Genomic DNA, 230686 nt, shown 5'->3' with positions numbered 1-230686 from the left:
GTTGTTGTGGCGTGGCGGTTGCATTATCCGCGCACAGTTCTTGGATCGCATCAAGGAAGCGTTTGACGAACAACCCAATCTCGAGAACTTGTTGCTTTATCCGTTCTTTCAACAAGCGATTGAGAACGCTCAATCCGCTTGGCGGTCGGTTGTGATGGCAGCGACCCATCTCGGCATTCCCGCTCCTGCGTTTTCGACGGCACTAGCTTACTACGATAGCTATCGCCTTGAGCGACTGCCCGCGAACTTACTGCAGGCTCAGCGCGATTATTTTGGTGCGCACACCTATCAACGACTTGATATGCCCGGCACATTCCATAGCGAATGGCTGGACTTGAGAAAGAAGCCTGAATAGTTCAATATTGTAAAGGCGGCATCTGTCGTACTCGGTGTGAGTGTTTTCAATAGAAATAATGGATTGACGATTTATGTCGCATACAATGGTGATTTTTGGAGCTAGCGGTGATCTGACAAGCCGCAAGCTCATTCCCGCACTATTCCGGCTGTTTCAGCGCAAGCGATTGCCAACGCCGACTCGCATCGTAGGAGTCGCACGCAGTAAATTCTCAAGCGAAACCTGGCGTGAAGAGCTTCGCGAAACCACGGCCAAGTTCGCTAAGAAAGAATTCAACGAGGAATGTTGGACTGAATTTGCAAAGAACATCTACTATCACCCGGGTGATATTTCCGTCAAAGAAGATTTTGATGAGTTGGGCCGATTTTTAAATGAAGTTGAAGGTGGTCATAAAACTGACCGCGTCTACTATTTGTCTACTATGCCCCAGTTGTATGAGCCTGCGATTGCGCAGTTGGGAGCGAGCGGGCTTGCAGATGAATCTCATGGCAAACGCCGCGCAGTAATCGAAAAACCTTTCGGTACCGATCTTGCCACGGCGCACCATTTAAACGATGCAGTACATCGCGTGTTTCGCGAAGATCAAATCTATCGCATCGATCACTACCTGGGCAAAGAGACAGTTCAGAACTTATTGGTGCTACGTTTTGGCAACACAATTTTTGAGCCGTTATGGAATCGCAACTATATCGAGCACGTACAGATCACCTGTGCGGAAGAAGTGGCCGTCGGACGTCGCGGTGACTACTACGATAAGGCTGGAATCCTACGTGACATGTTTCAGAATCACTTGTTGCAGTTGATGATGATCACTGCGATGGAGCCACCGGTGCGTTTTGATGCTGACATGGTTCGTGACGAAAAGGTGAAAGTTCTGCAGGCGGTCCGTCGGTTTAAAGGAAGTGATTTTGCCGAGTGTGGCATTCGCGGCCAATACATTGGTTATACCGCCGAAGAAGGCGTGCCTGATAACAGCCAGACGGAAACGTTTGTTGCGCTGAAGCTTCAAATCGACAACTGGCGTTGGAAAGGTGTACCGTTTTATCTACGAAGCGGAAAGGCGATGAGCTGCCGAACTACGCAGATTGTGATTCAGTTTCGCGAAGCGCCGCATGTTATGTTTGGCGAACGCAAGTCGTACACGCCAGAAGCGAATCGTCTGGTTATCCAGATCCAGCCCGCCGAAGGCCTGCAGTTGCATTTCCAGAGCAAAGTACCCGACGAGGAAATGAGGATGCGAATGAGCGAACTCGACTTCCGCTTTGACGCGCGGGGGGAAGAGATGCCAGACGCTTATCAGCGATTGCTGCAAGATGCTTTGTTGGGTGATGCCAGTCTTTTTGCTCGAAGTGACGAAGTTGAGCAAGCGTGGCAAATCATCGACCCCATTATTGGAGCTTGGCGAAGTCCCGCGGCACCGACGTTGCACCTCTACGAACCCAACTTTTGGGGGCCCGATCGCTGTACCGAGTGGATGTATGAACATGGTCGGCAGTGGTTCGATGTTTGCCCGCTGATCCAGTAATCTGGCAGAAATTGCGAACTATTCGAGCCCGAGCTCGGTTGTGTGTTGGACGAATAGGGCTCCTGTAGTAAGATCTAGGGAGCTGAATTTTCTGCGTTAGCGGCTCGCATCTAATTCGCTTGCAGCGGTAGACGGATAACTGAGATTATCGTTCGCGTTGCTACGAAATTTATACAGAAGTTTTGATGCCGCTTTGCATTCACATCGTGTGGGGCCCTGCCCTTTTGGGCCCCGCCATTACCTCCCGCCTTTTGAGAGAACCCCATGCGAAGTCTATCCTCTCTGACGCTCCTTGTTGCTGGCTGTGGCCTAATCGCTGCTGCCGTTGTCCTGCAACCCCAGCAACTGCAGCACGCCCAAGATAAATCGCCGTCTACACAAGTCAGTATTGATCAAGCGGCGCAACGCTTTCTCGCTACCCTTTCCGGTGATGCTTTATCAAAAGCAGTGCTGAGCTATGACGCTCCGCAGCGAACCGAGTGGAAGTTCATACCACTGCCAACTCGAAAAGGCCTGCCGCTGCGAGAGATGAACGACGCGCAGCGCGAAGCTGCTCATGGTTTGTTTCAGTCGATTGTTAGCTCGCTGGGGTATGAAAAAGCCACCACGATCATGTCGATGGAAGGACTGTTGCGAATCCTGGAAGGCCCGGATAGCCACGAACGCCGCGATCCGAGCAAGTATTACTTTACGGTCTACGGTCAGCCTTCCAACGAAAAGTGGGGTGTTAGCATCGAAGGTCACCATCTGTCCCTGAATTTTGTTATCGAGTCCGGCAAGGTAGTCGAATCTACGCCGCAATTTTTCGCGACCAACCCTGCAACTTTAAAAGCAGACTACTCCGACAAATTCCAGAAAGGCATGCGAGTTCTTCACAAAGAAGAGCAACTTGCATTCGACCTATTGGAGAGCTTTGATGCAGACCAAGCGGCTAAAGCTGTAGTCGCCGATGAGCCGCCAGCGGAAATCCTATCAATCGATCGTCCGCACGCGGAAATAGGAGAAGCGAAAGGAATCTCAACTTCACAGCTGACGGAAAAGCAAAATGCGTTGTTACGCAATCTGGTCACGACTTACACCGAAAGCATGTTAGACGACGTCGCTGCACACCGATGGGAAAAGATTGAATCGGATGGATGGGATAAGGTGCACTTCGCTTGGTTGGGAGCCAAACAGCCGGGAATCGGGCATTACTATGTTATCCAAGGTCCTTCCTTTCTTGTCGAGTTTGTTAACACGCAAGCGGACGCGGCTGGGAATCCCGCCAATCACATCCATTGTGTGTGGCGTGACGCTGACGGCGATTTTTATCTGCCGCGCGAATCGAAAAGCAAATAGTTTTTTCACCGCGTTCTGTTGCAATACGGAATGCAATTTTCTTTGTACATCACCGCACGGCTTGGTTCCCACGCCGTGCGATTTTATTTTGCGCCCTTAGAAGTCAAACCGCATGGTAAATACGCTCTTCCTGCCCGAGCTCCGTGAAATGCTGGCCGAAGCGAACTCGTTCGAACTGAACGAGTTTTGTACTGCGCTGCATCCAGCGCGGACTGCGGAGTTCATGGAAGGGCTGGAAGATCGCGAGCTTTGGCAAGTTTTGCAGCACGCGGAACCTAGCTTACGAGCGGAGATCTTCAGTTACTTCGAATGGGACCGGCAAGTCAGGCTGGTCAATGAGCAGAGCGAAGAGGAAGTTGCACAATTGTTTGCCTGTTTGGCGGCTGACGACGTCGTAGACTTGGTGCAGGAGATACCGGTCGATCGAGTTGATGCCATCCTGGCGTTGATGCCTTCCGCTGATCGACGCGATATCCGGAGGCTTCAGACTTACGAAGAGGGGACAGCCGGAGCACTGATGACCACAGAGGCCGCGCAGTTGCCAGAGCATCTGACAGTGCGGCAGGCGCTGGAGCAGTTGAGTCGCGAATCGGAAAGCTTCGAAACAGTTTACTACCTTTTCGTTGTCGACGAGTCGAATCATTTGCGCGGGATCGTAAGTGCGCGGGCGCTACTATCAGCGATTGGCCGACAAGATACGAAGCTGTCTGATCTAATGGAAACGGATTTGGTGTGCGTCAACGCGCAAGACGATCAGTCGGAGGTTGCGCAAAAAGTAGCGCACTACAATCTGTTGGCGATCCCGGTTGTGGATGATCATCGGCATTTGTTGGGTATTATCACGCATGACGATATTATCGACGTGATCCATGAGGAGGCGGCCGGAGACTTGCAACGCGCGGCAGCTGTCGAGCCCCTACCCGATTCGTACATGCGAACCGACGTGTTAACCTTGTCTTGGAAACGAGGAATGTGGTTGACGCTACTCTTCTTTTTTGCGTTGCTGACGGCGTTTGCATTGGATCACTACGACGAAAAACTGGCAACCTTTACGTGGCTGATCGCGTTTATTCCGTTGATCATCAGCAGTGGTGGAAACAGTGGTAGTCAATCCTCGACGCTAGTGATAACGGCCCTGGCAACAAAAGATGTAGCGCTGGACGACTGGTGGGTAATACTCAAGCGTGAAGTCGTCATGGGGTTATTGTTGGGCGGTTTTATGGCCGCGATTGGCTACATTACCGCGATTTTCATGGCTCCGTCGGCCTATGCCGCACTGGTGATTCCCATAACGATTCTTAGCGTCGTTATTGCCGGAACCAGTATCGGATCGATTCTGCCGTTGATCTTTAAACGGCTTGGACTGGATCCTGCGTTGATGAGCAATCCTTTTGTGGCGGGGATTATTGATATTCTCGGAATTCTCATTTACTTGAATGTCGCCATGCTGATTCTGGAGTAGGGAGTGCTATTTGGCCGTCTCGCAACCCCTTTTTATGTCCTGAAATAATTTTTCGGCATCGGTTTTGAAAAGATCCGCCGGGTTGAGATATACTGGTTTGGCGTGATAAGTTTGAGGTATTCAAATCGACTGGCGGTAGATTCGCTGTTCTTGCCAATACCGGCGTTATAATTGATCACGGTTCGGATGCAATTGACGGCTCAAAATCTCCTCTTCAGATAGGTACTAGCAATGACCAAGGCGATGCAAGATTACACTGGCCTGCTAATCGCACGTGGAATCATCTCGAAAGAGCAACTGCAGGAAGCGGAGAAAATGGCCAACCGCGAAGATCGCCCGGTTGGCGATTTTCTGGTCGAGCTTGGCTATGCATCGGACGAAGAAGTCACCAAAACGCTCGCGGAATTCCATCACTTTGAGTACGTCGATCTGACAGATACCAAAATCAACGATGCCGTTATTCAGTTGGTTCCTGAGTCTGTCGCCCGCGAAAACAAGATTATTCCCTTCGATGAAGAGGATGATACCATCCGCGTCCTGGTGTCCGATCCGTTCGACATCGAGACGATTGAGCGCCTGCGGTTTATTCTGAACCGTAAAGTCGACACGGCTCTGGCGTCCAAGGAGCAGATTCAAGAAGCGATCAACCGGTATTATGGTCAGACCGAAGGTGAATCGGCTGACTCGATGTTGCAAGAATTTACCGATACGCAAATCGATTTTACCGAAACGGAAGAAGACAAGCTTTCGCAGGACGAGCATTTTGACCAGGACAGTGCCCCAGTGGTACGTCTTGTACACTATATGATTCAAGAAGCTGTGCAGCTTCGGGCGTCTGATATTCACGTCGAGCCGTTTGAAGAGCGTGTCCGTATCCGTTATCGAATTGACGGCTCCTTGGTAGAGCGCGACAGTCCGCCACGCCGCTTGTTGGGGGCCATTATGTCCCGCATCAAGATCCTGGCGAAAATGGATATTGCGGAACGCCGCAGGGCTCAAGACGGTCGTATCAAGATTACTGTCGGCGAAAAAGAGCTCGATTTGCGAGTCAGCATCATCCCGACAAACCACGGCCAGTCGGCAGTTATGCGTGTATTGGATAAGGACAACATCAAAGTTGGGGTCAAGCAGCTTGGCTTAGGCGAGCGGGATTTCAAGATCTTCACTAGTTTGATCCGACGTCCAAACGGCATTCTGCTGGTGACTGGACCAACGGGTTCCGGGAAAACGACGACTCTTTATGCCGCTCTAAATGCTCTCAATCGGCCTGACCGTAAGATCATCACGGCCGAAGATCCCGTTGAGTACTACCTGCCTGGAATTAACCAAGTCGAAGTGCGTCACAACATCGGGCTCGATTTTGCTCGCATTATTCGCGCAATGCTCCGTCAAGCTCCGAACGTGATCTTGGTGGGTGAAATGCGTGATACAGAGACGGCTCAGATGGGTATCCAGGCAAGTCTTACTGGACACTTGGTTTTCAGTACTCTGCATACGAACGATGCGCCCAGTGCCGTAACTCGCATGACGGACATGGGGGTGCCCGCGTACATGGTCGCAAGTAGCGTTATTGCCGTTTTGGCGCAGCGGTTGGTTCGTAAGATTTGCACTCGTTGCAAGGTGGAATACAAGCCGACTGCCGTCCAGCTAGAAGAAGCAGGCATTCCTGAGTCGTTAGCCAAGGATGGGAAGTTTGCCCGTGGAAAGGGCTGTTCTTACTGCCAGAAGCGTGGGTATCGTGGGCGGCTTGGTATTTACGAACTGATGGTGGTGAACAACCGAATTCGCGACATGATGTTCCGCGGCGTGTCGAGTGCCGAACTGCGATCGGAAGCCATAAAGGGCGGCATGACAACGCTTTACTGCGATGGTATCCGCAAAGTCTTGGCGGGAATTACGACGATGGATGAGGTTTACAAGACTGCGAAAAGGACGGAGCAAGAAGATATTGCGATTCAAGCCTTGGTGCGGGAGTACGCGGAAGCAGCGAAAGCTTAGCTTTAGATCGTTTCTCGTAAGGGTGTGATTTCTGGCTTTCGTTCTATGGTAGTTTTGCCAGGAAGTCCGGTCGCGATAATGCCGCCATATTCGGACGCTGAGGTTGCTGGTCGCGATTTCGCTACTGATTGCGCGGAGCATCTGCAACTAAATCGATGCCGCCTCGGTTTACCAAATTTGCCTGCAAGGACGTAATCTTTGCCAATATTTGGCTATCTATAAAAAGTCAACTAGAATAGCAGCAGCACAAAGTGGTTGGAGTTAGTACTCCTGCCGCTTACCTACTCATCCTTAAACGTCTAATTGTTGCGGCTAACCAGCCGCGAGTGCTGCAGTTGGCATAAAGTTACGGAATCCTATGGCAACGGTTCTGATTGATAAGCTGTTATCTGCGGCTATCAAACAAGGTGCAAGTGATATCCACATCGTGGTTGGTCAGCCTCCCGTATTTCGGCTGCACGGCCGAATGCGCAAGCTGGATACCAAGACGCTTGAGCCGGATGATTCGGTTCAGTTGATGAAAAGTATCGCACCGGAACGCTGCCAGCGAGAGTTGCAGGAGTCAGGAAGCTCTGACTTTGGGTTTGCGTTCGGAGATTTGGCTCGTTTTCGAGTCTCGATTTTCAAGCAGCGCGGCAATATCTCGATGGTGTTGCGACAGATTCCAAATGACAAGCTGACTCCAGAGCAGTTAGGCCTGCCCGATGCTGTAGTCAAAATGGTACAGCGACCGCGTGGTTTGGTTCTGGTGACCGGACCGACTGGTTCCGGCAAAAGTACGACGCTGGCGAGCCTCGTGAACTTTTTGAACGAAACGCATGATCACCATATTATCACGATCGAAGACCCGATCGAGTTTTATCACGACCACAAGAAGTCGACGATTAATCAGCGTGAGGTTGGCGTAGACGTGCCGAGTTTCGCGGAGGCGATTCGCCGTGCGTTGCGGCAGGATCCTGATTGCATCCTGGTCGGCGAGATGCGTGACTTGGAGACGATTCAGGCGGCGATCAGTGCGGCTGAGACCGGTCACATCGTGTTCGGTACTTTGCATACCAATAGCGCTCAGGGTACGGTCAATCGAATCATCGACGCCTTCCCTGGGAACTTACAGGATCAGATTCGAACTCAGCTTAGCTCGTCGTTGTTAGGGGTCGTTGCTCAGACGCTGCTGCCGCGAATTGGCGGTGGGCGATGTGCCGCTTATGAAGTGTTGGTGGTTACGGCCGGGGTGGCCAACCTGATTCGCGAAAACAAGACGTTTCGTATTAGTTCGGCAATTCAAACCGGTGCCAAATTTGGCATGCAGTTGATGGACGATGCGTTGTTCAAGCTGTGGAAGGATGGGTCGGTCACTGTCGAGGATGTGCTTTCGAAATCGCATCGTCCTGATGATTTAGCCAAACGCATCGTCAATGCGCGACGTGGCGTTGAGGATGACGGCGAAGAGGTTGAAGACGACGAGGAGTGATTGTTGGCTGGTGCGTTCGGGACCGATTTAGGTTTGAGCGAAAAGGTCAATTGAGTAACAAGTAATTGGGGCGGAACATAACGCCAGATCACGGAGCGGTCTAAAGAGATGAATTCGATCCGGATCTGAGGAAATTTTAGGCAAAAGGTAACGTATGGCTTCGCGACGCATTGGTCAGATCTTTGTCGACCTTGGTTTTATCACTGACGAGCAGTTGGAGTTGTTGCTAGAAGAGCAGCAGCAACAGCCTGGCATCTTGCTGGGCAAGCTTGCCGAGGACATGGGGGTCATCAATGAAGACCAGCTTGCGCAGGCGTTAGCCGAGCAGATGAATATGCAAGTTGTTGCGCTGGAGAGCATGACTTTCCCGCCCGACTTAGTGGAGAAGATCAGCGAGTCGATGGCACAGTTGTATCGTGTCGTGCCTGTAAAGTTTGATGGAAATCGACTTACCGTTGCGACTTGCGATCCTCAGAACTTGAACATCCAAGACGAATTGCGAACGTTCTTGGGATTCGATATTGAAATGGCGGTGTCGACTGAGCGAGCTATTAACGCGGCCATTGAGCGTTACTATTCTTCGGAGTCGGAGAGCGTCGAGAAGCTGGTCAAATCATTAGCCGATGACGTCGAGCTCGAAGAAGCAGCGCGGGCGCTGACCGGCGATGGGCCATTTGACTTGGACGGTGCCGAGGCGTTGGCCGATAGTGTGCCGGTTCGCAAGTTGCTGAACCTCGTGTTGTTGTTGGCGATTAAGGACCATGCTAGCGATATTCACTTTGAGCCGTTTGAAGATGAATTCCGCATCCGTATCAAGGCCGAAGGTGTGCTTTACGAAATGGTGCCGCCGCCTCGTCACCTTGCGTTCGCGATTACGACGCGCATCAAAGTCATGGCGAACTTGGATATTGCCGAGCGTCGCTTGCCGCAAGACGGTCGCATCGAATTGATGGTGGGTGGTCACCCGGTTGACTTGCGCGTCAGTGTTTTGCCGACAATGTTTGGCGAAAGTGTGGTTATGCGAGTTCTTGATCGTAGCGTGGTTTCGCTGTCGCTTGATAAGGTTGGTATGGATGATGTTACGATGCAGGGGTTCCGCAAGATTATGGAGCGCCCTAACGGTATCGTGTTAGTAACGGGTCCCACCGGCAGCGGAAAAACGACGACGCTTTACTCAGCGCTGTCTGAGCTGAATGAGATTACTGAAAAGCTGATCACCACCGAAGACCCAGTCGAATACGACATCGACGGTATTGTTCAGATTCCAATCGACCACGATGTTGGGATTACGTTTGCGGCCTGCTTGCGCGCAATCTTGCGGCAAGATCCGGACATTATTCTAGTCGGTGAAATTCGTGACTTAGAGACCGCGGAGATTGCTATTCAAGCTTCGCTCACCGGTCACCTTGTGTTTAGTACGCTGCACACCAACGATGCTGCGAGCACGATTACCCGCTTGAAGGACATGGGGATTCCGACCTTCTTGATAACAGCGACTGTGGAAGCCGTTTTGGCTCAACGTCTGGTTCGCCGGATATGTTCCAATTGCCGGGAGGAGACGGAAGTTTCGCAAGAGATGCTGCTTGAATTGGGGATCAAACCGGGTGAAGAGGGTGATCACAAGTTTTATCGCGGCGTCGGTTGCAATAACTGCAACAACACAGGCTATAAAGGCCGCGTGGGGTTGTTCGAACTCATGGTGATGAATGATGAAATGCGTGAGTTGATCATGGCAAATGCACCTACCGATGACTTGCGAGCGATTGCTACCCAGTACGGAATGATTCCACTACGTGATTACGGATTGAAGTTTGTTTTTGAGGGCGTAACGACCGCCGATGAAGTTGTCCGCGAAACGGTGCACGACGCGTAGCGTTTGCACTCTAGTTTATTATTTTGTTTAGTTTTTAGCACTGATTTTTAACAAGACCATCGTCCTGCAAGTATATCCGCAGTATTAGGACACCCAGCCATGCCAATTTATCAATTCGAGGCAATGGACCGCACCGGTCAAGAGATCAAAGACGTTATTGAGTCAGGCAGCGAAGAAGAAGCGCAGACCACAATACGTCAGATGGGATACTTCGTCACGAAGATCTCTCTGAAGAAGTCGGCCGCGTCGAAAGCCAGAGGTCCGCAGCGCAAGAAACGCAGCTTTGCTATCGGCGGTGCCAAGACCAAGCACATTTCGACTTTCACACGTCAGCTGTCGATTCTTCAGGATGCTGGTTTGCCAATTCTGCGGTCGCTCAAGATTCTTGAGAACAACCAGAAGCCGGGCAAGCTGAAGAATTCGTTGATGGATGTGTGCGATGAAATCGAAACGGGCTCGACGCTTTCGGAAGCTCTTAGCAAGAGCCCCAAGGTTTTCTCGCGTCTTTATGTGAACATGATCAAGGCCGGTGAGGCGGGCGGTGCACTTGAAACGATTCTGAAGCGCTTAAGCGAATTCCTTGAGTCGTCCGAATCGCTCAAGCGTAAAGTCAAAGGCGCGATGATCTACCCGATCGTCGTCATGCTGGTCGCCGTTATTATTTTGGCGCTGATCATGGCGTTCATCGTGCCGCAGTTTAAGAAGATGTTCGAAGACTTCGAAGTCGACTTGCCTGCCGTCACACAGTTGTTGATCGCAATCAGCGACTATGTGGTGACCTATTGGTTCATGATGATTTTGATTCCAGTCACTTACTGGTTGATTATCAAGTTGGGACGAAAGTTTACGCACGGACGAATGGGCTTTGACCAGTTTATCATCAAAGTGCCAGTCTTCGGCTCTCTGGTAGAACGGAACATTTTGGCTCGTACCACGCGTACGCTCGGTACATTGGTGACCAGTGGTGTGCCGATTCTGGAAGGATTGAACATCACTCGTGAGACCAGCAACAATGCGGTCTTTGAGCGAATCTATAACAAGGTGATTGAAGCGATTCGTGAAGGTGAAGTCATCGCGAAACCGATGAAGGAACATTCCACGTTGGGAATGCACCCAGTCGCAGCTCTGTACTGGGTGTTGATGGGGTCTTTCCCCGGTGTGATGGTCATGTCGGTTGCGTTGACGGCCGGTCGCGGTGTTAAGGGTGAAGGTAAAAAGACCGGCGCAGCTGCGACCGCTCACTCGGCAACCAACACAGCGATGATCAATATGGCGCTGCAAATCATGGCGGTCGGTGCCGCAATCGCGCTGGCCCTCTGGTTCTTCAAAACACGCTCGCGAGTTATCGACGACTTGGTTGTGAACATGGTCGACGTCGGTGAAGAGACCGGTGAATTGGATACGATGCTTTATAAAGTCGCCGACAACTATGACGAAGAAGTCAAGGTTATGACAGAAGGTTTGACCAAGCTGGTTGAGCCGCTGTTGATCGTCTTTTTGGGAACGGCTGTTGGATTCATCGTGATTGCTTTGTTCATGCCGATGATTGAACTGATTCAAACGTTGAGCGGTTAGTGTTGATGCGTTTGCCAAGCAATCTGCAAGGTTGCTTGGCTGCTTTTTCGCCTGTTGCAAGACGGACGAGACAGCGATGGTTGTTCAGTCAGGATTGTCAGTTTCACATGTTGCGGATTGTTTGGGCGGCGTAAAACCCGTCGTCATCATAAAATAGGGCGTAGAAAGATGAAACGCGTTTTCCCCTCGTCTAACAGGTTCGGCTTTACGGTAGTGGAGCTGATGGTGGTGATTGCCATCATCGGCATCTTGGCGGGCTTGCTATTGCCGGCTTTGCTAGGTGCGATAACAAATGCTAGGAAAACTGCCATTAAGCTCGAGATCGATTCGATCGCCGAAGCGGTTGAAAAGTATCGAGACAAGTACGGTGATTACCCGCCTGACGGGACGTCCTGGGAAGTTTTCAAGCGACACGTCCAGAAAGCGTTCCCACAGATTCTGGCAAGTGAGCTTGCATTGTTGGATCCAACGATTGGTAATACTGCGGCAGGTACTGTCCAAGAAAATTTTCAGTCTGTCCCTGGGCCATGCATCCGTAACAGTTCCGACACACTTTTGTCAGGCGGTTCAATACCTGTCAGTGATTATAAAGTAATGGATGCGCCCGAGGCTTTAGTGTTTTTCCTGGGCGGGTTCAGTTCTGATCCGAAGAAGCCATTTACTGGTCGCGGCGGGCCTTTTGTGGAAATCTTGGACGGAGCGGTTTCCTACGACCCCAAGCGATATGGCTATAACGTATCACGGGAGAACCCATTGTTTGAGTTTGACACGGGACGTCTGACCCTTGCAAGCGGTGCCGCCGGGATCACTTTCAGTAATGATGAAGAGCGCTACTTTACGGCTTCTGTTCCAGCAGATACCACAACTGATTTGCTCCCGGTCTATATTCAGCGTTATGGTGATCGCGATTCATCGTGCCCTTATGTCTACTTCGATAGCCGGACATATACTGCCAACAAATCTGGACAACCTTACGTAAACTTTTATCAGCGAACTGCGATTAATACAGTTCCAACAGGTACCGGGGAAGCTGACGTTGATCAGTTCGGAGCGATCTATCCTTTCTATTCTGATCAATTGAACACGAGTCGCAAAGGTTTACCTGGGATTCCATTTGCCTCGACGGCTACCGGAAGTGATCTATTCAATTTCTTGCGCTACGAATTTGTTAATCCTACCAAGTTTCAACTGCTCGGGCCTGGTATTGATGGCAAGTACGGTGGTCGGCTTGTCGGCGAAGTTCGGCGTACGAATGCCGTAGTGAACTTGCAACAGACGATGTTCCGATTCCCTTCTGGAGAATCGATCAACAGCACGGCGCAGTTATACACAAGCTTCCGCCCTGCTCCGATTTACAACCAAACGCCTCAAGCGGTTGCGCCGGCCATTATGAGCCGAATGGTTGACAACGTCGCTAACTTTAGTGCTCAAACGCTTGAGAGCGGTGCGCGTTAAGTCTAGGCGGTATAGCGTTTGCGTTATTTTCATAATTGCGAATTGTCGTCTTTATCAGCGTCAATGTGAAACGATTGTCGCAAAATGCAAAGAGGCGGAATTGCAGTGTTAAGAGGTAGTGAAGTTATGCGTTACGAAGTTAAGAGAATCGAACCAATGGTTGCAAGCGATCCTAATCGCGTGCGTGCCGGTTCGTCGTTGCGCAGCCGTGGCTTTACTCTGATTGAATTAATGGTCGTGATGATCATCGTTTCAATCTTGACCAGCCTCAGCTTTGTGGCCCTGCGAGGCGCTCAGCAAGACAGCAACTATGCCAAGACGCGAGCCACGATTCGCAAGATTGAATCGATCATTACCGATCGCTTCGAAGAGTACCGTAACATCGGGTTGGATTATAGTATTCAGGCCGGCACTTACACGTCCACCTCGTTGCCTCGTGCTGGTACGGGAAATCAGTTCAACAATGGCGGCGTTTCTGACGGCCTTCTTCACGCTCGAATTAGGCTTGGTGTCTTACGAGACTTGATGCGACTAGAGATGCCAGACACTGCGGGAGACATTGTGCGATATAACGGGACAAACTTTGTGTTCCGTTCGCCGAACAGCTTTCCTTCGGGGTACACCTATATCCCGAACGGAAGTTCCGTAACTGTCGCGTTAAATAATGCTCCGCGATACTCGCAGCTGCAGTCCGTTTTGTTTAACCGCCACGGTTTTTTGAGCAGTGGAGTTCGTTGTCTAAATCCAGGTATTTTCGAGCGTAATTTTAACGCTGAATTATTGTTTCTGATCGTCGAATCGTCTTATGTCGCTGGAACGTTCGGAATCGAATCCTTTTCGGATTCTGAGATTCGCGACACAGACAATGACGGCTTACGTGAGTTTGTGGATGCATGGGGGAATCCGATTCAGTGGCTGCGATGGCCTGCTGGGTATTTCGACGATGCAGAACGCTCTCAAACTGGAGGGAGTCTGAAGGGTAGTGCTTCAGCATTTGTGCTGAACAGGTACGATCCAGATCCGCTTGCAAGCCAAGTCGGAGGACAAGCGGTTTTTGCGAAAGACGATTTCGATCCTACGAGTGCAGATATTGGTTATCTGTCAAATGATATTGGGAATCATCCTACGGCCCCGTTGCGACCATTGATCGTCTCGCCCGGCCCGGATGGACGAACAGGTCTGCGATTCTTCTGGACTGGGAGCAACGCTCAGGCTGGTTTGTCCAGTCTCTTCACTGTTGCAGATGCGCAGTGGAGTGGAGCGGCTTGGCCCGATCCATTTTATCCGAGACCTGGTACATGGACTGGTTATGATGAAGACTACAATCAGAGTCTGGGCGGGGTTTTGAATGTAGAACTCGATGGTACTGACGTGCCAGTGGGATTTGAGGCGACGGGGGCGTTTATTCCAGAACCTAGTCCTGACGTGCTCACCAATCCGCTGGTCCGTAGGCTGGTTTCCGACAACGTTACGAACTTTGACGAGCTGGGAGGTGCATTATGAGCTTAACTGCACGCTCAACACATGTAATGTCTAAGTCGCGTAGCGGATTGTCGCTGATCGAGCTTTTGATTGTTATGGGGATCATGACGCTGTTGGCAGCGGTAACGCTCCCGACTTTCCGAACGGTTATGAACCAGCGGAAGACGAGTCAAGCTGCAATTGTCGTTCGTAATATGCTTGAGGCTGCCAGAGCGCGTGCTGTGGCTCAAGGGCGTCCGGTGGCTGTGGTATTGGAGCGGCTTTCGTCGCGTGCTGGGCGTGATACGACGGGTTCGTTGGTTTCATTAACGGCTTCGTCTACTGACCTTGCCTCAAACTTTTCGGTTTATAACACGAGTATTCGGTTGAGCTTGGCCGAGGTTCCGCCTCCTGCCATGTTCGACAATATTGTGTTTAGTCTGGTTGGTCCAGTGTTGACGATTTCACCAGTGCCGGCGGACGAACGGCTACGTCGTTTACTGACAATCGGTGCCGAGCTTGAGTTTGTCGAAGCGCCTGGCATGGGGCGTCGACTGCGTGTGGAAGAAGTGGCATTCAACGGCGGGTCTGTCGATATGGTGGTCAATAATTTTGGCGAGCCAAATTTACCGTTTGCCTCGACCACGGATCCCGCTGCTTATTCCCTAACATCTCGGATGGGAAAGCGGAACGTGTTTTTGCCTCGACTGCCAGACTTTGCAACCACGCCTGCCGGAACGCGGATGTTGGTTTACTCCTTGCCGCAGCCAATTTCGTCGTTAGTCGTCGATATGCCTCGCGGGACATGTGTAGACCTGTCGCTGAGCGGTTTAGCGAACGACAGTGATGTTGTTTTAAGAGATCAGACGGTTCAGAATCTTCGTGATTTGCGACGTTTGTTTGCTTCGGACTGGTCTTACTCGTTGACTCCGCCAACTCCGGCGCAATTGCGTCCAGTCTATTTAATTTTTGGTCCTAATGGCCTATTGAGCTCGGTTATGTCAAACGATTTCAACGGCCTCAATGGCGACTTCCAAATTCGTGAGTATACGACCTTGGAAGATGTCTATTTGTTTGTCGGGCGAACTGATCAGGTGCTGGGTAGTCCGACTGGGATTGCGGATGAATTTAATCCGGATGTTCTGGAAACAAATCGCGAGAAGGCAAACTTGATTGATGCAAGCTGCAATTGGATTCGCATCTCGCCATCTTCGGGGGCAATCTCGTTGGCAAACGTTGCACCCTTTGATTCGCCTCCCTTCGACCAGTTGACTCTTTTCGGCAATAACACACCGATTGGGCAGTTGTTGTATCAATCCCGACAATCTTCGTTCACGGATGAGGCAACCGCACAATGATCGCTAAAAATATGTTGAATGGAAAAATACAGAGAGCTAGTCGCCGCTGGGGTGTTACGATTGTCGAAGTCCTATTCGCAATGGTGATTGCACTGATCGGTTTGACCGGAGTGCTTGCGATATTGCCATTGGCCAGTCGCCAAGCTGCGGATTCGTATACTTTGAATCAAGCGACGTCGACTGCCTTAGGGGCTGCCGCCGAGATAACCGCGCGGGATAGTGTCGCACCGACGACGCAGCAGCCGTGGTGTTACGATGAAGATGATGACGATCCAACTCATAGTCCAAATGTTAACTCAAATTTGCCATTGCGCGGGGCATTCGCCTACAAGCCAGTAACCTCCATCGGCGACATGTACGAAGGCTTGATTTTGAAAGCTAGTACTAGGCTTGGCCAACAACCGACGCAAAAATTTATTCGTAGACAAGTGTATGGCCAAGGCTTTTGTTTTGATCCGCTATATTACGGAAGCTTGAACTCCGAAATGAATGGTGGGACGCGGTTACCAGCCTATCTCAAATCCGATCATATAATTCGGCGAACGACGTTTCCTTTTGTAAATGAGAATTGCGACGTTCAATTTGATACCACTGCAAACCAATTCCGTTTTTATCTCAATGGGACTTCGACATTATTAAACCCTAATATCAATCCGGTCGCGTTGCCTTCGCCAGGTGCGAGGTTGATTCGCGTATCAGCATGGTCGCCATCATTCTTAGGACCGGTACGGAAATCGATTGCGAATGCCTTGGTCGGCGGTCTTGGAGATTTGATTCGAGCGACTAATCAGCAAGACGAGAGCTTCGGTGCGATTCGTGAGTTTCAAGGTGTCGACAACTTTTCGCTGATTTCGTCTGCGGCTTCCAATAACCTAACATGGTTTGGAACGCTAGTTCCAAACGAGTCGCCTAGCGATGCTGTCCCATCGAACTTCATGTTGTCGGTTGTGATTTGCAATCGTCGTGACACCGGTTTTGAATTGCCGGCTCCAACGTTGCCAGGTACGGACGAGTTGCCAAATTTCGAAAAGGTAGTCTTGTGTACCGCTCCGACAACAACGCAAACTGCTGGAGTGTTACCAACCAATCATCCTCCGACAGCTTTTGCCCATTTGCCCATGAGCAACGGTGGCGTATTGAACGTCGAAATGTTTAGTGACGATCGAACTTCCGCGAATCTGCGTGTTGGGGCTTATGTGATGTTGTCGAGGACGATGCGATACAGTCCTCCCGACGTTGCGGTAAATGGTCCGCGATTTGTTTATCGGCACAAGTGGTATCGGATTGTTGGGGTCGATGATCGCGATGCGTGGCCGCGACTTGTAACATTGCAAGGGCCTGCCTGGAATTACCCAGAGTTACCGGCTGCTCCAACACCAGCGCAGTTGTCGGAGGCTAGAACCATTGCGACGATCGTGCCGGATGCCGTTGCGGTATATGAATATCCAATAACTGTCGGCAATTAAGACAAGCCAAACTCATCTAATGCAATCTTGCTAAGGCGATCCGATGAAGACTAATGTTAGGGGAAACGCCATGAATATTCGACGTGGTAGATCAAATCCGCATCTCGTACTGCGCAATCATAAGAACCGTCAAGGTTTGGTGTTGTTAGTTGTGCTAGGCATGCTTGGGCTATTTAGTCTGCTTGCGGTAACGTACGTCGTATTCTCTGGTCAATCTCGTTCTGCCAGCGTCACGATCAATCGTGCCAAGATGCAGAGCAATATGAAGATCATCTACGATCCAGATATCATCCCGCTAATCCTGCGCGGTACAAACGATAGCCAGTCGGCTTTGGCAGGACACTCGTTGCTTGGTGACGTCTATGGTCGACATGCGGTTGAAGGTTTCGTGAGAGATTACCTTGCGGGGTTCGCAGGCTATTCGTCAACAGCACGCAACGATTGGTACAACGCTCCCCATGGTGCAGTGTTAGTTGGCGCACAGGAGCGACCTGCGATTGGCAACACGACATCCAGCGAAGCCATGTTCCTGAAGGTATCACTCAACCACACGGGGGTAAGCATCTCGGGTACCGGTTCGACGACGCTGGCAATCTACGACGACGCGTATAATGCGCGAATCTTCACCATGCTTGAAGGACCACTCCAGGGCTATTCGTTTCGCATTCTTAAATATGTTGGGGACGAGAACAACACGATTGTCAACACTCCGGTTGATCCACTTGCCTACTCAGTCTTGATCGATCTGAACGAGTTGCCTGCGGACGCTATCTTTAGCGGCGCGATCAACACCGGAACAGTGCAAACCATTGCCGTCGGATTGCATGAATGGTTGGCACGATCTCCGACAGCGTTGTTTTACAATGCGAATGGTCAAGGCTATAGGTATTTGATCAATGACGCTGTATACAACGGCATTGGCTATGGCTTGAATCCCGAAGACGGGAATTTGACTCAGCGTATCATTGATCCCGATACGTTGCAGCAATTGCCGCTGGCTCCAGATGGTACCATTATACCAGTCGGTTTGCTGCCAAACATGGAATACATGCAATTGCGGGATGTACTTGGTTCTACGAACGAAGGCTACGACGTTGCGGACTACAGAGATTATTGGTTGTCGCACCTCAACCCAAATGGTGACGGAGTATACGAGCCGGCTGATATTATCCCGTCGTACCATCGTCCCGCTCTGGTGAATTACATTGTATCGCGCTACGGAGGGCTTGGAAATGTTGGTGCTTTGACGTACGCGCAGCTTCGTGAAATGTTCGTTTTCTTGGACTATGCGTGTGCTCGACCAATTCCAATTGTCTTTGGTAGCGAAGCTGCTGTACCAGGTCGACCAACGCATGCATCATTTGCAGCGGGAACAATAGAACCGGTCGTAATTTCGAATAGCAGTTGGCCATCAGCCGCAGAGGAAGCAAATGTTACCACTCTGCTAGAACGGCTTATGGGTATTAATCCGAACGGTTCGGCTTGGGACGTTGACAACGATGGAGAAGGTGTGCCGGAAAGCATTTGGCAGGACCCACAGCTACCAACTATTACCGCACCTGACGGACGAACTCTAAAAATTATGACGGCGATTCATATCGAAGACCTCGATAGTCGTATCAACGTCAATCTTGCAGGGGATACGTTGCAGGCTTTCGAAGAATATCAAACGCCTTTGTCACCTGCGAACACGCCTTATCCGAGCGTTTTCGCAAGAACGAATACGACAGCCATCGGAACCGGTTTCAATTACTACTTGCCTCAAGGAAGCGGACTTGGGCCGGCGGAGATTGGGTTCGGGCATTTGTTACAAAACTTTGCGCCACCCTACACGGCGATTCAACCTGCACAGCTTGATTTCGTACGTGCTTTGATGCGAGCAAGGCATGGCGATGACTCGGCGAGTACAACGCCTTACCAATTGACGGGCGTGCCAGGCAAACTGTTCGATCCAATGTCGAATTCCGGCAATGACTGGGTGAGCAGCATCTTTGAGCGTGGCATGACAGAGCGGAGCTACTTCTGGTTTGGTAATGGTATCGCGCCTCGCGGTGGTTATCCATTGATGACACGCGGCCGCGCCGCTTGGGGGATCGATCGCAACGGCAACATGGCCATGTACCGGCCGATGATCGATGATCCTTCTAGTACGGTCTTTCAACCCGACGAATTGTCTAATGATCCGTACGAATTGTCACAAAACGCAACACCCCAAGATCAGCCATTCACATTGGCTGAACTTGAACGTCTGCTCCGCCGCTTTGATAGTGACACCAGTGCCTTGTCGGACCGACTGCTGACGATTCTGCAGCGCGATGCAAACTGGAGCAATATGGCGGAAATCAATCGCGTTATTACAACGCGAAGCCATGAGTTGCGACAAGCACCGATTGGATTTGCAGGGCGTGATCAAGACAACATTTTGCCTGATGCAGATCCAAGAGTCAGGCCGCAAGTCGTAGGGAGCATGCTTGAGTGGATTGCTTTGTTATACGAGCACCAATACCGCGTTATCAACGACGCTGGTCAGATGGAGAGCGGCGACAATGACCCATCCATGCGGAAGAATCATGTGGATGCGACTCAACTGCCACCGTTCAATCCCGACATCATTCGAGCTCTGTTCCCTGTCGAATTCCGACACGGATTGAGAATGAATTTGAATCGTCCGTTTGGCAATGGTTTCGATAACGATTCCACGGTTGATTTCGATGGTGCAAACGGCAACGATGCGGTATCTGTCGATGATCCCACTGAACTTGCCATTAGCGGTGGATTTAACGAGAAAGAGCCGTACTTAGCTTACTCCCCATCGCCTACGGGCAACTATGACATTGTCGCGTGGGACGAACGGGTTCCTGCACTACAGCGTTATCCATATAGCGGATATACCGCTGCGCAACCTAACGCGACGGTGCCTCCAACGCCGCCACGTACCAATCTTCAATCACGTCAATTGTTTGCTCGACAATTGTACTGCCTTGCGCAACTGATTGTTCCGCAAGAGTATATGTTCCCATCTATGAATGGTCTGACTCAATATAGTCGTGATTGGTACAAACGCCGAGCCAGAACACTTGCGCAATGGGCTGTAAACGTCGTCGATTTCCGTGATTCGGATGCAGTGATGACGCGATTCGATTACGACTGGTTGCCATTTGGTATCCGAGCGAATGCAGCAGGTACTACAACGCAAGGCGCGTGGAACTACGGTAAGGATCCAGGTTGGTCGCCCGACGCCGGAGACGTCGTTTGGGGTATGGAATATCCCGAAATGCTTTTGACCGAAACCCTGGCGTTCCATGATACGCGAGTCCGCGAAACGACTCGAAATACTACCAACATGCCTGCGCCGTCGCAATTTCGTATTCCGCAAGGCTCTTTGATGATCGAGTTGGTGAATACGCGAACCAATGCACCGCTGGATAACCAAGAGATTCCGGCTGTACCTAAAGAACTATATATCAACAATGCTGGAATTGTGTCGTTGAATTTAGCTCAACTCGCTCCTGCACCGACTGCTCCAACCGCTCCCACGTTCGGAGTTCAACCAGTATGGCGAATTGGGGTAACTCCGGTGCAAGGGCAGCCTGGTGCGCCACTCACACCTTATGACCAACTGCTCAACACAGGGGGCGGCGGTGGGAATGCGCGAACTCCATCTTCGATCTCTCAGCTCGCTCAAGAGAGTACGAATCAAGTCAGCGAAATCGGGAATATGCAATTTAACGGGCTCTATAGCGATTTAGCTAATCCTACAACACCACTAGAATTCGAACGCGTTATTTGGTTTACGAATCAGAAACCATCTCAAATCAACGACCCATTCGTCAATGCTGCCGAGATTCCAAACCTGATCGGTAATTCCACAGGGGTAGCGGCGGATCACAAAGTTTTCGTCAATAAGAGTCCGATCACGGCGGGTAATACAGCATTGCCAACCGGTTCCTATTTTGTGATCGGCCCTCGCGAACGAACGTTCATCGGTTCGAGAGCCGCTGTGGATCAAAATACTGACCAGCCGGAATACGAACCAAGCGCGCAAGAAATTCGAATTAGCGCCAATGACGTACGAGCTTTCCGAATTGATGGAACTTTGGTGAATGATCCGTTGTTTACCGCAAACCGCATCAAGCCCACAATTACGCAAATCGCTCAGGCAGATCCACCTGATCCTAGCTGGCAAGATGTCTCAATTGTTAATGCGCCGTTAGACTTGAATGAAGGAATTGGTTTAAGCGTCTCTGAGCCACTTCCTGTTCCCGGAGTGACTCCTGGCTTTCGATACTATCCAATGCCAGACAGTCAGCTAAGCACGGCGCCTGGATCTGGTTATGAGACACGTCGTCCTGACGCATTCGAAGATCTTTCGTCTGGTCAAAGCTTGAGTACGGCCCTACTCGATGAAGATCCCACCATCAATCCAAACTTACAATCCGTGTTTAATCTTCACCAAACACACGCGGATTTCAGAACCATTTACCTGCAACGGCTGGCGGATCCAATGCAGCCGTACGATCCCGACTGGAATCCTTACATTACGATTGACACGATGAGTGTCGATTTGACCTTGTTTACCGGCGAAAATGACTCGCAAGCTTACGGGACTGTGTCGCAAGGAACTTTCGCCTTTGAATCTCGATTCAAGGATGGACAAAGCATGGATGGTCGACGAGTGGAGAGCAATAACGTTGCGCCAACTCCACCGACGGTCTTCAAGCCAGCGCAAGGCAATGTTGGATCTTACTTCTCGGCATCCACTGCTCAGCTTTCACCGACTTTAGCGAACGGTGCACACAGCGGTGCTGTCTATTTCAATTACGAACTTGGTTATCAAGACCCAGCGTCCCAGAATACTCCGATAGACTACTCGAGTACGACTTTGGGTTATCTTAACATCGGCCATACGCAGTTTGGTGGTGGTGCTTACGATGGGTTTGGCGAACCTCAAGCGTTCACAGGAGCGCTTTATGGTTTCACTGGAACGCCCGATCCTAATTTTTGTATGCCAACGAATTTGTTCTGGCCTAACAGACAATTCACCAATGCATCGGAGTTGATGCTGGTCCCCTACACCGCTCCTGGACAACTTGGTGCCGTATTTACTAGCGCGCTCGGATTGACGAATCCACCTGCGACGAATGTTTACGGCGATTCCGAGGGCTTGATTGGAACGTTCGGGCATCTATTCAACTTCTTCGATAGCAATGTCCGCTCGACGACGCTGCCGAATCCGCCAGTCCAAGTGAACGATCTCAATGCAGCGCCGCGGCGTGAACCGTATTGGATGCGGAAAACTGTCGGCGAAACTTATGCTGTTCCACCTCGAGCATCGACTATGCGAGCCGACCTCGGTCTATTGCTCGAGCTAGTTGAGACTACGCCTCGCTATCGCGAGACAGCGGAGATCATGAATCCGATCGCGATTGATCGAAATGCTCAAGGGGTAAATGCGAACAATCATCCTAGTTCAACTGTGATTGACACGATTCGAGATCGAATGTTGGTTGATTTTCATTCGCCGTATAACTTGCGTCAGTCCTATACAAATCCTGGCAAAGTCAACATCAATACAATCACAGACGAACGCGTTTGGAATGGTATTGATTTCAATGCACTTGAGTCAACTGTGCCAATTGGCGGTCCATACTCGCCGCGTCAGACGGCTACTGGGTTACCGCAATGGCCTGAAATAGTTCGGCATCGTCGCGGTTACACGCCTAGCGGACCTAACAATTTCGATGATGACATGCCAACGCAATTCGCCGGTGCATGGAGATCTCCTTTCTCGTCAAACATTACGCCACCGATTCCAGATGCCGAACTGCGGCGTTTTCGACCGGACACCGATAATACGGTTACCAATCGTCGACCGTTGGACGTTGCCAATCCGTTGTTTCCAACTGGCAGTGAGGCACTCTTAAAGTCCAACTCGCCGTTGGTCGAACAGGTTGCGCAGCCGCTGTTGACTTATCAACGCTTCGGGCGGCTTACGAATTTGGTTACCAACCAGTCGAATGTGTTTGCTGTTTGGATTACGGTAGGACTATTCGAATGGGATCCCGTTGCAGGGCTTGGTGCCGAGTACGTGGGTACGGGCGGAAGACCTGAACGACAACGTAGCTTTTACATTATCGATCGAACTGTGCCTGTCGCGTTCCGAGAGGGCGATTCGTTCAATACCGAAAAAGCAATTCTGCTACGTCGGTCAATTCAACGATAATGCTGCAATACTCGCGTGGTTGTTCGCGTAGGGTGGGCCAAACGGCACGCAGTCTTACGCTGTTCCGCTACGATTGCTTTGCCAGACGCATTTGCGCTGGCAAAAGCTCGACCAAATTGGTCGCAATCAATTGCTCGACGTCGTCGGTTAGCAATCCATAGTAAATAGGCAGCTCAGGCGCAAACTCAGACAAAAACTGTCGGCAGGCTCCGCAAGGGGAAACGCCGGTCGGTGAGACAATCACGATTCCTCGCCAATCGGCTTGTTGGGCAGCAATCGCCGTCGATGCTGCAACGCGTTCAGCGCACAGAGTAACACTGAACGAGGCATTTTCAACGTTGCAACCGCTGATGATCTTGCCATCGGCCAGCAGAATCGCAGCCCCCACGGTGAACTTGGAGTATGGCGCATAAGCTCGATTGGCGGCCAACTTCGCCGCTTTCAATAGCTCCGCTAGCTCTGCTGGATTGGGGCTCATCACTGAATTTGGAAGGCTTCGTTCAGCCATTTTCGTGCTACCTCGGACTTGGAATCGGAATCGCTGTAAATTTTGCAAAGCGGTTTCAGGGCGTCGACATGCTGGCCTGGTTCGACCAGCATCTTGAGTCCGACGCGGTGATCAATCTTTTGGCCAACTTCGCTGCGACCACCGCCAAGCGATATTACAGCCATGCCGACATTGTAACAATTGACACTGATCAACTGGCCAGCCTGGGACGCGTGGAAGTCGGTCTCGGCGGCTAGCTTTGGTAATGCTTTGAGGTTTCCTCCCTGAGCCGACACCATTTCTTCAAAGCGTTGCATGGCGGCGCCGCTGTCGATAAGCTTCCTGAGTTGCGACAGTGCTGCCTCCCGATCCATCTCTGGTGAGCAACTTTGTAGGATGTCGGCACACAGGTCTAAAGTGAGTTCTGTAATGCCAGCGGGTCCCCTACCCTGTAAGATGTCGATCGATTCAAGGACTTCATTTAGGTTGCCAACCATTTCGCCCGTTGGGAAATTCATGTCGTTGAGGCGTGCGGTTGTCTTAACACCGAACTGCTCACCAACACTTGTGAGTGCCGCCGATAGTTGTTCAGCAAGTTCCCGCGTTTTCATGAACGCGCCACTGCCGTACTTAACATCCAAGGAAAGTGCGTCGAGCGATTCAGCCATTTTCTTGGACATGATGCTGCTGGTGATCAGCGGTATCGCCGGAACTGTTCCCGTAACATCGCGGAGCGCATAGAGCATTCGATCGGCCGGTACGATGTCTTGAGTCGTGCCAGTGATGACGCACCCGATCGATTGGAGTTGTTGATTTATTTCGGACTCGGACAAGTTCGTACGATAGCCTGGAATAGCTTCCAATTTGTCGAGCGTGCCGCCTGTAATTCCCAGACCACGACCGCTGAGCATAGGAACATCGAGGTCGCAGCATGCTAGCAGTGGTGCCAAGATCAAAGAGACTTTATCGCCCAGGCCGCCGGTAGAATGTTTGTCGACGCGAGGGCGGTCGGTAACACGCTCCAGCCGCTTTCCGCTCGCAAGCATGGCACGTGTTAGGAGCGATATCTCTTCGCTATCCATACCGCGGCAACAGACGGCCATTGTAAAAGCGGACATCTGGTAGTCTTTGACCGAGCCGTCTGTAAAGCCCGAGATGATCGCCGAGATTTCGTCGGAGCTGAGTGCGTATCCATCCCGTTTACGCTCAATGACACTGATAGGATTAAACATGATGTTGGAGCTCGGTGGTGAAATGGACGGCTGTGGTGTGATCGCGAGTTGCAGGCAGAGAGCACGCATTATCCACAAAAACTGCCGTTTTCCCAGGTCTTAGCAGTGGTCCCCGGACAAGTTCATCGTTTCTTTTGAACTGGTAGAGATGACTCTGGGGGCAGTGGGACGAACGCAGCCCGTTGGGCATGCGGTTAAACGAGTTGAACGGAAGCAGCCGATTTCGATTACGACGCTAGTGACTCATGGTCCACTACACGAGGCGTTTTGGATTGTGGCCATAACGCTAGAATGTTTGCGAGCAGCACGAGCGAGCCTCCGGCGGCGATGGTGGTATTAAACTGCTCGTTGGCATATGCGACGCCGCTCATGACGCTCAACGCGGCCGGGAGGACCATTGCCCAGCATGACGCGAACAGTGGTTCCAAGGTGTAGATTACGGCCGCTTGCGTTGCTGTGACCATCGGCTGATATTTGTTCATCCAGTAAAAAGCGATCAGCGAGGGGATCAACGCCAGGATGGCAATCAAGATCATGACTTCCGGCTTACTTGCAATCGAAAGCCAGCCAGTGGAGTTTTCGGTGATGCCAGGACTTGCAATACCAAACACAGCAGCGGACAGGAGAATGCTCGCCGCGAACATACCAGGCGTGAATGCCGCAGAATTCTGGTTCTTGCCAAGCCGATCAACGAGCAAAATTTGGACGCTAAAAAACGCTGCTCCAAGAATTGTGATGGCATCGCCCCAGGCCCAGCGGGGAGAATCGTCCAGGGCACTCGCCCCCACGCCCGAATTGAGATCTAACAAACCCGTCAAGATCGCAACGCCAAGCAAAGCAATAAATGCCCCAGCAATCGCGCTTAGTCTGGGAAGTCGTTTTTGGATCAGAGTTCCGATCAGCGGAGTGATCACGACAGTCAGACTCGTCAAGAATCCGCTGCGAGATGCCGGAATCGTGGCCAGCCCGATAACTTGGCAAAGCAAACCGAGGAAGAAAAAAGTTCCGATCGCAGCTCCAGCGGCCAAGTGGTAGCCCCTGACTTGCAGCGATGTTTTGCGAAAGACGAGCAGAAAAAGCACTAGGGCGATCGAAAAACGGACGGCGATCATCCAGGCTGCCGAGCTGATGCGGAAGAGATTCGAACCGTCATCACTGCTGGTATTGAAGTGCGAATCAAAAAGCTGATTGATGCATTTCATGATCGGAAATGAAGCTCCCCACATCGCGTTGACCGCGATAAGGGCAGCGATGGCTTGGCGGCGATCTGTCTGAAGCGTTGATGTTTGCAACATGGGAGGAAAATGATCTGGCTGCGAAGTGGGAATCGCAACGATGCTCGGTGGGAAAGAACTTGTTTGAGAGGTAAACTGAGGAGTCTCCCGCTACGACTCCAGAAGGAAAGCAACCATGACACCCACTTCCCGCCACATGTTCACTTGCTTCATTGCATGCTTTGCCCTGCTGGGATTGGCAATTTTGAATAGCGGCCAAACTTATGGCCAGGACGATATTCTGCTTAGCCAAACCGATTTGAATGCCAGTGTGGGGGAAGTGAAAGCGACGGCGCGCGACTTGTCGGCTGCGTTTCGCGATGCTGCTCAACGGATTATGCCATCGGTGGTAGTTGTCTTGGCAAAGCGAGCGGATGTCAATGAGACGCTGGACCAGCTGCAACTGCTGGACGATTCAACTTCCAATTTCAGTGCGGGTTCGGGGGTGATTATTAGCGAGGATGGCTGGATCGTGACTAACAATCACGTTGTAAAAGATTCCTCGCTAGTCCGAGTCCGGCTTTCCGATGGTCGGGAGTTCACGGGTACCGATTTAAAATTTGATCCGGCGAGCGATTTGGCGACTTTTAAGATTACAACGCCAGACCCTTTGACGGCGGCGGTGATGGGAGATTCCTCCGAGATGGCCGTGGGGGACTGGGTTATTGCGGTTGGAAGTCCTTTTCTGTTGGAGCAGACTGTCAGCGCCGGAATCATCAGCGGAAAAGCTCGGCCGCTCAAGGGGATGGTCAGCGGACAATTATTGCAAACGGACGCGTCGATTAATCCGGGGAATTCCGGCGGCGCACTCGCAAATTTGGATGGCGAGCTGATTGCGATTAACACGGCGATCGCTTCAGATAGCGGAACGTTCCAAGGCGTTGGTTTTGCGATTCCGACTTCGCGCGTAAAGTGGATCGTCAGCGAATTGCAGTCGCGCGGGATGGTTCGTCGGGCGACCTTGGGAGTTACGACGGTGGAGATACCTCAGCAAGTCGCAATGCAGTTGAATCTTCCCATAAGGGGTGGTGGGGCTTATGTGGTCCGCGTTCGATACGATTCGCCTGCTGCAAAAGCTGGGCTGCAAAGTGGTGATGTAATCCTGCAGATCGCCAGTCAGGCCGTCCGCAGTCCCAACGGGTTGGCGTCCATCGTCGAACAGTCGCCGATTGATGAGCCACAGATCATCGAGCTGATTCGGAATCAAAAGCGTATGGAGGTGAGCGTCACGTTGGAAGCCAAGGATTAGGCGTTTACGCCTTGCGTTGTGGCCAATAGAGACGATAATCGCCGCCAAAGTTTATCGATGCGGAACCTGGCACTCGGGTCGCCAACGATATTTGATTCATCCTTAATTTTGAGCGGGAGTTGACTGCATGGCTTTGGTTCCACTACGCAAGGTTCTTGACCACGCGGCAGAAAATAACTACGGCGTTGCTGCTTTCAATGTGAATAACATGGAGCAGATTCAAGCGATCATGGAAGCGGCCAAGGAAACGGATTCCCCTGTTATTATTCAAGCGTCACGTGGCGCGCGATCGTACACCAATGACAATTTTCTGCGTCATTTGATGATCGCTGCGACCGAACTGTACCCGAATATTCCAACCGTAATGCATCAGGATCATGGTAATTCGCCAGAGACCTGTTTGTCTGCAATCGAAAACGGCTTTACGTCCGTCATGATGGACGGCTCGTTGAAAGAAGACGGCAAAACGCCAGCCGACTACGATTACAACGTCGCGGTTACCAAGAAGGTTGTTGAACTGGCCCACGCACGTGGTGTCAGTGTAGAAGGTGAACTTGGTTGTTTAGGTTCGCTGGAAACCGGTGGTGGTGAAGCTGAAGATGGCCACGGTGCCGAGGGCGTGCTGAGCCACGATCAACTGCTGACCGACCCTGAAGAAGCAGAACGTTTTGTAAAAGAAACCAACGTTGACGCGCTCGCCGTCGCGATCGGTACCAGCCATGGTGCTTACAAGTTCACTGCGAAGCCGACGGGTGAAGTTTTGGCGATGAGTCGCATTGAAGAAATTCACAAGCGTCTGCCTAACACACACTTGGTCATGCACGGAAGCAGTAGCGTTCCACAAGAGCTGCAAGATGTGATCAACAAGTTTGGTGGCAAAATGAAGCAGACTTACGGCGTGCCTGTTGAAGAAATTCAACGTGGTATCAAGAGCGGTGTTCGTAAGATCAACGTCGACACCGATTGCCGCATGGCTATCACCGGTGCTATTCGCAAGGTGTTGATGGAATCGCCAGAGAAGTTTGATCCACGTGATTACCTGAAGCCAGCACGCGAAGCGATGAAGCAAGTGTGCATCGCTCGCATGACGGCGTTTGGTCAAGCTGGTAATGCAGGCAAGATCAAGTAAGTTTGCTTTAGCTTTTCAACAGACGCCAAACCGGAGGGCTTGCGCCCTACCGCTACAAATCTCGCATTTTAGCGGAACGGCGCAAGCCGTCCGGTGTCACGAATATAGCGGAACGGCGCAAGCCGTCCGGTGTTACGAAACCGAAGGGCTCGCGTCCTACCGCTCCAACTGATTTGCGGAAACTGTTTCAGGACAATTCGTTAATAGCTTCCCGGATCGCATGCAGTCTGGTTTCGCGGCCATGCGACACGGTTCAGTGGCTTTTCCCCTTCTCAATGGTTTCATGTTGCAAAGCGCTTGCTGCTTGCTGTGTTTACGCCACTTGTAAGACCACTTCCCGCTGAATGGACGCCGCAGTTCGTCTTAACCAAAATTGGCAGTTTGCCCTATCCCTGCCTTCTTCACAGCTCTCAAGTGCATCCGACGCTAGGACGCTTCAGCTACTTGGGAGTCGATCCTTATGATGTGTTTAGGCTTGAGCAGCCGGTCGTTGATCCGCTTGCCGGGCTAGCCCAACGCTTAACTTCTATTCCTGCCCAAACGAGTGTCGCCGATTTGCCTCCGTTTCAAGGCGGTGCTATGGGGATGCTTTCGTATGATCTATGTCGATGTTTTGAACGGGTAAATGCCGCTGCTCATGACGAGTTTGGATATCCGCTCATACTGATTGGGTTTTATGACGTCGTTTTCGTCTGGGATCATGTGCTTGAGAAGGGTTGGCTGGTTTCCCAGGGGTTGCCTGCTGTAAACCCTGACGACCGTTCGGCGAGAGCCGCGAAAAGAGCGGACGATCTGATGGCGGCTGTTTCGTCTGGCGCGAAGACCGTTCATGTGGCATCTGATGGGAAGTTCGCTCCAACGCCTCACGGCACAGCCCATGGATTGACGGCTCCGCAATTTGATACGCGCCTATCTCGAGAATGGATCGGAAGCTTTGATTCGACCGGATTGCAAACCGCAGTATCTGCTGTTCGTGAATATATTGCGGCGGGGGATGTGTTTCAGGTCAATATTGCGCAGCGACTTATTCGGCTGGCCGCTTGTAGTTCCGTCGAGCTTTACCTTGCGTTAAGCCAACAGTCGCCGGCGCCGTTTGCAGGATATTTTGACGGCGGAGATTTTCAGATTGTGAGTTCGTCCCCGGAGCGCTTTTTGAAAGTAGATCGAGAGCGATGGGTTGAGACGCGACCGATCAAAGGGACGCGTCCTCGGGGGAAAACGGATGCCCAGGACGAACTGTTGTATCGCGAATTGTACGGTAGCGAAAAAGATCGCGCCGAGAACACGATGATCGTTGACTTGTTGCGTAATGATCTCTCACGAGTGTGCGAAAGCAATAGCATTGAAGTTCCGCAGTTGTGTGAGGTTGAAAAATATCCGCAAGTGCATCACTTGGTAAGTGTCATACGCGGTCGATTGAGAGCTGGCGTCGACGTGACTGATTTGCTGGCGGCAACCTTTCCAGGTGGTAGCATAACTGGAGCGCCTAAAGTTCGAGCGATGGAGATAATTGCGGAATTGGAACCGACAAGTCGTGGCCCTTACTGTGGTTCGCTCGGATATATTTCGTTGGACGGAAGCAGTGATTGGAATATCCTTATTCGTACGATCATGGCCAAAGATGGCTGGTGGCAGTTCAACGTCGGCGGCGGAATTGTTTACGACAGTGTTCCGCAGCAAGAAGAGGAAGAGACGTGGACTAAAGCCAAAGGAATGGTAGCTGCCATCGATCAAATAACCAGCAATTAGGCTTTCAGAGTGGAGCGGACTGGCGCGTCCAGCAGAAAACTATGTCGCATGATCATCCAATTCAAGTTATGTTGTTTGCTGGTGCAGAAGCTGCCGTTGGGAAATCGCGAATTGTATTGGGTTTATCGGCGCCGGCGGCGATAGAGCAAATTTCCGCGCAAATGTTGCAAGAATATCCAGCTTTGTCAGGCCTGTTGCCAAGGTCTCGATTTGCCGTGAACAATCAGTTTGTAAACAATGACCATGTCGTCATGGGCGATGACGACATTGCGCTGATTCCTCCGGTTAGTGGCGGTTGACAGTAGTTGTGCCAGTAGGCTTGAAAAACCGGCTTGAAAGAATTGAAGCTTAGGGACGATTTGGTGATAGACATTGTTGATCAGAAAATTGACTGTGAGCGATTACTGCAAGCGGTAGCGGACGATGCTTGTGGAGCAGTTGTGCTCTTCATTGGCCAGACACGGCGTTGGACCGGAGAGGTTTTCACAGCCAAGCTCAACTATACTGCGCATGAGGCGATGGCGAAAACATTGTTGGAAGAGCTACGGACGGTAGCGATTGAACGCTGGAAAGTAAGCCATGTTGCGATCGTTCATCGAATCGGGGAAGTGCCTGTGGGCGAAGCGAGCGTCGCCGTTGCCGTGGCTAGCCCGCATCGCGACGCAGCGTTTGAAGCTGCGAAATGGTTAATCGATACGCTGAAAAAAGATGTGCCGATTTGGAAGCAAGAGTTTGATGCAGACGGAAAAGCTGTTTGGGTGCATCCCGATGAAAAGGCGAGCATATGAAAGATCATTTGTTAGCGCATTCGGGCCAGCTTGTTGACACTTTCGGACGATCGCACCATTCTCTGCGCATCAGTGTGACAGATCGATGTAACATTCGCTGTCAATATTGCATGAGCGACGGTCCTCTCCGTTTTCTTCCGCGAGATCGCCTTCTCACTTTTGAACAGATCACGACATTTGTTTCTATTGTCGCGCCGCTTGGCGTACGCAAGATTCGTTTAACCGGTGGTGAACCGCTTGTTCGCAACGAGCTTTATCGGTTGGTAGGTGCTTTAAAGCAAGTCGATGGTGTAGAGCAAATTGCGCTAACGACGAATGGCATGTTATTGGCAGAGCAGATCGAGGCCTTGGCTGAGAGCGGTCTTGATAGAATCAACATATCGCTCGATACCCTGAGCGAAGAGACCTTCAAGACGTTAAGTAGGCGTGAGGGGCTTGATCGTGTCGTACAAGGGATAGAAGCTGCGCTCAGTTATGGCTATGCACCACGGCTCAATGCTCTAGTGCTACGCGATGTTAATTTCGACGAAGTGTGCGAGCTTGCGAAGTTTGCCGTTGATCGTGGTTTAACATTGCGGTTTATCGAATTCATGCCGCTAGATGCCGATCGCCAGTGGGGCCGCGACAGGATGGTAAGCGGACAGGAGTTGCGTGAGGTGCTTCAACAGCGGTTTGGAAAATTGCGTCCGATTGCAGCGATCAGCCCATCACAGCCATCCACAGATTACTACCTCGGAAACGCTGACGGTGTGGTTGGCTTCATCGATTCTGTGAGTCAGCCATTTTGCGGTAACTGCGATCGGATCAGGCTGACAGCTGAGGGGAAGATACGTAACTGTTTGTTTGGGCGAGAGGAATGGGATGTCAAAGCTATTTTGGATCAGGCCGTCGACTTCCAGGATATGAGTGCTCAAGTGCAGAGGTTGGTCCAAGCTGCAGTTGCGGCAAAATATGCGTCGCATGGCATCGCCGACGAAGGTTTTGTACCGCCAGAGCGCGCTATGTATCAGATAGGCGGTTGATTGAAGATGCGACGCCGAATCTATTTCGATCATGCTGCCACGAGCTGGCCGCGACTGGCTGGTGTGGCCGATGCTCTAGCGGCTTTCGAGCAAGAAAGTTCTGCAGCGGCCGGTCGAGGTTCGCATGCGAGCGCGATTCAAAGCGGTCGCATTGTGGAGCAGGTTCGCGCCAAGTTAACGCGGTTGGTGCATGCTGCTTCCAGCGACGAGATTGCATTCTTTTCCAATGGGACTGCGGCGAATAATTATGCGTTGGCTGGCGTTTTGGTCAGTGGTGATCATGTTGTCACGACTGCAGCTGAACATAACAGCATTCTGCGTCCGCTGGAACTTTTGAAGAAACAACGTGGCATCAGTTGGAATGCGGTCCGTGTTGATGAATGTGGAAGGGTTGCGCCCGAGGAGATACGCAACGCAATCACATCAAAGACGAGATTACTCGTGATTTCGAGCGCATCGAATGTCACCGGCGCGATCCAGAAAATGTCAGAAATAGCGCGGATAGCAAAGGAACATAATGTACTGCTGATGGTCGACGGAGCTCAATCGCTTGGATATGAGCCAATCGATGTGCAGTCGCTTGGAATCGACCTGCTTGCTTCACCCGGCTATAAAGGCCTGGGGGGGCCTTTAGGTACGGGGATGTTGTACGCTGCGCGACATTTACACAACGCATGGCTACCACTGTGGAGTGGAGGTACGGGGGAATTGAGCGATGAAGTTGATGGGGATTTCGCGTGGAATGCGGTGGCTGAAGCGGGCAATCGCAACGTGACAGCGCTGGCTGGCTGGAATGTTGGGCTCGAGCAGTTAGCAGGCACCGATCAATCCCTCAAGGTGAAACTGAGCCGATTGATATCGATCTTGCAACGCGCACGTTTCTGGCAAGTCATTGGGCACGAGTCGATTTCGGGGTATGTGCCTGTGGTAAGTGTACGTTGCCAAAGTGGGGCAGCCAGCATTCAGTCGCCACGAGATTGGGCGGCGGTGCTGGATGCATCGTTTGGTATTGAAGTGCGAGCGGGGCTTCATTGTGCGGCGCTCATTCATTCTTATTTGAATACTGAATCGGAAGGTGGGACGTTGCGATTTTCTATTGGGCACACCACTACCGATCAGGATTTGGATGAACTTGAATCGGCCGTCGTTCAGATAGAAGCGATGTTGGTAAAATGAGCGACGTGACGGAAGAAGCAAAAGAAGATCTTTGGTACCAAAATGGCCTTCGGTTTGAATGCACGCAGTGTGGTAATTGCTGTAGCGGACCCAGTAGTGGTTACGTGTGGGTAACGGACGCGGAGGTCGTGGCGATGGCTGCAGCGATGCGGATGAGTGATCGGCTTGACGAGTTTGAACGAAAGTTTGTGCGAACAGTCGGTGGTCGGCGTTCCTTGGTTGAGTACTCAGACGGCGACTGTATTTTCCTCGAGCCGGAAACTCGCGGTTGTATGCTGTATGAAGCTCGGCCGCTGCAATGTCGCAGTTGGCCTTTCTGGGATAGAAATTTGTCTTCGCCCCAAGCCTGGGCTCAAGCAGCGCGGGGGTGTCCGGGTTGCAATCAAGGACCGCTTTATTCGCTGGTCCAGATCGAGGAGAAGAAGACGGGCCCCTAAATTTTCCAATCTACTGGAATTAACAAAATGAATTCTATTTACTTCAGGTGCCCAATCTATCTAACATAGTTCAGTTACTAGGCTTGCCCTGTGTTATAAATTGCGGTAAATCCCTGGTAGACAACACATTTTGATTGCTAGCTTTCAGGCTTAAGTGGTTGAAAGTTCGAGATTTTGACGTGCACTACGAAATCATGCGCCATTTCCTAGATCCTTGTTCGGCGGTTGGATGCGACCGGCTTGGTGATCTCGGGAGGATAAGTTGATGAATATATTCGGTATCCTTTTTCTCATTGCCACAAGTGCTCAGCTTGCACCGTTGTCATCGCCTGGACCAGCTAAGGTGCTGAGCGACAACGAATGGAAGTTCGGTTGGACAACCGATAGTACCGACAATTCTTTGAGTTACATCATCCAGTTGTCCCCTGAGACGGCTCAAGCGATCGCCGAAGGCAATGAGACGGGTGTAACGATACCAGCCTACATTCGCCCTTATATTTCCAGAATCATCGTGCGGATTGGCACTGGTGACGTTGAACGTGTTCCTTCCGCAGCCGAAATGGAGGCTCTGGACAAGTCGGATAGGGCGAAGCAGAGCGCATCGGGTGGGCTGACGCTCCAAACGACGGAAAACAAAGGCCGAGGCTTATTCGCGGATGTCGATCGCGACCGGAATGCCGCCGATCCGTTACGCGAAGTTAACCAGAACAACCAATCAAACGTTTATACCGTGCCGCCACTAACTCAGCCTGGTACTCTCGGTCAGACGCGTACGGACGACAATTTTAAAGCCGCTCAACAATTCGAGCGTATCGCTTCCAACCCGGGCACAAGCACGAACCCTGCGCTAATGGGACGAAGTCCACCGACACAGGATTTGAGCACACCGCAGCTGTTTAATCCTCCGCGAGAGAATAGCTTCGCAAATAATTCGAACACGAGCTTCAACGTGTCTCCCCCGCCAAGTTCAAATAACTTAGGTAACAACCAAGGCTATTCGGCTGGAACGAATCAGAACGGCTTTGCTGGACGGCAGGACCAGCGATCACCTACAAATTATCCTTCGACGAGTAATCAATATGGCGACGCACCTCCATCGCTTGCTAGTGCGCCAACTAACTATGGCAATTTCGGCGGCAACTCGCAGTCGTCATCTCCGTTTCGTGAACGAGAGTACGTGTCGACGCAGAATGGTTTTGGCAACACTACATATCCAGACCAGCAATATAACTCGCGGGACTATGCGAACGCTTCTGGAAGTAATGGATACTCACCAACTGGCCAGTACAACAATCAACCGAATTTGGGTGCTCAGCCGCAATACAATCAAGCCGAAATGGCGAGGCTTGCGAATAACCCTTTAACCGGCATTCCACCAACGAACGCGGTCGAAACTGCACAAGCGAACTTGCTCAAACAGCAAGCGTTGGATGCCGCTATCGAAGCACGCCTGGTTGAGAAGGTTAAGGCCGAGACGTTGGAAGTCGAGCAGAGATATGAGCAGAGATATAAAGAGCAACTCGAGGTTTTGAAAGAGAAAGATGCTGCGAGCAGGAACGTACTAGCCTTCTTCTTGTTAGGCTTCGTAATGTTAAGCTTTTATCTGGGAATTCAGATCAAAAAGCTGTTTGAAAAGTATCGGAATTTGCTGGCTAGCACGCGCAGCAATATTTTGACGCACTAATTTGCAGACCCCTGAAAAGCTTAATTGCCTGACGACTACTGCGTCTGGGCTGCGATCAGTGTGTTTCGCAATAACATGGCGATGGTCAAGGGACCGACGCCGCGCGGCACTGGCGTGATGGCGCTGGCGATAGATAGTGCTGATTCAAAATCGACGTCGCCACACAGGCCTTCTTTAGTTTGATTGATGCCCACGTCGATGACGACTGCGCCGGGTTTTATCATGGAACCGTCGACTGCTTTGGGACGTCCGATGGCTACGATCAGAATGTCGGCTTGACGGGTAATCGACGCAAGGTCGGCGGTCTTCGAATGACAAACGGTGACCGTTCCGTTGGCGTTCGACGTTCCAAACGGGCCGGACGATTGAGCGAGCATCATTGCGATTGGCTTTCCGACGATATCGCTGCGGCCGACGACAACAACGTGTTTGCCTTGCACGGGAAGGTCGCAACGTCCTAGCAGCTGTTGGACGCCATGGGGAGTGCACGGCAAAAACCGCGGGCGTCCTTGGCTTAGGAGGCCTACATTTACAGGCGAGAAGCAGTCGACATCTTTTTCGGGCGAGACGGCGTCTAGGACAACGCGAGGATCGATCGACTTGGGCAATGGAAGCTGGACGAGAATGCCGTGGCATGTTTTGTCTGCGTTCAATTCGGCGATCTTGTCGAGAAGTTGTTGTTGCGAAGTGTTCTCGGGCAAGCGGATGACGTCACCGGCAATTCCGGCCTTTTTGCAGGCTAGCTCTTTGTTGCGAACATAAACTTGACTCGCCGCGTCATCTCCTACCAGAATGGCATTTAGCTTTGGTTGAACGCCTGTTTTTGCGAGAAAATCTGCGACATCACGGGCAACTTCTTCGCGTATCTGATCGGCTATCTTCCGTCCGTCTAAAATTACTGCGGTCATTGGCATTTCTGTCTTGGGGGAACGTTTGTCAGAGGGTTCGTGAAGGTTAAGCGTTTTTTTGCCAGTGAGCTAGGGTGGAGCCGCATAGCGAATCTAATTGCGTTGAAAGAGTCAGCGAAAAACGGTTTAGAAGGTAGTCTCCTTCGAGAAAAGTGACGCGTTTTTGAGCGGTGGACGCTCTTGCTGGCAAGTCGCGCAATCGGATAAACGTATCGATTGCGTTGACAATGACGTCATAAACTGATAGCGATATACAGGAACGAGGTAGTTTTCACCTCGACGCCCTGAGAAAATAGAAAATTCGAGAATGTCCGAAGAAAAGCTGAGTCCTGTTGAAGGCATCAAAGTAGTGAGCAATTACCTGCGCGGCTCCATCGGGGCTGAACTGCAGAAAGATTCCCCTAAATTCGAAAAGGGGGACGTCCAGCTCCTTAAGTTTCACGGTACGTACCAGCAGGACGACCGCGAGCAACGCGTGGCTACCGACGGCGGAAAAAGCCAGAAAGCCCACAGTTTCATGGTGCGTAGCCGCATTCCTGGCGGCATTATGACATCTGAGCAGTTGTTAGCTCACATGGATTTGGCTGACGAAATTGGCAACACGACAGTCAAGATAACTACTCGGCAAGCAATTCAATTGCACGGGATCATCAAATCGGATCTGAAGAAATGTATTGCACGGATCAATGAAGTGAACCTGAGTACGCTGGCGGCATGTGGCGACGTCAATCGAAACGTAATGGCCTGCCCTGCTCCGTACAAAGACTCGATTCGTCCGGTCATTCAGAAACTGGCCTTTGACCTTGCGATGCATTTAGCGCCGCGTACCAAGGCTTATCACGAGTTGTGGTTGACTGACGATGAGATGGGAGAATCGCAACTGGTTAGCGGTAGCGATGAAGAAGTGGAACCGATTTACGGCAAGGTTTACTTGCCACGTAAATTTAAGACGGCTGTTTCGATCCCAAATGACAACTGCGTGGATGTTTATACCAATTGCCTTGGGTTCATTGCTGTTGTCCGGGATGGGCAAGTCATTGGCTATAACGTCACGGTCGGCGGTGGCTTGGGAACGACACCTGCCAATAAGAAGACGGCGCCGATGTTAGCGCGTCGCATGGCTTTTGTTTCACCCGAGCAAGCGATTGGAGTCGCGGAAGCCGTCGTCAAAGTGCAACGCGATTTTGGCAACCGCGCTGACCGTAAAGTCGGTCGACTGAAATATTTGATTGCAGACAAGGGCGTAGAATGGTTTCGCACCAAGGTTGAAGAGTACTTTGGTGAAAAGCTGCAGGATTGTACTTCGGATGATGTCACCGAGCACAACGACCATATCGGTTGGGATAAACAGGGCGATGGCCTGTGGTTTTATGGCTTTAACGTGGAAAATGGCCGGTTGTACGATGATGCCAATCGCCAGTGGAAGCGGGCCTTACGTCAGATTTGTACCGAGCTAAAACCTGAGATAAGGCTAACAGCGCATCAAAGCGTTTTATTTTGCAACATCAGGCCCGAAGATAAAGATCGCCTGGAAGCAATCATCAAAGGCAATAAGTTGCCCTTGAGCGAAGAGATCAGCAATGTGCGCCGTTGGAGTATCGCTTGTGTGGCATTGCCAACCTGTTCCCTTGCCATTACCGAAGGCGAACGGGTGCTGCCGAGCGTGATTGATGATCTTGAAAAAGAGCTCGATAGTTTGGGACTTGAAAAGGAGCGGTTCACTGTTCGCATGACGGGCTGCCCTAACGGATGTGCACGACCTTACAACGCCGATATTGCCATGGTCGGTAAAGCGAAAGGCAAGTACACGTTGTTTGTCGGCGGTACCAGAATAGGAACTCGGCTTGCCTTTATCCACAAAGACTTAGTTCCGCTTGAAGAACTGGTACCGACCTTGAAGCCGCTGTTTGTGGCCTTCAAAGACCAGCGTCAGCCGGATGAGAGTTTTGGCGATTTTTGTACCCGTTTGGGCAATGAGCGTCTGCTAAGTCTCTCAAGTGCGGTTTCTGGTTGTGCTTGATGTTTAGTCGCGTCACGCAATCGCCGCTTCGATCACCATCTCCACGCGATAGTTACCCTGCAGTCCGGCTTGCACGCATGCGCGGACTGGGGCGTGGCCTTTGGGTACCCAAGGGTCCCAAAGCAGATTGAGCTCTGCGACGTCACTCAAATCGGCCAGGTAGATCGTAACCTGCAAAATTCGGCTGCAATCGCTCCCGACTCTGGCGGCAGTCGCTGCAATCTGGTTTAGTACTTGGCGGATTTGGTCCGAAGTGTCCCCAGTCGAATCGTCAGGAACTTCGACCCAACGCGCGATTCCGTTGTAAATCACCGCATCGGACCAGCGGCCCGACTCGCCGACTCGTAGAATTTTGTTCATCAGTTATCCATTTGCGGAAAAAAGGGTTTGCGTTACGCGGGACCGTCGACGAATTTTTGGCACCAGCTAGGATTGCGTTGTTGTCAGGGTGAATTCTGCAAAAAAATACCCAGCATTGATCAACTAAACAACTCGGTGGAATATGCTGTGCTACGTATTGGTAGCGACTCGCTTTGATGCGCGCTGAACTCAGACTCCATGATGAACGCAGAATGACCGAACAAGAATTCTTGAATCACCATCAACTGACGCGAAACCCTTTTTCCGACGAAGACGCGCAGACTGATGCTGTCTTCAAAACGCACTGCATTACGGAAGCATTCCATCCTGCGTGGAGCAAAGTTTACGGCGATCCCACAGAACCCGCGACTGCGATTGTCTTGGGAGCAAAAGGCTCTGGCAAAACGGCCATGCGGCTGCAATTGATTCGCCATTTGAAGCAGCATAACGACACGGATACCGACAAGAAGGTCTTCTTTGTTGAGTACGACGATTTCAACCGTTACCTCGGGCCTTTTCAAGAAGCCCAGCCGCGTCGGATCGGGAGCAATCCCGAGAAAGTCCTGCAGGCGATTCGTCTGTGGGATCATATGGACGCAATCCTCTGTGAAGCCGTAACTGCAGTTGTTGATTCGGCGCTCGAGCAGAACGGTTCGGATACCAGCAACAATCATATTGAACCCAAAGCGATTGCCGAGTTGGACCGAGCGCAACGTCGGGATTTGCTTCTTTTAGCGGCGTGCTACGACCAATCCCGTCAGGGGACTTTTTTAAATCGCTGGAATGGGTTGCGAAGGAAGCTGCGCTACTCAAACTTGAGCGCATGGCGCAGTTGGGTAATCGGAATGATCGTTACAATCGTTGCTATCCCTGTTTGCACGGCTTTGGGGCGATCGGATATTCTCTCCCCCAGGAATGCGATTATCTTAGGTGTAATCTTAGTTTTTGCTGGTTGGATCTATTACCTCGCGCGCCTTGCGCGGCATTACATGCTAGCCCGCAAGGTGACTTCTGTTGTCCGAGTTGGACGTCGGGAAACTCGCTCCCTGCAGCGGGCATTGATGCAAATCCCCTCGGAAGAGCTCGCTGCGCAGCCTTTGCCAACTGCGATGCGGACGGATGATCGCTATGCGATGCTCGAGAAACTTCAATCGCTGCTCCGATCGCTCAAGTTCAACGGCTTAATTGTGCTGATCGACCGTGTGGACGAACCAGAATTCGTGAATGGTCGCCCCGAGCGCATGAAAGATTTGATGTGGCCCTTGATGGACAACAAGCTGCTAAAGCACACCGGCCTTGGGTTGAAAATGCTTTTACCGAGCGATCTGCAGTATTACATGGATCGAGAATCTCGGGAATTCAACGAGCGAGCGCGGCTTGATAAGCAAAATGTGGTACGAAACTTTGATTGGACCGGGGAAGCATTGTACGAGCTAGTTTCGGCGAGGATGGCTGCTTGTGCTGTGGACAGCGCAAAGCCAACATTGCGACAAATGATTGATCCTGCGATATCCGATCCGCGATTGATTTCCGCCATGCAGTCGTTGCGAACGCCGCGATCACTGTTTCGATTTCTCTTCCGTTTGGTCGTCGAAAATTGCAAACGTTCGCGCGCCGGTGAACCGCAGTTTGTGATTCCAAGTGATCTTTTCGAATCAACTTTGGCGGTTTATCAAAGCGAAAGTAGTCGCTCCGACCTAGATTGAACGTACTGTTGATGTTGCCTAAGGCGGGACGTATCGCAGACTTGCTGCCGATTACCGCTAATTAGTGCGATAATCCGACTCGTTGAGGCGGTTGTTTGGCGATTTTGGCAGCACGTATTCGATTCTTGCTAGGTTTCCAACTACAATTTGTGAGAGTGGCTGCATTTTCCAAATTGCATGTCTATGTTTTTTTCCGTGAACTGAACTAACAGGTTTGACGATGATTCGCATCGTGTCGGTTTTAACGATTGCACTTGCTACGACTTCGTTTGGATTTGCGCAGGATCAGCTGCCAACCGAGACGGAAGCGGAAATGCTGGGCCTAAAGATCCACTGGATTGCTACAGCAGAACGGTTTGATTCCTACATTGGCGACCCGTCGGCGCGATTGTGGCCAGACTCGACAGCCGAAGACGCATATATCACGCTGCGTACAAAGAGCCGAGTTGTCGCGAGAATCGATGCCAATCAGAAAAACGTAGAATTTGCGCGATATGGATTCTACGACGCCAACAAGGGCGACAAAATTGCACCGCTGGGCATCGAAGGGGCACGGAAAGTCGCTGACACCATCATTTCCCAGTACAAGACTCTTGGTCGGGAACTGATTGCCGAAGAGACCGTTAATCCAAAAACCAATCTCTGTGCCGTATCGCATTCTGGAGGAGTTCAGCTATTCGACGCGGAAAACGGAGTGCAGATTTGGAGCACATCGGTTGGCGATATTCGATATCCGACTGTCGGGCCTGCGATTGATGATCAATTAGTTGCAGTCGTAAACGGCGTCAACTTATACATTTTAGACAAAGCCAACGGAAATGTTTTGAACAAGAGGGAGCTGAAAAGCAGTGCGTCTTCACTACCTCAGGCAATAGGTGATAAGGTCTACGTACCGATGTCGGATGGCAACATCGTTGCCTATCCCGCGACAGATTCGTATCTGGGTGATGCCGCCTTGCGATTTACTGGCGCACTGACAGTAAATCCAGTTGTTTCTGCTAGTCGCGAATTCTTGGCTTTTCCAGTCGGCAACTACCTCTACACCGTCCGCATGGGCGCCAACCCGGATTTGTGGAGTCGCTTGCAGATGCTGAGCGATATCCAGTCGCCGCCAGTCGTGTTACAAGATGGCATGCTGGTGACTTCCACGGACGGTACCGTTTTAAAACTAAATTATGGGCGCGAGCAAAATCTCGAGTGGCGATTTAATTGCGGTACCGACGTTTTCCGCCGACCAGTCTGCAACGGCCAGACAGCGGTCATTGTCTCTTCGACCGGGAAGGTCATTGCACTGGACGTAAAAACAGGCACGTTCCTGTGGGATACGCTTGTGCCTGGCGTTGCAGTAGGAATTGCCATTACGGACAAGAACGTCTACATGCAAGATTTTGCTGGCGGCATTGTATCGTTGTCATTAGCTGATGGCTCGCAGAATGCGCGTCTGGGCCGAACTCTTGCTCGGGCGATTCCAAATGAATATAGCGATCGAATCTATCTGCGATCCAACAATGGGAAGATCATGTGTCTGAGAGAGCCTGATCATGCATTGCCAATCTTTACGCCTAGCGTGGCGGTGATGCGTGGAGCTGCTCCGGAGACGGACGCTCCGCCTGTTGAGGGCGATTCGCAGGAACAAGATGTCCTCGGTGAAGAGATCGAAACCGATGGTAGCGATGCTTTGCCTGGAGTTGACCCATTTGGCGGCGATAATCCGTTCGGCGGCTCAGATCCGACAGCGAGCCCTTTTGGAGCCGATGCGGACAACCCGTTTGGCGGTTAGTGAGTAGAAGGCTCTTGAGGGACGTTGCTTCAATCAAGATCGCAGGAGCCTTGCGTTGCACATTTGGCTCCTGTCCCCTGAGCCTGAACGTTTAACACCGCGTGATACGACGCTGGGAGACGAAAAGCCTGGGCGGTGCGACGAAGGAATGCTTCTGCAGGTTTCATCTAGTCGCTGGATTGCGAGTCAAAACCAGCCTTTATCGCTGGTTGGTTCCGTTAACGTCTAACGATCTTTCCAAACGCGATCTGTCGTCCAGTCTGGCGGTTTGCTAATGGCCGACGTTCAATCCAGTTTCTGGGACATCTTCAAAATAAACTTCGTCATCCACTAGGGGTTCTTGAAGGTGCTGGTAGTCTTCGCTGAAAGACTCTGCATATTCGACTTCATCGTGATAGCCCTCGACCATAGGAGTTGCGTAAGCAGGATCGCTAAATGGCGAACCAGAGCGGCCGTGCTTCATATTCAGACGTGGGTCTCTAGTGCCATATGTCACGTAGTCTCCGTCGAAAGGTGAACAGCACAAGGCGCATCCAGACAAGTTGCCGATGCCAAGCATTCCGATCAATATCAGGTATCGCATAATGTCGTGCTGTCCAGTTGAGGACGAAAGTAGGAAGCGAGAACGGCTGGAGCGACGGCACACCAAGAAGGCTAAATATGCCATATCGCTTTTATCGGCGGAGGATCATGCGGAGGTTTAGGCTGACTTTGATGATTGCGGGAGATTTTCAGGTTGATGGCCAGTTCTCGAGCGCGGGCTTCAACGAAAAAAGCCCCGCTGGTGAGCGGGGCTTGATGTTGTGTCTACCGTAGAGATTTAGGATCTAAATCAATCCCACCACCATTGGTTTGCAGCAAGATCAGCCGGTGCCGACGCATTCTCTTGCGTCGTCGCGAGCTCGCTCGATTCCTCAAGCATGTCATCCGTTAGCACATCGCGTGTAGAGATTTGTACTCCACCGCCGATTGGCGTCATCAGGCGATTGCCCTTCCAAATGGCGTTAACTGCGGTTTCGACTTGTTTCGGGACCGAAGCAACTTCTACAGGCAAAGCGTCTTCACGACCGAAAATTCCTAGGTCCCACCCAGCAGCAGTGTACATGTCTTGGCTGCGAACATAGGCGGCGGCGACGGTCAAGTCGAACAAGTTTCGCATTTCATAGAAAACAGGCGTCGAAGCTGCGATTTCGTCGAACTTCGCGGTAAAATCCTGCGTGTACCCTTGGCTAGCTGGATCCCCTGCTTTGCCGGATGCCTTTCGATTTCCCTCTCGGTCAACTCGCTCGCTTTCGCCAATAAGCTTGACGCCTTGACCGGATAGCTGAAGCACCATCCCGTCAGGGCTCACCTTAACGGATTCATAATCAGCGACGAAAAACCAACGCTGTAAAGAACTGTTTGCCTTTGAAGTCGGTGATGCACGCTCAACCCAGCTTCGCATGCGAACTGGCGGTTGCTCAAGGCCGATACCGATGAGTTTCATACGGTAATCGGCTTCGACGAGCGTTTGAGCGAATCGTGTGGAGGCTGGGATGCCGTCGATTGAGACATTTTGCATTCCGAGGGCTTGTTTCATACCAAGCGCATAGGCATCGCCGTTCAGGTTTGCTGGAAGATTTCCACCGAATTGATTCAAATAGGCCTGCATTCCGGCAAGGCCTTCTTGAGTTGGATCAATCGAGCAGTTGATAAAAGCTGGCCCGTTGCTGCCTGGGCGGAACGCTCGCAAAGCGACAACTAGATCGTCCAAACGTAATGCCGGACTACCTGACTTCATGCCAACAGGCCGTCCGTCAGAGTCGATGATGATTTCCTCAGCTGGACCAGCAAATACGATGTCCTTGGAGCCTGGAAGGTAAATGACGTATTCGATTCGCGTCAATCCAGCCACGGAGGCGATCATTTGGTCGAAACCACTTCCGGTTTCAACCGCATTTGCGACTGCTTTTTCGTAGCGATTCAGCGACACTTTCCGCATCGGGCTGGTTTGTACCTGCCCACGATTGGCTTTCAACGCAGCTTGAAGCTGCATTTTACGAAGCCGTACGTCGGTTTCGCGAACTCGCAGCACGTTGTCTGCATCGATGTCGACGCCAGCCACCCCAGTGTTCGCTAGGTTGCCTGACTGCGCGAACGCAGCTCCTGCTGGCACTGCAAACACGAGGGACGCAAACCAAATTGTTCGAAATAATGAATTGGCTACCCTGGCCATACAATCCTCGCCCGGATTCTCTCTAGGATTTTGATCGGTGTTCAAGTCAGATTTTACAACATGTCTAGGCATCAACAGACCATTTGCCCACACAGCCACAGTCATACAATAGTTGCCGTTTGACAGCCATGCAACAAAATCGATCCCAACACACGCGGTTGGAGCATCTTTACCCAGATACTTTTAGATTATATCCGAATTTGCGGGATAATCACGGAAATTGTTAAAGTCGGCTTGACCGCACCAACACGACGCCGATATCAGCTGAACAGTCACAGCTGTTTGTTCTGCATTGATAGCAATTTCGAGCGTTCGTTGAATCTTCCGCAGATCTTATCTACTCAGGTATCCTCGCCGCCATCGAATATGTTGATGATCAGTCGCAATTCGAACGTCAAAATGCAAGTGCGGCAGGAACTCTCTGTCGCCAGGAGAAGGCCTGTTGGAGCAAAACAACATTGGTCAATGTTGATCAACTTGATCGTAGTGTTAGCAACGGTAAGTGTTTTTGCGGCAGGCGGCGTGGCTCAACAAGTCCAGTTTCCGTCCACCTCATCATCTGGAAATCCATGGCCGACGACTCCGCAGCCGGCCAACCAATTGTTCCCGCCGGCTCCACCAGCCAGCGCAGGGTGGAATGCAACCGGCGTCTTAACACCAACGACTGCTCCAGGTGTGCAATATGGCAATCAAGTTTTGCCCAATGCAACTGGCTGGCCAAGCACGGGTGTGGGCGGCGTCAACCCGACGCTTCCTAACGTACCAACGACGATTTACGGGCCCGCGACAGTAACGCCCTTGGGGCAGCCTGGTTTGAACTCGCCATTCGGAACTAATCCAGCGCTCAACGAGCCTTGGAATTATGGTTTGAATGCGCAGAACCCTGCGGCTATTTATCCCAATAGTGCTCCCCCTGCCCTTTTTCCTGGCAATTCAGGCATACAAAACCCGTTTGGGGCAAATCCTGCGTTAGGTTCTTCCAACAGCATATTTCCCGATTCATGGCTAAACGGAAACAATTGGCGACTTGGCAGCGGTTGGTTTAATAACCCCAACGGCACTCTTTTCCAGAATCCGTCACAACAAGTGATTCGCTTCTTTCAGGGGCCGCGTTTGCGACACACCTGGATTGCCGGAGGGGACCCGTCGGACGCGCCACAGGCCCAGACCTTGGAAATCAACGATACCGAAGCGTCACTTGCATTCGCGATCCCAAGCTTTCTGGGTTCGACGCAGCCGCTCTACTTGGTGCCCTCTTTTTCGAGCCACCTTTGGGAAGGCCCTTCCTCTCCGACCGCGGACTTGCCGGGGGCGGCTTATAGCGCATTCCTAGATGTCGGTTGGGATTCGGATCCCATACGCACATTTGGCCTGGAAACGGGGATTCGCATCGGGGTTTTCACCGACTACGAGACCTTCAACAGCGAGAGTTTACGTATTCTCGGAAAATTGATTGGCCGAGTTCGATTAACTCCCACCGCGACTGGGAAACTGGGCGTTTATTGGGTCGACCGCAATCGGATCAAATTGGTCCCTGCCGGTGGCGTCATTTGGACTCCTAATCCCGACACGCGATTTGATCTGTTTTTCCCCGAACCGAAACTAGCTCACTATCTCGCGACCGTTGGCCGCACAGACACTTGGTGGTATGCAACCGGCTACTTCGGCGGCGGGACGTGGACGATCACTCGCGCAGATGGGGCGGAAGACGAAGTCGATATCAACGACTTGCGGATCATGCTGGGCCTAGAATTCGGCAAGAACGACGCGATGCGTGCTGGTCAGCGAACCGCATTCATTGAGGCCGGATATTCTTTCAATCGAGAGCTCATTTACCGCATCAGGCCAGAAGACAGCACCGACATCGAAGACAGCTTTGTAATCAGAGCTGGCTTTGGGTACTGAGCCAAGAGTTTAGTCGACGGTTAAAGCTTTTGCTTAACCCTTCAACTGCCAAGCTTCGATTACTTGGGTTGCGCCCGGGGTAATCTTTCGAAGTTTAGCGGCGATGACTTCTTTTTCGCTCTTCGTCGCTTTGACCGCCTTCACCTTGAGTGTGGCCAATTTTTTGCTTCGACTGCGACGGCGTCGCAATTCTCTTTTTCGTTCTGAACCTGCCATCAAATAATTCCGAGATTAATTAAGCTAGTAACTGACGGAGCGTCACCACCGGCGGGAGCGCTGTCAGCGACCGATCGTCGCTAAACGAAAATTTGCCCTTTTAGCGAGGGCTGAAAGCTTAGCGTCCGTCGCGAAAACCGTCAACGTCGCGAATTTTCGCTTCGTGGCCGAATCGATAGTTTGATTTCGATACTTGGCGAACAGGGATGATCATGCCAAACTGTCGACTTCTTAGCCCGTTCCACTTCAATCTGTATTCGATTTAATGTCCAACCCTATCGCAATTGTTTTGGCTGCCGGCAAAGGAACAAGGATGAAGAGCGATCTTCCGAAAGTCCTGTTCCCAGTGCTGGGCCGAGCCATGATCCACTGGGTTATCGATGCACTGGAAGAGGTGGGAGTTAGGCGTTCAATTGTCGTGGTCGGCTATCGGGGCGAGAGCGTACGAGAAGAACTGGCGGAGCGCAACAATATTTCCTTTGTCGTTCAAGACCAGCAGCTTGGGACGGGGCACGCCGTCGCTTGTTGCAGCGACGACCTGCAAGGAGAAAGCGGGCCGGTGTTTATCTTGGCTGGAGATTCGCCGTTGGTTCAACCGGGTTCTCTGCAAAAGCTCTTAGAGTTGTTTGCGCAAAATAAACCGAGTTGTCTGTTGGGAACGTTGGAAAAAGACGATCCAGAAGGCCTTGGCCGCATAATTCGAAACGAAACAGGCGATTTCGAAGCGATCGTAGAACAAAAGGATGCGACGGAGCTGCAGCGGCAAGTCAGAGAAGTCAATATGAGCACCTACTTGTTCGACGCCGATCGACTAAAATGGGCTCTAAGCCAGCTGACGAACGACAATGCACAAAAGGAGTATTACTTGACCGACTGTCCAAGAATCCTCAAATCTGCTGGCGATTTAGTGCAAGCCGAAAGTGTTTTGCAACCTTGCGAATCACTAAGTATCAACACCGTAGCAGAGCTTGCTTTGGTTGAAGACCGAATGCAAGAGATGGGCTATAAATGCAAGAACTAAAAATCTTTTCTGGTCGAGCAAATCCTGCACTTGCTCGTGACATCTGTGACTTTTTGCACCTTCAACTGGGCTCCATTGCCCTCGGGAAATTTCCTGACGGGGAGAACTTTTGCAAAATCGAAGACGACGTTCGTGGACGCGACGTCTACCTCGTGCAGCCTACGTGCCCACCCGTGAATGATAATTTGCTCGAATTGTTGATTATGATCGATTCGTGCAAACGCGCCAGCGCCGCACGCGTTACGGCCGTGATTCCATACTATGGTTATGCCCGGCAAGATCGAAAAGACGAGGGGCGAGTACCGATTACGGCGAAATTAGTTGCGAACATTATTACTCGTGCTGGCGCCGATCGCGTGCTAACGATGGACCTGCATGCACCGCAAATTCAAGGGTTCTTTGACGTTCCCGTGGACCATTTGACAGCCGCCCCTGTATTGAACGCCTACTTCAAGAGTCTCGACATTCCTACATCGGAACTGGTCGTTGTTAGCCCTGACGAAGGTAGCATCAAACGCGCAAGCGGGCACTCGAAACGATTGGGCGGGACGTTGGCGATTGTCGACAAACGTCGCCAGAATGCCTTTGAAACGCAACAGAAAAACATTATCGGTGGACCCGTCGAAGGCAAAATTTGTCTAATGTTCGATGATATGATCAGCACGGCCGGATCGATCTGTGGAGCCGCAAAGTTAGTTCGCAAAGCGGGCACTAAAGAAATCCACTTGGCCGCAACCCACGGTGTTTTATGTGGTCAAGCAATTCAAACGATCAGTCAAACAGAAGTCGATAGTGTGGTTATTACAAATACCATTCCCCTGCCGCCCGATAAAACGATTGATACGATTCATGTCTTGTCGGTTGCACCCTTGCTGGCCGAGGCGATTCGCCGAATCCACTCCAACAAATCCATTTCCCAAATGTTTGGCAATTAGTAAACCGTCGCCCAAACAGCTCGACATCGTTTCATGAACCAGCCGAAACAACCGGCCTTCGCAGCCGCCCCTGCTAGTCAACAGCTATCGCTAGACCAGTTGCAAAGTAACGTCGACAACTGGATCAAATCGGTCGGCGTTCGATACTTTTCTGAGCTGAGCAATCTGGCGCAGCTAACCGAAGAAGTCGGGGAACTAGCTCGTGTAATCTCTCGGACTTATGGCGAGCAGAGTTGGAAACAGGATGCTGAACGAACTGAAATTGCGGACGAACTGGCTGATGTCCTTTTTGTCGTTGTCTGTCTAGCCAATCAAACCGGCGTGAATCTAACCGAAGCCATTGACAAGAATCTACAAAAGAAGACCAGCCGTGACAGCCAAAGACACCAGAATAACTCCAAATTGAAATAGAGAAGATATGAATCTAACGATCATGCGTCGGATCAAGTTTTGTGCTGGGCACCGTTTGTTGGGCCACGGTGGGAAGTGCGAGCATTTTCACGGCCATAACTATGTAGCAGAATTTATAGTGGCTGGTGATGCGCAAGATGCCGTCGGTCGAGTTATTGATTTTGCAGAACTGAAAGCGAAGTGCAAAGGCTGGCTCGATTCAAACTGGGACCATAGTTTTGTCGTCTGGGATAAAGACGCCAATGCAATTGATGTGCTGAAACAAGTCACTCCCTCGCGTTACTACTTGTTGCCGTACAACCCGACCGCTGAAAATCTGGCCAAGTACTTGTTAGAACAAGTTTGCCCTGAAATCCTAGCCGGCACTGGTGGAAACGCTGTCGCCGTAAGAATCTGGGAAACGGACGAGTCTTACGCAGAAGCTTCGCTTCTCAAATAGACGTGTATCTGAAAGAGTAGCTTTAGCGACGTCCGTCTAGTTTTCTCGGTAATTCGCCAGGCGGAAGATCACTGCTCCAGACGGCAACTACATCGTCCAGCCAGGCTTCCCCATCTCCTTCGATGGAAAATTCAAATCGCATACCGCGAATGCGATCTTCAAAGTTTATCTCCTTGTGTATTGGGATCCATTCGCCGTTAGTCTCGGCATTCACTGTCTCCAGTTGGTCCACTTCACCGATCAACTCGTCTACATGAACATTCGTGTTCCGATAACCTGTCTTTGCTCGCAGTTGAGCCTTCGCTTGCCCTTTGACACGGATGACTGCGGAAATTGAAATCGATCGTTGCGAGTTGAAGACGCTGTACTGCGTTACAGATGCATGCTCTTTGGACTCTATGCTTTTCAGCCACAACGATGCGGGTGGCGAGTAGAACTCTTGCAAGTCGCGTTTTGTTTTAACCAGCATCCGGTCAGGAAGGATCGATTTCCATTCGTCGGGCATTGTAAACCCATCCGTCATAGAACCGTTGTATATCGGAATATAATTTCCAGTATCCACTAGGAAATCTTCTTTTGCGATAGGTTTAGAAAGCTCGGGCACAGTTCTGCGTTCTCCGCTTCCTCCAATACTCTCCGGCGTATTATCAGTAACGACATGCAGATTCCCAAAGATGGACAGGAGTTCTTCTTGCAAAAGCGGTGCATGAAAACTATCAACCGATTCGTCGTCAGGAAGATCTGAAAGTCCAGCAACAGCTTGTTCCGCTTCCCGGGTCATGCAAATTCCGATGGCGTCGGTTGTAGATTCGTCCACAATATAAATGCCATATTCGTAGATCGCGGTAGCTAGTGATCTAGCAAACGTCGTTTTGAGATCCCCAATCTTCTCCTTAAAGTCTTTTGGCAATGTGAGTAAAGCGCCCATTTTGAGCGATTCATCTTGTCCTTTGTATTTTGTGGCGGCAAGAACGCCGGTTCGAATCGCTGGCCACTGAAACCCATCGGCGTTCTTGTAAAGCCACTTCGTATTTACCGTCATTTTTACCGCATGCGGAATCCTCTTCAGGTCGTTTTCGCCATCCACTCGGATCGCGCCTCCCAAAATCGACATACCCGACGCAACGCGCCCATCATCCAAACCGTCTCCCTCAAAAAGATTCCATTCCGACATTGACGAGCAATAGACTGCGCTAGCGTTGCTGAAACGCGAGAACGCAGTCAAATTTTGGACGGACTGCCGATCATTTAGTAGCAACGCTGCGCAAGCGTTGGGATGATATGGATCCGAAGGCTTTGACCCCATGAGAAAATCGGAGATCGGGATTTCACCAATTTGATTGGTCGTTGCAGTACGTTGACGCCAGCTTCGAAACTGGTAGACCGCTCGCCGAAACACTGGCCCAGTGACTTCATAGATAAACTCGTGCTCAGGATCAATAGCTTGTAAACCAGGAAATGACACTGGCTTAAGAACGGCATCTTGCCCGATCGAGGTATTCCAAATGCTTTTTTCCGAGAATGGCCGAAGCCAAGGATTTCGTGCCTCTTGACTCTCTTGAGCTTTTAATTGCAAGCCAAAAACAGAAAGCAGGGTTAACCCACAAAGGCATCTTCGAAGTGGTAAGGAAACACGAATGAAATTCTTGATCGCTACCATTATTGAATCTTTCAGAGATTCGACTCGAACATGACAATCGTCCGTGAACTTAACGCTTCAATCGCTCGCACACTAGCTTTTGACTTGTGCCGTATGGAAGTAATCTGGTTCCATACCGGGCTTCCATTTGATATTGCAACCAATGCTCGGTTTCTGGCTGGCATCGATCGGATCTCCCGTTGCAAGACTATCAAGGGCTGATCGAAGATCATTTCCAGTCAGAGGCTTATCCGTCTTGGGACGACTGTCGTCCAACTGGCCGCGATAGACCAACGCCAGGTTCTTGTCGAATACAAAGAAATCAGGAGTACAAGCCGCTCGATACGCTTGCGCAACAGCTTGCGATTCGTCATAAAGATACGGGAATTCATAGCCCTGCAGTTCGGCTTCTTCTCGCATTTTATCTGGTGCATCTTCTGGATATGCCGATGCATCATTGCTGCTGATACCGATGAACGAGATGCCTTTGGACGCGTAGTCTTTAGAAACCTTGGAAAGTTCAGGCGCTACATGTTTTACATACGGACAATGGTTACACATGAAAACAATCACTGTTCCGTTTTCACCCGAACATTGCTGTAGTGACTTAATCGAGCCATCTAAGTCAGGCAGCGAAAAAGCTGGGGCTTTTGTACCTAGAGGCATCATCGTAGACGCAGTTTTTACCATAGTTTTTCTCCTTAAACGTTGGTCGCTTCAAGTTGTGAATCTGTTATTCTTGGAAACAGTCTTCGTGCATTTTCGGTAGTCCACAGGGCGATCTGTCCTAGATCAACCTTTTGACAATCCGCAAGAACCGCAGCGGTATGTATCATCAAACTTGATTCATTCGGTCGCTGGCTTCGTTTGGGTTCTGGCGAAAGGTAAGGACTGTCGGTTTCGACGAGAATTCGATTGTAGGGTATTTGGCTCGCCGTTTCTCGCAGTTCCATCGACTTTTTATAAGTGAGCATGCCCGCAAAACTGATATGCAGCCCAAACGACAGTAATGTTTCGGCTTGCTCTGTGCTACCGGTAAACGAATGCATAACTCCGCGGAGTTCTTGTTGCGAAGCCGCTGCTCGCAGGATTGCAATAATGTCATCCCAACAATCACGCGCGTGAATGATCAGCGGTAGCCGCGTCTCAGCTGAGAAGTTGATATGCCGCCAAAAGTTTTCTACTTGCACAGGCCACGGACAATCGTCCCAATATTTGTCCAAACCGGTTTCACCGAGCGCAACAACCTGAGCATTGTTTGCAAGATCACAAACCTTCGCCCAATCAGCATCCGCTGCTTCGTGCGCATAATTCGGGTGGATTCCCACAGACGCAAAAACTCCCGGCGTACTCTCCGCAATTTCAACAGCCTCGCGACTACTTTGAGCCGTCGTCGCGACGTTGATGATTTGCCGGACGCCTGCCTGTCGAGCACGAATTAGAACGGAAGGCAACGTTTCGCGAAACGCGGAATCACACAGGTGCGCGTGTGTGTCTATAAAGTGCATGCCGAAGTGACGAGTATTTAGTGAGAAAAGAAAAATCGCGTGAGATGATAAAAAATCGGGGCAGCAAAACAAAGTGAATCAATCCGATCCAACACTCCCGCATGCCCTATCACCAAGGTCCCGTAGTCGTTTACGCCTCGATTTCGCTTGATCGCCGACATAGTCATCCCGCCCATGAAACCTACGAACGCCACAATGATACTCAGCAGCGCGGCTTCCCAAATCGTGAAAGGTGTGACCCAGTATAAAAGACCGCCACAAACACCAGCAGAAAGCGATCCAGCAATACATCCTTCCCAAGTTCGTGAGCTGCTGATCTCAGGAGCTACCACATGTTTTCCAGCCAATCGGCTCCAGGTCCACTGCAGTACTTCGGAGAGTTGAGAAATCAGAACGAAAAAGAAGAGTAAGCCCGCGTTGCTTCCGTTCCAAGCAATACCGTCGCTTGTGATCAGATTCAAATCGAGAATCGCCGGAGCATGCGACAACGAATAAACACAAATCAAGAGTCCAAGCGTGATCTGCGCCGAACGTTCAAGGAACTTCTTTGAGTCCCCCGCTACTGCGATTCTGGCTGGGATAAAAAGCGTTGCATAGACGGGAATCATGATACTGTACAAGTTGTAGCAGTCCAAAAAATCACCACTCGCAAGCCGCCATTGGGTCTTTCCAATTGCGATAAGGACATACTGCAAAGGTGTAAGGACAACCAGGCTCCAAAAGAGCGCGCGGTGATCGCCGCGGCGCGTCGGAGTCATAGTAATAAACTCGCGGAATGCCCAGAACGAGAGAAGTCCAAACAACACAATTGTCCCGGCGCGATGTAGTAGCAAGCCGAAAATCAAGATAACGCACATCAACCACCACACACGCAGTCGCAGCACGAACCGTTCGACGAGAGCAGGATTCATCGACGGACTGCTCTGCCGGCTCATATAGCGACCGATAAGCGTCGCGATCGCGAGCGTAATTACTACGCAGGCAAACAGGAGCAATGTCGGATAGTTCAGCCAACTGGTTTGAATTGCCCTGGGGACTACGTTGGTGGCTTGCAAGGCGGGGTCCGAAATCGCCCCTTGGCTCAGTAGAGGAATAAATACTATTGGCTTCACACAAGAACCGCAGATTTCATGGGGCTAACTCACTTGGGTTGACACACGTGCATTTTGCTTGAGAGTGACCCGATCGAAAACCCCTCGACTTTTGGATCTATCGAGGCACGATACAGATCTGGAGGCTATCAACTGGGGCTGAGAACACTAAAAACTAAGGTCTAGCGGTCTTTGAGATTTTTAACAGCCTGTCTCGCTCGATTCAAAAAGTCAGACTTCGGTTCACCGGCTTCCAAGAAAATCGGATGACCGATTGTGATCGACGACAACAAAGGTACTGGGAAAATTTCGCCACGCGGCAAAATTCGGCTTAAGTTATCCATATAAACTGGAACCAGTTCGAGGTCAGGCCGCTTCTTTGCCAAATAATAAAGGCCGCTTTTGAACTCACCCATCTCGAGGTCAGCCGATCGACCACCTTCCGGAAATACGATCAACGAATAAATGTCACCAATATTCTCGATCATCATCTCGACAGGACTGTGGTGCACTTTGATCTTCTTGCGATCGATCAACATTGCATTGAAGGACTGAGCCAAAAAGCGTTTCCACTTTGAGGCACCCCAGTAGTCAGCAGCAGCTACCGGTCGAGTCAGCAGTCGTATGCTTGGCGGCAACGCTGACCAAAGCACAACCGCATCCAAATGACTCGAATGATTTGCAAAATAGACACGCTGAGCTGTATCGGGCTGGCAGTCAATCCACCTAACCGAGTAGCCGCTTACAAGCCTAGCTAAAAGAGCGATCGACGCGCCGGTGATACGACAGGCCGTAGACCGCTGCTGCGTTGGTACGCTCGGTCGCTGTATACGACGTTCTCGAAGACTGGGGATAGTTGCGCTCAACGGAGCTTTACCAAAATGGGGGGGACAAACCTACGGCACAAGATATCAGATTCTGCGAAGGCAATTGTATTACGCTTAACTTCAAAGCGAAGTGCGATTCCAACTTATTGTTGACTACAAGCGAAAAACTATGTGCGGGCAGGCAAGATTTTTAGAAGCTCGGCTGAACCGACTGGACGGATTACTCCCCGCTCTGTGACTATTCCAGAAATCAGCTCTGCGGGCGTAACGTCAAATGCCGGATTATAGACTTCGCTTCCTGACGGTGCGGTCTGTTTGCCGAAACCACAAGTAATCTCATCCGACAGTCGTTCCTCAATCGGAATCTCTTTACCAGTCGCCAGAGTCAGATCGAAAGTACTTGAGGGGGCGGCAACATAAAATGGAATTTGGTGGTACCTGGCAAGGATCGCAACGCCGTAGGTCCCAATTTTGTTGGCTGCGTCCCCGTTAGCTGCAATACGATCTGCACCAACAATCACAGCTTGAATCTTGCCTTCACGCATTACCTGTGCGGCCATGTTGTCGCAAATTAATGTCGCGGGAACTCCGTACTGCATCAATTCCCACATGGTGAGACGCGCACCTTGCAGCAGTGGACGTGTCTCGTCCGCGTAAACGCGAATATTTTTTCCTTGCTGATGGGCTGTAATGATTGCCGACAACGCTGTCCCCAGCTCAGAAGTTGCCAAGCCACCCGTGTTGCAATGTGTTAGGACGCCCCAGCCATCTTCGAACAGATCGGCACCGAATCGCCCAATCGCTTCACACATCGCGACATCTTCCCGGTGAATAGAATCTGCCTCCTTCCACATATTTTCAAAAAGCTCGTCGCGTCCAAAGGTTTTGCAACGATCAAGCACCTGCTGCATCCTTTCCAACGCCCAAAAAAGATTTACGGCAGTCGGACGCGAACTCGCCAGATACTTCACATCGGCAGCAATCTGATCCGAATCGATCGCACTTCCTGAAAACCCCTTCGAAAGAAGGACGCCATAGGCTGCAGCGATTCCGATCGCCGGCGCACCCCTTACCTTCAACTGTTTGATCGCATCCCAAACGTTCTGTACGCAGGTGCAGTGCTCGTAGATGACTTCTAGTGGAAGCTTGGTTTGATCAAGGAGCCGAAGCGTGCACGGACCAGCAGAACGCTGAAAAGAGACAGAGCGGTAATCGGGCATTCTTGGTCCTGAAGAAAGAAATAGACGAACTCGAGGTCACTGCAATGTATCTGACATCAGCAGCCTGCACGCGACGATACTACACCAACGATTGATGGAAAGACGACAATGGTGGTGGTTGAGAGAATTTATTTTACGCAGCAGCGCGTTATTTGCGAGGCTGCGACGCACCCATATGCTGAAAGACTCGTTTTGAATCAGGGTGATCAGGGTGTAATCCGGCATCGATCATCGCCATTCGCTCCACATGCCTGGTATAAAGTTGAAAGCCGGCTAATAGTAAGCCGCCCACGACTGCGGTGAGAGGGATAAAGATCCAGATGCAAGCTGGCGAAAATAGCATGCCCCAATTTAGCTGATCCATATCTGTTTCCCCACTGCAGTAAAGTTATACGATCCGGGTATCAAGCGGCATTCGTCGAGATGTACTGGATCTTGGCGAACAAGCGTGAGAAAGCAGGATAGTAGGTCGCTGCCATGGAAGAAAGAGGCAGACGGATACCGAGAGGTATGGTTTCTTGGAAAAGGCAATAAAAAAACCCGGCAGTAAATTGCTTTACTGCCGGGCTCTAATAAACCTGATTGATGACCTCTAACTGATTATATGCAAGTCTTGTCTCACGATTGAATAGACTGTGTCACCACAGACTAAACAAAATCCTTAGAAAGGAGGTGATCCAGCCGCAGGTTCCCCTACGGCTACCTTGTTACGACTTAGTCCCAATCATCGAGCTGGCCTTCGGCGCCTGCCTCCTTACGGTTAGCTTAGCGACTTCGGGCCCTCCCAACTTTCGTGGCTTGACGGGCGGTGTGTACAAGGCTCAGGAACACATTCACCGCGGTATGCTGACCCGCGATTACTAGCGATTCCAGCTTCATGCAGGCGAGTTGCAGCCTGCAATCCGAACTGAGCAACACTTTCTGAGATTTGCTTGACCTCGCGGTTTTGCTTCCCTTTGTATGTTGCATTGTAGGACGTGTGCAGCCCTAATCATAAAGGCCATGAGGACTTGACGTCATCCCCACCTTCCTCCGGTTTAACACCGGCGGTCTCTCTAGAGTCCCCGACTTTACTCGCTGGCAACTAGAGATAGGGGTTTCGCTCGTTAAGGGACTTAACCCGACATCTCACGACACGAGCTGACGACAGCCATGCAGCACCTGTGCAAGGGTTCCTTGCGGCACTCCACCCTTTCAGGCAGATTCCCAAGCATGTCAAGACTAGGATAAGGTTCTTCGCGTAGCCTCGAATTAAGCCACATCCTCCACCGCTTGTGTGAGCCCCCGTCAATTCCTTTGAGTTTCAGCCTTGCGACCATACTCCCCAGGCGGAGCACTTAACACTTTCGCTACGTCCGAGAGGATGTGAGGGTCCCCACAGACTAGTGCTCATAGTTTACGGCTAGGACTACCGGGGTATCTAATCCCGTTCGCTCCCCTAGCTTTCGTTCCTCAGCGTCAGAAAAGACCCAGTAAGCCGCCTTCGCCACCGGTGTTCCAGATGATATCAACGCATTTCACCGCTCCACCATCTGTTCCGCTTACCCCTGTCTCCCTCTAGCCCTGCGGTTTGAAGCGCAATTCCACGGTTAGGCCGTGGGCTTTCACACCTCACCTGCAGAGCCGCCTACGAACTCTTTAAGCCCAGTGATACCGAATAACGTTTGGAGAGCTCGTCTTACCGCGGCTGCTGGCACGAGCTTAGCCTCTCCTTCCTCCTAGAATCACTCAAATATAGGGGAGTACCCCAATACCTTTGTTCCTCTACGACAGCGGTTTACAACCCAAGGGCCTTCATCCCGCACGCGGCGTCGCTCGGTCAGACTTTCGTCCATTGCCGAAGATTCTCGACTGCAGCCACCCGTAGGTGTCTGGCCAGTGTCTCAGTGCCAATGAGGCTGGTCATGCTCTCACACCAGCTACCCATCATTGCCTTGGTGGGCCATTACCCCGCCAACTAGCTAATAGGACGTGAGCTCATCCTCGGACGGAATCACACCTTTGGTCCGCAGACATTATCGGGTATTACCGGCAGTTTCCCGCCGCTATCCCCGGTCCGAGGGCAGATTCTCACGTTATCCTCTCCCTTTCGCCGCTGTCCCTGTATTGCTACAGTTCTCGCACGACTCGCATGCCTAATCCACGCCGCCAACGTTCATTCTGAGCCAGGATCAAACCCTTCACTTTTGTTTTCATTCCTATTACTTGCGTAACAGGTTTGCTTTTTAACCAAAGGAAGGCAATGAGCCTTTGCGTCGGTCATGGTCATTACCCGACGACTTATAAAATACTAACAAAACTTACTCAGCAGGAACTTGCGTTCCTGTAAGAAACTAACGTTTCACATAAGAGGTCATCTACCAGATTGTCAAAGATCAAATTGAGTGTCTTGCGACACTTTTTCTCGCTTTGAAACAGTTTTCCGTTTCTTGGCGGGTCGAACATCTTACCGCCAGGTATCGGCTACTGTCAACACCAAGTTCAACTTTTTATTCGAGTCGTTCTTGGCGTCCGGTCGGCAGTTGACTGCTTCCCGTCAGCGAGAGGCAAGAAGATACGAATGGTGCCCGCAATTCGCAAGGGGCAGTTCGTGCTTTTGACAAAAAAACTTTTTGAGATCTTAAAGCACCCAGCTGATGCTCTATCTTTCGACGCCCCCACTTCGTTCCCCTCTGCGATTACAAACTCGCTTCCCAAGCCATGAACCCTATCCAACCGAAGTCGAATCGTGTGAGAATCGCCTGCAGCAATAGTTAACGCTCGAATCGTTTACAAACCCACTCACGATACGTACGCGAATCACCCGCATGATTGACTTGGCCTGCAAACTCAACCCAAGCAGCGTAAAACCTATCTCCGGCAATTGACCGGAAATCTCCGCCAGTCCTTCCGATAAGAAATGTTGCGTGCTTGTGGCCATTTTTTGGTTAGGTCTCACGCGACAAACGAATGGACCAAGAAAAGGGTTGCAATCACAGTAATGCCCGGGGAAACAACCGTCATTCCTGCCGACTTCGACGATGAACTCGATTTTGCAACTGATAGAACAATGATTCCAGTGTTTGATTAGCCACAAAATTAGGTATTGTTCAACCGATGTTTCGCAGTCAAGGTTCCGCTTCTACTGACGCCGCTATCGAAGCGGCTCTCGAGCGAATCCGTAAGATTTCGAGCTCGGGTGAGCAAGCGTCTGATGTTGCCACGGATCGGCTTGCGCAGTCGGCGCAGGTCGATCGTATGTCGGCAAACGCTGTTGAACTTGCTGCGTTTGACGCATCCCAGGAGGCTTCTCAGGGCAGAACCGGCCAAGTCAAACCTTCGCAAAAACCGGCTGCTGTCCCCGCTGATCGATTTGCGCCCTTTCGACTCACCGGCGACCGAACTGAGCCCCTGCTGCCGATCGAACCGCCTAACTTGGATGCCGCGGGACTTTCCGACCGCACGGTCGAAGAACTGGCGGTCAAATATTTATTTAACGTTGGGCAGGCTACCGGACGGGCCATTGCAGATCAGCTTAGGTTGCCGTTCCGCTTGGTCGAACCAACCCTTTTGCGGCTCAAGTCGCAGCAATTCGTCGGCTATATCGGCTCGACTGCCGTTCATGACTATATTCACGTGCTGACCGACGCCGGACGCGATCGAGGGCGACGCTATAATCAAGCCTGCACTTACTTTGGCGCGGCCCCAGTCCCTCTTGAAAACTACATCGAATCAGTCACGCATCAGTCGGTTGAGCGTCAACATCCCAACCGCGAAGACCTAACAAAAGCTTTCTCGGACTTGCTCATTCCTGCTCGACTGCTCGCACGCCTCGGCCCGGCAATCAATAGTGGTAGAGGCATGTTTCTCTATGGCTATCCTGGTAATGGAAAAACCAGTATCGCCGAACGCGTGACGCGAGCGTTCGGCGAGTACATCTGGGTGCCCCGGGCCGTTGCCCAAGACGGCGCAATCATGCGCATCTTCGACCCTCAAGTCCACGACGAATGCCCACACGCTAGCAACGATGGAATCCTGGACAACAATCCATGCGATCGTAGATGGGTGCGTATCAAACGCCCTACCATTATAGCGGGCGGCGAACTTACCATGGAAATGCTGGAAGTCTCGCACAACTCCGAAACCAATATCAGTGACGCTCCACTGCAACTCAAGAGCAACTGTGGTGTTTTGTTAATAGATGACTTTGGTCGTCAACGGATGACTGTCGATGAACTCTTGAATCGTTGGATCGTGCCGCTCGAAAAACGTTACGATTTTCTCAGTATCAGCGGCAGTAAAAAAACACAGGTGCCGTTTGATCAGTTGGTAATCTTCAGCACCAACTTAGAGCCGAAAAGCCTAGTAGATGACGCGTTTTTACGTCGTATTCCATATAAAATCGAAGTGCCTAATCCCAGCGAAGAAGCGTTTCGCAAACTTTTTGAGATCATGGCCAAATCGCTTAAGATTCCCTACGACGCCGCATGTATCGATTATTTGATCGAAAAACATTACAAACCGTTTAACCGCCCATATCGCAATTGCCATCCTCGCGATTTATTGTTGCAAATTCGCTCGTACTGTTTCTATAACTCCCAGCCGATGCAGATGCGTCCTGAGCTGTTTGACTTCGCCGTCGATAACTACTTCTCAATTATGTAGTTCTCCCTTGGCAGACGGACTTAACCCCATAATCTAGCGGAAATCGATCGACTTCGCGAACAGTTGGTCGCTCGCTCAAGGGTAAAAAGTCAACGGTTTTTTCTTGAGGCTGCCTCAACGTACGACATAGCGAGTTCTGAGGTTGGTTGTCCCTATGGTCAAAACTGCAATTCAAAATCTTAGGAAAATGTTTACGATATAAGAGTGAGCTTTCGCCATGCTAATCCTACTATGGAGTCACCAAAGTCCGTGGATCAATCGAAGAACCGCAATCATTCGCACAGCGCCTATCATCTAGCTTGTTCCCTTATTCCTGGCGGCGTGAACTCGCCAGCGCGAGCATTTGGTGCTGTAGGAGGTGAACCGATCTTCATGGCGCGCGCCAAAGGGCAATATCTGTTTGATATCGATGACAACCGTTACCTCGATTACATCGGTTCGTGGGGACCAATGATTGTTGGGCATGCTCATCCGCATGTCGTCGAAGCGATTACGAAAGCAGCACAGCTTGGCACGTCATTCGGCGCACCAACCGAGCGTGAATCGCATCTAGCGGAATTGATTCGTCAAGCTGTGCCGAGCATGGAGAAAGTCCGGCTAGTTAACAGCGGTACGGAAGCCACGATGAGCGCCATTAGGCTTGCGCGAGGTTACACCGGACGAAACAAGGTCGTGAAGTTTGCCGGTTGCTATCATGGCCATGTCGACTCACTATTAGTCGCCGCCGGATCCGCTGCGGCTACGCTTGCTGTCCCTGACTCTCCAGGCGTAACACCTGGCACCTCCGCAGATACGATCGTCTTGGATTATAACAATCCTGATGCTTTGACCAACGTATTTGCAGTTCAAGGCAGCGAAATTGCCGCGGTTATCCTCGAGCCAATTGTTGGTAACATGGGTACGGTTTTACCGTCCAAGGCATTCCTTGATACGTTGCAGACGCTGACCAAACAACATGGTGCGCTGCTGATTTTCGATGAAGTGATGACCGGATTTCGTGTTGCCCACGGCGGCGCCCAGAGTTTGCTGGGAGTGAAGCCTGATCTTACAACGCTTGGGAAAATAGTCGGTGGTGGGCTGCCACTGGCCGTCTATGGTGGTCGTGCGGAGATTATGAATAACGTTCTGCCAGCGGGAAAGGTCTTTCAGGCGGGAACGCTGAGCGGTAACCCCTTAGCCACGGCAGCGGGGATTGCGACGCTTGAGCTTCTGCGCGACGAGAGTCCTTACGAGCATCTAGAAAAACTCGGTGCCAAACTCGAATCAGGTTTAGCGGCAGCCGCGACGAAGGCGGGGATTCCGAACGTTGTACAGCGAGTTGGCAGTATGATGACGTTGTTCTTTAACGATCAGCCTGTGGTCGACTGGCCGACAGCGAATAGGTCGAACCGTCAATTGTTTGCAAAGTATTTCTGGGGGCTGATTGAAGAAGGCGTCTACATGCCCTGCAGTCAGTTCGAGGCGCTTTTCTTTTCAAGTGCACATACGATGGAAGACATCGAGCTAACCATTCAAGCCGCCGAACGCGTAACAGCGAAACTGTGAGCTAAAGACCGGAATACGCAGAAAGCCAACGATTCATGCCTAGCTTGATTGGGTGTGGATCAGCGAAAATTAATGTTCTCACAAACCAACGCTTCAATCTTGTTGACGAACGCTAGCAGCGCAAGTTCAACATTTCTTTAGCGAGCGGTCGTGCTGCTGGCACGCTTCATCAGGCAGTTTCTCTATTTTGTAGCCCAGGGAACGCGAGTTGCGACGGTTTTTGTCGTCCGATCTAAACTCAAGTAACGAGGCAAAAAATGGAAGAAGCGAACGAAAATCAGATCTTGGTGGCCGAGTATGTGGATCTGGAAAACGCGAAGCAAGCTTTAGAAGTTTTAAAGAACCAAGGCGTTACACTCGATCACTTGTCGATCGTATCGCGGTCGGACGATTCGACGCTCAATAAGTTGCGAGACGAATCCCTTATAAAGGAGCAAAGTGCGGAAACGGCTTCGAAAGGAGCCGCTATCGGAGCAGCCATCGGTGGGGTGTTTGGAGCTCCAATGGCTGTCGCAACGCTAATCGGGCCCTTCTTCCTCTTAGGACCAATCGTCACCATGGGCGCCGGTGCTGCATTGGGCGGGCTCTTGGGGGCGGCCAGCCACTGGGGTGTTCCCAGAGAAAAGATCGAGGAATATGAACGGCACGTTGAGGAGGGGCGAGCTCTTGTGATCGTACAGCCCGGCCAGCGAGTGCCCGATACGAAAGCAGCTATTCTGACGACTGAACCTATTTCGCTCGAAAGGTTCGACTTCAAGAACAGTACCACGTAACCGCTTGGTGATTTGTCTGCGGCTCCTTGTAGCCGGAGTTGAATTACAAAACGGAAGTAGTCCGATCGCCGGAAATGGAATATTCTGTAGCGACATCTAATCAATGTCCTTCCAGCTCAATTCCGATCGATGACCTCTACTACTTGCACGCCAAAAAACACAGATTCTGACCGGCAAGATGCCGCTGTGCTTAATATCTCTGCTTACAAATTCGTCCGTCTAGAACAATTGGACTCGCTTCGTGGTGAGCTTAAACAGCTCGCAAACCGATACGAACTGAAAGGAACGATTCTGCTCGCGAGTGAAGGGATCAACCTGTTTGTTGCTGGCGAGGCGGAAAATGTGCGTCCGTTTTTGGACACGTTGCAGCGAGATGAGCGGTTCTGCAACCTGCCGATTAAAGAAAGCTGGAGCGAATCACAACCTTTCAATCGCATGCTAGTGCGACTGAAAAAAGAGATCATTGCATTCGGCGTCGATTCGGTCGATCCTGTGAGCGCACCGAGTCGGAAGATTTCGGCGGCGCAATTGAAGCAGTGGCTGGATGAGGGTAAAGAGGTGACGCTGCTGGATACTCGCAACACTTATGAAGTGGAGCTAGGCACATTCGAAAACGCGGTTGATCTGCAGATTGATCATTTTAAAGAATTTCCAGCGCGAGTCCTCGAGCTACCGGCAGAGTCTCGAGATAAGCCGATGGTAATGTTTTGTACGGGGGGAATTCGCTGCGAGAAAGCGGGGCCTTACGTCGAACAAGCCGGTTTCAAGGACGTATACCAACTGGATGGTGGAATCTTACGTTACTTTGAAGAATGCGGAGCGGCTCACTACCAAGGCGATTGTTTTGTTTTTGACGATCGTGTAGCGGTCAAGCCAGATTTGGCGCCCTCCGGAGCCGTACTGTGTTATGCATGTCAAAGTGTCTTAACGGCGGAAGAACTCGTTTCGCCGAAATACAAAGCTGGCAGTTTCTGTCCGCACTGCTATAAAACGGACGACGAACGCAACCTAATCGATCTTGCAAACCGCCAAGCTGCCATCGACAAACTGGCGGAGGATTTGCCCGGGTGCCGACCCTACACGAATGTTCGTCCAATACATATTCCACGGCGATTGGCCGGTTGTACCTTGGCCGAATGCTTGACCGAACTCTTTCCACAAGTCGATGCTCAAACGTGGGTCGAAGAAACAAATCGAGGCTGGCTTCGTACGCCCGGCAATGAAGTTCAAAAGAGTGCGCACGAGATTGATCCGCTGGATGCGCCGACTGAAGTACCGTCGCTTGATCGGATCATGCAAGAAGGACAGCGGATTGATCATCTACAACCCGGCTGCATTGAACCAGCCGTAGATGGCCGGATAAGAATTGTTTACCAAGATGAACAACTGATCGTGGTTTCTAAGCCAGCTGGTCTCCCTTCTCATGCTAGCGGCCGATTTAATCGAAATACACTCGAGTATTTGATGGGCCAAGTCTACTATCCCGAAAAGATTCGGTTGACGCATCGCTTGGATGCCAACACGAGCGGCTTAATGGTTTTGGCTCGCAGATTTGCCGCTGCCAAGTCACTACAGCAACAATTCACGGAAGGCTCTGTGGCCAAACGTTACATTGCGCGAGTACATGGACAGCCCCGTGAAGATCAATTCTCGTGCGCAGCGAAGATTGCTCGCGATTGCGGCGAAGGTGGCGTGCGAGTTATTGACGAAACGCACGGTTTGGATGCAATCACAGATTTTCAAGTCATCAAGCGTTGCGATGACGGTACCACGCTAGTTCACGCTTTTCCCAGGACAGGTCGGACCAATCAAATTCGTTGCCATTTGTGGCACCTAGGTCATCCGATTGTGAACGATCCTGCTTATTTGCCGAACGACGCAACGGATGTAAACTTCACGTTACCTCAAGGCCAGCCTTGCATGTGTCTGCACGCCGCAGAAGTTGAGATTACTCATCCAAGAACGGGAGCTAGAGCTTCGTGGCAGAATGCGTCTCCCTTTTGGGCAAGTGAAGGCGATCGCATATGAACAAGCCGCTTTTCATAAGCTTTGACGGAATCGACGGATGTGGCAAGTCGACTCAACTCCAGTTGTTTGCAAGCCATCTTAGAGAAAAAGGCATTGACGTCGTATGTTTTCGCGATCCTGGAACAACAAAGTTGGGTGAGGCTGTACGTGAAATTTTGCTGCACCGGGAAGATATTCCGCTTGCCATGACAACAGAAATGTTACTTTATATGGCTGCCCGCTCGCAGTTAGTAGCCGAGCAGATACACCCTGCCCTATCAGCCGGAAAGACAGTATTGTGCGATCGATTCCTACTGGCGAATGTCGTCTACCAAGGGTGCGGTGGCGGACTAGACGTCGATCAATTGTGGCGCGTAGGCGAAGTCGCTACCGGTGGACTCAAACCTGATTTGACCGTCGTCTTGGATCTCGACGTGAGCACTGCCATGATGCGTGTCGGAGATGTTCAAGACCGGCTCGAAAAACGCGGCAAGGAATTCTTTGAGAGATTGAGACTAGGCTATTTGCACGAAGTCTCCAAAGCGGGAACTTACATCATCTTGGATGCGAGTCAGAGTGTCGACGCTGTTTTTGCGGAGCTTCTGAGCAAAATCGAGGCAGAGACTGCACTCAACCCGTTGTGATGTGCAGTAATATACCCTGATGCATGGCACCGCAGATCCTGGCGGATGCGGTGGCCGAATCGCAAAGTGAAGTCTGGGGACTAAATGATTTCGCGCAGCGATTCTTCAAGCTTGCGGATTTGCAGATGCACTGGCTCGAGATCGGGATAGATCGCGATTGCTTGGCGAAAGTAATCGAGTGCGGCGCGTGGACGTTCCATTTCTAAGTGACATTGCCCTAGCCCGACAAACGCCATGTATTCGTAAGGGTTTACAGAAATCGCGCGTTGGCAATCTTCAATCGCCGCTTCAATTTCGCCCGTTGCATAATAGGCAAGAGCACGTTGGCAAAAGGCTTCTGGAAGCGCTGGATGCGTTTGCACTAACTTTTCAGCCGACTCCAAAGCGGATTCGTACTCTTCAGCAGCCAATTTGGAGACGATTGCATCTAGCAAGTTTCGGCCCATAGGAGTTGCCGTACGCGACCAAATTGCTTTGATAGAATCATCAGCTATCAATCGCACAGCTCGATCAGAATCCGCCAGTAAGCGTCCCACGGCGTCGATCGCTCGACGGTCGCCCAAGATCCCGAGTGCCAGTGCAGCAGCACGTCGCGCCGTTGCATCCGTCGACCCAGTTAATCGGATTAATGTGGAAACGCTATAACTTAACGCAACATCTCGAACAAACCCAGCCGAATCTCCATCGGTTAGGTATACTTGATAAAAAGATAAAATCTGGGGCGGTCGATTGGATCGCGGCACCATAACACTCACAAGCGGTTAGCATTCGTAGAAGCATGTCATCGTTGCGTTGGCGGCTTGCAGAGCTTACCGCGGTCCATGCATTTCCATCCGCTCATCCTGAGCCGATCTCAGTCTAGTTACGCATAAGTCGTCAGACAATGTATCGTTCCATAACACCACCATGTTTTCCATCTGCCAGGCGAGGTTCGCTAGCGATCGCGTGTGTCGTTTTGTCGCTTCAGATGGTCGTTTTAGTGGCGTTATGCCCGTGTTGTTTTGCCCAAATTACCCATCCTTATGCTGCCAAACCATACGAAAGTAGCTTCAAAAAGATACAAAAAAATTTTGGACAATTGCTCAGCGGTGTCACTCTTAGGACATCACTTACGAGAATTAGCGAGAATGTCGACGTACCGATTTGGCTAGACCGCCGCGTTGATGGCGAACAACTCGTTAGCATCTCACAGCAAGAATCGACCGTCGGAGAAACTCTTGACCAGCTCGCTGAACAATCGAACACAAAGGTTGTTTGGTTGAATGGCGTTTTGTATGTCTGCCGATTGGAAAATGCACTCCAAGTTCAACAAACGTTTTGGCAAATTTCCACCGCTTCAAACGGAAAGCTTTCCACACAGTTTTTACCGGCCGTTGCTTGGGACACGCCCAGTGAACCACAAAAACTGCTCGCAGAAATTTTTGGCCAACAAGTAATAACCCTTCAAGGCCAAGATTTGATCGAGCACGACCTGTGGGCGCCTCGGAAGCTGCCGTCGTTAGATATGGCTACCTTATTAACGGCGTTTCTAGCAGGTTTTGAACTGTCGATAGAATTTACTAATGACACAACATTGAAGATTGTAAAATCGAAAACTCCGGAGCAGTTTTTTGCATGGCCTTACGAACCAAGCGTTATACGTTCAATTCCCAAAGACAAACAAACGCAGTGGCAGGAAAAATGGAAAGAGCAAACCAAATGGCGGACTCAGGGTAAATTTCAATGGCTGCAGGCGCCCGTTGAAGCTCATCGCGAATTGATTACAGCGACAATTAAAACAACTGAGCCACGCAAAGTTGAAAGTAAGCGTGACAACCGACGATACACTTTGCAACTGCGAGGGCGTCTGGAAGATGTGCTGCCACCGCTGCTTCAACAATTGCAACTTGCGCTCGCTGCACCGCTCAGCCAAGAGATTGGCAATCGCACAATCGATATCCAAGCCAAAAACGTCTCTATCGTTGAATTGCTAGATCAGATTGGGAAGGCTGCCAACTGTACATTGACTCTCAACGACAGCAGCGTAACGGTTGTCAGTGATTAAGAAATCGCATCGTTTCCGTTGAGAATGCTGTGGCACGGACTATTTCACGGCGGCCGGTCGATTCGATTGCCCTTTAACGCCAGTCAAGCTATCGCCGAGTTCTAATCGCATCGTGGCGGCTAGTTTTTGGAGTTTTGAAACGACATCTGGATGCTCGGTCGACAAGTCGTGAGTTTCGGCAGGATCAGCTTGTAAATCATAAAGAGCAAGTGCTTGTTGGGCCATTCTGTAGCCGTGCCGCGAAGCGATCCCATCAACACCGCTCTGCTCTATGGAGGCTGGTTTCAAGTCTCCCCAGCCAGCAGGCCTGCCGTCGGTCCGAGTTTCGCCGTTCACTTCTAAATATGGATGTGGCAAATGGAGTTTCCACTTTCCCGAACGTATCGCCTGCAACTCGCTTCCAGAATAGAAATAGAGAGCTTCGCGGGTAGAATCGTTTGCGTCAGGCTGTCGGAGGGCTTGAGAAATATCGACGCCATCGATCTTCTTAGTGGGCATAGGTGCGTTTGCCAAAGCGCATAGTGTAGGCAAGAGATCAATTGAAGAGACCATGGCATTCGATGATTTTCCAGCTGGAATTTTGTCTGGCCATGCAGCAATCATCGGCACACGCACGCCTCCTTCGAAGCTAGTAAGTTTGCCTTCGCGGAGTGGGGCTGCACTGCCTGCGTGCGAACCGTAGCTTAAGAATGGTCCATTGTCGCTCATTAGAAGGAGGATCGTGTCTTGCTCGTGCTCTGTAGCATGTAAGGCTTGCACGATGGCCCCGACGGACCAATCAAGTTCAGCCAAGACGTCCGCATACAGGCCGCGTCCTGTTGATCCTTCGAACCGCTCAGAAGCGAAAATGGGAACGTGTGGCATGACATGAGGGACATAACAAAAAAATGGTGCATCACCCGCGTTCCTGATAAAGTCGATTGCGCGCTGCGTGATACGTTGAGTAAATTGTCGCTGATCGGGATCCTCTTCGATTACCTTCCGATCCTGATAGAGTGGCAGCGGCGGCATTTGATCGGCGAGTACTGGATGGTATTTTGTGTTGTCATTGGAATAGGGAATGCCGAACCAAGTATCAAACCCATTATCGAGTGGATTAAACAGTTCGGGATTGCCCAGATGCCACTTACCAAACATCCCTGTCTTGTAACCGACTTCGTGGAGTAGTTCTGGCAGCAATTTCTCGTCTGGGTTGATGCCATTGCGACTGGTGTGATTCAACGCGCCTTCCAAGCCGACTCGATTGGCATAGCATCCCGTCAGCAGCGAGGCACGTGAAGCAGTACATACAGCTTGGGAAACATAAAAATCGGTGAACTTTGTACCCCGCGCTGCGACAGCGTCAATGTTTGGCGTAGCGACGCTCGCTTCACGAAAGCATTGAAAGTCACCGTAACCCAGATCGTCAAAGAAGATCAGCACAATGTTAGGACGTTCCGCGGCATGAAGAAGAGAATACGGACACGCGAACATTAGGGACAAAAGCGTCGCGAAGGCAAGCCGACTCATTGCATATACTTCCGAAGTTTGGTGAGTGGAAAGTTCATATCTTAAAGTACGCAGCGCGTAAGATCGACCTCCCTAAGGTTTTTGATAATTTTTAAGCTTAACAAGCAACCACTGCCCCGCCTCACTCTAGGGAGGGAGATTGTAGCGAGGGTTGGCTCAAGTGCATCGACTTGGCCTTCGCACGTGGAGTGTGACGCTCTGTGCATAGCAGCGTTCATGGCAAGGTCTGTCTTCCCTAGTTGGAGTTGAGTGCTGCATGTCAACTAAGATCGCATCTTCTTTGCAATTCCATGAACGCTGGTCCATGAACGCTGGTCCATGAACGCTGGTCCATGAACGCTGGTCCATGAACGCTGGCTCAAATAGCGCAATTTCGATTCTGATTTAGGATCGATTTCGGAGAGTCGAACATTCGCGCAATTTCTCGAATTCTTAATTGAACGCGAGTAGCTTGGTAGTGATGAATTGTTAGTGTAACAGAGTAAGCAGATATAGATGTGTCGAGCTGTCTACGATTACCTTGTGTCATTTCGAAACGACTAACGATGAATCTTCGCACTGATGACGTCGCTGGAAACTTCCGTCGACGAGCAGGAGACAGCGCTCGACTACATGCGTGGCTCGGCTATGCAGTCTCTCCCACGGTCTTGACGTTGCTGTTGCTGAGTATCGTATTGTGGATTGCGACAGGCAGCCTTCTTGTGCTCCTGTACTTGCTAAGCTACGCATACCACTTTCTCAATTTGAATGCCGTCATAGGAAGGCGGTGTCAGCATGAAGAGTATATGGTGCAGTCAATTTTGTTTCGAACGATTGCCTTTTTGATACTCGCAGTCTTGCTCGTACCTTACGTCTTGCGCGAATCGTCTTCAATCTTGCCATGGATTTTGATAATTGTTGGAACGGTATTACATGTGTGGGCGGTTTGGGCAATGGGGTTGCATGCAACCTATTTTGCGAGTGAACTGAACCGAAGTTCTTCCAAGCAAACTTTTCGCGCTGGCTTTCCATATGATTGGATACCGCATCCTATGGCAAGCGGAGCGGTGCTTCAATTTGTTGGCCTCTATCTTTTGTCGCCTGACTTTAACGAAGATTACCCTTACTTGCTTCTCGGGCACATCTTCTTAACTGTTGTGACGGTGCTCGTTGAGCAGTTCGATTTTCACTTTGAAGACTACTTTTATCACGCTAGGTCCGGCCGTTTTACTAATGGACTAGAGCAAGATGTCATTGATAAGATCCGGGATTGGTCCTTGGACTACTTCCAGGAGGATTTGAAAGCAGCGTATTCGGTGCATCGATACATAAAAACACTGCCACCTGATATTCGTACTCAAATTGATGCCGTCAGGTACGCAGATCAGCTAACTGAACAAATCCAACAAGCGTTTCCCAAAGGACGCATTTTTCCGATGACGATGACCGACGAGATCTATTTGTCGCGATACAACTTAGATCGTGGTGGTGACCAGGGCCTATTTGACAAGCACTATGATGGAAACCTTCGCTTCTTGCCAGGCATTTCCGTCGTGCGATCTTTGATTTATTTATCTTCGAGCGACGACTTGCAACTGCATTTTGGCACGAGTGGTGTTCGTGCAAATATGAAAACTTACGATTTTGGTTTGCTCGATTTTCACAAAGAGCTCCACTGGGTTGTAGGAAATTATGATCCTAACAAGCCACCGCGTATTTTGCTCAAGTGCAATTATTTGGTCGATCACGTTGGAATCGGCTCTTATCGATGGATTTGCCTCAACTTGAATCTCGCAGTTTTCTATTCTGTACGAGCAGCGATGGAGTACAGCAAAAGCCCGAAGACGATCGCTCAAAAGTGCATTGGTCGGCTCTGCAACACCTTTCGACGACTAAACAACGTTAGTCCAGCAATTCCTATCACTGTCATATTGTTCTTCGCGGCTTTTGCCGTGCGATTCTTGGTTGTGTTTGTAAGCTGAGCTACGGAGACGCATCCCAATTTTTCGTCCTGATGATGATCGAAATGTGTTGATGGATCAGCTAGATTCCTTTCGTGATTGATTCTTGCGTGATGCAGTCCGCCGTTCGCTTCTAACGTGAGTACATCCTAAACCCACGCGCCTTATGGAAAAAGAATTGAGAGGGGACTTCTGGCCTCGCATTCTATTCAGTTGCCGAGTTCACTGTTAAAATTCTCAAGGCTTGAGGGAGAACAACGGTGGCAAGAATCGCTCAAACAAATCGATATTGCGAGTACAGTCAGTCAATTTTAAAAAAATAGTTACCACCGAGAGCTTGAGCGGACTCTATCGGCGGAAGCTTTCTGAGGTTGCCGGTGGATAGACAACAGTTTTTGAAGCTGATCACATTTTCGATTCTTGGTCATTCCTGTCAGGTTGAGGCAGAGGAACCACGCGGCAACGGCCAAGGGCATCGCAAGCGGCGGGTTATTGTCATTGGGGCCGGGCTTGCTGGATTAGCGGCAGCAAAGAAACTTCAAGCGCAGGGGCGAGATGTTCTGGTCGTCGAAGCTCGCGACCGGATCGGTGGCCGCATATTCACAAGTACCAAATGGAAAGGCATGCCACTGGATCTTGGTGCTTCTTGGATTCATGGCGTCGATGGCAATCCGCTCACGGCAATAGCAGATGAAATCAAAGCAAGGAGATTGATCACCCGCTATGAAAACGCAGCCACCTACAATACTGCAGGCCATCCAATGAGCGGTGATGACGAAGAACTGCTGAGTGACTTGCGTGCGCAAGTTTACGAAGCGATTGAGTTCGCCCAGGAGCAGGATGAAGATGTTTCTCTGAGGCAAGCAATTGCACCTGTAGTCCGAGATTTTAAAGCGGCATCGGAAGAGTCGCGATTCGTCGATTTTATCCTCAGCTCCGAGTTTGAACAGGAGTATTCCGGTAGCGCATCAAAGCTGTCTGCGCATTGGTACGACCATGCGAAAGAGTTCGGCGGTGAGGATTCCATTTTTGCTCAGGGCTTCGGGGCCATAACCGACTCGTTGGCCAAAGGACTCAACGTGAGATTGGGGCAGATCGTGCGAGAAGTTCATTGGGGCTCTTCGACTGTGCGAATTGTCACTCAGGATTCTAAATTTGAAGCGGAACATGTGCTAGTTACTTTGCCGCTCGGCGTGCTACAAGCCGACAACGTTGCCTTTTCTCCGGCACTACCTCGCGTTAAAAAAGAAGCGATTGCCAAAATAGGCATGGGTGTTTTGAACAAGTGCTACCTTTTGTTTCAAGAACCGTTTTGGCCGAAAGACATCGATTGGTTAGAATATGTTCCAGGCGTCCATGGAGTGTGGTCGGAGTGGGTCAGCTTCTGGAGGGTAGCAAGACAACCAGTGCTGCTGGGCTTCAATGCGGCGGGTCATGGCAGAGAAATCGAAAGCCTGTCGGATGAAGAGACTGCAGACAGCGCTATGCAGACGTTGAGGACCATCTTTGGTAATGGCATTCCCAAGCCTATCGATGTTCAAGTTACGCGGTGGGCGAAAGACTCGTTTGCGTTGGGATCTTACTCATTTAACGCTGTCGAATCGACACCAGGCATGCGAAAGAGATTAGCTGAATCGCTAGAGAGCAAGTTGTTTTTCGCAGGGGAAGCCACAAGCTCAGCCTACTTCGGAACCGCGCATGGAGCATATCTTTCTGGCTTGCACGCGGCCAAAGAGATTCTAGATAGCTGAAAAGGTGATTCGGAGAATTGGCTGCGGCTCCCCCGACTTTCATCGTTGTCTTCTACGATATTGAATGGATTCAAATATCGTGAACTGATCCGAATTCTAGATGCGTTCGCAACTTACTCGTGCTTAATCACAGGCAATGGCGCAGCGATTTGGTCGTTCGTGCTTGGGAAGTCAAATCCGAGATAATCAGCAACAGTTGCGGCCACCTGAGCCTGTTGGTATCGATTTCCTTCATCAATTCCGGTAGCGCTAAGGCCTGGTCCAAATGCAGCAAGCCAAATGTGTTCAGAACCGGGCAGTTTGCTTCCGTGACTTTTCCACCCTTCCCGGCCGTCGCCACGACCATGATCGGTAGCAATCAGGTACAACGTTTGGTTGTGATATTGAGGAATCGACTGTGAAGTTTCCCAGATCTTTCGGATGATGGCGTCGTTCTGCTGCGCTGCGAGCAGATAGCGATCGTATCGCCCCTTGTGAGCCCAGTCGTCTGTTTCGCCTAGTGAAACGTATAGTACGCGAGGATGTTTCGTCGTCAGTTCTTCGATCGCACCAGCGGCTGTAAAAGCATCGTATCGAACGCCCTCCCATTCATGAAACATGTTTTGTGCAACAAAATTGTAGGCTTCCAATTTTGCAGGATCGCCAACTGTTAGTGGCATCCATCCGGCATTGACTGGAATGCCACTGCGGCGGTCATTGATGATGAACGGAAAAACGTCCCACGAGCAATAGGCTGCTATGCGATTCTGGAATCCCTCTTTCCTATGCAACCATTCAAGCACTGTAATGTTTGTGTTGTACTTCTTATCGTTACTATCAACTTTCGGATCAGCCGCACCAGTGAGGATCTCGTTATATCCTGGATACGAGAAATATTGATCATTGGTGACGCTTACTAAACTATCAAGATTCAAATCTCCGGCAATCCACCCTTGGTCCGACAAACATCGTTCCCACAGAAAAGGGAGCAGAATTTCACGGCGTTCCTTTGGCGACTCACGCCAGAACTCTTGCTCAAGTTGCGATGGATCTTCAACACCGTTCTCTTTTACCATCAGCCGTTGATCGGCTCCGCTGAATACTTCTTCGCTTCGTAGGCCGTCGAGCGTAATCAGAATCACATTGCGATTTTCGTAGTTAGTCTGTCCAAAGGAGCAGCTTGAAAGGCAAACAACTTCAAGAATTAGACATGCAGTGAACAATCTCAAGTATCGGAGGAAATTTAAATTCATAGCTGAGTATAATTTCATGGTTGGAATTTTCGATGTTATTCGATTGCAATCAAAGCAGGGTTCGTAATTATTTTTCTAAGGTCTTCTTCGAAGATTCTACGAGGGTTGTTGCGAAGCCGCTCAACGTTCGCCTCGCGGGAGATTATGTCAAAAGCGTCGAAGGTCGAAATTCCAAAAAGCTCGTAATCGTTAGCATACCCGACGTTGGCTATTAGTTCATCGATCCTTTGGCAAGCTTTGGATATCGAGTCTACGTCGAGCGCCTTGAGAATCAAAGCGATACGACGGCTGACGGCCTCTGGTCCGCGAGGATCGCAGCAATCATCAGACTTGACGCCGGCATTAAAAGCGAGCATCCGACTGAGCGTGATGGCGACGGCTGCACCATGAGGCACCTGAAAATGCTGAGTGATCGGATACGAAAAAGCATGGCAAGCTGTCGTCTTGCTGATATTGATAGCCTGCCCCGCCAAATGGGCTGCCAACGCCATATGCTCGCGACTTTCCGATGTAGGGTTTCGTGTTGCGCACTCTAAGGATTGATTAGACAAACGCAGCGATGCCACTGAGCAGCTGATCGAAAATTCGGTAGCGTTGATAGACCATAACGATTCCATCGCTTGCGCGAATGCGTCTAAACCACTAGCCGCTGTGATCTTTGCCGGAAGGCTTTGGGTTACGATTGGGTCAACAATCGCTATGTCAGGAAGCAACAATGAATTGGCAATCGAGTGTTTTATGCCGTTGATGTAAACCACGGCAAAGTGAGTGGCTTCGCTTCCGCTACCAGACGTAGTTGGTATCGCGATCATTCTGGAGTTTTTTACGATCTCATAGCTGCGGTCGAAGTCGCTCGTATCGCCGGACTCATTCTCCTTATTGAGGCAACACATGAGTTTGGCTTGATCGATTGTGGCACCGCCTCCAAAAGCGATGGTTGTGTCTGGCTGAAAAGCTTCATAGACGTCCAGAACTCGATGGATATCAGCATCTGTGACATTTGTGACGCTATCGATGTGGAATTCGAAAGTGAGCCCACGCAGTGCCTTCATGAAAAAATCAGAAGATTTTGTCGCCTCTAGCGCAGACCGATCGGCAACGATCAACACGCGTTTGGCGCGAAGCGATTCAATGACTTCAGGTAACTGGCGAAGACAATTGATACCAAAAATTGTGTTCGGCAATTGTTCGAGAACGGAGTTGACTTCTGCAGGGTATGTCACGTTAGTTGATTGCTCGTTTCTGTTAGCTGAGTACAAGTTCGTGCGCTGTTTTTCGAGCTTCGAAGCCAAGCGAAGGCGAGCGCCAAAAGTGATATGAGGGCCGCACCATAGCAGCCGATCCGAAACAGAGATATGATCGTCACCGTCGCCAGAATCCAGCCCTGTATTAACATAAGGATGACGTACGCAAAGTAGCCGAGAAAATCAGCGAGAGACATCAAGTAAACTAAATTGGCTCGGTCACTGCTCTGCGCAATATAACGTTCAAGCAACGTCGTGTGCACCGCGACATATGGCAGATAGACGCCGATACCGACAATAACTATGAACCAAAATGCGCTCAGGCGACTCGTTTGTTCAGCAAACGTCGCCATAAGCAACATCAACAGTCCGCATACGCACGTTGCAAGCGAGACTCTGTAGGCAGCCTTGCTATTGCGAATCAACGATGTGCCGCCTGTTGCAAGAGTGACTACAATTCCGACCCAAAACTCGGTTGTTGCAAAAATGGAAGGACTAGTTTGTACGCCCAGAGCTTGCCAGATCTCTGGGGCGAAATCTGATCGCAATGTTCGAAGCATCGTAACAAGTACAAACATCAATAGAATTGGTACCAGCACCAAAGCATGATTGCGAAAGTAGACCCTTCTTTCTCGACCATCCATTGGCAATCGATCCAGCCTTTCCGCTCGATCTTGCACGGATGGGGCCTGGATTTTTTTGAGCAGCCAAACAAATAGAAGTAACGGAGCTAAGAATACCAAGCCGGTCGCTGCGGGCATCCAGAACTGGTCCACACCCATATTCAGCAGGAACTTTCCGCAGGCTTTCGTAGATCCATCTGCCAGTATAAAGCTTAGGCAGAGAATTGCGGCCAGTGCTTCTGTTTGACGGCGGCCTTCAAGGAAGCCTAGAACAAGGCCAAATACCATTCCAAGTGGTAATCCGTTTAAGAATATTGCAAGCGGTTTCCAAGCGATCGGCACAAAGCCAAACAGGACCAAGGATGCTTCCGCCAGCAGAATCAAAAAAATGATTGTAGTCGCTCGCTTTTGGTAGTGGGATTCAGAGTTGTATTTGATGCTCAACCACTTAGAAAGCATATAGCCGATTACTTGTGACGAAACAGCTAGACTTTTGAATTGCCAAGCGCCAACTGTAATTCCATCGTATTGTGCGACGGCAAATGGTTTGCGAAATCCATACATACAAAAGTATGTACCGAAAGCAGCGATTGCCGCGAGTATAAAAGTGGCGGAGCTAGACGAGTTTCGAGTCGCGGTTGTATTTGCTGTGACTCCATTCATGTTGGGGCAGTCATGTCCTTCTTTGAGATGATCGTCGGGCTGGCTTATTTTCGGACCGCAAACGTATCAAAAAGGTTGCCTTCCAAGTCAAAAGCTTTGAATTCGAGCTGACTACCATTGATGAAGACCATAACATAGTGATGACCACGCTTTACGTTGTTTTGAAAGAATGGACGGACCGGGCCCGCCGTTTCCAGGTTTCCTCCTCCACCTCCAGTAATAATGTAGGTGGGTCCGACTGCATCGGTTGCCTTGTCTTCAAAGACTGGCCACGTTCGCTCGTAGGAATGAATATGACCACTCCAGACTATGTCGACGTTATGTTTCTCATAAAGCTTTACTAGCTGTCTAACTCGCACATCGCCTCGAGTTGACTTGTTTGTCTTCCATAAATTACCGTAGTCGTTCTCGTCAGAAGAATAGGGCGGGTGATGGTGGCACACGAACTTCCACATGGCGTCCGTTTCCGAGAGTTTTTTGTCTAACCACTTGTACTGTTCCGATTCTGGATCGACATTGCGGTTCGTATCGATCATAAAGAAATGGGCCTTGCCATACCGAAAGTCGTAGTAGTACTCTGGGGCAGGCAACGCCATATAATCGAAGTAGTTCGCTGCATTTTGCTCGTGATTTCCTAAGACAGGATAGATGGCAACGCGGGAAATGAGCTCGTCCATGCTGGGGAAAAACTGCTCTGTCCAATCGGTATCTCGTTTTCCCGCATCCACTAAGTCACCCGCGTGGATGGCGAAGCTCGGGCGATGCGCCCAGGCAAGCTTGCAAAGCGCCGAGGCGACCGTCGGATTGCCTTGGGTGTCGCCGATAACCGCAAATGCAAATGGTGTCTCTTCATTAACGGCGGTGGCGAATGTTCTAACTTCTGATTCAACAAACCCAATGTCAGTGGCTATCGAACTTGTAAAATAAAAGTATTGAGTTTCTGGAGTTAGATTCGGAATCTGGATCGAGTGAATCAACTTTGGTTCGCTCTCTTTAATCTCCAAATCACAATTGTCATTTTCACCATAGAACAAAGTGCCAACTGTTGGGACTGAGGTGCGCCATACAACCGTCATGGAATCTTGAGTGCCATATTGAAGGAAAGGTTTGACAATAAAGGATACATCTCCGCTTTGCATGCCATTAGGAGCAAGTGTCAATAATTCCTTACCATGTCCAAACTCGTGCTCAATCCACGCCGGCCTTGCGGCGAGATCGTAAACAGAGATCTCACGGAGGTTTCCTCGTAGCGGGTAGTGCTCGTTGTCATCTTTGTAGGCTGCTAGCACAAAAGGGCCATGCTCTGGATAGATTATTTTGCCCGATTGTTCTGCTGATTCCGCGTCAAGCTTGCCGTTAACGTAGAGCTGCATGAGTTCTCCGTCGTACGTTGCCACTACGTGATATAGTTTGCCTTTCTCGTAATGTGTCTTTCCTCTTAAATATGTTAGCTTTCCATCGCCATCGTCGGCATTTTCGCTTGCCAATGCGAACGTGAAGGCCGTTTCATCAAAGCCCAAGACCCAACCTTTTTCGAAATCACCATTATCTTGTGCCGCTCCAATAATGCCCCCGGACTCGTGTGACTCATCGATCGAGACCCAGACCGAAATCGTTATATCTTGTGACGGCATCTCTTCGATCATTGAAGTTACGTCATCTGCTATGACACCAACACAGGAGCCGCCAGAGAAATAAATACTCCCGCCAAAATCATCATTGATAGACTTGATACGTCCTTCGTATTTAGCATTCCTCCCGAGTCTCGCGACGATCACGCCATCTTTGATACTGCGTTGGTCGAACCGCCAATGCATGATAGGATCAGGACCATCGTGCGCGGTGCAAATACTGCACATTGTAAAGAGGTAACAACACAATATTGCAACTGTAGAGACGGTATGACGCATTCCGATTCCTATCGTTTTTTTAAGTTTCAAGAAGGGAGGACACCTGTTGTAGGCGTCCTCCCACTTGCCAGATTTCGCCAATCAAGCGTTCTTCTTAGCCTTACGTCGACGGTAAGCTCCAACCGCCGTTCCAATTGCTGCCAACGCAACCATCGAACTTGGTTCAGGTACTGCAGATACAGAAACAGAACCGGTACCGAAAGTTGGTGTAAACGACCCGCTAAGGTCACCAAATCCGTTGCTGCCAGTGACGAACGTTAGATTTGTAGTACCCAAATCAGTAGCCAAGAACTCGACTGTTCCGTAAAGTTCAAAAGCACCGTTAGTGCTTAGTCCGGTTCCAGCGAACGGGGGTAAAGCGATTGCACTCGAGCCGGTGACAAGATCTCCGAGGGTTCCGGCGGTGGCACTCGCCCAACGGTTGGCTGGGTTTACAACATTCCAACTTGTGGCTTGCAAAACGCTTGCGTTGTCTGACAAAATACCTAGGTCCATTCCGACGATGGTTTGGCCAGGATCCGAGGAAACCCAGACGTACATGGAGCCAGAGTTACCTGGTTCAAGGCTGAGGCTTGAGCCCGCATTTGCATCGCTAGAACTGGTGCTGAAATTTATTACGGCAGCTTGAGCTTGTGAGGCTAGTAAGGATACGAATGCAAAAGACGCAATCAAAAATGTTTTCATAATTATCTTTTTGTTTCTATTGGTAAAATTGACTTAGATTAGTTTTGTAGTTCCGCAAGAAATTGCGCTATGTCACCAAAATTGAACGTGCCGCTTCCGTCCATATCGAGAATGGTGTCGGCCGGAATGGTGTATGTCGCGTTGTAAGAAGCCTTGTTCTGTAAGGCTTGAATGAACGCGGCAAGGTCGCCAAAGTTGATGTTGCCATCTTGGTTAGCATCGCCGTGCTTGAAAGTTTGAGCGTCTGCTTCGACCAAAATGTTGTCCACCGCGAACCACCAATTATTCTGAGCGTTTGTACAACCGATTCGCAGGATCATTGTGCTCCCGTTCTTGGCTGGCAAAGGACTACCGGCGCCGCCGAACGTGAATGTCTGGGGTGCTTCAAAGGTTGCGAAATGGCTTGAACCGAGGAAGAGATAGCTTGCGAATGTTGTTCCCAGATCAGGATCTGCTGAATCAAGTTCTAGCATCGAGACCCAAGTTTTGCCTTTGTCGAAGGAAGCTTCAACTGTGCCCAGTTGTGGGTCCTCTGCGCGAAACTCCCAGTCCATCGTGACTTTAACGGATGTGTTACGAAAGAAGCTAAGGTTGTATGTACGATAGATGTAAGAATTAAAATCTTGTCCCGCAGGGTCATCGCCCGACACATAGTCATCATGTGCGTCTGGGTCCGTTACAAGCGCTGTGTTACGAGCACCGAAAATCGATTCTTCATTCAAAAATGATCTTTGTTGACCGCCTTGCTCGTTTACCCAAGAAGTCGTGTCTAGAGCGCGCCAGCCATTGAACGCTTCTTCGCTACCGAGACGCAACATGTTGGAATTATCGATTGTCCAACTTGGAATCAAGTCGGTCCAATCGGTACCATCCCCTGGCGGCTCGCCTACGCCACCACTAGGGAAGCTATCCAGTGTCAAACCCTCGAAGTCCTCAAAATCACTGTAACTAACGCCATCAGTTACGAGGACGTTATCTACAGCAAACCACCAATCGTTACCCGATGTAATGCAACCAAAGCGAAGAACCATACTGGTCGCCCCGTTTGGCACTACGAAATCGTCGCCGGAAACAAACATTCCTTGGGTTGGCTGGACGGTGTATGTCAGCGGGTTTGTCGAGAAAGTCGTGTCGTTCGGGAACCCGCCGGGATGATTGATCGAGGCTATGTCGATTAGATTCTGCCATGTTACACCGTTGTCGAAGGATACGTCTACAACGCCTCGTTGCGAGTCTTCGGCGACGAAGTCCCAATCGAACATAACCAAAAGATTGTCCAAGTCAGCAGTGGTGATATCGTACTCGCGCGAGATGTATGAATTGTAATTGTCGCCAGCGCTAAGATAGAAATCATCCCAAGCGTCTGGATCTGCGACGAGTGCTGTATTGTTGTCATCGCCTAAACGCATTCGGTCCCGACCAGCTTGGATGCCTTGCTCATCAATCCATGAATCGACGTCCATTGCGGACCAGCCGTTGTATGCTTGTGCCTCCGATGGGTCGAGTCCCGAGTTATCTATTAGCCAACCAGGAATATTCTGAGTCCAATCGGTTCCATCACCCACGCCAGTGGCCTGCGTGAAAGGAAACATTGTTAGCCCTTCGAAATCATCGAAGGCAACTTCTTCAGCTCGCACGTTTTGCGAGAGGCCACAAGCGGCCAGAGCGACAAGCGATAGCTGCATTAAGCGAGCAACCCTTTGTCTTGTCAAAAAGAATTTCATAAAGCCATGCTCCAAAAACTACGGTGAAATCCAAAATTCAAATCAGATGCTTACGCAAGAGTAAAGCAATGTCCCAATTAATCTGTACAAGCTTTACAACGCATGTCGTCATCGTTTGAGTGCGAGCAATATAAGCAAATAGTTTGTGGGTTCTACTATTAACGTGTTAATACGCCGCCAAGAATTGATGAAGCAAGTTTCATTAAAACAAAGCTAATAATTCACTAGCGGGTTACTTAACAAAAAAGGCCACGAATTATTTCGTGGCCTATGGGAGTCCTGGCGGAGTATGAACAAACGCAAGAATAGAAATGGTCTGTGTTGAAAAGGTTTAGCTGATTTATTAAACGACCAGATTGAAACATGTAAGACGATTACAAATCAGAAAGGTAGAGCTGTCTTAAGTTTTTCTTGGCCGGCGCGTGTGCCTAAAGCACTGTAGACTTCTGGATCGATTTCAACAGGAATAAAATGTACGGAGCCATCGCCGAAAACAAAATTTGCTCCACCAACATGCATACTTCCAAAACTTACTTCGTACATTCCCCATTCTACGCTTGCGTCTGAAAATCGAGTCGTGGGTTTGGGATAATTGATAGGTACGGCGGTCGACCCACCCATCTCGGACCAATCCGTTCCTTCCCAGTTATCAAAGTCGTCGCCTCCCAACGCCCAATGGTCTTTTCTTCCCGTGTTTGGGTTTTCCTGTCGCGACGAACTCAACGCTAACTCGGGATCCGGCTCCGCTTCGCCGAACATGATGGTATTGGACATCCCGTCAATGACCTGCCCAATGGCGACTCCTGTGTATCCGCCTTCTTGATGAACACGGCAGATTTCGGGAGCTCGGGTGATAAAGAGACCGTCTAGCTCAGAATGGTGCTTAGTTGGTTTCCCAGTTCCCCAGGTCGATCGATTAGGCCGGCCCCAGCCCCACGCAGGCTTCCAGTCATTGGGCTGGATACCCGTAACGCATGCCAAGTAGTTTGCTGGTTGCCGTGCAGCGACAAACCAAGGTGGTGAATAGGTGGATGCGTCGAAAACAGGATCGCGAGCTTGCGAAGATGGGCAACGCATCACTGACAGGTACGATTCGCTTGCAGCAATTTGACGTAGGAATTCAGCGGGAGATTCCATAGATGCATTGGAGACCGCCGCACCGGAAGCCCAGTCGTTCGAACCGAATGCAAGCTTGTCAAATATCACACTTTGCTCAACGTACGGAAGGAGGAACGACGACCAGTGAGCTCCCTCTTGGGCTTCGCCCAGCATCGGCAGCTTTCCTTTGAACGTCGTGGAAAACGCGTTCGCTGCAACGCCCCACTGTCTCAGCTTGTTGCTACACTCGGATCGTCTGGCCGATTCACGAGCAGTTTGAATTGCAGGCAGCAACAAAGCGGCCAGAATTCCAATGATCGCAATCACTACAAGTAGTTCAACGAGAGTGAATCCGTTTGGAACACTAGAGTTTTTCTTCATGTCTTCGTCTCCGTGGATTAAGAAGTAGGAATGTCGTATTCAAAAATATTGTCTTCGCCCTGACTGACCTCAAACCTAACTGGGCTTTCATTGTCATCGTTGTAAGGAAACGGTACCAACTCTTCGGTGATCAAAGAACGCTCGTCGTCGGGCTTTTCGTTAGATGCCCCAATTTGCTCGTTCTTACCTTTTACTCGTACGCAGGAGAACGAAACGCGGTATTCACCAGGGGCAATCCCGTCGCCAGCTGTAGATCGCAAACCAAGTTCACCGCTTTCTGTTGTTTCACCTACACCGAGGTTGTAAACGTTTGCTTTACTATCTATCGGCCGAAAGTATACAATGAGTCGTTCGTAGGGCTTGCCAGCGAGTGTCACACGCCCCTTGATCTTTTGCAGCTCTGGAGGGCCGGAACAACCTGAAATTGACTGTATAAAAATAGCTAGAAAAAACGCGACTATGTTTCGTCTGTAAAGCATCTCTAAATTTAGTTGTAGGAATAGGTTGAAGTTTTACTAACGAGAAGCAAGAGCTTGAATATCTTCTAGGTCGATATGAAGCAGGCAACCGAATTCCTTCGGAAAGTTTACTGACACACGAGCATGAACCCGGCCTTGGCGATCGAAAAATTTCTGAGTTCCCATGGTTGTGAATACGCCATCATGCCACACGTTGGGATGTATATAGCATCCAACTGACCCATCAAAGACAAACGCAACAAAGTTGTTCGGCAGCACATCATCACCGGGCAATGCGAGCGGAATAATAAAGGGGCGTCGATCTATTGGGTAAAAAAGCTGGCCCCCATCAGGATGGTAATTCGCGTGCCACAATAAGATCTGAATAGGATCATCTACATTATCGGGATTCGCTTCCGTAGGGTCGCAGTTATATCCGAGAACATACTTGCCACCGACGGCTTCATTTGAGCCGTAGAGGATGTCTCCTTTCCACCCGCTAATAAAAATGCCTTCAGTAGTGCCACCTTCGTCGCCACTATCGCAATCGACTTCCCGCCAGCCCTGCTTAGGCCATCGCACTATTTCAATATCAATCTCGTCAGGTGTATTCACGAGGAAACCATAACCGTTTAGGTTTTGATCATTCGCGATAACCAATGGAATAGTCACTAGTGGCAGATGAGCAGCGATTTCAGGATTCAGATAGTCGACTGTCATTCGTGAGCCTGCGGGCTGAGGTGGGTTGCGCAACACAAAAAAGCACAAGTGTAGCGCGTGAGTGTTTTGCGATTTGCAATTTCTCGCAGTTTCAACGAAGTTCGTCCAGTATGAATTGCCTATTAATCGATGAAGGTTCGTTTAAGAATGCGTTCGTCCGCATTTGTGATTTTCTCGTGACGATTGCGTGACGATTGCATGATGAATCGATGAAGAGGAAGCTGCTGGAGCGTTATAAATTGCTAAAGCTTGACATGCGCCAGAGTGGCCAATTCGAAGAGTAATCAACGTGTCGCTGGTTAGTTCTTGACACTGCTCAACTTCATTGTCATTTTCATCACATTCAAAACAAAGGAGAAAAGATATGAAGACATCTGAACAGATCGAGCTACTATTCAAAGAGAAAGGCGATTCTGAATATGGCGGTGAAAGTGTAACGCAGCTTGAGCATGCGCTTCAGTGTGCGACGTTCGCTCTTCAAGAAGACGCGTCTGACGTTTTGATCGTGGCTGCCCTGCTACACGATATCGGGCACTTGGTGCATTGCCTCCCGGATGATGCTCCAGAAATGGGGATCGACGACTTGCACGAATCGTTAGGCTATGACTTTCTCAAAACCAGCTTTCCTGAGGCCGTGGTTGCTCCAGTCAAAATGCATGTCGACGCTAAGCGTTATTTGTGTGCTGTCGATTCGCTCTACGAAAGTCAGCTATCTGAACCGTCTCGTTTGAGTCTTAAATTGCAAGGCGGGATGATGTTGCAGGAAGAGGTAGCGGTTTTTGAAAATAATCCGCACTGGAGAGAGGCGGTTCAAATTCGAAGATGGGATGATATGGGTAAAATCGTCGGTATGAAGACGCCTGACATTCAGCATTTTCTCCCCATTATTGACCGAGTCGCCCAACTTCGCAGTGAGTGATACTAGAAGCAAACGTATGGAAGATCGATACGATGTAGTCGTTGTTGGAAGTGGGATCGTTGGGCTTGCGCACGCCCTCGCGTTTGCAAAGAAGAGCTTGCGCGTGGTTGTCCTTGACCGAAGTGCACGCCCCCAAGGTGCAACGATTCGTAATTTTGGAATGGTCTGGCCGATTGGCCAACCGTTAGGTCAACAACGTGAGCTGGCGATGCGCAGTCGTCAAATATGGTTGGAGCTCAGTGCGAAAGCTAGCCTCTGGGCCTCAGAATGCGGTTCGCTTCATTTGGCACACAGGGACGACGAGTGGTATGTACTGCAAGAGTTCTACGAGTTGTCGAGGGAACGTATAGAGGGACTTCGGCTTCTGAATTCAACAGAAGCACTGCGCGTTTCATCAGGCATTAACTCAAGCGGATTGCTTGGCGCACTTTGGAGCCCTTATGAGTTATGCGTCAACCCAGCCGAAGCAATCGAGCAGCTTGCAAAATACTTAATCGATTGCCACCACGTTGATATCCTATACGAGCATCACGTCTGCCATGTTGAAACTGGCTTAGTCCGAACATCATCCGGAGCTGATTTCAAAGCTGAAACAATCTTGATTTGCAGTGGAGCCGATTTTGAGTCGCTCCTGCCGCACGAATTTGTCGGCTCGGGGTTAATTAAATGTAAGTTGCAGATGTTGAAGACCACTCCGCAGCCCGACCGCTGGCGAATTGGTAGCCATCTTGCAAGTGGATTAACGCTTCGGCACTATCAATCTTTTCGCAAATGTTCATCGCTTTCAATCTTGAGCGATCGAGTTCACATGGAAACACCTGAGCTAGATCAGTTCGGTATTCACGTAATGGCTTCCCAGAACTCGCTGGGTGAGGTGATCCTCGGAGATTCTCATGAGTATGGCGATTTGCAACCGTTTAGGAGTGAAGTAATTGATGAGTTGATCCTTCGAGAACTTAGACGGCAGATTCACCTACCAAACTGGCAGATTGCCAACAGGTGGAGCGGCGTGTACGCAAAGCATGCCACGCGCTTCTTTTATACCTCAGAGCCAATGGCGGGCGTCCGTGTTGTGACAGGGCTGGGAGGTGCAGGCATGACGTTGTCCTTTGGAATCGCAGAGAAGGTTTGCCAGAACGTTCTGGAATCGCTGCCTTTCTGATATGAAATTGAGATGAACAAAAATTAACTGTTGCCCTCTGCATAACTTCACAACTTCTTAGCTTTCAGTCGCACAATAATCCTAGCGTTTCTCAGACTGGTCGGTCTGACGCAGTTTTAGTGGGCAAAGCGTGGAGGCAATGTAATGCGAAGCAAATTTATTCGGTGGTTGCTCGTAGGAGCATGTATGGTGCTGGCTGTACCAGCAAATGTTGCGGTTGCACAAATCTCGCTCAACGAAGCGACCATGCAATCGACAGCGTTTGCTGAGACGGATGCAGGGCCAGAATATAGTTACGAAATTTCGCGGCACGATGAACTGGATTCTCTTACCACATATGCATTCAGTGAGTATGGAACCGCTCCAGGATACTCATCGCAAGCAACGGTTGGAGTTGAGCATGACTCGGAATTTAACAGCAGTCAGATAAGTCTCTCAGGTAAGGCTTATGCGTATGTCGCTGATGACTATGGATACGCTTACTGTTCGGCTGACTCGCAAGCGGCTGCCTATGTCACCTTTACACTCGATCAGGATTGCCAAGTGCAAGTTGGCGGATTGCTGAGCTTTGCGGGCTACCCAGCGACGGAATCGGACGTGTTTTTCGCGTTGCGAAAATATGGACAGCCCTATCTCGTGACTCAATACGTCCCTGGCAGCGTTGATTTTGGTCAAGTACTTGAAGCTGGGACATATCAATTGACAGTTTTATCGCGAGTCTGGTTGGAGATTGATTTCGCTGGCGGCGACGTCTACGAGAGCTCGACTGGAAATTTCCAGATCGACTTGACAGCGACTCCTGTGCAGAAAAATGTTCCAGAGTTTCTCAATATCCGCCATGCAGTGTTTGCGGCAAGTTCCGATGAAGATAACAGCGATGCTGATCAAGTAATATCTCGAAAATTTGAGCAGTTTGAGGCCGCGCTAGACGTCGGAAGCACCGCGACAATTGCCGAGAGTTCTTTGTCTTCTTATGTAGACCGAGATTCTGGCGTATTCTGGGTCTATGGATATGCTGCAAGCGGGCTTTATGTTCAGGGAAGCGCTTCCAGTGACGTTTCATCGGAATTTCGGTCTGATTTTCAACTGAATAACGCTGGGCATATCGAGCTTTCGGGAGTCGTGGGCGTTGTGGATTTTTTGGGCAACTACGTCGCGCATGATGAGCCTGGTTTTGCACGGGTGGTCGTACGAGTTCGCGATCTAGTCAACAACCAAAATGTTGTCAACAAAGTTATTACTATGAACGGCTACCCACCAGCAAACAATCAATTCGATTTGGGTACAAGTTTTGGTAATGTTCCCCTGAGTGCAGGTCGGTACCGGCTTACAATCAATGCGCTAGCGGAAGATTCTGCCAACAACGAGCAAGTTGCCGGCAGCATTGCTGTCGCATTTCTTGAAGTTGAAGGAAGGATCGTCGAGGATCAGTAGTCAGTGATTCTTGAGAGATGAACAAAGCGGATAGTACGCAATCGCTAGTTCAAGAACTTCGCAAACCGATGTGCAAATGCACTCGGTTCACACGGCAGTAGAATTTTGCGGCGCCAGCGACAATTCCGCTACCTGCGGTTCTTACTTTCTGATCAATTCATCTGTATGTCCATCGACAGGAAATGGATTCGTGACTACTGGATCGACTGCTTTGTGACTCTCAACCGAAGCAACATCTGTACGACCAATTCTCTCTTCAATCAGTCGTTTGAGTTCGTCATTTCCGCTTGTAGAAGTTCTTTGTTCCAGCTTGTTGCGTAAATAGGGTACGACCAAAATAAATTGTTGGACCAAATGAAGATTCAGCTTGGGAAGCGTAGTTGCCCAACCGCAACCAGAGGCTATGCAAAGTTGCATGCCCAGCTTGTCCTGAAGGCAGCCTTCTTCTGAAACGGCAAGCGTAGGTTTGCGAAGATAGAATGCTTCGCTGATCCGCATGCGATTCGAATCGGTGATGAGACAATCGCAAGTTGCCAAATCTCTTGCAAAGTTTTCATCGGAATAGCGGCAAAATTGGACGTTGTTTTCGGTCGGTTTTTCACCAACTCCATATACCTTGACATTGTGATTGATAAGTTGAAGGTATCGAAGCAAGATGTCGAATTTCGAATTTTTTATATGCACAAGAATATGCGAACCGTTCGGATCGTTCGGCAAAGCAGCGAGCGTTCGGTCTGGAATCAGGGGCCCCAATAGTTTTGACAGGTGTTGAATCATACAAGGTTGGGTGTGGATGGAGACTGCTGACAACCGTTTCAGTGGCATATCTCCAGCAATTGCTATTTGAAGCACTTAGCAGTTTTGCCGTCCATCGAATTTTTCTCATGCATTTTGCCGAACTGGCAGCAGACCAGATGTTGTCCTGATCGAGAATAACAAACGGGATCGACACTAGTCGAGCTGCGCTGGCGGCGATTGGTTCAAAGTCCGTGACGACGATAGCTGCGCTTTCACGGAGAAGCGATTCTGCTATGTAATTTGTCCAAGCCCTGCCGTGATAAAGATTGCGAAAAGTGGCTATGATCGAACCGCGGAAATTGAGATGATACTCGGAGTTTGCAAGGTCAAGCGGAGGCCGACGTCTTACGCTTACTTGATTGTTATGTTGATAGCTTAGGTACAACTCTTGGTAAGCGTCGCCGTTTGCCAGAAGGATTACACGGTGTGCTTTTCCGAATAGTTCTGCAAAGATCTGAGCGCGAATAGCATGCGATTTTTGGGAACTTCGCAAGCTGTAGACTAAGGTTGCCATTTTGAATTGGTTCCTGATTATGGCGTAAAAACTCCAGCATATTGCTCGCGATCAATGCGCCGCCTACTCGGCATTGTGGAGATGTTCAAGTGTTAGCCGACCATCGTTCCACTCGCAAATACAGCTTTGATTTTCCACCCAATCACCACAGTTGTAGTAGTGCCCTAGTGGCAAGATTTTCGCAGATGGCTTATGAATATGACCACATACAACTCCACTACAATTATGGCTTGCAGAAAGTTGGAGCATGAATTGCTCGAAATCAGCTATATGTCGATTGACAGACTCGAACTGAGATTTGACCTGTGTGCAGAAGTGAGTGGCAACTGGAGTGCGAGTGACTTTTGCGAACGCATCTCCGATTCCCAACAGTGCTAAATAAAAATGGCCTGCAAGAATCTCTGCAAAACCAGGCGTATCGCCGCGGTGTAAATCAAACACATCTCCATGAGCGATGAGAAGCCGTTCTCCGGTGCAAGTCTCATGGAAGGTATATGAGCAAACTTTCCAGCCAGTAAATATTTGGTGTTGAGCCAACTCCGCGTCATGGTTTCCCGATAGGATCACAATGGCCGTGTCGTTTTCGCAAAGAGCTTGTAGAGCTTCGACAACCTTTCTCGACTTGAATTGAGATCGACGATGTTGTCGATGGTACCATTCAAATGTATCGCCGATCAAATAGAGATATGCTGGCTTTACATGTTTCAGTAGTTGCAGTAACTGATCAGGCTTCGAGAATCGCCATCCAAGATGTAAGTCGCTGAGAAACAGACTGCGGAGGTCTGACCAATCTCGCTTCAAGGGATCGTTCCGTTTGAAATGCAGACAAGAACATTAGATGCTTGTACGCTTCAGGTAAGGCAAAACTCTAGCGATACTTCATGTGAAAAATGTTCAGATCGAATGAATGTCTGATGAAGGATTGGCTGAATCGCAGTAGCCCCGGTGCTCACGTAGGATTCGATGAAATGCAATTCCCGAGTGCGATCATGTACCTTAAGCTGGTTGTGTGCATCGAGAAGGTTGTTACGCTAGTTTCTTCGCGCGATATATTGACGACAAAACTTTTCTCGCTAGAAAATCTGAATACCCGAAAAGACCATGGAAAAGACATCGTTTGAAGATAAAACCATTCCCTGCCCCGATGTGGTACTGGACCTTTTGTCCGGATTTCGAAGATCCAAAATCATGTTCGCTGCCGTTAAGCTCGGCGTTTTCGACGCGCTGCAGGAAGGGGCATTAAGTTCGAAAGAATTGGCCACGAAAATTGGATGCGACGAATCTGCTTTGGAGCGACTCTTGAACGCGTGCGTGGGGCTAGAACTAGTCACGAGTTCGAACGATAGTTATGCGAATAGCCCGTCGGCGGCTACGTACCTTACCCAAAACTCGCCTCGTCGAATGACTGGCTATATTAATTACTCCAACGACGTCATGTGGGGAATGTGGGGGAATCTGGAAGGTGCGATTCGTGAGGGATCGCACCGCTGGAAGGAAACTTATGGCTGGGACGAACCCATCTTCTCTAGCTTTTTCAAAGACGAACATGCCATGCGAGAGTTTCTCATGGGCATGCATGGGTTTGGTAAGATCACATCACCGGTACTTGTCAACGCCGTCGACCTGAGCCGATTTGAGCATATGGTCGATTTAGGGGGAGCGACTGGGCATTGGTCTATTGCAGCGTGTGAACGTTGGGGAAATCTACGAGCTACAGTGTTTGATCTTCCAAATGCGATCTCGTTAGCAAACGAGATAGTTCCACAGAGTGTCGCTGCTGATCGTATCTCGGTGGTAGGCGGCGACTTTTTCAGTGACGATTTGCCGAAAGGTGATCTGTACGCGCTCGGACGGATATTGCATGACTGGGATGAGCCGAAAATCATCAGGCTGTTGACGAAGATTTTCGATACTTTGCCAGCAGGTGGAGCCGTGATGATCGGCGAGAAAATGCTACTTGAGTCGATGGATGGACCGCCCTGGGCTCAGATGCAAGACCTCAACATGTTGGTTGTAACGGAGGGCCGCGAGCGAAGCCTCAGGCAGTATGCTCGGCTGCTTTCGAGTGTTGGGTTTTCGCGTATTTCGGGATGCAGAACTTCCGCTCCGCTCGATGTGATTCTAGCCATCAAACCCGATGCTTAGTGACGAGCGGTCATATCAACCAATAATCCGATCCTTGTCTTTGATCCAGAAGATCAGAATGGGGATCGTCGCAGGCCATGTACAACAAGTGGTAAGGCCAAGAATTATCAGGATCAAATTATAGATCCAGCCACCAAGCCCATTTCGCCAGAACAATCCAACTGCAAACATGATGGCGAAAACCGCACCGATTCCTGCATACAAGCCACCTACGAAAGCGATCTGAAACGACGGCGGATCCGTTTCTTCGAAAAGGTCGGGATTGGTGGCCATGAGAGTGCCGATCCCAAATATTGCTAAATACAATATCAAACCGATACATACATAACCAAATTGCCACGCTCGCACCTGAGCGGGGCCCGATGCTCCAGCGGACCGCAGGCCAATTCTGGCATTGCCGTAGGGCGAAAAATTAGTCGTGGAACTATCACTGTCTTGAGCCACTTCGATTCACCTATCTTGTCGTCGTGCTATAGCGAAAAATGTCAGCGAGGTACTATCTCGCCATTGACAGTCAAGACCTGCGTGTTAGTCAGAGAATTGCCAAAGCGCTCAAAATCCCGAAACGTCCAGACGATTTGCTTATCGCGATTGACCTCTATGACCTGCGGATTCTCTGGTCCAGCATGGCAATTACCAAACACAATATTGCCGCTGGGCAATACTTGAAGCGTAGTGATCCAAGCCAACTCAACTCCTTCGAGGTCGTCACCGTCTAATTTCCAGACAATCTCCTTTTCTGGAGTTACTTCAATAATGGAATGACCGTTGCCGGTGCTGATTAATGTGTTTCCATTTTCAAGTCGCAGCGCCGCAAAGCATTGGTTCCCGAAGGCTTCTGGCCCATGCCCATCTGCTGGTTTTTTCCCGAAAAGTGGCACGGCATACTCCCAGATAATTTTACCGTTGGAATCATACTCTCTGACCAGCCCGTCTCCTTCCTGGCAAACCAGAAAAGTGCCGTTCTTGGTTTTTCGGACAAGCCTTGTATCGCGGTGCGCGTCGGGCCTTGAAACTACTAAGTTGAATAGACTGGCAATTTCTCCGTTCCCATCAACGGAAATAATTCTCGTGCGTCCACTCTCGACAATTATCGTGTTGCCGTCGCCGAGCCGCTGGAAGGCATGGATTTCGACTTGACTGTTGCTTTTTGTCGTCTGCTTAGCTGCGTCGCTGTTCGCATCGTAGCTCCACACGACCTTGTTCGTTTTGGGTTCGATTTCAACGACCGTCGTCCAATCGGTCTGAAAGAGAACATTGCCATTTTCCAGCATGTGCAAATCATGCAGTGGGCCGATCTTATGTTGCCACGCAATGGAAGAGTCTTCGTTTACGATTGCGATGGTCTCTTTAGAAGAGTCCGCGATCAGTAATGAGCGAGTTTGCAGGTCTTCTGCTGTTGAAAAACGACCCACCACAAGCAACATTGCGATGGAAAAGGTCGGGGGCAATAGCCACTTCATATGAACGTCCTCTGGGGTTTTACAAATGATTTACAATTATCTTGCGCACAGCGCAGCTTTTCAGCTTGGGAGTCGCGTTAAATGGACGTAACGACAGCGATCGCTTCGCTCGCTGTCCGACTCGTCCAACATAATAGGAGATAGATTATGAAGAAAGCATTGTACACGTGCGCCGCACTTGTGGTTGCTCTTACCGGAGTTGTTCATGCTGATCAAGCCAAACTGAGCGTTGAATTGGCGCATCCTACCATGAAGGCGGGCGATGGCGAAAAGACCACCAATCACCTGCATATATCGCTCACTGGCTTCGAATTGGCCAATCAAAAAGAGCGTCCGAAAGCCAATGTCGCGATTGTGATTGACAAATCTGGTTCGATGCAAGGCGAAAAAATAGAGCAAGCTCGGAAGGCGGCAATCTCCGCCATCGATCGAATGACTGACGACGACATTGTCTCGATTGTTACTTACGATGACAATGTTCAAGTGCTGGTGCCAGCGACAAAAGTGTCTGATCGACAAACGATTGTTGCCAAGATCGAAAGCATTCGAGCCGACGGAAGTACGGCGTTGTTCGCTGGAACGAGTAAAGGTGCCGCGGAAGTTCGTAAGTTTTTGGAATCGCAACGTGTCAATCGAGTTATCTTGCTATCCGACGGGATGGCGAATGTTGGTCCCTCGAGTCCTTCCGAGCTAGAAGAACTTGGAGCATCGTTGATCAAAGAAGGGATCAGTGTCACTACGATGGGCCTGGGGCTTGGCTACAACGAAGACCTCATGACACGATTATCGCTAGCGGGAAATGGCAATCATGTCTTTATCGAATCCGCAGATACTTTGGTGAACGTTTTTCAACGCGAGTTTGACGACGTGATGAGCGTTGTTGCAAAAGAAATTCGGATCAAGGTGAAACTGGCGGACGGTATTCGACCCGTTAAAGTCTTAAATTACCCAGGCGAGATTTCGGGCAATACAGTAGAAATATCACTCGGACAACTTTACGCGAAACAGGAGCGATACTTTGTAATTGAAATCGAACTTCCCACGAAATCTGATGGGGAGCAAACGAGTGTTGCAGATGTTTCAGTCGCATATGAGAACATGCAGACGAAAACGGAAGATAAACTTACCAGCAAGATTTCCGCGCGTTTTAGTCATGACGAAGAACTCGTATCCAAGAGCAGCGATAAGAAAGTGCTCGCCGATTGTGTGCTGCAAATTGCGAACGAAAAGAATAGGCTGGCGACGGAACTGCGTGACGGCGGTAATGTCGAAGAGGCGCGAAAGGTCTTGCTAGACAATGGTCTCTATTTGAAGAACTACGGTTCTTCGTTGGGTGACAGGAGATTGTCAGAAAGCGCCCAAGCAAACGAATGGCAAGCCCAAAACCTAGACGCGAGCAAATGGAACGAAGGTCGCAAACTGATGCGTCAGCGTCAGTATGGAGAAGCGACAAATCAATCCTACGGCGGTGCATCCGAGCTAGGCAGATAGGTTTATTTCCATTAAGTTGCAAAATGCTCGTCGATTTCGGCGGGCATTTTGTTTTTGTATTGTGTGATGCGAATGTATCGAAACCTAGTCTTACTCTGGCTTGCCTTGTCCATCGCAATTGCGTCCATCGCAGTGCTTGGTTGGATTTCGGCATCGCGTCGCGCAGAATCGCAACTTATCCGCACCAATGAAGTACTGCGGCGACGTCTTTTGCCCTTTCGCAATGATGTGGCCAAAGTACTTGATGGCTATTCGATTCAGATGCAACGTCTATCGAATGACTTGACGTCTCGCCGACCAATTCCGTTTTCGCAGTTGAAGCAACATGTCTTGGTTCATCAACTGGTCGCAATCGATTCCCAGAAACGCGTTTTATACCCGGAAACGCCTACCTCTCTTTCTACGATTCAGTTGAATGAATTGCGGGATGCGTTGGAAGTTTTGCAAGAGTTCAATAGCCAAACGGCGGTTGAGGCGGATGAATCGAAAGCGTCGCAGAAAGCACCCAAGTCGGAGATCGACTTGCAGAAGCAAAGCCAGCGCGTCGTGAGCCAATCCAGTTCCAGAACAGCGAATCTGGCTGGCTGGATAGCCTGGTTCCACAATCGCAGTCTATTGTTAGGCTACCAAACACCTTTGCCGGATGGCGGAAATCTTTTAATAATCCTCCCGCGAGGCAGATGGATTGCAGATGTAATTGGCCAACTTCCGGAAGAAAACTCGAGTTCAACGTTTCAAGATTACGAAGCCGAGTTCGCGTACAGGCTGGTTGATACGACTGGTCGTCCCATCTATCAGTGGGGAAGCCGAACCGCGCTGGCTGCGATGTCTAACTCGACGCTTCCCACGGTGAGCGTGCCGCTGCAAGCCCCTCTGGAGTACTGGCAGTTACAATGCTTTGCGACCGAGGTGGGGCGAGAGTCAATCGAAGGGCAGTCAAGCCGTTGGCCGTACTTCATGGGTATAGGATCACTAGCGTTTTTGTTAATTGGGCTAGGTGTTGCCATCAGCTATTCATTGAATGCTGCGATGTTGCATGCCGCTCGACGAGTCTCGTTTGTGAACCAAGTTTCCCACGAACTAAAAACGCCGCTAACCAATGTTGTTCTCTATTGCGATTTGTTGGAAAGAGATCTCGAGCGAATCGATGACCCTGAACAGACGAGAGTTGCGGCAACTCGACTTGATACGATTCAGGCTGAGTCCAGACGGCTGCAGTTCTTGATCGATAACGTGCTTCAGTTTGCTCGCGGAAGTAAATCCGAACAGCGGCTGATCACGAGGAGCACCATCCCCGACAAAGTCGTGCTGCAATCGTTGTCTCATTTGACGCCGCGCCTTCAGTTGTCGGGAATCGAGACAGAAACCAAGCTGAACGCGTCAAAACCGGCGATGCTTGACGAACGTGTTGTTCAGCAGATTGTGGACAACTTGCTATCCAATGTGGAGAAGTATGCAAGTTCAGGAAAATGGCTGTGCATTGCGACTTATCAAGATGAAAATATTCTCCGAATTGAGATCAGCGACCGGGGGCCTGGTATTCCAAGCCACATGCGCGAACGTATTTTCGAGCCGTTTGTGCGGCTGGACAACTCATTGGAGGCAGCGGCTGGGACTGGCATTGGGCTATCGATCGTTCGCACCTTGGCTCGCCTTCATGGCGGTGAATGTGCAGTACGAGTCGAAGATAGTGTCACGACGTTCGAAGTAACATTGACGGCTGATCTAGTTCGTTAGACCGAAAGAGTTGATTGGAATGAGAGTGCTTCTTGCAGATGATGATGCAAACACACGCCGTGGTTTAGCCGAAGTTTTGTATGAAGAAGGCTTTGACGTAGTGCAAGCGGTTGACGGAGAGCAGGCTTGGGATAAGTATAACGATCAACGTCCTGATTTCTTGTGCTTGGACGTAATGATGCCACGATTGAATGGATACGAACTGTGCAAGCGAATTCGCCGCGTCGATTCGGAAACACCGATTGTATTCTTGACTGCCAAGGGCGAGGAAATCGACAAAGTTGTGGGGTTGGAAATTGGAGCAGATGACTATGTCGTCAAGCCATTCGCAGTAAAAGAATTGGTGGCTAGAATCAGAGCTGTCGCGCGTCGCTGCCTCGCTCGGGACAAATTAGAGCAACTGGGGCGGCGGGACGTGAGTGAGTTTTCGATGGGAGATATTCAAGTCTTCCCGGCCGAACTGAGGGCGCGTCGAAATGGCAACTGGATTGATCTGAGTTTAAGAGACATTAAGATTCTACAACTCTTGACGATGAATAAAGGCCGTGTGGTCGAGCGAATGGCGTTGATGCAACATGCTTGGGGACACGAGTATATGCCAACCAGCCGCACTTTGGACCAACACATTTCGCAGCTCAGAAAGAGAATCGAACTCGATCCCAAGGTGCCCAAGCTTATCCACACTGTTCACGGCATGGGCTATCGCTATGAAGGAAATGAGTGATTCGGCTGAGCGATATGAATGAAAATCATTAGGGAACTCAACGAACACGTAATTTCGTACAACCGTAAATGGACCGCCCTGGACATAGCAGCTTGTAAACCAGTGCAAGCAACTGCGTCGACCAACTGCAATGTGGGTAAATTGGGTCTTGCGTAACGATGTGTTGGAAGCGAGTTTCGTTGGTCGAGAATTCAGCAATGCTTTTTACGCTCCACTGAAATCGATGTCCTTGTATTCCGGCTCTCCGGAGTCCAGGGTGATACTCGCTGAAACGATTGAGCAGCGGCGAGCACCAATCGAAAGCAAACTCGCAACAAAGAACATTCTGGCCTTGAGAAGCGATGTGGCGAAGAATAGCAGCGACGTGTTCCGTTGCAAAATACATAAGAACGCCTGACGCAAGAAACAGTACGCGTGAGGCTCGCGGTTCAAGAAGGTCATGCCAGGACGATTCCAATGCATTCAGATCGAAGTCGACGATGTGGTGACGGTCGTCTGTTGGTAAGCATTTGCGTTTCAACGCATTGACCGGAGGCAAATCGGCATCGAGCCATAGGGTTGACTCGTCAAGTCCGCCACAAAGTCGGTAAAACGCTGTGTCAAAACCACTTGCGAGATTAATAATTTGCAGCGTCTGCGATTCATCTTTCGCAGAGTGCTGTGCGGTGACCACGCAGTTATCAAACCAAAGGTCGCGGAGAATGACAGCGCGACGCGTAGCTCTATTTCCACCGAATCGATCGAGATCCACCTGCATAGCTGTCGCAAGCTCTAGGGCCGCAGCGTCACGATAGTTCAGGATATCTTCGTCACTGTCTGCAACTGCTCGGCAAGCCAAGGGTATCAATGCGGTTCGTTGTACGCCTTGAAGTTGATCTATCAAAAGACTACCAAGTTCTTGTTCAGTCGGATTGCGAAGATTGTTCTCATTTCCGTTGCTTAAAGCATATAAAAACGACCTGTCATGGCAATCGAAAAACTCTAGCATACCGGCCCATCCGTAGAAGCTCTGAGGAAATAAACTGACTTATTCGCCTAGAACTACGGGGCAATCTCGTCTATCCTCACGTGCCTCATTGCAACTGGCCTCCCAACGTAGAACACGACTTATGGCTGTAAATCCGACGATCGCAACTAAAACCGCCTTTACCGAGAACTGGCTTCAAGCTTTAACGCAGTCTGTTTCGATTCCCGATGCACGACTCGTCAAACCGATGATGACGGACATCGATACGGTGTGCCAGTTGCGTGAACAGTCGGATCAAGAAGCTGCGGCACTGCGCGTGTGGGAATATGCAGCTGCGAACGGACTTCAGCCGATTTTGGAGATTTTGCCAACGCAGCAAACGGAATGGCGGTTTCATAACGATGAAATCTTTGTCTATCGCTTGGCCAAACCAGCAAGCTGTCAATCGCTCTCCGAGTGGTCGAACTTGCTAGGAATACTTCCTGCCGAGTTTCCTTTGATTGCCACTGTTACCGAAGCGGACTGGGCTGATCTGCTACGCAAAGAAGCGGTGCGGCAACGTAAGTCGATTAACGTGACGGCGATGAGCGAATCGGGGACTCAGGAGCAGCCGTGTGTTGCAAAATGGGATCGCAAGCAATGGTCGATCACTTTCGACAAAGCAGAATGGGTCACAATCAGTCACGAAGATCCGTTTGTCACTGACCGATTCAGCTTGGACGAGGTTCAGGACCGAATTATGACGGCGGCAATTGATGCCGAAACTCGCTTGATTCCGAAAACAGTGCCAGGAGTGAATTATGGATTTGAGACTGCATGGATGAATTCGGTCAGTAGTTTGCTCCCATTGCATCAAGCCGTCTTGCAAGGGCAGTCCAAGAACTCCAACGCTTGGTTTCGAAAAACATGGGCGGCGGTTTGGCCAGTTATATATCGCGAGCAAAATCGTCTTTCGCAACCGTGCGAGTTGCATCATATTCGCTCGCAGCTTGCCGAATGTTTTGCTACCGTCCCTCGACTAACGGTGTGGATGTTTGTCATGGCAAAATTAGTATGTGTTGCTCAGCTCAACCGTGGACTAGGTGTCGGTGGCGATTTTCGTCGCGACACAAATTGATCTAGCCCCGCAACTTCACTCACTATCACTTAATCGCTCGGCAATGCCCGGGATTATTTTCGCAGCATTAGTCTGATAGATTTTCAGTAAAACCGAGTCAGGCAAGAAAATGCCGGAAATGCGCCAGAGACCTTGCGGTGGTGGCGACTTCTCTGAATAGTCAAAATGCTCGTCATCAGTCTCCAGGAAACGCCAGTACGATGTGAGTCGTTGAGCTGGCCAGGGACCATCAGTGCCGAACATGATTCGATCCTGATGTTTCAAGAAAAATCTTCTTGCTGAATATGGCTGACGTCCCAGTTCATTGATTCTTGAAGCAATTTCTAAATACAAGTTTGGGTATTTGTCGAGCCACCGATCTGCTTCTGCAAGGTCTTCACCATCGTTGGCAAAATGAGCCGCAATAAATATAGTCTCCGGAAATTTGCCGATGACTCGGTTTCGAGCCTGATGCATATCAGCGCGAGAGGGAAAAGCAGCGTCATGAAAACTCCAGTCGGGATGTCGCATGAGTTCTTCGGCGCGTTCATTGAATTCATTGACTGGTGCAAAAAATCCAGATGGATCGGCGGTGTGCATGATCACTGGTATCTCAAGCTCTCCGCATGTTTGCCAGATTGGGTCCCAACGTTCGTCATCAATTTTAACGAATGACCCATCTGCGTTACGGTATTGGAGCCCGAAGCCCTTGAAGAATTTCAAACCGCTGACCCCCTTGCTCTTGGCAAGCTTCAACTGTTCGCAAGTGTGCCTCACAAAATCTGCCTGATTGCATGCCCAGTTCGCGAAGTCATCATCTGCGGCTGAACCTTGGAAATCGATATTCGTGAAGATGACAAAACGGTTCCTGAAGTCGGTCCAAAGAAGCTTCATATGACGATCAAGTTGTTCTCCGAGCGTCCCGTCGAGCGACGTAGTAACTGCGATGTTGTTTTGGTTCATAACCTCGACATACGCCGCCAGGACAGTAGGATCTTGTCGCGTGCGATGGTGCAGATGCGTATGGATGTCGACAACAGGGAATTTAGCTCCTGAAATCTCGCTCCGGGGTAAAACTACGTTCGGAACTGGCTTGAAGTTGCCGATCGTAATCTCTTTGACTTCGGCGCTGGAGCCTTCCGATGAAATTTCTTGCCCTGTGCTTACTAAAGCAATTGTTAGGCTCAAAAGTTGAATGCCGAAAAGGATTGCATGGCTGCTGCGAGAAGCAACGATGACAGTCGAAGTCTGAGATGATAACGAGGCGGGCATCAATTCGCTCTATTTATATGTGCCACATCGCGGGCAGTTCAAAGTTAACTTATAGTTTGCATTCGCAATTGGACCGGTTTATGCACGCCGAACAACCCGTTCGCGTCTAAATTCTACAATACTTCATCAAGGAGCTTTCATGCCCACTGTTTCGCAACGCCTTCACATCGAAAACGCCCACGGGCACCGGCTGGCCGCGATTTTGGATCGTCCAGATCAGGCGTCGCGAGGGATGATTGTATTTGCCCACTGCTTTACGTGTTCCAAGGACCTGAAGGCAATCGTTCGCATTTGTAGATCGTTGCGAGAATTGGGGTGGTCGACGTTGCGGTTCGATTTTACAGGGATCGGGCAAAGCGAAGGCGATTTCTCGCAGTCGAACTTCGATACCAATCTCAGCGACCTTGCGGCCGTTTGCGAACATCTACGACAACTAGGGACGCCGGCCGATTTTATTTTTGGACACAGCTTCGGCGGCGCTGCCGCTACAGTAGTTGCACCTCAGTTGAATGCCAAGGCCGTGGCATCAATTCAAGGCGTAATAACACTGGCCGCGCCGAGCGATACCGCTCATCTAGCTGACATTTTGGTCCGTATGAATCCTGAAATCGATTCCGTTGGCCTGGGGGAAGTCACCATTGGTGGAAAGAATTTTCGCATCTCCAAGCAGATGACCGACAATTTTCGCAGTACCGATTTCCGACGCATTGTGCTCGATGCAAGATCCGAAGGCTCGGTTCCGCATCTGGTAATTCAGTCGATGAAGGATGCGACCGTAGATTTTAGCCAAGGGACAAAACTGTATAACCTGCTGCGGGTACCCACTTCAAATTCGCAGCCGCATGACGTGAGCTTTCTGTCGATGCCGCACGCTGATCACTTGTTAAGCCGCGATCTCGAAGACGTGCAATTCGTCGTCCAAGCCGTTGATCTGTGGTGTGGTCAGCGCGTCGCCAAGTCGTAAGGCTGTTGGATCGTCGCACTTTCAGTAAATTCGACTCGAACCATTGGTCTTTTTGAGTTAGAATGTTGAGCGCTCGCCTGCGCGGCGTGCTGAAAACCCACCTGGTATTCTACTGCCCATGACTCACATATTTCAAAGACAATAGCGAGCAAGTTGCTATCAGAGTTTGAAATACGAGTTTGCGAAGTTTGTCGTTAGCCCACTTGTATACGACACGTATTGATTGAGCAGTGCTGCAACTATTATTTCACTCGGAAAGCTCGGCATGCAGTTCGCCAACCTCAGAATTAAAGCAGCAACACTTTCGCTTGCGGCTTTGGGACTACTTTCGCATACGCTAGTTGCACAAGAAGAATTTGTTACCGATCCGGTCGAAAACGAAGTGCCTGCGATCACCGATGAAGTTCTCCTAAATCGTTACGAATCCTCCATCGTGCCACTTCTCCAGGCGAACTGTTACGACTGTCATAGCGGCGAAAGTGCCGAGGCTGGAGTCGATTTAACAATCTACAAATCGATCGAAGCCATCCGCGAATCACAGTCGGTGTGGGAGCAGATTCGCGGTCTGGTTCGTATTGGCGCAATGCCACCACCTGACAGCGGTTACGCGCCGGAAGAAGCCACTCGAGAAGAAATTGCTGGTTGGGTCTTCGATGCATTGCACTATGTCGACTGTTCGGAGTGCAAGTCCCCTGCCCCGGTAACCGTCCGCCGATTGAATTCCGTCGAGTACGATCATGCAATCCGCGATCTCTTTGGAGTTGACTTTGAGACATCGCGCGCCGTTGGCTTCGTTACTGATGAAGTCGGGAATGGTTTTGACAATCAAGGCGAAGTACTGACGCTGAATCCGCTGGCAATCGAAAAGTACATGGATGCGGCGCGGTATGTGGCTGACAAAGCAATCACCGTAGATCGAGAATCCTTGCGACGGCAAAATAAGAGCGGAACATCAATCGAACGTGGTCAAAAGTTTGACACCGTTTTTGACTTGGCGGAGGGGAAATACGAGATATCAGCAAGGATCGAATTTGGTTTTAATCAGGATTTTTCGGTCGATGCAGAGTTGTTGATCGACGGCGAAGTTATCGAGATGTTTGAAGTCCCACCGCGTCGCAAATCGTTTGACTGGGTGCGAGAGCTCACGGAAGGCGAGCACACGATCACCATTCGCTTTGTTGACAACGAGAAGATTGGCGGACAAGGAGGCACGCGTCGGCAAATGCGCATCGACAGTCTTACTGTCAAAGGGCCTGAGGGTGGACTGCCTCGCTATCCTGTTGAACATCGGTCCGTTGTAATCGCAACACCTAACGACGATGTTACAGTTGAACAGGCAGCGAACGAGATTGCGAAAAACTTCCTGACGAAAGCCTATCGGCGACCGCCAGCCGAAGATTCTGTTGCAACCATTGTGAAGCAAATTGTAGATTCCGTTGAAAGTGGCAACTCCTTTGAAACCGCAGTGCAACATGGACTCGAAATCGCATTGGTATCGCCCGAGTTTTTCTTCCGGTTGGAACGGAGTAGTGGACTACCGGCCAACGAAGAACGTTTTAACGCTGATGTGGAATATGTTGATGCCTACGATTTAGCAAGCCGACTTTCGTTCTTCATATGGTCGTCGATTCCAGATGATCAACTGCTTGCTCTGGCAGCGGACGGTTCGCTACTGAAGTCCGAGGTTATCGAGCAGCAGGTTGATCGGATGATCGATGATCCTCGCGCAGAATCGGGAATCGTCCGGCAATTCTTTGGTCAATGGCTAGGGCTACGGAACTTGAGCACGGTGCAAGTCGACGATGATCGCTTTCCAACCTTTAACGATTCGCTGCGAACTGCGATGGTGCGTGAAACGGAATTGTTTTGCGTTGACGTCCTTCGCAATGGCAAGCTGTTAGACGTTCTGTCGGCAGATTATTCGTACATAAATCCCAGGCTCGCGGAATTCTACGGCTTAATGTATGACGGGAATGATCCTGCAACGATGTACTTGGGGAGAACACGTGGCCGTGAGGGGCGTCAGCGAGCAGCACTTTATGCAAGTGAAAACGAATTTGTGAAAACGGCGCTTGATCCAAACAGGCGCGGTCTGCTGACTCATGCGTCGATCCTGACTTTGACAAGTAACCCAACACGTACGTCGCCTGTGAAGCGTGGGAAGTGGGTGCTCGAAAACATTATCGGCGACCCGCCGCCCGCAGCACCTCCAGGCGTTCCATCTCTTGAGCAGTCGGCTGAAGGAAAGGAAGATTTAACGCTTCGGGAGCAATTGGAACTCCATCGCGCAAATCCAAGTTGTGCGTCGTGCCATAAAGTTATGGACCCTATTGGACTTGGGTTAGAGAACTTCAATGCTGTCGGCCAGTTCCGCGAGAAGGATGGAGAGTTAGACATTGATGCCAATGGAGTGCTTGCCGATGGTCGCCAGTTCAAAGGTTCGGGCGAATTGCTAGAGCATTTGCTAAGCGATAAGGAAAAGTTTGCTAGGCATTTCACTAGCAAACTTCTCACATTTGCTCTTGGTCGCGGTTTGGTGAGACAAGACTCCTGCGCGATCGATGAAGTTCTGCGACGTTCAGTCGATTCCGACTATGAGTTTAGGACTCTGGTGAAAATGGTTGCACTGAGCGACGTATTTCGCTTTCGAACTAGACTCGAAACGTCAAATGATTAGTTTCTGAGCTCGCATTCGTTTTATTTTATGTCAATGCGACATCTATGTTAGTGACGCATTGACAGTGAGCAACGTACTTAGACGTCCAGGTTTCGAACGTCCAGGGCGTGTTTCTCGATGAACTCGCGACGAGGTTCGACTTTGTCGCCCATCAGTACGCGGAACATTTCGTCTGCAGCCGCTGCATCCAGCAACGTCACCTTAAGCATTGAGCGATTAGATGGATCGAGGGTGGTTTCGCGAAGTTCTTCTGGGTTCATTTCACCCAGCCCCTTAAAGCGAGTGATCTGAAGTCCGCGTTCACCGGCTGCGCGAATCGTTGGCAACAGCTCGCGTAGGTCTGCAATACCTGTCTCGTTGTCATCCCGTGCAACACGGAATCGAGCCTCAGTCGTGCCGGTTCGCTCTTTCGGGATAAGGTCGTCGAGGGTGTAACCCATTGTTTGGAGCTCTTTGAGCCCAGCGTTAATCGTTCGCACTTCGTATAGTTCCACGATGTGGAATTGAGGCAAGGCTTTCTCTTTCTCGACTTCGTTCGGATCTGTTTCCGTTTCGCTTTTTGCATCGACGAGTTCTGCTGTATCGAGCAAATTACGTTGTCGGAGAAAATCGTCGACTTGATCACGCGTAACAAACCAATGGTCTTCGACGCCCATGTCCAAGTGGAAAATCGGAAGCCGACCCGATTCTTTTTCCATCCTGGCGGAATGAACGCGAAGTGGAATGCCACGTCGTTCAAGAGAAAGCAGACCATCTTCCATGCTGGCGAGGATTTTACAAAGCTTTCGCATGTCGTCACCCGCGATACGACGATTTGATTCGTCGATAAACACGCTGTCCGAAAGCCCTTTTTCGAGCAACTGGGATTTCATTTCCTCTTCGGTTTGAACGTAGTAACGTTCACGTTTTCCGCGCACGACGCGGAATAGCGGCGGCTGGGCGACGTAAACGTGTCCGCCAGCAACGAGTTGGTACATCTGTCGATAGAAAAAGCATAACAAGAGCGTGCGAATGTGCGAACCATCGACGTCGGCGTCAGTCATGATGATGATTCGATTATAGCGACGTTTGGCGACATCTTGGTCTGCACCAATGCCGCTACCGATTGCTTGAATCATGCTCATCACTTCTTCGTTGGCCAAGACTTTATCGTCCCGACTCTTGTAAGCATTGATGATTTTACCGCGGAGTGGAAGCACGGCTTGAGTGTCACGGAAGCGGCCACCTTCGGCGGAACCACCTGCCGAATCACCTTCCACGAGGTACAGTTCGCACTCTTCCATTTTGTTGCTAATGCAGTCGCGAAGCTTGCCTGGCAAGCCGCCACCGCCCAGTACGTCTTTACGCTTCCGCAGCGCATCCTTGGCTTTCTTTGCGGCTTCACGTGCTTCGGCAGCCAAGACGCCTTTCTTCAAGATCAGCTTTGCAGCTTTCGGGTTTTCTTCCAAGTACTTGGAAAGCCCTTCGCCCACCACGGTATTGACGATGCCTTCCACTTCACTGTTGCCAAGCTTTGTTTTCGTTTGGCCTTCAAATTGAGGATGACCAACTTTCATGCTGATGACGCAAGTTAGGCCTTCGCGGAAATCTTCGCCCGTTGGTGTCAAGTCTTTGAATACGCTCTCTTTGCGGCCGTAGGTATTTAGTGTTCGCGTCAAAGCAGCGCGGAAACCGCTCACGTGCGTACCACCTTCGATCGTATGAATATTATTGACGTACGATTGCAGGTTTTCTGTATATTCGTCGCTGTACTGCAAAGCAATTTGATAGCTCAAGTCGTCGCGCTTGCCTTCGATCAGTATTACATCGGGATGTATCGTGTCGCTCGCACGATTAAGGTGTTCGACGAATTCGACAATGCCTCGCTCATAACAATAGTCGTCGGCCTGGTTGGTGCGTTCGTCTTTGACTTTAATGCGAACACCGCTGTTGAGAAAAGCGAGCTCTTGTAGTCGTTTAGCTAGCGTGTCATAGTTGAACTTTGTGTTGGGGAAGATCTGCCCGTCAGGTTTGAAGGTGGTCTTCGTGCCACGCTTGCTGGTAACGCCTGATTCATGGATAGGAGCGGTTGGAACTCCACGTTCGTAAGACTGGTTGTAGATCCGACCATTGCGATGGACTTCGACTTCGCACCACTGCGACAGGAAATTTACGACGGTCACGCCGACGCCATGCAAGCCGCCTGAGGTTTGATAGGCTTTCTTTTCAAACTTGCCACCGAATTTCAAAACAGTCATAACGCCTTCAAGCGTGCTGACTTCGCGCTGAAGCATCTCGGAAAGCTGGGAATGGCGGTCGACGGGAATGCCGCGGCCGTCGTCTTCTACGGTAACGGAACCATCGGAGTTGATGGTTACGCTAACCGCTTTGGCATAGTCCGCCATTGCTTCGTCGATCGAATTGTCGACGACTTCGTAGACAAGGTGATGCAAGCCCTTGAGCGTGGTGTCGCCAATGTACATGCCCGGTCGTTCCCGGACGTGTTCAAGGTCGCTAAGGTGTTTAAGGTCGTCAGACGAGTATGCGTTGCTGTCGAGCCCGATCTCGTTGGTCCCACCCCCTCCGGAGCCATCGTCGGAAGAAAAATATAAAGCTGGTGGAACGAAGCGGCTTTGAAAAGAATTCATTCGATACCGAGACAAATAGGACAAAAGCTTGCGTCTGACATTGGAAATGATTTCCCTAAGTTCTGCGACTGCAAAGACTTAAGTTTGGCTTATTCCGCCCTCATATCCAGTCCGTATTGTACCAAACTTCCTTGCTTTCGGGCAGGCGTCTTTGAACAAGAGGGGCCTTCCGGTGCGGTTTTTTCGGACTTTATGGCCTGTATCGATCATTCCGCATTTTTTGAGCGAACTTTCTTTGACGGTTTTGCCGATATGTCGTTTAGTTCCGAATATTCAGTGCCGCGGACCCTACGCTCTTAACCGTCGTAGACCCGCAGTAAGGGAAGCTAGGGATGTTGAACCACCGATTCGCTGCGTCTGTAGTTGCAATCATGGGGGGTGGTCAATGGTAGCGAAAAAAGTCGCGAATTGAGCCGGTATTGCTTGCCGCTGGAGATAGATCGATGACGTTGTTCTGCGGTTTGACTAAGAGATTTTCGTTTGGACTAGCTGTCCTGGCCTGCGGGCAATCTGCTTTGGCAGGTGGACCTTTCAAACCAGCTAGCTATGGCCAGATGAATAAAAATTCAAGTGCCAATGTAGGGGCCGCAGACTCGTCTGCTCAACCATACATGATGCAAACAGACCCTGGCATGTATGGCTATCCTGGCGATCAAATGCCGATGGGTGGAATGCCCATGATGGGAATGCCGATGGGCGGAATGCCAATGGGCGGAATGCCAATGGGCGGAATGCCAATGGGCGGAATCAGTCCGGCGGCCTATGAATCTTATCCCGGCCAGTACAGCGAACCATCTACGCAAGGCTCCTACGTTAGCGGCATGAGTTGCGACTCGGATGGCATGGGAAGCTGCGGGCCTGGATGCGGTCACGGCATCTTGGGTGGCGGTGACGGCGAAGGACTCGCCTGCGGATATTGCGGAACGCCCGGATGCGGTCTAGGCGGACGATGCCTGGGACAGGGACGTTCGCTCAGCTATATGGTTAACAACGCACTAGGCAGGGGAGCCAACTTGTTGCCCCGACTACTTCCTTACGGCGAAGGCGGAGTTGCGACTCAGAGGTGGTATGATGTTTCGGTTGAGACAATCGCTTTGCGAAGAGACAAGGATGCTCGGGATTTTGCTCTGACATCGTCCAACGTCGGTGGTCCAACGGTATTGAGTACGAACGATGTTGACCTCGACAGCTTGCGAGCTGGCTTAGGTGTTCAAATCAACGTGCAAGCCGGCGTTGGGTCAAACATCGAAGTTGCATACTTTGGCCTCAATCGATGGCGAGAAAGTGCATCAGTTTTCGGCCCAGCAAACTTATTCTCCTACATTAGCGACTTTGGTAACCTTCCGGCAGGCGGGTTTGACGATACCGACCGCTCGTTAAGTCAATCTGTCGATTACATCTCGGCTATCCATAATGGTGAAGTCAACTTTCGGCGTCGTTGGGTCGAGCCCTCCGGATTCTTCCAAGGTTCGTTCCTAAGCGGTATTCGGTACTTTGACCTCGACGAAGAGCTGTTGTACTCGACACGCGGCGAAAACAACAATGGTACCAACAACGGCTTACGCTTCGCTGACTTCTCGACGCAAACACGAAACCAACTAGTAGGTTTTCAGTTGGGTGGTGACCTTTGGTACAACGTTATGCCAGGTGTAAAGATTGGAACCGAGCTGAAGTCTGGTATCTATAACAATCAAGTCGAGCAAGCGACCTTGATTACTTCGAACAGCATCGACACGCTCGGCGTATCGACTCAGAACTTCTTCGTGAACGAAACTGCCGACAACGATCGCACCGCGTTCTTGACTCAGTTCTCGGTATCCGGTTGGTATCGTTTGAGCTACTCGGTGGCACTAAGATCCTCATTCCAAATGATCTATGTTGACAACGTTGCTCTGGCACCTGAAAACATCAACCCAGTTCCTCTATCGCTGGCAACACAACGACAAGCGGCTGTACGAATCAATGACGACGGCGAAGTGCTCTACACAGGCTTTACCTTCGGCGGTGAGTACTCCTGGTAGTAAAATCAGCGAGTCGATTTAAAAAAGTAAGAACGCCAGCGTGCCAACACGACTGGCGTTCTTTGCATTATTGCCCTACTAGAAGGCGACTCGCACGATCCAGCGGCACCAATAGACTGCGAAGACCGGTCCTAACGTGCCGATCAGCAAACCGACCTGTAAAAAGTCGACGGTCCGAACTTGTTCGGTGCTGTAGACAATCGCGTTGGGGGGCGTTGATATCGGCAGTGCCATGGCCGCAGATGCTCCAACGGCCAAAGGGATAACGACTTGCGTTTCAACTCCCATGGCCGCAACGATTGCGATTGGCGCAAAAATATTCGCAGCCGCAGTGTTGCTCATAAAATTCGAGGCCAGCGTCGTCATGTAAGCCATCGCCAGAGCGATGCCTGTCGTGCCAAGACTTTCAAGGGGTAAGCGACTAACCAACCAACTCGCGAGCCCTGTATCGGTAACGGCGATTCCAAGCGAAAGTCCGCCAGCGATCAGTAGCAAGACGTCCCATCGCAATGTGCAAACGTCGTTACTGCTGAGGATACCAAGAGCAGTGAAGACACAAATTGGCAAAAGGGAGATTACAGTCACAGGGACTTGGTGCAAGGCCTGTGTTAGCCACAACAAGACTGTTGCGCTGAATACGATCATCACAGTCGTGATTTGCCATTGTGGTAATAGTGAGGCTGGCGCGTTGTGGACAATCGTGCTTACGTCTAACTGTTTGTTTTGTGACGGGTAACGAAAAACTAAATAACCCCATGCTAATGTTACCAAAAGAAGCGCAGGAGGAGCGGCCAATAGTATCCAGCTTAAGAAATTGATCTCCTGTACCGGTTCCAGGGCACCCACGACAATGGCATTAGGAGGGCTACCGATGATTGTTGCCATGCCACCGATATTTGCGGCACATGCAATACCCAACGGCAAAGCGACTCGAAAACGATCGGCTACAGGAAGCGACGTCACGATGGGCATGGCAACCGCAATCATCATCAAGGTAGCAGCTGTATTCGAAATAAACATCGAAAATACAAATGTGATAGCCATACACCCGGCTAACAATATGCTCGGCCGCTTACCTAAACGGCTCAGAATCGTCTGCGAGACCCAGGTGGTGAGGCCGGTTTTCTCAGCTGCTTGTGCCAGCACAAACCCACCAAAAAACAGCCAGATCAGTGGACTGCCCCAAGTCGCCAAATACTTTTCCCAGTCTGCGGGTTTCCCAGAAGCGGCATCAAGTGAATTGCCCAAAAGAATCACTTCCAGGCCAATTACAACCAAGCCGACGGCGAAAGCAGGCATTGCCTCCGTAACCCACAGCGATGCCGCCAAGACCAGAATCAATAACGCAACCCGAGCATCGTCACCAAGGCCAGAATAAGTTGGCAAAAGGGCGACACAGCAGGCTAGAACCACACTGCCGATCGTAAAGCCAAGGGCAAGGGAGTGGTTAGTCTTCAAGGGCGGATTTAGCCGACGAACGGCAGCCTTTCGGTCATCTTCCACGAAAACTCCTGACTGCGAGGGCCTTCAGACAAAATCGCAAGGTTGGTAAAAGGCTTTTGAGCCTTGTTGGTGAGGAATATTCTAAGTCGGCTTTGAAAATCAGCTAGTGAGAGGGGGGAGATTGGCTGTGCTAAAGTGCTTGGTTTTTGAGGCGCCAACGCCATGGCGTACTTGATTTCCAACATCATGCATATGACACTGAATGGACTCACTGTACTAATCCATCAAAAATTATTGAGACCAATGCGACTATGCGAAAGCTAATATTGTTACCGGTAATTTTATTGATCGGTGCTTTCACTCCGGCGCAGTTGCACGCGAGTTTGCATTTTTCCCCAACCTTCGTCGACAGTGGTGGTCAAACATGGAATGATACCATTCGAGGAGTGGTCTTCCATGCGATCAATGACTGGAGGCAAGTTTTCACGGGAGTAAACGGCGAGAGTAAAACAATCAGTTTTGACGTGAAGTTTTCAAACGCAGGGACTCCTGGGTATCTAGGTGTTTGGCAAGGTGGTTTTAGTGCGTTTCCCGGTGCACAGATACGTCCATGGAGCGAGGAAGTTAATCATACGATAACTTTTAATGCTGACTATCTTACTTCTGTATCAAATAAACTCTGGTTTGACCCAACCCCCGCCACCGGCGAGGACCAGCCAGGCACCGATTGGGATGCTCTGACTGTAGCCCGACATGAAATTGGACATATGCTTGGTTTCACCACTCTTTATCGTGACAACTTTAACACGCAGAATGAATCAAATCCGTGGACCGGTTTGATCACAAACAATGTTTTTGATCCAGCGGGTTTGAACGTTGCAATGAGAAATGATAATGCTCATCTCGGTGTTGACTCAGGTCAACTAATGTCACCGTTCTTGTTCAACGGTGTTCGATTAGACATTTCTCCGACCGAAATACAAATGCTGTCGAAGGCTTATGGCTATGACATTGCTGCGGTACCGGAGCCTAGCGGATTGGTGTTGATCTGTTGTTGCTTTTCCCTGATGTATGTGCTGCATTTTAAGACCAGTCGCCTTCGACAGGAACTTGCTACACCAGGCGTCTGCTAAGTGGAATGAAATTCCCGCGGCCGTTTTTAGCTCACGATCGCTGGATTACGAGGTAAGTGCATATAGCCGTGTGCCAAAAATAATGAAGCCGATTGCGGCAGCGAAAATGCTCGCCACTAGCACGGCGGCACTCGCGATATCGAGGGCTGCTCCGACATCGTCGTTATGCTCGTTACATAACCCTCTCGCAAGTCTTTCGACTGCGCTGTTGGCGAGTTCTGCTACGAGGACCAGACCAACGCACAACAGCAAGATAGAGAACTCGACAAGCGAACATTGGACAAGCCACGCTGCCGCGATGACTGCTAGTGCAACAGGCAAGTGAACGTAAAAGCTATTCTGGCCTCTTGTTCCTAGGCGGATCCCACGCCAGGCGTTTGCGAATTTCGCTAACCAACGATTTTTTTCTTGCGGCTGCATGCGAGTCTTGCTCTTTGAATTAATGCGTGTCTAGTGTGATGTTTTTGCGCCGGAGACGGACTCGTCATTTTGCGGAGTCGAGATCATCGAATGGGAGCAAGTTTGGCCGCCTGGTTGCCAAGCCTTGTTTAAAATGGGAGCGGCAGACGGTCATGTAACGATCATTGCCTCCGATCTGAATCTGATCGCCTTCGCGAACTGCGTTACCGTGTGCGTCGATCCTCAAGACCATCGTTGCTTTCCTGCCGCAGTGACAGATCGTTTTAATTTCGGAGAGCGTATCGGCCCAGGCTAGCAGTTGCATGCTGCCTTCGAACAAGTTTCCCTGGAAATCGGTTCTTAAGCCATAAGCGAGTACCGGTATAGACAACAGGTCGCAAACGTCGCTCAATTGTCGGACTTGCTGCTTGGAGAGAAACTGGGCTTCGTCAACCAAGATACAATGAACAGGTGCACGTTTAAGCAACTCGCGAGTCATGTGCAACAAATCGCTGTTCTGGTTGAACGTGACGGCATCTGAGTCGAGTCCGATTCGTGATGCAACTTTTCCAACTCCAAATCGGTCATCAAACTCGGGTGTGAACAGTACTGTGTTCATGCCCCGTTCGCGATAGTTGTAACTGGACTGGAGAAGGATAGTGGACTTCCCAGCGTTCATTGTCGAATAATAGAAATACAGTTTGGCCATTTATGGAGTGATTTTATCGAAAGAATTCGCCATTCAGTTCGTCTTGGATATGGATGCGGATGATTTCTTCAAATGACGATTCCGCTTGGAAGCCTAACGCTAAAGCGCGGCTGGCGTCGAACCTTGTCGGCCAGCCAGCGACCATCTTCATAATGGTGGCATCAGGTTGGTGTTTGATCAGTTGTACCGTTTTGTCGCCGGCTACTTTGCGGAGGGCCGCGATCTGTTCTGCAACGGTTACAGACACACCCGGCATGGTCAAGTTTCGCCGAGTACCGATCATCTCGCTGTCGATTGTGGCCGCATGAAGTAAGAAACTGACGGCAGTCCGGGGGGATGCGTGCCAATGCCGAACGTCTTCTTTGACGGGCAAGATCGCCTCGCGACCAACTAGTGGTTCGCGAATGATATTCGAGAAAAAACCAGAGGCAGCTTTATTTGGAGAGCCCGGACGAACGCAGATCGTCGGCAGCCGGATGCTGATACCATCCACGAAGCCACGTCTCGAATAATCGTTGATCAAAAGCTCAGAAATCGCTTTTTGAGTTCCATAACACGTTAATGGAGTCAAAAAAAAGTCGTCTGGTATTGCTGCTGGAAAAGGTGCGCCGAAGACTGCGATCGAGCTTGTAAAGACCAGTCGTGGACGGTAGCCGGGCAACGCACGAATTGCTTCCAGCAGCCAGCGTGTCCCATCCAGATTGATGCGATAGCCCAAATCGAAATCCGTTTCAGCTTCTCCGGAGACTATCGCTGCTAGGTGGAATATAACGTCAGGCCGCGATTCAATAAGTGCCATAGCTGAATCGGGCGACGAGAAGTCACCTTCCAAGCTGTTGATCTGGAAGTCAGCCGCTGGTTGTGCGGGCGTTACGATGTCGTACAGGGTGAGCAAGTCGACTTGTTTGCCATGGAGCGTCGGCTCTTTGGAAAGTCTGTTGGCGAGCTTCTGGCCCACCATTCCTGCGCCGCCAATAATTAGTACATGCATGTCCGTAGCTCTCCGGGGGGCTTATCTAACAAACAGCGTTCGATGTTGCGATGCCTTGTTCAATATCGGAGAGATTTCTCGCAGTCACTGACGCTATTTCTTGTAATGCTTCGCGTGTAAAAAAGGCTTGATGAGCGGATATCAATACGTTCGGAAAGGTTAGAAGTCTGGAAAAAATATCGTCTTGGATGACTTCTTGCGACAAGTCTTCAAAGAAGAGTTCGCTCTCTTCCTCGTAAACGTCCAAAGCAAGCGTCCCTATGTGGCCTGTCTTGAGGCCCTTGATAGCAGCTTTCGTGTCGATTAATCCGCCGCGACTTGTGTTGACCAGCATTACGCCTGGCTTCATCGATGCAAGCGAAGCTTCGTTGATCAAATGTTTCGTAGCTGGAGTCAGCGGGCAATGCAAAGTAATTATGTGCGATTCGCTAAGCAGTCTTTCAATTGAAACATAAGTCCCTAGTTTTTCGCAATTGGCATTTGGCGAGGGATCGTGCAAAAGGACATTGCAGCCAAACCCATTTAGAATTCTCGCAACGCAAGTTCCAATCGCTCCCGTTCCAATCACGCCCACAGTCTTCTCAAACAGGTCAAAACCCAGCAAGCCGTCGAGGGAAAAGTTGTTATCTCGTACGCGTTGATTTGCCTTGTGAAGCTTACGGTTCAGGCAAAGTATCAATCCAAGCGTATGCTCTGCGACTGCGTGAGGAGAATAGGCTGGAACGCGCACGACTTTTAGCTTTAGCTCCCTGGCGGCTTCAAGGTCCACATGGTTAAAGCCCGCGCAACGCAACGCTATTACTTTGACACCTTGTTCTGCGAGCCTTTCCAAAACTGTTCGGTTTAACTGGTCGTTCACGAATGCACAGACGGCTTGATGATCGTTTGCAAGGACACAAGTCTCAGGTGTCAGCCTTGGTTCGAAAAATGTTGGTTCGTGACCGGCGTTTCCAAAAGCAGGCTCAAGAAACTGTCTGTCGTAGTGTTTGGTGCTAAATACAGCGCAGCGCATTGTGCTTACCAACTGGTTGAAAGCTAAGGATTGGAGTTACGAAGCAGGATGAAGTTCCGGACGCAAATAGATAAACGATTTCCCCAATCGCCCGCCATAATTTCCCGCTGAAATCTTAACTAGTCCCGGTGTGGACTTGGCCGCGTCTACAGCGTTATGACATGCCTTCGCCACCGCATCCAAGTCCTTTCCATTGACGATGATTTCCATGATTGAGTCGACGCCATCAGGAACCTTGGAACGGCTTCCCAAAGTTGGCTTGAGCGTGGGGCAAAATTCGGCGTAGGTACTAGCGATCATAAAAGAATATTTGCTACCAGCTTTCGAGCCACTAGCGGCGACGCCACCTGGGAAGGTTGTGATAACTTGATCCGTACTGTCTGCTGCGGCTGCAGCTTTTTCGGCCGCTTCAAGCGCGGCTGTTTCAGACCCCATGAACCAAACGTTGCCGCCCATCAGTCCATCTGCATAGCCGAACCGACGCGTTAAGAAGAATTCGCCGCCCAAAATTGGAATCGCCCAACCTTTTTGACCAAACCTTTCGCATCGATATTGAAATCCGTCTCCAAAGAACGCAATTTTGCGCCCAAGTTTGAAATAAGTTGAAACATCCAGACCATTGAAACAACGCGCTGTAGGGCAAGTCAAAATATTCTGACTGATCCTAGCCATCATCACACGTTCCAAGTGTTCGATGCGGTCTTTACGAAATCTAGGTACGTGAAACTGCAGATAGGCGCCGGGACGACCATCGGGAGTTTGTTGCCCGTCCGATACTCCGTCGACATAAGATTCGATTCCCGCTTCGCAGTCACACAAAATTGTACTGCTGGCGTGACCGGTAGCAGCCAAACACGCTGCATCTAACCACTTTCGATCTCTCGCTGTTACGAGAACGCGTCCGTAGATGCTACGGAAGGCTTCTGCGTAGGTGTCATCAACTAAGTCGTGGGTACTGCCATTCATTGCTTAATCGGTTTTCACAGAAGTGGCGAGAATATTATGTGCTCGGGTTACAAAGTCATACGAAAGCATTTGCCATGGCTGTAGGAAACAACATCAAGCGGCGATTTTGTTCACGCTACCGTCGCGGCAAAATTTTAATGCTTCCACCTAGCAGACATGTTTGCCAGGATTCGGAAGATCTTGCGACGATGTCGGGTTCGGTGCACATCGTCATTCGACCGTCCCAGGCAATACTTGTAGGTTTATCTTGTTTCGAGGTCGAATTGACAAGTGGGCTGTATTCGATCGCAGAAAACGCGAACAGGTGACATCTTCGTCTGCTTATGAGCCTAAGCTTTTGTAATGTGGACGAGCGTGGCTGCTGAAGACAGTTTGCCAGCAAAAACGGTGGGGGTCGCCACGCGTTCGACGTCTTTTAAGTTGCACGTCGGATGCGATTTTTTCGCTTCCTGGTATTTCTCTGCCGATTTGGTGAAGGCGGTGACTTTGGTTGAACGCGGCTTGCTGATAGAATGCAGGACAAGGAGCGGATCAGATCGAGCCGCCAGATTGAGCCAAAATTACTTTTGTCATTGTCCTAGTACCCGAATTACCTATGAATTCCGACCAATCGCAGTCCGAACCTGCCTCCCAACCTGCGAACGAAATCGTTGATGCGACAGAGCAGGCGACTCCTACTTCGACGACTGAGAGCACGCCTGCCCCGGTTGCTGGCGGGGCTGGACCATTGAATCTTGAAAAGATTCGTTCGTTGCGGCAAGCCCTCCAAGGTGCGCATGCGGAGCAAGGCGGTGCTAAAAATTCGAACAACAATCGTCCACGCGGTGACGGCGGAAAGTCGGCCAAGCCGCCTAAAAGTCGTCAACCGGCGGGCGAAAATGGGCCAGGACAACCGGAACAAGACACTGACCAAGACGCCGCTCGCGTGCGTGGCAACAAATCGCCACAAACAAAAAACGATGCCGAACGAGCGGACACCAATCGCTATGTCGCACCAAAAATCAACGTACCAACGGCTCGCACGCCCCTTTCGGAAGACCAAGTCGACGAATTTGAACAAGCTCTGGCGGATGCCGACCTCGATGCACTGATGATTGGCAGCAAAGAGCTTCAGGTCGGACAGCAGCGTGAGTCAGGACAGCGATATCAAGCCACTGTGATCAAGGTACATAACGACAATGTCTTTCTGTCGCTGGGTGGTCCCGACGAAGGTGTCTTGCCGCTGTTGCAGTTCCTTGATATGCCACAGGTTGGCCAAGTTGTCGACTGCGTGATTCGTGGGTTTAACAACGAAGAAGGACTTTACGACGTCGCGTTGCCAGGCGAGTCGGTTGATGTTGAAGATTGGTCTGATTTAGAGGCTGGATTGGTTGTCGAAGCGAAAGTTGAAGGCAGCAACTCTGGAGGACTCGAGTGTAAGGTCGGTGGCATTCGCGGTTTCATTCCGCTCAGCCAGGTCACTGAGTTCCGCATCGAAAACGCAGCAGATTATGTTGGGCAGACGTTGACCTGCGTGGTTACGGAAGCGAACCCGCGCCGTGGCAATCTGGTTTTATCGCACCGTGCCGTTTTAGAAAGAGAACGCGAGGCCAAGAAAGCTGAACGCCTTGCATCGATCTCGATCGGAGACATTGCCGACGGCGTCGTTCGCAAAATAACCGATTTTGGCGCGTTTGTGGACATTGGTGGACTGGATGGACTGATCCATATCAGTCAGCTCTCGTGGGATCGCGTGAAACATCCTAGCGAAGTTGTTAAAGAAGGTGAAAAGGTTCAAGTCAAAATTGAAAAGATTGATCCAGAGACGGGCAAGATTGGACTGTCTTACCGATCGCTGAAGGATCATCCCTGGCACGATGTTGAGGCCCGCTTCCCAACGGGAGGCAACGTGAAAGGCACAGTTACCCGAATCGCGTCCTTTGGGGTATTTGTCAAATTAGCGACTGGTATCGAGGGCCTCATACACGTATCCGAACTTGCACATCGACGCGTCTCGACACCCGGTTCAGTTGTGCAGGAAGGGCAAGAGGTTGAAGTGAAAGTTTTGTCGGTCGACAAAGAAGCTCAACGGATTTCTCTCTCGCTCAAGCAAGCGCAAGCCTTACCTGAAAGTGAACCGGAAGCGGCATCCGTGGCCGATGAAGAGGAAGCAAAGCCACGTGAACTTGCCGTCGCCAAGCATCGAGGTCCGCTTCGTGGCGGTACTGGTGGCGGCGGTGGGGGCGAGCAGTTTGGGCTAAAATGGTAGCTTGTAACGCGAGCTGATCACACTTTAAAATCTTGGACTGCAGTTTAACCGTGTGTTAGGAAATCATATGCGCCGATTCAACGGAGCGAGCGTTTTATCTAACTTCATTATTGCTCCTGTCCTTGCAAATCTACTTGGTAGAATTTGGACGATTCTTTCAGTTGCTAGGCGTTGTTGCCCAGAGATATTAGCCGTTAGGCGGGTATGTCTCAGCTCGCTATTGATGGCGGCCATGATCGGCCAGACTACCGTCGCGCAAGACGATTTAAAGCAGCAACTGCTGGCTAAAGCGGCAGTGCTGGACTATGTATCAAAATTCGATAGTCCGGAGCTCAGTAAACGCGAACTGGCGGAATCTAGCTTGATCGCTCTAGGGACGATCGCTTTGCCAACGGTGCGCAGCATTTACGAAGAAGGCAAGCTCTCTAGCGAAGCCGATTTACGACTCACACGCGTCCTGCAAGCACTTGAGAGAAACGGGATTGAGGAGTCGCTCAACGAAACCTACGTGACGCTGCAAGGCGAGATGCCGCTTTCCAATATCTTTTCAGCCATCACGACTCAAACTGGCAACGAGATTAGTTTCGAAGAAGATGCGCCGACTTTACTCAAAGTCGATTTCCGCAAGACGCCCTTTTGGGAAGCGATCGATACGATTTGCGAAGATGCTGACCTGGATGTTCAAGCGTATGGCGACATTGGCAAACTGACGATGACGCAGAGTACGGACTTCGGCGGTTTACGCCTGCTTACCGGGCAATACGACGGTCCGTTTCGCATCGAAACCGTCAGTGTGACAGCGACAAGGTCCTTCGAAAACCCAGTCCTAGATTCTTTGCGGGTTGGAATTCAGGTATCTTGGGAACCGCGACTTCAACCGCTTCTATTCAAGCTTGAGAAATCGTCCATCTCGGGTGAATGTGATGACAATACGATTGTGGAATCACTCGAATCGCGACCACAAGAAATTTCTCTCACGCAATCCTCTGTTTTAGAATTTGAACTCGCCCTTCAAATACCTCCGCGTAAAGCGACTAAGTTAAAGCGATTGAGCGGTACATTGCATGCAACCGTTCCAGGCCAGCCTACACCGGTCCGCTTCAAAAATTTGGACAAGAAGTTGCCGATCGATCGCAAAATAGGCGACATTGTCGCATCTGTCCAAGACGTCCGTAAGAACGGAGATATTACGCAAGTCGATCTGCTGCTGAAGCTGGGGGAAAGCAAGATGCGACTCGATTCTTTCCGCAATTGGTTACTGTTGAATGAAGCTTACGCGACTGGACCATCGGGTGATCGATTGCAAAATCTTGGTTGGCAGACATATCTGATGAACGAAGACGAGGTTGGTATCACTGTCAATTTTCAAGTGGAAGGCCAGCTGAGTGAATATCAGTTCGTCTTCGAAGCGCCTGCGGCATTAATAGATCATAAAATTGATTTTATACTTGAAGAAATTCCTTTGCCCTAATCGATGTGCAAATTCCCTTCACTGGCGAGCACTTAAGTGCGTTCGATAACGCGATTTGATTCATAAATGATTTCTTCGATTGATCGTGTTCTCGTCGTTGGGGTTGGTTGGACTGGGCGCCAAATTGCAGCTCAGTGTGCCGCATTCGGTGTCGCAACCTGGATGGTTGACGATTGCCCAGAAACCGTACAGGCTGCCATGGCTTGGGCCGCTCAACACGCTCAGGAGCTGGTGGCCAACGATACGTGGAATGAAACTGCCGTCGATGCAGTTCGAGCTAATCTGAGATTTTGCGATCCGGGGGACGTTGCATCGATGCTCTTTGATCTGATCATTGAATGTGTGCCAGAGCAAGCTTCGCTGAAACGCAAAGTCTTAAAAGCATATTCACAAGATTTTAACTCCCCTACGCTGCTCGTGTCCAACAGTTCGTATTTCGTGCCGAGTCAGCTAAGTCGCTATGTGACATCTCCCGACCGTTTTGCGCACCTTCATTTCCATGTTCCCGTGCACGCTGCGACATTGGTGGACATCGTGCCGTGTGCCGAATGTAATCCCGAAGTGCTTAACGCGCTTGAAGTGTTTGCAAAACGCATTGGTCAAACGCCGATCATCCAAACCGTCGAAAATCCCGGATACATCTTCAACTGGCTGCTTCAGTTTGTCTTGTCTGGAGCTTTAGAATTAGTTGACAAGCAGGTCGCGAACCCGCAGCAAGTCGATTTAGCTTGGACGACTGTCACTAAAATGCCGTTAGGACCTTTTGGGATTATCGATCGCATCGGCGTTGACGTCGTATACCAAGTCATGCAAAACGCTCGCTGGAGCTCAAATGATCCAAAGTTAGAGCGGTTAATGGAAATTCTCCAGCCTTTGATTGATAGCGGGCGGCTTGGATGGAAAACGGGAAGCGGGTTCTACGAATACACTACACAACAAAGCGTCGGAACTGAGCGGGACGACGTGTTATAACTCTTGAATTTTGGAAAGCAAATGGCGGAACCAATCATCAGCGTTTCTGGATTACGAGGAGTAATTGGAAGCGAACTTAGTCCAGCAACCGTGGTGCGCTACATAGCAGCGTATTGCACCCAGCTGCCGCCCGGGCCAATAGTGATTTCTCGCGATGGTCGAGAGAGTGGCATGATGTTGAAGCATGCAGCCATCTCAACATTATTGGCGCATGGAAAAACGGTGTTAGATGCCGACGTCGCGGCAACTCCTACGGTGGGCATACTGGTTCGTACCCTTTCCGCAATGGGCGGGATTCAGTTGACTGCGTCGCACAATCCACGTGAATACAACGGTATCAAGCTCTTCAATTCCGATGGGCGAATCATCAATCACGAGGCGGGCAACGCCGTTCGGGAAGCGTATCTTAAATCGTCTGCGGATTGGAAGCCAATCGATGCGATCGGGCAACTATGCATGATTGACGCTCCACATGAAGGGCATCTTCAAAAGATTCTGAAGGTCGTCAATCCGTATGCTATTCAAAGTTGCAAGTTCCGAGTTCTGTTAGACAGTAATCACGGAAGCGGTGCTGCGTTAGGACGATTGCTGCTTGAACGGCTCGGATGCGAAGTTACGGTATTAGGAGAAGAGGCAGATGGTAAGTTCGAGCATCCGCCGGAGCCGATCGAATTGAACCTTGCTTCGGTCGCAGAACTGGTGCGAGAAGGACAGTTTGATTTAGGTTTCTGTCAAGATCCTGACGCAGATCGATTGGCCATCATCGACGCCAATGGAGTATATATTGGCGAGGAATATTCATCTGTTTTGTGCATGTTGAATGCATTGGAGCAGCGAGCAAAATATCTCGAAGAACATCCGGACTCTAAAAAGACCCCAAGTTCGCTGGTCATCAATTGCGCAAGTTCCTCAATGAGCCAGAAATTGGCGGAACGGTTCGGAGTTTCATTGTTTCGAACAAAAGTGGGCGAAGCCAACGTTGTCGACGGCATGATTGAACATAAGGCGCTGTTTGGAGGCGAGGGAAGCGGTGGGCCGATTGACCCGCGAATTGGTTGGGTTCGCGATAGTTTCGTTGGGATGGCTTCTGTGCTGGATCTAATGGCGCGACGGAAGCAAAGCATTGACAAAATCGTGGAGGAACTTCCCCGTTTTTCCATGATTAAGGACAAGATTGCTCTTCAGAATCTGAACGTGCTGCAAGCGACCGACGCCATTGCCAAACAGATGGACGCTGATTCTGTCTCGACGCTCGATGGACTGCGACTAGATTGGCCAAATGCTTGGCTGTTGGTTCGCGGCAGCAATACTGAACCGATTGTAAGGTTCATATGTGAAGCTGAAGACGAGCCTACCGCTAAAGCCCTAGTCGCTCGTGCTAAAGCGATTGTAAGCACACTTGGTTAGTTTGCTAAGCTGGCTGCGATTGAAGCTTAGGGATGGATGCATGCGCTTTCAAAAAGTAAGACAGCACGATAGCCAAAACACTGAAAAATGCTGCAAGTAAACCAACAATCCAATAATTCGTAAGCGGTCCGCCTGGCGATTTCTCGCCGATGATTGTGCCCGCAATTAACGGCGCAACGCCGATCGCAAAATGTGACATTGCTGTGTTAAGACTTGAGAAAGCACCGCGTGCCTTCGGATCGGCCGTCTGCATCATCATGGCTTGAGCTGGCACCATGCGGCTCGAGGCGACAGACATGAATAAACTGGTTACGACAATTGCTAATACGAGCGAGACTGGTGGTAAGTTAGTGATAACCAAGGTCATCAGAACAGCACCTCCAGCAGCGCATGTAAAAACTGGCCGCGGACCAAATCTGTCGCTCAACCACCCCACAATGTTCATGACCAACAACGAAAGCAGTCCGGCGATAAGGTAGATTTTTGGCAAATGTTCCCGTGGCAATCCGCAGTTGGCTTCAAGGTACGGCGCGATGAATGGCACAATCATAAATGTCCCGAACACCATGGCCAGCATGAAGCCGAAGCTCCAGAGGTGATTCGCCTGCCTTATGACACTCGCAAACATAACCAGAGGCTTGACCCGTTGATCCAGTGCGTGGCCGGGCAATGACGGCAGTTGAAAAGCTGCAAATAACCAAACAAAAAATGCGACGGCGGCAATCGCTTGGAAAGGAGCTCCAAAGTGCCCTGCCCAGTTCGCGATGTAAAGGCCGATGGGGAGCCCGATCGTAGAAGCGATCGCAAAGGAGGAGGTGATGACACCGAGCGCTTTACCGCGACGCTGTTCCGGAATCAAATCCATCACAAATGCCATCACGGTCGATGCTACGACGCCACCAAAGCCGCCTGCAAGACCGCGCGCAATTAGCAGGTGCACGTAATTCGGTGACAGAGCACAATAGATTGTTGCAGCAAAGAATCCGGCGAATGAAAGCAACATCGTGAATCGTCGGTCAAAACGATCGGTGACCATCGACGCGCCGATGCCAGCAATCGTAGCCATGATGCCGTAAATGGAAACGACATGTCCATATTGCGATGGTGTAATTGCAAGTTCATCGCGAAGCCGATCGCCGAGCGGCATAACGATTACAAAATCCAAGAGATGAGTAAAGTTGATTAAGGTAAGCAGCAATACAAGCCGCCATTCGGTGCTTGTAAGTGGTTCGTTCTTGCGTTCAGTCGCCGTAGATTTCATTCAGGTTCTTGCTGAGGATTAATGAGCGAGCGTCAATTGCTAGAATGTCGGATGTTATGCAGGGTCTTTGCCGTTACATTGGCATGATATCATCGAGGCGAACTGATTTTGTTCGCTGATTGTTCGTTGGCCGCTTTCGTCCAGCAAGCTTAGCAAGTATTTCCACACGCTTAAGGGGGCAGTGACAGCGACATGCATTACCAAGTAGGGCAACACATTGAAAGTTTTTCGCTGCAAACAATTACCGATGCCACAATTACTATTCCAGATCCACGTCGCTTGACGCACCTTCAGTTTCGAAGGTTTGCTGGGTGTCCGATCTGCAATATTCATTTGCGGGCGTTCTATCAAAGAGCAGACGAAATCAGAGCGGCGAATGTTCACGAAGTTGTCGTTTTTCATTCATCGAAGGAAGAAATGCTTCGCTTTCACACCGAAACTTCGCTGTCGCTGATCGGTGATGCAGACAAAAAACTGTATCGCAAGTTTAGCGTGGGAACCTCTCTGCGCTCAGTCTTGGACCCTGCAATTTGGTTGACGGCTATCCGCGGATTGATTTACAAAGGAGTGCGTTTTCCAAAGGAAAAACAAAATCCGCTTGGTTTGCCGGCAGACTTCTTAATAGACCAGCACGGAAAGATTTTGGCCTGCAAGTACGGCGTCAATGCCACGGACAAATGGAGCGTCGACGAAGTGCTTGGGTATGCGAACGTAGCGACAGCACAATAAAATGAGTAAGCTTGTTCGACAAAGAATCGAAAAGTTTTCGTGGCATTCGCCGGGAGCGATTTGACTTGTTTCGGAACCGTAGGACAAAACTAGCCGCTATCGTACTAGTCATTTGCGTTGCTTTCGCTGCAGCGCTTATCATGCTGCCGACAGCACTGGGGACGCGTTGGATATCAGACCCAATTATTGAAAGACTAAGGGCAGATGACTTTCATTTAAAGATCGATTCGATTCGACTACGATGGCTTTCGCCGTTGCGTTTCCAGGGCATCGAAATGAGTCACGAAGACGGCGAGAAGCTCTTGAGTATCGCAGAGATTAGAACGGACCGCGGACTACTCTCGTATCTAATCAGTGGTAAACGACTTGGCCAAGTTGACATTATCGATCCGGTCGTCGATATCGAACTGATCTCAGATACGACGAACTTGGCAAAATTCATCGAAGCACTTGAAGGACGTCAAACTGTCGATCCTGCGGAAAAACGAGAGCGTCCGCAGATCAATGTAGACATTCACATTCACGGCTTAACAGCCAGCGTGCAACGAGCATCGGACGATCAGCCACTAGTGGTGATTCCGCCATTCGATCTGAACCTTAGTTACCTCGCGATCAAGGACAGTCAAAATCCCACGGCGCGGATTCAAGTGACGGCGACAGAGATATTAGACCGAGTTCAGCTTACGCCTGAGTTAATGCGACTAGGTTTAGGATACGCTGTACCGCTTCTGGCCGAATCGGCATGGTTCGATGGTGAGGTATCGTTGCAGACTACGGAGTTAGAAATTTTGCTGGATGATCCACAAGATTCGACAGGTTCGGCAGCGTTGACGATGCATCATGTTCGCAGCGGTCCAACAAACGCTCAAATTGTTCGCTTGTTGGATTTTGTGGCCAAGATTCGTGGAAGAGAATCTGCAAAAGAGCTTGTCTTCGTAGATGGTTCTACTGTTACTGTCACTGTTAAATCGCGCAAAGTGTATCACGAAGGCTTGGAGTTTGGTTTGCCGCAGTGGGATAAACGGATCCAGATGAAAACGTCAGGCTCAGTCGGGTTGGCTGACCGGTCGCTCGATTTGAAGGTCGGTATCCCGGTGCCTATTGAGCAGTTGGCCATGCGTGAAAGCGTTCAGGAAATGGGCGTACCTCTTATGTCGCTTCCGATTCGAGGAACGTTAGATGCACCCCAGATAGAATGGAATGAGCTGCGCACCGGTACGTCGGGACTTCTAGCTCAGGTGCAAGATCGTATTGAGGAAGAGGCGCCTGTTACGGCTGCCATCATTGGAGGCTTACAGGGTTTGGCAAGCGGCGAGGCTGATGAAGCAATTGGAGCGGCCGTCGCTATCACGAGGGACTTGATTGACCGTCGCAAAAAAGCTTCGCAAGCGGAAAAACCTCCATTAAATTCTGACGAAAGTGCAGTCGATTCCGAGATCATGGAAGAACCTGCACGACCGGTGCGTGACGCCTTCCGAAACTTGTTGCGTCGCCGGGGAAGTTCCAACTCTCCAGATTCCCAGTAGTTGAGTGGATCCGTGGCGAGTCCGACAAAAACCCACTAGTTTTCTGCAAGCTTTGATTCCCAACATCGTGCGGACTTCTTCCCGACTTGTCGTTACAGTCTCAATTGGTCATTGGGCATTTCGTAAGATGTCGATCACAGATTTGGCGACAATAGCCTGCTTGACCGGGGATGCTGTTTCCACTGTCGAAGACGGTGAGCGCGTGCCGAGCACTGAACAACTCCTTGCGATCGCAGCTGCATTGGACAAGCGATTGAGCTTGGAATAGAATCAAACCTAACCAAAGACTTGGCAAAGCCGAAAAGGTTAAAATGAATCAAAACGAAGCTGCCGTTGAGGCAGAGCAGATTGCAAAAATGGCCCGTGGGCAAGAGACAGTTCGCATTGATGGACTTACCGATGACGTTACGATAAAAAAGTATTTCGGCGATCGATTTGTGAAGTATGACCACACGTTTGGAGAGCACCGGTTCGTCGGGGTGGTGGTGCCGAAATCGCTGGCCAATCTTTACTCTGCAAGATGAGTTAGCTTGTTGCCGGTACTCCACGGTATTACAATCGAGCAAGTTTTTTCGTTTCGATACGCTCCGTCTTTCTGAATTTATCCGGCAAAAGGTGATTGATGTGCAAGGCAAATACTTGCTCTCGGACGCATCTCGTGCTTTATGCATGATTTACGCTCTGGCATCGCATTTTGGGGATATATCGAGGTTGACGTAGCAGGCACTTTGTTGGGTGCTTCCGAGCCAGCAAACACCTCGAAGACTTGATAATTGATGGAGTTTCAAATTGGCTGTTTCAAAAAGCCTCGCCCGAAAACATAGGAAGCCACCAGGCTATTTTGCATCAAGGCCGTATTACAAAGCTGTAACTAGATTTCGAACGGAGAAAGGTGCAAACGATTGTAGATTACGAACAATAGAAGTGGCAGTTAGACTTGCCCAGGACCAAGCAAGCAAGTCGTCACAGTCATTTAATGACTTTGTAGCCAGCCAAGCGTTTGCTATGAAGTTTCCTACGAGCATTCCCCCTCATGCCGACGTTGTATTAGCTCTAAACCAAATTTATATCGTCCAGACTTACACGATGGTGGACACATTTTTAAAGCAACTCGCACGCGAGTATCGTAAGTATCGCGGAGTTTCGGCCGATAAGTGGCAGAAAAAACGAAATGCAACTGAATCAGCACCTGCAGATTCACTGACCCAACTGGCGATGAATCTTCCAGTGGGAAATAACCTAACTCGCTACCCAGAATTTCAATTACTCCAGTTTTACCGGGAAATGAGGCATCTCATCATCCATTCTCCTTATAGTGAGGCCGGTAGGAGGGAAATCTTGGAGCCCCGTAGATTTGGAGTTGACATCGAGTATTTCAATAGTACATATCAACTAAACGCGCCAAACAATTCCCAGTCTCTTTCCTTTGACGATTATAGATTGTACGCGAGGGCAATTCAATGTTTCAGCGAAGTTCTAAATGATGCTTGTGACCTTCGTCCGGTTGATGTGGCGAACAGTGTGTTACATGACGAACTAGAGTTGGTCGCGTCCATCTTGTTCGTTCGACATCGAGAACAAAAAGCGATTGCGAAATTAAAGGCCTTTTTCATTCAAAACTACGGAAACAACGGCGATGAATATGCTACAGAATTCGCAGTTCGTGCTTTGCAATTGATTAGAAAGGTACCCAATAGGAAGGTCCGCGAAACGTCAACCCAACACCGAAGGTTTGATACGTGGTACCATGCAAATGTGAAAGAATTGTTCAAGGATCCTTGATACGTTTGTCAAGGAACGGGATTGGGTAAGCGCGGGACACCAATAAACGGGTCATTCGTCTATACCTCTAACACCAAGCATCTGAGCTTGCTTAGGTCCTTATCGGTCCAATCACCTCCCAAGCGTTTGGTTGGATCGTTCTTCACTTCCAAAATTCTCGACGCTTGATCTCAAGCTTTTCTCGGTCTTTGTTACCCCCCTAGCCAGCCCCGGTTGATTCTCTTGCGACGCTGAAGCTTTGGGTGCCAACCTAGCCAACGTAAGCCAACGATAAAGAACGCCTGGATTATTTGCGAAATGTGACGATCGCCATTGCGCGGTTAGCTCGACACAACGCTCGGGTGTGAACCCTAGCGCTTTGGCGCCTGCGATCGCCCGCTCCCATTCAATAATTCCAGATTCCTTCAAAGCAACAACAACAACTTGCCACGGATCGGAGGGAGTTCTCAGAATGTATCGTGATATTTGACTGCGAGTTTGCCGATACCTATGATCACGGAAGTGGTTCAACTAAGTTTGGGTGTTTGCTGAGGAGATTCACACGTGCAAGATGACAAAAGAGAGTGGGGTAAAGAAATACTTCAGACGACTGGTGATATTGTCGAGCTTGGTACCGACATTGGCGTTCCTGGGATAGGATTGCTGTCTCGTTTTGCGCAACATTTCTACAACAGGCATCTTCAGAAACGCTTCGATAGATTTGTCTCTGAATCGGAGCTTGACGAGGATCTGTTAGAAAAAATCCGCACAAATGAAACCTATTCGAACTGCCTCTATGGAATTTTGGAGTCTGTTCGACAGACTCAATCAAAAATTGGTCTTACCGCACTAGCGCTAATTTACAAGGATCGTTGGAACGATGCCTCATATTTGATCGCTGCCTCTCAAGCATTTTCGCAAATTAGCGACGACACGATAAATGCCTTTATTGAACTATATGAATCTATTCCGGCCGATACAGCTCGTCTGGAGCTCGGGGTTCAGAATGGCGACAGTTATGACTTCCATCAACATTACAACCACGCTGTGGAGTTAATCCGTCGAAACTTTTTTGTCATGAGCGTTGGGATGGCTCCATATAGCAATGCACCCATCCAGGGAATGAAATGGGACCACACAGAATCATACTATCGCTATTGCATGGACGCAAAAAAGCAGTGCCTAACTGGGAACTAGGAATCGCTCTCGCGATCAGGGCTTCCAAGATTCACACCGATGCGTTTGAGTTTGGTTAGGTCCTCTTCTGTCCATTCTCCTCCAAGTCGTTTTTCGGGATTGGATTGCACGGCGAGAAACTCGCGACGCTTTTCCGCAAGATGCTGTTGTCGGTTTTGGACGCGTCTAGCGGTTTCGTGCTGCGATTGTTGATTCCGCGCCGACTTGGGCGCCGATCGAGCCATTGTAAGCCAGCGATAGAGCACACCTGGGTTATGAGCCAGTTCTGACTTTCGCCACTGTTCCAGCAGTTCCGAGCATCTCTCGGGTGAGTAGCCAAGCATTTTAGCGCCTGCGATCGCAGCATCCACTTTGGCAATGTGAGATTCCTCCAAAGCAACAACAACAACTTGCCATGGATCGGCGGGAGCGGGGCTGTGCGCGCTACGGTTCACTGTTGTTGTTGTTTCTTCTAGGGAACTAGTTAGGGATAAAGTCAGGGTTGTTGGCTGTGACTGTGTTGCACCCCCCTGCAACTGGTTTGCAGGGGGGGGTGACTGAGTCACAGGGGGGTGTGAACCAGTCGCACCCCCGCCTAGCTGCATCGCGTCGTTCGCAAGTGCAGCTGATTCGCTATTGATCCGACGGACGACTGGCCAGACAATCCGATACAGGTTCGCGTCCTGTGCACCTGACGCGTAACGCTGCTCGATCGCCTCTACCAAGTCCGAACTCGTGGACCGCTCGATGGACGACATACCTGGCCGTGTTCGCGTCGCAATCCAGCACGCGAGCCAAGTCGCCGTATGAAATCTTGATCACAACGCTACCGCCATCGGCGGATTACAAAAATGCTGCGATGGTTCACGTTCATAAAAAAGTGGATGATGCGTGGAAGCTCGATATTGTGATTAGCACTCGCGAAGCGCTATTGTGATATTTCTTGGCGCGAGTTACTCGAACCGACTACTGATGCAGTAAATGAAGAACGATTTAATATCCTTCCAATGTTCGCTTTTTTTCTGCGGCCAAGCAGCTCATGCGAATTGCATGGCATAAAATCGGCGAAGACTCTTCGTTTTTTCTCGCTTGTCCCCTGCGGGGACAGTACGGATTTCGAACACACTTGATTTCTTGTTCAGCAGTAAATCTAGACTGTGCCGAACTGGCGTGCGAAAAGTTGACGCGACGTCCGCTGGTCTGCGGACTTTAAGAGCGTCGAGCGGAGAGGACAGGATTCGAACCTGCGGATCAGTGTTACCCGATCGCTTCATTAGCAATGAAGTGCTTTCGACCACTCAGCCACCTCTCCAATGATCTCCAGAATAGCCTTTAACGGCGTTTCCAGAGCGTGCGTATTGTTCTCCAATTTGCGAAAGCTTGCAAGGGCGATCTCCACAGGAATTTTCGATTCGTATTTCCACTGCTTTGAGACTTTCTTTTGCCCAGATTGCAGGAAAATCGCGTGGCAGTTGGCAAGATGCCATTCCGCGACTATCATTTGCACCTTTTCCGAGTCACCACGCCGCGAGCGCCGCTTGCTAAGCGTAATCTTGTTTGGTTGAGAAACTTGAATGTCCGCAAAAATTTACTACGACGATGATGCCGATTTGAATGTCCTTAAAGGCAAAACGGTTGCCATTTTGGGATACGGTTCGCAGGGCCACGCACAGGCTCAGAACCTGCGCGATAGCGGCGTCAGTGTGGTGATAGGACAACGAAAAGGCAGTAAAAACTACGATCTCGCCGTCAGCCACGGTTTTGAGCCGATGTCGATCGAAGACGCCACCAAGAAGGCTGATATCGTAAATATCCTGTTGCCCGACGAAGTTCAAGGCGACGCCTACCGCAACTCGATCAAGCCTAACTTGAGCCCAGGCAATGTCCTGATGTGCTCGCACGGATTCAACATGCACTTTGGTCAAGTTGAGCCGCCTGAAGGCGTTGAAGCCATGCTGGTCGCTCCTAAAGGCCCGGGCCATTTGGTCCGCAGCGAATATGTCAAAGGCGGTGGCGTCCCTTGCTTGATCGCTCTTTGGCCAGGTGCCGGCGAAAAGACGCGCTCCTTCGGCTTGGCATACGCGAAAGGTGTCGGTGGCACACGTGGTGGTGTGATCGAAACGTCTTTTGCTGAAGAAACCGAGACCGACTTGTTCGGCGAGCAAGTGGTTCTGTGCGGCGGGGTCAGCGAGCTGGTCCGTGCTGGTTTCGATACCTTGGTCGAAGCAGGCTATCAACCGGAGATGGCTTATTTCGAATGCATGCACGAATTGAAGCTGATCGTTGACTTGTTCTACGAAGGCGGATTGAACTACATGCGATACAGCGTTTCCAATACGGCTGAATTTGGCGACTATACGCGCGGACCGCGCATCATCACCGAAGAAACCCGCAAGGAAATGAAGAAGATCTTGACCGAGATCCAGAACGGAACATTCGCTAAAGAATGGATTCTTGAAAATCGCGCCGGAGCTCCTGCGTTCAAAGCGACTCGTCGGCTTCAACGCGAACACTTGATCGAGAAAGTTGGTCGCAAGTTGCGATCCTTGATGAAGTGGATCAACGCAAAAGAGCCTCAATAAAACAGGCCTCCTAACTTTTGAACTGAAGTTGACGGCGTCATTCCTTGAGTGACGCCGTTTTTTTGCGCCGCAAAGTTGGCCGATAAGCAAATTGCGCTAAGTCGGCTTATGAGCAAACTTCGGTTAAACAGCCAGTGGCCTTATGTCTTGAATCTTGCTCGCGCAAAAACGCGTTCTAGAATGAACTCGAAACAGAAGATCGAACTCGTCATTCTGCAGGCAACGCTACTCGAAAACCTAAATTGCTGTAGCGGCTGTCGGGCGTGGCAAAACCGCGAGCACCTGAGCCGGGTTCGCCAGACATCGTCGATACCCCGCCTCCTCGGTAAACACGTCCAGGGCTAGTGGGATCTGGGCCGTCCGGTCCCACTGGGTCTACCAGATTGTCTGGCCCCATTTTTCGCCACCAATCTTCGCACCATTCCCACACGTTTCCGTTCATACCGACCAGACCATAAGGGTTCGGAAGCAATTCTGCGACGGGTGTAGATGATGATTTGCGGGCATTCGAGAATGCGCCGTAGAACGGCAGCAACTTACTATCATCGCCAAAAAAATAGTCGGTCGTGGTTCCCGCCCGACATGCATGTTCCCATTGCGCATCCGTTGGCAAACGGTAGCCGTTGGCTGACACGTCGATAGAAATTGCTTCGTCCGTTTCGGGATTATCGTCGTCTAATCGGCTATCAAAGCGATAACGCGGTTGCAGGCCTTCCAACCGGCTCAACCAATTGCAGAACAAGGCTGCATCGCGCCAAGAAACTTTTTGCATCGGATGCGCTTGCGTTGGACTTACGATTGGGTCTGGAGAAATCGTGTCTGCCGCATGAGGTAACGGCTCACGAGTTCTGTCAATCGAAGCCAGAAACAAACCGAACTGTTCGACAGTCACTTCAGTCGTTGCCATGAAGAACGGTTTCGTAATTTCAACTCGATGCGGAGCGTTGTCGTCGTTGAGTACAAACGGATCAAGACGCCCAACACGAGTCATGCCCGGAGGTATCATCACCAGAGCGATACCACCAGTGGTCATCTTGATGCGTTGTGCATGATTTGTTTTATCAATTCTCGCGGCCGGGATCTTGTTCCAATTTCGCAATGCGAGTCTGGCGGCGGAATATGTTGCGCCATCTTCAGTTGTCGACTGCAAAATGTTCAGGCGTTGACCAAGAGCATCAAGGTCATCTTCGGCGAACTCGCGTGCATCGATAAGGCTTAGACCGCTGCAAATGGCGGAACAAACGTCGTGCGATTGCTCTTGTTCAATCAGCTTGAGAAGAATCGAAGTCGACGGGTGAAAGTTCGGAAGACTATGGACTATTGCAGTACGCTCCGATGGATTGGGCGCAGGCTTGCACAGATCATTGATAAGCGAAAAATCAATTAATCCGGCTGCCACGATCGCTAGCCTCGCTTTCATAGCCGGATCAACCGTTGAATCGGCAGTTCGACGAATTTCCGCGATCGAATCTGTCGGCGAGTTCGACAAAGCTTCAATCAAGTTTTGGCACTGAGCCGGCGATGCTACGCCCTGTAAGATTGCCTTAACAAGTAATTCGCAGTGAGGTTGGCCGGTAATCGCAAGCAAAACGGCGGCGTTTATCTGAGTCTGTGACAACCTATTCTGCTCGGCAACTACCATCTGATGCAAGAATTCTACTTCCTGCTGTCCGAAAAACTCTCGCGAGCTGAGTAGCATTGAGAGCCCAGCTGCATCACCCGATACCGATTGTTCAAGTCTCGCCAGCGTCGCAACCTGTGTCTGTCGCAGAATTTCAGAATTTTGGCGTTTTAATTGCCAAGTTGCAATCAGCGAACCACATAAGACAATCGTGAAGAGCGTTGTTGTCACGATAGCAAGGATGGCGACGATGGGGTTCCGTTGCCCCCAACGGCTGAGCCGGTGAAGCGGACCGACTGGTCTGGCTAGTACAGGTTGCCCAGCCAAGTATCGCTCGAGATCATCGGACATTTCGCCCGCATTTCGGTAGCGGCTTTCCGGTTGACGCGATAGTGCTTTAATGCAGATACTCTCTAAATCTTTGGGGATTGCCGCGTCGAACTGTCGTGGAGCGGTTGGATCGGAGAGTTGCATATTGCGAATGATCTGAATCGAAGAGCCTTGATACGGTGGGCTCCCAACCAGGCAATGGTACAGAGTTGCGCCGAGCGACCAGACGTCGCTCTCGAAGGTTGAAGGCTGATTTTCGAGCAACCGTTGCGGGTCTGAATAGGCCGGTGTCCCTTCGAAACGTTTTTCATCACCCGTTTCTTGTTGCGCAGAGCGAGCTAATCCGAAATCGGTGACTTTGGCTCGAAATGCCTTCGCTTGTGCGGGCGTTGCGTCGACGTATATCGGGTCAAGCAAGATGTTTGCCGGCTTGATATCGCCGTGGACTAATCCTAACTGGTGCGCTGCTTGAACGCCCATTGCCACTTGATTGACAAATCTAGCTGCGTCGCGGTAAGGCAAGGAACCAAATTCTTGCAACCACTTACGCAGCGAAAGTCCCTTGATCCACTCCATCACCAAATAGCGGAGCGACGAGTCGCGGGGGGCGACTTCGTATACGCGAACTACATAGTCGCTTTGGATGATGGCAGCGATTGATTCGCGTTTGAGGCAGGCTTCGTTGAATTCCGAGTCTTTTCTCCGGTGTAATATTTTGACAGCGACATTACGTTCAAGGCGTTGGTCATGAACATGGAAAACAACTCCAGCCCCCCCCTGCCCTGCAAGATCCAGAATCTCAAATTCAGGTCGCAACTGTTGAAGCAAACGCTCAAGATCCCTGAGCTTCTTGTCCTGACTATGTGTCCTTTTCAGCGATGGGACTAGCTCGGACTGCGTCGATGCGGATAGCGTTGATCCGTTAAAGGAACAGTGACTCAGAACAGAAAGTCCAGCGCCAGTATGCTTGCTCAGCGATAGAGACTGTAGTTCTTCGAGTTGCAAGCGATCGAGTAATTGTTCAAATACTTCTTCGTTTAAGTCACTTCTATCTTCGAGGAACGATCCTGCGCTATCAGATGCTTGGATCAACGACCAGACTTCTTGTAACAGTGAAGCGTCGTTCCCCGCAAGCTCCTTCGCTTTGGCGTAGCGATGGTCGCTGATCGATTCAGCGATCGCTGCGTGAAAAATTTCTTCGATGATTTCCCAGCGCTCAGCCGTTGGTGCGTGGTTCATCCGCTAGCTCTCGATACAGCCATGCTTTGGCCAAAACCCAGTCGCGTTTTACAGTTGGACGTGAGATCTGCAACATATTTGCTACTTCTTCCACCGAAAAGCCGCCGATATACCTCAGTTCCACTATGTCGGCTTTTCGCGGGTCTATTTCGGCAAGCTTGCTAAGTGCATGATCCAAGTCGATCAAGTCGGTAATATGTATCTCGTTTTCTTGACTTGGAACCGACTCCGCAGGTATCAGCTTATACGCTTTAGTGGGAGTTCGCTTGGCAGCGTTTCGTGCGCGAGCGTGATCGACCAGAATCCGTCGCATTACGCTCACTGCAGCGCGCATTATATGTCGATCGCTGTCCCATTGGATCTCCTGAAGTTGGCTGAGCCGTAAATAAACTTCATGCACTAATTCCGTTGTCTGAAGCGAAACTCCGGGTTTCTCTCCATTGAGGGCGCGTGAGGCAAATTCGCGAAGCTGGTCGTATACGACTGGCAACAATTCATCTAGGCGTAATCGCGGGCCATTGAGGCTCATAAAAAATGAGTTGTTTCGATATTCGGAAGAGTAAAATGAGACGAAGACCCAAAAGTTTATTCCTAGCTTATCACCAGTTCAAACAATAAACGGGTGATCAAAAAATTTTCTTGCAAAGCCATCGGTTGCCTGAGCCGTTTAGGTATCTCGCAATCATCGACGAAAAAGATTCTGAAATTTGTCTGTGTCGGTCCGTATTTATGATCTCCTCGGCAGGTCAAATCCGCCTTTAAGGTTTAGGATCGAAGATCTTCCGTACGGATACGTGTGTTCTTGCCGTTAGAGGCGAATCTATAAAAGAGTACTTGTTATGGGCATGCTTAAGCGTATTCGGTTGCTGAATTTGTGTTCGTACCTGCGGCGGAATCAGTGCAAGAATTCCATAGTGAAGCAGAAACTTAAGTTGCTTCGCAAAAAAATAATTGCACCAACGGCCTGCTGCGTTAACGTTGGCTTGGCTCTCGGCCTTTCATCGACCGCATTATCTCAGACAAATACAACTTGGAATGGAGGCAACGGCGATTGGAGTGATCCAGCCAATTGGAGCAGTGGCGTACCCCATAACTTTGGAACCACATGGAACGTGTTCATTGATGGCGGAGCTGCGGGAGGATCGAGCGTATTGCTGAACCAGAACGCGACGATCAACCAGCTGAACATTTCAGCCGGAGATCTGCTCGATATTGCAGACTCACGCACGCTGATAATTATACGGAATGCCCAGCTGGGCTCAGGAGAACTGCACAACGACGGCACAGTCAACGTTGCGGGAACGGGGAGTTCTACGCTACTGAATTTCTCCGGCGCAACTTCAATTGATGGATCTGGAACCCTGTTCTTATTCGGCGGACCGAACTCACGGATCGGTGGCTCGGGTGTGCTTACCCACGGCGCAAATCACACAATCCAAGGCACCGGAAATCTTGGCAATGGTGCGCTGAGCATTATCAATAACGGTACCATCCAAGCAGGAGCGGGGGATTTGCTGCTGATCGATCCAGTTAATCTGGGGACTTTCAGCCCCTCGTTTGTGAACGGCGGTCTTGTACGAGCATTTGACGGGGGCGTGATAAACCTCACCGGTGCGGGATTCGGGGAATTTGGAGGCAGCGGTGTGTACACTGCTGATGTTGGTTCAACCATCAATTTGGTAGGAGGAGCGATTGCGCGAAACACCAACTTTTCAACTATTGGAAACGGCGAGATCCGGGTGCTTAGCGGGAGTAACGCTACATTACAAAATGTTACGCTTGATGGACTTCTGATTCGAGAAAACAACGGCAACGTGACAGTAGTTTCGGCGTTGGTTAATTCCGGGGCAATCGTACTCGATGGAAGTGGCCAAACGACTTCGCTCAATGTCTCGGGAACAGTTGATTTGTCGGGCGGAGGTTCACTACAGCTCGTTGGCGGAGACAATACACGAATCGCCGGTAGTGGAATACTAAACAATATTGACAACACGATCTCTGGTTCGGGTAATCTTGGCGGCAACACGATCGAAGTGAATAGTCAAGGTATAATTCAAGCCGGAGCTGGTGAGTCGTTGCTGATCGATCCTCGGAATAATGGCACCGGTATCAGCGCATTCAACAATCACGGCATAGTACGAGCAGTCGACGGAGGCATCGTCACGCTGACCGGTAGTGGGTTCGGTGAATTTTCTGGCACAGGGAGTTATGTCGCCGAAGATGGCTCCCGCATCGACCTTACAAACGATTCCATTTCAAGGAATACAGATTTTATAACGAATGGTTCAGGCGTTATTCGCGCCGTCGCAGGAACGGACTCACTGTGGGAGAATGTTTCTTTTTCAGGCAACTTCGTTCGCGAAAATAATGGCGCGATTCGAGTTGTTTCAAGTCTAGAAAACGCCGGAATCTTGCGACTTGAAGGGACTGGAGATGCGACTTCACTGTCTCTTACTGGCAGTACAATTCTCAATGGAGCAGGTTCGATCCAAATGTTCGGCGGCGACAATACACGGATCAACGGCGTTGGTACGCTTACTAATGTCGACAATACCATTTCAGGATCCGGTGTTCTTGGCGCCAACCAGCTTGAAGTGATTAATCAAGGAACCATTCAAGCTGGATCTGGCGATAGTATGACAATTGACCCTCGAAATAACGGTACTAATAACATCGCATTTAACAATCAGAACTTAGTCCGTGCGTTTGATGGCGGGCAAATCGATTTGACTGGGAATGGTTTCGGAGAGTTTGGCGGTACTGGTGTCTATTCGGCGGAAGACAACTCAACTCTTCGTTTGCTCAATGGTGCAATCGTTCGCGATACGAACTTTACAACCAGTGGTACCGGAGAAATCGTCGTCGAAGCAGGACATAGCGCGACGCTTGACAACGTCTCCTTGGCTGGAAATCTTGTGCGAGAAAACGACGGTACGCTGAACATTACAGCGGGAATCGAGAATTCGGGAGACATTCACCTGAATGGTTCGGGAAGTGCGACAACTCTTGCCATCTCAGGGCAAGTGACGGTCAACGGAGGTGGAACAATTAGGATGTCGGGCGGACCGACGACGCGGATCAGTGGATCTGGCACTTTCGACAATGTTGATAACACGATTTCAGGTTCCGGGAATTTCGGCAGCAACGCCATCGCCATCAACAATTCCGGCGTAGTACAAGCCGGAGCGGGCGAGGCAATGACAATAGACCCGCGAAACAATGGAACCGGTAACGTAGCTTTCGAAAACACTGGCACCGTACGCGCAGTCGATGGCGGCACCATTACGATGACCGGTAGTGGTTTCGGCGAATTCGGTGGTAATGGAAACTACGAGGCGATCAATGGCGGAAGTTTGATCTATGACGAAAACGCTATTCAACAAAACCTTGTTTCAGGAGTTCTGCAGTCAGGCCAGTGGCATGTCGTCGACGAGGGATCGGGGACTGCGATTCGAATGCGGAACAATACAATTGCACCAGTACAAACTATTGGAGCTAACGCATCGGTCGAGTTAAGTGGCGTTGATTCGAATTTCACCTTCCAAACCGCCAACTTGTCAATCGATAGCTCGCTGAAGAGTGTTCAAGGGAATCTGATTCTTGCCAATGGTCGTTCGATGACGCTAGCGAATCAGCTCGAAAATTCTGGAAATATCTCGATTAACGGTGCGGCAACGTCGCTTTCCGTTACAGGTGATTTTTCACAAAGCGGCGGCGTGATAACTTTGAACAATTCTACACTTGAGTTTCTGGGACAATCCAATGTTGCAACTGGAGGAATAATTACGGGAACAGGGCAAATAGTCGGCGACTTGAGTTTCAACAACACCGCCGTTATTGCACCAGGTTCTTCACCAGGCTTACTGAGCTTTGACGGAGATTTGAGTTGGGGGGCTGGTGGTATAGTTGCGTTCGACCTTGGGCCCACTGCGTTTGAGTCGGACTTTATTAGTATCACAGGCTCACTCTTGAAAAATGGCATGGGAGATTATGCATTTGAGTTTCTGGATAACGGTTGGGTCGTAGGGCAGACTTACGATTTGATACAGTTCGACGCGACAAATTTCCAGTTGAGCGATTTCTCGGTGTTTAATAGTGAAATGATCGTTGGGAACTTTGGTTTCAGCGGCGGAAACACCCTGCAATTTACCGTCGCGTCTGCCGTACCTGAACCTAGCTCATTCGTTTTGCTAGTATTGGCAGCAAGTACCTGGAAGCTAAATCGCCGTAGGAAGCGATTTGGGAAGTCAGGCCCGAGGTCAATCGAAGCCTCCTGCCATCCTGACTGCGAGAGCACTTAGGCGGAAATCTCACTCGTGCGCTTTAGTAAGACGCTAGTTGCCAGGTGAATTCCAGAACGTTAGATTGATCTCTTCATGGTAGGCGGGCTATGGCGAGATTGGTGAATGAACGCCGAATTAAATCATTCGAATCAGCGAATTTTTTCTGTTGCAACGCTGCAAGCGGCGTTGCTTTCGTTACGAGCAACTCTTTATCCGCCGCGATGCCAGTCGTGCAGTAAGCCAACTCTCAACGCTCGAGCGTTCTGCTGTGATTGCGAACAAAAGATAGAATTCATTCATAATCCTTGTAATCGGTGTGGCGCTCCTTTGCACGCCACTCAAGTACAAAGTAAAAAACGGCAGAAGTGTATGCATTGTCGCAAAGGAGATTGGCCTTCCGACCAAGTCTTTTGTGTGTGTACTTACGAAGGAGTTGTCAAGCAATCTGTGATTCGCATGAAACAACCGGGGTCTGAAGTCTTGGGAGTGTACTTTGGAAAGTTACTGGCAGATTTTTCACGGGAGCAGATTGAATGGGGAAAGATCGATGCAATTCTAACCGTCCCGCAACATTGGAAGAAACGGATTCGCGTTCGTCACAATTCATCTGAGGTTTTGAGCGAACAGGTAGCAAAGCATCTCAAAATTAAACTGTATCGATCTGGCTTGCGACGTTTGCGAGAGGCAACCAAACAAGGTCTGCTGGCGCGACGGGATCGCGCAAGCAATATTGCTGGAGCTTATGGAATAAGTCCAAGATTCGACGTAGCGGGTAAAAGCTTCGTTGTTGTTGATGACATCGTCACGACCGGCGCGACAGCCGCAGCAATCAGTCGACCTCTAAAGGAAGCCGGTGCCGCACATATCTATTTTTTAGCTGTTGCTAGAGGAGTTAACGCTTCGCAAAAGAGCGTTGTCAAACCGCGTTTGTCACCAGGAAATGCCATTGTGTAAACACATCTGCTGAATTCTCGGATGCCTTTCGCAAGTGATTGCAACCGTCGACCTTGAAGTCGATCGCGATTGCAACGATAATGCGTAAGTCGATTATCTTGTGCTTCTAAATTGAATCGTTGTTCATTGCAAATGGGCGACTGGTGACGATAGTGAAGTCTTTCTAAGACTGTGAAATGTTTTAAATGCCACATCTGGTCATACTTCAAGGTCCTGATACGGATCGACGCATCGACTTGCAGTTGGGTGAAGTAGTCATCGGTCGAAGTCCACGTTGCGATGTCGTTTTAAATGACCGCGAAGTGTCCCGGCGACACGTTTCAATTCTGACAACGGAAGAAAGCGTCCAACTAGAGGATCTAGGCAGCAGCAATGGGACGCAGGTAAATGGCCGGAGTGTGGGAACATGCATTCTGCAAGACCGCGATCGAGTTCAAATCGGGCGCAATCTTCTGTTGTTCTCCTTCGACGAAATCGTTCGGCCGACCAACGAGGGCTCGTCCTCGCAAAGCATCGACGACGATAGTTTCGCTGTGCATATCGTTCCTGAAGATAGCGAAGGCGAAGCTGTCGAAGAAAGCTTGTCGCAGATCCGTTATGTGTACGGAAGTTCCGAAGCGGCTGATAGCTCTTGGCGAAAAGCACCTGCTGACGAGGTCAAGGCCGAACGGTCGGTCGATGTAACAACGGCCGTGCCTGTGCATTCGGATCAGTATTGGCAAATGATGTATCGCGCTGTGATGCAGATTTCGCATACGGGTGACCTGCCAGATTTAGTCGATCGCATTTTGGAGATGATTGTCCAATGGATCCAGTGCGATCGAGCCTGCATCTTGCTTTCCGATCCAGTGACGAATCGCCTGATGCCGGTCGGACGGAAGGACCGCAAACGCAACGCGGACATATCGTCGTTGGAGATTAGCCAGACGATTCTAGATTATGTACTTGAGAAGAGAGAGGGCGTATTGACCAGCGATGCGTTGCAAGACAGTCGTTGGGACACCAGCGCCAGTATTTCAAGAGCCGGCGTGCGCGAGGCCATCTGTGTTCCGATGCCGGGTCGCCACGGAATGGTAGGGGTGATTTACATCGACACCGCAAGCTCGGCTGGCAGAATGACGTTGGATTCCAGCGGTGAACTGCTAAACAGCGAGCACCTTAAGTTACTGAGCGCAATTGCTCATCATGCAGCGCTTGTTGTCGAAGACGTGTACAACTACCGCGCGATGCTGCAGTCCGAAAGGCTAGCCACTATGGGCACCGTCATTGCTACGATTTCACACCACATTAAGAATATTTTGCAAGGAATCGAAGGCGGAAGTTATCTGGTCAACGATGCCCTGAAGCGGACAGATTTAGATGCCGTCAAAAATGGATGGAAGGTAGTCGAGAAGAATCAGACTCGAATTAAAGCGTTAGTGCTAGACATGCTCGCCTATAGCAAAGAGCGACGGCCCATGTTGTGCGAACAAGATATGAACTTTATCGTGGCTGAAGTTGTTGAACTTGTGGAGGCTAATGCGCAGGACCAAGGCGTCGAGCTTCGATTCTTGCCCGCTCCGACTCCGGCGTATATCTACGGTGAGTCCGAAGCTCTATATCATGCGATCCTGAATCTGATTACGAATGCAATCGATTCTTGCGTTTCGCGACGTAAGGCGGATAGAGATGAAAAGTACCTTCCGCAGGTCACGGTCAAGATTCAAGCCACGCAATCGCTTGTCGAGACGGCAGTGATTGACAACGGTCAAGGACTTCGTGAGGATCAAATTGATCGCCTGTTCGTCGCATTTGAATCGACCAAAGGAGCCGGTGGAAGCGGTCTGGGTTTGGCGGTCAGCAAGAAGATCGTCAATGAACATGGCGGTCATATCAGTGTCGAAAGTGAACTCAACAAAGGTACTTGTTTCACTGTTCAGCTACCCATCGATTCTGATCGAGAAAGCAACCGCAGTACGAGCGACAACACGCTGACTCTGTAGGATGGATCTACCTGCAAAGTGAACAACGGTGGGGAAAGCGACCCTGACGATTTGGTATGGAACAAACTGGCCAAATTCGCATAATAATTACCGGTGTCAAAAATCGGTGCACGATACGACTGACGGAATTTGATAACGGATGCTCTCACCTCGAATTCTCAGTCTTCTTTTCATATTTCTTGCGGTTTGCAGTCCGTTGACGTTGGCTGAAGGGACGTTCAGCGACAATCGGTCTGCCTTTGAGACTGAAGCATCGACTGACGGCACGCTCGTTCAAGCCCAGTCAGCGGAAGAGCGAATTGCGGACGCGGTCCGTTATCTGGCCTCGGATGAGTTGGAAGGGCGAGGAATTGGAAAAGAAGGGCTTGCCAACGCTGCCCAGTTCATCGCAAACAGCTTTTCTGATGCAGGCTTACGAGTCGATTTGTGGGACGGTACGCCTTACCAAACGTTTCGCGTGAGCGGCATGAGCCGAGTGACATCGTCGCAACGCAACCGCCTTCAATTCTCGGCAGGAGCGAAATCAAAAACGTTGGAACTTAACCAAGAATTTCGTCCCATGGCGATTGGTAAGAATGCCACTTTTTCAGGAGGTTTAGCCTTTGTCGGCTACGGCATCCAAGCGCATGGAGAAGGTTGGTCCTATGATGAGTATGCCGATGTAGACGTTCGCGGCAAGGCAGTCATTATTCTGCGCAAAGAACCCCAGCAAGCAGACCCGAACAGTCCGTTCGACGGTCAGCAGACAACAAAGCATTCTTTTTTCGCGAATAAAATAAGCATTGCGTACGAGCACGGTGCGGCTGCGGTGTTGTTTGTGAATGATTTTGTAAGCTTGCAAGGCGGCAACTCAACGAACTCGCGCGATACTTTGCCTCCCTCGGAAGCTGCCGGAAAATCTACCAATGATGCAGCTATCCCCGTGTTTTTTCTCACTCGCCAGGTCGTCCAGGATCTTTTTGATCTTGCCCAAAGCAATGTGCGGCTCGATCAAATTGAAGAAAAGATTGACGCCGAACTCACCCCGCAGTCTTTCGAGCTACCGTCAATTGAAGTTGATGGTGAATCGGAGATTATCAATCAAGATGTGCTGACGTCGAACGTCGTGGGCGTTTTGCCGGGCGCTGGCTCGCTGGCCGAACAAGCGATTGTGATCGGAGCGCACTATGATCACGTCGGCATGGGAGAATATGGATCGCTGGCTCCCGGTGTTACGGAGATTCACAATGGAGCCGACGATAACGCGTCTGGCACTGCGGCATTGATGGAGCTGGCTAGGCGTTTTCAAAATTCCCGATCGGATGCAACGGGCGATTATCGAAAGATTATCTTCATTGCATTCTCGGGTGAAGAGCGCGGGCTACTCGGAAGCAAATATTATGTTCAGCACCCAGTTGCCGAATTGTCGCAGACGGTGGCTATGTTGAATATGGACATGGTTGGGCGGCTAGGAAACAATGAAATCATTGTCTATGGCACCGGCAGTTCACCCCGTTTCCCAGGGATAGTTCGAGAAAGTTCAGAGAAGGCTGGTTTGATAGCAAATCAGCAACGGCCTGCGATGGGCCCCAGCGATCACCAGCCCTTTTTCGAAAACGGCGTCCCCATCCTTCACTTTTTTACGGGAATCCACCCTCAATATCATCGGCCTTCGGATGATTTTGAAAAAATAAATACATCCGGCATCGTCCGAATAACCGATATGGTTTACCAACTGGCCGATCAGCTTGCCAGCCAACCCGATCGACCAGGATATGTTCGAGTGGGAGGGCGGGCAAACATTCAGATTCCAAGTAACGAGCAAGGACGACTTGGAATTCGATTGAGCGGAACTGCGGAGAATGCTTTTGTACAAGAAGTTGTTCGCGGTGGAGCGGCCGACGAAGCCGGAGTGCAAGTCTCTGACGTTGTGATACAGATTGACGGACAATCGATCGCGACCAGTACCGACTTGCTTGAGAAAATGAAAGATTATATGCCTGCGGATATCGTGCAACTGCGAGTTCTGCGGGGAGAAAAGTCGTTAGAAATTCCTGTCCAATTAGGACATTAATCGAAGATTGGTCTTCACCTGGATTCTCGAAATCCGCTATTTACGCAGATCGTGGATCTAGGCACAATTTGTTTGAGTTCACGGATCTTTGCAATGAGCCAAGGTTTGGCGAGTTGTTGAGGTCGACAAAAAAACGGTGCAATGGCTGTTCAGCCATCGGCAGTTCATAAATTACTACGCTTACGCTTAGCAAGGAGTGCTGAACAGTGCGTATCTGGAAAACATTTGCATTGGCGGCTTTATTGGCGAGTGCCCCGGCATTTTCCACCACCACATTCGCTCAAGGAGCGGCACCGACAACCGGCGCTGCCAAAATTGGCGTAGTTGACATCGGGTTCATTTTCAAGAACCATCCAACGATGAAAACTCAGATCGAGGGAATCGATGCCCAGATCAAGTCAGCCGAGGACGAAATCAATGCTCGTCGCGAAGTCGTGCTTAAGGAAATCGAAAAGCTAAAGAACTTCCGCGAGGAATCGCAGGAGTACAAGCAGTTGGAAGAAAGAATTGCGAAGCTCGAAGCTGATCTGAAGCTTGAGTTCATGCGCAAGGAAAAAGAATTTGCTGAATCGAAGGCAAAGATCATTTTCGACGCGTACCAGAATGTACAGGGATCCGTCAAAGCGATCGCTGAACACTATGGCTTTGACGTTGTAATGCGATACAGCCAAGAAGAGATGGATTACAAGCGACCGGCGACAGTCTCGGGTGGTATCAATCGTGACATTGTTTACTTCAAGCAATCGATCGATTTGACCGGTACTGTGATGCAGATGTTGCAGCCTCAGGGAGCTACCCAAGCGGCTCAACCAGCAGCACAAAGTGCTCAGGCTCCTGGTGCAGCGCCTCGGCGTTAGTTCGTGATTACAAGTTACAGCATCTCATCTCGGCGAGCAGGTTGATAGGACAGCGAATGCAATCCAAGTCGCAACAACGGACACTGGCAGCTGCCACACATATTCGGGGAACCGGATTTTGGAGTGGTCAGCCAGTCGCCGTCAGCCTCCACCCTGCTCTCGCGGGAACAGGGATCTGCTTTTACCGAGTCGATCTGCCTGGCAGCCCGAAGATTCGCGTTTCCGTCGAAGCTGTTCAACCAACTCAGTTTCGAACCAGACTGTCACACGGTATGGCATCGGTAGATATGACGGAACATTTGATGTCAGCGCTTTATGCTGCTGGTGTTGATAACTGTCGTGTCGAATGCGATGCGCAAGAGTTGCCAGCGCTCGATGGTAGTGCACTTGGCTACCTTCAAGCCATCGACAAAATAGGCACTGTCGCTCAGGCGGCCGAGTCCAATGTGTTCGCGATTCAAGACGCGATCCGAATCGGAGACGATCGAAACTGGATTATCGCGATGCCCAGCGACGACCAACAGTTGCATCTCGAATATCGCTTAGACTATGGACCTGGAAGTGTTATCGCACCCAGTTCCTATAAAACTATTTTGAACCAAGCTGTCTTTGCAGAGCAGATTGCAGCTGCGAGGACTTTCGTCACCCAAAACGAGGCACTGCACATCCGTTCGTTAGGCCTTGCAGAACATGTATCGTATAGCGACTTGCTGGTTTTCGATGAGAACGGGCCAATCGATAACGAACTGCGGTATCAGAACGAATGTGCGCGTCACAAGTTACTCGATTTGATCGGCGACCTTGCACTCTCCGGCTTGCGAATCAGCGGAAGAATCATAGCAAGCCGCAGTGGCCATGCATTGAATGCAAAAATGGCTTCTGCGATTTTAAAACAATACAATTGCACACACGTTTCGTTAGCGGCTGCATAACAAATAACACAGAACACGATTAAGCAAATAATGATACCTCGTGCGAGTGCTACAAAAGGATTGCCTGCCAAACACTAGTGGCTGAGAAAGAACTATGCCAACCATCATTGCACACACAGCCGTTGTTGACCCACGAGCCGAAATTGGCGAAGGCGTACGCATCGGTCACCATTGCGTTATTGGCCCCAACGTTCGTATCGGTTCGGGTACGCGCCTAGAAAACAATGTGACGCTGACGGGGCATACTACGATTGGAAGTGACAATCATTTCTTCCCTGGTTGCGTCATTGGTGCTGAACCTCAAGATATCTCCTATCAAGGTAGCCCAACACAAGTTATTATCGGAGACCGAAACGTGTTCCGCGAATCGGTTACCGTCAACAGAGGTACCGAAAAAGATGACGGTATCACTTCGCTTGGTAACGATTGCTACCTTATGACCTGTGCACACGTTGCACATGATTGTCGCGTCGGCGACCGAGTGATCATGGCAAACAATGTGATGCTTGGTGGTCACGTTTGTGTAGAACATGACGCAACGCTCAGTGGCGGAGTCGCAGTACATCATTTTGCTTCGATTGGCTGCTACAGCTTTGTCAGCGGACTTTCGCGTGTTTTGCAAGATGTACCACCATATATGCTCGCCGAAGGTTTCCCTGCTCGACCACGTTGTGTAAACATTGTGGCACTCAAGCGGAAGAGCTTTTCAACAGAAGCGATTCGCGCCATCAGCGAAGCTCACAAACTGATTTATCGCTCTAAAGTCGGCTTGAAGCACGCACGTGAAATTCTGGTCGGCAATGGACAATTCTTGGACGAAATTCAAGTTCTTTTTGACTTCATTGACAACTCGTCAGTAGGTCGACATGGTCGCGGACGCGACCGGAGGAAAGCAGCGTGACAGCAATCCGTTGTGCAGTAATCGGTACCGGGCATTTAGGTAAAATACATGCTGGTTTGCTTCGTAAGATGCAACTAGAAACCGGCGCCGTCGAACTATGTGCCGTGGTCGACAGCGAACTATCGCGAGCTAGCCAAGTTGCCGGCATGTTTCACACGACGGCAATCGATGACTACCACAAAGTCTTGCAAGACATTGATGCGGCAATTATTGCGACTCCGACGACTTCGCACCGATCAATTGCCAGCGACCTGATGAACGCCGGCAAGCATTGCTTTGTTGAAAAGCCTCTCGCGTGCGACATGATGGAATGCCGCGAACTGAATCGTATCGCTGCAGAAAAGCAACTAACGCTACAAGTTGGACACGTTGAGAACTTCAATCCAGTTTGGAAAGGCATGCGGTCGCAACTTAGTGGCGTCAAATTTATCGACGCCGTACGTAGCGGGACTTACACGGGTCGCAGCACCGATATCGGTATCGTGATGGACCTCATGATACACGACCTTGATCTCATTGCTGAAGTCGTAGATTCTTCAGTCGAACGAGTTTCGGCGTTCGGGTTCAACGTTCTGTCGCGTCACGAAGATTTTGCGGAAGCTCATATACACTTTCGCAATGGAGCGATCGCCCGCGTACGAGCCAGCAGACTCGATGAGCATCTGCAACGAACCTTCACCGCATACTGTGAGCAAATGGTAGCTCACTTAGACTTTGCAAATGGAACGGCCCGAGTCTCGGAACTACAGCGGACTGCGGTGGGTGAATACGCAGATGCACTACCCTACGACGCACGGATGCGAGTCAAGGAAAGCCTGTTCACAGACTGGATGCCGACTCGTGAAATTTCGTTTACTGCGGAAAACGCGATTGAACAAGAATTAAAAGACTTCGTTTCGGCAATCAACTATAAAGTCCAGCCGCTGGTAAACGGAACGCGAGGCATGCGCGCCGTAATCATGGCGGAACAAATCCTCTCTGCTATCGAGCATTCACGGTCCAAGACATCGTCGCAGGCTCTAGCCGACGAAGCGGTCTTAACATTCCAAAAGCCCTTGACGCTGCCACTCCGAAGTGCTGCGTAAGATATTTCTTGGCGTCTTTATTTTACAATCTCGCCTTCAGGCGGCAACGCACAGCATAAGTGCAAAACAAGGCCGCCTAAATCGGTATTGCGAACGTTGGCGGCACTACGAACAGGGCAGTTAAACCGTGTTTTTCCCCTGGCGGGACGTCTTGCGGGAGAATTTCATCGTACTTTCTATCGCGCCGACGAATTTAGCCCCATCACGACTTGAGCATGTGCCGGTAATCGGCTATCGATGTAGCCTTTACCGCTTCTCGCCCGCTATTCGCCAAGTCCATGAACGCCGCTACTTCTAGCCAAGCCGTCTGTTTTGTTCCCAAAGGCGTTCTCCAGGGACATATCACCCCGCCGGGGTCCAAGAGTATTTCGAATCGCGCACTGATCTGTGCGGCGTTGGGGACCGGTGTGTGTCGCTTGCAGAACATGTTAATCAGCGAAGATACCGAAGTGATGATTGACGCTTGGCGGCAACTCGGACTGCGGATCGACTTCGATCCTGTTAGTAAAGAGTGCGTTGTTCATGGCTGCAATGGCAGCTTGCCAAACAAGAGCGGCGAAATCTACGTCGCCAACAGCGGCACCACAATCCGCTTTCTAACGGCAGCGCTCGCCGCCTGCGAGGGGCAATTCAAGCTGGATGGCGTTGCTCGAATGCGTGCTAGACCAATCGGCGATTTAATTAGTGCCTTGCGTGAACTTGGAGCCGATATTGAAAGTGTCAACGAAGAAAACCCCCAGTGCCCTCCACTGTTCTTGAAAGCTAAAGGCTTAACATCTGGTACAGTCCAAGTTCCTGGTGACGTGTCCAGCCAATTTTTAAGTGGTCTGATGATGGCCGCTCCTTACGCACAAGGCACAGTTCAGATTCAAGTCGCTGGCCAATTGGTGTCAAAGCCGTACGTTGCGATGACCGTGGCTGTGATGAAAAGTTTCGGTGTAGACGTTGCTGTCTCTGACGAATGCTACAGCATTGATGGACCGCAGCATTATCATGCGGAACAGTACGTAATCGAACCAGATGCCTCCGCTGCCAGCTACTACCTGGCTGCGGCTGCGATTACGCGCGGTGAAGTAACTGTCCGCAATTTAGGAACTGATAGCCTGCAGGGAGATGTCAAGTTCGCAGATGTCCTGCGTGAGATGGGATGCGAAGTGGAAGTTGCCAACGATTGGATCTTTGTCAGAGGAAAGAATTTGCGTGGCATCGACATCGATATGAATTCGATCAGCGACACAGTGCAGACTTTGGCAGCGGTAGCACTTTTCGCGGAAGGGCCGACGCGGGTGCGGGGCGTTGCGCACAATCGATTCAAAGAGACGGACCGAATTGCAGATCTGGCTCGCGAGTTACGCCGTGTTGGGGCTGAAGTGGACGAGCACGCCGATGGTTTGACTATTACGCCCAAAACAACCATGCCCGCGACTGTTGAGACATACAATGACCATCGGATGGCCATGAGCATGTCACTGGTAGGTTTGAGGCAACCCGAGATTTGGATTACCAATCCAGGCTGCACTGCCAAAACCTATCCTCATTTTTTCGAAGACATGCAACAGTGCTTTGGATTGGATATTCAACGCTCCGGGGCCGCATCGCAATGAGCCATCTGAAAGAGATGAGCTCTGTCCTAACGCGATACTGCCAAGTTGCGGACGGGACGGTAGTACGCGTCCACTTCTTCCAAAAGGCGATCAATTTTTTCTTCGAGTAACTGATCCTCATCCGTGGAACGGTCTTGAGGAGGCGTTGCTCGGAACTCAGCCGAACAGTGACTGCACGCGACGGAACGGCCAATCAAATTGACCGATATCTCGAGCATTCGACCACACGTTGGGCATGGACGGGTGAATCTAACTGTTGAGGTCACGCGATACTCCTTCAAAGCTTCGGTAAGTGACGCAAGAGCCATCCGATAAACCCTCGAGCCGTAGATACCTGCCGTCTGACGTATGCAGAATCCCATCTGCTGTGAATGAAGAAGCAATATTATGCAAATTATTCCGCTCTAGAGAACATCTAAAGTGCAATAAACGACTATTGATCATGAAAATTTAACTTAGATTGTAAGCAATACACGGTGCTACGGACGAGTCGTAGCCTCTATAGCAATAATTAGGCCGCACAACTTGCCCTCGAGCGTTACCGTCATAAACTCGCAGGATTTCGCGGCAAATTGTTTTTGGAAACGCATCGCTTGCTGGGTGGCTGCACAAATATTGAGCTACTTCGTACCTTGAAGTGATGAAATTTCTATCAGCCTAACTAAGCCCTCCGATTCCAGGCTGGCTAGAGCCGGTTTGAACCCAAAATTCTCTTCAACAGGAATGACACCGGGCGGCGAGAAATAGTTCAGCGCGGTATCCTGGGACGTTGTTAAAAAGATTTTATTAACGGTAACTTTTCGAAGGCAAACTAAGAGTGGAAATTCAGATTCTCTCCAACCGCCAGGAGCTGGGCATCGCGGCCGCTAGACGTGCGGCAGACGAGATCCGAAGTTCAATCGAGGCCAAAGGTGAGGCCCGGATCATTGTAGCTACGGGGTCCAGCCAGTTCGAAGTTCTCGAGCAACTTTGCAATGCTCATTCAATCGATTGGGCATGCGTTGATGCCTTTCATCTTGACGAATATATCGGTCTGGACGATCAACATCCGGCTTCTTTCTGCCGTTACTTGCGTGAGCGTTTCGCATCACGAGTCCCTCTTCGATCGATGCATTTTCTTTCAGGGGTAAACAACCCAGACGAAGTATGCATACTGACCGGCATCGCAATCCAGCATTCACCTATTGATGTTGCTCTGATCGGTATTGGCGAGAACGGCCATCTGGCGTTCAATGATCCTCCTGCTGATTTTGCAACGCTTGAGCCATATTGCGTTGTGGAGCTGGACCAAGCCTGCCGAGAACAACAGGTTGGAGAGGGATGGTTTGCTTCGCTGGATGAAGTGCCAAAGCGAGCAATCAGCATGAGCGTTCAGCAAATTCTAGCTTCCAAGTCGATAATTTGCAGTGTGCCCGATATGCGAAAGTCAATCGCTGTAGCGGCCGCAGTTGAAGGACAAGTCACGCCTATGGTTCCTGCGTCAATACTGCAGCAACACGCCAACACTTATCTGTTTTGTGACATCGATTCTGCGAGCAAATTGTCTCAAACAAACAAATCGAATGTTCGTGAAATAACAAACTGAGCATACTCGATACAGAGCAAGAGAAGAAACGATGAAGTATGTCGATCTGCAAATCAATGGTTGCTTCGGAGTCGACTTCAATGATGACTTTCTCTCCCAAGAAGAGTTTTGTTTCGCATGCGAAAAATTGCTAGAGTCCAATACGGATGGTTTTTTGGCAACCATCATAACGGACAACATGGAATCGATGTTGCGTCGATTAAAGAACGTAGCGCAATACCTGGATGCTTCTTCCCAAGAAAAGACGAACTGTTTGGGTATACACGTGGAAGGCCCGTTCTTATCCAGTGAAGCGGGCTTTGTTGGTGCCCATCCAGCACAATACACATGCGACGCCAACAAGGACGATGCTCTCCGGTTGCTGGATGCTGCCGGAGGTTACTTGAAGTTGCTAACGCTTGCGCCAGAGCGTGATCCGGGCGGTTTCGTTACCAAGATATTTACCGATGCGGGTGTCGTGGTGTCGGCGGGACATACAGATGCCTCTCGCGAGCAAATTACGCAGTGCGTTGATCAGGGATTGGCGATGATTACACACTTAGGAAATGCTTGTCCAAATTTACTGCACCGGCATGATAACATCTTGTGGCGTTTGTTGAGCGTAGGGAAAGATCTGTACGTAGGTTTGATTGCAGATCGACACCATCTACCTGTATGGCTGCTGCCAGTGTTGGTCGACTATTTTGGAACGGACCGAATAGTACTAGTTAGCGATGCTATCAGTGCCGCGGGACTTGGCCCAGGCATTTATACCCTCGGAGCAAGGACGGTGACCATTGGCGAGAGCGGCGTTGCCCGAGATCTAAAGGCAGAGCATTTCGTAGGCGCGACCGCACTCTTAACGACTGCAGAAGAAGTCATGCGGGAGCGTGGCTACAGTGAATCGTGCTTAAAGAAAATGCTGCATGACAACGCACGCTCACTGCTACGATGCTAAGGCAGCCGAGCGGTGCGGACATTTTGCGGCGATAAATGCCGGACGAACAACTGGTGCTGTGTAGAGAGAGAACTCTTAACTTCCTGCAGACGCTTATCAAGTAACTGCAGTTCTTGCTCGAGTGCAATGGTTTGAGATCGCACCGAGGCGGAAATTTGGTTTGCAGGTATCGGAACCGCGAACGCGATATTTTCATTTTCGATACGAATCAAAAGCTGATCCGCCGCAGTGTCTATGAAGTCCGCAGCAAGTTCAACAGAAAAGTCAGGAGTGTTGGACGTGTTCATGGAATATGTCAAATGGGCTGACACATTTTCAAAAGCAATCGGTTCAAGCTCCGTTGAGGTATTCGCGTCTTTACGAATTTCGATCAACTTGATTGCCTTCGCCGACCATTCCACTTCTTGGCTTCGCAATACTTCGCTTGAATGACCTTCTACGTTGAAATGATCTGCATCAATGGTCAGTTTAAAATTAGGTTCGGTTAGTAAGTCGGAAGTTAGAACGATGCCTTTCCCCGAATACTCTCCTTGCCAACTCATATTACCGTTATCAGAGACATTTCCGGTCAGCCGGGAACCGTAAACCGAATCGGTAGGCAAGGAGGATGACAGTACGATCACGAATGGTCGATTTGCGTCCTGAGTCGCTGCTGCTTCATGGCAAGTTGCATCAAAGCGAAAATCCATAAAGCCCAAATCGGTAGAGCCTCGCAACAGCACATTCTTGATCGAAGAATTTGGCTTGTGATTAAACTGTTCCCAATAATCTTCACCCCGACTTGCAGGTATCAACGCAGGCGGTTGCATCAGCTTGTTAGATGCAGTGGCGACATTATTGACGATCTGCAGTGGACCAAGCGTGCTGCGCAGTAGATAGCCCGTCAACGCGTTCCGCATAACGTCGAGATTTGCTTGAGTAATCTTTTGTTGCTTTGACTTCCACAACTGTGAGTTGGCTGATTCCGCATCAGTTAAGAATTGAAGACAGTTTCGTTCGATTGCTTTCGAGTCGGAGACTAGCTTTTGCTCCCGACTTCTTATGTCTGCCTCTACCTTTGCAATCTCAGCTTCCAGGAGTTTAATCGAGCTGATTTGGGCTTGAAGAATTTGGCGATCTCTGAGGGGATTCTCAACCACAAACCCTTGTGCATCGAAACTTCCCGCAGTGCCCGAAAGTCGGGCGATTTCGCTTTGATAGCCGACTAAGACTGTGTCCCATTCAGACTTCCAGCTAACTAGCGTGCTCTCGATAATCTTGGAAACGTCAGGGCTCTCAGGTGCAGCCGTTTCGCTGGCAAAGGAATGACTCTCACTAAGCTTTTGTAGTTCGTTTGCTTCGTTAAGGAGCAAGTTGTTAACTTGATCTAGCGCTCGAATGCTGACCCCTTCGGCCACAATTCGATCAATTTCAAACCGCCCTGACGCGAGCGCGTGGGGGCGGTGGTCTATAAAAACTTGATCGACATAAACATTTGGGAGTCCACGCGAATCGACTATTTCTAGGTCATGTAGGCTGGTGATGTTGCCAAACCGGTTCAGCTTGTAGTATCCAAGCCCAATGTCCTGCTTCAATACGTTACGCAAATGGGACTTAAGGCTTGCAAGTCCAGCAACGTAAACGGAACCGCTCAGCATTCCGAGAATAGCGATTACGCCTGCTGAACGTCTGAGCGTGCGATACATTAGCGTTCTCCCGCCTGGTCCGAGGCTTTTCTTACGCCGTTTAGGTACCCCATTAAGAACGGCAGTGCTTCACCGTTGGCAAATGTCGAATTCTCACCCAATGGCAAGCCAATCGCGTTCGCAATGGCCGCGGGCTTTATCTGCGCCGGAGCGTCGTTGCTGGTATGCTCACTACGCGTGCTTCCCGAAGGAACCGCGTTTCTTTTTGCGAAACGAATGATGTCAATGATAGTTTCTTTCACTTGATATTTCTGTCCAACAAAGTGTTTAGAATTTTTCACGCGAGGTAGAAACATGTTGGAACCATGACCGACAGGTTCGTCTTTTCTAGTCATGGAATAATTCTCAGTGGCAAAACAATCGCGGCTGAGAGCCTCATCGGAAGCAGATGATTCAATCTGCTGCCGATGCATTTCTAATAAATTTAGTGACTCATCGAAATGCTGTAAGGTTTCGGCGGTAAAGTAGTTGTCATGGCGTTGAGCGTTGGTTGCCGCCACCCAATGCTTGCTTTCGAACTGTGGACAAAGTACGGGAGAGTCAAGCTCGGTTTTGATTGCCGGTTTGATGTTCTGCCGTGTCGCAGTTTCCACATCCGCGGCCATCTCGTTTACTTCGTCGATGATCTGTCGGCCGACCATTAACTCGACATCCACGTTATCATGGACCGATATCAATTCCGGTGGTACATCAGTGGCAGGTGTGATTGCAAGATGAGCTTGTTCAATCAAAGTTGAGGCTCGCGTTCTCCAAGCTCTATTTACGCACCAATCTAGTAATAGTGCAACCGGAGCAAGTGCCGCTAGCACGATAAAATGCCCCATCACGACAGAGTTGTACCACTTGGTCAGGTACAGCAGCGGCGTATTAGACAGTAATATACCGGTGCTATGAAATCGCGGCGATTCGAGAATTTGCTTGCCCACCGGCGCAACCATCGCATCGATGCTGAATGCTGCTACGAAAAAAATTGGAGCGAATATTGCAACCCAGCGAAAGCGAAACTTAACAAACAACGGCAGCGTGCAAGCGGCCCAGAATAGGACGCTGGAGATCGGGAGCAAACCCAGGCAAGCGGCAAGCCAGATAGAACGCGAAGCACGACAAGGCTCAGACTTCATGGCGGAATTCGCTGAAGTATGCTTTGACGTTCTCAGGATTGTCGCACGTTCGGTCATAAGGACAGTTGCAAATGCAAGCACGACAATCATCTGTAATCGCTTGCGGTTCGCTGTGTTGGTGACAAAAGAGGCTATCGATTCGGAATGCTGCCAATGTGAGTTTGCAACTCTGGCGCATCAAGCTATCTCAACTAGAGATCGTCGAACGAGCGGCTTTGACTGTGAAGAAAAGTCGGATAAACCAAAGAAAGCAACCTGCGTGAGATACCGTCAACGTTGTCCAGGCAGGATAGATAAAATGCGAAGAAGCTACTTAGCGTTTTACGAGATGGTTTAAAATCGATTATTGGCTAGCTAAGTTCAAGCCGCGGGCAGTCGGTCCCACTACGAAAATCTGTATCAGCGACGAAAATCGCACCCGAAGCCGCCGATTTACTCTGTCGTTCTTGCGGCATGTGTTCAATTGCTGTCGTAATAATTAGACGCACTTTTCCGTCGAGCAAACAGAGTTGAGGGCAAGTGTTTTGAGGAGCATCGGCGGTCGTGTAAGTCGCCAGCAAGGTTCCATCGCTTAAAAGGAACTGCCGCGTTTCGCCGACTGGAGCGAAATCAGGATTGTAGAAACTGATAAAAACCGATCTTCCTTCTGGGCAGATAGTCATGCCGTCGGGGAAACCGGTTTGGTTTTTGCAATCGACGACAACGGTCCGATGGCTAACTTTTCCTGCGTCAATATCGAGATCATACGAAACAACTTCTTGCGTCGGAGTATCGATGTCGAGCAGTTTGAGTGCTCCGTTATCTTGCTTCAGCACGACCTTCCCATTGCTGCAGATCTGCTCGCCGGCAAGTTTGATAAGTTTACGATCTGCCATACGAAAGAGGTACAGCGACGCTTTCTTGGTCTTGAACTCAAGATCCTTGGTACCAAAAATCAGGTTGTTTTCAAAAATCAACCCGTCGTTGACGATTGTGCCTTCACAATCACTATCGATACCATCACACAAGACTTTCCAGGAACTATCGCGGATATCAAACAGCCCTACCTCACGTTCGCATCCAACCACGAATACGTTGTCGTCTGAAGTCGGGAAAGCGAACCCGGGTCTGCCATGCAAAACATAGGAGCGATTTGAGTTCTCTTTATAGTCGTAGATGTTCAGCGCGCCAACTTTTGATTCAGCACCATGTTGGATTGAGACCCAAGAGAAGCGGTTGTCATCCAAAGGATATGGTCCCTCTGGTAAAAATCGCAACTCCGCGTTCTCGGGTGTGAATAGCTGTTTGGCGGCTGTCGTCTTCATAATAAAGTCTCTCAAGTCATTGGCTACGACAGTGAATCAGTTGTCCAGCGACCATCAATATTTCGCCAAAGTCCGTCGATTGAGTTTTTGTTTTTCAGCACGACTGGCAAGCGATGATCGCGAACATTGTCATAGCATGTCAGCTTAGCAAACCTTGGAATTGACGAAGGAATTCCGACTGCGGTAAAGTTTGGATGGGCGGTGGCTGGATAGGGACCGCCATGGTTCATCGCGGCCGAAACAGCGACGCCGGTCGGCATTTTGTCGTTTAGCAATCGTCCGACCTTGGTTGCCAATACAGGGGCGACTGCGTCGTAAGCTTCATCGTCGCTTCCATCTTTAGCACTGTAAATGCAACCGGTCAAATTGCCCTCTAACTCGCTGATGACCTTCACGATCTGTGACAAATCGCGGCAGCGAACAATTAGCACAGCATTACCGAACATTTCCGTCTGAAACTTTTCGGGAGCGTTCAGGAATGCATCCCCATCGGCTTCAAGAACCGTGTTTTGGAAAGCCACTCGACCATCGTCATGTTCCGTTCCACCTACCGCAAGCTTTGCGCCAGATTTAGTCACTGTGTCGACACCTTGTCGCAATGATTTGCAGACAGAAGGTGTAAGCAGAGTGCCTGGTTTTGTGCTGCGATATTTCTCGATGACGCCGCTGACGAATTTGTCTGCCACATCGCCAGCCTGCAACAAAAGCAAGCCCGGATTCGTGCAAAACTGGCCTGCTCCCATCAATCCGCTTGTTACGTATTCATCTACCAACGCATCTCCCCGTTCCTTTAAACAGTTTGGCAAGAATACGACGGGATTGATGGAAGATAGTTCTGCATAGAACGGTTTACCCGCAGCATCGGCAGCAGACTTAAGCTTCAAGCCTGCATGACGACTGCCGGTGTAACCGGTTGCCGCAACGCGTGGGTCGGAGACGAGTCGCTCGCCATCGGCGTGGGATGTTCGGTAGATCATCTGTACCGTGCCAGTAGGCAATCCAGCACTTTTAAGCGCGGACAGGCAAAGTTCAGCCAGCTTGAACGACGTGTGTGGATGCGACGTGTTGGCTTTGGCAATGACAGGATTGCCTGCAGCGATAGCCGCCGTAAAATCCCCACCCGCGATCGAATTGAAAGCGAAGGGGAAATTATTCGGACCGAACACACAGACAGGCCCGAGCGGCTCGAGGCACGATCGGATGTTAGTCTTCGTATCGATAATTGGATTCGTCCAGCTGGAAGTCCGCACTGCAGTGGCGGCTTGACGAAGCTGACCGCTTGTCCGAGGAAGCTCCACGTCTTTCAACCGAGGCGATGCAGGCAAGCCAGACTCGGCGGCAGCTACAGCCACTAAAGCATCGGAGTTTGCATCCAGAGCGTCAGCGTATTTTTCTAAGAACGATGCGATCGTTGCTCTATCAACATTTTTTAAAGCTGCAGCCGCTGCCGCAGCAGAAGTGAGGCATGCATCAATTTCTTTCCAGGGACTGATTGGAAAGGATTCAGGCAACAAACTGGAAGTTGTTGGATTCGTGACTTGGAATGTTTCACTACCGGAGCTGGAAACAAGTTTGCCGTCGATGAGCACGGGCTGGACGGTCATAAATCGCTTACCTCAAAAACAAGAGATTCGAACTGGAAAAGAAGTAGTACTGCCGTCGATGGATGAGCACAAGAAGTATGAAGCTCGTGTGCTATTATTCGACACGGACAACCGAAAGATCAGGTTGGCTAAATCGTGTTAGCCTTGAACGATCGAATTTTCGAGTGTCCCGATGCCGTCAATCGTGATCTTTACGACATCATTAGGTTTCAGTGTAAAGTTACTGTCAGGCACAATGCCTGTTCCAGTCAACAATAGTACACCGTCTGGCATGCTGTTGTCATGGAAAAGCCATTTCACCAGATCATCGACCTTTCGTTTCATCTGGGAAACATCGGTGTTGCCCGAGAAGACTTCGTTCCCATTTCGCAATACCGACAAATAGATGTTTACGCTGGATAGTTCAGGCATTGAATCTGCAAGAGTGATCCATGGGCCCAGACCACAGCATTGGTTGTACACTTTCGCCTGCGGTAGATAGAGCGGGTTGTCCCCCTCGATATCACGCGAGCTCATATCGTTACCAATCGTGAACCCGACGATCTTTGCGGCTGGGGAAATTACCAAGCAGAGTTCTGGTTCAGGCACATTCCAGTGGGCGTCCGTTCGAATGCGCAGCAACCCTTTGTGGCCACTGCAGCGACGCGGAGTCGCTTTGAAGAAAATTTCTGGGCGGTCGGCTTCGTAGACACGATCATAACAATCCTTTGCCGCTTCGGATTCTTCCATTCTCGCCGTTTGCGAGCGCTTGTAGGTTACACCCGCCGCCCAAACTTCTTGATGGTCAAGGGGCGGAAGAAATCGAGTTTGTTCCACGGGCACGGCCGCATCGCGGACAGGAATTTGTTTTACAATCGCGAACAAATCATCGTGAGCTAGCAGATTCGACAAGTTTGGAATCCCGAACGACGCTAAGTCCAGCGGATGAACAAAGCCATCTTCGATTTTCCCAACGTCAGGACCATTTTTCCCCTGAAATTTTGCAATCTGCATCAATCCGCCCTCTCGAAAACTTCAAACTAGTACTTCAAATTTAGACTGACTTTAGTTCGCGCTTGGCTTCTTCACGCTGAGCGAACCAAAGTAACAATGGTGCTGCAATAAAGATCGACGAATAAGTACCGACTAGGATACCTATCAAGAGCGCGAAAGAGAATCCATGAACAGCTTCACCACCTAAGATGTACAGCAGCAAGACGGCTACGATTGTCGTTGACGAAGTAAGCAACGTACGGCTGAGCGTCTGATTGACGCTCTGATTAATCATCTCTGACGTAAGCTTTGGAGCTTTGCCCTTCACTTCACGAATACGGTCAAACACGACGATCGTGTCGTTCAGTGAGTAACCGATGATAGTCAAAAAGGCTGCGATCATATTTAGCGATATCTTAAAGTCATCCAATAATAGGAATCCAAGTGGTCTGAAAAGCCAGTGGCTGATCGCGACAAACGCCAGCGTGATCAAGACGTCATGCACCAACGCGATCAGAGCGGCGATGCCATAAGCGATCTTCTGGAAACGAAACCAGATGTAAGCCGTAATGAAAACCATGCTGACAACCAGTGCCAAGATCGCCCGGGTCTGCATTTCACCTGCAACACGGGAGTCGATTTTTGCAACGGATTGCCAGATTGGTTCATCGGCAAGTTGTGTCTTGAAATTGTCAATGACTTCTTGCGATTTGCTTGCATCCAGTGGCAAACTGACGACCCATTCGGGATATCCTACTTCACTGTCGGGCGTCCAGTCCTTGGCGTCTTTGGGTTGAAGTCGTATCTGGGTTTCATTCAGTTCTAAACCAGTTTGCTTTCCTGCCAAAATCAGCTTTTCTATTAGTCCGGAGGCGTTGATCTTCGCCGCTGCGCCTTCATCGCCAGCATTAAATGAAAGATCAATCATCGTCCGCAAGTTGCTTGCTGCAGGATTTGCTTCCGCACCCGCTTCCACTGCGGCGGGTGATTCGTTCTCAGGCGTATCTTGTTGAACCGTAGTCGAAGCTTCTTCTTGGACAGCTGCCACTGGATCGGCCACGTCGACTTCTTCAGTCACTTCAGCAGAATCCGTTGGCGAAGTTTCAGCCGTAATATCTCCGGCCGTTTCAGCTGGATTTTCTTCCTGAAAGTTCACGAACTTCAGACGCAGATTGGAAGTTCTCCGGCCCGAATCTTCAGTTCCCGGTTTGACTTCTGCGTTGACGCTATAAGTTTGCAGACGAGCGCCATTCTCGGTCGCTTGAAACCCTTCGACAAGACGTTTGGTGACTTCATCTACACTTTTGAGCGAAGTGTCTAGCTTGTAGACGCGTTCATCCAGATCGGGGATCTGGACGCTTGTAAGCGTGGACTGAATCGGAAGGTTTTGCTCGTCTACGTTAAAGATCGAAGTCGTTAGGTTCCGCACTTCTTCCGTAGGCATCGATTTGTTTAAGACGAAGACTACCGATGTTCCACCATTAAAGTCAATGTCGAGGATTTGACGCCCACGCAGTGCCGGCCCAATGATGCCCACCGCCATCGCAATGAAGGAGATACCATAACAAAGCTTGCGCCAAGACATGAAATCGAAGTCCTTCTCACCCAACATTTTCTTGCGCAGAAATCCGACGATATCCGACATTCCGAAACTGACCAACCGATGTCGTTCGCAAATCTCAAAAATAACTCGCGAGCAAAACACCGCCGTGAACATACTTGCGAGGATACCGATGATCAGAGTGATTGCGAAACCGCGCACTTGATCCGTTCCCACCCAGTACAACACGACAGCTGAAATCAGGGTCGTTAAGTTTGAGTCGATAATTGTCGTGATGGCGCGGTCGAAACCATTGCGAATCGCCAATCTTCCGGTTGATCTCTTTGCAATTTCTTCTCTGATGCGCTCGAATACCAACACGTTCGCGTCGACAGACATTCCCACCGACAGTACCAAACCGGCAAGGCCTGGCATCGTGATTGGCTGGCGAATGATGATGATGAAAGCCACGATGAGCATCAAGTTGATTGCAAGTGCAATACACGCAACAACACCCGAGAAACGATAGTAAACCAACATGAAAAGAGCGGTGGTGATCAAACCCGCAATCGCAGCGAAGGCCCCCTTCTGGATTGCGTTTTTACCCATGGTCGCACTGATTTGGTTTTCACTGACTGGCGTCTTGTTCAGTGCGGCAGGCAAGGAACCTGCCTGCAGAATTTTCTGCAAAAAGTCAGCATCGGTCCGACTGAAATTCCCGGTGATCACTCCATCGGTCGAAATTGGTTGGTTGAGTTGCGGAGCAGAAAGCACGCGACCATCAAGCAAGATTGCCATGCGGCGATGGAAATCTGTGTTAGGGTCGGGCTGGTTACGAAGCGTCAGCTTGGAAAGTTTACTCGCGCCCGAATTACGCATCTTGAAGACGACTTCGTAACCGCCATTTGAACTTGCGTCGACACGAGCACTTGCGATGTCCGAACCGGTGACTTCTGGGAACTCTGTACCGGCCTTTTCAAGTGCCAGCAAAATATCGATATCCCTTATGCCCTGCCTGTCCAGCCACTTTTCAAAACCGTTGGTTTCCGTGCTGCCAGGATACATGGGAAGCAAGCGACCAGTGCTGGAGTCGCGGGCAAGGTCAACACCCTGTTGAACGCTTGTTCGAAGAGCTCTTACACCATTCTGAACCATGTCCTCACGTCCAACTGGTCGCCAAAGCCCAACCAGCTTTCCATTTTCGTCGCGAACTTCGCGGGCCAACCTTTCAAACTCAGACGGCGCTTCGGCATTTCGACGAGCTAACGCAATGATGTTGCTATGGTCGTTAGAATTAGCAACGATCCGAAACTCTAAAATTCCAGCTTCCGAGATTTCGCGTTTGATCTGATCAACTTCGAACTGATCTTTGTTGGGGACGATAATTTCAATTTGATCATCGCCGTTTGGACGAATTATCAGTTCGTTCGTTCCCGCCGGATTCAAACGCTCCCGCAAAGGCTCCATTAAATCCTTGGCCGTGATCCGTGCGCCACTGCCATCGGGAATCAGACGCTGAGTCTTGTCCAGCTCATAAATCAGGTTGGTACCGCCGCTGATATCTGGGCCGTATCGCAACTCGTTCGTAGCAAAGATGCAAATGCTACCGATCACGGCCGCCAGAATAATTCCGATCGATCCTCCGTAAGTCGGCATTTTCAGCCGCTTTGATAGGAAGTGACCGATCACGAACGGAATTACGAAGACGGCGATCAAGATGCCGATCATCAGAATTCCAGTACCCACGTCGCCGTCGGCAGAATTATTGTTGTTTGCTTGAACGCCAGCCCCTGGAATAATTGCCTGGGTTGCCTGAGCGAAGAAAAACGGGAGTGAGGACCACGACATGAGAACGTTGGGAAGGTTGATGTTTTCGAATGACCGAGAGGTGTCACGCGAAGAAAAAACGCTTCTGCCCTTCATTGATTTCTCCTAGAAAGAAGTCCTCAAATAGAGCATGAGCGGTTGCGCTTCCTGTGCACACCGGATAATTTTTTTCAGCGAAAGAAAGATAGAAGCGGTTGCATTTGCATACCAGCAGCATTTTTCCTTGTAAGAAACTCGAAAGTCTATGCTTGCTACCCATTCCTGCCAAGGGCGGATTGGGGCTGTTAACTCTTTAGTAACGGCATTTTGCGGTTTCAGCGATTACGAAACCAATTCCGACATGCTAGCCCCGATTACAGACAGCCCCAACGTTGGGCCAGGAGCACGTCGCAATTTCATCATCTACGCTAACCAATGACATTGCGTACTGGAGTTATTTCAGGCCGCCAAATGCCGGCGGGCTTCTCTCTTCAGTCCGCTGGTGCGAGAAGACAGCAGTTCGAATTGCCATTGCAGGAGGCGAGGCACACTGGCGGGGCCAGGCGTGATAGCGAGACCGGCAAAGCCGTCGGCAAATGGACCTCTGGCTCTCCCCAGGCTTGCCTGTGTTTTAAGCAAAGATGAGTGCAGGTTGCTAAAAAGAATTGCGGAAAGGTCTGCTTTCAAATTCGCAAAACAAAATTTTGAAGTGTTTAAACTCTTTCGTGGCAGTGGTTTGCGGATCAGAAGCGACGGGTGTTTTCACACTCTGGCACAGCGACTGCAATAGGAGAAGAAATATAAGAAACTACCCAGCGTTGGGACCGGTTTGCGTCAGATCGATTGCGGTCTGATGCAACCGGCCACGTTGACCTAAAGTTGTGGATTTAATGTGACTTCCGCTTCTGCCCAGAAGCTCGAAGGTGCCCAAAAAGACTTGTGTGAAGTGTCCGCCTCACTTTGCCGAGTCTGGGTGTCTTCGAGCTTTTTTTATTTTTGCGGTCGAAAACCGGAGCTCTCTAGGCATAGCAGTTGGCACATGTACCATCTAGCGTTTCCACCGAAGTTGCTCCCATGATGCCAAGCGGCACGATGTATCCATGAAACTGATCATTGCAATTATTCAGCCGAGTCGCTTGGAAGCCGTAAAGGCATCTCTGGCCGCTATCGAGGTCTCTCGGTTGACGGTCCTGGATTGTCAGGGGTTCGGGCGACAGAAGGGCCAGAAGCTGGGCTTCGACGCGCCTGCATATGCAACTAACCTATTGAGCAAAGTCGAACTGCAGATTGCAGTCAATGATGAATTCGTAGAGCCGACCATTACAGCTATTGCAATGTCGGCCAAGAGTGAGGGCGAGGGGCAAGTCGGTGACGGCAAGATCTTCGTTCTACCTCTGGAAGACTGCATCCGAATCCGGACCGGCGAACGCGGCCGTGAAGCGATTTAAGCCTCCGGCAAAGAAAGGGACATCCGGTTCGCAAGTGTTAGGCAGTGGCATCAAGCAAATAGATATTACTACGAAAATCTATGTCATGTCTATTAGACTTGCCGGCCAATTTCTAGGAGAATCATTCATCGTGTCTCCACAGCTTCAAATCAACTCTTGGTTATGGCGAGAAGCGGACAGCAAATTCGATTACGAAATTGCTACTGACGATTAGACAGATCCCGGCGAACTTTTGCCGTGTGAATTCTGCCGCTTTTAACAGTTAGATGATGGCGTGGATCGGTGTGCCGAAATCGAGATCGAGTCGTTTATGTCCAGGAATTTCCAACGAGCGGTGATCGATGCCCATTTGATGAAGAACCGTCGCGTGCAGGTCGGTAACGTAATGACGATCCTCGACAGCGTGAAAGCCGATTTCGTCTGTCGCACCATGAACCACTCCGCCTCGTACGCCCCCTCCCGCCAAAGCAATCGAGAAGCCGTAGGGGTGATGGTCGCGGCCATTGGACTGTTCCGCTCCCGGTGTTCGTCCAAACTCCGTGGCAATCACTACTAACGTCTCATCCAGCATCCCGCGTTGCTTTAGATCCCGAATCAGGCCAGCAATCGGCTGATCTACTTGCTGGCAAAGTTTGCTGTGGCTTGCTTGCAGATTGCTGTGAGCATCCCATGCCCCTGCCCCACCGTCGCTGCCATGAAAGATCTGAACGAATTTAACACCGCGCTCTACAAGCCGCCGAGCAACCAAGCACTGCTGGCCAAAAACCTTTGTCGGCTCCTCCTCGGTTCCATACATCGACAAAGTAGCTGCGGTTTCATTTTGAAGTGATACTGCCTCTGGCGCAGCCGCTTGCATCCGAAAAGCCAATTCGTAAGACTTAATTCTTGCGCGGAGCTTGTCATCGTCCGGATAATCGACATTGGACAGCGTGTTCAGTTGATTCAAGAATTCGAATTCGGCTTTCTGTGCTTCCGGTGACCGACCTTCCGGTAATGTCGCATAAGGCAGCGGAGCGTTTGGGTCGGTCGACAAGGGAACGCCCGCGTATTGAGGTCCTAAGTAATCGGCACCATGCCCACCAATTCCACCACAACAGTCTGCAAGTGGTTTTCCCAACACGCAATAGCTCGGCAAATCTCGATGTCCTGCGCCCAAACCATAGTCTACCCAAGAGCCAATCGTTGGGAATCGTCCTTCAATTGCGTGCCGTCCCGTATGAAATTGCAACTGAGCTCCATGGTCGTTGTCCGTTGTCCACATGGAACGTACGATCGCCAAATCATCGGCACAGTGAGTTCCCAACTGCTTCCACCAATCGCTCAACTCCATCCCGCTCTGGCCATATTTTTGGAATGGGACTTGAAGTGGATACAGTTTCGGCTGAACCTTGTGCAAGCCTTCTACAAATTCTCGGAGGTTCTTCTTCACATATGGCGAATCCAAGGTCGCGGAAAACGGACTTTCAGCGATCGTCTTGCCTGCATGCTCGTTCAACGCAGGCTTTGGGTCGAACGATTCCATGTGACTCATACCGCCGATAAGGAATATCCAGATCACGCTCTTGGCTTTCGCCGTCGGCTTCACCGCTTCACTTTCCCCAGCGAAAACCGCGTTTTCTTGTCGCCAGAGGTCGGCTGCGGCAATTCCGGCCAATCCCATACCGACATCGGCCAAAAACATTCGACGCGAGCGATTTGGATTTAGTGGAGGTCTAAAATCGTTCATGATGCTCTCGCGCTATGGAATAGTGATAAACTCGTGATGGTTGAACAATACTAGCACGAGGCTTACTTCTGCTGCCGGTTCAATAGTGCTCGCCGAGGCTTCTTTGTTTAGACGCCGCGATTGTTCCTGAAGGAACACTTTGCAAGCCTCAATTTCCTGAGCAGTCGCCGAGCGGCCGAGGATCGTTAGAAAAGCGCGAGCGATGAAGGCCTCCGACTGGCTGTCCGTTAAAGAGACATCCTCGGATATGGCAGCGCGAATCAACCGAGCCGTATCCTGTGCGTGCTTGAAGTTGAATTCGCTGTTCATCAGTGCGAGAGCCTGGTGCGGAACAATACTTTCGTTTCTACGATAACACTCGACTACGCTCGGACCATCGAAAAGAGCCAAATAGACCGGTCTTTTTTCCTTACTGCAGCGGTAGTAAATGCTCCTGCGCAGCGAATTGTCCGCAGTGTTAGGGTCGAGATCTGGGCCACCGCCGCTGAGGTCCAGATTTCCAGCGATGGACAGCGTCGTATCGCGTATCGCTTCCGCTTCCATTCGCCGCGACGGACTGTGCCAGTAGGATTTGTTGTCGGGATCGATGGCGAAATTGTGCGCGTGTAAGGACGTTAAAGAACCACGTTGCCGATAGATATGGCTTGTGACAATCATACGATGAAGTTTCTTGAAGCTCCAACCCGCATTCATAAACTCGACAGCTAACGCGTCCAAGACATCCTGGTTCTCGGGCTCGCGACCGTTCAGTCCAAAATCAAAGGTCGATTCAACCAGTGGCTTGCCAAAATGGCGCAACCAAACGTGATTCACAGCCACCCTCGCAGTTAACGGATGTTGCCGATCGGTTATCCACTTAGCTAAAGCCAGCCTGCGTCCTGTACTTTGTTCTGGGTAGACTTCGGTTAATGGTGTGTAATTGGAGTCCGCCGTATTCAGGCCGATATGTAACTCACTCAGCGCCTTTTGTAGTGCTGCGAGCTTGTTTCGCTGCTCGACGATCGCAGTTGGTTCTTGTGCTTGGTTTACAACGGGCTCTGAAGTTGATTCGCTGCTGTCAGTCTTCTTCGATTCTTCGGCAATCAGCTTTGCCAGTGAATGTTCGGCGCGAAGGACAACGACTTGCTGTGCATCGATCGCATGCTGAAGCTCAAGCGTTTTTGCGAGTTGGGCCAGTCTAGTGTAGTTGGCGTCAGAGGCATCCGCAACTTCAGAGTCCGAGCTGAATTTTGCGTTATCAGCCAGCAGTCTCGCTTCCAGTGATGCTCGTGCTGCGATGGCTGCCTTATAGTCTGCATTTGCAATTCGCCGTTCCAGCTCCGAAGCCTGTTCCGCACTATTCAGATTCTCAGCATCTGTTTTCGTTTTTTCGACTTCGCTATCTGCTGCACTGATTAACTGTCGCTGTACATAGTCGCGCCTTGCTAGATAATACTGAACTGGTTCTAAAGAAACGGGGGCGATTTCAGGGAGCTGAACATTGAATACTTTTGGGACACTGGGTTGAACCGGTTTGTCGGTCAGCGGTGTTTTTTCATTGCCGCGGTGAAAAATAAATGTAGGTGAATCGGGCTGCTTATCAAATATTCTGGCCAAGCCATCTAGCTTTGTGTCGGGATTGTTCGGCAAGCGATCTGTTCGTATATCGAGTGGTTCAAAGAAAGCTCGCAGGCTATAATAGTCTTTCTGCGAAATCGGATCATACATATGGTCATGGCATTTGGCGCAGTTCATGGTGATGCCCATGAAGGCCTTGCTCGTGTGCTCGACTGTGTTCTCAAGCCATGTGTTACGATTGAATTTGTACCACTGACGTGCGAGGAAACCTGTCGCCGCGATCGTTTCATCGCTGGAGTTAGGTATTTCATCACCCGCTAGCATTTCGGTGATCATCTGATTGTAAGGTTTGTCTTCGTTCAACGAGCGAATTATCCATTCACGCCATCGCCAGATGTGAGGTTGGCTCTCGCGAATCTCCTCACCAAATCCGTCCCAGTCGCTGTATCGCCATACATCCATCCAGTGCCTCGCCCACCGCTGCGCATACATGGGACTTGCTAACAACCGGTCAACGACTGCTTCATATGCGTCGTCGCGGATGTCATTCTTGAATGCGTCGATTTCTACTGGAGAAGGTGTAATTCCTATCAAATCGATGTATAACCTGCGAAGCAGTAAATTTCGATCCGCTTCCTCCACTCGCTGTATGCCCAGGCGATCTTGCTCAGCAAATAGAATTGCATCGACTGGATTAATCGCCGAAACGCCGTCTTGAGGTTGCACTAGAGGCGGCATTGTCGGAGGCTTAAATGCCCAATGGTCTACACGACTTTCATCACCATCAGGCGGGCCGATTGCGCCTTGACTGACCCATCGCTCGAGGAGTGCAATCTGATTTTCGTCAAGTCCTAGACCGGTAGGCGGCATGCACTCGCCTTCTGAACCGCGAACGAGTTCGAGAAGACGACTGCGTGGTGGATCGTGCGCAACGACCATCGGTGACTCGCCGGAAACGATTGCTGAATGACTGTCCAGTCGAACGTCGCCTTCCATAGCGATCGAGCTATGGCACTTATAGCAATGCTTTGTTAGGAGCGGTTTAATCTCTTTGAGATAATCGACGGATGTATCGGCTAAAAGTACAGAAGATGACGCCGCAACGATTACCCATAGTAAGGCGAAACCGCGAGGGAACGTATGAAAGACGTTGCGCATAAGAAGGCAAACAGTAAAGTCAGAGTCGACGGGTGGGAAGACTCATTATAACTGTTTGCGTTCGCCAATGTAGGGCAGGACCTAAATCCAATCGTGAATTCTAGTCGGATCATCACACGGGAGTTCGTCCGCCGGTTGCACCGTAAACTTCCGCTGTCACGAAGCTTGCTTCTGGTGATGCTAGCCAAACGTACAACGGGGCCAATTCTGCAGGCTGCGCTGGACGTCCGAACAGGTTGTCAGCGCCAAAATTCTGTGTTTTTTCCAGACCCACGGTGGAGGGAATTAATGGCGTCCAGACCGGGCCTGGGGCCACAGCGTTTACTCGCACTCCATGTTCGATAGCCAATTTCGCAAGGCCTTTCGTCATACCGATCAGTGCAGACTTGCTGGTCGCATAAGGCAACAGTTCCGGCGAAGGGCTGTAGCCTTGAATTGAAACAGTGTTGATGATGCTGCCTCCTGCTGTCAGTTTTGGTAGGGCTTCGCGGCAGAGCCAAAACGTTGCATATACGTTGGTCTTGAAGACTCGATCAAATCCTTCAGTAGAAAAGTCTTCCAGTTGCGTCTCGGTCTCTTGATATGCGGCATTATTTACAAGGATGTCAATCCGCCCAAACTTTTCCACCGTCTTTGCGATTACAGATTTGCAAAAGGCTTCGTCCTGCAAATCCCCTTTAATAGCCATCGCAGTCGTGCCAGCTTCTTCCACAAGCTTGGTCGTTCGGCGAGCATCCTCGTCTTCAGATAGATATACGCATACAACGTTCGCCCCTTCTCGTGCATACGCAATTGCAATCGCGCGACCGATGCCGCTATCACTTCCCGTGATAACCGCTGTCAGTCCGCTCAACTTGTTAGAGCCTCGATAGCTCTCTTCCCCATGATCCGGTGTTGGAGTCATTTCGTTCGTTTTGCCTGGGACGTCGATCTCACTTTGTTTTTTAAACGGCGGGCGAGCGTATGCTGTTCGTGGGTCGGCAAGTTGGGCGTTTTTCATCAGTTCGAGCTTTCCTAATTTTGGAGACTTACGCAAGCAGTCGAGCTTGCTACTTACCTGACTGGCCAAAGCAAAATTGATACCGTCTTTGGTTAGACGCTCGCTGCCAGCGGTTAGTGTGCAAACCTGAAAGTTGCACGAGGTAGAACAAGAGGTCTGCCGCAAGCAGGTGTGTCTGGACAACAGTTGTTTCGACAACTATATTCGGGGGCCGCAGAAGTTTTCCCTGTAGTGGTGCTACATCTTGCAAAGTAATGTCGAACTAGCTGTTCTCTTTTTCGCTCAACTGGCGATCATATTGCTAGCTTGCCGAGTTGTCGGTGCAGTTGCAAAGCGATTCGGTCAACCGCAAGTGGTCGCCGAAATGATCACTGGCGTGATGCTCGGCCCTTCTCTTTTTGGCTGGCTGCTGCCGGACCTCCAAGCAGCTATCTTTCCGTGGGATAATACTCAACAGACGCGTGATACACAGAGTTACCTCTTCCCTGCATCGCAGCTCGGACTAGCCCTTTACATGTTCGTCGTGGGAATGGAATTCACGCCTGACGTAGTGAGGAAGAATCTTTTCACATCGGTCACCGTTTCACTAGCTGGTATGATTACGCCATTTTTTCTGGGAGCGGCCGTTGCATGGTTCCTTTTTCATAACACAAGCTTGTTTCCTGAGCGAACGTCGTTGTTTGAAGCCATGCTCTTCTTGGGAGCCTCTATGTGCATTACAGCCTTTCCGATGCTCGCAAGAATAATCCATTTTCGCGGCCTAACTGGCACTCGAATGGGGACCGTGGCAATCGGGGCGGGAGCAATCGACGACGCAGCAGCCTGGGCGCTACTGGCTGTTGTGCTAGCAAGCTTCGATCATGATTGGACGGCCGCTCTTCAGAATATTTTGGGCGGCATTGCATATGTAGCGATTGTCTTCGGTATCTTCCGACCGTTATTCAGTCGATTCAACAGTCTTTTTTTGGTAGGCGGCAGGCTCAGCGACGGCGGTTTTGCAGTCGTCCTTGCTTTTGCTTGCTTCGGAGCATGGTTCACCGATTTCGTTGGGCTGCACGCAGTATTCGGAGCCTTTATTATGGGCGTCGCGATACCGCGAGGTGGTATGAGCGAGCAAGCGACTGATCGCATTCAGCCTTTGACGGTTGCGTTGCTGCTACCACTCTTCTTTACCTATTCGGGACTTAACACACATATTGGCCTGCTGGATTCGTGGTACCTTTGGATGATCTGTCTTGTGATTTTGGTAGTCTCGATTCTTGGCAAAGGCGTCGCCTGCGGAGTTGCTGCCAAACTGTGCGGGCTTTCAAATCGCGAATCGATCGGAATCGGCACGCTGATGAACGCGCGCGGATTGATGGAGCTGATTATCATTAACATCGGGCTTCAAAGAGGCATTATCTCGGAAAGCATCTTTGCAACGCTCGTGATAATGGCGATCCTGACCACGCTGATCGCATCACCAATTTTTGACCTGGTCGCTAGGTTTGAAGGAGATGCAAACAGCGACGATGTTGAGCACGCCTAATTCAGCTGCGACAAGTGGCTGGCGATATGCTCAAAGTGTTTTGAATCTCGTAGCGGCCTTAGGTTAGGATCGAATCTTAAGTCTGTCGCACGATGAAAGCCAGACGCGATTGCCGCGTCTAGAAGTCGAGCAGCTTCAATCAAAAGATCATCCGCATTTGCGTTTTCGGGCAATTGTGCACCGTCGATACTCGCTCCCGCTGCTTGACTCAAAATGCTTGCGAGCAGGTATTGCGTTGCCGGGTCTGACGTCGTCTTCGCTAATTCAATTGCGTTCTTGATAGGCTCATCAAGTTCATGAGTTCGCACAGTGGATAACCAGTACGGAATTTGCCGTGCCAAGTTATCTGGTTCGGACTGATGAACTTTACGACGAATCTCGACCGACTCTGCAAACGTTTTCTGCGATTCTTCCTTAAGACCCAAGTCGACTTGACAGGCACCAAGCCCATAAAGAAATTCAGCCAATATCTCTTGCGACTGAATGCCGTCGGGATCCTCTTTTGTTACTTCCTCTAGCACTGCAACGGCGGATTGGTAGAGCGGAAGTGCTTTGGCCGGTTCAGCGTTATACAGAAAAGCGTTCGCCAAATCATTGAGTGCCAAGCCATAATTTATCTGATGCGCTGGATTCGACGACTGTTGGCTGCGAACGCGATTCAAATCGTCTGCAATGCGTTGCAGGTTCTCAATCGCTGCATGTAATTCGCCTTTTTGGAGTTCAAGCTTTGCCAGCATCCATCGTGATCCGATCGCTTCAACCTGAGCACTCAAACTTGCAGGATTTTCGGCAAGAAAGTCATTGCGAAGCTGGGCACTCTCGTTGAGAAATTCCGCTGCCTTATCCAGTTGTCCTTCTTCGTGAAGCAGCCCACCGAGCTTTCCCAAGCTGGCAGCTAAATTTTGTTTAACGTTCCCATCCTGAGGTGATTGCGCGACCCACTGTCGGCGAAGTTCAACCGCCTTTGCAAAAGAAGACTCGGCATCTTCCAACAAGCCCGCTCGACGAGCAGCTGTACCTAACAAATCATATATCGTAGACAGATTATGGTGAGAGTTTTTGAGTTCCCCATGTTCGTTCAACGTAAGCAATTTCTCAAGGCATCGCTCGTAATTGACTTTCGCCTCGGAAACTCTACCAAGCTCGAGGTTGACGTCACCGAGTCGTCGATCAATAGCAGCGGCGATCATATTTTGTGCATTGCTGTTTCCGCTCGAGGCATCCATACGTTTGAGCCCATCCGTCGCAACATTGAGTAGCGATTGGCGTAACGACCGCAGTTGAGGCTTGTCTTGCATCGTTCGTTGGACTTCAAACACAAGCGATTTTAGAGCGTCGACCGCATTCTTTTGTTGGTCCAAAGCAACTTCAGCATTGCGGTCTGCCTTGGCCTCGTTCTCCTGTGCAAGCTGCGCGTTCATCGCGGCTTGTCGGGCGTTTTCTTCGGCCTGCTTGCGAGCAATCTGCGCGTCTTGCTCGTTTCTCTCTGCAACTTGCTTCGCCTTGACGACTTCTTTCTTCTGTGAATTGATTATAGCGGCAGTCGCTGGACCGCCGATCATCAAGATCCCACCGAGTCCGATTGCGGTCGCAACAAGAGCGGCCTGCTTTGGCTTTCTGCGACTCCAACGAACGGCTCGTTCAATTCGAGTTACAGGCCGTGCGGATATAGGTTCACCTGCAACGAAACGTCGCAAATCATCTGCCATTGCATCGGCATCCTCGTATCGCTTTTCCGGTTCCTTTTGCAAACATTTCAAGCAGATCGTTTCCAAGTCTTTTGGAATGCCAGGTTGCAAGCGAATAGGTGGGACTGGCTCCTCATGCAGCAACTGAATTAACGTATCTGTCGATTTTGCCGCCAAGAACGGAGGCCTACCAGTCAGCGAGCAGTAGAGAACTGCCCCCAAAGAATAGATGTCAGCTGGTGCACCAACGGACTTTTCACCAAGTGCTTGTTCTGGCGCCATGTAGCTGGGCGTACCAACGACATCGCCCGTCCGACTATGCTCGTATCCATCTTCAAGTTGTTTTGCCAAGCCGAAGTCGGATACCTTTGGCACACAATCTTGAGTTAGCAACACGTTGCCGGGCTTCATGTCGCGATGAACTACGCCCTTACGGTGTGCGAATCCAAGTGCTCGCGCAAGCGGCTCGATTATTGTTGCGGCTTCGACGGGATCCATCGGTTTGCCATCAATCCGTTCCGAGAGCGTATTCCCATCGACGAATTCTAGAGAGAAATAGGGGAGTCCATCATGCGTTCCAATATCGAAAATCCGAACAATATTTTCATGTTGAAATCGACCTACCGCACGAGCTTCCGCTTGGAAACGGTCAAGCGTTTCCTGGCTCGCGTGCGCGCCCGCAAGCACCATCTTTAACGCAACGTCGCGTCCAATCCCTTCTTGCCAAGCTCGATAAACGATCCCCATCCCTCCGCGACCTAGGACGCTTTTTATTTCGTAGCCAGGAATGCGCGGGAAAGTTCTCGGGTCGACGTCGCTGTTGATCGCCCTGGAGCTTTTTTGACCTACCGAAAAATCAAAGCTGCCTTGATCAGCCGTTTGAAACATCTCTGTAAGTTCACCAGCCGTTGGATCGGAGCGAAGCGGCATCGTGATATCCGACGGCTTTAGCTCTGGGGATGCACGGAGAACTGCTGTCGGTTCGTCCAGTTCGATCGAAGGTTGAACGGCTGGCTCGATTGGCTGATACACGGTCGGATCATCAGCCACATTCGCAGTTGGCGACGAGCCGCCGCGGAATCGCGAACGGTAATGCTTTTCGATAAAATTCAAAACCTCACTCGCCTCAGACTGACGCGATTCGTCTAGTACTGAAATCAGAAGTTGATGTTCTGGAGGTGCTCCGCCTTGCAACGCCAATTGCCAATCGGCTTCGTACCAGTGCGCTAGTTCCGCAACCCAAGCTTCTCGGTTCGACACTCCAAACATGTCGGCGACTGGAAACAGCGAGCCATTCGCCGAAGCGTGCAGCAGCGTTTGATTGTCATCATTCATGGTTGGATTAGCTCAATGCTTTGTTAAGAATAATTCCGTTGTATGATCTACACTAACGCACGAGTAACTTGCATAGCTCCGACCTGGATTACGGCAGCACCTCATAACAAATTGTCTTTTATATCGCTGCTGTTCTTGTCTAGTACGTTATCATTAAGCGACTTAAAAAACCAGTCTTTGTTCGCTTCACCCTTGAGTGTATCAATCGAAGTATCGCCAAGGACCGTTTGGTTAGCCTTGAGGAAATATGTTCCGTTGTTCCGAGTGCCAGAGCCCGTTCCTCGTATGTTTGCAACTCGCGTGTTAAAGTTGCGATTGGACGTCCATTCTAGCAATATTGATTTTAGTGCGAGGTCATGATTGTCGTAAATGGTGTAGCCGCCAATCAAGATGTCCTCGCCTTGATCGCCTTCGATCGTGTCGGCCCCTAAACCGCCAATCAAGATGTCGCGGCCATGACCACCATCCAAGAAGTCATTTCCTGCATCTCCAAGCAGTATATCATCTCCCGCATCACCAAAGATTCGGTCGTTCCCGTCTCCTCCCCGAATGATGTCGTTGCCTGTTCCACCATAGAGCGTATCGTTTCCTGCTTCCCCAAACACTAAGTCGTTGCCACTGCGGGCATCGATCCAGTCGTTTCCGTCGCCACCATAAATCTCATCGTCACCGAATCCACCGTAAATAGTATCTTTGCCGACTCCACCGTAGATGCGAGTCCGATCGGTGACAAAGTACGAGACATCAATGAAGTCGTTTCCTGCCCCGGCGTCAATGTAAATCTTGGAAATACTCGATGACGAGTACAACCGAACTCCTAAGCCAGGCAAGAAATCTGAATAGACAACGAAGATTCCAAACAAGTCATAGATTCTAATCTCGTCATTGCCACTCGTTCCAACGATCTGCAGTTCACCATTAACCAGATTGACTGTCCCGCCAACTGGAACGATCGCGACTGAAACCGAAGTTGTTGCGGTCACCGTGTCGCCGTCAACATCATGGAGCGTGATGATTACGTTGTACGTACCGCTCGTTGGATAAGTATGCAAACCAACGATGCTACCTCCACCGCTCAACTGTGTTACAGCTAATGTTTCGACGACACCATCGCCCCAATTGATAGTCGCAGTATGAGTATCCAAACTACCCGCGTCTGTGAAGCTTGCAGTCAGTGACACTTGGCCAGCGGTTCCGACCGCCGTGACGCTGTAAGACGTGACAACTGGTGGCGCATTGTTGACTAAAATTGAAACAGTATCAGTACCTAATCCATTGTCGTTGTCGGTGACGGTAAACGTCGCTAAATACGTTCCGTTATCACTCGGAGTAAATTGAAGCGAAGGCCCAGTTCCAGTGGCAACAACTTGATTTGCGCTGTTGACTACTTGCCACTGTAGTAAATGTGTATCACTAATGCCTGGATCACTATAGCTGCCGACAAGAGTTATTTGCGTCCCTTCGATGACGGTTTGCGCGTTTCCAGCCTCAACCGTTGGAGCCACATTATTGACCACAACAGTCGTGGTGTAATCCGTGTAGTCGCCGTCTTTATCGATGATGCGACCGTAGACAACGTAACTACCGTTATCGCTGAAACTGAACTCGGCAGATGCTTCTTCGCTCGCATTTGCATAGTCCAATGTCAATCCCGCTGAACTCAATGCAAACGAGTACTTGAGTGTCGCGACATCAACGGTTGATGCATCCGAGCGGTTGACCAAGCTTACCGTTACCGATGAACCTTCATCGATCGGCCCAGTGTTCTCCATTGCTGCCGTTGGAGCGACGTTCGTAACGAAAATGGATACGATCTGACTATCGAACAGCCCCGAAGCATCGACGACTCGGATGCGAACTTGATATTCAGCATCGTCCAACCCGGTAAAGCTGAACTCGCCTGTGACCGGATCGATCGACGCACTCGCGGGGAACGGCTGGCCATTAACCGGCTCAAGACTCCACAATAGGTTTACGCTATCGGCATCCGTCGCATTGGCTACGAAAATCAGCGTGCTGCCTTCCGAAACGGTTTGGTCAGCAATCAAATCCAGCACCGGCGGCTCATTGGAGAAGAATCCACCGCCAGAGCTGTCGAACAAAACGTCACCATTGGCCGGGTTGAAGCCCAGTAACAACTCTTTGGCTGAGTTACCAAAATACGTGTCGGCTCCCGAGCCACCGCTGAGCGTATCGGCCGTCGCCGGTTGAGCGATCGTACCATCGAAGCGATAGATGAACAGCTCATAATCTCCAGTGTCATTATCCGCACAAGCGATATGCAGAGGATTGGCCGAGCAGAAGCCCGCGATATCGAATCCGCCGAGATAACTTGCAATCTCTGGATGATGGAAGCTGAACGTATCGACCTCAATCGTAAACGTCTGCACTTGGCCGATCGCACCGGGCAAAACCAAATCCAGCAAAGTCGAATCGGTCGGCTCGAACTGATCATCGTTGAACGCACCCAAGTTGCTTGTATAGTATGCGACCTTGTTTCCGTTCTCGTCATAGACGCGAACAATCGAGTCGATCGGATTGAAGACGCGATGTCGAAGGACTTGGCTAAGCACTTCGATAGTCACTACTTCTTTACCGCGGCCGATGAACGTGTAGCGATCGCTTTCGCTAACTCCAGCAGTCGTCAAATCGATTCGCCCTTGAATACTGATCGCCGCTGCAGATAACTCTGTTCCAGCATTCACGCCTTGCACTACCGTATTGGGGACAGTCAAGTAAGGTAGTTCGCCCAAATCGATCGTGCCAGAAACGGCATGCAACACTCGCGTCGCCGCTTCGGAAACTACGCGACCATTTTCCGCAAACGCCAGCTTCAGGGCCTCCCGTTCTCCAAAGAATGGATTACCCAGCGCATCAACCAATGACGTGCCAATCGAGGCAGGTGATGACATCAAGTGCAGTCGCGTTTCTTCCGCTGCCGCTGGCCCCGTGTAAACCGGACGATAACGACCCGCGTTATCAAGCCCCGCGAACACACCGCTGCCTGGAGGGCCGAATGCATCTTGGTGCCGCAAACCGTAGGTATGCCCAAGCTCGTGAGCAGCAATCGTGCTGGAAAGCGCGATATAGTTCTCACTGGTAGGAGGTAACTGATTTACACCCGTGCCAAAGAAGCCGTTGACGTCGACTTGCACAAAGTCCTCGACTGAAAGTTCGCGCCAACCAACGCGATTGCTGATTCCACCTAAGACAAATCGCGAGTTAGGCAAGTAAACCGCCGCGTTGAAAATGATCGAGACATATTCATCTGTGGCTGGCAAGGACTGCGTGAACTCGATATCGAACGGCGCATAGTCTTGTTCAATCCGCGCTTGAATCGCGTCGCGTTCTACTTGACTGTATTGATATTCCCCAGCTTCGGTCGCCGAATCAAAGTCCAAGAAGACTGTGCGGCGCAAACCTGCTTGCAGAATATCGTCGCCATCGCGGCCTTCCAAGTAATCGCTACCAGCCAAGCCATACAGCTTGTTATTCAGTTCATTCCCGAGCAGCTCATCATCAAAGTCTGTGCCATAAACATTCTCCAAGTTGGTTGGGATCGTCATTTGCAAGAACCCGCCCACATGTTGCGTGGTGCTGAGTGCAAGATCAACTTCAACCGGAGCAAAGAAGCCTCGGAAGTCGAGCGTGTCTTCGCCGCTGGTATCGGTGATGGTCTTGGTACCTGAATCGAAATTGGTAAAGCGATACGTGTCGGGCCCCGCTCCACCAACCATCGTGTCATTACCACTGCCGGGTTCAAATCGTGAGCCAGTTGGACTGCCGATTAAGTTATCATCGCCGCTTCCGCCAACTAGTTTGACCGGGAAAGGACTCGCCGATGCGTCCAGCGTATTGCCTGAATTGCCACCAATTAAGAGCCCACGTTCAAACTCCGCAATGGAGAAGCTCAACGCCCCAACACTCAGCGTTGTCGCGGTCAACGTTATGTCCGCATCGGCTGCGCCAAAGATCATGTCGTTGCCTTCACCGCCAGTCAATGTCGCGTTCCCGCTACCGCCGCCAATAGTGTCGTTGCCAAAACCGCCAAAGATCAGATCGTTACCGCTGCCGCCGGTAATCGAATCATCTCCGTTGCCACCGCTGAGCGTACTGTTGCCGCCGTAGCCGCCGAAGATTAGATCGTTGCCGTCACTGCCGTCGATCGATTCATTACCGCTGCCACGGATAATCGAATCGTTGCCATAACCACCGAAGATCAGGTCGTTGCCTTCGCTGCCAACAATTGAATCATTACCACTACCGCCATCGATTGTGCTGCTTCCAATGTAACCACCGAAAATCAGATCGTTTCCATCTCCGCCATCGATCGATTCGTTGCCGGTCCCAGCGTAGATCGTGTCCTCGCCAAATCCACCGTAGATTAAATCATTGCCGCTGCTGCCGATGATCGAATCATTGCCACTGCCGCCATCGAGCGTGCTGTTGCCGTAACCGCCAAAGATTAAGTCGTTACCCTCGCTGCCGTTGATCGATTCATTGCCGCTGCCAGCAATGATCGTGTCGTTCCCGAAACCTCCGAAGATAAAATCATTGCCTTGGCCGCCGACGATCGAATCATTTCCATTGCCGCCGTTGAGCGTCGATGAACCTGAAGTGCCGCCAAAGATCAAGTCGTTGCCACTTCCACCGTCGATCGATTCATTGCCTCCGCCGGAGTTGATCGTATCATCGCCAAATCCGCCGAAGATCAGGTCGTTCCCGCCGCTGCCAACGATCGAGTCATTGCCACTGCCACCGTCAATCGTGCTGTTTCCGTAGCCACCGAAGATCAAATCGTTCCCTTCACCGCCGACGATTGTCTCGTTGCCGGTGCTACCTGAAATCGTATCGTTGCCATAACCGCCGAAGATTAAGTCATTACCGCCACCACCAACAATCGAATCATTTCCAGTGCCCGCGACAATTGTGCTAATGCCGTAAGAACCGCCGAAGATTAAATCATTTCCGCTGCCACCATCGATTGAAGAGTTTCCGCCACCGGAGTAGATCGTATCGTTGTCAAACCCGCCGAAAATCAGGTCATTGCCGCTGCTGCCGACAATCGAGTCATTGCCACTGCCGCCTTCGATAGTGCTGCTGCCGGTTCCTCCAAAGATCATGTCATTGCCGTCGCCGCCGACAATTGTCGAAGTTCCACTTCCCCCCTGCACCGTGTCGTTGCCATAACCGCCAAAGATCAAATCGTTACCATTCCCGCCCGATATTGAATCATCGCCATAACCACCATCGATCGTATCGCTGCCGCCGAAAGAACCTCCGAAGATCAGGTCGTTACCGCTGCCACCGTTGATCGACTGATCTCCGCTGCCTGATTGAATCGTATCATCGCCAAAGCCACCAAAGATCAGGTCGTTTCCATTTCCACCGATGATCGAATCATTGCCGCCGCCGCCATCAATTGTGCTAGATCCGCCGATCCCACCAAAAATCAAGTCGTTGCCTTCGCCACCGCCAATTGATTGGTCCCCTTCGCCTGAGGCAATCGAATCATCGCCAAAGCCGCCGAAGATGAGATCGTTACCATTACCGCCGACGATCGAATCGTTACCGCTTCCACCACTGATCGTGCTGCTACTTCCGCCGTATCCGCCGAAGATTAAGTCATTGCCTTCGCCACCTTCAATTGATTCGTTCCCACTGCCGGCAGAAATCGTATCTTCACCGTAGCCTCCGAAGATCAAATCGTTGCCGCTGCCGCCAATAATCGAATCGCTTCCACCGCCGCCATAGATCGTGTCTTGACCAAAACTGCCGAAAATTAAATCGTTGCCTTCGCCGCCATCGATCGATTCACTGCCGCCGCCGGAACTGATGGAGTCATTGCCGAAGCCGCCAAAAATCAGATCGTTACCACCACCACTGGTAATTGAATCGTCACCTCCGCCACCGTCCACCGTCGTGTTGCCAAATGATCCTCCGAAGATCAAGTCATTGCCATCACCGCCACCTAACGAATCATTGCCACCACCCGAATACACGGTGTCATTGCCCAACCCGCCGAAGATCAGATTGTCTTCAGCGCTACCCGTGAAAACATCTTTGAACGGAGTGCCGATCGCATTCTCAAAACTTCCTTGCAATGAGACCGTACCACCGGTTCGTACCGTTTGAACTTCGCCTGAACTCAAACTCAAGTCCAACGTGACTCCATCAGCGACATCACTGGACGCGGTTGTTACACCACTGAAGTCCAACGTGTCGGTGCCTCCCAGGTCAGTCAGCGTCTTGTTGCTGAAACCCCAGATGCGAACCACGTCGTCGCCTGATCCCGTGACGGCGATATCGTCGCCCTCGCTGACGTCAACAAGATTGTCTCCCTCGCCGGCAAAGATCACATCGCTGCCTGGACCGCCGATCAAAACATCATCGCCGCTGGACGCATTGATGGTGTCGTCCCCATCGCCTGCGTCGATATAGGCATTTAAGCTGAGCACAGGATTGATCGTAATGGTGTCGCTGTTGCCGGCCGCGGCAACGATGACTACGTCGGCAATAGGCAAATCTTGGGAGACGACCGACGCACCTGTCTGCACCGTAATGGTCACTTCGCCTGCCTGCGGTGCAGGATCAATCGTGATCGCATCAGCCAGTTCCGTCCCCGCCACGAAAATCGCCGTGGCAGTATCGCTGCCACCATCGTCATCAGTTACGAAAAGTTGCACTGTGCCGCTATTGACCGATGGCCTGGGGAACTCAATCGTCGGTTGATCAAATGCCGTTCCCGGTGGGACTGGTACGCCGACTTGCCAGTTGTAGACAAAGGTATCTTCCGTCGATGGGTCGGTCACGATTGCTCGCAGCCGAATGGTCGTTGCGTCACTGCCGTTGTCTTCCAGTCGCACGGCAGGCGCAACGTTGGCCACCAGAACATTGCTAAAGGTGCTGCTATTGCCGCTGTCTTTGTCAACCACGGAAACACGAATCTGATAGGAGTCGACGGGACTTCCGGTCGGATTGTCGTCTGCATAGATGTGCGTGGCTGTAAAGGTGCCGACGCCTGCATCGACCGTAACGATGGTGTCCGGCGAGCCGTCGCCCCAGCGAATGCCGATCACTTGCGAGTCTTCAACACCTGGATCAACAATCGAACCGGAAAGTGTAAAGACGCTCGCTTCCGGAATACTTGTCAGCGGCAAGCCATTTACGTCGAGTACTTGGAGACTTGCAAAAGGAACCGTCGGTGCTGCGTTAGCCACTGCAATGCTCTGCGTAGCGATGGCCGTCGCTCCCTCATCATCACGCACGGTAAGTTCAATCGTGTAGCTTCCGTTATCCACAGGCGTAAACGTGAACTGGTCGCCGACTCCATCCAATATCGGCTCACCATCTTTAAGCACCAGCCACTCTTTGGTCAACACATCCAGCACGCCAGGGTCGGTCGCGAGAGCGCTAAAGGTTAACGTGCTGCCTTCCACGCCTGTGCTTGGACCGAGAATCGATGCCGATGGCGGCAAATTCTGAATGACCACCGACTGCGTTAAAGTAGCTTCGCCTGTATCGTCATCGCGAATCGTCACCGTGACTTGGTCGCTATTGTTGGCGAACAAGTGCGGCACGCTCAAGGATCTTGCTCCCAGCGGCAGAACAACGGTCTGCACCGAGGTTCCATCTCCCCAATCGATCAACAACGTATGCTGGTCATCGCCCAGGTCTTCGAACGAACCTGTCAGCGATGCCGAACTGCCTTCAAAACCATTCGCTGGAACCAATTGTAATGGACCGCTGAACTGCGGCGCTTGATTTTCGATAGTGACCTGGATTGATCCAGCACCAGTCGCTCCATCGTCGCGATCGCTCACAATGACGGTGATCGAATAAGTCGCGGTTGGCACTCCGGTCGGTTTGTCATCGCGATAAATGTGCTGTCCTGTAAACCCGCGTGGATCTGGAAACCCTGGAGCGGCACTTGGCACAAAGATCGTCGTGACAGGCGTTCCATCACCCCAATCGATCGTCACATCATGGCCGTTGTTGGTGTCAGAATTATCGAACAAACCATCGAGTCGAACTGTGCTGCCTTCCACGAATACTTGCACTGGTTGGCCAAAGCCGTCTTCGCCAAGCACTTCCGTTAGGATCAGATCGCTGGAAGCAATCGTCGGTGGCAGGCTGCTGGTCGCTCCTATCGACAAAGCAAACTCGCTGCTACTGCCCGAGCTATCGGTCGCAATCGCACTGATCACTTCGCCTGAAATGGTGGCCGCCGGAATGGTTACATCAAAGGCAGCCAGCCCGCTTAGATTCGTATTGACGGAAGTCGAACCAAGATAACGTCGGCCTTCACCGTGACCGCTGGCATCGAGCGTGTTGGAGGAATAAAAATCAATCACAAATGATTCGCTGGGCACGCTGTCCAGTTGACCTACGATACGCGTCGCGCCACCAGCCGTCGCGTTATTAAGCGTCGGATGATTTTGCAAGCCGCTGGGTCCAACATCGCCGTCGCCACTGTCGTTGGCAGTAACGCCATCATTGCCCAAATCGATGCCTAAGGAATCGTTATCAAAGATCGCGTTGCCGCGAACGGTCGCTCGACCACTGCCGGTCACGACCACTCCTGCTGTGTTGAATGCGATACGATTGGACTGATTGGCCGCTACACCACCGACCACTGCCCAACCGTTGGTAACACTGATCCCTGGCCCACTATTGCCAAGATCAAACACGCCAGTGATGTCTGTGCCAATTCGATTGTTAAGTATCTCGTTGGATAGAGTGCTGTTGTACTGGATACCACCCAATGCATTCGCACTGATCAAGTTGCCGCCATGGAGTACATTCAATCCGATTTGATTGCCCGCGGAGCTATTCTCGATGCTGATCCCGTAACCTTGATTGCCCATCGCCAAGGTGCCAGTTACGTCTGTGCCGATGTAGTTGCCGGCAATGGTATTGCTGGTCGGGCTAATCCCGATGAAAGTTGAAAGACTGATCCCCGCTCCCGAATTGCCAGAGACAATATTCCGTTCAGCTTCATCAGCAACGCCATCGCCGTTGGTTCCGATGATGTTAGATTGAACGCCGTTTTGCAGCAAAACGCCCTGTGCGGCTACGTTTGGGATAAGGCTGGTCCCAGTCGCATCAGTGCCAATCAGATTGCCATAAATCCAGTTATTGTCCGAGCCGACTTCACGTATCAGGACACCGCGTTGATTACCTGATATGACATTGTTGGAAGCGACATTTGATGCTGCCCCAAAGCCCATAGTCAAGCCGTTCCCGCCATTTCCGATCGCAGACGTTCCTGCGGCATCTGTACCAATAAAGTTGCCTTGAATCGTGTTTAAGGTAGTACCCGAGTTAAGGAGCTCAATGCCTTGAATCCAGTTGCCTGAAACGATGTTCCGAGAGGTCGAATCCAAACCACCAATTACGTTACCTGCCCCCTGAATGAAAATCCCACGCCCTTGATTAGACAACGCTTGGTTTCCCTGTGCGTTTACGCCAACGTAATTACCTTGGACCGTGTTATTATTCGAATCGATTTGGATACCTGAATCGACGTTACCGCTGATTAAGTTTCGATGACCGATCGAAGTCCCTCCGATCACGTTACTTGCAGCGCCAGTTCCAACAAATACCCCTGTACTACCATTGCCAATGGCAAGTGTTCCCGATATGTCCGTTCCCACATAGTTACCGGCAACTGTATTGCCGACCGCGTTGATTCCACTAATCACAATGCCGCGTTGTCCATTGCCCGAGATGATGTTTCTTGCAAGTGGATCAGTGCCGCCGACAGTATTGCCTGCTGTCCGGATATCAAGCCCATCAAATTCATTGCCCAGCGCTCCAGCTCCCGTCGCGTCGACCCCGATGTAGTTGCCAGCGATCAATGTCGAAGTCGGATCGGCGGTTAACGATTCGATCAACACGCCAGTGTCATTGCCCGAAATGACGTTGCCGGCGCCGGCGATAGCGCCGCCAATAGTCGTCCCGACAGCAGACACGATTTGGATACCAGTGCCATTGCCACGATCAAGCAAGCCTGTGGGATCGGTCCCAATGAAGTTGCCTTGAATGGTGTTGGAGGTGGTAGTACCTCCGGTAATCTGGATGCCTGTGCTGTTGCCGCTGATGATGTTACGTGCACCGGCGTTGGTGCCGCCAATGATATTGTCGTGAGCGCCGCCGAACAGGCTGACACCCGTCGTGTTGTCGTGAATCTGATTGCCGCTGACCGTCGTGGTAACATCAGACTCAACCGTGACACCAATGCCATTGAAGGCAATGATGTTACCTTCGCCAACTCCGGCACCGCCGACGCTCACACTGCTGCCGGTGCCACCGCTGGCACTGACTCCGACACCACTGTTCCCCAGATCCATCGTTACCGATTTGTCCGTGCCGATCCAGTTGCCTTGAATCGTGACATCGCTGCCGGAGGTGAGTTGACCGACACTGATGCCTGTCGGGCTATCAGCGATCACGTTGCCGATGATCGTGCCATCCGTCGCACCACTGTGATGAATGATGCCGTTGCTGAGATTTCCTCGCGCCAAAGTCCCCGAAACATCGGTGCCGATATAATTACCCGCGATCGTATAGCCGCCGCTTACTGTTTGAACCCCGTACAAAAGATTGCTGCTGATGATGTTGGCTTCGATGTCATCACGAGTCCCATCCAGGTTCGATCCGACCAGCGAACCTGAACTGCTGTTGATTCGCACGCCGATGCGGTTTCCCAACGGCGTCGTGCCATCGATCCCCAGACCGATCAGGTTGCCGGCCACGATCGCTCCGTTCCCAGTGATGCTGACACCCTGCACACTAGCGCCCGAATTGCCGCTGATCACGTTACGCTCGAGTGCGTCGGAGACTCCATCGCTGTTGGTACCAACGATTGTGCCGGCACCAGCCCCGACTCCCACGTTCGTATTGCCAATCGCCAGCAAACCGGTCACGTCGGTGCCGATCAAGTTGCCTGCCAACACCCCGGCGTTCAGTAGAACACCATTTCCATTACCGCTGATCAAGTTGCCTTCCAGCGCATCATTGACCCCATCGCCGTCGGTGCCCACATACGCATTCGTCGCGTTGGAGAAGATTTGTATGCCCGAACCATTAGCGACGGCCGCAGTGCCTGCCGCGTTGGTCCCGACAAAGTTGCCGATGATGTCGATTCCCGCAGTCCCGTTGATCACGACTCCTGCGGAATTCCCCGAGATCACGTTTCGAGCTACCTCTGTCGTACCGCCAATCGTTGCGTTCGAGCCGTTGGTTAGACTGATCCCAGTGCCGTTGGCCAGTGCAGCACTTCCGTCGGCCGTGGTCCCGATTCGATTGCCCGCGATGATTGTGTCGATGCCCGTGAACGCAATCCCGGTTGTGCTGCCGCTGATCAAGTTGCCCTCGACGGAATCGCCATTGCCGTCCGAGTTCGTGCCAATGATCGTGCCGACTGGAACGTTCGGAGCGAGTGTGGTGATACCGCTACTATTCCCGCGGTTTTGCGTTCCCGTAATATCCGTGCCGATGTAGTTTCCCGCGATCGTCACACCGACCGAGTCATCACCAAAGAAAATACCCTTGCCGCCGGAAATGATATTGCGTTCCAGAATGTCGCTGACACCGTCTCCGTCGGTGCCGATGCGGTGGTTGTCGCCCTGGACTCGAATGCCTGTATTACCGCTCACAAAACCAACATCACCATCCTTATCCAAACCGATGATATTCCCGGCGATGATCGTTCCGACGGAAGTGGCGGAAAGCGAAATGTTATTGAAATTACTGCTAATAACATTCCCTTCGCCCGCGTCACCGATCCCATCGTCATCCACACCGATGATCAGATTGGTGTGACCGGTGTTGGTGATGCCAGTGTTCGTATTAGGAAGCGCGTTCAGTCCGGTCGCATCCAGCCCAATATAGTTGCCCTGAACCTTACTGCCGTCACCGGGGACGGAATAGAACCCAACGCCACTGACGTTTCCTGAGATCACATTGCGAGCGTCTGCCGTGTCGCCGCCGATCGTCACGCTGCTTGCTCCGTTGACTCCAACGCCAAACGGTTGGCTTCCTAAGGCACTTGTACCGCTGGCGTCCGTTCCGATGTAATTGCCGGCAACCGTGACGAGTGTCGTTGTCACTCCGGTGATTTCAATTCCGTTGCCGGTATTTCCGCTGATGATGTTGCGCGATCCACTCGCCGTTCCGCCGATCTGCGTGTTGGTCGCTCCGTCACTGATGAGCACCCCTGTCGTGTTTGCTACTGCCGCAGTTCCGTCGGCATTTGTGCCGATATAGTTACCGTGAATAGTGTTAGATGTGGTAGTACTTCCTGAAATCTCGACGCCCGTGTTGTTGCCGCTAATAACATTGCGGGCAGCAGGGTCGGTGCCACCAACCACGTTATTCGAAGTTGTTAGTTGGATACCCAGATTGTTGGCCAGCATTGCTTCACCTGCAGCATCCAGGCCAATGATGTTGCCCTGAATCGTTGATGCACCATTGGTAAAGACATACACGCCTTGCTGAGCATTTCCGGAGATGAGATTACCTGCACCCGTAGTCGTTCCTCCAACGATCGTCCCGGGGGCATTTCCAATCGCGACTCCCGTATAATTGCCGCGAGCCAGTGTCCCAGTTATATCTGTCCCGATATAGTTGCCTTGAATGGTCGTATTCAGATTCGAACCGCTGGTGCTGAAGCCGATACCCGCCTGGTTCGTCGCGCCAAAGCCTGAGATGATATTGCGTGCTTCGATCACGCCATCGACGTTTCCGTCGGCAGCATCGTCACCACCGATGATCGCATTCAAACCACCAGTCACGCGAATACCTTCGCCACCAATCGTAATATCCGTAACACCATCGGCAGCCAGTCCAATGATGTTGCCACGAATCAGCGTTCCATTGCCAGCCGATGAAGTCAGCGCAATCCCGCGTGATGTTGTCCCAGCAATCACGTTGCCAGGTCCCGTTCCAGGGGTCGCAGTAAAGCCACCGATTTGAGTGTTCGCGGCACCGCTAGCGATGTTGATGCCGATGGCGCCGCCCAGCGGAACCAGCCCTGTGACGTCCGTCCCAATCCGATTGCCTTGAATGACAAAGTCGCTTGCGTTCACATCGATGTTGATGGCATAGCCAGCGACCGTGTTGTCCAGGATCTGCAAACCAGTCCGCGAGCCAACGGTACTAGAGATGCCTGCGGTGCCACCTGCGATCAACGCATCCCCAGCCGCGTTCAAGCCGATGATGTTGCCTTGAATTAAACCACCTGCCGCTCCGTTGCTGCTATCGACTTGAAAATTGGTGTTACCAGATATCAAGTTTCCTTGCCCAGCCAGCGGACCACCGACGGTTCCAAAGGCGTTGTTTTGACTGAAGACGCCTCGCAAGTTGCCTCGGGGCAGAGTTCCCGTGGCATCGGTCCCTATATAGTTGCCCACGACAAGCGTACCGGGTGCCGCATTCATTTGGATCCCGCTGCCCGTGTTACCGCTGATCATATTGCGGCTGGCAATGGAAGTTCCACCAATCGTGTTTTCTCCGACGAAGATATTAGTCAACTGCACTCCCACCACATTGGGGATGACGGTATCGCCATCTGCAGCCAAGCCGATGTAATTACCCGCGACCACGTTGTTGATCGTACCAGAACCAGTAAGTGCGATCCCGTAATTGTTGCCACTGGGGTTCGCGACGCTGCCGCCGATGATGTTTCGCTCAAGAGTATCGGATGTTCCATTCGCATCCGAACCGATTCGCGTATTCGCAGTGCCATCACCCAGCGAGATACCAGCTTGTCCGCCAGCAATTGCAGCGGTACCGGCCGCGTTGAGCCCGATGATGTTCCCAGCGATGATCGAATTGTCAGCACCATCGATGCGAATACCCAAGTCGCTGTTACCCGAGATGATGTTTCGCTCAAGAGCATCGATCACGCCGTCGCCATCGGTACCGATAATGGTACCTGTAACCAAGTTATCAAACAGCCAAATGCCGTACTGCTGAGTCCCCAGTGCCGCGGTTCCCGCAGGATTCAGCCCGATGATGTTGCCCGCGATCGTGTTGTCTTCCGAACCGCTTTGCAGATAGACGCCCACCGAAGTATTGCCGCTAATGACGTTGCCTTCATTGGCATCGTTCACTCCATCGCCATCGGTACCAATAAAGCTGTTGTCACCGATGTAAATCCACACACCGCCACTGGCGTTTCCAGCGCTCGAACCGTCGGCTCGCACACCAATGTAGTTCGATTGAATTTTGACATTGTTGCTGTTGACAATCACACCGGCGAACGACCAGTCGACGATCGACAACCCTCGGACAATTGAGTTCGCTGCGTTGATCTGTAATCCATTGGTCGGCGCGACAATGTTGCTACCGTCCAGCTCAATTAACGGGACACCCGCGTAACCAGGCAAAGCAGTACCGTCAATAATGATCGTTTCGCTGATATCTGGCAGGGCACCCAACGGCGCGATCACGTGTGGCCCAGGACCGGTGAAGCCGAAGGTGATCACGTCTGGCCCAGTACCTGAGTTCGCATCCTCGATCGCTTGGCGCAGCGAACCGGCCCCGCTGTTGGCCGTCGAGTCCACTTGACGCATGCCGCTGATCGACGCTAGCACGACATCGTTGCCAGTCCCGCCAACGTAACTTATCGTGAAGAAACCGTTGTCACCAATTTGGACCGTTGCCCCTTCGCCCAAACCATTAAAAGTGCCAACGACAGCATCGACTCCATCGTTGTTGATGATCGTATAGCTTTGCCCAAATGAAAAATCGCTGTAGCGCAGGACATCGAGAACGCCCGCAAGTGTCACTGTTCCAGTTACATCGATCTGGTCGTAATCGACACCAGCGTTGGCTCCCAAACCGCCGATCTCGATCTCAAGAGTTGCCCCAGCGGCAAGATTGAAGTCGCCAGTGCTCAAGATCCCTGGACTATTGCCGGGACTCGCTGTACCGCCGCTTTGAATCATAGTCGCGCCAACCGTGCCGCTACCGCTCAAAACCGCTCCGGTTTCAACCAACACCGTTGCGGGAAGAGTGCCATCGACCGTCAATTCTCCTCCAACGACTGTGGTCGTTCCGTTGAAGGTGCTCGTTCCGCTAAGCGTCTGCGTTCCAGTTCCTGTCTTGATCAAATTGCCATTGCCAGTGATTGCGCCCAAATACGCAAGCGACTGGTTACTGGAACCGATTGTCAACGTGCCCGTTCCGATATTAACTGTGCCCGTTGCATTACTGGGCGCTTCCAGGTCCCCAACGCTTGCATCAAATCCGTTGAGATTTAATGTTCCCTGCAGCACTTCGGCAGTTGAATTCGGAGAAATCCCGGTGTTCGAACCAGCCGTCAAACTGCCACTAGCAATAATTCGATTGACGGCTGAGTAACTATTGTTTCCAGAAAATACAACATTGGTTGCGATGTCCAGTTCGCTGGTGCCGGAGATCGAACCAGAAACATCACCAGAGATCGTCAATGGGCTAGCACCGCTTGGATGCAGACCGATCTTGCCAACTGCAGCCAGTACAACATCTCCAGCGAATGTCGCTCCGTTGCTACGAATGATTGGGTTGGAACCGTTGAACGTAAAGTTTTCGTTACTAATGACTCCCGAATCCAAATTCAAAATGACTTGATCGAATCCTCCATTGCCCGTGACGATCGTTCCGCCAACCGTGCTGCCCAATGTGCCTGCCCCAGAAACGGCGAGCGTCCCCAATTGCAGAGTCGTGACTCCGTCGTATGTGTTCGCTCCCGTCAATGTGAGTCGGTGATTGCCCAACTTGGTAATGCCAGCAGTACCACTCACGATACCGCTCAACGTAATGTCGTTATTACTATTTGTGTTCAAGGTGCCACTGAGGACCAAGTTGTTTGGAAACGTTCGCGGCGCGGTTAAGGCAGACAAGCTTCCACCGGAGACGTTGACCGGGACGAGATTCGGCAGTGGATTGTTGCTATTCAGTATCATCGAACCAGCCGACATCGACAGTGAGGCAGGCTGCAAGCTGGCGTCCAGACGCAAGCTGCCACCGCTGACTGCAACCGCCGCATTGACGGCCGAGGGCTGGGTAATGGTCATCGTCCCACCGATGATATTGATCGCTTCTCGACTTGCCAGTTCGCCGCTGTTGGCAGCAATGCTGGAAAGCGTGATTGTGGCTGAGCTAGTTGGCTGATCAATGACGACTTTGTCCGTGGGTGCTGGTACTACCCCACCACTCCAGTTCGCAGCATTGTCCCAAGCTTGACTGATGTTGCCTTGCCAAGCGACATCCGCCCATTGGCCAACGATGTACTGATCACCGGCTAAGCCATATTGCAAAGTGATCTCTGCCGCGCCGCCACCGTTAGTATCCAAATACCAAGTCGATGGCGTTGTTGACTCATCGATCATGCCAATGTTGTCATCACCATCGTTGTCCCAGTTGCCGATAATAGGGATAGTGGTGTTAGATCCGTAGTTGTTGATCGTGTTACTGAGACCAAGTACGGTCGCGGTGTTATTGGGATACGGCGTCGGTCCTGCTACCGCATTGCTAACATACCAATCGTACAGCGACCCGTCATCGCGCACGGATATAACATCGGCCCGACCATCACCATTGATATCGCCTACGAGCGGTATGTCACCATTCAAACCGAATGAAAAAGTCGCGTTAGTGGTTAGTGTCGAATCATTGCTCGGATATGGACTTGCTCCTGGCACTCCATAATGAACATACCACTCATTCAGTCCACTAACCGTTGATGTGTCGACGGCTACCACATCATCCACACCGTCGCCATTCATGTCGGCAATCAGTGATGTAAATCCTGCCAAACCGAATCTAAAGAGATACTCTTGATCAGTATCGCGATCAGTGTCACCTAACCATTGCAACGCTCCCGCGAAATCCCGCGTTACGATCGCTTGGTCAAAGCCCGTGCCGCTGAGGTCCCCGGCCAGTGCGCGATCGTCTACGCCTGAACCGCCAATCGACGTGGAACTAAAACCGTAGTGAAAATCAATCTCTTGGAATTCATCGCGAGGTCCTGTCAATGGCTGAGTGTCTAAGTAGAAGCTCAACAGATCATTCGGGTCGCCAAGGTCAGGCCGAATGGCAGCGATGTTTACCGCCATCAACTGCCGGCTGCCGAGCGTTTCGAACTGAAGTTTCCGATAGCCTTGACGAAAAAGTCTGCGAAACTGATCACGTTTCCAGCTTGCAATTATTTGTAAACGTCGCAGTTTTCTTGACAGGGTTCGGGGGAGTGAAAGACGGGCGCGCATGGGGGGACCTAACTGTCAACTGAAACTCAAGTGCTACAACTTGGGAGCAACGGTCCATTCAAGATCCTGGTGTCAGCAGGGCAAGGCGGGTGGCAGGCTCGGATTCAGGAGCATCCGAAAGGCAGGATTCGTTGAGCGGAACGGTGATGTCAATTTGATTGGTGGTGAACAAAAAACCAATCCCCTGAAATAGGGGGTTTAAAAAGATCTCAAAAATCGAGCTGCCAATTCCGTGGCCGAATTTACCTGAAATCGCGTGTAAATCTTTTTGCAATGATCGTCGACAGTGTGGGGGCTCAACCCCAATCGCAATGCGATCTCTTTTCGGGGAAGCCCGTCGAGCAAGAGAGTCATTACGGCTCGTTGTCGCTTGCCTAAACCACTCTGCATCGTTAAAGCCGCCGCACCGCAATCTCGCGGTCTTAGCCATCCAATATAACGGATCGCAGCGCTGACAAGAGCGACGGATGCTTCATCAAATCGATCGGACTCGGAAGACTTTAACAGCGAAATCTCTGTCCAACATGAACTCTCAAACTGATGGACGCCAACAATCCAGTCCCCAAAACCGGAAGTCGCCCATTCGTTCATGTCGATCGGATTGTCGAACCACGCGGCGTCCGACCATACGGAAGACCTGGACAATGCCACGTGGGCTTGAGTCCGCAATCGCTCGCGTATAGGGGCGCGCAACAATTGGTCTGTTTCTGGATGATTGATCAGCTTTTCGATTCGAGTCTCCACCTCTGTTTCATCTGGCATCGTCAGCTTTACAGAGCTGATCAGTGGTTCGTCAGACCAACTCCCTCTGCCCCATCGCCAACAGGCAGCCTCCGCGCGGCTGAACAGAACGATTTGATTGAGCAACTCAAAACGCTGTTGTTCACGAGGAAGCGCAACGAAATCCCAGTGCGTCACGATTTCTAGTAACTTCGAGCTCGGCGAATCTGGTGGCTGCGTCATCGGGGAAAGGGACTTCTCCAAACTGAGTGCCGCTTGGTAAACACAAAGCTAACAAGATCATTGCGGTTGCAATCTCTGTTGTGTCGTCAGAATGCGCAAAAAGGAGAAAACCTAACAGAAAAGTTGAGGTTTTCTGAAAACTAAATGAGTCCACCTGATAACGGAGATCTCAGCTAGCAGTGCAAGAATACAACTGTTGACATGCTTTCATCGGTGATTTCGCCGGGAGGTAGTAGACTTGGAGAGATGCTAGGCAAGTCGGCTGCGGATTAGAATGATCACCGTGAACATCGCCGCGATGCAAATTATCCCAACTAAGATGCAGATCGAAATTCCTCGGTGTTCTTTCAAGAAAGACTTGCCGCCGCTCGCCGTTCGTGGATTCTTCATTGAAGCGGATGGTTCCTGCTTAAATTTTGTTGCAACGATCTTTTTAAGTACTGCGATCAGGTCATTTGGCGTCGCGAATCGATCTTCTGGCGACCGAGCGAGTAGGCAAGTCAAAATGAGCGACAAATAGTTAGGAATCTGTTTTGAAACGTCATCACTCGGCGCCGTTTCGGTTCGGTTGGCAGATGCAAGCACTGACCAAGGGTTCCAAGAAAGCGGCGATTTCCCAACCAGCAAAAAATGAAATGTACAACCTAAGCTGAAGAGATCCGCGCGAATATCCACAGCATCTGGAACAGTTGTTTGTTCGGGTGCCATGTAGCACGGCGTACCAACCAATGCTCCTCCCAGGTTTTTCGCATTTGCACGGCTAAGATCGATGCCAACTCGAGCAAGTCCGAAGTCGAGAATTTTGATTTGACCGCTTGGAGTTAGCATGATGTTTGACGGCTTGATGTCGCGATGCACCATAGATTGGAGATGAGCGTGGCTGAGTCCCTTGGCCGCCTGCAAAATGTAATTGCATGCAGCTTCCGGTTCCACTGGACCAACGCGTCGAACGAGTTGACTTAGCGTCTCACCTTCAACCCACTCCATCGCTAGAACCATTTTGCTGCCAACCCGCTCAGCGTCATAAGAAGTAACGATGTTCGGATGCGACAGTCTCGCTGCCGCACGCACCTCTCGTTCGAAAGAGTCCATTGTTACTTCATTAGGCAACAATTGCGATTCAAAAACCTTCAACGCGACAATCCGATCCATCAGCCTGTGACGCGCTTTGTAAACAACACCATTGCTCCCGGCTCCCAGTTGACCAAGAATCTCATAACGGCCATGTTGTTCCAAGTCTGCTAAAAAGTCGCGCGGCAGAACTAGTGAGCTCGGAATACTTGAAAGGGCTCGAGGTGAATTCAAAGTTGAAGGGTTGGATACAAGTTCTTCAAACGTATCCCCGCCCATCTTTTCCAAATTCTTGCAGCAAATCACACAAGATTCGATGTGCGATTCAATTGCTGCCGATAACGTCGAATCGACGATACGCCCACTGATAAAGGCTCGCAATTCTTCGAAATCGGGATGATTGCTAGTTAGGTTTTGCATAAAGCTTGAACGGGCTAGCCCGTGATTCGTAAGGTACGCAATCCTATTATGGTTTCTCGTTTCCAAGTCGCCGCATATTAGCAAGGCGACCTGCTCCTGAGCCTAATTTCTCTGACCGTCGGAAGGCAGAAAACCTTCAGAACCTTACACAAAAAAGTCCCTTTTTAAGGCAGTAGCATGAAAACCCGTAATTATCCATCGGGAAAGATCTCTTTGGCTGCTTCTCGCAAGCGTTTTAAGACCCTAGATTTGATCGTGAATACTGCACCTTCGGTGAGTCCAAACTCCTGAGCAACTTGCGCTGCCGATTTTTTTTCTAACACAAAAGCCCGAAACGCTTGCCATGATCGCGTTTCAAAATCAGCAGCAATGTAGCTTAGCAACTTTTGCAGTACAAAACGGTCATGCTCTCGTTCCCATAACTGGCTGAGCTCGCTGCTGGGGTCTTCTAGCTGCGCCATGCGATCATCGAATTTATCAGGCCACGCTACCGTCTGTCGCTGTTCACGCCAGCGCACTCGCAGCCGATTGACCACGATTCCACGCAGCCAAGTACGAAACGCACCTGCGTTCCCATTGTGACGGAAATTGGGCAACTGATTAAAAAGCACGACGAGCACGTCTTGGACGATGTCTTCAGCGTCTGAAAGAGGGATCGCTTCGTTGCGCAGCCAACCTAACAACCATGGGCGATAGATTTCGATAAGCTGATGCCACGCCTCCGCGTCGCTTGGTTGCGACTGAAAACGCCTGAGCAATCCATATGGAGTTGTGTCCACGCTATCGCAGATCTGGCTACGGGAAAAACCCTAATTGCAAAAGTGGTTCTGTACCACCCAAGCGTACTTAGCAGGTCGAATAAACTTCGGTTAGCTTAAGTCTAAGCCGCGTGCGTTGCAAGCAAAAGAAAGGCTACTTTAATTCAAAGCTGACTTTACATCGCTATTGGAACCGCCTCAAACGCGATCATACGACCGATTCAACTAGCTTGTGAAGCTTTGAAACTGCGTGATGAAGTTGATAGTGCGATACAATCTTGCTTCGCGCTGCGTCCGCGCACTGCACGTACCGCTCAGGATTGCCGAGCATTTCCAACGATTTTTCGACCCAAGCGTTCACGTCGAAGAAATCGGTCAGCATCCCTGACTGGCCATGCTCGATCATCTCACGGACTGGGGCAGTGTCGCTCGCTAATATTTTACAACCACAGCTCATCGCATTCAGCAACGACCAGCTTAAAACAAATGGCACCGTTAAGTATAAATGAAGGTCTGAAAGCGACAGTAGTTCGACCAACTGGCTAGGCGCCAATCGCCCGACAAAGTGAATTCGTTCGAGATTAGGGTTATGCTTGTCGATCGACCATTGCATAAAAGACTTGCCCGCCGTGTAACGTTGGTCGCCGCCATAAGCGACACGATCTTCTCCAACAACGACGACGCTCACATCTTTTCTCGCTCGACAAATATGATTGGCAACCTGAAGAAAGATATCGAAGCCGCGTGTAGCTTCGAATCCGCGACTTACATACGTTACAATCTTGTGGTCTTCTGGGATCGTCGTGCCGTTAAAGGTTCTTGTCGTCGGCTTTCGAGGACTCCAAAAGTCGACATCAATACCGTCAAAGATCGTCTGGAGTTTCGACTGGTATTCGGGCGGAATTTGGGAACGTTGAAAGTCGGTAGGCGAATACCCCGCATCGCAGTTATGCAAGTCTAACAGGAGCTGGGCGTTCCTGATTCGAACACGCAGCAGATCGAGCTCGGTTGGTAAAGGCAAATCTTGGCGAAAATCCATATCGCTATGATGGGCGTGGTAAAAATATTCGAAGTATCCGATATGGGGCGTCTCTGGATATAGCTCTCGCAAAAACAACGATGATACAAATCCGCTATGGGCAATGATGACATCTGGTTTTATATCAGGTCGTTGCTGCAATGCTTCGAAAGCCGCGTGAGATCGCCAGACCTGGTTCTCAAGACTTCGAGTGCAATAGTGTGTTTCCTGACGCGCTCCACCGCGACTTTGAAACTGGACATGTTGGATTTCAGCAGTATCGGTGACTTGCTTTTCACTGACAAAAGTGCAACGATGTCCATGCAGCTTCGCAAATTGCGTTGCTATTTGACCGAACTGAGCCGGAAAGTTCGTGTGTAAAAATAAAAGATGCATTTTTATATAGTCCCTGCTTAGTCCAACATTTGAACTTTCCCTATCATGACCGAAGCACCCATCGCGATCTACTACCATCGCGCTGCTTATTCGGAAACGGCACGCGCTCATCAAGCCAAGTCGCCGAACGATGGCCTTCCACAAGGCATCATGGGACGTGAGGTTGCAAGTTACGAATTCTTACGAGCGCTTCTGCTTTACGGAAGAGCGGAGCGTATTGACGTGCTGCTGGCAAGCGATGCTGACCGCGATCCATTTTGCAAGATGTGCGCAGAAGTTCTCCATGATGCGCCGATCGCCCGTCACGTAAAAATTATTCCACCGACAGAGCACGCTGCTTGGTTTGCGGAGCCGACCGCCGAGATTCTCCATTTTGCCTATCCGCCTGAACCAAGTTTCGCTTATGCCAGAGCACAAACGGGCGCTGCAAAATTCGCGGTATCTGGAGTTACCCACACGCTATGTACAATGCGGGCAATGCAAACGCTCAACGAGTATCTTGTGGCTCCGTGGCATACGTTTGATAGGCTGGTGACAACTTCCTATTCAGTCGAAATGCTAGCCAGAAAGGCTCGACTGGCTATGTCTGAAAATTACTCAATCGAAAGTCTGTCGAGTGGCAACAATTCGATAACTCTTGAAACTATTCCTTTGGGTGTTGATACCAAGCGTCATAAACCTGCGACTCGTAAGCTGCGACATGAGTCACGTCGCAGGCTCGGGATACTCGATCATGAAACAGTGCTCGTGTTTACCGGCCGCTTGTCGCACCACTCGAAAGCGCATCCGTTTGCCATGTTTGAGGGCACTCAGCGCGTCGCGAAAAAACTTGGACAAGATATACACCTTTTACTTTGTGGTTGGTTTAGCAATCCAAGTGTGCGAGACGCCTACTTGGATACAGCGCAGCGTGTTGCTCCCAATGTTCGAGTCGCGATCGTAGATGGAATGGATTCTTGGTGGCGTTTTCATGCGTGGGATTGTGCAGACATTTTTGTGTCGCTCGCCGACAGCATTCAAGAAACGTTCGGTCTGACTCCGCTCGAAGCCATGGCAAGGGGTGTCCCGGTTATCGCAAGTGATTGGAATGGCTATCGCGATATCGTAGTCCATGGGAAGACAGGCTATCTGGTCCCGACTGCGATTGTTAAAGGCTCGCACAATGGCTTACACGAGCAATTTGCCTCTGGCGAGATTGACTACGATCTGTTTCTGGCAAAATCGAATCAAATGGTGATTGTATCGATAGAAACTTACGCAGACAAACTAATACAGCTACTATGCAATCCTCAGTTACAAAGAGAATTTGCTGAGGAAGCGACAACGCGGGCGAAGAAGTTGTTTGACTGGAGTCAAATTATCCCACGGTACGAAGCCATGTGGCGGCAACAGCGAGAAGAATTGAAACTACATCAAACGCAAGCGTCTTCACCGAAGGCGGCTAGTACCGAGAAAGAATTATCAAAGCACATCCATCAATCCGAACCCTACTATCCGCCGATCGATACAGTTTTCGAGGCTTATCCAACGTGCTGGTTAGACAGCGATTCGAAGCTGTCGAAAAGCGACAACGCAGTTCAATTAGCGCGAGATCTGCTTGCTGATCGACTATGCAATTACTGCCTTCCATGGTTGGAGCAGAGAGATTCGGTGCTGAAAGTCATCGCACAAATGAACTCAGTTGCAACCGTTGCAGAATGGGTACAGACACTGGCCCAGCAAGACGTTGCGGACGCTTGGCAGCTCAATGTAATTGCTTGGCTATGCAAGTATGATGTGCTGAAAGCTGCAACGCTCGCCAACTGTCTCGACGTGTCGAGTGGCAGTGCTGTTTCGTTATGCGAACCTCTCATTAGTTTTGTCATCACATGCAAAGGCCGTCTGGACCAACTGAAGCAGACTTTACCCAGTACCGTATCGCAACCAGATTCTAATGTAATCGTAGTCGACTATAGTTGTCCGCAATCTGCTGGCGACTGGGTGCAAAAGAATTTTCCAACGGTGAAAGTAGTGCGTGTGGTAGGCAAGTCGATGTTCAATCGTTCTGACGCCAAAAACCATGGTGCCTTTGCTGCAAGTTCGCCATGGATTTGTTTGCTGGATGCGGACATCGTGCTGAGCCCTGATTTTACGTCTGAGATTCGTCGTTACCTTGTGCCCAATGGAATTGTAAGATGTGGCACGATTGGAGAAGGAACGGGAGGAACATTGTTGTGTCAACGGGAGCTTTTCTTACAAGCGAATGGCCATGACATTGTGTACGAAGGGTGGGGAGAAGAAGACGACGACTTGGTCGATGCACTCAAATTTGTCGGCGGACATAACGTTTTTTACCCAGCGAAGCTTATCGAACATTTGGAGCATGAGGATGATCAAAGAACCGCGTTTCATGACGAGAAAAGCCGACCAGCGAGTCACATGATCAACCGTTTGTATAGGGCTGCAAAGTGGGATTTGGCGAGAATCCTTGGAAAGGTCCCTGCTCTGCCTCAACGACAGCAACTCTACCAAGACGTGCAACGAGGTTTTGACCGTTGGCAAGCGACGGGAGAAACGGATCTGACAATCCCAATCGGCACTATGTTTTGGAAACCGATCGAATTAGATTGCTCACGTTCGTTACAGTACCGGCTTCGTTCACTTAACCAAGGCGGTTGATTAGCTCGCATGTTGCCCAAGTTGTTGATCGTTATACCGCACTACTACGGACCAGCGACGACGCGTACATCGCATGGTTCAACATCGAATGACGCTGCTCGTCGCGCTGCTATCGTAGCTCGAACGATCATGGCGATCCACCAAACATTCGGTAGCGATCAGTACATCATGCAACTGGAAAAGCGGGCAACAGATCCTGCTAATGAAGCAACGCGATTTGATGTGCGTGTAATCGTTAGTGTCGTCGGAGATCACCATCTGCTGAATACACTCAACATTTCGCAAAGTCGTTTTGAACGCCGTATCTTCAATGTGCAGCCAACTTCGCTAGGATATACTTGCCACGATGTGTTAGCAGAAAACTTGGAGCAGGCTGACTGGTTCGGCTATTTGGAAGATGACTTGATCATCAATGACCCGCTTTTTTACGACAAACTTGCATGGTTCAATAGTCTAACCAATGGTTCTGCTGTTCTACTTCCTAACCGTTTTGAGCGCGCAGTGAATCAGCTGGCAGCCAAAGCGTATGTAGATGGGAATTTGCCACTCAAGAGCACCGCTGCGTATCAAGAAATTCAAGAGAGTCACTTGATTAAGGCTTCTTTGTTGGGACGCGAATATGAATTCTACCGGCCGAGCAATCCTCATTCAGGGTGTTTTTTCCTTTCGAAGAATCAGCTAAAAAAGTTCGTTGATTCGCCCAATTTCCACGATCGAACTGCTGACTTTATCGGTCCTTTAGAGAGTGCGGCCAGTCTTAACTTGATGCGCACGTTTCGCGTTTACAAGCCCGCTGTGCGAACGGCAAGCTTTTTGGAGATTGAACATCAATCCAACCAATTCATTTCGATGTTGCGACGTCCAGAACAATAGATGGAACGACGATGATTGTTATTTTGGGTGCCAGTGGGTATATCGGGACTGCGTTTCGGCGGCTTTTGGAAAGTCAAGGAGTTGCATATCAACCGCTGCCGAGATCCGAGGTTGACTGTTCACGCCCTGAACTCCTGCGCAAAATATTGCTAGATCGAGGAGCCACTTTTCTAATTAATTGCGCGGGTTACACCGGAAAGCCAAATGTTGACGCATGTGAAAGACACAAAGCGGAGTGTCTTTTCGGCAACACTGTTCTACCTGGTATGATCGAGCAAGCATGTTCGATGGCTTCGATTCCCTGGGGCCACGTGTCCTCCGGATGTATTTACACAGGAGCAAGAGTCGACGGTTCTGGGTTTCAAGAAACAGATCGACCTAACTTCAGCTTTCGAACGAACAACTGCAGTTTTTATTCTGGTACGAAGGCGTTGGGCGAAGAGTGCCTGCAAGATGCGGAGAGCTGCTTCATTTGGCGACCTCGAATGCCGTTCAATCATCTCGATTCCGAACGCAACTACCTGTCAAAATTGATGCGGTATTCGACACTGCTCGACGCAACAAATTCGATTTCGCAACTTGACGAGTTTGTGTTGGCATGTTGGAGATGCTGGGTAGATCGTGTGCCTTTCGGAATCTACAACGTGGTCAACACCGGAGCGATAACAACGCGCGAGATCGTCGATTTGATCAAGGAAGAGTTGCGAATTGAGCGAAGCTTTAACTTCTTTGAGAGTGAAGACCAGTTTATGCAGAACGCTGCCATCACACCGCGATCGAATTGCATATTAGACAATCAGAAATTGATAGATTGTGGCATCATGATGTCTGACGTTCGCGATTCTATCCGCATGTCGCTCCGGAAGTGGGAAGCTGTTTCCTGAGCGTCTCGTTTGGCAATATCATCGTGTTATGGCAGTGCGATTGTTTTGGGAGCTGGAGATTCTCGAAAAGAAAATTTTGCCATCCGAGGTTAGCTGACAAAATGCATCCGCTGGTAAAGTTTGCCGCATAGGACGATTGAGCACTGTTAGCAAGTTGATTGCGTACGGCCTCTCGGCATATGTTAATTACTCCCAATGCGGTTAGCCGATGGACAACGTCAATAGATTGCGGCAGGCAAGCTAGTTGTCGATTCTAAAGCAGAATAATTTGTTGCTCGCAACTCGCAAAAGATGGCTTGTCGCACAATCATTGCCTGCTCGCAACAAGGGGACTCAGGTATGCACTTGCAATTTAAGCTTCGACGGATTTTGGTCTCTGCCGTTGTGCCAGCATTATTCGGCTCTCTCAGTATCTTCTGCGAATCAAGTTTTGCGCAAGAGTTGGGGGCAGAAGTTTTTTGTTGTGAGCCAGGCCTGGAGACCGTTTCAGCGCAAGTTGCGATGCCCGCTACCTGTCGTTGTTCGCTTGAGCCTACTTGTTGGCTTGATGGTCGAGACAGTGACTTCCGGCGTGGCCTGAAAGACAATGGGATCTCTTTCACGAACAATTTGACCAACTTCTATTTTGGAAACACACGCGGCGGCAATGAACAGGAGTTTAAGTTTGCCGGACATGGCGATTACCTAGCCAACCTTGACATCCACAAGATGGGGGGGCCGCAAGGCCAGTTCCTTCAAATACGAGCGGAACATCGCTATGGCGAATCGATAACGCCTGCATCTGGCGCGCTGCTTCCCCCAGTACTCGCCACTGACATTCCAGTTCGTGACTCAGAACAACTTTACATCACCAACCTGTTGTTCACACAAGCTCTATCTGAGTCGTTTGTTTTATACGCTGGTAAGCTTGATACGCTTGGCGGCATGAACGATTCGTTGACCAGCGGACGTGGTATTGATCAGTTTTCCAATCTCTCGCTCATAGGCAATCCATTGGGGCTGCGTAGCGTCGGGTACTCGAGCTTGGGAACTGGTTTTGCCGTTCTCAATGACGGAGAGAAAGTATTCAACTTTTTAGTGTTCAATGCACGCGATACTACCGAAACCGACGGGCTAAGCGAGTTGTTCGCTGATGGTGTCGTACTCGCACCCGAACTCAAAATTCCGACCAAGTTCTGGGGATTGCCCGGTTTTCAGTCGTTCGGTGGAATCTGGAGCAGTCGCGAATTTGCATCGCTCAACCAATCGCCATTCTTCTTGTTTCCTCAAATTCCGATCGTGCGCCAGTCAGGAACTTGGGCACTCTTATACGAATTTGATCAGTACTTAGCCGTTGATCCATGCAACGAAAAGCGGGGCTGGGGAGTCTTCGGTCGGTCGGGAATCGCTGACAGCGAGACGAATCCTGCAAGTTACTTCCTTAGCGCAGGAGTGGCGGGACATAGTCTACTCGACAGTCGTCCTAATGATCGATTTGGAGCCGGCTGGTTTTACTATGGGACAAGCAACAAAATCGCTCCATTTGCAGAAAACATAGTCGGACCAATTCGCGACGGTCAGGGCGTTGAAATGTTTTACAACCTGGGCATAAACAAGCGGATGTTTATTACTGGCGATACGCAGATATTACAATCTGCCTTGTCTAACGTTGACACTGCGCTTCTCTTCGGCCTGCGTGCCAACTTGGCATTTTGACGTGACAAGGAGTTACGATCTAGGTTTGCAGAAACGGAGCGACCATCACTGCAACTCCACTGTCAACTTCTCGATCGATCCATCGAAGGCGAACGGGCGGCGGTCGTAATAATCTTTACAAACAGTTGAACCAAGATCAGTACCAACGTCAAAACTCTCGCTAGCAGTGAAGGCCGCTGGCACGGTCATCTTAGCGGTCGTTCTGGCAACTTCTTGACCATCAACGCTGAGCACAATATCGGCTGGTGCTCCCGGCTTGGGGGCCTTAAGTGTAGTTTTCACAATTATCTTATGCTTGCCGGCTGGAATCTTACCGACGGACTTGGCAATGGAGCGATCAATGATCATGAGGTTATATTCGAAGATCAATTGCCCATTGTCCATGTAACAAGCCAAGCCGCCGCCAGAACCGCCCATGGCATAGAGCACTCCACTGGCTTCTTCCCCGCACTCGAGATCAATCGTGACCGTGTTGTTGTGATTTCCAAGAGCGGGAGCAGTGAATTCGGGCATGCGTGTAGTCGTGGCGTCAAAATTCCAGCTCGTGTAAGGCGACCTGATGCGGTCCTCAGGATGGATCCGGAGCCAGATGCCCGCTCCGATTGGGAAGGCCTTGTTTTCCTCAGCCTGCTCAAGAAACAACTTTTTCATTTCTTCGAGCTTCTCAGGGTATTGCGTGGCAAGATCATGCATTTGTGTGAAGTCTTTAGTAAGGTCGTAAAGCTCCCACTTAGCTTTCGATGAATCCCAAGACTCGAGTCCTGGTTGAGCGTTCAACCACGGGCTGAGTGGGCCGAATGTGCAAGCATACCAACCATCTTTGTAGATGCCGTCGCTACCGTTATTGTCAAAATACTGGACATGCTTATTCTCCGGTGCAACTGCATTGTTGAAGCTAGCGACCATACTCACGCCGTCAATCGGATCTTGCGGAAAGCCATTCACTTGTTCCGGGGCTTTGATACCGATCACGTCATAAAGCGTCGGAACGATATCGTTGACATGATAAAATTGTGATCTCGGAGTACTATCAGCTTTGATCTTTCTTGGCCAAGAGACAACGAGTGGATTGCGCGTGCCGCCAAAATGTGCCGCGACAAGTTTTGTGGAGCGAAAAGGCGTGCTGCCGGCCCAAGCCCAACTTGCATGGTAAATATTGTCCGTCAAAGGTCCGCCTAATGCTTTCAGGCCGCCCAATCCGTCTAGTGCTTTAATCTGTTGGGCAATCGTATTAGGAATTTGATTTTGTGCGAGGAGTTCGCTGATCGATCCGTTCTGACCTTCAGCTGAAGATCCGTTGTCACCCCAGAGATAGAGAATGATTGTGTTATCGCGCTGACCGCTCTGATCGAGATAGTCAACAAGTTTGCCAACTTGCGCATCCGTGTGTTCGCAGAATCCCGCGTAAAGCTCCATCAGACGAATTTGGAAAGCTCGTTCCGATTCGGGAATGTCTGCCCATGCCGGCATAGTTTCGTCACGCGGTGTAAGCTCAGCATTAGAAGGCACCCAACCGAGGGCTTTTTGGCGGGCAAAGACTTCTTCACGAAGCTTGTCCCATCCCTGATCGAACTTGCCTTTGTACTTCGCAGCCCACTCTTCTGCTACGTGATGCGGTCCGTGCACTCCGCCAGGAGCCCAGTACATGAGGAAGGGCTTGTCGGGCGAAAACGCGCGATGCTTTTTCAACCAAGTGATGCCTTTCTCAGCCATGTCCTCGGTGAGGTGATATTTTTCATCATGAGGCGGTTCAATCGCGCTGGTATTTTCTATAAGCCGTGGCTCCCACTGTGAAGTTTCACCGGCGAGGAAACCATAGAAATACTCGAATCCGTAACCGGTAGGCCAATAGGTGAATGGCCCCATCGCGGTGGTTTGGTCGGCTGGCGTGTTGTGCCACTTGCCGAAAGCAGATGTCTTGTAACCGTAGTTCTTAAGCACTTCAGCCATCGTCGCAGAAGTCTTGGGCATGACTCCAGTGTAGCCATCCCAATCAACAGCCCGCTCGGCAATTGTGCCAGTGCCGACGCGTTGGTGATTGCGACCCGTCAGCAAGGACGCACGAGTGGGTGAACAGATCGAAGTGGTATGAAATCGATTGTAGCTGATTCCTTGCTGACTAAGCTTTGATAACGTTGGCGTGTGTGCGAAGCCACCGAATGTGTCTGGTACACCAAACCCAGCGTCGTCGATGAGTACGATAAGCACGTTCGGCGCGCCTTCCGGTAGACGAACTGGTTCGACACGCCGTTTGTGGATGGAGTCCTGCAGCGTTGGTCCCGCCTTGCTCGCGGTGGGCGCCGACGGAAAGGGCAGTACCGAACCGTCGTCGGCGGCAATGGCCAAGGCTGCACTGGTGAGACTGCAGAGGAAGACAAGGATTGCGCGTTTCATATGGATGCTCCAGGATTATTGTCTGATTGTTAGTTCGCGGTGTAAACCGTGTTCGAAGTTTCCCGACGCTCCACAAGACTGTTCATGCATTGGGAGGAACGGTTTAAACTTTCTTCATTGGAATCATTCGAGTTACGTCTCCGGCTCAGATTCATCCATGCGTAAGGTGCGGAGCGGTAATTTATACATCTAGCTCGAGGCACTTCAATACTTAAGTCGCCGTGTTAATACCATCCATGCCGTCGCATTTCTTGCAGAGCACCGGCATTTGAGCTTTCTACTTGTTCAAATACTTGATGGTCGTCGCGCCAATGGTGCCATTGAATTTAAACGGAGCCTGGTCGAAGTAGTCGAGTGAGACCGGGGAATCCAGGTCAACACCAATGTCGAAGGTCGCATTGGACGTGAAGTGCAAGGACATGGCGGCCGGAACACGTCCTTGTGCCACATCGTTACCATTCACTCTGAGCGTGACATCCATTGGACCGCCGATCTTGTCGACTAATCTTGATTCAACTTCAATCTTCACCTTGCCTGTTGGCAGCTTCTTGGACTTGAGTTTGGTGCGCTGAATCTCGAACAGGTTGAACTCATAGCATAGGTTTCCGTCCTTCATGTAACAGGTGATGCCGCCGGAAAAGCCCGCCAAGGCGTAGAGCACCCCGTTCGCGTTTTCGGGAACGTCGACTTCCATGGTCACCAGGCTGTCTTGCTTGCCGAGCTTGGGTGCGGCGGACTCAGGCATTCTGGTGATCGGTGCATCGAAGGTCCATTCCGTGAGCGCGGAGGCGGGCGCATCCTCGGGATGGAACATGGCAGTGGACCACAAGCCGCCGCCGATGGGCAGGTTTTTGTTCTTGGTGGATTCAAGCAAGAAGAGCAGCTTCAACTCTTCGAGTTTCTTCGGATTGGTTGCCGCGAGGTCATTTGCCTGACTCCAGTCCTCGTCGAGGTTGTAAAGCTCCCAGCGGTCTGTCAGCGGAGACCATTCCTTGATGCCTTTCGGAAGGCCACCCACCCAAGGTTCGCGCGGACCTGGAGCACTCGCGAACCAACCGTCATGATAGATGCCGCGGCTGGCCATGATGTCGAAGAACTGCGTCTTCCGCGTTCCAGGAGCCTTCGAGTCGTCCAAAGCATAGACCATGCTGACGCCATCGATAGAATCCTGCTCGAACCCGTTTACGATTCGTGGCGGCGTAATCTTCGTAAGTTCGTAGATCGTGGGTGCAATATCGATGACGTGATGAAACTGCGGGCGCGCCGTCGGTTCTGCCTTGATACGTTTCGGCCACGAGACGGCCATCGGCTGTCGGGTGCCTCCAAAGTGCGCACCAACGAGCTTGGTAGACCTGTAAGGTGTACTTCCCGCCCAAGCCCAGCCAGCGTGATACATGTTGTCAGTTTTTGGACCGCCGAGGGCATTGAGGCCGCCAAGTTCTTCCAGAGCTTCGAGGTGCTGCGAGATCTTGGTCGGAATCCCGTTCTGAGCGAGCTGCTCACTGATTGTCCCATACAGCCCTTCGGCGGAAGAACCATTGTCGCCCCAGATGTAGAAAATGAGCGTATTATCGAGTTTGCCCTGGCGATCGATTTCATCAATGACGCGGCCTGCGTTGTAGTCGGCGTGCTCAGTGAAACCGGCGAAGACTTCCATCAAGCGACGCTGGAATGGCTTTTCCTCTTCTGGAATCGAATCCCACGATGCCAGAGACTCGGGGCGCGGCGTGAGCTGCGCATTTTGTGGAATCCACCCCTTAGCTTTGGCGTTGGCGAAAACGCGCTCTCGATATTTGTCCCAGCCATCATCGAACTTGCCCTTGTACTTATCGGCCCACTCCTTCATCACCTGATGTGGACCGTGCGATGCGCCGGGCGCCCAATACATGAAGAACGGCTTGTCTGGGGCGTAGGCCTTCTGCTCACGCAGCCACGTGATCGCATCTTGTGCGATGTCGTCGGTGAGGTGGTAACCCTCGGGGAGATGGTCCGTGACTGGCGATGTGTTGCGCGTCAGCGTCGGCTCGTACTGTGAAGCTTCGCCCGCAAGGAAGCCGTAGAAGTACTCGAAGCCATAGCCGGTTGGCCAATAATCGAAAGGTCCTTTAGACGTGATCTGCTCTTCGGGAGTATTGTGCCATTTACCCCAGGCTCCCGTGTTGTAGCCGTAGTTTTTGAGCACTTCGGCGACGGTCGCTGAAGACTTCGGAATCGTCCCGCTGAAGCCGTCAAAGTCATTTGCGATGGCCGCGATCTGTCCGTTGCAGACACGTGTGTGATTACGACCGGTGAGCAGCGCCGCCCGCGTCGGGGAACACATTGCTGTGGAGTGGAAGCGATTGAATGAAACACCCAGCTTTGCGATGCGATCGAGCGTCGGCGTATTAATTTCGCCACCGTACGTTGAAGGTGTGCCCGGCCCCACATCGTCGATTAGAATGACCAGGATGTTCGGGGCACCGTCGGCCAGTCGCTTCGGTTCAACTCGTTTCTTGTACGTCGAATCCTGGATTGTCAGGCCCGGAGTAGAGCTCGATGGCGTCGGCGGGAATGGCAAAATCTCTTGTGCGCTTACCGACAATGCTAAGATACAAAGCATTGAAGTAACGCATAAAATTGCATGAAGACGTGAATGCATCTTTTAGCTCCGAGTTGTTAATCGTGATGGTGTAGTCGTAAAGATTTAGTCTGCTGTGGTCTCTGCAGGAGCGTTTAAACGCACGAGCAATACAGGCACTGACATATCCGCTCCATAATGAAGCAATCCTGGTGCTTCGTCTTGCGTAAGATTTTGAACACCAGTTTCAAATACGACCGCACTATTCTTGCCATCTGCGAATCCAACGGCGACTCTTTGAGTTTGTTTATCGACGGTTCCCTTGAGAGGACGCGAAACTTCGGTCGCTTCGTTGCAATATGTCCCAGCCACGACGCCTTGCTTGTTTACTGCAAGCTCAATCATTGTTTGCGAGTCATCAACGCCCTCTTGCGTCAGAGCAAAAACACCGAGCGGCATCCATTCGCCATCATCTAATTTCTCAGGTGCTGCAGCTACAAGTGCTGTAGCCTGAGCGGCGTACTCTGCGGGCGTTCCAACGGGTTGTTCGTTGACATAGACGATGTTGTTTTCGTAGTAAACGTTTCCGCCCGTTCCATACGCGTAATACACTGGGGTCGCGTTTGCCCACGTCGCACCAATGAATGTCCCAAGTGTCACGTAGGCAATTGGACGCCAACCGTAGTACGGCCCTAGAGTGGTCCAACCGACGTAATAGGGGTATCCACCGACAACCCCATAGCGGTAACGACCATTGCTATAGATATCAGAAAACCGATCGCCGGCTTGATCACGAATAGTGTTGCCAACGTTGTGGACATTGTTCACCCACGTATCTCGGTCCTTGGTAAAATCGAGCGAATTACCGATGTTCACATTACCTACATTGATATTATTCGAATCACCGATGCGATTGCCGATTTTCGAGACGCTATCCTTTTCGATGTTAGGCTTTAGCACGTTCGGTCTATTGTCCGGTTTTTGATTTGGCAAACGATCGGCTATAGGTCCAGACGCCCCCGATCCAATAGGTCTGTTGTCGATACCTAAGAAATCATTCAACTGTCCAGAAGATGGCCCCGCGCCTGAACGATTGATGTTTGGCACGTTTGGACGCGTTACACCGCCCGGCTGAATCCCATCTGGCCGAACATTCTTGATTTGCTGACCAGCTCCAGCGCTAGCGTTGGGAAGCTTAGGAGACTCAACGCTCGGCCTGTGAAAATGGCCGTTAGAATTTGCCCCTCCTCTGCCAGAGCCAGGATTTGACAACTCAGGCGTACGTGTTCGGCTAAGATTTCCGGCGCCTACGCTACCAGCAACTTTGCCAGTGTTCGTTGGACGACTGACGCTGAAACCCGAATTCGCTGGCCTTTGAAAATTTGCGGACGTGTGTCCGCCGCTTCGTCCCCCGCCACGACCGCCTCTAACTTGCCCAATGGCGTCGTTCAAACAGGATATCGATATGACGATGCTGAAGGCAGCAACACGAGTGGAGAAGTGAATGTATCGATTCATAATCATTGTTCTCCCGTTCTGTTTTCAACTACCGAATTACGCGTAAAAACGATCTCTTCGACGTCAGGTTGGAGTTCTCCATCGATCTCTCTTTGCAAAGATTTCCAACTGAACTGATCGTCGTCGATGAATGTTACAACGTTTATCATCGAAGCTTTACCACCATCTGCGAACGTGTATTTCGAACGTAAGGTGTATCGATTGCCATTCTGAGTCCACGTTTCTTCGCCAAAACCACCCTGCGAATCATAGGTCCAAGAACGGACTTTTTCCTGGGCAGGGTCCCAACCAATAATCTGCATGCCCGAAGTAGGACCCTGGGTAGAGTTTGTCGCAGTAAAAGTCCTGATCAGAAAAGCGTCGTTTTTAGCGAAATGGCAATGCAATTCGATCTGGCCATCTGTTTGCTGGGCCGTCCAATCACCGAGCAGCCAATCGAGAGTTCTTACCGGGCTCTCGGATGTTGTGTTATCATTCGAAGCAACCTTTTCCGCTTGAGCTTGAGCAGTGGAAAAAGACCGAATTAACAGCGGACAAAGTAAAATCGCCACGATGAGAAGTGCGACTCGAAAACGCATGCCTATGCTCCAACTTATAAAAGCCATGTGGCAAACCGCCAGAGTGGCGATGATAGCATACTCATGAGCGGTTAACATTGAGTCCGCTTGAAATAATTCCAACTTTGCGAAAACTTCCGATTCAATGTCTCTTAGACATCTTAACGAACAGAATTTCCATTGTTTGTTCGACCGTAACAGGCGACGAGCTAGGGGGTTACATTAGTATTGGTCAAACCGATCGAAGGAATTTGGCATTTCCCGCCTGCGATGATACGACGCGACGAGAAATTTCGATCAAGGCGACTTGTACTGAGACTGGTCAAGACTGTGAAATGGCGCAGAGGCTCAGTACGAATAACAAAATCAATTCGAATTCGCATGCAACTCGAATCGCGATCGATCGAAGCAAATCCCCCTACTCCGTTCGCGGGTTCGGCAACTAGGAATTGGCAACCTGAGCACAACTAAGCGTTAAACGCTGTGGCAAGCTGTGTGCCTGCTTCCCGTAGCTTGCCGATGCCGAGATCAATTGCGGACTGGTTCTGCTGTACCGCGTCGTCTTCAAGCTTGGCTGCAAGTTCTGCAAGAACTTTTAGATTGATGTTCGCAGCGCTGCCGTGCAATCGGTGCGAAACCAATCGAATCGTGCGGAAGTCTCGCTCTCGGTTCGCTTTTTCAAGCTCCAATAGATCGTCGGGGAAATTACCAACAAAAACTGCATAGAGTTTGGATTTCAGGACGTCGAACTCGCCGGAATTCTCTCGTGCGCAAACACTATAGCCATTTTTCAATGTTGTCCTGTCAGTAACATTGGTTTGTAACGTTTCGCACAGCTCTTCAAAGGTGACTGGTTTATGCAACACGCCGTCGATCTTCAGGTGGGCGTCCAACGATTCGAGCTGAGTGTTAATGTCGGCCGTAACAAGAAAAGTATTGGCTATGGCAATAGCGTCTCGCTGCAACTCACGGATAAAATCGATTCCGTCTCCATCGGTCATCTGTCGGTCAAGTAAAAGAATCTCTGGTTTGAACGATCGAATTGCCTTCCGTGCTTTCGCAAGCGAACTCGCAGAACAAACATCAAAACGGAGCTTTTTCAAAAAAGCTCTCAACAACAATCGATTTGTGCGGGAATCATCGACAATCAGTACTCGACGGCCAGGCGTTGAATCATTCCTGCGCGTTGCGACCGTCGGCGGCAGATTCTCGGACTGGCTGATCTCATCGCTAGTCGTACATTGGATTGTAAAGCGAAAAGTACTTCCTTCGCCTGGCTTGCTTTGTAAACTAATGGTTCCGTTCATCAGTCGAACGAGTTCCGCACTGATCGGAAGTCCAAGGCCTAAGCCTTCACCGAACATCTGCACGTGTGACTCTTGGTCGATTCGAACAAAACTCTCAAATATTCTCGTTTGATCCGTCAATGCGATTCCGCAACCGGTATCCGAGACTTCGAAAGTGATTTGTATTGAATCGTTCAGATTAAAAGGCGAATCTAGGTCTGAGTTGGTTCGAATAGATCCCTTGGCCAATGTCTGCGATGCGTCGATAAACACACTGCAAACAATTTGACCGGAGTTCGTGTAGCGAATTGCGTTTTGAATTAAGTTCGCGAGAACCTGCTTCAATCGATCTCCGTCAGCGACAATGAACTTCGGCAAGTTTTTCGCAAGAAGACAGCGTACCGATAGATTCTTTTGCGATGCCACCGTGTTCATCAGTGTCGCGACTGACCTCACCAGCGGTCTCAGGTTGACAGCGGTGGGCGCAAGCTGAATCTCCTTGCGTGCTTCGATGGAAGCAACGTCAAGTAGATCGCTGACAAGCCTTTCTAACGATTGCGAGGCGTCTTGCGCAAGTAGAAGTTTGGTTCGCTGGCTATTTGTCAGTTTTCCCCGCAGGACCAAATCGAGCATACCAAGCAAACCATGAAGCGGTGTTCGAAGCTCGTGACTGACCTTGGTCAAGAATTCCGTCTTAGCTGAATTTGCACTTTCCGCTTGCTGTTTTGCTTCGCGCAATTGGTCGGATGTAGCACGCAGCGCATCAAAGGTCTTGCGCAGCGAGGATATCGCTGGCGAAAAAATGAAGATGCCTTCAACCAGAAGAATACTAAGAGTTGCAACCAGCAGTCCACGTTCAAAGAACCGCAAGCGGCTGATTCGGTCTCCTGCCTCGGCTTCGTATTGCGATACGATCTTGTCCATGCCCATCAGGAATCCGCGGCTATTCACCAGCAAAGCATCTAGTTCGGATTGTGAAAGGAGATCACGATCGATAGATGTGCCTGAGCGTTTGATAAACTGGGAGACCGCTTGTTCGAGTTCAACAAAGTGTGGATCAACTTCAGAGAATAGTTTCTTAATAGTCGGACTGTTATTGCCAGGCAAGCCGAGTTTTTCTGATCCGTTCTGAAGACCGCCATGGCTCTCTTTCCAAAGCAACAGTTGGGATTGAAGTTCGACAACCTGCCCTTGATAGATTAATGCGCCGGAGTCGCGATCGGCTCCATTTTGTATGACTTGAGCCAATAACGGCAACCGTTGGCTAAGCATGCGTTGGCGACCCGCGATATTTACAATGCGTGCATCGCTTTGAAGTCGCTGGATAAAGAATTGAACCGCAACTTGCCCCAAGATCGTCAAGAGACCGACCATCCCGAGTGCAATAATGTACCACTTTGTTAGTCGGCGCGTGTTGATTGCCGGAATGAAGTCGCTGGTCATGCTTGCGGCTCGTCGTCAGTGTGGGCTTCCGATTCTTCGCCCATGAATGCAGCGTCTTTATGCAGATCGTTGAAATTGGAAAGCTGAATTTTAGAGGCAACGATTTTTCTGCGCAAGCTTGTGCGGGTCATCCCTAAAATTCTGGCGGCCGCAGCCTGGTTTCCCTTCGTATGCTGTAGCACCAAACGCAAAAGTTGTTGATCTAATTTGTGAATAGCTTCGTCATACAGACGATCTGTGTTCTGCTCAACGCCTTGTTGAACAAACTGCGCTAGGTTCCAAGCGCCCGAGGCCGTTGAATGGTCATGGTTTTCCAGTTCGGTACGCTGAATCACCAAAGTTCGAGTATCTAATGCTCGATTTAGCGCATCCGTTGCAAGGACTGCACCGCGTGATTCCATCAGGACACTTTGCAAAACGCTCTTTAGCTGTGCGACATTGCCTGGCCAATCGTGGGCTCGCAATATATTCAATGCAGTCGGACTGACACGAGGTGGTCCTTGACTGTGGTGTGGCGCTGAAACATGAGCCAAGCGTTGCATAAAGTGGGCAACGAGCATCTCAAAATCTTCTTGACGCTCTCGCAATGGAGGCACGCGAATGACATAGGGGCTCAGATAGTAATATAGATCGCTTCGTAGCTGACTTCGATCGACCAATGTTTTACAAGCAACGGAGGCTGTCATGATAATTCGAACATCGACACGAAGCTTTCCGACGACAGGCTCTTGCAGGAACTTAAGAAGCTTCGACTGAGTTGCGAGCGATACACCACCGATTTCTTCGAGCAACAGCGTGCCCCCGTTGCATTCGAAAATCCGACCGCTTGGCTGAGATTCTTGTGAAGATGGGTTCCCGAATAGCTCTTCCATCAGTTCTTGATCATCGAAGTCTTCGGAACTGATCTTCAGAAACATATCATCTTTGCTTCTTGCATGCTGATGGATTGCTCTCGCGATCATCTCTTTGCCGGTTCCGACTTCGCCTTCGATGAGAACTGGCGAAGCTAGGGAAGCGAGACGGCCGATCCCCTTATAGACTTCCTGCATTGCCCGGCACTTGCCGACGAGCACATCGGTAACTGAAAAGTCAGCGGAGCTAGGACTGACAACGACAGGCGATCGCGTTAGCTTGCGGTATTCTATCGCTTCAGCAATTCGTTGCCTTAACAAAGCGAAGTCTAAGGGTTTCGAAAGGTAGTCGAATGCCCCGTGCTTGATCGCTTCAATCGCAGTTTTCGAACCTGACTGGGCGGTTACGTAGAGAATCGGTCGCAGCCTATCTTGCTGGATCAGTTCTGCGATGCGATTGATCCCATCGCCATCCGGAAGTAAGTGATCGAGCAGAATGACATCTGCTCTAGTTTGGCTAGCCATCTCCATACCGGCAGTCAGAGTTTTTGCCCAATAGAGATCGATTTGCTCCCTGTCGACAAGACCTTGGACCAAAGCGAACATGCCTGGGTCATCATCGATAATTAGTAACCGCGCGTTAGATGTCATGAGGTGATAGATTGTTAACGCGATAGGACATCGGTTGAGTGGCTTGCGATGCACATAGCGTTCAAGCGTTTTGGGAGCTGCCCACGGTTGCTGATTGTAGCCCGAAGACACCGCATTCCCATCGCAGAAATGAAAATTGAGAAATGTGAACGTAGTTGTCTAGTAAACGTCGCGAACATATCGCTTTGAAAGTGTCAGTTGTTCAATGTATTTTTTTGCCTCTTGGCGACTTCTTGAACCATGAAGTGCGACGATCTCTTGCAACGCTTTGTCGACATCCACGGCCATTCGTGATGCGTCGCCGCAGACAAAAAAGAAAGCGCCTTGCTCAAGCCAACGGAATAACTCAACTCCGTTTTCAAGCATGCGATTCTGAACGTAGACTTTTTCCGCGGTATCACGACTAAAGGCAAGATCAAGTCGCGATAATAAACCACTATGCTTCCACTGTTCTAATGTATCGCGGTATAGGAAATCGAGATCTTTCCGTTGATCGCCAAAGAACAGCCAGTTTTTGCCGCGAGCTTGATCCATTTCACGCTGCTGCAAAAAAGCCATGAAGGGCGCAATGCCCGTGCCTGGCCCAACCATAATCATCGGAGCGTTTGGATCTTTCGGTATCGTAAAGCCGTGTGAGGGATGAACAAAAACTTTCAACGACGTTCCGCTTTCAGATCGGTCGGACAGCATCGTGGAGGCGACGCCCTTCCGTTGTCGTCCGCGCATCTCCTTTTCGACCCTGCCAACAGTAAGATGGACCTGAGCAGGGAACTTTGCTTGGCTACTTGCGATGGAGTACAGACGCGGACGCAATGGTGTAAGGCTATCGACAAAGTTCTGCGCGGTAAGTGACAGGTTGCGAAACTGAGTAAGAAATTCTAAGACATCCCATTCACCGAATTCATCGGAGTCACCAAAGGATTCTAAACGTTCGAGCAAAATTGCATCGGCCGACACAGCGCCGTTGAACTTTGGTCTTTCACGAACATTATCTATCGAAGCAGTTACCAGTTCGTCCGTTATGGATCGTAGGCAGCGACCGAGTAACGCTTCAAAGACAGTCGTTTCGCGTCCTTCGATTGTTACCTTGCAACCGTGTTCCAGGTTTGCAGCCAAGAGAATCTGTTCGACTAACTTCTCACAGTTTCTTGGATAGATTCCTAAGGCGTCCCCTACTTTGTACTTGAGTTGCGATTGTGCAAGATCGATCACGACATGCCGAGTGTCTTTTGAAGACTCAAGAGCATTCAAGCGTTCGATGCAGACCAGAACAGCTTTGACTGGATTATCTCTTGTACCAGGGCTTGCAGTTGAGATAGCTTCGGTCGGATTTTTCTTCTTATCTGATACGTTCGGTTGAGCGTTCGCGGCTTCCTTCTGAATCTTCCGAATCATCTTTGCGGTTTCGCTGCCGCCTGGAGAACACAGCGTTAGATTCTTTTCCTTGCCCGCTGCGATTGCTTCTGCATAGGTCTTGCAAACATACCCGCATGAACCACAATCTAACTGAGCCATGGCGGCCATTAACCGTCGAGCCGGTGGCTGCTCACTGGCGAGCTCCATTCGCTGATCGATTGCCAGCGACGGGTCATGCCATGGCACATCCTCATTTTCTTGCTCGACTACGGTATCATCTTGATAGGCGCCCATCGGCGGGGTCAGCATCGCGGCGGCGGCTGCCAGTGACGTTGAACTCCCGCCTTGGGCATTTTGCTGATCCAGAGTACCGAAGACACCAGCGAAGAAACCATTCAGCCAAGCACGTTGTTGTGCATTGAACGGAGCAGACTCAGGAACAATTTGAACAGTCATGGTAAGTCTTTGCTAAGCGATAAAGGAATCCACGTCCACGTTTGCGATTAGCCCATCCCAGTTGGCTGTGCTGGCGAAGTCTTCAAATGATTGGTTAGGTATTCGGTCTTGGAGATATCTTTCAACGATCATGGCGACTTTCTCGGGAACGAGGTCAGCGGGCACTGCTTCGAAAACCTTGACGCCGATCTTGGGGCTGAGCCCAGTTCGTCCGCCAACCAGGATGTGATAGCCTTCCATAATTTCTTCACCAACTTCGACTTGAGTAGCAAGCAATCCAATGTCGCCAATCGCATGTTGGGCGCAACTGTGGTGGCAACCGGTTAGATGAATATTGATGGGCGAGTCGATCTCGAAACGTTCGTCGAGGTATTCGGCGATCATGAGCGCATGTTTCTTTGTATTCGCAGCCGCATACTTGCAACCAGCGCTGCCTGTGCAAGCAACCAAGCCAGCTCGAGTGCCGCTAGCTCGCCAATCAAGTTCCAAATCTTCAATGGCTTGCTTCACTGCAGCCAGATCCTCATCGCGAATGTGCGGAATCAGCAAGTTCTGCCAGACTGTTAGGCGAAGCTCTCCGGTTCCAAATCGTCGAGCAATGGCTGCCAGCCCTCGGCATTGTTGGCTAGTCATTCTGCCTACAGGCAGCACGACTCCGATATAAGACATGCCCGCTTGCTTTTGTGCATGTACATCGACGTGCGCCCAACGATCAATGTTACTGGGTTGTTGATAGTCGGCCGCACTTACTCTCTTCAAAGGTTTGTCATACTGAAGTTCAACTTCGTGAAGGAATTTTTCAAATCCCCAATCGTCAAGCAAATATTTGAGACGAGCTCTCTTTCGATCGCTGCGATCGCCATGCATGATGAAGACCCGCAAGATCGCTTCACTAACAGCGATACATTCGGAAGGACTTACAAGAACACTTGTTGGTCTCGCAAAATCGCCATGCCCGGTGATGCCTCCCAAGCCTAACAAAAAGTAGATTCCTGCGGCTAGATTCTGATTGGCGGATTCGTCAGTTACTGTGACCGCATGAAAACTGATATCGTTTGTTTCGGCCAAGGAGCTTATGCGTCCCGATCCATCGAAAGCAATATTGAACTTGCGAGGCAGTCCGTAGAGTTCTGGCTTATTGAGTATGTGATAGTGTAGACTGCGAGCAAGCGGATAAGTTTCTATCAGTTCCGTATCGTCGATGCCGCTCAAAGTGCTGCACGTGACATTGCGTATGTTATCCGCTCCCGATCCTTGCGTTACAATGCCCAAGTCTCGTAGCCCCATAAGAACATTCAACGCGTCCTTCGCTTGAATCTCGCGCAGTTGCAAATTTGCTCTGGTAGTAATGTCGGCATAACCTCCGGCGTATTCGTCGGCAATATTGGCTAGCCCCTCAAACTGGTCTGAACGAAGAAATCCGCCGGGCAGTCGCATGCGGCACATGAAGGAGTTCTGAGCTGGAGCAACATAGAACAAACCGTTGTACTTCGTCAGAAAGACATCGGTCCCTTTGGGAAATTCATTTCGATCGGCTCTATCGCCGATTTCTTGCCACATCGTGAGTCCATTCTTCTCACGTTTGGCTTTCTCTTCGGCAACAAGTTTTTTGCCGGATGCTTCGCACCGCAGTTGAGCATCCAAATGTATTTTTGGTAGATGGGTTTCGATGGAAGACTCAGGCGAGCTTGGTCCCAGTTGTATGGACGAACCACTTGCTCTTAGAATTCCAGAACCGCTTAGCACAGGGAGATTGCGAATGGTTCTGGCGACATCCGTACCAAGAACTAAACCTTGGAGAAACGCTTGTTGTTCTTGGTTAAAACCTTCGGCTGGTGCATTCATGATAATTGTATTCTCCTGAGTTGCACGGCACAGTCTTTGTAAGCTGGTTGTCGTGAAAACGAGTCGACATGTTCAAGTGTGAGTAAGTTTGTAATCGCGTAGTGCATGGGAACAAACACATGTCCACGCTGGACGGTGTTGGTAATTTGGACATCGAAGCGAGCTTGGCCGCGTCGGCTAGTTAGCTCAACTTGATCACCGGTTACAATTCCCAACTGATCTCCATCAGCAGGATTGATTTCGACGTAAGGATGTTTCGGGTAGAGTTTGCGTAGGACGGGGCTCTTAGCTGTTCTCGTTTGCGTGTGCCATTGGCTGACCGTTCCGCGACCCGTTAGCAAAACAAATGGATACGCCGAACACGGTGGCTCCGGCATGGGAGTTGGATCTTCGAAGAGGAATTTCGCTAGTTGGTTTTGATGATAGAACTTGCCGTCGGTAAACAAACGTCGTTCTTGGATTGGACCCTCTGGATGTTTTTGACTATCCTCCTCGCTCCAAGGCCACTGGATGCCTCCATTGCGGTCCAGCATTGCGTAATTGTCGATGCCACTAATGTCACACGCTTGGTTCCGTGAAGCTGCTTTCATTTTTTGGAAGACTGCTTCGGGCGAAGTCCACGTTTCGAACATAGCTCCACATCCCCATTGCTGTGCGATCAATCGGAAAATGGAGAAATCCGCCAAAGCTTGACCAGGTGCTTTCTTTACTCGTTTGATAACTCCAATTCTTCGCTCGCTGTTGATAAAGGTCCCTTCTTTCTCGCCCCATCCGGCAGCTGGCAAGACGAGATCTGCAAGACGTGCCGTCTCCGTCGAATGGTACATGTCTTGAACGACGAGAAAGTCGAGCTTTTCAAGGAGTCTTTGGGCTCGACTGCTATTGATCCATGAATGGGCCGTGTTTGTCGCCACAATCCACAAGCCCTTAATCGCTCCGGTCTCAATTCCTGTTAGGATTTGATCGTAAGCCCAACTTCCTTGGTCGGGGATTCGTTCCAGCGGAATATCAAGCACACGAGCGATTTTCTGGCGATGTTCGGGATTGGTGAACTCGTGATGCCCAAACAAATTGGTGGTGTTACTAAAGAGTCGCGAGCCCATAGCGTTGCACTGGCCAGTGATGCTGTTGGCGCCTGTACCGGGGCGCCCGATATTGCCAGTCATTAAAGCGATGTTGATGATCGCTTGTGCGGTTCGCACACCTTGGTGCGCTTGATTTACTCCCATCGTCCACCAGAACGACGCCCGCGGCGCACTCGCAATAGAGTGAGCGACACGCATCAATTGATCATTGGAAATTCCGGCTTCGGCGGCAACTCGTTCTGGTGGAAATTGAGCGACATGTTGACGGAAATTTTCGAAACCTTCAGTGCTCTCGTCAATAAACTTTTGGTCCAACGCACCGAGCTTGATCAATTGATTCGCGAGGCCATACAAGAAGCACAGATCGCTTTTGGGTTGCAACGCCACATGCTCGGTGGCCGCCATTGCCGTCTCCGTTGCTCGTGGATCAACCACAATGATGCTCGGCTGCCGCTTGTTCTGCAGGACTCGCTGCCAAAGAATCGGATGGGCTGTACAAGGGTTTGCGCCGACGAAGACTAAGCAATCTGACTCTTCGAAATCAGAATAAGTAAACGGTGGGGCATCAAAGCCAAAAGATTGCTTATAGGCGACCACTGCCGTAGCCATACACTGGCGTGTGTTGCCATCACCATGCAACATGCCCATGCCGAACTTGGCCAAAGCACCTAAAAAGGCCATCTCTTCCGTCGGGATTTGCCCTGTGCTGATGAAAGCAACAGATTCATTGCCGTGAGCATCTTGAATCGCTTTAAAGCGATCGCAAAAGTATCCGATTGCTTCTTTCCAAGGTGCCGGATGGTGTGTTCCGTCGGAATGCTTGATCAAGGGCATCGTTGCCCGATCGTCTGAATCCAGCACCCGCAGGGCTTCCCAGCCTTTAGGACATGCCATGCCAAGATTGACTGGATAATTAGTGTCTGGAGTCAAGCTGATCGCTTGGCCGTCCAACAAGTGAACTTTGAGCCCGCATCCAGTCGAACAATAGCCGCACACTGAGTTCATCGTGGAGTTAGGTAGTTTGCCTTGCGGAAGTAAACCTAAACCGAACTTCGCTGGTTCCAGCAGCAGTTTGTCGGTAAGCGGACCTTGCTTGGCCACAAAGCTAGGAATCATGTGCTCGCTCCCGGCATGCGATAAGTAACGACTGTCGAAAAATACAGAGAGCGCGAAATCAAATGCGCGGCTAGAAGTGCGAAAGTCGTTAGCACGCACGCAATCAAGCTTGGCATAACACATGCGGACAATGCCGATATCATGGCGATGCCCATCAATGACCACTGAAATCGCCAAAGCGTGCTGGCTCCGTTCCTGATCAAACGACCACTGCGTTGCGAGAACAGCAACGTATCTCGGTCTATTTTGGATCGTTGCTTCGTTGAAGGTATTGGAGAATAAGATCGATACCAATCGATGACCTTGGGTGTCATGCTGAGCGCGCTCAACACGCAAGCAATCAATAAGCCGACTCGACTATCAAGGCTCATAAACGATCGTGTCAACACCGAAATCGACAGGCCAAGGCCGATGGACGTTGCAAAGTAATCAACAAACGTTCTTGAAGCATTCCATAACGCGCGACGTGTTGCGACATAAATCATCGCAGAGCTCGCTGCCGCAATAACTCCAATCAAAGTGGTCACGAATGTCAACCATCTTGTTAAGTCCACTGGCAAGAGTGGTACTAGGCTGGAGGCGGCAGTCGCACCACCAAATGCCATAAAAACGCCGAACAGGATTGCTTCGCGGCTGAGCCAACTGGTGCGCCATCCTAAGAAAGCTCGATATGCTAGGGAAGGACGGCCAAGATGTAGCAAAGCAGCATGAACACCCACAACACCAATCGCAGTCGCGACTGTTGATAGTGAAGTTTGAGTCGTGCCCCAACCTCTCACAAGCAAGCATTGACCTGCCAAAAAAAGCCACATGCCGACGCTCGCTTGCGTTAACACCAACATGCAAACGAGAGGCCAGTGGGCATGATGAAGTACATCGTGCTGTGATTCATGGCTCTCAAGTGTATCGTCGTGCGATTTCTTCGAAAGGTAGCGGCTCGTGGGCTTCGTCCAGTGGCTTGGCGGCGACGTCGGTACCAGCTGAGTAAGCTCTATAGCGGAGTTCGCCAAAGGTTCGGTATTGACCAACGTGATTCGGATGGCTTGGTTCGGGCACGCTTGCACGCAGGCTGGAGCTTCTCCGACTGCCAAGCGTTGGCTGCACATGTCGCACTTTCGAACGATGCCCATCGATTTACTATACTGTGGCACTTCATAGGGGCACATCATCGTGCAATATTGGCAGCCAAAACATTGGTCATCCAAGTGCTTTACAATCCCAGTAGCTTCATCTTTCTCGTACGCTTTTACTGGGCAACCACTGAGGCAGCCAGGGTCGGCGCAATGATGACAAGCCGTTGTTATGTGGTGCAGTGCCGGTAGCGCGCTTTTGGTATTCGTTAGCGAGCCGACTTTTCGCCATGTTTCCTCAGATTCTAGTCCGTTCAGGTTGTGGCAGGCGACCACGCACGCCTTGCATCCGCTGCAGGTATCGAGGTTCACTTCAAAAGCATATTGTTGACCTGGTGCTGGTTCTGTCGCCGGTAGCAGCGCTTTGTAAAGCGGCTGGGATTCCTCGTGCCGTACATGCCAATCGGAGAAGGTCTCGACAGCCGACAGCTCTTGCTGATCTTGCAGCAATTGCTCAAGCAGCGACAGCGTCAACTGCGGGTTTGTGATTATCGGAAGTGCAAGCACAGAAGACATATTACTTGAGCAGTTAAGCGACTTTCTCAGCGGGATGTTCCAAGAAATCAAGCACTTGATCTACATAAGCAACGTACTCTGGACTCTCCATGAGGCTCGCTCGATGGCGAGGTCGGCCGAACGGTATTGCAATGATGTCGCCTATGGTCGCAGCCGGACCATTGGTCATCATTACAATTCGATCGCTCAGCGTCACAGCCTCATCCACGTCGTGGGTAACCATGATGGCTGTGATTCGATGTTGACTCCAAACATCCAGCAACACATCTTGCAGTTCAAGACGCGTTAGCGAATCGAGCATACCGAACGGTTCATCGAGCAAAAGCATTTTAGGCTCGAGTGCAAATGCTCTTGCGATACCAACTCGCTGTTGCATGCCTTGACTTAGCTCCGAAGGTCTTTTGTGACCGGCCCGGGCAAGTCCGACTCTTTTAAGCCACCCCTGTGCAAGTTCAGCTCGATCAGGGTAACTAAGTTTTGGCTTCACTTGTTCGATCCCAATCATCACGTTTTCTACGGCTGTTAACCATGGAAGAAGATTCGGTGACTGAAACACAACGGCTCGGTCTGGTCCTGCGCCTATGACTTCCTGGTTATCTAAAACCATTCCTCCGCCATCCAATGAGTGCAGGCCCGCTACCATCGACAGAACGGTGCTTTTACCACATCCGCTGTGCCCAATGACCGAGACAAATTCACCTTCGGACATGTTCAGCGTGAATTCTCGCACGGCCAAAAATGGTCCTTTGTCGGTTTTGAACTCCTTTCGAAGTCGCCATAGTTCCAAATATTTGTTATGCATGGTTGATATCCTGTGGATCATCGTGCGGTCGACTAGCTGGCAGCAGCAAGCTCAGCTTCTTGGGAGTGTTTGCGAGCCGTCATCAACGTCTGAATGAGGCTCTTCTTCAACGCTTTGAATGAAGGGTGGTGCGTAACAGATTCCCGCGTGCGTGGACGAGGGATGTCGATTTCAAATGAGTCTCCTAAAGTTGCACCATTTTCAGCACCAGGTAGCAGCGGAATAACTCGATCCGCCATGAGGACGGCTTCCTCAACATCGTTGGTGATCAGGACAACCGTCCGACGATCTTTTTCCCAGATGCCGATGATTTCGCTTTGCAAAGTAGCTCGCGTGAGGGCGTCTAATGCTGATAGAGGTTCATCCATCAGCATTACTTTAGGCTGGGTCGCTAGCGTCCGTGCCAACGAAACGCGTTGCCTCATTCCTCCCGAAAGTTCCCCAGGCTTTTTGTGCGAAGCGTGACTTAGTTTCACCATCGCGATGTATTTTTCGCAATGCGCGACTTGTTCAATAAACGACATCGAAGGAAAGACTTCTTGAACAGCAAACATGAGGTTGTCCAAGACCGTCAACCAAGGAAGCAGCGAGTAGTTTTGAAAGACGACTCCACGTTCAGGGCTTGGACTGGTAACTAATTGGTCTCGCATGCGCACTTCACCGGAATCGGGCTTTCGCAAGCCCGCCAGAGCCGAGATCAGCGTAGTCTTACCAGTACCTGAGTATCCGACGATGGCAACAAACTCACCCTCTTCAACTTGCAGGTTAACGTTGCTAAGAACTTCTGTTCGCAGAAGCCCCTTGCCATACCCCTTGTATACACTGTCCATCTTAAGCAGTGGCATCGGTCGTCTCCTTTTGAAGTGCCGAAACTGGCGTTTCAATCTTCAACAGCGAGCCAATCGGACTGGCCCGATAGCTTCGCAGTTTACGCAGGCCGAGAGTTGGAAGACTCAAGAAGAAGTTAGCGTTCGTCTCGACGACGTTCATCAAGCGATCTAGGAAGTACCCAACTACGCCGATCAAGATAACGGCTGCGATCATCGGCCCATAAGTCCCTGCTTGATACTGGTTGTTTACGAAAGCTCCGATGCCGTTTTTACCTGATAGCATCTCGGCGGCGACGATTACTAGCCAGGCGATCCCGAGGCTCAGCCGAAAACCTGTAAACATGTAAGGCATCGTGGCTGGCAGCAAAATTCTTGAGAACAACTTCAACGGCGATAGCTTCAAGACCTTTGCGACGTTGAGGTAGTCTTGTGGTATCGCTCGAACTCCTACTGCAGTATTTAGAATTGTTGGCCAGATGGAACACATGGCAATGGTGAAGATGCATTGCAACTGTGTGGCATCGATCTCCGTGTTGTATCTGCGTATGGCTATTACAATCAATCCCGCAAGAGGGAACCATGCTAGTGGCGAAATAGGTCGTAGAACTTGAAAGATCGGGTCGAACATCCGTGCGAAACGATAGCTTCCACCAAGCAAGAAGCCGATGGGTATGGCAGCGATGATCGCCATCCCATAACCCATGCCGACGAGCACCAAGGATCGCCATATCTCAAGTCCAATGCCGTCAAACCCTTCGTCTTCATTGCGAGTGAATGGTTCGACAAAGTACTTGGTGCTTTCGTTCCATGTTGTTACTGGCGAGGGGAAATCGGAAAACCCTGCCTCTACGTCGTAGGTAAGCCAGGATATGGCGCACCAAATAGCTAAACAGATGACGATGCCGACGAGTGGTAACACCACGTTATCGGATAGGAACTTTTTGATTTTTATCGAATTCATTTTTCCGCCGGACCTTTAGTACGGAAGTTTCAAACTGATTAGTAACATTGAAGGGGGACTGCGACTTGTTTCACCCGTTTGTCTCCTAAAGGCTGGCTAGAGATGTGATGCACCTTTAGCAAAATCAAGGACGATTACGGCGATGAACGAAGGACGTTTAGCTCGTCACATCTACCTAGCCTTTTAAGCTGTTGATCGCAAACCCTTTGGCGTAGGTTTCGAGATCCTTAGTTGGATCAAAGGTCACTCCGTCGAACATGGTCCAAGCCGAGTTGTCTTCACCGCCATGCTCGTAGCCGATTTCCTTCATCGCCTCGATATAAATGTCAGGTCGCATGACTTGTTTGGTGACTCCTTCGTAATCAGGTGCGCCTTCGACCATGCCCCAACGACGGAACTGAGTCAACCACCATTTTGCATAAGCTGGTTGAGGATAATTGCAGTTGCGCTGGCTGAAGATCATGTAGTTAGGGTCGGTCTTGGTTCGACCATCACCATAGTTAAGATCACCAGTTAAGCGTCCAAGGATTTGTCCCTTGTCACATTTGATGTAAGCATCTCGAGACACGATCTCGCATTGTTCAGGGCGGTTCTTTAGGTCATCCAGCCAAACGCTTGCTTCGTGAACAGCCTTCAGCACTGCTTTGACAGTCTTTGGATTCTTGTCAGCGAACTCTGAAGTGAATGCACACACTTTTTCTGGATGGTCTTTCCAAATCTCTTGCGTGGTGACGGAAGTAAAACCGATCTTCTCGGCAATGCTGCGCGCGTTCCAAGGTTCGCCAACGCAGAATCCATCCATCTTGCCAACCTTCATGTTTTGAACCATTTGTGGTGGCGGAATCACGATTAGGCTGACGTCTTTATCAGGATGGATGCCGCCAGTTGCTAAGTAATATCGCATCCACATAGCGTGCGTCCCGGGCGGGAAAGTCATCGCAAAAGTCGCTTTCTCTTTCTTCTTGGCTTCTTCAACCAACGGTTTCAATGCCTTCGGGTCACCGGTTACCTTACCTGCCCATTCCTTCTTGAGCGTGATCGCTTGGCCATTGCGATTCATTAGCCAAGGAATAATCATTGGAACTGGTTTGATACCGCCAAGACCCATCGTCGATGCAAGAGGCATCCCGATTAACATATGTGTAAAGTCAATATCGCCTTTCACTAGCGCGTCTCTTACAGCAGCCCAATTGGCAGGTTTTACTGGTTCTGCCTCAATGCCGTACTTCTTAAAGAATCCCTTCTCGTGAGCAATCACAAGAGGTGAGCAATCGGTCAGAGCGATGAAGCCGAACTTGACTTTGGCTTTTTCAGGAGCCTCCGATGCATAAACCGTCGGGACGAACGATGGATACTGCGTTATTCCGGCAACGGCTGATCCAGCCACTATCGTCTTTAGGACTTTGCGACGAGTAAGTGAAACTTTTCGATTCAATGAAGACATGCATTAATACCTATTAGCGAGAACCAAGTGCTTTTGAGAGGATGTGAACCAGTCGTGATCACGTAGGCTCAAACAATATTCAACGCACGGGTAGTGCCAGACCCTAGCTTGAAGTAGCACCGAAACTGCCTCGAACTGGCAATTGCGGATATCGCCGATTCCGTATTGGGCTACTTGGGGATAGATACGCTCCATTAAAAAAAAGAGATTGCAGAAAGATACATTTGCGTGCTGCCACCAAATGAGGCAGCGCTGCTTGGATGGGTTGCATCTGCATGCGAGCGCTCGATGGCCTCAAAGTGCGCACGTGGATTTTTCTTGCTCAGGAGGGCGAAATCCCTGGCGAAACGATGCATCACCTCGCTAACTAGTTGGGCAATCTGTGGCGGACTGCCACATTTTTCTTTACCTTCTTCTACTACTGCGACGAAACAAGGCGATAGTAAAGATGTCCTCCTGGCGGCGGAGTTTCTTTCTAGTCGCTCGACCAAGCCCCCTTCTCGCCGACCGTTCTGTGACAGTCCAAGCGAGGTAAGAACCGTGTTGCGAATGTAATTTTGTCGCTGCGGTGGCTGTGCGAGTAAGCCTTAGAGGCTAACAAAAAACTGGAGTTTGAAAAAAGGATTTATAGATTATCAAAGATGCGAAAAGTAATGACGGCAGCGGCGAGTTTTGCCCAAGCATCAATCATGATTGCATCTCGATCATAGCGAAAGCGAAGCCGTCTTAATCCCTTGAACCACGAAATGGTTCGTTCCACGACCCATCGCACTTTGCCTAAATGGCTGCCATGTTTCTCGCGACGCCTTCGAATCTTGGGTTCAATACCTATCCACTCCAGAAGCTTTCGTCCCGAATTATCGTCGTATCCTGCATCGGCGATGACTTGCTTGGGATGCGTTAGTGGGCGTCCCCTTCGACCACCAATCTGCGGAAATTCGACGACAGTTTTGACGAGTTCTTTCACGTCAGGCACATTAGCACCGACCACTCGAACCGCGAGAGGAACTCCGTTAGCGTCCACCATCAAAGTGTGCTTAGTCCCCGGTTTTGCACGGTCGGTCGGATTGGGACCACTCTTGGCCCCGCCTCCAAAAGCTCGCGTCAGAGTCGAATCGATGATCGCTACTTCGTGATGCAACCGCTTCGCTGCATTGAGCTTATTGAGAATCTTCTTATGGATACGCTCCCAAATTCCCGTGGACTGCCAAAGGCGCAAACGCGATCGAGCGGTCTCACCGCAACATCCCATCTCCAACGGGACATCTGCCCAGCGGCAGCCGGTCGTCAGCACATGCCAAATTACCCGCACTACCACCTCATGCTCGATCGGTCGTCGACCACCATCACTGGTAGATTCTGGCAACGGCGGCAGTTCAGCTAAAATGAATCTCAGTAAATCGTCCGGTATAATATTCTTAGCCATGATATTCTCCTTGAATTCATGGCTGGCGCAAACCCTGTGCCAAACGAACGTTAGGCAAGTTTTTTGTTAGCCTCTTAAGAAGCCTTACAATAAAATGGAGTTTGTTATTCATGGAAGTTACCAAACGTAGGATGCGTTTTGGGCTGAGGCTAGCCATCGCATCACTTTGCGCCGCCATCCCCACAACCTCATATGCTCAAGAGAGTGCTGATTCTTGGAAAGAGTTTGCTTACGGTAACACTGTCGAGCAGCCTTCGGTCGAACATGACGGTGTCCCGTTCTTTTCGGTAAGCCAGTCGACATCTTCACAACCGCAGCCAACTGCGACAGTAGACGATGCGGCAGCGAAGCAGGCAGCGGCCGCTGCAAAGAAGAAAAAGGAAGAACTAGATAAGGCGATGAAGGAAGCCTACAAAGGCCTCTACTTCGCTAACAATTTCGCATACCTTGACAACCCCGCCTATGATGGACCAAGCTTTCTGGGTGATAGCCTGAAGCGAATGAAAGATGGCAAGTTGGACATCGGTGGCGAATATCGCAGCCGCTATCACAACGAAGTTAACCATCGCGGACTTGGCTTGACAGGCAACGACGACCAGTTTTGGTTAACGCGCGTTCGACTATTCTCGAACTATCGGATCACCGAAGATATTCGGTTCTTCGGCGAGTATCTGTATGCCGATTCGGCGAATGAAACATTCGCGCCGCGTCCTATCGAAGAAAATCGTGGCGATGCTCAAAATCTATTCATTGATGCCAAACTATACGAAGGCGACCAGTATAAAGTCTCTGGTCGCGTAGGTCGTCAAGAGTTGCTCCTTGGCAATCAACGGTTAGTCTCGCCGCTCGATTGGGCGAATACTCGCCGAACCTTTGACGGCTATCGCATGACAATCTCGGAAAAAGAGTCGGATCTCGATCTGTTCTATACAAACCCAGTGGCGCGCGTTGCAGCAACAGCGGGTACAAACGACTGGGACAGTTCGGATACGCGACAACACTTTTACGGCGCGTATTACAGTACCAAGCAATTCTCGGCCGGAACGATTGATACCTACTACTTGGGTTACGACAACGAACGCGCGGACTTCTCGTTTCATACATTGGGAAGTCAAATATCTGGAAGTAACGATTACTTCCTGTACGAGTTTGAAGGCGGTACCCAATTCGGTGCAAATGCCAACGGAACAAACCACAGCGCGGGTTTTGCGACTGCGGGTTTAGGTAAGAAGTTTGAGCTGTGCGTATGCGGCGGAAAGACTTGGACGCCGACAGTGTGGGGTTGGTATGACTGGGCGTCCGGAGCCGATGATCCAGTTTTCTCTCCTGGTGACGATGGGTTCAACCACTTGTTCCCGCTGGCCCACAAATATAATGGCTTGATGGACTTGTTCGGACGTCGTAACCTGCACGATATCAACGCACAGTTCATCACACCGATCGGCAAGAAAACCAACCTGCTGCTCTGGTATCACTATTTCATGCTCGATCAAGCAACGACGCCATACAGTGTCGTGATGACCCCGTTCAACACTGCAAATCGAGCAGTAAGCCGCGATCTTGGACACGAGATCGACCTGCTAGTCACCACCAAGATCAATCCTCGTACTGACATTGTTATTGGATATTCCTACTTCGATGCAGGTGATTACTACAAGCTAACGCCGGGAGTGCCAACTTCTGAGAATGCACGATTCTTGTACACTCAGTTCTCGAAGCAGTTCTAACTGACACCCCGAAAATAAACGCTCGACTGGAACCGAACGCCGTGCCTAAGCTGCACGGCGTTTTGAGGACCATCACGAAAAGCGTTTCTTCGACTGCTAATGTTCTACGTATTCGAAGTAGTCGAAGTCTGCGGGCAACGCAGCACCAGACAGATCCTGGCAAGCCATTCCAACGAAAGTTCCTGTAAAATTCGCGGCAGTTATTGGCCCCGCTTCGTCTGAGACTATGGTGGCATCAAATTGTTGTGTCAACCACTGCCAATCGTTAGCTGATTCGGTGCGATATGCAAAACGAAGAATTGCACCCTCTACTCTAACGTGCAAATGAATGGCCCCTTTAGCGGGCAAGCGAATCGGCGCCGTTACCGCGTCGGGCAATTCGGGATTGCACGTAACGACTCGTAAATGCCGTCCCATTTCTTCGTCGTTCGTTACATACAGATAGTGAAGTTTTGAACTGTTATAGTAGCAGACCAAACCTGCTTGCTGCTGAAAATGCTCGGGCTCGAAATCTAAACATGTGGATGCGCTGTAACTGTGAGCTTGCTGTCGTCGCGCGACGAGCGCTTGTCGGAAAAAACTGCCTAACGTTTCGCGACCATATAGACGCAGGAATCCAGGACGCGCAGTCAAGCTCCAGATTTCTTCCGGCCATGGCGTTCGTAACCACTGGAAATCGATCGGAAGCTGCGGAGAGTCGAACTCTTCACGCTTCGGCGGACTAATCGACAGCGGCTCAGCAGCGGCCGGAGCAGGTGTCGACTGCTGAGGAAGCTGGTCATGATTCTCCGTGTACAACCAATTGTCATGCCAGACCATGCGTTGGATCGCAGTCTCGCGTCCTAGCGTACAACGTCCCCTGTTTGGCACTGGTCGGCCGCAAAGATAAACCATGTAAGTATCTCCTGCAGGAGTTTCTACAAGATCCGCATGGCCGGTACGTTGTATTGCCAGATCGCTTCGGTGTCTCGCCGTCAGTACATATTTATCGGGATGTAATTCATATGAGCCATGCAAGGAACGTGAGCGAGCCATTGTGACGGCGTGCCCCCATCCGGTACCACCTTCGGCTGTCAACAGGTAATAGTATTCGCCCCGTTTATACAGATGCGGCCCTTCGGTAAAACCGATGTCGGTGCCAGAAAAAATCGTTTCGCGTTTTCCGATTAGTTGTTTGCTTTGCGGGCAATACTCTTGCAATAAAATTCCGCCGAAGCGGTTCTTACCATTTCGATGATCCCACAACATGTTAACGATATATTTGCGTCCATCGTCGTCGTGAAACAAAGACGGATCGAAACCGCTGCTATTTAAGAAGACAGGGTCCGACCAATCACCGTCGATCGAATCGCTAGAGACAAGATAGTTGTGTGTGTCTCGCCATCCCCACCCTGCTCCGCCCGGCTGTGATGTCTTTCCATAGCGTTTCACATCGGTGTACACCAGATAAAAGACGCCTTTGTCGTACGTCAAGCAAGGCGCCCAGACTCCACATGAGTCAGGATCGCCAAGCATATTTAACTGGCTTGGTCGGTTTAGAGGTCTCGCGATCAGTTGCCACGAAATCAGATCCCTCGAATGGTAAATCTGAACCCCGGGGAACCACTCGAACGTCGAAGTCGCTATGTAATAGTCTTTACCGACCCTGATGATGGAAGGGTCAGGATTGAACCCCTTCAAAATCGGATTCAGAATTGTTCTTGCCATAAATTGTTTTCGTGGATTTCGCTTACAAGTGGTTCGTTAAATGAGTCGCGGATGAGCGTCCTTTTCTGGATCAACCACCACGGTCCAAAGAATGATCGCGCCGATGATGTCAAGAAAGCCCAGAATCACAAAGAACGGTGCATAACCGATCTTCAACACAAGGTATCCGATTGCAAGGTTAAAAATCGCCAGCCCAGCGTTTCCGAACGTACCTGCCATCCCGGCCACAGTTGCAACTTCGTTTCGTTTGAACAGATCTGAAGCCATCGTAATTACGGTAACGGAAAGCGTTTGATGTGCAAAACCAGCCAAGCTTAGCAAAGCAATTGCGAGGTACTGGTTTTGAACGAAGCCCACGAATCCGACGGCCAGCATCGTTACGGCACCGATGGTGAACGCCCAACGACGTGAGTCAATTACTTTAACATTCCACTTGCGTTGTAACCAGAAGCTGAACCAACCGCCAAAAATGCACCCGAAATCGGCTGCAAGAAACGGCATCCACGCGTACAAAGCGATTTCCTTGAGCTGCCACCCACGAGTTTCGGCTAGATACAACGGCATCCAAAACACAAGGATGCCCCAAGTCGGATCTGCCAAGAACCTTGGCAAAGCGATTCCCCAGAAATTTCTTCGCCCAAGAATCGAAGTAATCTTTGGCGACTTCCCATCGCCCTTTAAATGTTCTTCCTGTCCAGCCTCGATATAAGCAGACTCCTCGGCACTAAGTGCTTTGTGACGATCAGGGGATTCGTAGCAAATTAGCCACACGACCACCCACACGAGTCCCAAAATTCCTGTAATGACAAACGCGATTCGCCAGTTGTACATGAGTATTGCCCAGCCAACCAACGGTGGTGCAAGCATCGATCCAAAGGAAGCTCCGATGTTATAGATACCGCCTGCAAAGCCACGCTCGCGTGCAGGAAACCATTCCGATGTCGCTTTCATTCCAGCTGGATTGGCGGACCCTTCCACAAACCCAAGAGCGCCACGCAAACCGGCCAGCGACAGCCAACTCGTTGCAAGGCCGTGCGCCATACTTATCAAGGACCAAGCAGTGGCAAAAAGTGCATAACCATAACGTAAGCCAAGTATGTCAAGCACATAGCCACAAATCGGTTGCAGCATAATCATCGCTTGAAAAATTGTGACGATCCAGCTGTACTGCATCTCGCCGATTCCCAAGTCGACCTTTAACTCAGGAGCGGCCACGGACAAAGAGCTGCGCGTTAGGTAATTGATGATCGAGCCCAACATAATCAAGCTTATCATCCACCATCGAAGTCCTCGGATCTTGAACATTCAGCAACAACCTTTCTTGTCGTTCGACCTTTTGATGGATCCCACTATATGTGAGGCACGCGCGAGAAATCAAAGTAACTCGCTCAATGCTCGATATGACCCGAGTATCTGAGATCTGCTGGAAAAGTATTCGATACAAACTTACAAGTCAGGCATTGTGCTCACCCACATATTAAGAATCAAGTAGGGATCGCCACGAATGCAATGTGGATAGGATATGAAAGATCGTCATGGCGATTTTCAACGAAAGCCAGATGAGAAAAGACTAGCAGCCCTTTTCTAGGCGACTTACAACCGGAGAACTGCCTGAATAAAAGTGTTTGAAGGACTGGGGACGAGACTGTTTCGTAGCCAGAAAATCAGGCTAGCCCGCATAATCGATACAAATCTTTACAGCGTCAACCGAAGTTGCTCGGCATGCAATTGGAGCTCTGAGCGGCGGACGAAAATGAACTAGGTTTCTTGCAAGTCGTTACGATTTCGCAATGTTTGAACCGAACTAAAATGAATGCTGAACCCAAAGGCCGAATGGGCATGCCGATGCGCCTGTTTTGGTGTATCGTCTTCTTCTACCCAGCAGCATATTTCGCTTATTGCGGCGACTACATCTTGGCGGTCTTAACTGCCACTGGAGGTGTCGGGGCATTCAGTGGTTATCGATTTGGCATCTCTTACAAAATTTCGTCGGTGGCAGCCTTCGCCATCGCAACTGTCTGCGCACCAAAGCTCGCGATGAGATTTGAGCATAATCTATCGGAGCTGATCGGTACCGATGGATTATTCAATCGAGCAATCGCAGTTGGCGCGGCTGGTATAGCGATTGTCGTCGCATGCTTAGTCCTGTCATCCTTCGTGATCCGTCGATCATTTCAAAATCACCCCAAGGCAAAGCAGTGTGACAATGTGTTAGGATTTGCCTTTGGTTTCGCTCAAGGCGTTGTGGCCATAGTCTTTTTAATTGGCGGTTTGCTTGTAATGGAGCCGCAACAACGCAAACAATTGGCGGCTAGTGGCATCGACGAATCCAAAGCGCCATTCGCTCATCAAATCATTTTTCAGACCAGTCACTTCGTAGACGAAAGCTGTACAGGCGAGCTAATCCGGCAAAACAATCCGGTAGAGAAGATCCCACAACTGCGGAAGCTGAAAGAGTTGCAAGACACAGCGATTGTCTTAGCCGATCCTGCTAAGATGAACGAAGTCATTCAGCATCCTTCGGTGCAGGATCTCAGAGAGCAACCGAGTGTAAAAGAAGCGATCGAGACATTGCAGCAAGATGATTCGATTCGAGAGTTACTAGCATCGGGCCAGCCAATGAACCGCAACATTGCCATGAAGTTGCTGAATCACCCAGCCATCATGCACTTGGTGGATCAGCCAGGATTCATCGATCAGCTTTCCCAAGCCGTTTCAGACGTCAATCTCTCAATTCGGCAGTAGCGTTTCCTACGTTGTTTAGACGCTCGAGTTGTAGGAACTTGGGTCACTCTCTGACGGCACATTCGGCTTGCTGCTGGACCGAATTCAAAGGTACAGCGAGCACGCATCGCGAAGATACTAGATACTACTTGCCAGAACTCATGATTGAATCTGAGTGTCAATCTTGGGGGACGAGACGACTTTGGAAATTAACCAGCAACTCAAAGCCCAAACCAGCCCAGCCGCCCAACCCGCGAGAACATCGGTTGGATAGTGCACTCCCATATAGATCCGACTTAGGCCGACCAAAACGGTTAGTACCACAGCGGCCCCAATAACATAGACTCGCACCCAAAAATGACGCACGACACTCGTCAGGAGCGTGGCCAAGGTGAGGTAGACGACAGCAGACATCATAGAATGACCACTTGGGAAGCTGCTCGTGTAGACCTCAGATAGATGGGGTACGATATTCGGTCGAGGCCTCATGAACCACTGCTTCATCAACGAACTTGCGATTATGCCACCCAGAGTCGACACAAGTAGGAGGACAAGCATGCGATATGCACCGTTGATTGCAAGAAACCCTGCCGATCCAAAGATGAAGAGCAGCAACACCACGACTCCACCCAGTCCTGTCAAGTCGCGACCAACCTCAGCCATCCACGGTGGCCCGACCGGCAGTGCCAAATTGTCTGGCTGACGAAGACTTCGAACCGCCCATTGATCGAACGAGGCAGTGTCACCTTCTACAACTTCGCCAGCGAGTTCAATAAATCCCCAGCTCAATAGAACGACAAGTAAGATCCCGAATAACACGATGGGTTCCCGCCCTCGGAAGTATCGAGTGAAACGATACAAGAGCGGGTGACGAAATGCGTATTTCATAGGCGACATAGTTTTGCATTTACTAGCAATCGACATGCCTAAAGAGTCCCTTGCGTGCCTCGCGCCTGGATAGAGTACGACAGCTAAGCTCTCGTCGCAAATGCAACACTGCTGGTTGCAAAGATTCTCGACGGGTCGTAAGGATTCCTGTCGCCAGTTCGATTTCGTCTTCTACGCCTCTTGTTTTAATAGCAGGCCTTGAAGTTTGGCC

At 50.5% G+C, this 230686-nt stretch carries 157 protein-coding genes, 1 tRNA gene, 1 rRNA gene and 1 pseudogene (1 of these 160 running past the window's edge); 81 read left to right on the top strand and 79 right to left on the bottom strand.

Annotated elements, in window-relative coordinates; all coding sequences use genetic code 11:
- From gnd to SH451x_RS20720, 13 genes are all read left to right on the top strand, one after another.
- Positions 1–355, top strand: partial view of a decarboxylating NADP(+)-dependent phosphogluconate dehydrogenase gene (gene gnd / locus SH451x_RS20780; RefSeq protein ID WP_479359038.1) — the 3' end only. The gene continues 1121 nt to the left of window position 1, outside the view; only the last 355 of its 1476 coding nucleotides appear in the window; its start codon lies beyond the left edge, outside the window; it ends in the stop codon at positions 353–355.
- 73 nt (positions 356–428) lie between these two features.
- A complete protein-coding gene (zwf, locus tag SH451x_RS20775) occupies positions 429–1880 on the top strand; it encodes a glucose-6-phosphate dehydrogenase (RefSeq protein ID WP_479359037.1) in 1452 nt (483 codons plus the stop codon).
- 264 nt (positions 1881–2144) lie between these two features.
- The gene (locus tag SH451x_RS20770) at positions 2145–3218 is read left to right on the top strand and encodes a DUF3500 domain-containing protein (RefSeq protein ID WP_479359036.1); all 1074 of its coding nucleotides are present in this window, start codon (positions 2145–2147) and stop codon (positions 3216–3218) included.
- Between the two features lie 112 nt (positions 3219–3330).
- The gene (gene mgtE, locus SH451x_RS20765) at positions 3331–4680 is read left to right on the top strand and encodes a magnesium transporter (protein WP_479359035.1); all 1350 of its coding nucleotides are present in this window, start codon (positions 3331–3333) and stop codon (positions 4678–4680) included.
- Between the two features lie 231 nt (positions 4681–4911).
- Positions 4912–6678, top strand: a complete 1767-nt coding sequence (locus SH451x_RS20760) for a GspE/PulE family protein (protein ID WP_479359034.1) — start codon at positions 4912–4914, stop codon at positions 6676–6678.
- 358 nt (positions 6679–7036) lie between these two features.
- Positions 7037–8149 carry a type IV pilus twitching motility protein PilT gene (locus SH451x_RS20755; protein WP_479359033.1) on the top strand — a complete coding sequence of 371 codons (1113 nt, stop codon included), beginning with the start codon at positions 7037–7039 and terminating at the stop codon, positions 8147–8149.
- Positions 8150–8303: 154 nt separating this feature from the next.
- A complete protein-coding gene (locus tag SH451x_RS20750; RefSeq protein WP_479359032.1) occupies positions 8304–10022 on the top strand; it encodes a GspE/PulE family protein in 1719 nt (572 codons plus the stop codon).
- 99 nt (positions 10023–10121) lie between these two features.
- Positions 10122–11597, top strand: coding sequence for a type II secretion system F family protein (locus SH451x_RS20745; RefSeq protein ID WP_479359031.1), 1476 nt, complete (start codon positions 10122–10124; stop codon positions 11595–11597).
- A gap of 168 nt (positions 11598–11765) precedes the next feature.
- Positions 11766–13052, top strand: a complete 1287-nt coding sequence (locus SH451x_RS20740; protein WP_479359030.1) for a type II secretion system protein — start codon at positions 11766–11768, stop codon at positions 13050–13052.
- 126 nt (positions 13053–13178) lie between these two features.
- Entirely contained in the window at positions 13179–14555 is a 1377-nt protein-coding gene (locus SH451x_RS20735) for a prepilin-type N-terminal cleavage/methylation domain-containing protein (RefSeq protein ID WP_479359029.1), read from the top strand.
- Entirely contained in the window at positions 14552–15871 is a 1320-nt protein-coding gene (locus SH451x_RS20730) for a pilus assembly FimT family protein (protein WP_479359028.1), read from the top strand. The genes SH451x_RS20735 and SH451x_RS20730 overlap by 4 nt, the downstream gene beginning before the upstream one ends.
- Positions 15868–17337, top strand: a complete 1470-nt coding sequence (locus tag SH451x_RS20725) for a type IV pilus modification PilV family protein (RefSeq protein WP_479359027.1) — start codon at positions 15868–15870, stop codon at positions 17335–17337. Before SH451x_RS20730 ends, SH451x_RS20725 begins: the two co-directional genes overlap by 4 nt.
- Positions 17338–17407: 70 nt before the next feature.
- Entirely contained in the window at positions 17408–23560 is a 6153-nt protein-coding gene (locus SH451x_RS20720; protein ID WP_479359026.1) for a hypothetical protein, read from the top strand.
- A 67-nt stretch (positions 23561–23627) separates the two neighbouring features.
- Here the strand turns inward: SH451x_RS20720 and cdd are convergent, their stop codons facing one another.
- The 3 genes from cdd to SH451x_RS20705 form a co-directional block, all read right to left on the bottom strand.
- On the bottom strand, positions 23628–24068 hold the full coding sequence (gene cdd / locus SH451x_RS20715; RefSeq protein WP_479359025.1) for a cytidine deaminase: 441 nt from the start codon (positions 24066–24068) through the stop codon (positions 23628–23630).
- The gene (locus SH451x_RS20710; RefSeq protein ID WP_479359024.1) at positions 24038–25279 is read right to left on the bottom strand and encodes a thymidine phosphorylase; all 1242 of its coding nucleotides are present in this window, start codon (positions 25277–25279) and stop codon (positions 24038–24040) included. Before SH451x_RS20710 ends, cdd begins: the two co-directional genes overlap by 31 nt.
- Positions 25280–25506: 227 nt before the next feature.
- Positions 25507–26574, bottom strand: coding sequence for a DMT family transporter (locus SH451x_RS20705; RefSeq protein ID WP_479359023.1), 1068 nt, complete (start codon positions 26572–26574; stop codon positions 25507–25509).
- A gap of 115 nt (positions 26575–26689) precedes the next feature.
- On the opposite strand from SH451x_RS20705, the gene SH451x_RS20700 reads away from it, so the two are divergent.
- The 9 genes from SH451x_RS20700 (at position 26690) to SH451x_RS20660 (ending at position 35787) form a co-directional block, all read left to right on the top strand.
- On the top strand, positions 26690–27802 hold the full coding sequence (locus SH451x_RS20700) for a S1C family serine protease (protein WP_479359022.1): 1113 nt from the start codon (positions 26690–26692) through the stop codon (positions 27800–27802).
- Positions 27803–27929: 127 nt separating this feature from the next.
- Positions 27930–28931 carry a class II fructose-bisphosphate aldolase gene (gene fba, locus SH451x_RS20695; RefSeq protein ID WP_479359021.1) on the top strand — a complete coding sequence of 334 codons (1002 nt, stop codon included), beginning with the start codon at positions 27930–27932 and terminating at the stop codon, positions 28929–28931.
- 414 nt (positions 28932–29345) lie between these two features.
- Positions 29346–30680, top strand: coding sequence for an aminodeoxychorismate synthase component I (gene pabB, locus SH451x_RS20690; RefSeq protein ID WP_494410816.1), 1335 nt, complete (start codon positions 29346–29348; stop codon positions 30678–30680).
- Positions 30681–30721: 41 nt separating this feature from the next.
- Positions 30722–30979 carry a MoaD/ThiS family protein gene (locus tag SH451x_RS20685; RefSeq protein ID WP_479359019.1) on the top strand — a complete coding sequence of 86 codons (258 nt, stop codon included), beginning with the start codon at positions 30722–30724 and terminating at the stop codon, positions 30977–30979.
- A gap of 63 nt (positions 30980–31042) precedes the next feature.
- Positions 31043–31468 carry a molybdenum cofactor biosynthesis protein MoaE gene (locus SH451x_RS20680; RefSeq protein WP_479359018.1) on the top strand — a complete coding sequence of 142 codons (426 nt, stop codon included), beginning with the start codon at positions 31043–31045 and terminating at the stop codon, positions 31466–31468.
- Positions 31465–32490: a GTP 3',8-cyclase MoaA gene (gene moaA, locus SH451x_RS20675; protein ID WP_479359017.1), complete on the top strand. Its 1026-nt coding sequence runs from the start codon at positions 31465–31467 to the stop codon at positions 32488–32490. Before SH451x_RS20680 ends, moaA begins: the two co-directional genes overlap by 4 nt.
- A gap of 6 nt (positions 32491–32496) precedes the next feature.
- A complete protein-coding gene (locus tag SH451x_RS20670) occupies positions 32497–33666 on the top strand; it encodes an aminotransferase class V-fold PLP-dependent enzyme (protein WP_479359016.1) in 1170 nt (389 codons plus the stop codon).
- The gene (locus SH451x_RS20665) at positions 33663–34103 is read left to right on the top strand and encodes a YkgJ family cysteine cluster protein (protein WP_479359015.1); all 441 of its coding nucleotides are present in this window, start codon (positions 33663–33665) and stop codon (positions 34101–34103) included. The genes SH451x_RS20670 and SH451x_RS20665 overlap by 4 nt, the downstream gene beginning before the upstream one ends.
- 265 nt (positions 34104–34368) lie before the next feature.
- The gene (locus tag SH451x_RS20660; RefSeq protein ID WP_479359013.1) at positions 34369–35787 is read left to right on the top strand and encodes a hypothetical protein; all 1419 of its coding nucleotides are present in this window, start codon (positions 34369–34371) and stop codon (positions 35785–35787) included.
- Between the two features lie 35 nt (positions 35788–35822).
- On the opposite strand, the gene SH451x_RS20655 is transcribed toward SH451x_RS20660, so the two are convergent.
- Positions 35823–36695, bottom strand: coding sequence for a bifunctional 5,10-methylenetetrahydrofolate dehydrogenase/5,10-methenyltetrahydrofolate cyclohydrolase (locus tag SH451x_RS20655; protein ID WP_479359012.1), 873 nt, complete (start codon positions 36693–36695; stop codon positions 35823–35825).
- A gap of 307 nt (positions 36696–37002) precedes the next feature.
- Between SH451x_RS20655 and SH451x_RS20650 the strand changes: the two genes are divergently transcribed.
- The gene (locus SH451x_RS20650; protein ID WP_479359010.1) at positions 37003–38715 is read left to right on the top strand and encodes an NADPH-dependent assimilatory sulfite reductase hemoprotein subunit; all 1713 of its coding nucleotides are present in this window, start codon (positions 37003–37005) and stop codon (positions 38713–38715) included.
- 12 nt (positions 38716–38727) lie between these two features.
- Here SH451x_RS20650 and SH451x_RS20645 read toward each other — a convergent pair whose 3' ends face one another.
- Positions 38728–39075 (bottom strand): RidA family protein, encoded by a 348-nt coding sequence (locus SH451x_RS20645; RefSeq protein ID WP_479359008.1) that lies wholly within the window; start codon positions 39073–39075, stop codon positions 38728–38730.
- A gap of 212 nt (positions 39076–39287) precedes the next feature.
- Between SH451x_RS20645 and SH451x_RS20640 the strand changes: the two genes are divergently transcribed.
- Both SH451x_RS20640 and SH451x_RS20635 read left to right on the top strand, forming a co-directional pair.
- Complete coding sequence (locus SH451x_RS20640; RefSeq protein WP_479359006.1) at positions 39288–40781, top strand: hypothetical protein; 1494 nt, start codon at positions 39288–39290, stop codon at positions 40779–40781.
- A 220-nt stretch (positions 40782–41001) separates the two neighbouring features.
- Complete coding sequence (locus SH451x_RS20635) at positions 41002–42561, top strand: outer membrane protein assembly factor BamB family protein (protein WP_479359005.1); 1560 nt, start codon at positions 41002–41004, stop codon at positions 42559–42561.
- 271 nt (positions 42562–42832) lie between these two features.
- Here the strand turns inward: SH451x_RS20635 and SH451x_RS20630 are convergent, their stop codons facing one another.
- Positions 42833–43144 carry a hypothetical protein gene (locus tag SH451x_RS20630; protein WP_479359004.1) on the bottom strand — a complete coding sequence of 104 codons (312 nt, stop codon included), beginning with the start codon at positions 43142–43144 and terminating at the stop codon, positions 42833–42835.
- 249 nt (positions 43145–43393) lie between these two features.
- Positions 43394–44881 carry a DUF1598 domain-containing protein gene (locus SH451x_RS20625; protein ID WP_479359003.1) on the bottom strand — a complete coding sequence of 496 codons (1488 nt, stop codon included), beginning with the start codon at positions 44879–44881 and terminating at the stop codon, positions 43394–43396.
- A gap of 267 nt (positions 44882–45148) precedes the next feature.
- Between SH451x_RS20625 and SH451x_RS20620 the strand changes: the two genes are divergently transcribed.
- Positions 45149–46681, top strand: coding sequence for a hypothetical protein (locus SH451x_RS20620; protein ID WP_479359001.1), 1533 nt, complete (start codon positions 45149–45151; stop codon positions 46679–46681).
- 33 nt (positions 46682–46714) lie between these two features.
- Here SH451x_RS20620 and SH451x_RS20615 read toward each other — a convergent pair whose 3' ends face one another.
- On the bottom strand, positions 46715–46897 hold the full coding sequence (locus tag SH451x_RS20615; RefSeq protein WP_479359000.1) for a DUF6800 family protein: 183 nt from the start codon (positions 46895–46897) through the stop codon (positions 46715–46717).
- A 265-nt stretch (positions 46898–47162) separates the two neighbouring features.
- Here SH451x_RS20615 and SH451x_RS20610 point away from each other — a divergent pair, with 265 nt between their 5' ends.
- The 4 genes from SH451x_RS20610 to SH451x_RS20595 are packed head-to-tail and all read left to right on the top strand — an operon-like array spanning position 47163 to position 49703.
- Positions 47163–47918, top strand: a complete 756-nt coding sequence (locus tag SH451x_RS20610) for an NTP transferase domain-containing protein (protein ID WP_479358999.1) — start codon at positions 47163–47165, stop codon at positions 47916–47918.
- Positions 47906–48853: a ribose-phosphate diphosphokinase gene (locus tag SH451x_RS20605; RefSeq protein ID WP_479358998.1), complete on the top strand. Its 948-nt coding sequence runs from the start codon at positions 47906–47908 to the stop codon at positions 48851–48853. The genes SH451x_RS20610 and SH451x_RS20605 overlap by 13 nt, the downstream gene beginning before the upstream one ends.
- A 33-nt stretch (positions 48854–48886) precedes the next feature.
- Positions 48887–49264: a nucleotide pyrophosphohydrolase gene (locus tag SH451x_RS20600; protein WP_479358997.1), complete on the top strand. Its 378-nt coding sequence runs from the start codon at positions 48887–48889 to the stop codon at positions 49262–49264.
- Positions 49265–49271: 7 nt separating this feature from the next.
- On the top strand, positions 49272–49703 hold the full coding sequence (locus SH451x_RS20595; RefSeq protein ID WP_479358996.1) for a 6-pyruvoyl trahydropterin synthase family protein: 432 nt from the start codon (positions 49272–49274) through the stop codon (positions 49701–49703).
- Positions 49704–49725: 22 nt separating this feature from the next.
- Here the strand turns inward: SH451x_RS20595 and SH451x_RS20590 are convergent, their stop codons facing one another.
- The 8 genes from SH451x_RS20590 to SH451x_RS20555 all read right to left on the bottom strand — a co-directional run bounded on the left by SH451x_RS20590 (position 49726) and on the right by SH451x_RS20555 (position 58175).
- The gene (locus SH451x_RS20590; protein WP_479358995.1) at positions 49726–51168 is read right to left on the bottom strand and encodes a hypothetical protein; all 1443 of its coding nucleotides are present in this window, start codon (positions 51166–51168) and stop codon (positions 49726–49728) included.
- 267 nt (positions 51169–51435) lie between these two features.
- Entirely contained in the window at positions 51436–52032 is a 597-nt protein-coding gene (locus SH451x_RS20585) for a thioredoxin family protein (RefSeq protein WP_479358994.1), read from the bottom strand.
- 11 nt (positions 52033–52043) lie between these two features.
- The gene (locus tag SH451x_RS20580; RefSeq protein WP_479358992.1) at positions 52044–52850 is read right to left on the bottom strand and encodes a TatD family hydrolase; all 807 of its coding nucleotides are present in this window, start codon (positions 52848–52850) and stop codon (positions 52044–52046) included.
- 17 nt (positions 52851–52867) lie between these two features.
- Positions 52868–53962 (bottom strand): phosphatidate cytidylyltransferase, encoded by a 1095-nt coding sequence (locus SH451x_RS20575; protein WP_479358991.1) that lies wholly within the window; start codon positions 53960–53962, stop codon positions 52868–52870.
- Between the two features lie 161 nt (positions 53963–54123).
- A complete protein-coding gene (locus tag SH451x_RS20570) occupies positions 54124–54723 on the bottom strand; it encodes a lysophospholipid acyltransferase family protein (RefSeq protein WP_479362924.1) in 600 nt (199 codons plus the stop codon).
- Between the two features lie 212 nt (positions 54724–54935).
- Positions 54936–55988: an S-methyl-5-thioribose-1-phosphate isomerase gene (gene mtnA, locus SH451x_RS20565; protein WP_479358989.1), complete on the bottom strand. Its 1053-nt coding sequence runs from the start codon at positions 55986–55988 to the stop codon at positions 54936–54938.
- Positions 55989–56136: 148 nt separating this feature from the next.
- Complete coding sequence (locus SH451x_RS20560; protein ID WP_479358988.1) at positions 56137–56352, bottom strand: hypothetical protein; 216 nt, start codon at positions 56350–56352, stop codon at positions 56137–56139.
- A 301-nt stretch (positions 56353–56653) separates the two neighbouring features.
- A 16S ribosomal RNA gene (locus SH451x_RS20555) occupies positions 56654–58175 on the bottom strand.
- Positions 58176–59084: 909 nt separating this feature from the next.
- Here SH451x_RS20555 and SH451x_RS20550 point away from each other — a divergent pair.
- From SH451x_RS20550 to tmk, 5 genes are all read left to right on the top strand, one after another.
- The gene (locus SH451x_RS20550; protein ID WP_479358987.1) at positions 59085–60632 is read left to right on the top strand and encodes a DUF8689 domain-containing protein; all 1548 of its coding nucleotides are present in this window, start codon (positions 59085–59087) and stop codon (positions 60630–60632) included.
- Positions 60633–60863: 231 nt separating this feature from the next.
- A complete protein-coding gene (hemL, locus tag SH451x_RS20545; protein ID WP_479358986.1) occupies positions 60864–62177 on the top strand; it encodes a glutamate-1-semialdehyde 2,1-aminomutase in 1314 nt (437 codons plus the stop codon).
- Positions 62178–62434: 257 nt separating this feature from the next.
- Complete coding sequence (locus tag SH451x_RS20540; protein ID WP_479358985.1) at positions 62435–62950, top strand: hypothetical protein; 516 nt, start codon at positions 62435–62437, stop codon at positions 62948–62950.
- Between the two features lie 129 nt (positions 62951–63079).
- Entirely contained in the window at positions 63080–64978 is a 1899-nt protein-coding gene (locus SH451x_RS20535) for a sulfurtransferase (protein WP_479358984.1), read from the top strand.
- Positions 64975–65601, top strand: coding sequence for a dTMP kinase (gene tmk, locus SH451x_RS20530; protein WP_479358982.1), 627 nt, complete (start codon positions 64975–64977; stop codon positions 65599–65601). The genes SH451x_RS20535 and tmk overlap by 4 nt, the downstream gene beginning before the upstream one ends.
- A gap of 80 nt (positions 65602–65681) precedes the next feature.
- On the opposite strand, the gene SH451x_RS20525 is transcribed toward tmk, so the two are convergent.
- Positions 65682–66347, bottom strand: a complete 666-nt coding sequence (locus tag SH451x_RS20525; protein ID WP_479358981.1) for a tetratricopeptide repeat protein — start codon at positions 66345–66347, stop codon at positions 65682–65684.
- A gap of 137 nt (positions 66348–66484) precedes the next feature.
- On the opposite strand from SH451x_RS20525, the gene SH451x_RS20520 reads away from it, so the two are divergent.
- Positions 66485–67645 carry a hypothetical protein gene (locus SH451x_RS20520; RefSeq protein WP_479358980.1) on the top strand — a complete coding sequence of 387 codons (1161 nt, stop codon included), beginning with the start codon at positions 66485–66487 and terminating at the stop codon, positions 67643–67645.
- A 39-nt stretch (positions 67646–67684) separates the two neighbouring features.
- On the opposite strand, the gene SH451x_RS20515 is transcribed toward SH451x_RS20520, so the two are convergent.
- Entirely contained in the window at positions 67685–69154 is a 1470-nt protein-coding gene (locus SH451x_RS20515; RefSeq protein WP_479358978.1) for a sulfatase family protein, read from the bottom strand.
- Between the two features lie 545 nt (positions 69155–69699).
- On the opposite strand from SH451x_RS20515, the gene SH451x_RS20510 reads away from it, so the two are divergent.
- Both SH451x_RS20510 and SH451x_RS20505 read left to right on the top strand, forming a co-directional pair.
- Complete coding sequence (locus SH451x_RS20510) at positions 69700–71115, top strand: methyltransferase (RefSeq protein ID WP_479358977.1); 1416 nt, start codon at positions 69700–69702, stop codon at positions 71113–71115.
- Positions 71116–71471: 356 nt separating this feature from the next.
- A complete protein-coding gene (locus tag SH451x_RS20505) occupies positions 71472–72845 on the top strand; it encodes a flavin monoamine oxidase family protein (protein ID WP_479358976.1) in 1374 nt (457 codons plus the stop codon).
- A 113-nt stretch (positions 72846–72958) separates the two neighbouring features.
- Here the strand turns inward: SH451x_RS20505 and SH451x_RS20500 are convergent, their stop codons facing one another.
- The 9 genes from SH451x_RS20500 to SH451x_RS20460 all read right to left on the bottom strand — a co-directional run bounded on the left by SH451x_RS20500 (position 72959) and on the right by SH451x_RS20460 (position 83582).
- Positions 72959–74095, bottom strand: coding sequence for an alkaline phosphatase family protein (locus SH451x_RS20500; protein WP_479358975.1), 1137 nt, complete (start codon positions 74093–74095; stop codon positions 72959–72961).
- Positions 74096–74112: 17 nt separating this feature from the next.
- Complete coding sequence (locus SH451x_RS20495) at positions 74113–75300, bottom strand: phosphonoacetaldehyde reductase (RefSeq protein ID WP_479358973.1); 1188 nt, start codon at positions 75298–75300, stop codon at positions 74113–74115.
- Positions 75297–76607, bottom strand: a complete 1311-nt coding sequence (locus SH451x_RS20490) for a DUF5690 family protein (RefSeq protein ID WP_479358972.1) — start codon at positions 76605–76607, stop codon at positions 75297–75299. The genes SH451x_RS20495 and SH451x_RS20490 overlap by 4 nt, the downstream gene beginning before the upstream one ends.
- A 44-nt stretch (positions 76608–76651) precedes the next feature.
- Positions 76652–78517, bottom strand: a complete 1866-nt coding sequence (locus SH451x_RS20485) for a metallophosphoesterase (protein WP_479358971.1) — start codon at positions 78515–78517, stop codon at positions 76652–76654.
- Positions 78518–78598: 81 nt separating this feature from the next.
- Positions 78599–79201: a PEP-CTERM sorting domain-containing protein gene (locus SH451x_RS20480; protein WP_479358970.1), complete on the bottom strand. Its 603-nt coding sequence runs from the start codon at positions 79199–79201 to the stop codon at positions 78599–78601.
- 38 nt (positions 79202–79239) lie between these two features.
- The gene (locus SH451x_RS20475; RefSeq protein WP_479358969.1) at positions 79240–80925 is read right to left on the bottom strand and encodes a hypothetical protein; all 1686 of its coding nucleotides are present in this window, start codon (positions 80923–80925) and stop codon (positions 79240–79242) included.
- Positions 80926–81306: 381 nt separating this feature from the next.
- Complete coding sequence (locus SH451x_RS20470) at positions 81307–82404, bottom strand: DUF1559 family PulG-like putative transporter (protein ID WP_479358968.1); 1098 nt, start codon at positions 82402–82404, stop codon at positions 81307–81309.
- A gap of 17 nt (positions 82405–82421) precedes the next feature.
- A complete protein-coding gene (locus SH451x_RS20465; RefSeq protein WP_479358967.1) occupies positions 82422–82883 on the bottom strand; it encodes a hypothetical protein in 462 nt (153 codons plus the stop codon).
- Positions 82884–82919: 36 nt separating this feature from the next.
- Positions 82920–83582 (bottom strand): ureidoglycolate lyase, encoded by a 663-nt coding sequence (locus SH451x_RS20460; protein WP_479358965.1) that lies wholly within the window; start codon positions 83580–83582, stop codon positions 82920–82922.
- A 364-nt stretch (positions 83583–83946) separates the two neighbouring features.
- On the opposite strand from SH451x_RS20460, the gene SH451x_RS20455 reads away from it, so the two are divergent.
- From SH451x_RS20455 to SH451x_RS20445, 3 genes are all read left to right on the top strand, one after another.
- A complete protein-coding gene (locus SH451x_RS20455) occupies positions 83947–84501 on the top strand; it encodes a phosphonate degradation HD-domain oxygenase (protein ID WP_479358964.1) in 555 nt (184 codons plus the stop codon).
- A gap of 16 nt (positions 84502–84517) precedes the next feature.
- A complete protein-coding gene (locus SH451x_RS20450) occupies positions 84518–85663 on the top strand; it encodes a TIGR03364 family FAD-dependent oxidoreductase (RefSeq protein ID WP_479358962.1) in 1146 nt (381 codons plus the stop codon).
- Between the two features lie 144 nt (positions 85664–85807).
- Positions 85808–87097 (top strand): hypothetical protein, encoded by a 1290-nt coding sequence (locus SH451x_RS20445; protein WP_479358960.1) that lies wholly within the window; start codon positions 85808–85810, stop codon positions 87095–87097.
- A gap of 141 nt (positions 87098–87238) precedes the next feature.
- On the opposite strand, the gene SH451x_RS20440 is transcribed toward SH451x_RS20445, so the two are convergent.
- Both SH451x_RS20440 and SH451x_RS20435 read right to left on the bottom strand, forming a co-directional pair.
- On the bottom strand, positions 87239–87874 hold the full coding sequence (locus SH451x_RS20440) for a glycosyltransferase family protein (RefSeq protein ID WP_479358959.1): 636 nt from the start codon (positions 87872–87874) through the stop codon (positions 87239–87241).
- 598 nt (positions 87875–88472) lie between these two features.
- Positions 88473–89210: a UDP-2,3-diacylglucosamine diphosphatase gene (locus SH451x_RS20435; protein WP_479358957.1), complete on the bottom strand. Its 738-nt coding sequence runs from the start codon at positions 89208–89210 to the stop codon at positions 88473–88475.
- Between the two features lie 300 nt (positions 89211–89510).
- On the opposite strand from SH451x_RS20435, the gene SH451x_RS20430 reads away from it, so the two are divergent.
- Positions 89511–90554 carry a class I SAM-dependent methyltransferase gene (locus SH451x_RS20430; protein WP_479358955.1) on the top strand — a complete coding sequence of 348 codons (1044 nt, stop codon included), beginning with the start codon at positions 89511–89513 and terminating at the stop codon, positions 90552–90554.
- Positions 90555–90569: 15 nt separating this feature from the next.
- On the opposite strand, the gene SH451x_RS20425 is transcribed toward SH451x_RS20430, so the two are convergent.
- Together SH451x_RS20425 and SH451x_RS20420 are read right to left on the bottom strand one after the other, a co-directional pair.
- The gene (locus SH451x_RS20425) at positions 90570–90998 is read right to left on the bottom strand and encodes a hypothetical protein (protein WP_479358953.1); all 429 of its coding nucleotides are present in this window, start codon (positions 90996–90998) and stop codon (positions 90570–90572) included.
- A 41-nt stretch (positions 90999–91039) separates the two neighbouring features.
- On the bottom strand, positions 91040–92017 hold the full coding sequence (locus tag SH451x_RS20420) for an outer membrane protein assembly factor BamB family protein (protein WP_479358952.1): 978 nt from the start codon (positions 92015–92017) through the stop codon (positions 91040–91042).
- A 147-nt stretch (positions 92018–92164) separates the two neighbouring features.
- On the opposite strand from SH451x_RS20420, the gene SH451x_RS20415 reads away from it, so the two are divergent.
- The 3 genes from SH451x_RS20415 to SH451x_RS20405 all read left to right on the top strand — a co-directional run bounded on the left by SH451x_RS20415 (position 92165) and on the right by SH451x_RS20405 (position 95969).
- On the top strand, positions 92165–93508 hold the full coding sequence (locus SH451x_RS20415) for a vWA domain-containing protein (protein ID WP_479358950.1): 1344 nt from the start codon (positions 92165–92167) through the stop codon (positions 93506–93508).
- A 72-nt stretch (positions 93509–93580) separates the two neighbouring features.
- On the top strand, positions 93581–95245 hold the full coding sequence (locus SH451x_RS20410; RefSeq protein ID WP_479358949.1) for a sensor histidine kinase: 1665 nt from the start codon (positions 93581–93583) through the stop codon (positions 95243–95245).
- 19 nt (positions 95246–95264) lie between these two features.
- Positions 95265–95969, top strand: coding sequence for a response regulator transcription factor (locus tag SH451x_RS20405; protein WP_479358948.1), 705 nt, complete (start codon positions 95265–95267; stop codon positions 95967–95969).
- A 37-nt stretch (positions 95970–96006) separates the two neighbouring features.
- On the opposite strand, the gene SH451x_RS20400 is transcribed toward SH451x_RS20405, so the two are convergent.
- Positions 96007–96957 (bottom strand): class I SAM-dependent methyltransferase, encoded by a 951-nt coding sequence (locus SH451x_RS20400; protein WP_479358947.1) that lies wholly within the window; start codon positions 96955–96957, stop codon positions 96007–96009.
- A 121-nt stretch (positions 96958–97078) separates the two neighbouring features.
- Here SH451x_RS20400 and SH451x_RS20395 point away from each other — a divergent pair, with 121 nt between their 5' ends.
- Positions 97079–98053: a hypothetical protein gene (locus tag SH451x_RS20395; RefSeq protein ID WP_479358946.1), complete on the top strand. Its 975-nt coding sequence runs from the start codon at positions 97079–97081 to the stop codon at positions 98051–98053.
- Positions 98054–98068: 15 nt separating this feature from the next.
- Here the strand turns inward: SH451x_RS20395 and SH451x_RS20390 are convergent, their stop codons facing one another.
- Positions 98069–99304 carry an amidohydrolase family protein gene (locus tag SH451x_RS20390; RefSeq protein ID WP_479358945.1) on the bottom strand — a complete coding sequence of 412 codons (1236 nt, stop codon included), beginning with the start codon at positions 99302–99304 and terminating at the stop codon, positions 98069–98071.
- 139 nt (positions 99305–99443) lie between these two features.
- Between SH451x_RS20390 and SH451x_RS20385 the strand changes: the two genes are divergently transcribed.
- Positions 99444–100268 (top strand): alpha/beta hydrolase family protein, encoded by an 825-nt coding sequence (locus SH451x_RS20385; RefSeq protein ID WP_479358944.1) that lies wholly within the window; start codon positions 99444–99446, stop codon positions 100266–100268.
- Positions 100269–100533: 265 nt separating this feature from the next.
- On the top strand, positions 100534–102945 hold the full coding sequence (locus tag SH451x_RS20380; RefSeq protein WP_479358943.1) for a DUF1592 domain-containing protein: 2412 nt from the start codon (positions 100534–100536) through the stop codon (positions 102943–102945).
- A 77-nt stretch (positions 102946–103022) separates the two neighbouring features.
- On the opposite strand, the gene SH451x_RS20375 is transcribed toward SH451x_RS20380, so the two are convergent.
- Positions 103023–105572: a DNA gyrase subunit B gene (locus SH451x_RS20375; RefSeq protein WP_479358942.1), complete on the bottom strand. Its 2550-nt coding sequence runs from the start codon at positions 105570–105572 to the stop codon at positions 103023–103025.
- Positions 105573–106015: 443 nt separating this feature from the next.
- Between SH451x_RS20375 and SH451x_RS20370 the strand changes: the two genes are divergently transcribed.
- A complete protein-coding gene (locus SH451x_RS20370; RefSeq protein WP_479358941.1) occupies positions 106016–107593 on the top strand; it encodes a BBP7 family outer membrane beta-barrel protein in 1578 nt (525 codons plus the stop codon).
- A gap of 78 nt (positions 107594–107671) precedes the next feature.
- Here SH451x_RS20370 and SH451x_RS20365 read toward each other — a convergent pair whose 3' ends face one another.
- The gene (locus SH451x_RS20365) at positions 107672–109096 is read right to left on the bottom strand and encodes an SLC13 family permease (RefSeq protein WP_479358940.1); all 1425 of its coding nucleotides are present in this window, start codon (positions 109094–109096) and stop codon (positions 107672–107674) included.
- A gap of 251 nt (positions 109097–109347) precedes the next feature.
- On the opposite strand from SH451x_RS20365, the gene SH451x_RS20360 reads away from it, so the two are divergent.
- The gene (locus tag SH451x_RS20360) at positions 109348–110169 is read left to right on the top strand and encodes a hypothetical protein (RefSeq protein WP_479358939.1); all 822 of its coding nucleotides are present in this window, start codon (positions 109348–109350) and stop codon (positions 110167–110169) included.
- A gap of 45 nt (positions 110170–110214) precedes the next feature.
- Here SH451x_RS20360 and SH451x_RS20355 read toward each other — a convergent pair whose 3' ends face one another.
- The 5 genes from SH451x_RS20355 to fhcD form a co-directional block, all read right to left on the bottom strand.
- Positions 110215–110589 carry a diacylglycerol kinase gene (locus SH451x_RS20355; RefSeq protein ID WP_479358938.1) on the bottom strand — a complete coding sequence of 125 codons (375 nt, stop codon included), beginning with the start codon at positions 110587–110589 and terminating at the stop codon, positions 110215–110217.
- Between the two features lie 64 nt (positions 110590–110653).
- The gene (locus SH451x_RS20350; protein WP_479358937.1) at positions 110654–111277 is read right to left on the bottom strand and encodes a thymidine kinase; all 624 of its coding nucleotides are present in this window, start codon (positions 111275–111277) and stop codon (positions 110654–110656) included.
- A 13-nt stretch (positions 111278–111290) separates the two neighbouring features.
- Complete coding sequence (gene denD, locus SH451x_RS20345) at positions 111291–112268, bottom strand: D-erythronate dehydrogenase (RefSeq protein WP_479358936.1); 978 nt, start codon at positions 112266–112268, stop codon at positions 111291–111293.
- Positions 112269–112293: 25 nt separating this feature from the next.
- A complete protein-coding gene (locus SH451x_RS20340) occupies positions 112294–113280 on the bottom strand; it encodes a 2-hydroxyacid dehydrogenase (RefSeq protein WP_479358935.1) in 987 nt (328 codons plus the stop codon).
- Between the two features lie 36 nt (positions 113281–113316).
- Entirely contained in the window at positions 113317–114246 is a 930-nt protein-coding gene (fhcD, locus tag SH451x_RS20335) for a formylmethanofuran--tetrahydromethanopterin N-formyltransferase (protein ID WP_479358934.1), read from the bottom strand.
- Positions 114247–114841: 595 nt separating this feature from the next.
- On the opposite strand from fhcD, the gene SH451x_RS20330 reads away from it, so the two are divergent.
- The 4 genes from SH451x_RS20330 (at position 114842) to SH451x_RS20315 (ending at position 120344) form a co-directional block, all read left to right on the top strand.
- Positions 114842–116494, top strand: coding sequence for a 30S ribosomal protein S1 (locus SH451x_RS20330; RefSeq protein ID WP_479358932.1), 1653 nt, complete (start codon positions 114842–114844; stop codon positions 116492–116494).
- A 232-nt stretch (positions 116495–116726) separates the two neighbouring features.
- Positions 116727–117965: a hypothetical protein gene (locus SH451x_RS20325; protein ID WP_479358931.1), complete on the top strand. Its 1239-nt coding sequence runs from the start codon at positions 116727–116729 to the stop codon at positions 117963–117965.
- 66 nt (positions 117966–118031) lie between these two features.
- A complete protein-coding gene (locus SH451x_RS20320) occupies positions 118032–118937 on the top strand; it encodes a 3-hydroxyacyl-CoA dehydrogenase NAD-binding domain-containing protein (RefSeq protein ID WP_479358930.1) in 906 nt (301 codons plus the stop codon).
- Between the two features lie 21 nt (positions 118938–118958).
- Positions 118959–120344 carry a phosphohexomutase domain-containing protein gene (locus SH451x_RS20315; protein WP_479358929.1) on the top strand — a complete coding sequence of 462 codons (1386 nt, stop codon included), beginning with the start codon at positions 118959–118961 and terminating at the stop codon, positions 120342–120344.
- A 4-nt stretch (positions 120345–120348) separates the two neighbouring features.
- Here the strand turns inward: SH451x_RS20315 and SH451x_RS20310 are convergent, their stop codons facing one another.
- Complete coding sequence (locus SH451x_RS20310; RefSeq protein WP_479358928.1) at positions 120349–121605, bottom strand: MFS transporter; 1257 nt, start codon at positions 121603–121605, stop codon at positions 120349–120351.
- Positions 121606–121797: 192 nt separating this feature from the next.
- On the opposite strand from SH451x_RS20310, the gene SH451x_RS20305 reads away from it, so the two are divergent.
- The 5 genes from SH451x_RS20305 to SH451x_RS20285 all read left to right on the top strand — a co-directional run bounded on the left by SH451x_RS20305 (position 121798) and on the right by SH451x_RS20285 (position 126818).
- Positions 121798–122334, top strand: coding sequence for a peroxiredoxin-like family protein (locus SH451x_RS20305; protein ID WP_479358927.1), 537 nt, complete (start codon positions 121798–121800; stop codon positions 122332–122334).
- Positions 122335–122474: 140 nt separating this feature from the next.
- Positions 122475–123860, top strand: a complete 1386-nt coding sequence (locus tag SH451x_RS20300; RefSeq protein WP_479358926.1) for a hypothetical protein — start codon at positions 122475–122477, stop codon at positions 123858–123860.
- Positions 123861–124171: 311 nt separating this feature from the next.
- The gene (locus SH451x_RS20295) at positions 124172–124384 is read left to right on the top strand and encodes a hypothetical protein (RefSeq protein ID WP_479358925.1); all 213 of its coding nucleotides are present in this window, start codon (positions 124172–124174) and stop codon (positions 124382–124384) included.
- A 400-nt stretch (positions 124385–124784) separates the two neighbouring features.
- Complete coding sequence (locus SH451x_RS20290) at positions 124785–125642, top strand: hypothetical protein (RefSeq protein ID WP_479358924.1); 858 nt, start codon at positions 124785–124787, stop codon at positions 125640–125642.
- Positions 125643–126185: 543 nt separating this feature from the next.
- Positions 126186–126818: a hypothetical protein gene (locus SH451x_RS20285; RefSeq protein WP_479358922.1), complete on the top strand. Its 633-nt coding sequence runs from the start codon at positions 126186–126188 to the stop codon at positions 126816–126818.
- On the opposite strand, the gene SH451x_RS20280 is transcribed toward SH451x_RS20285, so the two are convergent.
- Positions 126815–127555 carry a hypothetical protein gene (locus SH451x_RS20280; protein WP_479358921.1) on the bottom strand — a complete coding sequence of 247 codons (741 nt, stop codon included), beginning with the start codon at positions 127553–127555 and terminating at the stop codon, positions 126815–126817. The genes SH451x_RS20285 and SH451x_RS20280 overlap by 4 nt on opposite strands.
- A 465-nt stretch (positions 127556–128020) precedes the next feature.
- Positions 128021–128109: transfer RNA gene (locus SH451x_RS20275), tRNA-Ser, on the bottom strand.
- Positions 128110–128371: 262 nt separating this feature from the next.
- Between SH451x_RS20275 and ilvC the strand changes: the two genes are divergently transcribed.
- Entirely contained in the window at positions 128372–129379 is a 1008-nt protein-coding gene (gene ilvC / locus SH451x_RS20270; protein ID WP_479358920.1) for a ketol-acid reductoisomerase, read from the top strand.
- 208 nt (positions 129380–129587) lie between these two features.
- Here ilvC and SH451x_RS20265 read toward each other — a convergent pair whose 3' ends face one another.
- Together SH451x_RS20265 and SH451x_RS20260 are read right to left on the bottom strand one after the other, a co-directional pair.
- Entirely contained in the window at positions 129588–132569 is a 2982-nt protein-coding gene (locus SH451x_RS20265) for a bifunctional serine/threonine-protein kinase/formylglycine-generating enzyme family protein (protein ID WP_479358918.1), read from the bottom strand.
- Positions 132547–133098: an ECF-type sigma factor gene (locus SH451x_RS20260; protein ID WP_479358916.1), complete on the bottom strand. Its 552-nt coding sequence runs from the start codon at positions 133096–133098 to the stop codon at positions 132547–132549. The genes SH451x_RS20265 and SH451x_RS20260 overlap by 23 nt, the downstream gene beginning before the upstream one ends.
- Positions 133099–133483: 385 nt before the next feature.
- Between SH451x_RS20260 and SH451x_RS20255 the strand changes: the two genes are divergently transcribed.
- From SH451x_RS20255 to aroA, 10 genes and pseudogenes are all read left to right on the top strand, one after another.
- Entirely contained in the window at positions 133484–136870 is a 3387-nt protein-coding gene (locus SH451x_RS20255; RefSeq protein ID WP_479358915.1) for a beta strand repeat-containing protein, read from the top strand.
- A 105-nt stretch (positions 136871–136975) separates the two neighbouring features.
- Positions 136976–137218 (top strand): annotated as a pseudogene (locus tag SH451x_RS20250) (double zinc ribbon domain-containing protein); the annotation flags it as partial.
- Between the two features lie 3 nt (positions 137219–137221).
- On the top strand, positions 137222–137806 hold the full coding sequence (locus SH451x_RS20245; protein WP_479362923.1) for a ComF family protein: 585 nt from the start codon (positions 137222–137224) through the stop codon (positions 137804–137806).
- A gap of 185 nt (positions 137807–137991) precedes the next feature.
- Entirely contained in the window at positions 137992–139788 is a 1797-nt protein-coding gene (locus SH451x_RS20240) for an ATP-binding protein (protein WP_479358913.1), read from the top strand.
- A 139-nt stretch (positions 139789–139927) separates the two neighbouring features.
- Positions 139928–141841: a M28 family peptidase gene (locus SH451x_RS20235; RefSeq protein WP_479358911.1), complete on the top strand. Its 1914-nt coding sequence runs from the start codon at positions 139928–139930 to the stop codon at positions 141839–141841.
- Positions 141842–142047: 206 nt separating this feature from the next.
- The gene (locus SH451x_RS20230) at positions 142048–142698 is read left to right on the top strand and encodes an OmpH/Skp family outer membrane protein (protein WP_479358910.1); all 651 of its coding nucleotides are present in this window, start codon (positions 142048–142050) and stop codon (positions 142696–142698) included.
- 56 nt (positions 142699–142754) lie between these two features.
- Positions 142755–143630, top strand: coding sequence for a UDP-3-O-acyl-N-acetylglucosamine deacetylase (lpxC, locus tag SH451x_RS20225; RefSeq protein ID WP_479358908.1), 876 nt, complete (start codon positions 142755–142757; stop codon positions 143628–143630).
- A gap of 94 nt (positions 143631–143724) precedes the next feature.
- Positions 143725–144531 (top strand): acyl-ACP--UDP-N-acetylglucosamine O-acyltransferase, encoded by an 807-nt coding sequence (lpxA, locus tag SH451x_RS20220; RefSeq protein WP_479358907.1) that lies wholly within the window; start codon positions 143725–143727, stop codon positions 144529–144531.
- A complete protein-coding gene (locus tag SH451x_RS20215; RefSeq protein WP_479358905.1) occupies positions 144528–145616 on the top strand; it encodes a Gfo/Idh/MocA family oxidoreductase in 1089 nt (362 codons plus the stop codon). The genes lpxA and SH451x_RS20215 overlap by 4 nt, the downstream gene beginning before the upstream one ends.
- A 278-nt stretch (positions 145617–145894) precedes the next feature.
- On the top strand, positions 145895–147220 hold the full coding sequence (gene aroA / locus SH451x_RS20210; protein ID WP_479358904.1) for a 3-phosphoshikimate 1-carboxyvinyltransferase: 1326 nt from the start codon (positions 145895–145897) through the stop codon (positions 147218–147220).
- A gap of 26 nt (positions 147221–147246) precedes the next feature.
- Here the strand turns inward: aroA and SH451x_RS20205 are convergent, their stop codons facing one another.
- Entirely contained in the window at positions 147247–147528 is a 282-nt protein-coding gene (locus SH451x_RS20205) for a hypothetical protein (protein ID WP_479358902.1), read from the bottom strand.
- Positions 147529–148037: 509 nt separating this feature from the next.
- Here SH451x_RS20205 and SH451x_RS20200 point away from each other — a divergent pair.
- Complete coding sequence (locus tag SH451x_RS20200) at positions 148038–148805, top strand: glucosamine-6-phosphate deaminase (protein WP_479358900.1); 768 nt, start codon at positions 148038–148040, stop codon at positions 148803–148805.
- Between the two features lie 31 nt (positions 148806–148836).
- The gene (locus SH451x_RS20195) at positions 148837–149742 is read left to right on the top strand and encodes an N-acetylglucosamine-6-phosphate deacetylase (protein ID WP_479358899.1); all 906 of its coding nucleotides are present in this window, start codon (positions 148837–148839) and stop codon (positions 149740–149742) included.
- Here SH451x_RS20195 and SH451x_RS20190 read toward each other — a convergent pair.
- From SH451x_RS20190 to secD, 6 genes are all read right to left on the bottom strand, one after another.
- Positions 149739–151427 carry an AsmA family protein gene (locus tag SH451x_RS20190; RefSeq protein WP_479358898.1) on the bottom strand — a complete coding sequence of 563 codons (1689 nt, stop codon included), beginning with the start codon at positions 151425–151427 and terminating at the stop codon, positions 149739–149741. The genes SH451x_RS20195 and SH451x_RS20190 overlap by 4 nt on opposite strands.
- The gene (locus tag SH451x_RS20185; RefSeq protein ID WP_479358897.1) at positions 151427–152548 is read right to left on the bottom strand and encodes a DUF2062 domain-containing protein; all 1122 of its coding nucleotides are present in this window, start codon (positions 152546–152548) and stop codon (positions 151427–151429) included. Before SH451x_RS20185 ends, SH451x_RS20190 begins: the two co-directional genes overlap by 1 nt.
- A gap of 350 nt (positions 152549–152898) precedes the next feature.
- Positions 152899–153852, bottom strand: a complete 954-nt coding sequence (locus SH451x_RS20180) for an SMP-30/gluconolactonase/LRE family protein (RefSeq protein ID WP_479358896.1) — start codon at positions 153850–153852, stop codon at positions 152899–152901.
- A 23-nt stretch (positions 153853–153875) separates the two neighbouring features.
- The gene (locus SH451x_RS20175; protein ID WP_479358895.1) at positions 153876–155456 is read right to left on the bottom strand and encodes an aldehyde dehydrogenase (NADP(+)); all 1581 of its coding nucleotides are present in this window, start codon (positions 155454–155456) and stop codon (positions 153876–153878) included.
- 138 nt (positions 155457–155594) lie between these two features.
- Positions 155595–156449 (bottom strand): fumarylacetoacetate hydrolase family protein, encoded by an 855-nt coding sequence (locus SH451x_RS20170; RefSeq protein ID WP_479358894.1) that lies wholly within the window; start codon positions 156447–156449, stop codon positions 155595–155597.
- A gap of 40 nt (positions 156450–156489) precedes the next feature.
- Entirely contained in the window at positions 156490–159891 is a 3402-nt protein-coding gene (gene secD, locus SH451x_RS20165; RefSeq protein WP_479358893.1) for a protein translocase subunit SecD, read from the bottom strand.
- Positions 159892–160874: 983 nt separating this feature from the next.
- On the opposite strand from secD, the gene SH451x_RS20160 reads away from it, so the two are divergent.
- Together SH451x_RS20160 and SH451x_RS20155 are read left to right on the top strand one after the other, a co-directional pair.
- On the top strand, positions 160875–161222 hold the full coding sequence (locus tag SH451x_RS20160; protein WP_479358892.1) for a P-II family nitrogen regulator: 348 nt from the start codon (positions 160875–160877) through the stop codon (positions 161220–161222).
- Positions 161209–161436, top strand: coding sequence for a hypothetical protein (locus SH451x_RS20155; protein ID WP_479358891.1), 228 nt, complete (start codon positions 161209–161211; stop codon positions 161434–161436). Before SH451x_RS20160 ends, SH451x_RS20155 begins: the two co-directional genes overlap by 14 nt.
- A 48-nt stretch (positions 161437–161484) precedes the next feature.
- On the opposite strand, the gene SH451x_RS20150 is transcribed toward SH451x_RS20155, so the two are convergent.
- The 3 genes from SH451x_RS20150 to SH451x_RS20140 form a co-directional block, all read right to left on the bottom strand.
- The gene (locus SH451x_RS20150; RefSeq protein ID WP_479358890.1) at positions 161485–162948 is read right to left on the bottom strand and encodes a DUF1501 domain-containing protein; all 1464 of its coding nucleotides are present in this window, start codon (positions 162946–162948) and stop codon (positions 161485–161487) included.
- Positions 162949–162960: 12 nt separating this feature from the next.
- Positions 162961–165663: a DUF1549 domain-containing protein gene (locus SH451x_RS20145; RefSeq protein ID WP_479358889.1), complete on the bottom strand. Its 2703-nt coding sequence runs from the start codon at positions 165661–165663 to the stop codon at positions 162961–162963.
- Positions 165664–165775: 112 nt separating this feature from the next.
- On the bottom strand, positions 165776–166663 hold the full coding sequence (locus tag SH451x_RS20140) for an SDR family oxidoreductase (protein ID WP_479358888.1): 888 nt from the start codon (positions 166661–166663) through the stop codon (positions 165776–165778).
- Positions 166664–166907: 244 nt separating this feature from the next.
- On the opposite strand from SH451x_RS20140, the gene SH451x_RS20135 reads away from it, so the two are divergent.
- Positions 166908–168191, top strand: coding sequence for a cation:proton antiporter (locus SH451x_RS20135; protein ID WP_479358887.1), 1284 nt, complete (start codon positions 166908–166910; stop codon positions 168189–168191).
- Here the strand turns inward: SH451x_RS20135 and SH451x_RS20130 are convergent.
- The 6 genes from SH451x_RS20130 to SH451x_RS20105 all read right to left on the bottom strand — a co-directional run bounded on the left by SH451x_RS20130 (position 168188) and on the right by SH451x_RS20105 (position 193095).
- Positions 168188–171214: a protein kinase domain-containing protein gene (locus tag SH451x_RS20130; RefSeq protein ID WP_479358886.1), complete on the bottom strand. Its 3027-nt coding sequence runs from the start codon at positions 171212–171214 to the stop codon at positions 168188–168190. The genes SH451x_RS20135 and SH451x_RS20130 overlap by 4 nt on opposite strands.
- A gap of 101 nt (positions 171215–171315) precedes the next feature.
- The gene (locus tag SH451x_RS20125; RefSeq protein WP_479358885.1) at positions 171316–188469 is read right to left on the bottom strand and encodes a PKD domain-containing protein; all 17154 of its coding nucleotides are present in this window, start codon (positions 188467–188469) and stop codon (positions 171316–171318) included.
- A gap of 198 nt (positions 188470–188667) precedes the next feature.
- Complete coding sequence (locus SH451x_RS20120; RefSeq protein WP_479358884.1) at positions 188668–189432, bottom strand: helix-turn-helix transcriptional regulator; 765 nt, start codon at positions 189430–189432, stop codon at positions 188668–188670.
- A 249-nt stretch (positions 189433–189681) separates the two neighbouring features.
- A complete protein-coding gene (locus SH451x_RS20115; RefSeq protein WP_479358882.1) occupies positions 189682–190923 on the bottom strand; it encodes a serine/threonine protein kinase in 1242 nt (413 codons plus the stop codon).
- 191 nt (positions 190924–191114) lie between these two features.
- Complete coding sequence (locus SH451x_RS20110) at positions 191115–191702, bottom strand: RNA polymerase sigma factor (RefSeq protein WP_479358880.1); 588 nt, start codon at positions 191700–191702, stop codon at positions 191115–191117.
- A gap of 187 nt (positions 191703–191889) precedes the next feature.
- The gene (locus tag SH451x_RS20105) at positions 191890–193095 is read right to left on the bottom strand and encodes a glycosyltransferase (protein WP_479358878.1); all 1206 of its coding nucleotides are present in this window, start codon (positions 193093–193095) and stop codon (positions 191890–191892) included.
- Positions 193096–193140: 45 nt separating this feature from the next.
- Between SH451x_RS20105 and SH451x_RS20100 the strand changes: the two genes are divergently transcribed.
- The 4 genes from SH451x_RS20100 (at position 193141) to SH451x_RS20085 (ending at position 199205) form a co-directional block, all read left to right on the top strand.
- Positions 193141–195753, top strand: coding sequence for a glycosyltransferase (locus SH451x_RS20100; protein ID WP_479358876.1), 2613 nt, complete (start codon positions 193141–193143; stop codon positions 195751–195753).
- A gap of 9 nt (positions 195754–195762) precedes the next feature.
- The gene (locus tag SH451x_RS20095; RefSeq protein WP_479358874.1) at positions 195763–196626 is read left to right on the top strand and encodes a hypothetical protein; all 864 of its coding nucleotides are present in this window, start codon (positions 195763–195765) and stop codon (positions 196624–196626) included.
- Positions 196627–196637: 11 nt separating this feature from the next.
- Entirely contained in the window at positions 196638–197510 is an 873-nt protein-coding gene (locus tag SH451x_RS20090) for a sugar nucleotide-binding protein (protein WP_479358873.1), read from the top strand.
- A 339-nt stretch (positions 197511–197849) separates the two neighbouring features.
- Complete coding sequence (locus SH451x_RS20085; RefSeq protein ID WP_479358872.1) at positions 197850–199205, top strand: carbohydrate porin; 1356 nt, start codon at positions 197850–197852, stop codon at positions 199203–199205.
- A gap of 45 nt (positions 199206–199250) precedes the next feature.
- On the opposite strand, the gene SH451x_RS20080 is transcribed toward SH451x_RS20085, so the two are convergent.
- The 15 genes from SH451x_RS20080 to SH451x_RS20010 all read right to left on the bottom strand — a co-directional run bounded on the left by SH451x_RS20080 (position 199251) and on the right by SH451x_RS20010 (position 223429).
- Positions 199251–201599 carry an arylsulfatase gene (locus SH451x_RS20080; RefSeq protein WP_479358871.1) on the bottom strand — a complete coding sequence of 783 codons (2349 nt, stop codon included), beginning with the start codon at positions 201597–201599 and terminating at the stop codon, positions 199251–199253.
- Between the two features lie 277 nt (positions 201600–201876).
- Complete coding sequence (locus tag SH451x_RS20075; protein ID WP_479358870.1) at positions 201877–204237, bottom strand: arylsulfatase; 2361 nt, start codon at positions 204235–204237, stop codon at positions 201877–201879.
- Between the two features lie 45 nt (positions 204238–204282).
- The gene (locus SH451x_RS20070; RefSeq protein WP_479358869.1) at positions 204283–205674 is read right to left on the bottom strand and encodes a hypothetical protein; all 1392 of its coding nucleotides are present in this window, start codon (positions 205672–205674) and stop codon (positions 204283–204285) included.
- 2 nt (positions 205675–205676) lie between these two features.
- Complete coding sequence (locus tag SH451x_RS20065; protein WP_479358868.1) at positions 205677–206252, bottom strand: DUF1579 family protein; 576 nt, start codon at positions 206250–206252, stop codon at positions 205677–205679.
- A 446-nt stretch (positions 206253–206698) separates the two neighbouring features.
- Complete coding sequence (locus SH451x_RS20060; RefSeq protein ID WP_479358867.1) at positions 206699–208960, bottom strand: ATP-binding protein; 2262 nt, start codon at positions 208958–208960, stop codon at positions 206699–206701.
- On the bottom strand, positions 208957–210462 hold the full coding sequence (locus tag SH451x_RS20055; protein ID WP_479358866.1) for a sigma-54-dependent transcriptional regulator: 1506 nt from the start codon (positions 210460–210462) through the stop codon (positions 208957–208959). Before SH451x_RS20055 ends, SH451x_RS20060 begins: the two co-directional genes overlap by 4 nt.
- Positions 210463–210621: 159 nt before the next feature.
- The gene (locus tag SH451x_RS20050; RefSeq protein ID WP_479358865.1) at positions 210622–212274 is read right to left on the bottom strand and encodes a sulfite reductase subunit alpha; all 1653 of its coding nucleotides are present in this window, start codon (positions 212272–212274) and stop codon (positions 210622–210624) included.
- 12 nt (positions 212275–212286) lie between these two features.
- Positions 212287–214119 (bottom strand): NirA family protein, encoded by a 1833-nt coding sequence (locus SH451x_RS20045; RefSeq protein ID WP_479358864.1) that lies wholly within the window; start codon positions 214117–214119, stop codon positions 212287–212289.
- Positions 214116–216320, bottom strand: a complete 2205-nt coding sequence (locus SH451x_RS20040; RefSeq protein WP_479358863.1) for a molybdopterin oxidoreductase family protein — start codon at positions 216318–216320, stop codon at positions 214116–214118. The genes SH451x_RS20045 and SH451x_RS20040 overlap by 4 nt, the downstream gene beginning before the upstream one ends.
- Positions 216317–217966, bottom strand: coding sequence for a DmsC/YnfH family molybdoenzyme membrane anchor subunit (locus tag SH451x_RS20035; RefSeq protein ID WP_479358861.1), 1650 nt, complete (start codon positions 217964–217966; stop codon positions 216317–216319). The genes SH451x_RS20040 and SH451x_RS20035 overlap by 4 nt, the downstream gene beginning before the upstream one ends.
- A 13-nt stretch (positions 217967–217979) precedes the next feature.
- Positions 217980–218768 (bottom strand): ABC transporter ATP-binding protein, encoded by a 789-nt coding sequence (locus tag SH451x_RS20030; RefSeq protein WP_479358859.1) that lies wholly within the window; start codon positions 218766–218768, stop codon positions 217980–217982.
- Between the two features lie 32 nt (positions 218769–218800).
- The gene (locus tag SH451x_RS20025) at positions 218801–219613 is read right to left on the bottom strand and encodes an ABC transporter ATP-binding protein (protein ID WP_479358857.1); all 813 of its coding nucleotides are present in this window, start codon (positions 219611–219613) and stop codon (positions 218801–218803) included.
- A complete protein-coding gene (locus SH451x_RS20020; RefSeq protein WP_479358856.1) occupies positions 219600–220559 on the bottom strand; it encodes an ABC transporter permease in 960 nt (319 codons plus the stop codon). The genes SH451x_RS20025 and SH451x_RS20020 overlap by 14 nt, the downstream gene beginning before the upstream one ends.
- A 175-nt stretch (positions 220560–220734) precedes the next feature.
- Positions 220735–222003: a CmpA/NrtA family ABC transporter substrate-binding protein gene (locus tag SH451x_RS20015; RefSeq protein ID WP_479358855.1), complete on the bottom strand. Its 1269-nt coding sequence runs from the start codon at positions 222001–222003 to the stop codon at positions 220735–220737.
- A gap of 625 nt (positions 222004–222628) precedes the next feature.
- Positions 222629–223429, bottom strand: coding sequence for an IS5 family transposase (locus SH451x_RS20010; protein WP_479358450.1), 801 nt, complete (start codon positions 223427–223429; stop codon positions 222629–222631).
- A gap of 110 nt (positions 223430–223539) precedes the next feature.
- On the opposite strand from SH451x_RS20010, the gene SH451x_RS20005 reads away from it, so the two are divergent.
- A complete protein-coding gene (locus tag SH451x_RS20005) occupies positions 223540–225156 on the top strand; it encodes an alginate export family protein (protein ID WP_479358854.1) in 1617 nt (538 codons plus the stop codon).
- A 96-nt stretch (positions 225157–225252) separates the two neighbouring features.
- Here the strand turns inward: SH451x_RS20005 and SH451x_RS20000 are convergent, their stop codons facing one another.
- Positions 225253–226863 carry a glycoside hydrolase family 43 protein gene (locus SH451x_RS20000; RefSeq protein ID WP_479358852.1) on the bottom strand — a complete coding sequence of 537 codons (1611 nt, stop codon included), beginning with the start codon at positions 226861–226863 and terminating at the stop codon, positions 225253–225255.
- Positions 226864–226899: 36 nt separating this feature from the next.
- Positions 226900–228168 carry an MFS transporter gene (locus SH451x_RS19995; protein WP_479358850.1) on the bottom strand — a complete coding sequence of 423 codons (1269 nt, stop codon included), beginning with the start codon at positions 228166–228168 and terminating at the stop codon, positions 226900–226902.
- Between the two features lie 504 nt (positions 228169–228672).
- Between SH451x_RS19995 and SH451x_RS19990 the strand changes: the two genes are divergently transcribed.
- Complete coding sequence (locus SH451x_RS19990; protein WP_479358848.1) at positions 228673–229608, top strand: CvpA family protein; 936 nt, start codon at positions 228673–228675, stop codon at positions 229606–229608.
- 138 nt (positions 229609–229746) lie between these two features.
- On the opposite strand, the gene SH451x_RS19985 is transcribed toward SH451x_RS19990, so the two are convergent.
- Positions 229747–230484 (bottom strand): phosphatase PAP2 family protein, encoded by a 738-nt coding sequence (locus SH451x_RS19985; RefSeq protein WP_479358847.1) that lies wholly within the window; start codon positions 230482–230484, stop codon positions 229747–229749.
- Positions 230485–230686 lie beyond the last annotated feature (202 nt).

The organism is Njordella aestuarii, assembly GCF_056494165.1.
This window is presented reverse-complemented; position numbering and strand designations above follow the sequence as displayed.

What these genes read in the sequence shown, in the direction of transcription:
- SH451x_RS20105 (WP_479358878.1), bottom strand. Translation starts at nt 193,095, where the DNA reads ATGCATCTTTTATTTTTACACACGAACTTTCCGGCTCAGTTCGGTCAA.
- denD (WP_479358936.1), bottom strand. Translation starts at nt 112,268, where the DNA reads ATGCATGTACTAATTATTGGCGGCGCAGGAATGGTGGGCCAGAAGCTC.
- fba (WP_479359021.1), top strand. Translation starts at nt 27,930, where the DNA reads ATGGCTTTGGTTCCACTACGCAAGGTTCTTGACCACGCGGCAGAAAAT.
- SH451x_RS20350 (WP_479358937.1), bottom strand. Translation starts at nt 111,277, where the DNA reads ATGGCCAAACTGTATTTCTATTATTCGACAATGAACGCTGGGAAGTCC.
- SH451x_RS20025 (WP_479358857.1), bottom strand. Translation starts at nt 219,613, where the DNA reads ATGCCACTGCTTAAGATGGACAGTGTATACAAGGGGTATGGCAAGGGG.
- SH451x_RS20205 (WP_479358902.1), bottom strand. Translation starts at nt 147,528, where the DNA reads ATGGCTCTTGCGTCACTTACCGAAGCTTTGAAGGAGTATCGCGTGACC.
- SH451x_RS20295 (WP_479358925.1), top strand. Translation starts at nt 124,172, where the DNA reads ATGAATCAAAACGAAGCTGCCGTTGAGGCAGAGCAGATTGCAAAAATG.
- SH451x_RS20475 (WP_479358969.1), bottom strand. Translation starts at nt 80,925, where the DNA reads ATGAAATTCTTTTTGACAAGACAAAGGGTTGCTCGCTTAATGCAGCTA.
- SH451x_RS20440 (WP_479358959.1), bottom strand. Translation starts at nt 87,874, where the DNA reads ATGATTCAACACCTGTCAAAACTATTGGGGCCCCTGATTCCAGACCGA.
- SH451x_RS20315 (WP_479358929.1), top strand. Translation starts at nt 118,959, where the DNA reads ATGGCGGAACCAATCATCAGCGTTTCTGGATTACGAGGAGTAATTGGA.
- SH451x_RS20375 (WP_479358942.1), bottom strand. Translation starts at nt 105,572, where the DNA reads ATGAATTCTTTTCAAAGCCGCTTCGTTCCACCAGCTTTATATTTTTCT.
- SH451x_RS20370 (WP_479358941.1), top strand. Translation starts at nt 106,016, where the DNA reads ATGACGTTGTTCTGCGGTTTGACTAAGAGATTTTCGTTTGGACTAGCT.
- tmk (WP_479358982.1), top strand. Translation starts at nt 64,975, where the DNA reads ATGAACAAGCCGCTTTTCATAAGCTTTGACGGAATCGACGGATGTGGC.
- SH451x_RS20005 (WP_479358854.1), top strand. Translation starts at nt 223,540, where the DNA reads ATGGAAGTTACCAAACGTAGGATGCGTTTTGGGCTGAGGCTAGCCATC.
- SH451x_RS20470 (WP_479358968.1), bottom strand. Translation starts at nt 82,404, where the DNA reads ATGAAGAAAAACTCTAGTGTTCCAAACGGATTCACTCTCGTTGAACTA.
- SH451x_RS20420 (WP_479358952.1), bottom strand. Translation starts at nt 92,017, where the DNA reads ATGAAGTGGCTATTGCCCCCGACCTTTTCCATCGCAATGTTGCTTGTG.
- SH451x_RS20075 (WP_479358870.1), bottom strand. Translation starts at nt 204,237, where the DNA reads ATGCATTCACGTCTTCATGCAATTTTATGCGTTACTTCAATGCTTTGT.
- SH451x_RS20445 (WP_479358960.1), top strand. Translation starts at nt 85,808, where the DNA reads ATGCGAAGCAAATTTATTCGGTGGTTGCTCGTAGGAGCATGTATGGTG.
- SH451x_RS20550 (WP_479358987.1), top strand. Translation starts at nt 59,085, where the DNA reads ATGTTTCGCAGTCAAGGTTCCGCTTCTACTGACGCCGCTATCGAAGCG.
- SH451x_RS20055 (WP_479358866.1), bottom strand. Translation starts at nt 210,462, where the DNA reads ATGACATCTAACGCGCGGTTACTAATTATCGATGATGACCCAGGCATG.
- SH451x_RS20080 (WP_479358871.1), bottom strand. Translation starts at nt 201,599, where the DNA reads ATGAAACGCGCAATCCTTGTCTTCCTCTGCAGTCTCACCAGTGCAGCC.
- SH451x_RS20000 (WP_479358852.1), bottom strand. Translation starts at nt 226,863, where the DNA reads ATGGCAAGAACAATTCTGAATCCGATTTTGAAGGGGTTCAATCCTGAC.
- SH451x_RS20655 (WP_479359012.1), bottom strand. Translation starts at nt 36,695, where the DNA reads ATGACCGCAGTAATTTTAGACGGACGGAAGATAGCCGATCAGATACGC.
- SH451x_RS20125 (WP_479358885.1), bottom strand. Translation starts at nt 188,469, where the DNA reads ATGCGCGCCCGTCTTTCACTCCCCCGAACCCTGTCAAGAAAACTGCGA.
- SH451x_RS20065 (WP_479358868.1), bottom strand. Translation starts at nt 206,252, where the DNA reads ATGCGTTTTCGAGTCGCACTTCTCATCGTGGCGATTTTACTTTGTCCG.
- SH451x_RS20320 (WP_479358930.1), top strand. Translation starts at nt 118,032, where the DNA reads ATGATTTCTTCGATTGATCGTGTTCTCGTCGTTGGGGTTGGTTGGACT.
- SH451x_RS20660 (WP_479359013.1), top strand. Translation starts at nt 34,369, where the DNA reads ATGAATATATTCGGTATCCTTTTTCTCATTGCCACAAGTGCTCAGCTT.
- SH451x_RS20490 (WP_479358972.1), bottom strand. Translation starts at nt 76,607, where the DNA reads ATGAATGGAGTCACAGCAAATACAACCGCGACTCGAAACTCGTCTAGC.
- SH451x_RS20450 (WP_479358962.1), top strand. Translation starts at nt 84,518, where the DNA reads ATGGAAGATCGATACGATGTAGTCGTTGTTGGAAGTGGGATCGTTGGG.
- SH451x_RS20605 (WP_479358998.1), top strand. Translation starts at nt 47,906, where the DNA reads ATGCAAGAACTAAAAATCTTTTCTGGTCGAGCAAATCCTGCACTTGCT.
- SH451x_RS20730 (WP_479359028.1), top strand. Translation starts at nt 14,552, where the DNA reads ATGAGCTTAACTGCACGCTCAACACATGTAATGTCTAAGTCGCGTAGC.
- SH451x_RS20145 (WP_479358889.1), bottom strand. Translation starts at nt 165,663, where the DNA reads ATGCGCAACGTCTTTCATACGTTCCCTCGCGGTTTCGCCTTACTATGG.
- SH451x_RS20725 (WP_479359027.1), top strand. Translation starts at nt 15,868, where the DNA reads ATGATCGCTAAAAATATGTTGAATGGAAAAATACAGAGAGCTAGTCGC.
- SH451x_RS20390 (WP_479358945.1), bottom strand. Translation starts at nt 99,304, where the DNA reads ATGCCCGCCTCGTTATCATCTCAGACTTCGACTGTCATCGTTGCTTCT.
- SH451x_RS20770 (WP_479359036.1), top strand. Translation starts at nt 2,145, where the DNA reads ATGCGAAGTCTATCCTCTCTGACGCTCCTTGTTGCTGGCTGTGGCCTA.
- SH451x_RS20195 (WP_479358899.1), top strand. Translation starts at nt 148,837, where the DNA reads ATGAAGTATGTCGATCTGCAAATCAATGGTTGCTTCGGAGTCGACTTC.
- SH451x_RS19990 (WP_479358848.1), top strand. Translation starts at nt 228,673, where the DNA reads ATGAATGCTGAACCCAAAGGCCGAATGGGCATGCCGATGCGCCTGTTT.
- SH451x_RS20460 (WP_479358965.1), bottom strand. Translation starts at nt 83,582, where the DNA reads ATGACAGTCGACTATCTGAATCCTGAAATCGCTGCTCATCTGCCACTA.
- SH451x_RS20150 (WP_479358890.1), bottom strand. Translation starts at nt 162,948, where the DNA reads ATGAACGATTTTAGACCTCCACTAAATCCAAATCGCTCGCGTCGAATG.
- SH451x_RS20385 (WP_479358944.1), top strand. Translation starts at nt 99,444, where the DNA reads ATGCCCACTGTTTCGCAACGCCTTCACATCGAAAACGCCCACGGGCAC.
- SH451x_RS20540 (WP_479358985.1), top strand. Translation starts at nt 62,435, where the DNA reads ATGGAAGAAGCGAACGAAAATCAGATCTTGGTGGCCGAGTATGTGGAT.
- SH451x_RS20185 (WP_479358897.1), bottom strand. Translation starts at nt 152,548, where the DNA reads ATGAAGTCTGAGCCTTGTCGTGCTTCGCGTTCTATCTGGCTTGCCGCT.
- aroA (WP_479358904.1), top strand. Translation starts at nt 145,895, where the DNA reads ATGAACGCCGCTACTTCTAGCCAAGCCGTCTGTTTTGTTCCCAAAGGC.
- SH451x_RS20140 (WP_479358888.1), bottom strand. Translation starts at nt 166,663, where the DNA reads ATGAAAAACGCCCAACTTGCCGACCCACGAACAGCATACGCTCGCCCG.
- SH451x_RS19995 (WP_479358850.1), bottom strand. Translation starts at nt 228,168, where the DNA reads ATGTTCAAGATCCGAGGACTTCGATGGTGGATGATAAGCTTGATTATG.
- SH451x_RS20085 (WP_479358872.1), top strand. Translation starts at nt 197,850, where the DNA reads ATGCACTTGCAATTTAAGCTTCGACGGATTTTGGTCTCTGCCGTTGTG.
- SH451x_RS20465 (WP_479358967.1), bottom strand. Translation starts at nt 82,883, where the DNA reads ATGCTTTACAGACGAAACATAGTCGCGTTTTTTCTAGCTATTTTTATA.
- SH451x_RS20060 (WP_479358867.1), bottom strand. Translation starts at nt 208,960, where the DNA reads ATGACCAGCGACTTCATTCCGGCAATCAACACGCGCCGACTAACAAAG.
- SH451x_RS20170 (WP_479358894.1), bottom strand. Translation starts at nt 156,449, where the DNA reads ATGCAGATTGCAAAATTTCAGGGGAAAAATGGTCCTGACGTTGGGAAA.
- SH451x_RS20070 (WP_479358869.1), bottom strand. Translation starts at nt 205,674, where the DNA reads ATGAATCGATACATTCACTTCTCCACTCGTGTTGCTGCCTTCAGCATC.
- SH451x_RS20405 (WP_479358948.1), top strand. Translation starts at nt 95,265, where the DNA reads ATGAGAGTGCTTCTTGCAGATGATGATGCAAACACACGCCGTGGTTTA.
- fhcD (WP_479358934.1), bottom strand. Translation starts at nt 114,246, where the DNA reads ATGAATGGCAGTACCCACGACTTAGTTGATGACACCTACGCAGAAGCC.
- SH451x_RS20740 (WP_479359030.1), top strand. Translation starts at nt 11,766, where the DNA reads ATGAAACGCGTTTTCCCCTCGTCTAACAGGTTCGGCTTTACGGTAGTG.
- SH451x_RS20755 (WP_479359033.1), top strand. Translation starts at nt 7,037, where the DNA reads ATGGCAACGGTTCTGATTGATAAGCTGTTATCTGCGGCTATCAAACAA.
- SH451x_RS20050 (WP_479358865.1), bottom strand. Translation starts at nt 212,274, where the DNA reads ATGACTGTTCAAATTGTTCCTGAGTCTGCTCCGTTCAATGCACAACAA.
- SH451x_RS20430 (WP_479358955.1), top strand. Translation starts at nt 89,511, where the DNA reads ATGGAAAAGACATCGTTTGAAGATAAAACCATTCCCTGCCCCGATGTG.
- SH451x_RS20310 (WP_479358928.1), bottom strand. Translation starts at nt 121,605, where the DNA reads ATGAAATCTACGGCGACTGAACGCAAGAACGAACCACTTACAAGCACC.
- cdd (WP_479359025.1), bottom strand. Translation starts at nt 24,068, where the DNA reads ATGGCTGAACGAAGCCTTCCAAATTCAGTGATGAGCCCCAATCCAGCA.
- SH451x_RS20300 (WP_479358926.1), top strand. Translation starts at nt 122,475, where the DNA reads ATGCTGCCGACAGCACTGGGGACGCGTTGGATATCAGACCCAATTATT.
- lpxC (WP_479358908.1), top strand. Translation starts at nt 142,755, where the DNA reads ATGCAATCCAAGTCGCAACAACGGACACTGGCAGCTGCCACACATATT.
- SH451x_RS20480 (WP_479358970.1), bottom strand. Translation starts at nt 79,201, where the DNA reads ATGAAAACATTTTTGATTGCGTCTTTTGCATTCGTATCCTTACTAGCC.
- SH451x_RS20500 (WP_479358975.1), bottom strand. Translation starts at nt 74,095, where the DNA reads ATGAAATTATACTCAGCTATGAATTTAAATTTCCTCCGATACTTGAGA.
- SH451x_RS20620 (WP_479359001.1), top strand. Translation starts at nt 45,149, where the DNA reads ATGATCAGTCGCAATTCGAACGTCAAAATGCAAGTGCGGCAGGAACTC.
- SH451x_RS20040 (WP_479358863.1), bottom strand. Translation starts at nt 216,320, where the DNA reads ATGATTCCTAGCTTTGTGGCCAAGCAAGGTCCGCTTACCGACAAACTG.
- SH451x_RS20615 (WP_479359000.1), bottom strand. Translation starts at nt 46,897, where the DNA reads ATGGCAGGTTCAGAACGAAAAAGAGAATTGCGACGCCGTCGCAGTCGA.
- SH451x_RS20130 (WP_479358886.1), bottom strand. Translation starts at nt 171,214, where the DNA reads ATGAATGATGACAATCAAACGCTGCTGCACGCTTCGGCGAATGGCTCG.
- SH451x_RS20625 (WP_479359003.1), bottom strand. Translation starts at nt 44,881, where the DNA reads ATGACTGTGGCTGTGTGGGCAAATGGTCTGTTGATGCCTAGACATGTT.
- SH451x_RS20720 (WP_479359026.1), top strand. Translation starts at nt 17,408, where the DNA reads ATGAATATTCGACGTGGTAGATCAAATCCGCATCTCGTACTGCGCAAT.
- SH451x_RS20360 (WP_479358939.1), top strand. Translation starts at nt 109,348, where the DNA reads ATGCGAAAGCTAATATTGTTACCGGTAATTTTATTGATCGGTGCTTTC.
- SH451x_RS20280 (WP_479358921.1), bottom strand. Translation starts at nt 127,555, where the DNA reads ATGTCGTCCATCGAGCGGTCCACGAGTTCGGACTTGGTAGAGGCGATC.
- moaA (WP_479359017.1), top strand. Translation starts at nt 31,465, where the DNA reads ATGAAAGATCATTTGTTAGCGCATTCGGGCCAGCTTGTTGACACTTTC.
- SH451x_RS20090 (WP_479358873.1), top strand. Translation starts at nt 196,638, where the DNA reads ATGATTGTTATTTTGGGTGCCAGTGGGTATATCGGGACTGCGTTTCGG.
- SH451x_RS20595 (WP_479358996.1), top strand. Translation starts at nt 49,272, where the DNA reads ATGAATCTAACGATCATGCGTCGGATCAAGTTTTGTGCTGGGCACCGT.
- SH451x_RS20510 (WP_479358977.1), top strand. Translation starts at nt 69,700, where the DNA reads ATGAATCTTCGCACTGATGACGTCGCTGGAAACTTCCGTCGACGAGCA.
- SH451x_RS20355 (WP_479358938.1), bottom strand. Translation starts at nt 110,589, where the DNA reads ATGCAGCCGCAAGAAAAAAATCGTTGGTTAGCGAAATTCGCAAACGCC.
- SH451x_RS20035 (WP_479358861.1), bottom strand. Translation starts at nt 217,966, where the DNA reads ATGTCTTCTGTGCTTGCACTTCCGATAATCACAAACCCGCAGTTGACG.
- ilvC (WP_479358920.1), top strand. Translation starts at nt 128,372, where the DNA reads ATGTCCGCAAAAATTTACTACGACGATGATGCCGATTTGAATGTCCTT.
- SH451x_RS20100 (WP_479358876.1), top strand. Translation starts at nt 193,141, where the DNA reads ATGACCGAAGCACCCATCGCGATCTACTACCATCGCGCTGCTTATTCG.
- SH451x_RS20010 (WP_479358450.1), bottom strand. Translation starts at nt 223,429, where the DNA reads ATGGCTAAGAATATTATACCGGACGATTTACTGAGATTCATTTTAGCT.
- SH451x_RS20265 (WP_479358918.1), bottom strand. Translation starts at nt 132,569, where the DNA reads ATGAACCACGCACCAACGGCTGAGCGCTGGGAAATCATCGAAGAAATT.
- SH451x_RS20685 (WP_479359019.1), top strand. Translation starts at nt 30,722, where the DNA reads ATGTCGCATGATCATCCAATTCAAGTTATGTTGTTTGCTGGTGCAGAA.
- SH451x_RS20410 (WP_479358949.1), top strand. Translation starts at nt 93,581, where the DNA reads ATGTATCGAAACCTAGTCTTACTCTGGCTTGCCTTGTCCATCGCAATT.
- SH451x_RS19985 (WP_479358847.1), bottom strand. Translation starts at nt 230,484, where the DNA reads ATGTCGCCTATGAAATACGCATTTCGTCACCCGCTCTTGTATCGTTTC.
- SH451x_RS20190 (WP_479358898.1), bottom strand. Translation starts at nt 151,427, where the DNA reads ATGTATCGCACGCTCAGACGTTCAGCAGGCGTAATCGCTATTCTCGGA.
- SH451x_RS20610 (WP_479358999.1), top strand. Translation starts at nt 47,163, where the DNA reads ATGTCCAACCCTATCGCAATTGTTTTGGCTGCCGGCAAAGGAACAAGG.
- mtnA (WP_479358989.1), bottom strand. Translation starts at nt 55,988, where the DNA reads ATGCCCGATTACCGCTCTGTCTCTTTTCAGCGTTCTGCTGGTCCGTGC.
- SH451x_RS20045 (WP_479358864.1), bottom strand. Translation starts at nt 214,119, where the DNA reads ATGAATGCACCAGCCGAAGGTTTTAACCAAGAACAACAAGCGTTTCTC.
- SH451x_RS20670 (WP_479359016.1), top strand. Translation starts at nt 32,497, where the DNA reads ATGCGACGCCGAATCTATTTCGATCATGCTGCCACGAGCTGGCCGCGA.
- mgtE (WP_479359035.1), top strand. Translation starts at nt 3,331, where the DNA reads ATGGTAAATACGCTCTTCCTGCCCGAGCTCCGTGAAATGCTGGCCGAA.
- SH451x_RS20735 (WP_479359029.1), top strand. Translation starts at nt 13,179, where the DNA reads ATGCGTTACGAAGTTAAGAGAATCGAACCAATGGTTGCAAGCGATCCT.
- SH451x_RS20525 (WP_479358981.1), bottom strand. Translation starts at nt 66,347, where the DNA reads ATGGTGCCGCGATCCAATCGACCGCCCCAGATTTTATCTTTTTATCAA.
- SH451x_RS20750 (WP_479359032.1), top strand. Translation starts at nt 8,304, where the DNA reads ATGGCTTCGCGACGCATTGGTCAGATCTTTGTCGACCTTGGTTTTATC.
- SH451x_RS20520 (WP_479358980.1), top strand. Translation starts at nt 66,485, where the DNA reads ATGTATCGTTCCATAACACCACCATGTTTTCCATCTGCCAGGCGAGGT.
- SH451x_RS20395 (WP_479358946.1), top strand. Translation starts at nt 97,079, where the DNA reads ATGGCTGTAAATCCGACGATCGCAACTAAAACCGCCTTTACCGAGAAC.
- zwf (WP_479359037.1), top strand. Translation starts at nt 429, where the DNA reads ATGTCGCATACAATGGTGATTTTTGGAGCTAGCGGTGATCTGACAAGC.
- SH451x_RS20235 (WP_479358911.1), top strand. Translation starts at nt 139,928, where the DNA reads ATGCTCTCACCTCGAATTCTCAGTCTTCTTTTCATATTTCTTGCGGTT.
- SH451x_RS20415 (WP_479358950.1), top strand. Translation starts at nt 92,165, where the DNA reads ATGAAGAAAGCATTGTACACGTGCGCCGCACTTGTGGTTGCTCTTACC.
- SH451x_RS20760 (WP_479359034.1), top strand. Translation starts at nt 4,912, where the DNA reads ATGACCAAGGCGATGCAAGATTACACTGGCCTGCTAATCGCACGTGGA.
- SH451x_RS20535 (WP_479358984.1), top strand. Translation starts at nt 63,080, where the DNA reads ATGACCTCTACTACTTGCACGCCAAAAAACACAGATTCTGACCGGCAA.
- lpxA (WP_479358907.1), top strand. Translation starts at nt 143,725, where the DNA reads ATGCCAACCATCATTGCACACACAGCCGTTGTTGACCCACGAGCCGAA.
- SH451x_RS20325 (WP_479358931.1), top strand. Translation starts at nt 116,727, where the DNA reads ATGATCGGCCAGACTACCGTCGCGCAAGACGATTTAAAGCAGCAACTG.
- SH451x_RS20600 (WP_479358997.1), top strand. Translation starts at nt 48,887, where the DNA reads ATGAACCAGCCGAAACAACCGGCCTTCGCAGCCGCCCCTGCTAGTCAA.
- SH451x_RS20705 (WP_479359023.1), bottom strand. Translation starts at nt 26,574, where the DNA reads ATGTTGCAAACATCAACGCTTCAGACAGATCGCCGCCAAGCCATCGCT.
- SH451x_RS20260 (WP_479358916.1), bottom strand. Translation starts at nt 133,098, where the DNA reads ATGAGCCTCAATGGCCCGCGATTACGCCTAGATGAATTGTTGCCAGTC.
- SH451x_RS20400 (WP_479358947.1), bottom strand. Translation starts at nt 96,957, where the DNA reads ATGCTAGAGTTTTTCGATTGCCATGACAGGTCGTTTTTATATGCTTTA.
- SH451x_RS20585 (WP_479358994.1), bottom strand. Translation starts at nt 52,032, where the DNA reads ATGGTAAAAACTGCGTCTACGATGATGCCTCTAGGTACAAAAGCCCCA.
- SH451x_RS20180 (WP_479358896.1), bottom strand. Translation starts at nt 153,852, where the DNA reads ATGAAGACGACAGCCGCCAAACAGCTATTCACACCCGAGAACGCGGAG.
- SH451x_RS20580 (WP_479358992.1), bottom strand. Translation starts at nt 52,850, where the DNA reads ATGCACTTTATAGACACACACGCGCACCTGTGTGATTCCGCGTTTCGC.
- SH451x_RS20245 (WP_479362923.1), top strand. Translation starts at nt 137,222, where the DNA reads ATGCATTGTCGCAAAGGAGATTGGCCTTCCGACCAAGTCTTTTGTGTG.
- SH451x_RS20745 (WP_479359031.1), top strand. Translation starts at nt 10,122, where the DNA reads ATGCCAATTTATCAATTCGAGGCAATGGACCGCACCGGTCAAGAGATC.
- SH451x_RS20380 (WP_479358943.1), top strand. Translation starts at nt 100,534, where the DNA reads ATGCAGTTCGCCAACCTCAGAATTAAAGCAGCAACACTTTCGCTTGCG.
- SH451x_RS20340 (WP_479358935.1), bottom strand. Translation starts at nt 113,280, where the DNA reads ATGCGCTGCGCTGTATTTAGCACCAAACACTACGACAGACAGTTTCTT.
- SH451x_RS20015 (WP_479358855.1), bottom strand. Translation starts at nt 222,003, where the DNA reads ATGTCTTCATTGAATCGAAAAGTTTCACTTACTCGTCGCAAAGTCCTA.
- SH451x_RS20020 (WP_479358856.1), bottom strand. Translation starts at nt 220,559, where the DNA reads ATGAATTCGATAAAAATCAAAAAGTTCCTATCCGATAACGTGGTGTTA.
- SH451x_RS20700 (WP_479359022.1), top strand. Translation starts at nt 26,690, where the DNA reads ATGACACCCACTTCCCGCCACATGTTCACTTGCTTCATTGCATGCTTT.
- SH451x_RS20640 (WP_479359006.1), top strand. Translation starts at nt 39,288, where the DNA reads ATGACCGAACAAGAATTCTTGAATCACCATCAACTGACGCGAAACCCT.
- SH451x_RS20330 (WP_479358932.1), top strand. Translation starts at nt 114,842, where the DNA reads ATGAATTCCGACCAATCGCAGTCCGAACCTGCCTCCCAACCTGCGAAC.
- SH451x_RS20120 (WP_479358884.1), bottom strand. Translation starts at nt 189,432, where the DNA reads ATGACGCAGCCACCAGATTCGCCGAGCTCGAAGTTACTAGAAATCGTG.
- SH451x_RS20485 (WP_479358971.1), bottom strand. Translation starts at nt 78,517, where the DNA reads ATGCGTCATACCGTCTCTACAGTTGCAATATTGTGTTGTTACCTCTTT.
- SH451x_RS20455 (WP_479358964.1), top strand. Translation starts at nt 83,947, where the DNA reads ATGAAGACATCTGAACAGATCGAGCTACTATTCAAAGAGAAAGGCGAT.
- SH451x_RS20115 (WP_479358882.1), bottom strand. Translation starts at nt 190,923, where the DNA reads ATGCAAAACCTAACTAGCAATCATCCCGATTTCGAAGAATTGCGAGCC.
- SH451x_RS20635 (WP_479359005.1), top strand. Translation starts at nt 41,002, where the DNA reads ATGATTCGCATCGTGTCGGTTTTAACGATTGCACTTGCTACGACTTCG.
- SH451x_RS20305 (WP_479358927.1), top strand. Translation starts at nt 121,798, where the DNA reads ATGCATTACCAAGTAGGGCAACACATTGAAAGTTTTTCGCTGCAAACA.
- SH451x_RS20175 (WP_479358895.1), bottom strand. Translation starts at nt 155,456, where the DNA reads ATGACCGTCCAGCCCGTGCTCATCGACGGCAAACTTGTTTCCAGCTCC.
- SH451x_RS20240 (WP_479358913.1), top strand. Translation starts at nt 137,992, where the DNA reads ATGCCACATCTGGTCATACTTCAAGGTCCTGATACGGATCGACGCATC.
- hemL (WP_479358986.1), top strand. Translation starts at nt 60,864, where the DNA reads ATGGAGTCACCAAAGTCCGTGGATCAATCGAAGAACCGCAATCATTCG.
- SH451x_RS20560 (WP_479358988.1), bottom strand. Translation starts at nt 56,352, where the DNA reads ATGGATCAGCTAAATTGGGGCATGCTATTTTCGCCAGCTTGCATCTGG.
- secD (WP_479358893.1), bottom strand. Translation starts at nt 159,891, where the DNA reads ATGAAGGGCAGAAGCGTTTTTTCTTCGCGTGACACCTCTCGGTCATTC.
- SH451x_RS20710 (WP_479359024.1), bottom strand. Translation starts at nt 25,279, where the DNA reads ATGTTTAATCCTATCAGTGTCATTGAGCGTAAACGGGATGGATACGCA.
- SH451x_RS20630 (WP_479359004.1), bottom strand. Translation starts at nt 43,144, where the DNA reads ATGCGATACCTGATATTGATCGGAATGCTTGGCATCGGCAACTTGTCT.
- SH451x_RS20665 (WP_479359015.1), top strand. Translation starts at nt 33,663, where the DNA reads ATGAGCGACGTGACGGAAGAAGCAAAAGAAGATCTTTGGTACCAAAAT.
- SH451x_RS20095 (WP_479358874.1), top strand. Translation starts at nt 195,763, where the DNA reads ATGTTGCCCAAGTTGTTGATCGTTATACCGCACTACTACGGACCAGCG.
- SH451x_RS20650 (WP_479359010.1), top strand. Translation starts at nt 37,003, where the DNA reads ATGTCCGAAGAAAAGCTGAGTCCTGTTGAAGGCATCAAAGTAGTGAGC.
- SH451x_RS20645 (WP_479359008.1), bottom strand. Translation starts at nt 39,075, where the DNA reads ATGAACAAAATTCTACGAGTCGGCGAGTCGGGCCGCTGGTCCGATGCG.
- SH451x_RS20515 (WP_479358978.1), bottom strand. Translation starts at nt 69,154, where the DNA reads ATGAGTCGGCTTGCCTTCGCGACGCTTTTGTCCCTAATGTTCGCGTGT.
- SH451x_RS20160 (WP_479358892.1), top strand. Translation starts at nt 160,875, where the DNA reads ATGAAACTGATCATTGCAATTATTCAGCCGAGTCGCTTGGAAGCCGTA.
- SH451x_RS20030 (WP_479358859.1), bottom strand. Translation starts at nt 218,768, where the DNA reads ATGCATAACAAATATTTGGAACTATGGCGACTTCGAAAGGAGTTCAAA.